General features: G+C 39.8%; 237 protein-coding genes, 8 tRNA genes, 2 pseudogenes and 2 riboswitches. Of the genes and pseudogenes, 30 read left to right on the top strand and 217 right to left on the bottom strand.

Annotated features, from left to right (window positions below):
- Positions 1–21: 21 nt before the first annotated feature.
- From JOC36_RS03105 to JOC36_RS03185, 17 genes and pseudogenes are all read right to left on the bottom strand, one after another.
- Positions 22–990, bottom strand: coding sequence for a cation:proton antiporter (locus JOC36_RS03105; RefSeq protein WP_205145046.1), 969 nt, complete (start codon positions 988–990; stop codon positions 22–24).
- Positions 991–1,083: 93 nt separating this feature from the next.
- Entirely contained in the window at positions 1,084–1,251 is a 168-nt protein-coding gene (locus JOC36_RS03110) for a type II toxin-antitoxin system RelB/DinJ family antitoxin (protein ID WP_205145047.1), read from the bottom strand.
- A gap of 143 nt (positions 1,252–1,394) precedes the next feature.
- Positions 1,395–1,841, bottom strand: a pseudogene (gene dtd / locus JOC36_RS03115) (D-aminoacyl-tRNA deacylase).
- Positions 1,842–4,073, bottom strand: a complete 2,232-nt coding sequence (locus tag JOC36_RS03120; RefSeq protein ID WP_205145048.1) for a RelA/SpoT family protein — start codon at positions 4,071–4,073, stop codon at positions 1,842–1,844. It abuts the pseudogene before it with no gap.
- Positions 4,074–4,244: 171 nt separating this feature from the next.
- Positions 4,245–7,583: a DNA polymerase III subunit alpha gene (locus JOC36_RS03125; RefSeq protein WP_205145049.1), complete on the bottom strand. Its 3,339-nt coding sequence runs from the start codon at positions 7,581–7,583 to the stop codon at positions 4,245–4,247.
- Between the two features lie 110 nt (positions 7,584–7,693).
- On the bottom strand, positions 7,694–7,891 hold the full coding sequence (locus tag JOC36_RS03130; RefSeq protein WP_205145050.1) for a YjzD family protein: 198 nt from the start codon (positions 7,889–7,891) through the stop codon (positions 7,694–7,696).
- Positions 7,892–7,980: 89 nt separating this feature from the next.
- The gene (locus JOC36_RS03135; RefSeq protein ID WP_205145051.1) at positions 7,981–8,478 is read right to left on the bottom strand and encodes a dihydrofolate reductase; all 498 of its coding nucleotides are present in this window, start codon (positions 8,476–8,478) and stop codon (positions 7,981–7,983) included.
- Positions 8,479–10,401 (bottom strand): ABC-F family ATP-binding cassette domain-containing protein, encoded by a 1,923-nt coding sequence (locus JOC36_RS03140; RefSeq protein ID WP_205145052.1) that lies wholly within the window; start codon positions 10,399–10,401, stop codon positions 8,479–8,481.
- A gap of 3 nt (positions 10,402–10,404) precedes the next feature.
- A complete protein-coding gene (locus JOC36_RS03145) occupies positions 10,405–11,622 on the bottom strand; it encodes a CCA tRNA nucleotidyltransferase (RefSeq protein WP_205145053.1) in 1,218 nt (405 codons plus the stop codon).
- A gap of 197 nt (positions 11,623–11,819) precedes the next feature.
- Positions 11,820–13,634 (bottom strand): glutamine--fructose-6-phosphate transaminase (isomerizing), encoded by a 1,815-nt coding sequence (glmS, locus tag JOC36_RS03150; protein ID WP_205145054.1) that lies wholly within the window; start codon positions 13,632–13,634, stop codon positions 11,820–11,822.
- Positions 13,635–13,848: 214 nt separating this feature from the next.
- Entirely contained in the window at positions 13,849–15,171 is a 1,323-nt protein-coding gene (locus JOC36_RS03155; RefSeq protein ID WP_239517519.1) for an LCP family protein, read from the bottom strand.
- Between the two features lie 129 nt (positions 15,172–15,300).
- Positions 15,301–15,858 (bottom strand): ribosome recycling factor, encoded by a 558-nt coding sequence (gene frr / locus JOC36_RS03160; RefSeq protein WP_205145055.1) that lies wholly within the window; start codon positions 15,856–15,858, stop codon positions 15,301–15,303.
- A complete protein-coding gene (gene pyrH / locus JOC36_RS03165; protein WP_205145056.1) occupies positions 15,858–16,583 on the bottom strand; it encodes a UMP kinase in 726 nt (241 codons plus the stop codon). The genes frr and pyrH overlap by 1 nt, the downstream gene beginning before the upstream one ends.
- Positions 16,584–16,609: 26 nt before the next feature.
- Complete coding sequence (gene tsf, locus JOC36_RS03170) at positions 16,610–17,485, bottom strand: translation elongation factor Ts (RefSeq protein ID WP_205145057.1); 876 nt, start codon at positions 17,483–17,485, stop codon at positions 16,610–16,612.
- 151 nt (positions 17,486–17,636) lie between these two features.
- Positions 17,637–18,425 carry a 30S ribosomal protein S2 gene (gene rpsB, locus JOC36_RS03175; protein ID WP_205145058.1) on the bottom strand — a complete coding sequence of 263 codons (789 nt, stop codon included), beginning with the start codon at positions 18,423–18,425 and terminating at the stop codon, positions 17,637–17,639.
- A 150-nt stretch (positions 18,426–18,575) separates the two neighbouring features.
- Complete coding sequence (locus tag JOC36_RS03180) at positions 18,576–18,848, bottom strand: GIY-YIG nuclease family protein (RefSeq protein WP_205145282.1); 273 nt, start codon at positions 18,846–18,848, stop codon at positions 18,576–18,578.
- Complete coding sequence (locus JOC36_RS03185; protein WP_205145059.1) at positions 18,841–19,608, bottom strand: tRNA1(Val) (adenine(37)-N6)-methyltransferase; 768 nt, start codon at positions 19,606–19,608, stop codon at positions 18,841–18,843. Before JOC36_RS03185 ends, JOC36_RS03180 begins: the two co-directional genes overlap by 8 nt.
- A gap of 82 nt (positions 19,609–19,690) precedes the next feature.
- Here JOC36_RS03185 and JOC36_RS03190 point away from each other — a divergent pair, with 82 nt between their 5' ends.
- Complete coding sequence (locus tag JOC36_RS03190; RefSeq protein ID WP_205145060.1) at positions 19,691–20,329, top strand: lysophospholipid acyltransferase family protein; 639 nt, start codon at positions 19,691–19,693, stop codon at positions 20,327–20,329.
- 44 nt (positions 20,330–20,373) lie between these two features.
- On the opposite strand, the gene JOC36_RS03195 is transcribed toward JOC36_RS03190, so the two are convergent.
- Positions 20,374–20,598, bottom strand: coding sequence for a YneF family protein (locus tag JOC36_RS03195; RefSeq protein WP_205145061.1), 225 nt, complete (start codon positions 20,596–20,598; stop codon positions 20,374–20,376).
- A gap of 61 nt (positions 20,599–20,659) precedes the next feature.
- Positions 20,660–20,896 (bottom strand): DUF896 domain-containing protein, encoded by a 237-nt coding sequence (locus JOC36_RS03200; protein WP_205145283.1) that lies wholly within the window; start codon positions 20,894–20,896, stop codon positions 20,660–20,662.
- A 249-nt stretch (positions 20,897–21,145) separates the two neighbouring features.
- Between JOC36_RS03200 and lexA the strand changes: the two genes are divergently transcribed.
- On the top strand, positions 21,146–21,757 hold the full coding sequence (gene lexA / locus JOC36_RS03205) for a transcriptional repressor LexA (RefSeq protein ID WP_205145062.1): 612 nt from the start codon (positions 21,146–21,148) through the stop codon (positions 21,755–21,757).
- A gap of 47 nt (positions 21,758–21,804) precedes the next feature.
- On the opposite strand, the gene JOC36_RS03210 is transcribed toward lexA, so the two are convergent.
- From JOC36_RS03210 to tagD, 14 genes are all read right to left on the bottom strand, one after another.
- Positions 21,805–22,320, bottom strand: coding sequence for an adenine phosphoribosyltransferase (locus JOC36_RS03210; protein WP_205145063.1), 516 nt, complete (start codon positions 22,318–22,320; stop codon positions 21,805–21,807).
- Between the two features lie 5 nt (positions 22,321–22,325).
- Entirely contained in the window at positions 22,326–24,629 is a 2,304-nt protein-coding gene (gene recJ / locus JOC36_RS03215; RefSeq protein ID WP_205145064.1) for a single-stranded-DNA-specific exonuclease RecJ, read from the bottom strand.
- Between the two features lie 5 nt (positions 24,630–24,634).
- Positions 24,635–25,615, bottom strand: coding sequence for a ribonuclease Z (rnz, locus tag JOC36_RS03220; protein WP_205145065.1), 981 nt, complete (start codon positions 25,613–25,615; stop codon positions 24,635–24,637).
- Between the two features lie 101 nt (positions 25,616–25,716).
- On the bottom strand, positions 25,717–26,430 hold the full coding sequence (locus tag JOC36_RS03225; RefSeq protein WP_205145066.1) for a hypothetical protein: 714 nt from the start codon (positions 26,428–26,430) through the stop codon (positions 25,717–25,719).
- Between the two features lie 11 nt (positions 26,431–26,441).
- Positions 26,442–26,726: a hypothetical protein gene (locus JOC36_RS03230; RefSeq protein ID WP_205145067.1), complete on the bottom strand. Its 285-nt coding sequence runs from the start codon at positions 26,724–26,726 to the stop codon at positions 26,442–26,444.
- Between the two features lie 88 nt (positions 26,727–26,814).
- Positions 26,815–27,753, bottom strand: coding sequence for a DnaJ C-terminal domain-containing protein (locus JOC36_RS03235; RefSeq protein WP_205145068.1), 939 nt, complete (start codon positions 27,751–27,753; stop codon positions 26,815–26,817).
- 103 nt (positions 27,754–27,856) lie between these two features.
- Positions 27,857–29,671 (bottom strand): molecular chaperone DnaK, encoded by a 1,815-nt coding sequence (gene dnaK, locus JOC36_RS03240; protein ID WP_205145069.1) that lies wholly within the window; start codon positions 29,669–29,671, stop codon positions 27,857–27,859.
- 51 nt (positions 29,672–29,722) lie between these two features.
- Positions 29,723–30,430 (bottom strand): nucleotide exchange factor GrpE, encoded by a 708-nt coding sequence (gene grpE / locus JOC36_RS03245; RefSeq protein WP_205145070.1) that lies wholly within the window; start codon positions 30,428–30,430, stop codon positions 29,723–29,725.
- Positions 30,431–30,447: 17 nt separating this feature from the next.
- On the bottom strand, positions 30,448–31,470 hold the full coding sequence (hrcA, locus tag JOC36_RS03250; RefSeq protein WP_205145071.1) for a heat-inducible transcriptional repressor HrcA: 1,023 nt from the start codon (positions 31,468–31,470) through the stop codon (positions 30,448–30,450).
- A gap of 189 nt (positions 31,471–31,659) precedes the next feature.
- Complete coding sequence (locus tag JOC36_RS03255) at positions 31,660–32,433, bottom strand: DUF4422 domain-containing protein (RefSeq protein ID WP_205145072.1); 774 nt, start codon at positions 32,431–32,433, stop codon at positions 31,660–31,662.
- A gap of 24 nt (positions 32,434–32,457) precedes the next feature.
- On the bottom strand, positions 32,458–32,748 hold the full coding sequence (locus tag JOC36_RS03260) for a hypothetical protein (RefSeq protein ID WP_205145073.1): 291 nt from the start codon (positions 32,746–32,748) through the stop codon (positions 32,458–32,460).
- A gap of 26 nt (positions 32,749–32,774) precedes the next feature.
- The gene (locus JOC36_RS03265) at positions 32,775–33,404 is read right to left on the bottom strand and encodes a sugar transferase (RefSeq protein ID WP_205145074.1); all 630 of its coding nucleotides are present in this window, start codon (positions 33,402–33,404) and stop codon (positions 32,775–32,777) included.
- A 136-nt stretch (positions 33,405–33,540) separates the two neighbouring features.
- On the bottom strand, positions 33,541–34,599 hold the full coding sequence (locus JOC36_RS03270) for a CDP-glycerol glycerophosphotransferase family protein (RefSeq protein ID WP_205145075.1): 1,059 nt from the start codon (positions 34,597–34,599) through the stop codon (positions 33,541–33,543).
- A gap of 173 nt (positions 34,600–34,772) precedes the next feature.
- Positions 34,773–35,201 carry a glycerol-3-phosphate cytidylyltransferase gene (gene tagD, locus JOC36_RS03275; protein ID WP_205145076.1) on the bottom strand — a complete coding sequence of 143 codons (429 nt, stop codon included), beginning with the start codon at positions 35,199–35,201 and terminating at the stop codon, positions 34,773–34,775.
- Between the two features lie 159 nt (positions 35,202–35,360).
- Between tagD and JOC36_RS03280 the strand changes: the two genes are divergently transcribed.
- A complete protein-coding gene (locus JOC36_RS03280) occupies positions 35,361–36,599 on the top strand; it encodes an aminopeptidase (RefSeq protein ID WP_205145077.1) in 1,239 nt (412 codons plus the stop codon).
- A 39-nt stretch (positions 36,600–36,638) separates the two neighbouring features.
- Here JOC36_RS03280 and JOC36_RS03285 read toward each other — a convergent pair whose 3' ends face one another.
- From JOC36_RS03285 to JOC36_RS03365, 17 genes are all read right to left on the bottom strand, one after another.
- Positions 36,639–37,256, bottom strand: coding sequence for a sugar transferase (locus JOC36_RS03285; protein WP_205145078.1), 618 nt, complete (start codon positions 37,254–37,256; stop codon positions 36,639–36,641).
- 215 nt (positions 37,257–37,471) lie between these two features.
- Positions 37,472–38,596: a CAP domain-containing protein gene (locus JOC36_RS03290; RefSeq protein WP_205145079.1), complete on the bottom strand. Its 1,125-nt coding sequence runs from the start codon at positions 38,594–38,596 to the stop codon at positions 37,472–37,474.
- 77 nt (positions 38,597–38,673) lie between these two features.
- Positions 38,674–39,573: an RluA family pseudouridine synthase gene (locus JOC36_RS03295; RefSeq protein ID WP_205145080.1), complete on the bottom strand. Its 900-nt coding sequence runs from the start codon at positions 39,571–39,573 to the stop codon at positions 38,674–38,676.
- Between the two features lie 70 nt (positions 39,574–39,643).
- Positions 39,644–39,844, bottom strand: coding sequence for a cold-shock protein (locus JOC36_RS03300; protein ID WP_205145081.1), 201 nt, complete (start codon positions 39,842–39,844; stop codon positions 39,644–39,646).
- A gap of 157 nt (positions 39,845–40,001) precedes the next feature.
- Positions 40,002–40,760: a DUF4811 domain-containing protein gene (locus JOC36_RS03305; RefSeq protein ID WP_205145082.1), complete on the bottom strand. Its 759-nt coding sequence runs from the start codon at positions 40,758–40,760 to the stop codon at positions 40,002–40,004.
- Between the two features lie 3 nt (positions 40,761–40,763).
- Positions 40,764–42,302, bottom strand: a complete 1,539-nt coding sequence (locus tag JOC36_RS03310) for an MDR family MFS transporter (protein WP_205145284.1) — start codon at positions 42,300–42,302, stop codon at positions 40,764–40,766.
- A 188-nt stretch (positions 42,303–42,490) separates the two neighbouring features.
- Positions 42,491–43,213 carry a LysM peptidoglycan-binding domain-containing protein gene (locus JOC36_RS03315; RefSeq protein ID WP_205145083.1) on the bottom strand — a complete coding sequence of 241 codons (723 nt, stop codon included), beginning with the start codon at positions 43,211–43,213 and terminating at the stop codon, positions 42,491–42,493.
- A gap of 345 nt (positions 43,214–43,558) precedes the next feature.
- Positions 43,559–44,503, bottom strand: coding sequence for a type I pantothenate kinase (coaA, locus tag JOC36_RS03320; protein ID WP_205145084.1), 945 nt, complete (start codon positions 44,501–44,503; stop codon positions 43,559–43,561).
- 3 nt (positions 44,504–44,506) lie between these two features.
- Positions 44,507–46,792, bottom strand: a complete 2,286-nt coding sequence (gene helD, locus JOC36_RS03325) for an RNA polymerase recycling motor HelD (RefSeq protein ID WP_205145085.1) — start codon at positions 46,790–46,792, stop codon at positions 44,507–44,509.
- Between the two features lie 116 nt (positions 46,793–46,908).
- A complete protein-coding gene (gene recA / locus JOC36_RS03330) occupies positions 46,909–48,066 on the bottom strand; it encodes a recombinase RecA (RefSeq protein WP_205145086.1) in 1,158 nt (385 codons plus the stop codon).
- 77 nt (positions 48,067–48,143) lie between these two features.
- Positions 48,144–48,620 carry a nicotinamide-nucleotide amidohydrolase family protein gene (locus tag JOC36_RS03335; protein WP_205145087.1) on the bottom strand — a complete coding sequence of 159 codons (477 nt, stop codon included), beginning with the start codon at positions 48,618–48,620 and terminating at the stop codon, positions 48,144–48,146.
- Between the two features lie 99 nt (positions 48,621–48,719).
- Entirely contained in the window at positions 48,720–49,304 is a 585-nt protein-coding gene (pgsA, locus tag JOC36_RS03340; RefSeq protein ID WP_205145088.1) for a CDP-diacylglycerol--glycerol-3-phosphate 3-phosphatidyltransferase, read from the bottom strand.
- A 12-nt stretch (positions 49,305–49,316) separates the two neighbouring features.
- Positions 49,317–50,228 (bottom strand): helix-turn-helix domain-containing protein, encoded by a 912-nt coding sequence (locus JOC36_RS03345; protein ID WP_205145089.1) that lies wholly within the window; start codon positions 50,226–50,228, stop codon positions 49,317–49,319.
- A 62-nt stretch (positions 50,229–50,290) separates the two neighbouring features.
- The gene (yfmH, locus tag JOC36_RS03350) at positions 50,291–51,559 is read right to left on the bottom strand and encodes an EF-P 5-aminopentanol modification-associated protein YfmH (protein WP_205145090.1); all 1,269 of its coding nucleotides are present in this window, start codon (positions 51,557–51,559) and stop codon (positions 50,291–50,293) included.
- Positions 51,549–52,817, bottom strand: a complete 1,269-nt coding sequence (yfmF, locus tag JOC36_RS08695; protein ID WP_205145091.1) for an EF-P 5-aminopentanol modification-associated protein YfmF — start codon at positions 52,815–52,817, stop codon at positions 51,549–51,551. The genes yfmH and yfmF overlap by 11 nt, the downstream gene beginning before the upstream one ends.
- A 90-nt stretch (positions 52,818–52,907) precedes the next feature.
- Entirely contained in the window at positions 52,908–54,368 is a 1,461-nt protein-coding gene (gene cls, locus JOC36_RS03360) for a cardiolipin synthase (protein WP_205145092.1), read from the bottom strand.
- Between the two features lie 157 nt (positions 54,369–54,525).
- Positions 54,526–55,860, bottom strand: coding sequence for an FAD-dependent oxidoreductase (locus JOC36_RS03365; protein WP_205145093.1), 1,335 nt, complete (start codon positions 55,858–55,860; stop codon positions 54,526–54,528).
- A gap of 355 nt (positions 55,861–56,215) precedes the next feature.
- On the opposite strand from JOC36_RS03365, the gene JOC36_RS03370 reads away from it, so the two are divergent.
- Positions 56,216–56,494, top strand: coding sequence for a sunset domain-containing protein (locus JOC36_RS03370; RefSeq protein ID WP_205145094.1), 279 nt, complete (start codon positions 56,216–56,218; stop codon positions 56,492–56,494).
- A 48-nt stretch (positions 56,495–56,542) separates the two neighbouring features.
- Here the strand turns inward: JOC36_RS03370 and gntK are convergent, their stop codons facing one another.
- The 22 genes from gntK to JOC36_RS03480 all read right to left on the bottom strand — a co-directional run bounded on the left by gntK (position 56,543) and on the right by JOC36_RS03480 (position 79,195).
- On the bottom strand, positions 56,543–58,072 hold the full coding sequence (gene gntK / locus JOC36_RS03375; RefSeq protein WP_205145095.1) for a gluconokinase: 1,530 nt from the start codon (positions 58,070–58,072) through the stop codon (positions 56,543–56,545).
- Positions 58,073–58,253: 181 nt separating this feature from the next.
- Positions 58,254–59,234, bottom strand: a complete 981-nt coding sequence (locus JOC36_RS03380) for a 3'-5' exoribonuclease YhaM family protein (protein WP_205145096.1) — start codon at positions 59,232–59,234, stop codon at positions 58,254–58,256.
- A 150-nt stretch (positions 59,235–59,384) separates the two neighbouring features.
- Positions 59,385–59,621 carry a CsbD family protein gene (locus JOC36_RS03385; protein WP_205145097.1) on the bottom strand — a complete coding sequence of 79 codons (237 nt, stop codon included), beginning with the start codon at positions 59,619–59,621 and terminating at the stop codon, positions 59,385–59,387.
- Between the two features lie 109 nt (positions 59,622–59,730).
- Positions 59,731–60,069 (bottom strand): YlbF family regulator, encoded by a 339-nt coding sequence (locus JOC36_RS03390; RefSeq protein ID WP_205145098.1) that lies wholly within the window; start codon positions 60,067–60,069, stop codon positions 59,731–59,733.
- Positions 60,070–60,122: 53 nt separating this feature from the next.
- On the bottom strand, positions 60,123–62,201 hold the full coding sequence (locus JOC36_RS03395; protein WP_205145099.1) for a PBP1A family penicillin-binding protein: 2,079 nt from the start codon (positions 62,199–62,201) through the stop codon (positions 60,123–60,125).
- Positions 62,202–62,215: 14 nt separating this feature from the next.
- Complete coding sequence (gene argR, locus JOC36_RS03400; protein WP_205145100.1) at positions 62,216–62,671, bottom strand: arginine repressor; 456 nt, start codon at positions 62,669–62,671, stop codon at positions 62,216–62,218.
- 122 nt (positions 62,672–62,793) lie between these two features.
- Positions 62,794–64,479, bottom strand: a complete 1,686-nt coding sequence (argS, locus tag JOC36_RS03405) for an arginine--tRNA ligase (RefSeq protein ID WP_205145101.1) — start codon at positions 64,477–64,479, stop codon at positions 62,794–62,796.
- Complete coding sequence (locus JOC36_RS03410; RefSeq protein ID WP_205145102.1) at positions 64,479–64,817, bottom strand: hypothetical protein; 339 nt, start codon at positions 64,815–64,817, stop codon at positions 64,479–64,481. Before JOC36_RS03410 ends, argS begins: the two co-directional genes overlap by 1 nt.
- 83 nt (positions 64,818–64,900) lie before the next feature.
- Complete coding sequence (gene murE / locus JOC36_RS03415; protein WP_205145103.1) at positions 64,901–66,439, bottom strand: UDP-N-acetylmuramyl-tripeptide synthetase; 1,539 nt, start codon at positions 66,437–66,439, stop codon at positions 64,901–64,903.
- A 3-nt stretch (positions 66,440–66,442) separates the two neighbouring features.
- The gene (locus JOC36_RS03420) at positions 66,443–67,045 is read right to left on the bottom strand and encodes a non-canonical purine NTP pyrophosphatase (protein WP_205145104.1); all 603 of its coding nucleotides are present in this window, start codon (positions 67,043–67,045) and stop codon (positions 66,443–66,445) included.
- The gene (locus JOC36_RS03425; protein WP_205145105.1) at positions 67,038–68,336 is read right to left on the bottom strand and encodes a bifunctional folylpolyglutamate synthase/dihydrofolate synthase; all 1,299 of its coding nucleotides are present in this window, start codon (positions 68,334–68,336) and stop codon (positions 67,038–67,040) included. The genes JOC36_RS03420 and JOC36_RS03425 overlap by 8 nt, the downstream gene beginning before the upstream one ends.
- Before the next feature lie 74 nt (positions 68,337–68,410).
- Positions 68,411–69,361: a diacylglycerol kinase gene (locus JOC36_RS03430; protein ID WP_205145106.1), complete on the bottom strand. Its 951-nt coding sequence runs from the start codon at positions 69,359–69,361 to the stop codon at positions 68,411–68,413.
- A gap of 68 nt (positions 69,362–69,429) precedes the next feature.
- Positions 69,430–70,875, bottom strand: coding sequence for an Asp-tRNA(Asn)/Glu-tRNA(Gln) amidotransferase subunit GatB (gatB, locus tag JOC36_RS03435; RefSeq protein ID WP_205145107.1), 1,446 nt, complete (start codon positions 70,873–70,875; stop codon positions 69,430–69,432).
- Positions 70,875–72,332, bottom strand: a complete 1,458-nt coding sequence (gene gatA / locus JOC36_RS03440; protein WP_205145108.1) for an Asp-tRNA(Asn)/Glu-tRNA(Gln) amidotransferase subunit GatA — start codon at positions 72,330–72,332, stop codon at positions 70,875–70,877. The genes gatB and gatA overlap by 1 nt, the downstream gene beginning before the upstream one ends.
- A gap of 4 nt (positions 72,333–72,336) precedes the next feature.
- On the bottom strand, positions 72,337–72,642 hold the full coding sequence (gene gatC, locus JOC36_RS03445; protein WP_205145109.1) for an Asp-tRNA(Asn)/Glu-tRNA(Gln) amidotransferase subunit GatC: 306 nt from the start codon (positions 72,640–72,642) through the stop codon (positions 72,337–72,339).
- 5 nt (positions 72,643–72,647) lie between these two features.
- Positions 72,648–74,036 (bottom strand): RsmF rRNA methyltransferase first C-terminal domain-containing protein, encoded by a 1,389-nt coding sequence (locus tag JOC36_RS03450; protein ID WP_205145110.1) that lies wholly within the window; start codon positions 74,034–74,036, stop codon positions 72,648–72,650.
- A 95-nt stretch (positions 74,037–74,131) separates the two neighbouring features.
- Positions 74,132–74,953, bottom strand: coding sequence for a Cof-type HAD-IIB family hydrolase (locus JOC36_RS03455; RefSeq protein WP_205145111.1), 822 nt, complete (start codon positions 74,951–74,953; stop codon positions 74,132–74,134).
- 123 nt (positions 74,954–75,076) lie between these two features.
- Entirely contained in the window at positions 75,077–76,063 is a 987-nt protein-coding gene (locus tag JOC36_RS03460; RefSeq protein WP_205145112.1) for a DUF4097 family beta strand repeat-containing protein, read from the bottom strand.
- A 2-nt stretch (positions 76,064–76,065) separates the two neighbouring features.
- On the bottom strand, positions 76,066–76,695 hold the full coding sequence (locus JOC36_RS03465; RefSeq protein WP_205145113.1) for a DUF1700 domain-containing protein: 630 nt from the start codon (positions 76,693–76,695) through the stop codon (positions 76,066–76,068).
- A 1-nt stretch (position 76,696) separates the two neighbouring features.
- Entirely contained in the window at positions 76,697–77,005 is a 309-nt protein-coding gene (locus tag JOC36_RS03470; RefSeq protein ID WP_205145114.1) for a PadR family transcriptional regulator, read from the bottom strand.
- A gap of 188 nt (positions 77,006–77,193) precedes the next feature.
- Positions 77,194–78,192 (bottom strand): aldo/keto reductase, encoded by a 999-nt coding sequence (locus tag JOC36_RS03475; RefSeq protein WP_205145115.1) that lies wholly within the window; start codon positions 78,190–78,192, stop codon positions 77,194–77,196.
- Positions 78,193–78,217: 25 nt separating this feature from the next.
- Positions 78,218–79,195 (bottom strand): ribose-phosphate diphosphokinase, encoded by a 978-nt coding sequence (locus tag JOC36_RS03480; RefSeq protein ID WP_205145116.1) that lies wholly within the window; start codon positions 79,193–79,195, stop codon positions 78,218–78,220.
- Positions 79,196–79,423: 228 nt separating this feature from the next.
- On the opposite strand from JOC36_RS03480, the gene JOC36_RS03485 reads away from it, so the two are divergent.
- From JOC36_RS03485 to JOC36_RS03510, 6 genes are all read left to right on the top strand, one after another.
- Positions 79,424–80,359 carry a dihydroorotate oxidase gene (locus tag JOC36_RS03485; RefSeq protein ID WP_205145117.1) on the top strand — a complete coding sequence of 312 codons (936 nt, stop codon included), beginning with the start codon at positions 79,424–79,426 and terminating at the stop codon, positions 80,357–80,359.
- A gap of 22 nt (positions 80,360–80,381) precedes the next feature.
- Positions 80,382–80,470, top strand: a riboswitch (TPP riboswitch).
- A gap of 135 nt (positions 80,471–80,605) precedes the next feature.
- Positions 80,606–81,166, top strand: a complete 561-nt coding sequence (locus JOC36_RS03490) for an ECF transporter S component (protein ID WP_205145118.1) — start codon at positions 80,606–80,608, stop codon at positions 81,164–81,166.
- Positions 81,167–81,174: 8 nt separating this feature from the next.
- Positions 81,175–82,593, top strand: a complete 1,419-nt coding sequence (locus JOC36_RS03495; RefSeq protein WP_205145119.1) for an ABC transporter ATP-binding protein — start codon at positions 81,175–81,177, stop codon at positions 82,591–82,593.
- Positions 82,583–83,236 (top strand): energy-coupling factor transporter transmembrane component T family protein, encoded by a 654-nt coding sequence (locus JOC36_RS03500; protein ID WP_205145120.1) that lies wholly within the window; start codon positions 82,583–82,585, stop codon positions 83,234–83,236. The genes JOC36_RS03495 and JOC36_RS03500 overlap by 11 nt, the downstream gene beginning before the upstream one ends.
- Before the next feature lie 330 nt (positions 83,237–83,566).
- A complete protein-coding gene (locus JOC36_RS03505; RefSeq protein WP_205145121.1) occupies positions 83,567–83,818 on the top strand; it encodes a hypothetical protein in 252 nt (83 codons plus the stop codon).
- A 120-nt stretch (positions 83,819–83,938) separates the two neighbouring features.
- Entirely contained in the window at positions 83,939–84,154 is a 216-nt protein-coding gene (locus JOC36_RS03510; protein ID WP_205145122.1) for a hypothetical protein, read from the top strand.
- Positions 84,155–84,726: 572 nt separating this feature from the next.
- Here the strand turns inward: JOC36_RS03510 and JOC36_RS03515 are convergent.
- The 16 genes from JOC36_RS03515 to JOC36_RS03590 all read right to left on the bottom strand — a co-directional run bounded on the left by JOC36_RS03515 (position 84,727) and on the right by JOC36_RS03590 (position 102,167).
- On the bottom strand, positions 84,727–85,419 hold the full coding sequence (locus JOC36_RS03515) for a hypothetical protein (protein WP_205145123.1): 693 nt from the start codon (positions 85,417–85,419) through the stop codon (positions 84,727–84,729).
- A 152-nt stretch (positions 85,420–85,571) separates the two neighbouring features.
- Positions 85,572–86,570, bottom strand: coding sequence for an LPXTG cell wall anchor domain-containing protein (locus JOC36_RS03520; protein WP_205145124.1), 999 nt, complete (start codon positions 86,568–86,570; stop codon positions 85,572–85,574).
- 275 nt (positions 86,571–86,845) lie between these two features.
- Complete coding sequence (locus JOC36_RS03525; protein ID WP_205145125.1) at positions 86,846–89,038, bottom strand: SEC10/PgrA surface exclusion domain-containing protein; 2,193 nt, start codon at positions 89,036–89,038, stop codon at positions 86,846–86,848.
- Positions 89,039–89,299: 261 nt separating this feature from the next.
- Positions 89,300–90,016, bottom strand: coding sequence for a type I 3-dehydroquinate dehydratase (gene aroD, locus JOC36_RS03530; protein ID WP_205145126.1), 717 nt, complete (start codon positions 90,014–90,016; stop codon positions 89,300–89,302).
- The gene (locus JOC36_RS03535; protein ID WP_205145127.1) at positions 90,004–90,507 is read right to left on the bottom strand and encodes a shikimate kinase; all 504 of its coding nucleotides are present in this window, start codon (positions 90,505–90,507) and stop codon (positions 90,004–90,006) included. The genes aroD and JOC36_RS03535 overlap by 13 nt, the downstream gene beginning before the upstream one ends.
- A gap of 13 nt (positions 90,508–90,520) precedes the next feature.
- Positions 90,521–91,825 carry a 3-phosphoshikimate 1-carboxyvinyltransferase gene (gene aroA / locus JOC36_RS03540; protein WP_205145128.1) on the bottom strand — a complete coding sequence of 435 codons (1,305 nt, stop codon included), beginning with the start codon at positions 91,823–91,825 and terminating at the stop codon, positions 90,521–90,523.
- Position 91,826: 1 nt separating this feature from the next.
- On the bottom strand, positions 91,827–93,005 hold the full coding sequence (aroC, locus tag JOC36_RS03545) for a chorismate synthase (RefSeq protein WP_205145129.1): 1,179 nt from the start codon (positions 93,003–93,005) through the stop codon (positions 91,827–91,829).
- 2 nt (positions 93,006–93,007) lie between these two features.
- Positions 93,008–94,069, bottom strand: coding sequence for a 3-dehydroquinate synthase (gene aroB / locus JOC36_RS03550; RefSeq protein ID WP_205145130.1), 1,062 nt, complete (start codon positions 94,067–94,069; stop codon positions 93,008–93,010).
- Positions 94,066–95,064 (bottom strand): 3-deoxy-7-phosphoheptulonate synthase, encoded by a 999-nt coding sequence (aroF, locus tag JOC36_RS03555; protein WP_205145131.1) that lies wholly within the window; start codon positions 95,062–95,064, stop codon positions 94,066–94,068. The genes aroB and aroF overlap by 4 nt, the downstream gene beginning before the upstream one ends.
- Complete coding sequence (locus JOC36_RS03560) at positions 95,061–95,861, bottom strand: shikimate dehydrogenase (RefSeq protein WP_205145132.1); 801 nt, start codon at positions 95,859–95,861, stop codon at positions 95,061–95,063. Before JOC36_RS03560 ends, aroF begins: the two co-directional genes overlap by 4 nt.
- A gap of 155 nt (positions 95,862–96,016) precedes the next feature.
- Positions 96,017–96,640: an ECF transporter S component gene (locus JOC36_RS03565; protein WP_205145133.1), complete on the bottom strand. Its 624-nt coding sequence runs from the start codon at positions 96,638–96,640 to the stop codon at positions 96,017–96,019.
- A 12-nt stretch (positions 96,641–96,652) separates the two neighbouring features.
- Positions 96,653–97,834, bottom strand: coding sequence for an aminotransferase class I/II-fold pyridoxal phosphate-dependent enzyme (locus tag JOC36_RS03570; RefSeq protein WP_205145134.1), 1,182 nt, complete (start codon positions 97,832–97,834; stop codon positions 96,653–96,655).
- A 124-nt stretch (positions 97,835–97,958) separates the two neighbouring features.
- Positions 97,959–99,143 carry an aminotransferase class I/II-fold pyridoxal phosphate-dependent enzyme gene (locus JOC36_RS03575; RefSeq protein WP_205145135.1) on the bottom strand — a complete coding sequence of 395 codons (1,185 nt, stop codon included), beginning with the start codon at positions 99,141–99,143 and terminating at the stop codon, positions 97,959–97,961.
- A gap of 161 nt (positions 99,144–99,304) precedes the next feature.
- Positions 99,305–100,291: a DUF3114 domain-containing protein gene (locus JOC36_RS03580; RefSeq protein ID WP_205145136.1), complete on the bottom strand. Its 987-nt coding sequence runs from the start codon at positions 100,289–100,291 to the stop codon at positions 99,305–99,307.
- Positions 100,292–100,310: 19 nt separating this feature from the next.
- Positions 100,311–101,303 carry a ribose utilization transcriptional repressor RbsR gene (rbsR, locus tag JOC36_RS03585; RefSeq protein WP_205145137.1) on the bottom strand — a complete coding sequence of 331 codons (993 nt, stop codon included), beginning with the start codon at positions 101,301–101,303 and terminating at the stop codon, positions 100,311–100,313.
- Between the two features lie 15 nt (positions 101,304–101,318).
- Complete coding sequence (locus JOC36_RS03590) at positions 101,319–102,167, bottom strand: homoserine kinase (RefSeq protein WP_205145138.1); 849 nt, start codon at positions 102,165–102,167, stop codon at positions 101,319–101,321.
- A gap of 158 nt (positions 102,168–102,325) precedes the next feature.
- A riboswitch (THF riboswitch) is annotated at positions 102,326–102,420 on the top strand.
- Between the two features lie 40 nt (positions 102,421–102,460).
- Between JOC36_RS03590 and JOC36_RS03595 the strand changes: the two genes are divergently transcribed.
- Positions 102,461–103,021, top strand: a complete 561-nt coding sequence (locus tag JOC36_RS03595; RefSeq protein WP_205145139.1) for a folate family ECF transporter S component — start codon at positions 102,461–102,463, stop codon at positions 103,019–103,021.
- 50 nt (positions 103,022–103,071) lie between these two features.
- Here JOC36_RS03595 and JOC36_RS03600 read toward each other — a convergent pair whose 3' ends face one another.
- The 3 genes from JOC36_RS03600 to JOC36_RS03610 all read right to left on the bottom strand — a co-directional run bounded on the left by JOC36_RS03600 (position 103,072) and on the right by JOC36_RS03610 (position 104,406).
- Entirely contained in the window at positions 103,072–103,422 is a 351-nt protein-coding gene (locus tag JOC36_RS03600) for an iron-sulfur cluster biosynthesis family protein (protein WP_205145140.1), read from the bottom strand.
- 102 nt (positions 103,423–103,524) lie between these two features.
- Positions 103,525–103,947 (bottom strand): DUF4231 domain-containing protein, encoded by a 423-nt coding sequence (locus JOC36_RS03605; RefSeq protein ID WP_205145141.1) that lies wholly within the window; start codon positions 103,945–103,947, stop codon positions 103,525–103,527.
- 21 nt (positions 103,948–103,968) lie between these two features.
- On the bottom strand, positions 103,969–104,406 hold the full coding sequence (locus JOC36_RS03610; protein ID WP_205145142.1) for a hypothetical protein: 438 nt from the start codon (positions 104,404–104,406) through the stop codon (positions 103,969–103,971).
- A 281-nt stretch (positions 104,407–104,687) separates the two neighbouring features.
- On the opposite strand from JOC36_RS03610, the gene JOC36_RS08700 reads away from it, so the two are divergent.
- Entirely contained in the window at positions 104,688–104,786 is a 99-nt protein-coding gene (locus JOC36_RS08700) for a tyrosine-protein phosphatase (protein WP_239517520.1), read from the top strand.
- 12 nt (positions 104,787–104,798) lie between these two features.
- Positions 104,799–105,446, top strand: a pseudogene (locus tag JOC36_RS03615) (tyrosine-protein phosphatase); the annotation flags it as partial.
- A 65-nt stretch (positions 105,447–105,511) separates the two neighbouring features.
- Here the strand turns inward: JOC36_RS03615 and JOC36_RS03620 are convergent.
- From JOC36_RS03620 to JOC36_RS03655, 8 genes are all read right to left on the bottom strand, one after another.
- Positions 105,512–106,570 carry a glycoside hydrolase family 25 protein gene (locus tag JOC36_RS03620; protein ID WP_205145143.1) on the bottom strand — a complete coding sequence of 353 codons (1,059 nt, stop codon included), beginning with the start codon at positions 106,568–106,570 and terminating at the stop codon, positions 105,512–105,514.
- A gap of 13 nt (positions 106,571–106,583) precedes the next feature.
- Positions 106,584–108,422: a hypothetical protein gene (locus JOC36_RS03625; protein ID WP_205145144.1), complete on the bottom strand. Its 1,839-nt coding sequence runs from the start codon at positions 108,420–108,422 to the stop codon at positions 106,584–106,586.
- Between the two features lie 232 nt (positions 108,423–108,654).
- Entirely contained in the window at positions 108,655–109,806 is a 1,152-nt protein-coding gene (locus JOC36_RS03630; RefSeq protein ID WP_205145145.1) for a zinc metalloprotease, read from the bottom strand.
- A gap of 218 nt (positions 109,807–110,024) precedes the next feature.
- Positions 110,025–110,726 carry a CPBP family intramembrane glutamic endopeptidase gene (locus JOC36_RS03635; RefSeq protein ID WP_205145146.1) on the bottom strand — a complete coding sequence of 234 codons (702 nt, stop codon included), beginning with the start codon at positions 110,724–110,726 and terminating at the stop codon, positions 110,025–110,027.
- Positions 110,727–111,010: 284 nt separating this feature from the next.
- A complete protein-coding gene (locus JOC36_RS03640; RefSeq protein WP_205145147.1) occupies positions 111,011–111,685 on the bottom strand; it encodes a DUF421 domain-containing protein in 675 nt (224 codons plus the stop codon).
- Positions 111,685–112,137 carry a DUF3290 domain-containing protein gene (locus JOC36_RS03645; RefSeq protein WP_205145148.1) on the bottom strand — a complete coding sequence of 151 codons (453 nt, stop codon included), beginning with the start codon at positions 112,135–112,137 and terminating at the stop codon, positions 111,685–111,687. Before JOC36_RS03645 ends, JOC36_RS03640 begins: the two co-directional genes overlap by 1 nt.
- 134 nt (positions 112,138–112,271) lie before the next feature.
- Positions 112,272–113,663, bottom strand: coding sequence for a hexose-6-phosphate:phosphate antiporter (gene uhpT / locus JOC36_RS03650; protein ID WP_205145149.1), 1,392 nt, complete (start codon positions 113,661–113,663; stop codon positions 112,272–112,274).
- 272 nt (positions 113,664–113,935) lie between these two features.
- Entirely contained in the window at positions 113,936–114,223 is a 288-nt protein-coding gene (locus JOC36_RS03655; protein WP_205145150.1) for a hypothetical protein, read from the bottom strand.
- Positions 114,224–114,373: 150 nt separating this feature from the next.
- Here JOC36_RS03655 and JOC36_RS03660 point away from each other — a divergent pair, with 150 nt between their 5' ends.
- Entirely contained in the window at positions 114,374–115,033 is a 660-nt protein-coding gene (locus JOC36_RS03660; RefSeq protein ID WP_205145151.1) for a metal-dependent transcriptional regulator, read from the top strand.
- Positions 115,034–115,224: 191 nt separating this feature from the next.
- On the opposite strand, the gene JOC36_RS03665 is transcribed toward JOC36_RS03660, so the two are convergent.
- From JOC36_RS03665 to JOC36_RS03750, 18 genes are all read right to left on the bottom strand, one after another.
- Positions 115,225–115,956 (bottom strand): class A sortase, encoded by a 732-nt coding sequence (locus JOC36_RS03665; protein WP_205145152.1) that lies wholly within the window; start codon positions 115,954–115,956, stop codon positions 115,225–115,227.
- 23 nt (positions 115,957–115,979) lie between these two features.
- On the bottom strand, positions 115,980–116,642 hold the full coding sequence (locus JOC36_RS03670; RefSeq protein ID WP_205145153.1) for a redox-sensing transcriptional repressor Rex: 663 nt from the start codon (positions 116,640–116,642) through the stop codon (positions 115,980–115,982).
- Between the two features lie 111 nt (positions 116,643–116,753).
- Positions 116,754–118,085, bottom strand: a complete 1,332-nt coding sequence (locus JOC36_RS03675) for a DEAD/DEAH box helicase (protein ID WP_205145154.1) — start codon at positions 118,083–118,085, stop codon at positions 116,754–116,756.
- Positions 118,086–118,094: 9 nt separating this feature from the next.
- The gene (locus tag JOC36_RS03680; protein ID WP_205145155.1) at positions 118,095–119,075 is read right to left on the bottom strand and encodes a Gfo/Idh/MocA family protein; all 981 of its coding nucleotides are present in this window, start codon (positions 119,073–119,075) and stop codon (positions 118,095–118,097) included.
- Between the two features lie 102 nt (positions 119,076–119,177).
- Entirely contained in the window at positions 119,178–119,885 is a 708-nt protein-coding gene (locus JOC36_RS03685; RefSeq protein WP_205145156.1) for a 2,3-bisphosphoglycerate-dependent phosphoglycerate mutase, read from the bottom strand.
- Positions 119,886–119,995: 110 nt separating this feature from the next.
- Positions 119,996–121,360, bottom strand: a complete 1,365-nt coding sequence (gene rlmD, locus JOC36_RS03690; RefSeq protein ID WP_205145157.1) for a 23S rRNA (uracil(1939)-C(5))-methyltransferase RlmD — start codon at positions 121,358–121,360, stop codon at positions 119,996–119,998.
- A 300-nt stretch (positions 121,361–121,660) separates the two neighbouring features.
- Entirely contained in the window at positions 121,661–122,545 is an 885-nt protein-coding gene (gene htpX, locus JOC36_RS03695; RefSeq protein ID WP_205145158.1) for a zinc metalloprotease HtpX, read from the bottom strand.
- A 17-nt stretch (positions 122,546–122,562) separates the two neighbouring features.
- Positions 122,563–123,132 (bottom strand): LemA family protein, encoded by a 570-nt coding sequence (locus JOC36_RS03700; protein ID WP_205145159.1) that lies wholly within the window; start codon positions 123,130–123,132, stop codon positions 122,563–122,565.
- A gap of 64 nt (positions 123,133–123,196) precedes the next feature.
- Complete coding sequence (locus JOC36_RS03705) at positions 123,197–124,222, bottom strand: serine hydrolase domain-containing protein (protein ID WP_205145160.1); 1,026 nt, start codon at positions 124,220–124,222, stop codon at positions 123,197–123,199.
- A gap of 59 nt (positions 124,223–124,281) precedes the next feature.
- Positions 124,282–126,009: a phospho-sugar mutase gene (locus tag JOC36_RS03710; protein ID WP_205145161.1), complete on the bottom strand. Its 1,728-nt coding sequence runs from the start codon at positions 126,007–126,009 to the stop codon at positions 124,282–124,284.
- Between the two features lie 75 nt (positions 126,010–126,084).
- Positions 126,085–127,248 (bottom strand): UDP-galactopyranose mutase, encoded by a 1,164-nt coding sequence (gene glf / locus JOC36_RS03715; RefSeq protein WP_205145162.1) that lies wholly within the window; start codon positions 127,246–127,248, stop codon positions 126,085–126,087.
- Positions 127,249–127,407: 159 nt separating this feature from the next.
- A complete protein-coding gene (purB, locus tag JOC36_RS03720; RefSeq protein WP_205145163.1) occupies positions 127,408–128,706 on the bottom strand; it encodes an adenylosuccinate lyase in 1,299 nt (432 codons plus the stop codon).
- Between the two features lie 148 nt (positions 128,707–128,854).
- A complete protein-coding gene (locus JOC36_RS03725) occupies positions 128,855–129,775 on the bottom strand; it encodes a peptidylprolyl isomerase (RefSeq protein WP_205145164.1) in 921 nt (306 codons plus the stop codon).
- Between the two features lie 70 nt (positions 129,776–129,845).
- Positions 129,846–132,311, bottom strand: a complete 2,466-nt coding sequence (locus tag JOC36_RS03730) for a carbamoyl phosphate synthase preATP-grasp domain-containing protein (protein ID WP_205145165.1) — start codon at positions 132,309–132,311, stop codon at positions 129,846–129,848.
- Between the two features lie 2 nt (positions 132,312–132,313).
- Positions 132,314–133,390 carry a carbamoyl phosphate synthase small subunit gene (locus JOC36_RS03735; RefSeq protein ID WP_205145166.1) on the bottom strand — a complete coding sequence of 359 codons (1,077 nt, stop codon included), beginning with the start codon at positions 133,388–133,390 and terminating at the stop codon, positions 132,314–132,316.
- 47 nt (positions 133,391–133,437) lie between these two features.
- Complete coding sequence (pyrR, locus tag JOC36_RS03740) at positions 133,438–133,947, bottom strand: bifunctional pyr operon transcriptional regulator/uracil phosphoribosyltransferase PyrR (protein ID WP_205145167.1); 510 nt, start codon at positions 133,945–133,947, stop codon at positions 133,438–133,440.
- 152 nt (positions 133,948–134,099) lie between these two features.
- Complete coding sequence (locus JOC36_RS03745) at positions 134,100–135,017, bottom strand: RluA family pseudouridine synthase (RefSeq protein WP_205145168.1); 918 nt, start codon at positions 135,015–135,017, stop codon at positions 134,100–134,102.
- Positions 135,014–135,403 (bottom strand): EbsA family protein, encoded by a 390-nt coding sequence (locus JOC36_RS03750; protein WP_205145169.1) that lies wholly within the window; start codon positions 135,401–135,403, stop codon positions 135,014–135,016. Before JOC36_RS03750 ends, JOC36_RS03745 begins: the two co-directional genes overlap by 4 nt.
- 203 nt (positions 135,404–135,606) lie before the next feature.
- On the opposite strand from JOC36_RS03750, the gene JOC36_RS03755 reads away from it, so the two are divergent.
- Positions 135,607–135,864 carry a hypothetical protein gene (locus tag JOC36_RS03755; protein WP_205145170.1) on the top strand — a complete coding sequence of 86 codons (258 nt, stop codon included), beginning with the start codon at positions 135,607–135,609 and terminating at the stop codon, positions 135,862–135,864.
- Positions 135,861–136,250 (top strand): ribonuclease HI family protein, encoded by a 390-nt coding sequence (locus JOC36_RS03760; protein WP_205145171.1) that lies wholly within the window; start codon positions 135,861–135,863, stop codon positions 136,248–136,250. The genes JOC36_RS03755 and JOC36_RS03760 overlap by 4 nt, the downstream gene beginning before the upstream one ends.
- Before the next feature lie 183 nt (positions 136,251–136,433).
- Here JOC36_RS03760 and JOC36_RS03765 read toward each other — a convergent pair whose 3' ends face one another.
- Positions 136,434–136,952, bottom strand: a complete 519-nt coding sequence (locus JOC36_RS03765) for a TetR/AcrR family transcriptional regulator C-terminal domain-containing protein (RefSeq protein WP_205145172.1) — start codon at positions 136,950–136,952, stop codon at positions 136,434–136,436.
- Positions 136,953–137,106: 154 nt separating this feature from the next.
- On the opposite strand from JOC36_RS03765, the gene JOC36_RS03770 reads away from it, so the two are divergent.
- From JOC36_RS03770 to msrB, 4 genes are all read left to right on the top strand, one after another.
- Positions 137,107–138,036 (top strand): alpha/beta hydrolase, encoded by a 930-nt coding sequence (locus JOC36_RS03770; RefSeq protein ID WP_205145173.1) that lies wholly within the window; start codon positions 137,107–137,109, stop codon positions 138,034–138,036.
- Positions 138,037–138,289: 253 nt separating this feature from the next.
- Entirely contained in the window at positions 138,290–138,739 is a 450-nt protein-coding gene (locus JOC36_RS03775) for a hypothetical protein (RefSeq protein ID WP_205145174.1), read from the top strand.
- 16 nt (positions 138,740–138,755) lie between these two features.
- On the top strand, positions 138,756–138,917 hold the full coding sequence (locus tag JOC36_RS03780) for a hypothetical protein (protein WP_205145175.1): 162 nt from the start codon (positions 138,756–138,758) through the stop codon (positions 138,915–138,917).
- Between the two features lie 79 nt (positions 138,918–138,996).
- Complete coding sequence (gene msrB / locus JOC36_RS03785) at positions 138,997–139,440, top strand: peptide-methionine (R)-S-oxide reductase MsrB (protein WP_205145176.1); 444 nt, start codon at positions 138,997–138,999, stop codon at positions 139,438–139,440.
- A gap of 43 nt (positions 139,441–139,483) precedes the next feature.
- On the opposite strand, the gene nhaC is transcribed toward msrB, so the two are convergent.
- The 71 genes from nhaC to JOC36_RS04135 form a co-directional block, all read right to left on the bottom strand.
- A complete protein-coding gene (gene nhaC, locus JOC36_RS03790; RefSeq protein ID WP_205145177.1) occupies positions 139,484–140,839 on the bottom strand; it encodes a Na+/H+ antiporter NhaC in 1,356 nt (451 codons plus the stop codon).
- Between the two features lie 370 nt (positions 140,840–141,209).
- Positions 141,210–142,439, bottom strand: a complete 1,230-nt coding sequence (locus tag JOC36_RS03795; protein ID WP_205145178.1) for a D-alanyl-D-alanine carboxypeptidase family protein — start codon at positions 142,437–142,439, stop codon at positions 141,210–141,212.
- Positions 142,440–142,578: 139 nt separating this feature from the next.
- Positions 142,579–143,187 carry a nitroreductase family protein gene (locus tag JOC36_RS03800; RefSeq protein WP_205145179.1) on the bottom strand — a complete coding sequence of 203 codons (609 nt, stop codon included), beginning with the start codon at positions 143,185–143,187 and terminating at the stop codon, positions 142,579–142,581.
- A 93-nt stretch (positions 143,188–143,280) separates the two neighbouring features.
- A complete protein-coding gene (locus JOC36_RS03805) occupies positions 143,281–144,789 on the bottom strand; it encodes a carboxypeptidase M32 (protein WP_205145180.1) in 1,509 nt (502 codons plus the stop codon).
- Positions 144,790–144,864: 75 nt separating this feature from the next.
- Positions 144,865–146,235, bottom strand: a complete 1,371-nt coding sequence (locus JOC36_RS03810; RefSeq protein WP_205145181.1) for an amino acid permease — start codon at positions 146,233–146,235, stop codon at positions 144,865–144,867.
- A 156-nt stretch (positions 146,236–146,391) separates the two neighbouring features.
- Complete coding sequence (locus tag JOC36_RS03815) at positions 146,392–146,643, bottom strand: GlsB/YeaQ/YmgE family stress response membrane protein (RefSeq protein WP_205145182.1); 252 nt, start codon at positions 146,641–146,643, stop codon at positions 146,392–146,394.
- A gap of 44 nt (positions 146,644–146,687) precedes the next feature.
- The gene (locus JOC36_RS03820; RefSeq protein ID WP_205145183.1) at positions 146,688–146,945 is read right to left on the bottom strand and encodes a CsbD family protein; all 258 of its coding nucleotides are present in this window, start codon (positions 146,943–146,945) and stop codon (positions 146,688–146,690) included.
- 195 nt (positions 146,946–147,140) lie between these two features.
- Positions 147,141–148,082 (bottom strand): NADP-dependent oxidoreductase, encoded by a 942-nt coding sequence (locus JOC36_RS03825; protein WP_205145285.1) that lies wholly within the window; start codon positions 148,080–148,082, stop codon positions 147,141–147,143.
- 214 nt (positions 148,083–148,296) lie between these two features.
- A complete protein-coding gene (locus JOC36_RS03830) occupies positions 148,297–149,052 on the bottom strand; it encodes an NADP-dependent (R)-specific alcohol dehydrogenase (protein WP_205145184.1) in 756 nt (251 codons plus the stop codon).
- Between the two features lie 115 nt (positions 149,053–149,167).
- Positions 149,168–149,440 (bottom strand): hypothetical protein, encoded by a 273-nt coding sequence (locus JOC36_RS03835; RefSeq protein WP_205145185.1) that lies wholly within the window; start codon positions 149,438–149,440, stop codon positions 149,168–149,170.
- A 94-nt stretch (positions 149,441–149,534) separates the two neighbouring features.
- Positions 149,535–149,819: a hypothetical protein gene (locus JOC36_RS03840; protein WP_205145186.1), complete on the bottom strand. Its 285-nt coding sequence runs from the start codon at positions 149,817–149,819 to the stop codon at positions 149,535–149,537.
- Positions 149,820–149,878: 59 nt separating this feature from the next.
- Positions 149,879–150,157: a hypothetical protein gene (locus JOC36_RS03845; RefSeq protein WP_205145187.1), complete on the bottom strand. Its 279-nt coding sequence runs from the start codon at positions 150,155–150,157 to the stop codon at positions 149,879–149,881.
- A 449-nt stretch (positions 150,158–150,606) separates the two neighbouring features.
- Positions 150,607–151,485 (bottom strand): 3-hydroxyacyl-CoA dehydrogenase, encoded by an 879-nt coding sequence (locus tag JOC36_RS03850; protein ID WP_205145188.1) that lies wholly within the window; start codon positions 151,483–151,485, stop codon positions 150,607–150,609.
- 304 nt (positions 151,486–151,789) lie between these two features.
- Complete coding sequence (locus tag JOC36_RS03855; protein ID WP_205145189.1) at positions 151,790–152,005, bottom strand: hypothetical protein; 216 nt, start codon at positions 152,003–152,005, stop codon at positions 151,790–151,792.
- Positions 152,006–152,140: 135 nt separating this feature from the next.
- Positions 152,141–152,731, bottom strand: a complete 591-nt coding sequence (locus tag JOC36_RS03860) for a hypothetical protein (RefSeq protein ID WP_205145190.1) — start codon at positions 152,729–152,731, stop codon at positions 152,141–152,143.
- 56 nt (positions 152,732–152,787) lie between these two features.
- Positions 152,788–153,393: a hypothetical protein gene (locus tag JOC36_RS03865; RefSeq protein WP_205145191.1), complete on the bottom strand. Its 606-nt coding sequence runs from the start codon at positions 153,391–153,393 to the stop codon at positions 152,788–152,790.
- 10 nt (positions 153,394–153,403) lie between these two features.
- Positions 153,404–153,889: a Panacea domain-containing protein gene (locus JOC36_RS03870; protein WP_239517522.1), complete on the bottom strand. Its 486-nt coding sequence runs from the start codon at positions 153,887–153,889 to the stop codon at positions 153,404–153,406.
- A gap of 446 nt (positions 153,890–154,335) precedes the next feature.
- Entirely contained in the window at positions 154,336–155,400 is a 1,065-nt protein-coding gene (locus tag JOC36_RS03875) for a glycoside hydrolase family 25 protein (RefSeq protein ID WP_205145192.1), read from the bottom strand.
- On the bottom strand, positions 155,393–155,659 hold the full coding sequence (locus JOC36_RS03880; protein ID WP_205145193.1) for a holin: 267 nt from the start codon (positions 155,657–155,659) through the stop codon (positions 155,393–155,395). The genes JOC36_RS03875 and JOC36_RS03880 overlap by 8 nt, the downstream gene beginning before the upstream one ends.
- The gene (locus tag JOC36_RS03885) at positions 155,649–155,891 is read right to left on the bottom strand and encodes a hypothetical protein (RefSeq protein ID WP_205145194.1); all 243 of its coding nucleotides are present in this window, start codon (positions 155,889–155,891) and stop codon (positions 155,649–155,651) included. Before JOC36_RS03885 ends, JOC36_RS03880 begins: the two co-directional genes overlap by 11 nt.
- A 54-nt stretch (positions 155,892–155,945) precedes the next feature.
- Complete coding sequence (locus tag JOC36_RS03890) at positions 155,946–156,098, bottom strand: hypothetical protein (RefSeq protein ID WP_205145195.1); 153 nt, start codon at positions 156,096–156,098, stop codon at positions 155,946–155,948.
- Positions 156,082–156,519 (bottom strand): hypothetical protein, encoded by a 438-nt coding sequence (locus tag JOC36_RS03895; RefSeq protein ID WP_205145196.1) that lies wholly within the window; start codon positions 156,517–156,519, stop codon positions 156,082–156,084. Before JOC36_RS03895 ends, JOC36_RS03890 begins: the two co-directional genes overlap by 17 nt.
- A gap of 22 nt (positions 156,520–156,541) precedes the next feature.
- On the bottom strand, positions 156,542–157,936 hold the full coding sequence (locus tag JOC36_RS03900) for a BppU family phage baseplate upper protein (protein WP_205145197.1): 1,395 nt from the start codon (positions 157,934–157,936) through the stop codon (positions 156,542–156,544).
- 28 nt (positions 157,937–157,964) lie between these two features.
- Entirely contained in the window at positions 157,965–159,449 is a 1,485-nt protein-coding gene (locus tag JOC36_RS03905; protein ID WP_205145198.1) for a hypothetical protein, read from the bottom strand.
- The gene (locus JOC36_RS03910; RefSeq protein WP_205145199.1) at positions 159,446–159,760 is read right to left on the bottom strand and encodes a hypothetical protein; all 315 of its coding nucleotides are present in this window, start codon (positions 159,758–159,760) and stop codon (positions 159,446–159,448) included. Before JOC36_RS03910 ends, JOC36_RS03905 begins: the two co-directional genes overlap by 4 nt.
- Complete coding sequence (locus tag JOC36_RS03915) at positions 159,753–161,195, bottom strand: prophage endopeptidase tail family protein (RefSeq protein ID WP_205145200.1); 1,443 nt, start codon at positions 161,193–161,195, stop codon at positions 159,753–159,755. Before JOC36_RS03915 ends, JOC36_RS03910 begins: the two co-directional genes overlap by 8 nt.
- A complete protein-coding gene (locus tag JOC36_RS03920) occupies positions 161,195–162,007 on the bottom strand; it encodes a phage tail domain-containing protein (RefSeq protein WP_205145201.1) in 813 nt (270 codons plus the stop codon). The genes JOC36_RS03915 and JOC36_RS03920 overlap by 1 nt, the downstream gene beginning before the upstream one ends.
- Before the next feature lie 56 nt (positions 162,008–162,063).
- On the bottom strand, positions 162,064–166,626 hold the full coding sequence (locus JOC36_RS03925; RefSeq protein WP_205145202.1) for a tape measure protein: 4,563 nt from the start codon (positions 166,624–166,626) through the stop codon (positions 162,064–162,066).
- A 250-nt stretch (positions 166,627–166,876) separates the two neighbouring features.
- Positions 166,877–167,245 (bottom strand): phage tail tube assembly chaperone, encoded by a 369-nt coding sequence (locus JOC36_RS03930; protein WP_205145203.1) that lies wholly within the window; start codon positions 167,243–167,245, stop codon positions 166,877–166,879.
- Between the two features lie 80 nt (positions 167,246–167,325).
- Positions 167,326–167,958 (bottom strand): phage tail protein, encoded by a 633-nt coding sequence (locus tag JOC36_RS03935; protein WP_205145204.1) that lies wholly within the window; start codon positions 167,956–167,958, stop codon positions 167,326–167,328.
- A gap of 33 nt (positions 167,959–167,991) precedes the next feature.
- Positions 167,992–168,381 (bottom strand): DUF806 family protein, encoded by a 390-nt coding sequence (locus JOC36_RS03940; protein ID WP_205145205.1) that lies wholly within the window; start codon positions 168,379–168,381, stop codon positions 167,992–167,994.
- Positions 168,382–168,383: 2 nt separating this feature from the next.
- Complete coding sequence (locus JOC36_RS03945) at positions 168,384–168,869, bottom strand: HK97 gp10 family phage protein (RefSeq protein WP_205145206.1); 486 nt, start codon at positions 168,867–168,869, stop codon at positions 168,384–168,386.
- Positions 168,866–169,222 (bottom strand): phage head closure protein, encoded by a 357-nt coding sequence (locus tag JOC36_RS03950; protein WP_205145207.1) that lies wholly within the window; start codon positions 169,220–169,222, stop codon positions 168,866–168,868. The genes JOC36_RS03945 and JOC36_RS03950 overlap by 4 nt, the downstream gene beginning before the upstream one ends.
- A complete protein-coding gene (locus JOC36_RS03955) occupies positions 169,197–169,517 on the bottom strand; it encodes a hypothetical protein (protein WP_205145208.1) in 321 nt (106 codons plus the stop codon). Before JOC36_RS03955 ends, JOC36_RS03950 begins: the two co-directional genes overlap by 26 nt.
- Positions 169,518–169,530: 13 nt before the next feature.
- Positions 169,531–170,805: a phage major capsid protein gene (locus tag JOC36_RS03960; RefSeq protein WP_205145209.1), complete on the bottom strand. Its 1,275-nt coding sequence runs from the start codon at positions 170,803–170,805 to the stop codon at positions 169,531–169,533.
- A gap of 13 nt (positions 170,806–170,818) precedes the next feature.
- A complete protein-coding gene (locus JOC36_RS03965; protein WP_205145210.1) occupies positions 170,819–171,397 on the bottom strand; it encodes an HK97 family phage prohead protease in 579 nt (192 codons plus the stop codon).
- On the bottom strand, positions 171,378–172,481 hold the full coding sequence (locus JOC36_RS03970) for a phage portal protein (RefSeq protein WP_205145211.1): 1,104 nt from the start codon (positions 172,479–172,481) through the stop codon (positions 171,378–171,380). Before JOC36_RS03970 ends, JOC36_RS03965 begins: the two co-directional genes overlap by 20 nt.
- Entirely contained in the window at positions 172,478–172,642 is a 165-nt protein-coding gene (locus JOC36_RS03975; RefSeq protein ID WP_205145212.1) for a hypothetical protein, read from the bottom strand. Before JOC36_RS03975 ends, JOC36_RS03970 begins: the two co-directional genes overlap by 4 nt.
- Before the next feature lie 32 nt (positions 172,643–172,674).
- Positions 172,675–174,513: a terminase large subunit gene (locus JOC36_RS03980; protein WP_205145213.1), complete on the bottom strand. Its 1,839-nt coding sequence runs from the start codon at positions 174,511–174,513 to the stop codon at positions 172,675–172,677.
- Entirely contained in the window at positions 174,513–174,959 is a 447-nt protein-coding gene (locus tag JOC36_RS03985; RefSeq protein ID WP_205145214.1) for a phage terminase small subunit P27 family, read from the bottom strand. Before JOC36_RS03985 ends, JOC36_RS03980 begins: the two co-directional genes overlap by 1 nt.
- 122 nt (positions 174,960–175,081) lie before the next feature.
- Entirely contained in the window at positions 175,082–175,564 is a 483-nt protein-coding gene (locus tag JOC36_RS03990) for an HNH endonuclease (protein ID WP_205145215.1), read from the bottom strand.
- 244 nt (positions 175,565–175,808) lie between these two features.
- On the bottom strand, positions 175,809–175,943 hold the full coding sequence (locus JOC36_RS08765; protein WP_275585792.1) for a hypothetical protein: 135 nt from the start codon (positions 175,941–175,943) through the stop codon (positions 175,809–175,811).
- Between the two features lie 2 nt (positions 175,944–175,945).
- Positions 175,946–176,932 (bottom strand): hypothetical protein, encoded by a 987-nt coding sequence (locus tag JOC36_RS03995; RefSeq protein ID WP_205145216.1) that lies wholly within the window; start codon positions 176,930–176,932, stop codon positions 175,946–175,948.
- Between the two features lie 66 nt (positions 176,933–176,998).
- A complete protein-coding gene (locus tag JOC36_RS04000; RefSeq protein ID WP_205145217.1) occupies positions 176,999–177,454 on the bottom strand; it encodes an NEAT domain-containing protein in 456 nt (151 codons plus the stop codon).
- 182 nt (positions 177,455–177,636) lie between these two features.
- Positions 177,637–178,695: a hypothetical protein gene (locus JOC36_RS04005; RefSeq protein WP_205145218.1), complete on the bottom strand. Its 1,059-nt coding sequence runs from the start codon at positions 178,693–178,695 to the stop codon at positions 177,637–177,639.
- 51 nt (positions 178,696–178,746) lie between these two features.
- Complete coding sequence (locus JOC36_RS04010; RefSeq protein WP_205145219.1) at positions 178,747–179,184, bottom strand: protein-export chaperone SecB; 438 nt, start codon at positions 179,182–179,184, stop codon at positions 178,747–178,749.
- A 28-nt stretch (positions 179,185–179,212) separates the two neighbouring features.
- Positions 179,213–179,470, bottom strand: a complete 258-nt coding sequence (locus JOC36_RS04015) for a hypothetical protein (protein WP_205145220.1) — start codon at positions 179,468–179,470, stop codon at positions 179,213–179,215.
- Positions 179,471–179,497: 27 nt separating this feature from the next.
- Positions 179,498–180,061, bottom strand: coding sequence for a hypothetical protein (locus tag JOC36_RS04020; RefSeq protein ID WP_205145221.1), 564 nt, complete (start codon positions 180,059–180,061; stop codon positions 179,498–179,500).
- A 164-nt stretch (positions 180,062–180,225) separates the two neighbouring features.
- Positions 180,226–180,298: transfer RNA gene (locus JOC36_RS04025), tRNA-Lys, on the bottom strand.
- Positions 180,299–180,452: 154 nt separating this feature from the next.
- Positions 180,453–180,662, bottom strand: coding sequence for a helix-turn-helix domain-containing protein (locus JOC36_RS04030; protein WP_205145222.1), 210 nt, complete (start codon positions 180,660–180,662; stop codon positions 180,453–180,455).
- Positions 180,663–181,071: 409 nt separating this feature from the next.
- Complete coding sequence (locus tag JOC36_RS04035) at positions 181,072–181,479, bottom strand: DUF722 domain-containing protein (protein WP_205145223.1); 408 nt, start codon at positions 181,477–181,479, stop codon at positions 181,072–181,074.
- A gap of 64 nt (positions 181,480–181,543) precedes the next feature.
- Positions 181,544–181,783 carry a hypothetical protein gene (locus tag JOC36_RS04040; protein ID WP_205145224.1) on the bottom strand — a complete coding sequence of 80 codons (240 nt, stop codon included), beginning with the start codon at positions 181,781–181,783 and terminating at the stop codon, positions 181,544–181,546.
- Complete coding sequence (locus JOC36_RS04045) at positions 181,780–181,935, bottom strand: hypothetical protein (RefSeq protein ID WP_205145225.1); 156 nt, start codon at positions 181,933–181,935, stop codon at positions 181,780–181,782. Before JOC36_RS04045 ends, JOC36_RS04040 begins: the two co-directional genes overlap by 4 nt.
- Before the next feature lie 2 nt (positions 181,936–181,937).
- Entirely contained in the window at positions 181,938–182,228 is a 291-nt protein-coding gene (locus JOC36_RS04050) for a hypothetical protein (protein ID WP_205145226.1), read from the bottom strand.
- Entirely contained in the window at positions 182,215–182,445 is a 231-nt protein-coding gene (locus JOC36_RS04055; RefSeq protein ID WP_205145227.1) for a hypothetical protein, read from the bottom strand. The genes JOC36_RS04050 and JOC36_RS04055 overlap by 14 nt, the downstream gene beginning before the upstream one ends.
- Positions 182,445–182,774 carry a hypothetical protein gene (locus JOC36_RS04060; protein ID WP_205145228.1) on the bottom strand — a complete coding sequence of 110 codons (330 nt, stop codon included), beginning with the start codon at positions 182,772–182,774 and terminating at the stop codon, positions 182,445–182,447. The genes JOC36_RS04055 and JOC36_RS04060 overlap by 1 nt, the downstream gene beginning before the upstream one ends.
- The gene (locus JOC36_RS04065) at positions 182,774–183,166 is read right to left on the bottom strand and encodes a hypothetical protein (RefSeq protein WP_205145229.1); all 393 of its coding nucleotides are present in this window, start codon (positions 183,164–183,166) and stop codon (positions 182,774–182,776) included. Before JOC36_RS04065 ends, JOC36_RS04060 begins: the two co-directional genes overlap by 1 nt.
- A complete protein-coding gene (locus JOC36_RS04070) occupies positions 183,159–183,380 on the bottom strand; it encodes a hypothetical protein (RefSeq protein ID WP_205145230.1) in 222 nt (73 codons plus the stop codon). The genes JOC36_RS04065 and JOC36_RS04070 overlap by 8 nt, the downstream gene beginning before the upstream one ends.
- Before the next feature lie 82 nt (positions 183,381–183,462).
- Positions 183,463–183,981, bottom strand: coding sequence for a hypothetical protein (locus JOC36_RS04075; RefSeq protein WP_205145231.1), 519 nt, complete (start codon positions 183,979–183,981; stop codon positions 183,463–183,465).
- Between the two features lie 152 nt (positions 183,982–184,133).
- Entirely contained in the window at positions 184,134–184,526 is a 393-nt protein-coding gene (locus JOC36_RS04080; RefSeq protein ID WP_205145232.1) for a RusA family crossover junction endodeoxyribonuclease, read from the bottom strand.
- Positions 184,527–184,780: 254 nt separating this feature from the next.
- Positions 184,781–186,175, bottom strand: coding sequence for a DUF5906 domain-containing protein (locus JOC36_RS04085; protein ID WP_205145233.1), 1,395 nt, complete (start codon positions 186,173–186,175; stop codon positions 184,781–184,783).
- Between the two features lie 11 nt (positions 186,176–186,186).
- The gene (locus tag JOC36_RS04090) at positions 186,187–187,074 is read right to left on the bottom strand and encodes a hypothetical protein (protein ID WP_205145234.1); all 888 of its coding nucleotides are present in this window, start codon (positions 187,072–187,074) and stop codon (positions 186,187–186,189) included.
- Complete coding sequence (locus tag JOC36_RS04095) at positions 187,074–187,634, bottom strand: DUF669 domain-containing protein (RefSeq protein ID WP_205145235.1); 561 nt, start codon at positions 187,632–187,634, stop codon at positions 187,074–187,076. Before JOC36_RS04095 ends, JOC36_RS04090 begins: the two co-directional genes overlap by 1 nt.
- Before the next feature lie 2 nt (positions 187,635–187,636).
- Entirely contained in the window at positions 187,637–188,332 is a 696-nt protein-coding gene (locus JOC36_RS04100) for an AAA family ATPase (protein ID WP_205145236.1), read from the bottom strand.
- Between the two features lie 11 nt (positions 188,333–188,343).
- A complete protein-coding gene (locus tag JOC36_RS04105; protein WP_205145237.1) occupies positions 188,344–188,508 on the bottom strand; it encodes a hypothetical protein in 165 nt (54 codons plus the stop codon).
- Positions 188,508–188,714, bottom strand: a complete 207-nt coding sequence (locus tag JOC36_RS04110) for a hypothetical protein (RefSeq protein ID WP_205145238.1) — start codon at positions 188,712–188,714, stop codon at positions 188,508–188,510. The genes JOC36_RS04105 and JOC36_RS04110 overlap by 1 nt, the downstream gene beginning before the upstream one ends.
- A 12-nt stretch (positions 188,715–188,726) precedes the next feature.
- The gene (locus JOC36_RS04115) at positions 188,727–188,933 is read right to left on the bottom strand and encodes a hypothetical protein (RefSeq protein WP_205145239.1); all 207 of its coding nucleotides are present in this window, start codon (positions 188,931–188,933) and stop codon (positions 188,727–188,729) included.
- 5 nt (positions 188,934–188,938) lie between these two features.
- Positions 188,939–189,142 (bottom strand): hypothetical protein, encoded by a 204-nt coding sequence (locus tag JOC36_RS04120; RefSeq protein ID WP_205145240.1) that lies wholly within the window; start codon positions 189,140–189,142, stop codon positions 188,939–188,941.
- A gap of 18 nt (positions 189,143–189,160) precedes the next feature.
- Positions 189,161–189,367, bottom strand: a complete 207-nt coding sequence (locus JOC36_RS04125; RefSeq protein WP_205145241.1) for a hypothetical protein — start codon at positions 189,365–189,367, stop codon at positions 189,161–189,163.
- A 217-nt stretch (positions 189,368–189,584) separates the two neighbouring features.
- Positions 189,585–189,797 (bottom strand): hypothetical protein, encoded by a 213-nt coding sequence (locus JOC36_RS04130; protein WP_205145242.1) that lies wholly within the window; start codon positions 189,795–189,797, stop codon positions 189,585–189,587.
- 12 nt (positions 189,798–189,809) lie between these two features.
- On the bottom strand, positions 189,810–190,049 hold the full coding sequence (locus JOC36_RS04135; protein WP_205145243.1) for a hypothetical protein: 240 nt from the start codon (positions 190,047–190,049) through the stop codon (positions 189,810–189,812).
- A 72-nt stretch (positions 190,050–190,121) separates the two neighbouring features.
- Here JOC36_RS04135 and JOC36_RS04140 point away from each other — a divergent pair, with 72 nt between their 5' ends.
- The gene (locus tag JOC36_RS04140) at positions 190,122–190,355 is read left to right on the top strand and encodes a hypothetical protein (RefSeq protein ID WP_205145244.1); all 234 of its coding nucleotides are present in this window, start codon (positions 190,122–190,124) and stop codon (positions 190,353–190,355) included.
- A 161-nt stretch (positions 190,356–190,516) separates the two neighbouring features.
- Here JOC36_RS04140 and JOC36_RS04145 read toward each other — a convergent pair whose 3' ends face one another.
- The 4 genes from JOC36_RS04145 to JOC36_RS04160 all read right to left on the bottom strand — a co-directional run bounded on the left by JOC36_RS04145 (position 190,517) and on the right by JOC36_RS04160 (position 191,946).
- Entirely contained in the window at positions 190,517–190,714 is a 198-nt protein-coding gene (locus JOC36_RS04145) for a Thoeris anti-defense Tad2 family protein (RefSeq protein WP_205145245.1), read from the bottom strand.
- A gap of 13 nt (positions 190,715–190,727) precedes the next feature.
- The gene (locus JOC36_RS04150) at positions 190,728–191,282 is read right to left on the bottom strand and encodes a Rha family transcriptional regulator (RefSeq protein ID WP_205145246.1); all 555 of its coding nucleotides are present in this window, start codon (positions 191,280–191,282) and stop codon (positions 190,728–190,730) included.
- A gap of 12 nt (positions 191,283–191,294) precedes the next feature.
- On the bottom strand, positions 191,295–191,555 hold the full coding sequence (locus JOC36_RS04155; protein ID WP_205145247.1) for a hypothetical protein: 261 nt from the start codon (positions 191,553–191,555) through the stop codon (positions 191,295–191,297).
- Positions 191,556–191,799: 244 nt separating this feature from the next.
- Positions 191,800–191,946 (bottom strand): hypothetical protein, encoded by a 147-nt coding sequence (locus tag JOC36_RS04160; RefSeq protein WP_205145248.1) that lies wholly within the window; start codon positions 191,944–191,946, stop codon positions 191,800–191,802.
- A gap of 272 nt (positions 191,947–192,218) precedes the next feature.
- On the opposite strand from JOC36_RS04160, the gene JOC36_RS04165 reads away from it, so the two are divergent.
- From JOC36_RS04165 to JOC36_RS04185, 5 genes are all read left to right on the top strand, one after another.
- On the top strand, positions 192,219–192,584 hold the full coding sequence (locus JOC36_RS04165; protein WP_205145249.1) for a helix-turn-helix domain-containing protein: 366 nt from the start codon (positions 192,219–192,221) through the stop codon (positions 192,582–192,584).
- A 3-nt stretch (positions 192,585–192,587) separates the two neighbouring features.
- A complete protein-coding gene (locus tag JOC36_RS04170) occupies positions 192,588–193,004 on the top strand; it encodes a hypothetical protein (RefSeq protein WP_205145250.1) in 417 nt (138 codons plus the stop codon).
- 78 nt (positions 193,005–193,082) lie between these two features.
- A complete protein-coding gene (locus JOC36_RS04175) occupies positions 193,083–193,529 on the top strand; it encodes a hypothetical protein (protein WP_205145251.1) in 447 nt (148 codons plus the stop codon).
- A 55-nt stretch (positions 193,530–193,584) separates the two neighbouring features.
- Positions 193,585–193,658, top strand: a tRNA-Ile gene (locus tag JOC36_RS04180).
- Positions 193,659–194,221: 563 nt separating this feature from the next.
- Positions 194,222–195,280: a site-specific integrase gene (locus tag JOC36_RS04185; protein ID WP_205145252.1), complete on the top strand. Its 1,059-nt coding sequence runs from the start codon at positions 194,222–194,224 to the stop codon at positions 195,278–195,280.
- Positions 195,281–195,450: 170 nt separating this feature from the next.
- Here JOC36_RS04185 and JOC36_RS04190 read toward each other — a convergent pair whose 3' ends face one another.
- The 7 genes from JOC36_RS04190 to JOC36_RS04220 form a co-directional block, all read right to left on the bottom strand.
- Positions 195,451–195,693, bottom strand: a complete 243-nt coding sequence (locus tag JOC36_RS04190; protein WP_205145253.1) for a type B 50S ribosomal protein L31 — start codon at positions 195,691–195,693, stop codon at positions 195,451–195,453.
- A gap of 128 nt (positions 195,694–195,821) precedes the next feature.
- Complete coding sequence (gene lepA, locus JOC36_RS04195) at positions 195,822–197,654, bottom strand: translation elongation factor 4 (protein WP_205145254.1); 1,833 nt, start codon at positions 197,652–197,654, stop codon at positions 195,822–195,824.
- Positions 197,655–197,839: 185 nt separating this feature from the next.
- Positions 197,840–199,063: a phosphoglycerate kinase gene (locus JOC36_RS04200; RefSeq protein ID WP_205145255.1), complete on the bottom strand. Its 1,224-nt coding sequence runs from the start codon at positions 199,061–199,063 to the stop codon at positions 197,840–197,842.
- Positions 199,064–199,164: 101 nt separating this feature from the next.
- Entirely contained in the window at positions 199,165–200,175 is a 1,011-nt protein-coding gene (gene gap, locus JOC36_RS04205; protein ID WP_205145256.1) for a type I glyceraldehyde-3-phosphate dehydrogenase, read from the bottom strand.
- Positions 200,176–200,301: 126 nt separating this feature from the next.
- Positions 200,302–200,502, bottom strand: coding sequence for a hypothetical protein (locus tag JOC36_RS04210; RefSeq protein ID WP_205145257.1), 201 nt, complete (start codon positions 200,500–200,502; stop codon positions 200,302–200,304).
- Positions 200,503–200,610: 108 nt separating this feature from the next.
- Entirely contained in the window at positions 200,611–201,066 is a 456-nt protein-coding gene (locus JOC36_RS04215; protein WP_205145258.1) for a hypothetical protein, read from the bottom strand.
- Positions 201,056–201,439, bottom strand: a complete 384-nt coding sequence (locus tag JOC36_RS04220) for a helix-turn-helix domain-containing protein (protein ID WP_205145259.1) — start codon at positions 201,437–201,439, stop codon at positions 201,056–201,058. The genes JOC36_RS04215 and JOC36_RS04220 overlap by 11 nt, the downstream gene beginning before the upstream one ends.
- A gap of 134 nt (positions 201,440–201,573) precedes the next feature.
- On the opposite strand from JOC36_RS04220, the gene JOC36_RS04225 reads away from it, so the two are divergent.
- Positions 201,574–201,645: transfer RNA gene (locus tag JOC36_RS04225), tRNA-Arg, on the top strand.
- A gap of 116 nt (positions 201,646–201,761) precedes the next feature.
- On the opposite strand, the gene JOC36_RS04230 is transcribed toward JOC36_RS04225, so the two are convergent.
- Together JOC36_RS04230 and JOC36_RS04235 are read right to left on the bottom strand one after the other, a co-directional pair.
- Positions 201,762–202,148, bottom strand: coding sequence for a phage holin family protein (locus tag JOC36_RS04230; RefSeq protein WP_205145260.1), 387 nt, complete (start codon positions 202,146–202,148; stop codon positions 201,762–201,764).
- A gap of 130 nt (positions 202,149–202,278) precedes the next feature.
- Complete coding sequence (locus tag JOC36_RS04235) at positions 202,279–202,695, bottom strand: DUF722 domain-containing protein (RefSeq protein ID WP_205145261.1); 417 nt, start codon at positions 202,693–202,695, stop codon at positions 202,279–202,281.
- Positions 202,696–202,907: 212 nt separating this feature from the next.
- On the opposite strand from JOC36_RS04235, the gene JOC36_RS04240 reads away from it, so the two are divergent.
- Both JOC36_RS04240 and JOC36_RS04245 read left to right on the top strand, forming a co-directional pair.
- On the top strand, positions 202,908–203,282 hold the full coding sequence (locus tag JOC36_RS04240) for a helix-turn-helix domain-containing protein (RefSeq protein WP_205145262.1): 375 nt from the start codon (positions 202,908–202,910) through the stop codon (positions 203,280–203,282).
- Positions 203,283–203,285: 3 nt separating this feature from the next.
- Entirely contained in the window at positions 203,286–203,684 is a 399-nt protein-coding gene (locus tag JOC36_RS04245) for an ImmA/IrrE family metallo-endopeptidase (protein WP_205145263.1), read from the top strand.
- 48 nt (positions 203,685–203,732) lie between these two features.
- On the opposite strand, the gene JOC36_RS04250 is transcribed toward JOC36_RS04245, so the two are convergent.
- The 8 genes from JOC36_RS04250 to JOC36_RS04285 form a co-directional block, all read right to left on the bottom strand.
- Positions 203,733–204,452 (bottom strand): glycerophosphodiester phosphodiesterase family protein, encoded by a 720-nt coding sequence (locus JOC36_RS04250; protein ID WP_205145264.1) that lies wholly within the window; start codon positions 204,450–204,452, stop codon positions 203,733–203,735.
- 103 nt (positions 204,453–204,555) lie between these two features.
- A complete protein-coding gene (locus JOC36_RS04255; protein WP_205145265.1) occupies positions 204,556–205,086 on the bottom strand; it encodes an HdeD family acid-resistance protein in 531 nt (176 codons plus the stop codon).
- A gap of 99 nt (positions 205,087–205,185) precedes the next feature.
- Positions 205,186–206,085 (bottom strand): DNA/RNA non-specific endonuclease, encoded by a 900-nt coding sequence (locus JOC36_RS04260; RefSeq protein WP_239517525.1) that lies wholly within the window; start codon positions 206,083–206,085, stop codon positions 205,186–205,188.
- Between the two features lie 97 nt (positions 206,086–206,182).
- A complete protein-coding gene (locus JOC36_RS04265; RefSeq protein WP_205145266.1) occupies positions 206,183–206,548 on the bottom strand; it encodes a DUF956 family protein in 366 nt (121 codons plus the stop codon).
- Between the two features lie 72 nt (positions 206,549–206,620).
- Positions 206,621–207,586, bottom strand: a complete 966-nt coding sequence (locus JOC36_RS04270; RefSeq protein ID WP_205145267.1) for a PTS system mannose/fructose/sorbose family transporter subunit IID — start codon at positions 207,584–207,586, stop codon at positions 206,621–206,623.
- Between the two features lie 19 nt (positions 207,587–207,605).
- Positions 207,606–208,415, bottom strand: a complete 810-nt coding sequence (locus JOC36_RS04275; protein ID WP_205145268.1) for a PTS mannose/fructose/sorbose transporter subunit IIC — start codon at positions 208,413–208,415, stop codon at positions 207,606–207,608.
- Positions 208,416–208,459: 44 nt separating this feature from the next.
- Positions 208,460–209,446 carry a mannose/fructose/sorbose PTS transporter subunit IIB gene (locus tag JOC36_RS04280; protein WP_205145269.1) on the bottom strand — a complete coding sequence of 329 codons (987 nt, stop codon included), beginning with the start codon at positions 209,444–209,446 and terminating at the stop codon, positions 208,460–208,462.
- Between the two features lie 170 nt (positions 209,447–209,616).
- Entirely contained in the window at positions 209,617–211,038 is a 1,422-nt protein-coding gene (locus JOC36_RS04285) for an aspartate ammonia-lyase (protein WP_205145270.1), read from the bottom strand.
- 151 nt (positions 211,039–211,189) lie between these two features.
- Here JOC36_RS04285 and JOC36_RS04290 point away from each other — a divergent pair, with 151 nt between their 5' ends.
- On the top strand, positions 211,190–214,012 hold the full coding sequence (locus JOC36_RS04290) for a YfhO family protein (protein WP_205145271.1): 2,823 nt from the start codon (positions 211,190–211,192) through the stop codon (positions 214,010–214,012).
- Between the two features lie 43 nt (positions 214,013–214,055).
- Here the strand turns inward: JOC36_RS04290 and JOC36_RS04295 are convergent, their stop codons facing one another.
- The 7 genes from JOC36_RS04295 to JOC36_RS04325 all read right to left on the bottom strand — a co-directional run bounded on the left by JOC36_RS04295 (position 214,056) and on the right by JOC36_RS04325 (position 215,847).
- Positions 214,056–214,982, bottom strand: a complete 927-nt coding sequence (locus JOC36_RS04295) for an ADP-ribosylglycohydrolase family protein (RefSeq protein WP_205145272.1) — start codon at positions 214,980–214,982, stop codon at positions 214,056–214,058.
- A gap of 9 nt (positions 214,983–214,991) precedes the next feature.
- A complete protein-coding gene (locus tag JOC36_RS04300; protein ID WP_239517526.1) occupies positions 214,992–215,291 on the bottom strand; it encodes a hypothetical protein in 300 nt (99 codons plus the stop codon).
- A gap of 92 nt (positions 215,292–215,383) precedes the next feature.
- Positions 215,384–215,457: transfer RNA gene (locus tag JOC36_RS04305), tRNA-Pro, on the bottom strand.
- A 33-nt stretch (positions 215,458–215,490) separates the two neighbouring features.
- Positions 215,491–215,575, bottom strand: a tRNA-Leu gene (locus JOC36_RS04310).
- 24 nt (positions 215,576–215,599) lie between these two features.
- Positions 215,600–215,673 (bottom strand) — tRNA-His (locus JOC36_RS04315).
- A gap of 2 nt (positions 215,674–215,675) precedes the next feature.
- Positions 215,676–215,749 (bottom strand) — tRNA-Trp (locus JOC36_RS04320).
- A 24-nt stretch (positions 215,750–215,773) separates the two neighbouring features.
- Positions 215,774–215,847: transfer RNA gene (locus tag JOC36_RS04325), tRNA-Asp, on the bottom strand.
- Positions 215,848–215,864 lie beyond the last annotated feature (17 nt).

Below are 215,864 nucleotides of genomic sequence, written 5' to 3' on the forward strand. Positions count from 1 at the left end.
AATTTGGACCGCACAACTTTTCTAGTCAGTCACTTTGTTCAAAAGTGGTCGCAACATAATTGGGGCAATAATCGTCGACAAAATAATCACAATCACAAAGCTTGAGAATTCCATTTCATTAATGATATTAGCCCCCAAACCAATTTGAACAATGACGAGCGCCATCTCACCACGTGACACCATTCCAGCACCAACCGCACGACTATCGACCGCACTGATTCCACCGAGACGGGCTCCCCAAACCGAACCAAAATACTTTGTTGCCACAGCAGCAACTGTTAGAATAACCAATAATAAAATTTCATTCATGAAATTATCAAAGCTAATCATCAAACCGATTGAGCCAAAGAAAATGGGGAACAAAGTCCATTTTCCAAAAGTATCACTCAACTCCAGGAATTTATCCGAGTGAGCCCAACGGCGCATCAAAATACCGACGGCAAAAGCGACTAATGGCATCACTGAATCTAAGCCTAAACCTGATCCACCCAAGAACATGGTAAAGACAGCTACTAACAACAACGCGATAATATCATCCAGTACCGCTGCCCCCAAAATCACAGCTCCTGGTGTACTCGTCAACTTTCCCTGCTCATTGAGCACCGCCAAAGTAATTGAAACTGATGTTGCGGCAAAGACAATTCCCCAAAAAATTGCCGTCTTCCAGTTAATCCCAAAGACTAAGGCTAAAGCTGGGAAAACAATTAAAGGTAGCAAAACCCCAAAGATAGCTGCCAAAGATGCTGGCTTCATATTCTCTTTTAATTGTTTCACATCAGTTTCGAGTCCCGCATTCAACATTAGCAAAAGCACGCCCAACTCCCCAAACGTATGGATACTGTGGAGGCTTGGTACCCAATTTAACATAGCTGGTCCCACAACGATTCCAGCAATCAATTGACCTACCACATTTGATAGGCCCAACTTAGTGGCAATTTTCCCCCCCACTAGTGCAGCAACAATTAAAATTAAAAACGCAATAATTTGCATACTCCCTCACTTTCTCTAAAAAAAATACTTCAAGAATGACTATTCCCCCAAATAGTCGATCTTGAAGCATTTTGCTCAACCGAAGTTTTTTATTTACTTTCCTGAAAACAAGTTATCAAATGGTGATTGACCTGTATTAGCAACTTGCGTCAAAAAGATCTTAATTGCAGTTTGAGTCGTTAACCCTTGTGCTTTAAAGATTTCATCGGCTTTATCCTTAACACTGTCTTCAACGCGAAGTTGAATCAACTTTTCTGACATAACATTCTCCCCTTTTTATGATTAAGTTAATTACATGTACCATTATAACAAATTCCGAAAGAATTTTCTTTCAAAAAAATTACAAATACATAAAACTTATATTAACATACGTTATATCCAGTCGCAACATTCACATCAACGTATCATTTATTTTCAGTATCCAGTACAAGGGTCGCCGGCCCCTCATTCACTAAAGCAACTTGCATATCGGCACCAAAACGGCCTGTCGCAACGGCTAGACCCGTCTCACGCAATTTAGCATTAAAGGTCTCGTACATTTACTTGGCAAAGTCAGGCGCTCCAGCATCGGTGAAACTAGGCCGATTTCCCTTACGCGTATTGGCATACAATGTAAATTGAGAGATTGATAATATTGAACCACCTACATCTCTTATACTTAAGTTCATTTTTGATGATGCGTCTTCAAAAAATCTTAAATTCACTATCTTGCGAACTAGATAATCGACATCCTCAAGCGTGTCCGAATCTCGGATAGCCACCAATAAAACATAACCTATACCAATCTGGCCCAAGCACTCATCATCCACTGAAACTTCTGCAGATTTCACACGTTGTAGCACAATTTTCATTTATTTAAACACTCGCTCAACTTCATAAATATCAGGCACACTGCGAATAACGTCCATTAAATGTTCCAGTTGATCTAAATTACGCACACCAACAGTTAACGAAATATGGGCTTCATTTTTATTTTCAATCCGACCATTGATTGATAATAACTTCTTCGTATTCGCGGTTACGGCCCGCATGACATCACTTAATAATTTTTCACGGTTCATACCACGAACACTTAAGTCGGCCTCAAATTCTTCATTATTAACCTCAGCCTGCTCATCCCAAGTCACATCGATTAAACGTTGGCCTTGATCAGCGGCTGCTTGTAAATTCGGACATCCAAGCCGGTGGACTGAAACCCCCCGGCCGCGCGTAATATAACCTTTGATTGCATCCCCCGGCACTGGCGTACAACAGTGTCCTAAGCGAATTAATAGATTATCCACACCATCAATAACCACCCGATCTTTTTTCCCACGTTGCTCTTTATCAGGCTTGCTATCATTTTCAATGGTCTCGTGTTCTTCTAGAATCGCCTTCTGCTCGGCTTCTTGTCGTTCAACTTCTAACTCAGCTCGCTTAGCTTCTGTAAATTTATTTGCAACACCCTGTGGTTTAGTGTCACCAAAACCAATACTAGCGTAGAGATCATCTGGACTATTGAAATGCGTTTTTTCAGTCGCCACAGCTTCGTTTTCAGGCGTTAAAATTTCAACCGGATTGTAGCCTTCGTTTTTTAACCAATCAGTTAACATGGCCTTACCAGCTTCAACATTTTCGTCACGATCCTGTTTACGGAAATATTGTCGAATTTTATTGCGGGCACGGCGCGTTGACACTAAATCAAGCCAATCACGGCTGGGCTTAGCAGTTGGTGAAGTGATAATCTCAACGATATCCCCAGTCTTTAGTTGATAATCCAATGGCACGATATGTTCATTAACCCGCGCCCCAGTTGTATGATTACCAATATTTGTGTGAATAGCATAGGCCATATCTAATGGTCCGGATCCTTTAGCCAACTCAATCACATCACCTTGTGGAGTAAAAGCGTACACGCGATCTGAGAATAGATCTCCTTTAACGGATTCCATAAAGTCATCGGCATCACGGGCATCATCTTTCAAATCTAGGATACCTTGAATCACATTCAACTTTTGTTCATCGTTGTCTGATACATCTGCACCATCAGTATTACCCTCTTTATAGGCCCAATGGGCAGCAACTCCATATTCAGCCACTTCATGCATTTGATGGGTCCGAATCTGCACTTCCAAAGGCCGTCCACTCGGTCCAATCACCGTTGTATGTAACGATTGATAACCATTAGCCTTTGGTAACGCAATGTAATCCTTAAACCGCCCCGGCATTGGTGTCCAACGGGCATGGATTGAGCCTAAGACCGCGTAACAATCTGGAATGGAATCCACGATAACCCGAATTGCTGATAAATCATAAATCTCATCAAAGTTCTTTTTCTTATCCACCATCTTACGATAGATAGAATAAATATGCTTTGGTCGTCCATAGACATCTACATTTTCCAAGTGCAAGTCTTGAATAGTTTGTTCGATTTCTGCCACAGCTTGTTCAACAATGTCCAGGCGTTCTTGCCGGCGCATTTTCATGGCACTGGCGATTTCATGATACGCTTCTGAGTCCAAATAGCGTAAAGATAAATCTTCCAGTTCCCATTTAATCGTCATAATACCTAAACGATCAGCCAAAGGTGCGTAAATCTCTAACGTCTCTGAAGCAATTCGTTTTTGCTTTTCAGGCCGCAAGGCATCCAGCGTACGCATATTATGTAAACGATCGGCTAATTTTACAATAATCACCCGAATATCGTTTGACATGGCTAAGAGCAGCTTACGATGATTTTCGGCCAACTGCTCACGAGATGACTTATATTTAATTTTTGAAATTTTGGAAACGCCATCAACAATGTTGGCCACATCCGCCCCAAATTGGTCCGTTAATTGTTCCAGCGTTGCGTCAGTATCTTCAATGACATCATGCAAATAACCAGCTGCAATGGTGTCTGCATCCATTTTTAGGTCAGCCAGAATCCCAGCAACCTGGATGGGGTGCATAATATACGGCTCACCAGACTGACGGCTTTGATTTTCATGTAAATTTGCAGCGAAAGCATATGCCCGATCGACCTTATCGACCTGGTCAGCATCCATATAACTAGCAACAGTTTGATGCACATCTTCTGCTGTAACAACTTTTGCTTCTACCATATTATTCCCCAATTCGTTTATGAAGCGCTTTTTAATTCAGTAAATCATTTTATTCATATTATTGTAACGCATGTCGCACTATCCTTATAGCTTACTTTTCAAATTGTAAAGTATTTGTTACCAAAGGCAGCGCTAGCAAAAAAAGGTTTACAACCAACGCGTGTTGTAAACCTATTCTGTTGACGCTTTAAACACCACATTATTTTGACCTAATAATCCCTGTAAAGCTTGTTGAGTTGCTGGCTGATTATCTAGACGTTGATTATCCGCTAGAACAATCTTTTTGCCAGTTTGCTCATCCACCACCAAAACCGGGTTAGTTCCATGATGTTGACTAATAATGTTTTGAAGCTCCTGTAACACTGCTTCAGACGGAGCAGCTGCCGGTATTCTCAAGAACCAACGGCCAGTAACTGAATTAGTCTCAGACTCAGCACCAGCTGGCGCCTGCGCTAAGCTAATGTGATTGGCAATCACCTGTAAAGCATCCCGACCACGCTGTTGCTCAACTTTACCTTCAATTAATAGGGTCACCCCTGCTTTCAGTTCAAAGTTAAGTTGTTGGAATAAGCGGGGGAATACCGTAATCGATATTTCGCCCGTTAAATCCATCACATCCACAAAAGCCATCTGATCGCCTTTTTTAGTCCGAATCACTTTCACATTTTGAATATAACCAATCAGCTTAGCATGTTCCATACCCGTAACCAAAGTATTAATATCTTGATGCGCTTGACCAAGATAAGCTTCAATTGGATGGCCACTTAAATAAACACCAAGATAATCATGTTCATATGCCAATTTCTCAGAATCCGAAAAGTCGGCAATATCACGGACTTTAGGCGTCAAGGTCTTAAAAAGTGACATTGAATCACCAGCTAAACCGACTGCATCTAGATAAGCCTGCAATGATTCCAATAAAGCCCGTCGATTTGAGTTAAATTCATCGAACGCTCCAACATAAACCAACGGCTCTAATTGAGCAACTTTTCGATATTTATTAGGTAAACTACCTATAAATTGCGTCAAGTCAGCAAACCCATGGTGCTCCTGTCGAGCCGTGATAATCGCTTCACGAAAATCCCGACGCAAGCCACTAATTGATGCTAGTCCCATCTGTAATTGACCTTGCTGGTTAACACTGTAACCTTGCCAGCTTTGGTTAATGCTAGGTCCTTTCACTGTGACCCCTGCAGAACGTGCTTCAGCAATATATGTGCTAATCTTTGTCTTATCAGCAATTGCATCATTTAAAACCGCTTTGAAGAAAGCCAATGGATAATGCACCTTTACATAGGCAATTTGAAAAGCTAACTTAGAATATGCCACCGCATGCGAACGGTTGAAGCCATACTGCGCAAAAGTCTCAATATAACTATAAACTTCTTGGGCTAATTGTTCCGTATGTCCCAGCTTAATTGCACCGGCCACAAAATCATCCTTTAAAGTTGCTAACTTATTTGAATCTTTTTTCGACATCGCCCGTCGTAACAAATCGGCTTGTCCCAATGAAAAACCAGCAAATTGCTCAGCTACTCGCATCACTTGCTCTTGATATACAATAATGCCATACGTAGGCGCTAGAATTTCTTCTAAGCTTGGATCTGGCACGGCTTGTGCTTCTTGACCATGTTTTCGCGCAATAAAGTGGCCAATATTTTGACTTGGACCGGGTCGAAAGAGCGCATTTGCTGCCACGATATCCTCAAAACTATCCGGATGCATTTGACGTAGCATATTCTTCATGCCCGCTGACTCAAATTGGAAAACCCCATTGGTTTGTCCTTTTTGAAACAAGGCCAAGGTTTGCGGATCATTTAAATCAATTTCATTAATATTAAAATCAGGCGTTTGTTTTTGGACTTCGCGTAAAGCTGTATCCAAAATATTTAAGTTAGAAAGGGCTAAGAAATCCATTTTAAGCATGCCTAACGCTTCAACTGGCCCTTTCGGGAATTGGGTCACTAAGCGACCATCTTCACCTAATTGCACCGGAATTGTTTCTTGAATAGGCGTTGCAGATAAGACTACCCCCGCCGCATGGAGGGAAGCATTACGTGGCAACCCTTCTAACCGTTTCGCAGTATCAAATAAAAGTTCACCATCGACTGGCAAATCGTATAAAGCATTCCGAAACGCCTGTGATTCTTGATAAGCAGCATCCAGTGTCAAATTTAACTGACGTGGAATCGTCTTGGATAGTTGATCAATTTGACTTGGATTTAAACCAAAGACTCGAGCTACATCACGAATAACAGCTCGTGCACTCATCGTCGAAAAGGTAATAATCTGTGCAACTTGTTCATGCCCATATTTTTCGTGCAAATAGTTCAAGACTTGTTCCCGACGATTGTCTGGAATATCAATATCTATATCCGGCATTTGAGCCCGTTCGGGATTCAAAAAACGTTCAAAGAGTAAATCATACTGAATTGGATCGACATCGGTAATTCCCAATGCATAAGCCACGAGTGAACCCGCAACTGATCCACGTCCGGGGCCAGTGCGAATATCTTCTTGATGCATGTAATTCATGACATCCCACACAATCAAAAAGTAGTCATCAAAGCCTAATTCATCAATAACGCTCAATTCATAAGCTAAACGCTCTTGATATTTTTCATCCGAATCCGGAACCCGTTGCATTAAGCCTTGCTGGGCTAATTGTTGTAAATATTGCTTGGGCGTTGTATCAGCCGGTAAATCAATTGATGGTAAATTGTTACTTTGCACCTTGGGCTCAAAAAAGCTATGCTCAGCCAACCAATCTGACATAGCAACTGCATCACTTAACCCGGCTTGGTTAAAGGCATTCGCCCAATCATTAGCTTCTGGTAAATAACCTTCTGCAGGCTGAGCCTGTACCTGGCCAATATTTTGAATTACCTCACCCTGCCCAATTTTTTCAATAACTTCTAACGCAAAATGATCTTGAGGTTCAGCATAGGCCACTTCTTGAAAAGCAACAAAAGGAATTGACTGTGCCTGTGCCAATTGCCGTAAACTAGCTAAACGCTCCGATGCCATTTGTGGACTAACACCAATCAAGAGATGTTCTGCTGGCACAATGGCTTGTGTCGCCTCCAAAAGTTGTGCCGCCTCCGTTTCTCCTGAACTTAGCAGTACTGATAATTCACTAACCGTTGGAAAAACGACATACAAACCTTCCAATAAGTCTTGGATATCGGCAAGCGTTGGTTGTTGTGTCTGTGTCATCACCCGACTACTTAACGCCAAAAGATTGGCATAACCAGTCTGATTTTCAACTAGAAAAACAAGCGGATAAGTCTGTGATAGCACCGTTCCCGTCAGATTAGCGGTTAAGCCCATGATTGGTTTAATATCACTCTTTTGTGCTTCTTGATAAAAATCATTTAGGCCATACAATGTGTTAATGTCAGTCAAGGCAACTGCTGAATAACCCTTTTGTTTCGCTGCTTGTACCAATTGTTGTGGCAGCATCGGGCTTTTTAGCAAACTATAGGCTGACGTTGTTTTTAATGGTACCATCACGTCCCTCCTTTCTAGCATCGCTTTTAATTTAGTGCTTTAATCATAGCATTTTTAGGAAAAAACAGAAAATAAAAAAACCAATCTCATAAAAGATTGATTTCTTTTCTTTAATCTTGATGTTGATGGATTTTTGGCGTTGATGACTTTGAAATCAACAACGCAACGATTGCTGCCACTGAAGCAATGATTGCTGAAAACAGCGAAACAGTCGTTGCATCATAACTCACTGCCATTAAGGCACTCGCAATATAACCTAAGACCTCACCCAAAATAAAGGTCCAAAAGAACAATGTTACATACTTCATAAGCTTCACCACCTATCCAATCATTTACCTATAGTTTACGCCTTTTTTTGCAAGAAGTCATGTTTCATGTGAAGAAAAACGCAATTTGATTAACGTCGGGTATAAGCTACCGTTTCAAAATCATAATCATCCTCATCATTATGCACACCTTGCGCGATTTGTTCACCTTGCCAAACCGTCTTATCAACTGTTGGCATCTGGACATCACCGGTAAAGTCAGTATCTAAATACGTAACATACAGTGTATTGGCAACATCATAGAAGGCCTCATAAATTGGCTTACCACCGATTACCGCCAAATCTTGGTCAGCAGCTTCCATCAATTCTAATACCTCAGCCACGGAGTAAACCTTTTGAAAGCCTTCTGGTACAACCAAATCGTGATCATGCGTTAATACTAAATTGGTCCGTTTAGGCAATGGCCGACCATTAAAACTTTCCATCGTATGACGCCCCATCACCACAATTTTATTCAAAGTTAACTTCTTAAAGAGTTGTAAATCAGATTTTTCATGCCAAGGAATCGCACGCTTTAGGGCAATTGTGCCATCATTCGTCTGCGCCCAAATCATTGAAATATTTCCCATTTATTCATCCTCCATGCGTTCAGATAATTCTGCCCAACGATCCATTTTTGCTTCTAAATCAGCATTTGTTGCATCTAACTCACGTTGTAAATCACCTAATTTGGTGAAATCGGCCCCATTCTCATTCATTGCGCCTTCAATTTCTTCAACTTTAGCCTCAAGCTGGGCAATCTCATCTTCAATCGTTTCCCATTCGTGCTTTTCAGCCCAAGTTAGTTTCTTCTTTTTAGGCGCTTCTGCTACTGGCTTAACTTCATCGGCCGGTTGTTCTGACACTGGCGTTGCATTTTCCTTAGCATTCACGGGTGCATTTTCAAAGGTTGGTGCACCATACTGCTTCAAATAATCAGAGAAAAGCCCATCATAACGGCTAATCCGACCTTGACCATGCAGAATCAACAAATGATCAGCCACTTTATCCAAGAAGTAACGATCATGCGACACCGTAATGACCGTACCCACGAACTTTTGTAAATAATCTTCCAAAACCGTTAACGTACTAATATCCAAATCATTCGTTGGCTCGTCTAATAACAAAACATTTGGCGCTTGCATTAAGAGCTTAAGCAAGTAAAGCCGCCGCTTTTCGCCCCCAGACAACTTACGAATCAAGGTACCATGCATCATGCTTGGAAACAAAAATTGTTCCAATAATTCTGAAACTGAGACCCGGTTACCATCTTGGTCGGTGACACTCTCAGCAACATCACTCAAATATTCAATGACCCGCTTGTCTTCAGGAATTGGCTCAGTTTGCTGCGTATAAAAAGCCATGCGGACTGTCTCACCAATATCAACAATTCCTGAATCTAATGGCTGACGTCCTGCAATCACATTCAACAAAGTTGACTTCCCAGTTCCATTTGGTCCTGTAATCCCAATCCGTTGATGCGCTTGGATCAATTCATTAAAATCATCCAAGATAACTTTATCATCAAATTTCAAATCAGCATGTTCAACATTAATAACCTTTTTCCCCAAGCGTGACTGTCCTAGTGACACCTCCACTTCATCATCAAGTTGCAAGGTTCCACGCTTGTCGGCAATTTCAGCAAAGCGATTTTCACGAGCCTTTTGCTTAGTTGACCGGGCCTTTGTGCCCGTCTTCATCCAAGCCAATTCTTTTTTATATAATTGTTCATTTTTATGATCCGCAACCTTAGATGCGGCAACCCGTTCAGCCTTGGCTTCAACGAAAGCTTGATAGTTACCGGTATATTCATATAGATGACCGAATGAAAGTTCAAAAATACGATTCGTCACATTATCCAAGAAATAACGATCATGCGTTACCGTCATCACGGCCCCACGATATTCACTTAGATATTTTTCCAACCAAGCAATGGAATCGAAATCCAAATGATTCGTTGGTTCATCCAATAGCAATAAATCAGGGGCCTGAATTAGCACTTGGGCTAAGCCCACACGCTTACGTTGCCCACCAGATAATTGGCCAACTTTTAAATTCAAATCAGGCAAATGCAATTGCGTGAGAATAGCTTTCACTTCTGATTCAGCTAGCCAAGCATCATCTTGATCCATTTGCGCTTGTAAACGCGTAAAATTAGCTTCAACTTTCTTATCCTCAGGATTGGTGGCATATGCATCCAGAGCAGCCTCATAATCACGAATCAACTGAAAAACTGGTTGTGCACCAGAAAAAATGGCATCTAGTACCTTTTTATTATCATCTAATTGTGGATCTTGTTGTAAATACCCAATCGTATAATCGTTTGGTGTCTCAATCGTGCCTGAATCGGCTGGGTTTACCCCGGCAATGGCATTAAGGAGTGTTGTTTTTCCTGATCCATTAACCCCAATCACCCCAATCCGATCACCGGTTTCAACTAGGAATGAGACATGATCTAGTTGTGTTTTTTCACCATAGACACTGGTTAAATCTGTTGCACGTAGTTGTTTCATAGTTTACTTCTTTTCTTTATTCGTTAATTCAACAATGCGATAAAGCAATGCTGTTTTATCATTAGCAATTTGGTTTTCAACGACCTCATGCTCAACCTGACTTAATAATTGCCCAATTTGCGGACCTGGTTGCATTTGTAGAGTCTGCATTAAATCCGCCCCCGTTACAGCCAATTCCTTCTTACTATGAATTGGTAAGGCATCATAACGTTGCGCCAAACGATCTGTATCCACGACTAATTCAGATAAATCAGCAACTGCCAATGCGGTTTGAATGTCTGACCCCACGGAATAAAGCTGCCAATTTGAGACATCGTCTAAGCGCAATGCGTTCAAAAGCGTGATACTGCGGCTAGCCGTATTAATCATCTCACGACTATGCTTCCATTGGCGCAAGAAACTGGCTGTGTCATCGGGCGTCAAACCTAATTCAAAGGCGAGTAACACCCATGCTTGTTGGTCATTTGCCGGCTGGGCCTGTTTCAATAAATCCGCATAGCCCAACAAATCAATATCAGCTGCCTCTAACCCATACATATATAAATTAAGTCGTCCCCGCAAAAGTTCCAAGAGACCATAATTTGCTGCTGGTCCTTGCATCAATTTTGTAAATTCAACATTCACGCGTTCAACAGAAATATGCGCCAATAGTTGCGCATTATCTTTAATCGCGGCTTGCGTCTCTGGTTCAATTTCAAAACCTAATTGAGCAGCAAAACGAGCGGCTCGCATCATTCGTAAAGCATCTTCGTGAAAGCGTTCTTCGGGCTTACCAACTGCTCGTAAAATATGGTGTTCTAAGTCCTGTAGCCCATCAAATAAATCGACAACTGTACCATCTGGCTTTAAGGCTAAAGCATTGACCGTAAAATCACGTCGCTTTAAATCTTCCTCTAACGAACGAACAAAAGTCACTTCGTCTGGGCGCCGATAATCAGTATAATCTGATTCCGTTCGGAATGTCGTTGTTTCATATCCCTGCCCATGATCTAAAATCATGACCGTTCCATGTTCAATCCCGGTATCAACCGTCTTTTTAAATAAAGCTTTCACCTCGGCTGGAAAAGCTGACGTTGCAATATCGACATCATGGATAGGCTTGTTTAATAAGGTATCACGTACCGAGCCACCGACAAAATAAGCTTCATAACCGGCAGCTTCCAATGTTTGTAAGATTGGTAAAGCGGCTTCAAACTCCGCAGGTAATGATGCTAATTTCATGGCACTCTCCTTTTAGTTGCGCATCAAGTTAATTGATGTTATCACGTTTTAATTCTAATTCATTATAGCAGTTTTTAAGCGCCCTGCGAGCCTGGTTCCACTTAAAAAAAACAAACTAATTGTAGCATGTAGTAAAAAAACACATTAAACGATTCCACGCCAGCGTGTCTCATCAAATGTGTTTTAGTTTAATTTGTTTATTGCACAGTCACTGACTTAGCCAAGTTACGAGGATGGTCAACATCCAAACCACGTAGCTTTGAAGTATAGTAAGCAAGTAATTGTGTTGGTACAACCGCTAGCAATGGCGCTAGCAATGGATCAACATCTGGCAAAACATAGCCATTGTCACCATCTTCAGCCAAAGCCTTAGTTGTAATTGTGTAAGTATTTGCACCACGTGCTTCAGTTTCAGCAATATTACCACGAACCAAACCAGCCGTCTTTGGTTGCGTCATCAAAGCAATAACTGGTGTACCATCTTCAATCAATGCCAAAGTACCATGCTTCAATTCACCAGCGGCAAATCCTTCAGCTTGTACATATGAAACTTCCTTAAGCTTCAAGGCAGCTTCAAGAGATACATCCGCATCAGCACCACGGCCAATGTAGAAAGTGCTGTGAGCTGGAACAAGCAACTTTTGTGCGACTTCTTCGAAGACAGCCTTATCGTCAACAATTGCTTGAATATCAACCGCAATCTTTGATAGTTCTTGTTCAAGATCTAGATCAGTCCGATCTGATAATGCATAGGCCAAAATAGATTGCAAGGCAACTTGGGCAACATACGCCTTAGTTGAAGCCACGGCAATTTCTGGTCCAGCATACAAAGGCAATGCATAAGTAGCTTCACGCCACAAAGTTGACTTTTCAACGTTAGTCATCGTCAATGACTTGAAGCCAGCACGGTTAACGTTTTGCAAAACTTCACGTGAGTCAGCTGTTTCCCCAGATTGTGAAAGGAAGATAAAGAATGGCTTGTCTGAAAGTAGTGGTTGCTCATAAGCAAATTCTGAAGAAACATGCACTTCAGTTGGTACACCAGCCCACTTTTCAAACATCCGCGCACCAATCAAACCAGCATGGTAAGATGTTCCAGCTGCAATGATATAAATACGATCAGATGCCTTAACGTCCTCAAGCAATTGATCACCAATCAAAATTTCACCATTATCACCAAAATACTTATCAAGCAAGCGACGAATGGCAACTGGTTGCTCATCGATTTCCTTAAGCATGTAGTACTCGTAAGTACCCTTATCAGTTTCAGAAGCATCAATATCCACATGGAATGGTTCACGATGAATTTCGTTACCATCCTTATCGAACAGTTGAACAGATTCTGGCTTAATAATACCAATTTCATCGTCATTTAATTCAATGAAGTCGTGCGTTTCATCAAGCATGGCAACCGCATCAGAAGTTACAACATTGAAGTCTTTTCCAATTCCAATCAAAAGTGGTGACTTACGCTTAGCAACATACATCGTGTCAGGCTCTTGGTCATCCATCAACAAGAAACCGTACGCTGAATTATCAGCCAAAAGACTAGTCATCTTTTGCAAAGCATCAAACGTAGAAAGTCCTTCATCAACAAACTTAGCCACCAATTGCACGGCCACTTCTGTGTCAGTATCAGAAACAAATGGTACATCTGTTAAATACTTATGCTTCAATTCAAGATAGTTTTCAATCACCCCGTTGTGCACAAGATAGAAGCGCTCGTTGGCACTACGTTGTGGGTGTGCATTTTCAACAGATGGGCTACCATGTGTGGCCCAACGAGTGTGAGCAATACCAGATGTTCCCTTAACTTCAGAACGATCGACCAAATCAGCTAATTCAGAGACACGGCCCTTTTCTTTCACCCATTGGTCCTCGTTATCAGCAACATCAGGCACAAAGATACCAGCTGAATCATAACCCCGGTACTCTAGCTTTTGTAGTCCTTTCAAAAGGATTGGCGCTGATTGATAATTTAATCCAGTATAACCAACAATTCCACAATACATATTTATAATCTCCTTACCTAGAAGCTTTTACTTTTATTATTACAAACTTCATTGTAACAGAGCTAAAATGGTATAGTCAACAAAATATCGTTTGGATTGGTATAGAACAAACATTGAAAAGCTTTGTTGCCAGGACCTGTTTTCAAATTGGTATATACGAAAAAGAACGTGAACCAAATTTGGTTCACGCTCTTTTACCCTAATTGCCTAGCGTTCAATTCGTATTTTGACCAACAACTTCACCAGTATTTGTATCAGCAGTTTGCGCTGCAACATCTGTTGAATCTTGTCCAGTTGACAACTGCATTGACTCCGTCAATGTTGGTACACCGGCACTTTGGATATCAGCATCAGAAATATTTCCTGAATACAAATTACCTGTTTCCTTCTTTGGTAAATCAAGTGACTTACGCAAAACATCGGTGGCACGTTGTTGTTCACCACGATAAACAACTTCAGTTGATCCAGAAGATAGTGAATAACTATTTCCTTGGATATGGTCTGATTTGATTTCTTGCGTTGCACCAAGATACTTCATACCAATTTTCATAACTTGGCTAAACTTCATATCAGTTTGCGTAGACTTTCCAATCTCTTCAATAAAGTTACTTGAAAGCACCTTAGTTGGATCCTTTTTAATCTTATCCAAGATACCTTGCATCACTAAGCGTTGACGCTCTTGACGACCGTAATCACCGTTTGGATCAGCATAACGCATTCTTGAGAAAGCGAGCGCAGCCTTTCCATCCATTGTGTCATACGTCTTCTTTTGACCATCTTTACCAGTGTGTGAGTATGTCGATGATCCCTTGGTAAAGTCGTAAAGGTTTCCTGGATCAGCATGAGCTGTATCCGGGTTAAAACTAAATGTTAGCGGTGACTTCACTTGAATCCCACCAACTTGATTAACAACCTTTTCAAGACCACCCATATTCACGAGGGCATAGAAATCAATTGGTACATTTAACCAATTTTGAACGGTTTGAATTGTTGTAGCAGCCGAACCGTCTTCATAAGCCCCATTAATCTTACTTGGGAACTGATTCTCAAAGCCAGGAATGGCAACCAATGTATCACGAGGAATTGACATAATCGTTGTCTTCTTTTCCTTTGGATTAACCGTTACCAACATCATTGAATCAGTCCGTCCCTTATAATCACGTCCCAATTCACCTGTGTCTGTTCCAAGCAACAAAACTGAGAAAGGCTTACCCTCTTTCAAAATTTTGTCAACATCACGTGCTTTTTGAATTTTAGCCGGCTTATATGAATTATCAGCAGCATTCTTCGACTTGGCATATAATGCTCCGGCAGCACATACGAGGACAATAATTAAGGCGATTAGTACTAACCATAACCAACGCCAAGGACGACGTTTCTTTTGTTTCGGTTCTTTCGGCGCTTTTGAGTGTTTAGGACCTTTTGAACTAATCTCTTCACGTGTATTTTTGGCTTTCTCACCATTCTCATCCGCCCGTCGTTGCATGTCCTCTTCATGCTTTCGACGTTCAGATCTTGATTGATACTCGTTTGCCATGATTAAATCCTCATTTCAATTTCTTATCATTCACTTTACTTTATGAACATAATAGGAATATTCTACCACAATCATATTAAAGAATACATAAAAAAAGCACATCGCCCTTTTGGGCCATGTGCTTGAAAATTAAATTGTTAACAATTCTTTTTCCTTTTCGGCTGAAATCTCGTCCACGCGCTTAACGCCAAGGTCAGTCGCCTTTTGGATGTCATCTTCTAATTGATGTGCTTCATCTTCTGAAATTTCACTATCTTTCAAAGCCTTCTTAACGGCATCCATAGCATCACGCCGAGCTGAACGCACCGCAACCTTAGACTTCTCAGCAACTCCCTTAACTTCTTTAGCTAAGTCTTTACGACTTTCTTCTGTTAAAGCAGGGATTACCAAACGAATGACAGAACCGTCATTAGCTGGTGTTAAGCCAAGATCAGCTGAGAAAATTGCTTGTTCAATATTCTTTAAAGCTGACTTATCAAAAGGTGTAATCAACAATACTCGTGCTTCAGGCACAGTAATTGATGCGATTTGGTTCAATGGCGTTTCTGCGCCATAATATTCAACATTTACGCCTCGCAAAATTGAAGGATTAGCCACACCAGCGCGAATTTCGCTTAATTCACGTTGTAATGAATCTGTGGCTTTTTCCATCTTTTCATTTGCTTGCTCAACAATTTTGTTCGCCATTAATGCTTTGCCTCCACTGTTGTTCCAACATTGTCACCTTCAACAACTCGCTTAATATTGCCTTGGGTGTTCATGTTGAAAATAACTAAGTTAATATCATTATCTCTTGCCAAGGTTGAAGCAGTTGAGTCCATAACCTTAAGATCTTTTTCTAAAATATCTTCATGGGTCAATGATTCAAACATCTTTGCATCAGGATTTGTCCGTGGATCGTCTGAATAAACGCCATCAACACCGTTCTTTGCCATCAAGATGGCTTCGGCATTAATCTCGGCTGCACGCAAAGCTGCAGTCGTATCGGTTGAGAAATATGGTGAGCCAGTTCCAGCTCCAAAAATAACAACCCGACCCTTTTCAAGATGACGGACAGCCTTACGACGGACATATGGTTCGGCGACTTGCCGCATTTCAATGGCCGTTTGAACCCGAGTTGGTACATTAGCAGTTTCTAATGCATCCTGCAAGGCAAGTGCATTCATAGTCGTTCCAAGCATGCCAACGTAATCAGCTTGAGCTCGTTCCATCCCCATTTGTGCGCCTGCTTCACCACGCCATAAGTTGCCACCTCCGACAACAATCGCGATTTCGATGCCTAGTTCATATACGTCCTTAATTTCAGACGCAACCCGCGTGACGGTTTCAGGATCAATTCCAAAACCACGCTCACCTGCCAAGGCTTCCCCAGACAACTTTAATAGAATTCGCTTGTATTTAACATTTGACATGATTTATCTCGATTCTTCGTTTAGGCTTAGCCCATTTGTGCTGCAACTTCAGCGGCAAAGTCGTTTTCAGCCTTTTCCATACCTTCACCAACTTCGTAACGGACGAAGTCAACTACCTTACCACCCTTAGCAGCAACGTAAGCTTCAACAGTTTCCTTACCATCACCCTTAACGAATGGTTGGTCATTCAATGAAATTTCAGCTAGGTACTTGTGCAAACGTCCTTCAACCATCTTTTCCTTGATGTTTTCTGGCTTACCTTCAAGGTCTTCAGCATTCATCAAGACTTCCTTTTCATGTGCTAATACGTCAGCAGGAACGTCTTGGCTGGCAAGATACTTAGGGTTGATGGCTGCAACGTGCATAGCAACGTCCTTGGCAGTTGCTTCATCAGCACCTTCCAAAACAACAACAGCAGAGATACGTCCACCCATGTGTGAGTATGATGCCATCACTTGGTTAGCACCCTTCTTTAGGATCTTAAAGCGACGCAAAGTAATCTTTTCACCAGTCACTTGAGTTGTGTGGATGATCAATTCATTCATTGTTTGACCATCAACATCCAAGTTCAAAGCTTCTTCAACATCAGCTGGTTCCTTTTCAACGATTGTTTGTGCAACAGTATGCAACAAATCGTTAAATTCTTTGTTTCCAGCCACGAAATCAGTTTGTGAGTTCAATTCGATGATAGCAGCCTTGTCGCCTTCTTCAGCAACATATGTCATACCTTCAGCAGCAACGGCATCAGCTTTCTTAGCAGCCTTGGCCATTCCCTTTTCACGCAAGGCATCAACAGCCTTTTCCATGTCACCTTCAGTTTCAACTAAGGCCTTCTTGGCGTCCATCATTCCGACACCAGTCATTTCACGTAATTCTTTAACTTGAGCAGCTTTAATTGCCATGTTGTGTTCTCCTTAATAAATGCATAATTTTATCTAATTCAGTATAACTGAAATCACTATAAATTTCTAGCAATTCCGTTAGATTAGTCATAAAACCCACGATTTTTTGACACAAAAAAACTACAAGCCAAAGCTTGTAGTTTTTAGTAGATTAAACTTCCTTGTTGCCTTCAACAATTTCAGTCAAATCTTCGATTGAATCTACGCGATCACCTTCATCAGCATTAACAGAAGTCATTTCTTCTTCAACTGAATCTTCACCTTGGTTACCTTCAATAACGGCATCAGCCATCTTTGCAGTAATCAAACGAACGGCACGAATAGCGTCATCGTTAGAAGGGATGATAACATCGATTTGGTCAGGATCAGCATTTGTGTCGACCATAGCCACGATAGGAATGTTCAACTTGTGTGCTTCTTCAACAGCCAATTGTTCCTTATGTGGATCAACAATGTACATTACGTCAGGAATCTTAGGCATATCAGCGATACCACCCAAGAACTTCTCCAACTTTTCACGTTGCTTGATCAACAATGAAACTTCCTTCTTTGGCAAAACATCAAAAGTACCATCTTCTGACATTGCGCGCAATTCCTTCAAACGTGCAACACGCTTTTGGATTGTTTCCCAGTTAGTCAAAGTTCCACCCAACCAACGGTGGTTAACGTAGTATTGGTTTGCACGTGTTGCTTCTTCAGCAATAGCATCTTGTGCTTGCTTCTTTGTTCCAACGAACAAAACAACAGCACCGTTTGCAGCTTCATCACGCATAAAGTTGTAAGCCTTATCAACCAACTTAACTGTCTTTTGCAAATCGATGATGTAAATACCATTACGTTCAGTAAAGATATATTCCTTCATCTTAGGGTTCCAGCGACGTGTTTGGTGTCCAAAATGTACACCAGCTTCAAGCAATTGCTTCATTGAGATAACTGCCATGAGTATCTTCCTCCAAATGTTTTTCCACCTAATCTCGCCTGTAATCCGACGACCCGAATGGGGCACCTGCCAAACTATTGAAATTAGTGCGTATTTTTTGTTCATCACGAACAATTTACAATTTTACTAAACATTGTCCACAAGTGCAAGTTAAAAATCATGAACATCGTGTGCATGTAAATATGCTTCTTTTTGGGCTCGGGTTAATTTTTTAAAAGCTGCTTCTGCTTTTAACGCCTCACCTTTCGTTTCGTAGGCCTCAGCGTGTAACAAGCGTAGCGGTCGACGACTTTTAGGACGGGTAAACTTAGCCCCTTTACCGGCATTGTGTGTTGCCAGACGTTTTCCCACATCGTCAGTATAACCTGTATAAAAATAGCCATCTGCCGTCAATAAGACATACACATAGTAAATTTTATTCATCTTGATTTTTGCCTTCATAAATATCTAAAATTTCTTGACGATATGTACCATCCGGATTATGCGTAATAATTGGTGGCAAAATCCGTGCCCCCGTTCCATCCCCATCTTTAATTGCATCAATTAGCACAATATTAGCCTCAGTCCCTGGTTTTGGATAGACAAACTGCATCTTTTTGGGGCTTAAATGTGCTGCACGCAAAGCGTCTACAATTTCAAATAAACGATCAGGACGGTGGACCATAAAGAAATGGGCTTTATTCTTCAATAATTTATTTGCTGTTTTCGTCACTAAAGCTAAGTCAGCTTTGATTTCATGACGCGCAATAGCATAATGCTCATCCTCTTTTATAACCGTTTTTTCTGAATCAACGGCAAAATAGGGTGGATTCGAGACCACCGTATCTGCACTACCAGGACGCACCGTGTCAAAAATATCCCGCATATCTGCATTTAAAATGTCAATTTGATCATTCAACCCATTCAACGCCACTGACCGTTTAGCCATATCTGCTAACTGTGGTTGAATTTCGACTCCCAAGATTTTACCTTGCACTTTATGAGCCATAAATAATGGAATGGCTCCATTGCCAGTGCCAAGGTCGACCGTTAAGCCACGGCCTTGTTTACGCGGGTTAGCAAAATTAGCCAATAAAACTGCATCCAAAGAAAAGGAAAACACATCTTTGCTTTGAATAATATGTACTTTATCAGAATAAAGCATGTCTAAGCGCTCACCAGGTTTCAGTTGCGTATGTTCCATATCTTTTCTCCATTCTTCCTTCATTTGCTAAGGTTGTCTCTGTGTGGGATAATAGGCTGTTATTATTCTAGGAGGTTATCTTATGTTTTATTTCTTAGGCCGTTACTTTGTTACCTTTATTTTATGGCTATTTAACGGACGCTACCATGTCATCGGTAAAGAAAAATTACCAAAAGAAGGCAATTATATTATCGTTGGTCCTCACCGGGCCTTGTGGGATATGTTTTATTTTGCCACGATGGCTTGGCCAAAGCGTTTTGCCTTCATGGCTAAAAAAGAATTATTCAAAAATCCTATTTTACGCTGGCTCCTTGAACATGGCAATGCCTTCCCCGTTGATCGTCAAAACCCAGGCATCTCAGCAATCAAAAAGCCAGTTGATATTTTGAAGAAAACTGATTTAAGTTTGATTATGTTCCCTTCAGGTTCTCGCCACACGCAAAAGTTAAAAGGTGGGTCTGTCGTTATCGCCAAAACTTCAGGCAAGCCATTAGTTCCGATGGTTTACCAAGGCCCCGTAACTTTAGGTGACTTCCTTAATCCTTTCAAGCGTGGTCAAGTGCACCTAGCCGTTGGAGAACCAATTCAAATTGATCGCAAGATGAAATTGAATGACGAAAACACTGCTAAAATTGACCAACAACTTTTACAAGCTTTTGATGATTTAGATGATGAAATTGATCCAAATTATGTCTACGTTGACCCTAAAGCCAAAAAGTAAAAAGTAAGTAATAAAAAAGCTAGCCCCATCGGCTAGCTTTTTTATTACTTCTTATTTGATTGAGCCTTCATTTGTTGCATCATTTGATTCAACTTCTTTTGTGAAGGCTTTTGTCCCATTGATGTCATCATTGAACGCATCATTTCTTCACTGATTGGTGGGTTCTTCTTCAAGTAGTTCTCCATTGTCTTACGAGCGATAAAGAAACCAGCAACAGCACCAAGGATGGCTGCAATAACAACAATTAAAATCCAAATTCCTGTACTCATGACATACTCCAATAAATTTATTCTCAATTAATGCTAACAGAATTAGCACCATTTGACTAGCTTAATCGTCACGTAATCCCTTATCACGTTGGATTTGCTTAACCTTTTCTGGAGTTACTTCGTTACCATCGTCATCATAGACTTGTAACATTTCAATTTGTGAGCGGAATGAATTACGGAAGTTTTCTAAGAATTCTTCACGCAACTCAGCACGTTCCTTCGTTTCTTCTTCAGTCAAGCCTTCATCAGTCTTAGCCTTGGCTGCTAATTCGTTAATCCGAGTGCGGACCGCTTCCATGTGCTCATTGGCAGGGTTTTGTTCGTTCTCTGCTTCAGAAGGATCATGTTCCAGCGTTTCATCTGTTACCGCTTCAATATCCTTAGGATCAATTGCATCTTCATCATGCTTTACATCTTCACTCATTATGTCACCTCCGCAAATTTCTAATTTGTTTCTCTCTATTTTACCATGTCTGCCACAGAATTAATTGTCAATTCATATTATTTTACCTAAAATATATATCAAATAAACAAGAGGAACCGTCATATGGCTAGTAAACAAAATGCAATTTTACGCTTTATTTATGAACAACAACAAAACCAAGGTTACGCACCAACAATTCGTGAAATCGGCGAACACGTCGGTTTATCTTCCAGCGCCACTGTGCATGGTTATATCAATCGCCTCATTAAAAAGGGCTATTTGACCCGACAACAAACCAAATCGCGCGCTTTAAAATTGACCTCGCGTGGCATTGCGGCAATTAATACCGCCAACCCCGTCAATTACGTCCCCGTCTTGGCTGAAAACAGTGATATCGATGAACCCAATGCTGACGAACTCGATTTTTTACCATTTCCTGAACAATTAATCACAGATCATAATGATTTATTCATGATTCACCAAAGCAATGAAACCATGATTAATATTGGCATTTATCCTGACGATGTGTTGATTGTGCATCGCCAAACACAAGCAAACAATGGTGATATCATCGTTACCGACCTACCAGACGCCTCTAAACAAGTCTATCGTTTCTTTCATGAAGCTGACCACTATCGCCTTGAACCTGAAAATGCACAGATGAAGCCGGTCGTACTAGGCGAAGTGCATATATTAGGGAAAGTTGTGAGTCTATTCCGTAGCCATATCCAATAAAAAGAGCCCCCTCATCTAAGTGAGGAGGCTCTTTTATTTTTAATAAATTAATATTCAAGCAAGGCTAAAATATCGTAACCTTCTAAGCGATCACGGCCTTTAAGCTCGGCTAACTCAATAAAGAATGCTAACCCAACCACTTCTCCGCCAAGAGCTTCGACCAACTTAATTGTGGCTTCAATAGTACCACCAGTCGCCAAAAGATCATCAGTAATCAACACCTTATCACCGGGCTTGATTGCATCTGTATGCATTTCAAGGCTTGCAGTCCCATATTCCAATGAGTAGCTTTCACTAACCACTTCACGTGGTAATTTACCAGGCTTACGAGCTGGTACTAGTCCAACACCAAGTTCATCAGCGACTGGAGCGCCGACCAAAAAGCCACGCGACTCTGGACCAACAATCACATTTACACCACGCTCCCGTGCATACTGCGCAATTTGTTGCGTTGCTTGATGATAAGCGGCCCCATCAGATAGTAGTGGTGTAATATCCCGGAAAATAATCCCTGGCTCAGGGAAATCGGGAATTGATTCAATATAATCATGTAAATCTAACATTTACTTTAATTCTCCTGCTTGCTTAAATCTGAAAGCAACGCCTCTAGTTCTGCAGTAGAACTATAAATTAATTGCTTTTCCAGTTCACGACGCGCCATAAACGCTTTGTAAGGTTTCGTTTCGGTTAACACAACCTTGTTAGGATTAGGAACCGGATTTAAGAAACCATTTTCTATTGTAACAAACTCCGCCTCTAAAAACACCTTAAATATCAAATTCAATAAAGCTGGCTCCATCTCTAAATGTTGGGCCACTTGGCGGAACTGGCCTGAAAGATCAACGTTCTGAAAACTCTGCACAAAACGAAAAACTTTTGCAAAATCACTTTTATCAGGTACTTTCAAGAGATACATTGACTGCTTTGTATAAAAGATTGGCGCAATTGCCTGGGCAGGTACAAACTTTAACAAATCTGATAATTGTTCTAACGAGTCCGGTAAATCAACTAAAGCCATTGTCCGCAATTGCGTATAGTTGAAGGCATCATCAATAAAGATAGCTCGCCCTTTTGCTCCAACTTGTGGCGCTAATTGCTCATACAACTTACGGTTAAAGAACACATAATCCGCATTTTGTTGCAAAACCGTATTGGTCAACTTACTGGTACGCCAATCCATTATTGATGAACCATTGGCGGCTAAATCTTTCAGCATTAGTTGATATGTCGTCATGCCTCGATAAACATTTTCGCTCATCGTACCGACTAACTCGATTGTTTGAAAATGGCCTTGCAATTGTTCGGCTAAAGCACCAAAACCAAAACCAACCACTGGTAAATCACCATGATCCGTTTCAGCAGTAAAACGAATATGCTTACCATTTGACATCGTCTTAACCTGTTTGACTCGCGTAACATTCACTTTAAAGTTAGGTTCAGGATTGCCATTTCCAAACGGTGCTAATACCTGCATCGTTTCAAACGTATCGCGCTTAAAATCAGCCGCATCAACTGTATCTAATACCATTAACGCTGGCTTAGCTTGATTGGCTAAATCTTGATCCACCGCCGCCTGATCTAACGTCTTTTGCAATTCAGGAACTTGGTCCACCGGCAAAGTCATCCCAGCTGCACTCGCATGTCCGCCAAAAGCCTTAAACATTTCACGTTTTGCATCTAATGGCGTAAACAAGTCAAACCCATCCACTGACCGAGCCGAACCTTTTGCAGTTCCCTCATTTTCCGATAATACAATACTAGGCTTACCCGTAGCATCAACTAAACGACTAGCAACAATACCTAATACACCTTCGTGCCACCCGGTCCCCATGACTACATTAACAGCATGAGCTGGGTCGACCGCTTGCAAAGCTTGTTCGGTAATGCTATCAACCATTTTTTGCCGCTGTTGATTCAATTGCTCCACTTGTTCAGCCAAAGTTTCAGCTTCGGCTGGATCTTCAGCTAATAATAGTTGCACCCCTAAGGCAGGATCCGCAAGGCGTCCAACAGCATTTAAACGTGGTCCAATCGTAAAGCCAATACTATTGGCATCTAATTCAGTGTAATTTTGTCCTGCTTGACCCAGCAGAGCCAAAATACCGGGTCGTGGATCCTCTCGCATTGTTGCTAGACCGCCCGCAACGATGACACGATTTTCATCCGTTAATGGCATAACGTCCGCAACCGTCCCTAGGGCAGCTAAATCAAGCAACTCATCAGCCGGCGCATCTAGCAAGGCCGACGCAACTTTAAAAGCCACGCCTGCTCCTGATAAATCACCGAATGGATAACTTGGTTCCTCAACTGGCAAGCGTGGATGAACAATTGCATATGCATCTGGTAGTTCCGCTGGCAGCTCATGATGGTCCGTCACAATTGTGTCAATGCCCTGACTCTTAAGCCAAGCAATCGGTTCTTTACCAGTCACCCCATTATCAACCGTAATCAAAAGCTGCATCCCTTCAGCTTGAAGTTCTTGATATTTCTCCAGATTTGGGCCATAGCCTTGTTCAAAGCGATTAGGCACAAAGTAAGTCACATTGGCTCCTAAAATTTCCAAGGCCGAGACCATAATGCTGGTACTGGTCATACCATCAACATCGTAATCACCATAAACAACAATCTTTTCTTGCTGTTCAATCGCCAGTCCAATTCGTCCCAACGCTTGTTCCAGATCATGCAACTGATATGGATCATGCAACTGTTCTACGTCTGGATTTAAAAATCGTTCAATTTCATCTGGTTGCTGGTAACCTTGCCGGGTCACGTAGCGTGCTACCAGTTTGGGTAACCCATAATCTGAAATCAGCTCTTGCGTAAACGCTGGCTGGGGTTGTTCAGTTTGCCAGACGTACTTTGCCTCAATCATTTCTGTTACTCCTCCGCATCTACTTGATCTAATTTAATTGGGCGACTATTCGTTTGCTTGCCAAAAGGCACATCATAAATATCAAAATCATTCACAACCCGCGTGTTTTCAAAAATATCACGAGCTTGATAAGCCAAATTATTAGCTGATTTTCCAGCATATCGTGCAGAAATATGCGTTAGCAAAAGTCGCCCAACATTGGCCTGCTTAGCGATTTCGGCAGCTTGCAAACTCGTTGAGTGGTAATGATTACGGGCTTGCTTGCCTTCTCCCTTACCATAGGTTGCTTCATGGACTAACACATCGGCATCCTTAGCCAAAGCAATTGTTTGATCAGTCTTACGCGTATCTCCCAAAACAACTACCGAACGACCTTTTTTAGCCGGACCGATAACATCTAAACTCTTAACAACTGTTCCATCATCTAAGGTTACATCATGCCCACGTTTAAGCTGACCATATAACGGACCAGCCGGCACGTTGAGTGCTTGCAGTTTATCAACTTGTAACTCGCCCACCATGTCATGTTCATCAACACGGTAACCAAAAGAAAGGATTTTATGGTCCAGTGGCATCGCTGTAACTGTCATTTGATTATCTTCATAAATAACGCCCGCTTGGTCAGTTAATTCCACAAACTCCAATGGATAGGTTAAATGAGTTTGCGAAACGCGCAAACTTGTTTCAACAAATTGCTTAATGCCCCGTGGTCCATAAATCGTTAATTTGTCTTCTCCACCTTGAAATGAACGCGACGCTAACAAACCAGGCAAGCCAAAAATATGATCACCATGTAAATGTGTAATGAAAATTTTATCTATTTTGCGAGGTCGAATGCTTGAACTAAGCATTTGGATTTGCGTCCCTTCACCCGCATCGAATAACCACACTGAATTCAGTTCATCCAGCAAACGAAGTGCAACACTGGTTACATTACGAAAGCGCGCTGGCGTACCAGCGCCAGTTCCCAAGAATTCAAGTTGCATCGTTTTATTCCTCCATTTGTATCGAACATAAAAAAACCGCTTAAAGCGGTTTTAGCCATAGTATTCATTTTAACATTTTCACAAAGCGACTTTCACTTGTTTTACAGATTAACTTTGATTTTTTTAGTCTTTTCACTAATTTGCTGACCCGACTCATTATAGGTTGAGGCAAATTCAAGATTAATCGCTGTTAAATGCTTAGCATCACGTTTAGGAACGTACGCCACTACATAACCGCTTTGTGCCGTTCCAGGTTCAACACCTTCATTCGCCAATTGCGCACCATTAACCATGCCACCAAGTGACGTCATCACATCGCCTTTCGGATATGATAATGTCGCCATACCATCCGTAATCAGCTTCTGTTGGGCATGATTAGTCAACTGATAGTGCACTTCAACAGTTGTATAATGTTTTGGTAATTTTGGATAATCCATGGCACGTCGAGCAGCCCGTTTAGCATTATCCGTTCGAGCATAATTATCAAGCACTCTAATTTCATTAATGTGATATATTACTGGGCCGCTACTGATTGTCTGATTTAACTGCACTTTTTGCTTAAGTTTCACTTGAACACCTTGTGAGGTGACCGTATAATCGCCAACTTTATTTGGTGTAATATCTTGCACAAAATGCTTTGATTTTAAATCAGATTTAGGCACTTGGTAGAGTTGCTCCGTCTTTTGATCACTCCCCTGTTTAGGTGTCTTATTGTCCGATTGCACTAAATCAGGCCGGTCCATCCAAACATAGCCCAAGCCAATCAAAATCAAGGCTGCCATGGAAAAAGCAAAATACATCGTGCTCTTTTTCATTCTGAATCCCTCTATCCTAAAATTAACTGATCATCCACGACTCGGTATCCATATATTGGAAATAAATTTCCCTTTTCATCAATACCACGCAAGATTAAATCATCTGCCACATCCGGAAAATCAGCTAAAGTTAATCCATCTGCCACTTGCGAAACGATTAATAAATCTAAATACTCTTCACCAAACTCAAATTGCACCACCGGAGCAACAGACTGCTTCTCAGGACCGATATGTACATATAGTCGATTGGTCAAACACATGCCTGTCACGCTCAATTTAAAGTCTTTTACTCGCATAATCTTTTCCTTATGCTCAATCCTAGCGAAGCAACCTTAAATAAACAAAAAAATAGCTTACACATCGTAATGTGTAAGCTATTTTTAATTAACTAAAGAAACCATGATGACCGGAATTACCATCCATAGTTTCTTGGTAAGCAGTCAATGCCTTCTTTTGTTCTTTATTCAACTTCTTAGGAACATCAATATAGACCGTCACAATTTGATCCCCATTTCCGTTACCACGCATAACTGGCGCACCCTTGCCACGCAAACGGAAGTTAGTTTCAGTTTGTGTTCCAGCCGGAATCTTCAATTGGACACTACCATGAACAGTTTCAACTGAGATCTCACCACCTAATGCAGCGGTTGCAAAATCAATTGGTACTCGTGAGTAAATTGTTGAGCCATCCCGTTCAAAGCCTGACTTTGAAGGTGAAACATAGAAGACAACATACAAATCACCGTATGGGCCACCATTGATACCAGCTTCACCTTGTCCAGACAAACGCATTTGTTGTCCATCTTCAACACCAGCTGGAATGGTAATCTTAAGCTCTTTATGCTCTTGCTCACCGTTTTCACCTTGACGATTATATTTAATTGTCGTTTCTTTACCAAAGATTGCATCTTCAAATGACAAATTCATCCGATATTGCAAATCACGTCCTTGGCGAGGACGGTTAGGATCAGAAGAGAAGCCACCACCGAACATTTGCTCAAACAAATCGTTCAAGTCGCCACTGAATTGCGCACCCTGGCCACCGCCAAAGCCACCAAATCCACCAAAATCGCCGAAGCCTTGGCCACCACCGAAGCCACCATCAGCTCCAGCTTTTCCATATTGATCATACATTTGACGCTTCTTTTCATCGCCTAATGTTTCATATGCTTCCTGGATTGCCTTATACTTTTCTTCGGCGCCTTCTTCGTGGTTAATATCAGGATGATATTTCTTTGATAACTTACGATAAGCCTTTTTAATTTCATCTTGAGATGCGTCCTTCGACACGCCCAACGTATCATAATATTCAGTGTTGTTCATGAAGCATCCCTCCTTTTTTATTTATTATGTATCATAGGGCAGCCGAAAAGCCGCCCTATGTTGTGTAACGATTTAAGTGTCGTAAACTCTACTCTATTTTAAATTACTTGTCAGACTCGTCAGTGAAGTCACCATCAACAGTTCCGTCATCTGAAGCAGAACCATCGGCAGCTTGTCCTTGATCAGCTTGTTGTTGATACAACTTCATTGCTAATTCTTGGGCAACCTTCTCCAAAGCTTCCTTCTTTTCCTTCATTGCATCAAGATCATCTGATTCCTTAGCAGCCTTCAAAGCTTCAACAGCATCTTGAACTGGCTTCTTTTCATCATCGCTAACCTTATCAGCAACATCTTCAAGCGTCTTTTCTGAGCTAAAGATCAATTGGTCAACTTCGTTGCGCAAATCAGCTTCTTCCTTACGCTTCTTGTCGGCTTCTTCATTGGCCTTAGCATCGTTCATCATACGCTCGATATCTTCATCTGACAATGATCCAGAATCTTGGATAGTAATCTTTTGTTCCTTGTTAGTACCCAAATCCTTGGCTGAAACTGACACAATACCATTACGGTCGATGTCAAATGTCACTTCGATTTGTGGTACACCACGTGGAGCGGCTGGAATATCAGTCAATTGGAATTGTCCCAATGTCTTGTTATCAGCAGCCATTGCACGTTCACCTTGTAGAACATGGATATCAACAGCTGGTTGATTATCAGCAGCAGTTGAGAATGTTTGTGACTTTGAAGTTGGAATTGTCGTGTTGCGATCAATCAACTTTGTGAAGACACCACCCATAGTTTCAATACCAAGTGATAGTGGCGTAACATCAAGCAAAACAACATCCTTAACATCACCAGTTAGCACACCAGCTTGAACTGCGGCACCCAAAGCAACAGCTTCGTCAGGGTTGATTGAATGATCAGGATCTTGACCAGTCATCTTCTTAACAGACTCTTGAACAGCTGGGATACGAGTTGATCCACCATTTAGGATAACCTTATCAATATCACTCATTGACAATCCAGCATCCTTCAAAGCGTTCTTAACAGGACCTTCAGCGCGTTCAACCAAGTCTGAAGTCATTTGGTTGAATTGGCTACGAGTCAATGTCTTTTGAATGTGAAGTGGTCCATCATCGGTAGCAGTGATGAATGGCAAATCAATTTGTGCTTCAGTTGCTTGTGACAACGTCTTCTTTGCTGTTTCAGCAGCATCCTTCAAACGTTGTAGAGCTAACTTGTCATCACGCAAGTCAATGCCATTTTCCTTCTTAAAGTCATCAGCTAACCAGTCAATGATCTTTTGGTCAAAGTCGTCACCACCAAGATGAGTATCACCATTTGTTGACAAAACTTCAAAGACACCATCACCTAATTCAAGGATTGAAACGTCAAATGTTCCACCACCTAAGTCGTAAACCAAAATCTTTTCATCCTTGTCATCACCATCAAGACCGTAAGCCAAAGAAGCGGCCGTAGGTTCGTTAATGATACGCTTTACATCAAGGCCAGCAATCTTACCAGCATCCTTAGTAGCTTGACGTTGTGCGTCGTTAAAGTAAGCAGGAACAGTAATAACTGCTTCAGTTACCTTTTCGCCCAAGTAGTCTTCAGCGTAACCCTTCAAGTATTGCAAAATCATTGCTGAGATTTCTTGTGGCTTGTATTTCTTACCATCAATATCAACTGTATAGTTGGCGTCACCCATGTGTGACTTGATTGATGAAACCGTGTTAGGGTTAGTGATTGCTTGACGCTTTGCAGTATCACCTACTTGCGTCTCACCATTCTTAAATGAAACAACAGAAGGAGTTGTCCGTCCACCGTTTGGATTTGTAATCACCTTAGGTGAGTCACCTTCCATAACCGCAACGGCTGAATTTGTAGTTCCTAAATCAATTCCAATAATCTTTGACATAATTCAATTACCTCTCTTTTAATTCATTAATTTAATCTGGTATCAGTCTAATTAATTATAGACAGCGACCATCGCTGGACGAATGACACGATCTTCGAGCATATAGCCCTTTTGCATCACTTCCGCGATTGTATCAGCTGGATGCTCATCATCGGCTGGCACAGACTGGATTGCCTGAGCATAATTTGGATCAAAATCATCACCAACTTTGCCAACTTCCTTGATGCCATTGTCTTCAAGAGCTTTTTGCAAAGTATTAAATACCATTTGCACACCCTTTTGCAATTGCTCAGAAGCATCATCATCTGCTTGGACTTGAAGCGCCCGTTCCAAATTATCAAGAGCAGGCAACACTGCCAAACCTAATTTTTGGTTGGCGTACTTCAAAGCTTGAGCTTGTTCATTAGCAAGTCGTGCTTGCATGTTTTGCATTTCAGCTTGTGACCGCAAGAACTTTTCTTCAGCATCGTTTAACTTTCGTTTCAAATCAGCAACTTCATCATCTGAACTTGCTTGATTGTCATCACCCGGTGTTGTAGCATCCGCATCGGTTGAAGAATCAGATTCTGGTTCTGCCTCTGCGCCAAATTCCATTGTCGCATCAGTTTCAGATGTCTGGTCACTTTCAACTTCTGTTCCAGCTTCTGGCTTAGCTTCAGCACCAAATTCTACTGTTGCATCTGCCGTCGACTGTGATGTTGCTTGTTCTTGATTATCAACAACTGCTTCATCATCTGTAGATTGTTTATCCTCTGCCATCCTGACACCTCTTTTCATTAATAATATTCAACTAATTTTTGAGCCAACGCATCTCTAAACTGGCCAACCGTCGCTACTGTTTTTGCATATGGCATCCGTGTTGGACCTAAGATTGCGATTGCTCCTGCTCCATGACTTGGTACATGATACGTCGCCGATACCAAACTATAGTTATCTAACAAGTCGCTGATGTTTTCTTCACCAATCTGAACCATCACGCCTTCATTGGCAGTACCAATAGCTTGACGCATAGCCTTTGGTGATTGAATCAACTCGAAAACTTTTTTGATATCCTGCAAACTTGAATCATCAGTGTAGTCCAAGAGATTGAGCTGCCCTCCGATGAAAATCTTTTCGCTAATCGAACGAGCCAACACATCTCCAAACAATTGCAAGAATGCAGCCGGTGTCCGAATAACACGTTCCATCGTTAATGGTAAATCGCCGCTCAACGTCTTCAATACATCAACGACCAAATGATCAACCAATGTATTATTAATGTAAGCGACCATCCCATCCAAGTCTGAAACTTGCATTCCATCGGGAAGCCTAAAACTTTGACTTGTAACTTCGCCATCATTTGTAACAACAATTGCAAGAATTTGTTGTCCATCAAGCGGTACCAGTCGGAATCCCGAGAGGCGAGCCCCAATCGCTTCAGGTTTCAAAGCGATTGCCGTGTAACCAGTTAAATTAACTAATTCATCAACCGATTGTTGCAACAAATCATCAACTTGTTGAAAATTTCTAGCAAAGACACGATGCAACGCTTGTTGAATCTCTTCATCATGTTCATCAGTATCCATTAACTGATCAACATAATAACGATAACCCCGTTGCGATGGCACCCGACCAGAAGAAGTGTGTTCCTTTTGCAACAATCCTTGATTCTCTAACTGAGCCATTTCATTGCGAATTGTTGCAGAACTAACACTCAACTGCAAATCATGAAGCAATGTTTTCGAACCGACCGCTTTACCAGCCTTGGCATAGCCAACGACGATTGCCGCTAAAATTAATCTCTGCCTATCTGTTAACATTTACTTCACCTCTCTCATTAGCACTCATTACCATTTCCTGCTAACATCTATTATAGTACACGCCTCCAAGACAAATGTCAACACTTTTAGCACTTAAATATGCAGACTGCTAAAAGGCTGTATATCAACGTTTATGCCGATTTTCCAGAAAAAGTGCACAAAAAAAACATGGTTTTTTCACCATGTTTTTTAAAAATGTGTTTTAGCCGGCTGATTTTTAAGGAACTTACGCTTTAAAAATTGCGTTCCTTTATCAATCCAGTTCGTTTTCTCAGTTGTTACTAATGGAAACTCACGATAAGTCAATTGATTTGTTTCAAGCCATACGTCCTTTAAACGCTCTGCTAAGAATCCAAATACGCGCGCATCCTGACCTTGGTAATCTTGGTACGGAATTTGTGCTTGCACCTTTTCTAATACACCAAACAAGAAGTCCGTATATGATTGAAAATGCCCTTGCTTCATAATACTCATATTATATAGATGAATTTTACTTGACGCTTCCATCCGTCGAAAGGCTGGTAAGTAACTTGGGTAATCTAACTCAATGACTTTTTCCAGCACAAAGAAAGGTTCATTTAAATGCGCATTCAAATAATGATCACGTTGATTATCAATCACATAATTGCGATGCTTTGGTAAAAGCACGTCCACCTCAGCTAAAGCGCTATTAATGTCTGATTCAGACAAAACATCTGCTAAATCATGACTGCTTTTACGACCTAAGTAACGCCGATAGTGGGCCAAGCCCAACACATCCTCATCTTGTAAATTATATTTAGCCCAATATAGCGCCGTTAATTCATTATAATAAGGATTCATTTCCGATATATTTTGCCCAGTATCATCGCCCACATAGCCCGCTGGCATATCATCCTTTAAGGCACTACCAACGTAAACGGGTAGATAAATATCGGACTTAGGCATCTGATAGGGCTTATGTGCTGCCACAATAATTTTCATAACTATATCTCCCGATTAATGTTTTTAATGCTTCAGCATCTTCGGATTTTTGTGAACGTACGTCACAACCGATTGATTCTCTGCTTTAGCACGACTACTAATTTGCGCAAGTTGGGCATCTGATACCCCATCAGTTTTAATGCCAGCTTTGTTTAGAGTGTGCCGAGTTTGTTGGGCTTTTTGCTTTCGATCAGATTGGACCTGTTCAACCTGTCGACTATGTACATTTTGAACATAATAGCTGCCCAGGGCCATGATTAACAATAGTCCAACAATCGTTATACCCAAAACGCGATTTCGCTGCTTTTCTGTCATATCCATCCCTCTCAGCACTATCCGTACTACATCGCACCAACTTTTTTAAAAATAGCCTTGATGGTCATAAAAATAATTTTGAAATCAAACCACATATTCGCGTGCGTCGCATACTCGATTTCCAATTGTGCCCGTTCGGGATATTGAATGGTACTGCGTCCACTTGCCTGCCAAAGCCCCATGGCTCCAGGCAAAACTGATAAGAACACATCGACCTCATCCCCGTATTCGCATAACTCTTTTTCAACTACCGGTCGGGGGCCAATAATACTCATATCCCCCTTTAAGATATTGATAAATTGTGGCAATTCATCAATTGACGTCCGGCGCAGAAAGGCTCCCAACTTTGTAATTCTAGGATCCTCATCCGTGGGTAGTTTATACCCATTATCAACGAACTTTTTGTACAATTCTTTATTTTCATAAAGTCGTTGATCGGCTCCAACAACCATCGAACGAAATTTATAAATTTGAAAAGGTTTATGATTTAAACCAATCCGTGTTTGTTGGTAAAAGACAGGCCCACGATTATCTCCAAACAAATACAAAAAAGCGACAAAAGCGAAAACCGGCGCTAAAACAATCAAGGCGAATACCGCCACTGATATATCTAAGAACCGTTTCCAAAATATATAACTTTTACTCTTCTTCGTCATCGACCTACCTCTTTTTCGTGATAGTGTATTCACTTTTTAAAAAACTATCACATCTTATTTAAGCCTTTTTCCATCCCCAATAGATTACCTTTTTGACGTATGAAATACCACTAATTAAATGAAATTTTGGCGTTTTTTAAAGATTTTCATTAAAGATCTGCCTCAACGCTGCAATCGTCTGTTCAGTCGTATGTGGGTCATAGGTCGTTTCTAAATTAGCCACCGCTTCCATCGAGCACGATGCTTGAGCTAACTGTTGTTGCAATTCATCAAATGTTCGGGCCATCGGCAAATGTAACGTCGCTGGATCCAACGCCAGACCTCTTTCACTACGATAAGTTTCTAAATCAGGCACATATAGATAAATAGGTTTCTGCCAATATGCAAAATCAAATAAAATACTTGAATAATCCGTAATCAACAAATCCGCCTGAGCGAAAATTTGGTAAACATCATAATTATTGCCATCAATTAACCCCGGCAGTTGTTGATGTTCTGAAAAATAATGGCCCCGATAAATAACCTGATAATTTTCCATCAGTTTAGTTAACTCAGTGGCTGACAAAAATCCTGTGTCATCATCACTTCCACGATAGGTAGGTGCATACAGCAAAACTGGCTTATTGGAGTTTAGCGCTCCTAATAACTGTTGATCTGGACTTTTAGCTGCACTTTGGGAAAGCCATTTACGTAATTGTCCTTGTACCACAAGGTGTTTTGTTTTCGGAAACAATTCATGCAATCGCTCTGCATCATAGTCACAATATGCAAACAAATAATCAATTGGTACATTGTCATACCAATGTTGAACTAACCACGAAAGATCTTTTTCCGCATGGCCAAGTGTCTTCATCGGCATGCCATGCCAAAATTGAATATAAATTTGTTCTGGTCTTTTAACATTCAATAATCGTTCAATCGAACTATTAGCAATCCAATACTTAGACGCCAATAAATTCCAAAAGTAACTGAATGAATTCATTTTAACAATCTTAACATCTGACATTTCAGTGAAATTCTCAGGATGCTGGACGGCCCAAACAAAATCATAATTAGCAAAGCTTGGGTCATTTTTTAAAATTTGAAAAGCCGCCCAAGGCGTATCCGAAATTTGACGTCCACTATAAGAAGCCAGCATGACTTGCTTAGACCGAATTGATACAAATACACGCAAGACGCGTAAAAGGATCTGCATACCAGCACTAAATATCATCCCCAAAAGTTTCGAGTTCTTTACAACATTTTTTATTTTTTTCATTGGTTATATCCTTGCCAGGTAATTTAATTAAGTAGTCTAAAACACACCTAATTAATAAAAAACACCTGTCGCGTGACAAGTGTCCTCAAATAAGAAATTCAAGCATATACTTATAAGTCAGCAGTTCCATCAGTTACTAATGACTTATCATTCAAATCTTGCTTAATTTGGGTCGTTGAAATTTCAGGTGTCCGATCCAAGTAAGTCACCTTCACACCTGTTTCTTCTTCAAGATAGTCAAACTTACCACGCCAATCACCACCCATGACAAACTCATCGGCTTGGTACAACTCAATGTCCTTTGGCTTTTGGTCCCATGATTCTTCAGGAATCACAAGATCCACGTAACGAATTGCTTCTAACAATTGCTTACGCTTTTCGTAGCTGAAATAAGTCTTCTTTTGCTTAGAGTCCCAATTAAATTCATCCGTTGAAAGACCAACAATTAAATAGTCACCACGTTCCTTGGCACGACGCAATAAATTAATATGTCCATAATGCAACATATCAAATGTTCCATATGTAATTACTCGTTTCATTACTTTTCTCCTCTTGTCATCAAGTTCAACCATTATTTTATCATATTCAACACATACCTGGCATTTTATCATACAAATTATAAATAACTTTAGAAAAGTAGCGCCTTACATAGAAGTATTGTAGAATTGAAGCAATTTAAATAAAAGCGAGGCCTGAAGATGACAATCAAAAACTTTGATTTATTATTAGAAAAATATGCAAAACTCGTGATTAACCTTGGAGTCAACATTCGCCGGGGTCAGAATGTCTTGATTTACGCCGATATTGAACAAGCACAACTCGTCCATGCTTTAACTGATGCAGCCTACACCCGTGGCGCTGATAAAGTCGATGTCGAATGGTCTGACGTCCACACAAAACGCGCTTTCCTTGAAAACGCACCTGAAGATGCTTTAACAGCCACACCCACTTGGGTACCGGTAAGAGCCCAAAATATTGCTGATGCCAACACAACACGGATTTCAATTCTTTCAACCGATCCAGATGCTTTTAGTCATATTGATAGCAACCGTGTCTCTTTGCTTGAACAAACATTCCGCCGAGCCAATCAACCAGTTCAAAAGGCAACCATGAATAATGATTTAGATTGGATTGTTATTGGCGCTGCCGGCCAAGCCTGGGCTGAAAAAGTCTTTCCTGAACTAGACGCAGCTGCCACCAAAGACCGCCTTTGGGAAGAAATCTTTAAGGTCACCCGAGTGACAGTTGATAATGACCCAATTGCCGATTGGCAAGCTCACGTCAACCAACTTAAGACCAAAGCAAACTGGCTCGATGAGCAAAATTTCAAAGCTTTACACTTCAAGTCGCCAATTACTGATTTGACAGTTGGTCTTGCCCGAGATCATCGCTGGGAAGCCTCTGATTCCTCTGATAAAGCTGGCTATACGTTTATCGCCAACATGCCAACTGAAGAAGTTTTTACTTCACCAGATGCACATCACATTGATGGCTACGTTCAATCAACGAAACCACTTTCTTATAGCGGAACGTTAATTCAGGATATCAAGCTAACCTTTAAAGATGGGCACGTGACCGAAGCCGATGCTTCAACAGGGCGCGACATCTTAAAACAATTGCTGCAAACAGATTCTGGAGCCAACTCTTTGGGTGAAGTATCATTGGTACCAGATCCTTCACCAATTTCGCAATCTGGCATTATTTTCTATAACACCTTATTCGACGAGAATGCCTCTGATCATCTCGCACTAGGTGCCGCTTACCCTTCAAATATCAAGGGAGGTACACAAATGCCTTTAGCAGAACGCCAAGCACACGGCCAAAATGATTCACTTGTTCATGTTGATTTCATGATTGGATCAGCCGATATGGATGTTGACGGACTAACACAAGATGGTCAAGTTGTTCCAGTCTTCAGAAATGGTGATTGGGCATAAGAAAAAAAGCTCTCGCATGCGCGAGAGCTTTTTTTGTTTTTATTTAACATGTCTAACAACATTGACATCACGCTCTTCATCTCGATCGATATCCGATTGACGAAATACCTTGCCAATTGTTTTCAAAACAATCTTTAAGTCAAGCATGAACGAAACATGCTCTGCATATTCTTGATCATACGCCGCTTTTTGTTCATCCGAAATGTTATTGCGCCCGTTCACTTGGGCTAATCCTGAGATACCAGGTCGCACTTGATCAGCACCATTCATTTTTCGCAAATCAATTACTCGATAATCCGAATCCGCTAGAGGACGGGGCCCGATAAAACTCATGTCGCCCTTCAAAACATTCAACAATTGAGGCATTTCATCTAATGAAGTACGTCGTAACAATTTACCAATAGTAGTCAAATAATTATCCATATCATCAAAGCGTTGATTTGCTCGTTCTGGCGCATCTGGTACCATCGATCGATACTTATAAACTTTAAAAGGGCGACTGTCAACCGTGTAGCGTTTCTGCCGGAAAAGGACCGGCCCATGAGAGGTCAACCTCACCATCAGTGCAATCAACAACATCGGCAAGCCAAAAATAGTTAATAGCCCAATTGCGCCGACAATATCCAGCGCCCTTTTTCCAAATTTGCGATAAAACATACACCCCTCCGAAGACCCCATACATTTAAGCCCATTTATTAAAGAATGATTAGTTTTCACTAATTTCAACCGCATTTAATTATACCATTTCATGAAAATAATCAAAGTATATATTAAGCTAATTCACATCATCAGTCTATACCAATTTAAAATATTAAAAAACACACTTGTGAATTAATAAAATCACAAGTGTGTTAAGAGGTTTAATTTTAACTTTATTCTGCTAATCCAACAATGGTATTACCGACTTGAGCAAAACCAACTTTACTATAATTAGCGTTCATTTCCCAGTTACGGTGACCAGGAGCACCCACCATATTAGTTTCGTTATACCAGGCATTGATTACAGGCGTACCTGCATTCCAACCAATAGCAATCACTTCATTACCTGAACCCGTAAAGTGATCTGCAGGGACTGTTTGAGTCGCGTTAATTTGAGCAGCTCGAGCGCTGGCTTTTGCCGCCAAACCAGCATCCCAAGTCAACGGTGCTAACCCATTAATTTGGCGCAACTGATTCAAAGCAGCAAAAGTTGCATCTGAAGTTTGCGTAACCGCTGTGTTGGTTTGTGTATCAGCTTGTTGATTGGTGTTTGTTGCCTTTGTATTTGATTGCGTTGTTTGTTTTTGTTGTTGTGTTGCTTGAACTTGGGCTTGATTAGTTTGAGCTTCCTTCGCTTGTGCTACTTGAGCATCACGAGCCTTTGACTCAGCCGTTTGCTTAGCTTGTGTTGCAACAGCTTGTTGATTAGCAGCAACGGCTGCTTGTGAACGCGCTTGAATTTGAGCATCACGCTTAGCCTGCACTTGCTTAGCTTGCGCAACCTTTTGCTCAGCCACTGCTTTAGCTTGTGCTGCTTCATTTGCCTTAGCTTGTGCTGTTTGCGCTTGTTGCTTAGCCACAGTTGCTTCAGAAACCTTCTGGGCTGCTACTTGCTTAGCTTGCGTATTAGCTGCTGTCGCTTGGTTTACTTGTGCTGTTTGTGCTGTTTGTGCTGCCTGAGTTGCTTGACTAGCCGTCACAACACCATGACTACTCAAATTCAATGTTGAGCCAGCGTAGATTAAGTCAGGGTTTTGGATCCCATTACGTTGCGCTAAAGTGGCAACTGATTGATTTGTAGCTTGTGACAAGGCCCAAAGTGTATCACCATTATGCACACCATATTGCGCTGGATTAGATGCATTCACTTGTTGCTTTACTGTTGCTACTGAATTGGCCTGCCAAGTACCATCAGCAGATGCATCGACTTGGTTAACAAAAATTCCTGCTGCAAACAAAGTTGAAGCAAGCAAACTTGTCTTACCTACTGACTTCATCAAACGTTGTTGATTTTCCATCGTTAAAACCACCTTTAATTTTCTTAATTGCTATGTACAAGCATAACTGATGCAATTTAATAGAAGATTACAGTTTTTTAACTTTTCTTAACAATGGCGCTAAAGTCAGCTGTAATAGGCGCTTTAACCGAAATTTCTTTCTGAGAAAAAGGCAATTTAAAACTAATTTTTGCTGCATGTAACATTAAACGGGACGAATTTGTCGCTGGATTGTAATAAACATCGCCAACGATTGGATGGCCGATTGCCTGCATATGCACTCGAATTTGATGCGTCCGTCCCGTCTCTAATTCAAGTTGCAGTAAAGTTGCCGTCTCTCGTTTTTCTAACACTTGCCAATGGGTCCGAGCAGCTTGTGATTTAACCCCATTCACCTTACGCAAGCGTACGTGCTCTGGATCAATGCCAATTGGTAAATCAACAACGCCTTGTTTCTGCGTAACTGTTCCCATTACCAACGCAACGTATTGACGCGTTATCTGCTTCGTTTTTAATTGTGCATTTAAGATTGAAACGGCCACTGGATTTTTCGCAATCACAATTGCCCCTGATGTCGCACCATCTAAACGGTGCACCATATATGCCGAGCTATTCGGTTGATTTGCCAAATAGGCTTGCGCTAAATTCATCAACGTCCCCGTTTCGCCAGGGGAGTTAGGGTGTGTCTTTATCCCAGCCGGCTTGTTAGCAACCAATACATCCTCATTTTCCCACAACACTTCTAATTGACCCGTTGCTTCAGCCGCATATTGCGACGTGGCGGTCATAAAATCTGTCGCTAGAAAAGTCATTTCTAAACGGTCACCTGGCTTCAAATGCGTCTGCATATTTTGATAACGGCCATTTAGCAAAACACGTCGATTTTGTCTTAACTGTCCCTGAATCCTTCTTGGCAGCGCCCAAGCGGTTAACTGTTCGCGTAAAGTAACATCGGGTTGATCAACCGGCAATTCAATTGTTTTTAACCATTTTTGCATTTCAGTCTACCCTGTCATTTTTAAATCAATAAAAAAGAACAGTTCCGAAGAACTGTTCTTTTTTTGCTAATTAAAGCTTTGTAACGTCAGCAGCTTGTAATCCGCGGTCACCTTCGGTAACGTTGAATTCAACTTTTTGACCTTCGTCCAATGACTTGAATCCGTCACCTTGGATAGCTGAGAAATGTACGAACACATCGTCTCCGTTATCACGTGCGATAAATCCAAATCCCTTATCTGCGTTAAACCACTTAACTGTTCCTTGTTCCATTGTTACGAACCTCCTGGCATACTGCCAAATTTTTTAAATAATCTAAAACACCCATGCCATATTTCAAAAAGGATCGAAACATAAAACAAAAATCTTTCAAACTATATTTATATGATAGCACCTTCTTCAGTAAAAAGAAAGGCATATCATTAATTTGTTACTTTAATTCACTTAGTTGCTGCTTAACCGCAGTTGTCGCCATTTCAGATGAGATGGCCTTCGTTTGCGCCTTTTGTTGTGCAGCGGTAGCATCGGGATGCGCTTGCATGTAGGCCGTCATCTTCTGCGTCACAGCCTGTTTCATTTGGGCTTGTTGCATTTGTTGCATCTTTGGTGACATTTGCTTTTGCTTGGCACCTAATTGCTTAGCTTGTTCAGGCGTTAGAACTACCCAAGTCTTGCTTGGTACTGTAACAACAGTCCGTTGCTTAACGAGCTTATTTTGTTGCTCGCTAATACCAAACATCATCTTATAGAAATCATTCTTGAAACGCAAACGCGTTGTAGTCGTCTTGACCGTAGCATGATCCGTTTGCTTGGTATGATACGTACCAGTCTTCTTGATTGCTTCAGTAATATGCTTTGAATCCGGCTTATTGTGAACCTTTGCCTTTTTATCATCAGCATGGTTACGATAAACCATGACATAATTGTTGGAATCATCTCCAACTTCTTTGGCAATCAGCATATTTGCGGGTGACTTTGTATCGCCAGCTGTATAAATCTTTTGTTCCTTAACTGTCGTGACTTCCTTCATCCCAAGTTGATTAGTGAAGTTCAAAGTAATTGCTAACACACTAAGCGCCATGCCTAGTAGGGCCAAACTACCTGCCAATACACGTAAGGTAATTGGCTTAATGTAAATCCAGGCTAAGAAGGTTAAAACAACAAAAAGTAATAATATAACAATAATCATGAATTAACCCTCCTTTGTTTCATTTGAGTTGTTGCTTTCGGCGATAATCTTACCCTTACGTAGGAAGAGTGCCACAATCAATCCAGCAACCGCGAACAAGAAACCAATCAAGAATGAGACTTGGAATCCATCCATTGACGCATTCAACATCTTCTCACCATACTTCAATGGATTGGCATCTCGTAAGGCAGCGCCTGGCTTATTTGTATTAATAATATTCTGTATAACAGAAGTTAGCAAAGCGACAACAACAGCTGAGGCCAATTGACGTGCTGTGTTATTTGATGCAGTTGCATGATTAGCCTCTTCAGGTGGCAAAGCTGACATCGCTGAAGCCGTTAATGGCATCATCACAATGGCGACACCAAACATTCGTGCTGTATACAAAGCCGTAATATAGTGTGTTGGTGTCTCTGGTGTTAGGAACATAAATGGTACTGTTCCGATTGCTAACAAGCTAAATCCAACCAAAGCCAAACGACGGGCACCAACCTTATCATAAGCCATACCAGCAATTGGTGACATAATTCCCATCATCAAAGCTCCAGGTAATAGCGTTAGTCCTGAACGCAAAGCAGATAGATTATGCACATTTTGCATATATGTTGGCAACATCATTTCAACACCCATCATGGCCATCATTGCTAACATAACCGCAATCGTGGTGACAGTAAATTGTTTATTCTTAAACACCGTCACATTCAAGAAAGGCTCATCCATATGCAATTGACGCATGATAAAGATAGTAATGAAAATCACCCCAATGACGATTGGTGTAATAACAGTCTTCACATCACCCCAACCATCAGTTCCAACATTTGTGAAGCCTAATAGGAAACTTCCAAATCCAATAACCGAGTAGATAAATGAAATAATATCAAGCTTAACCTTGCTTGTTGGCAAAACATCCCGCAAGAAGAACAAACTAAAGATTAAATCAATGCCTAACACAATCATTGGTACGTAAAAAATTGAACGCCAAGAATCTGTTAGGGTCAAACCGAAAATGACATGATTTTGATCCAAAATCCAACCAGATAAGGTTGGTCCAATCGCTGGTGCCATTCCGACAACCAGTCCACCAAGCCCCATGGCAACACCACGTTGCTCAGGTGGAAAAATATTAACTAAAACAACTTGCATCAAGGGCATTGAAATTCCAACTCCTAAGGCAGCCGAAACACGACCAGCCAAGAAGAGCCACCACATATCATGTTGTTCAGGGGTAAAGGCTGTAATCGCCATTCCAGCCCAAAGCAAACTAAATGCAGCTAAATATAACCATTTCGTGGGAACCCGACTTGTTAAATAAGCCGAAACCGGAATCATGACCCCGTTAGCTAACAAGAACCATGTTGTGGCTTGTTGCGCGGTTGCCAAGTTAATATCAAAAGCGTGCATTAAGGTTGGAATCGCAGTCCCAAGTGACGTCTGCATTAAGACACCTGAAAATGTCGCAACCAAAATAACAATAACCATAATGGTTCGATTATATGGCTTTCCGTGCACATCAACCGGACGCGCGTGCGTCGTATCTGACATATATTCATCACCTTCCATTTCATTTTTAAATAAATTCTCTTACCAGTAGTTAGTAAAAAGTTGACAATGTACAATTATATCCCAATCATGCATAATTTCAAGTGCTTTTTGTTAAACAAGTTGACAAGCTTCTTTAAAAAATAAAAAAAGAGCGGCAAGCCACTCTTTTTAATTATGCTCTATTTTGATTACCACCAACCATTGGCTTGGCGGAAAGCAATCGCATTTTCTACTGAACCATAACGTGAGTTGGCATAATTTACCATTCCCTTAGTTTGGTCAGCAACTGAACCTGTTCCCCAAGCTTCCTTAGTTTGACCTAGGCCTTGGTAACCATTTGATGAAACCGCATTTGGGTTTCCACCTGATTCAGGTTGAACAATTGTTTGCCACATTGCTTCAGTTCCACCATTAGCAATGAATTGATCATGCGTTGAACCAGAAGCAGCGGCGGCAGCTGGCTTTGCGTCTGTTGTTTGAGCAACAGTTGCTGGCTCTTCACTAGCTGGTTGCGCTTTTTCAACACTGGCAGTAGCAACTGGCTTTGCTTGAGCTACTTGCTTTGGTTCTTCAGCATGCTTTGCTGCAGGTTGTTGCTTAGCAACACTCGTTGCTACCGTATTTGCTGCGGCTTGAGCTGCTTGTTGTGAGCTAGCCTTAGTTGCAACATCAGACTTAACATCATCTGATGAAACTTCAATCTTTTGAGTTGTAAAAATTAGATTTTTATCAGTAATATTGTTCTTCTTAACAAGATCATCGATTGAAACATTGAACTTACTTGCAATTTCAGATAATGTATCACCCTTTTGAACAGTGTAAGTTGCCGCGTTTGCGACTGTTTGACCAGCTGCAAATACAGTAGCCAAACCTGCCATTGTTAACGCTGCATTCTTAGTCTTATTACTCATGAAAAATAGTCTCCAATAATTTTTATAATTTATAATCGCTAACTTGCGTTGCTTTGAACTAGACATGTTACCTCTCGTAACAACATCAACTAGTTTACCAACTTAAGCTTTCTATAAGTTACGCAAATATTACATCTTGTTATAAAGGATTACTTTTTTGTAATTTTCTAGCAATACAGCTTAAAAAACACTTGTAACAAGCAATATATCAGGCCTTTTTAAGTCATACACCTACTAGTAGATTTGAAATTATCTTGATAATCACCAAAAAAAACTAGTGATTCGTCTATAAATCACTAGTTAAAACGTTTTTGTTACATAACTGTCACTTAAACAAGTTACTTTTTAGAATTTTCGTAACCAAATTTCATCAATGACGTGGCCCACAGTCTTATGCAAGACTAAATCAGCTCGCTCTCGAGTAGGTAAAATATAGTCATTTAAGTTAGGCAAATTCACATCGCGCCAAACTTCTTCAGCTTGTTGTACCGCTTCATTGAATGGAATTTGCGTCCAAGGGTAGAAATAATTATTTGGATCCTGAGATTCTGCAGTCTGCTTTAACAATGCCACAAAACGATCCAAATACCAATGTTCAATCAAATCAGTCTTCGCATCTAAATAAATCGACAAATCAAAGAAATCTGACAAATAAATGGGAGATTCAGGACTCATCTGTAGGGTATTGATACCTTCAATAATAAAAATCTTTGGTCGTTGAATATAATCATACTCACCTTCCAAAACATCCGAAATATCATGCGAATATTTAGGTGCTTTAATCTCTTCAACGCCATCTTTAATCGTATCCATAAAATTCAGCAAAGCTGGCATATCATACGATTCGGGAAAACCTTTACGATCAAATAACCCCTGCGCCTTCAAATCCGCATTAGAACGTAAGAAGCCATCCGTTGTAACCAACGCAACCTCATCATTCCCAAATTCTGCTTGTAACAAATATTGTAAAAGCTGAGCTGTCGTTGTTTTACCAACCGCCACTGAGCCAGCAATACCAATCACAAATGGGCTCGGCGTTTGTTCTTCACGTAAAAAATTCATGCGTGCCTGCCGTGTTCGTTCATATTGTGCATATTCCATCTTAATATAATCAACCAGTGGCACATAGATTGCATTCACTTCACCCAGTGAAATTTGGTCGTTAAACGCCTTTAAGCCATCTAAGACTTTAGGTGTTAATTGCGAATCTGCAACATTTGTGTCGGTCGATCCAAGTTTACGCCACTGTTCACGACTGAATACTTCATAATTCATTGATGCTTCTGTCATTTTTTAACCCTCGATATATAAATCTTGGTCAATGTCACGCAACAATGGAGACAAAGTTTGGTTCGCCAAGATGGTTAGTTGGTGCATTGCCCGAGAAGCAATCGTATAGACAAGTTGACGCTCATCATCTTCATGGTAGACCGCTTCACTGGCATCCCACATAATAACAGCATCAAATTCCAGCCCTTTAGCTAAGTATGCTGGTACAATAATCGTTCCTGGCACCAATCGTTGATTTTCTGTCCGAATGATTGTCACATCCATCGCATCCCGCAATTGCGCATAAGCACGCTCAGCTTCCGCCAAAGTTTTAGTAATAATCGCTGTCGTTTCATGTAATGCGTGATTATCTGCAACTTGCTGAATTGCATAATCGACCATCGCTTGTTCAGAAGGCAAAACAGCTACCGTTGGCTTACTTCCCTCTCGTTCAAACGCGTTAATCGTAGCACCGTCAATTAAAATTGCTTTGGCATAATCTGTAATTTGTTGAGTTGACCGGTACGTATCAGTCAATTCAATATATTCTGATTTCTCAGGATCAAAGAGATGTGACAAGTCATCTTGTAGGCTTGTTGCATTCTCTTTGGTAAAAATCGCCTGATTCAAGTCTCCTAGCATCGTAAAACGTGCCTTAGGGAAACTATGCTTCAAAAAGGCCAACTGGAAAGGTGTGTAATCTTGAATCTCATCAATGAACAAGAATCGAATATCACGCTCACCATGTGCACCTTTAATCAAATCAAATAACAACATAAAAGGCGTCATATCGGCCAAATTCAAACGGCCTTCCTTCATGCCATTAACCGTGCGCTTCACCCCTTCTTGCCAATCAGCTTCTTCAATACCGTATTTTGCTAAATCAACCAATTGTGGTACTTGTTCCAAGAAGTGTACAAATTGACGATTAATATTGATGAATCGATTGCGGTTGATTCCTTTAACCAAAGGCGCCATCTCGTCCGTCACAATTTTCTTAGCGACATAATTATGTTCTTCTTGGTCTGACTTAAAGTCCTTTTCTTCATCCCCCATCATTGAATCATATTCTTCCTTTGATAGGTTCTCAATGCGTTCATCAACCCAGTCAGATTGCATTTCCTTACGCACTTGTGATTGTAGAATTTTTAGCAAACGTTCTTTGGTGGCAAAGAGACGATTCCCAAGATTATAGTTTTCATTGAAACTATAATAAATTTCTTTAATGCGGTCCGTACTAATCAATTCTTCACCATGGAATTTAATTGGACGGACCTGAATATCAGATTGATTTAAACTCTTAGCATAAGCCTGCATCACATCGAAATAGTCCAGAGTACCTTTAAAATCAATAATTTGTTTTTCTTTTGGACCTGGTTGCGCCTCAAATCGTTCTTGAAGCGTTTCAATTTCAAAACGTGGTAAACGGCGTGATGCATATTGATAGTAGGTCATCTGCACCATGTTTTGTTCACCCAATTCGGGCAACACCTGGTCAATATAATCATTAAACAACTGGTTTGGTGAAAACATCACAACTTGGCCTGACGTTAATTGACCACGGTAGCGATACAATAAATAAGCCACACGTTGCAACACAGCCGAAGTTTTACCAGATCCAGCTGCTCCTTGCACAAACAATAAGTCCGCCGATGTGTTTCGAATAATCTTATTTTGCTCACGCTGAATCGTCGTCACGATTGATTGCATCTTAGTCGTTGATTCGCCAGATAGCGCATCCAATAACATTTGATCACCAACTGCTTCATCAGTATCAAAGATGGTCACAATTTTATCGTTTTCAATTTGAAATTGACGCTTTAAATGCACTGTCGCATGCTGAGTCCCATCAGGCGTTTCATAATCAACTTCTCCAACCCCATCATCATAGTAAATAGAAGAAATAGGAGCCCGCCAATCATATATCAAAAAATGATCCGGCTTGTCTGAAAACGAAGCCAAGCCAATATAGATTGGCTCAGTCACTGAAGAACCCGCATCCTGTACATCAATTCGCGCAAAGTATGGTCGTTCTCGTAAGCGTTCAAGGACCTCAGCTTGATGATCCACAGAATTCATTTCAGCTTCACGTTGCTCTAACATCTGTTGCTGTTGTCGCACAGACATGGCCGTTTCAAATAAGCCACTATAAGTTGATGACTTATAGCGGACATCCTGCCAACCAGCATCGACTTCAGCCTTTTTTTGATCCGCATGACCGCGTTCTAATTCATTTGCAACTTTAGCATCTTGAATCTTTTCCAAAACATGGTCAAGACGGCGCTGCTCTGATTCGTATGGTTCTGTCATCTGAATTCCTCCAACAAATTTATCGTTATATGATACACCTTTTCCCGAGAAAAAGCTATTTTGCATATTATTCTATAAAAAAACCCAGCCCATAAACTGGGCTAGGTTTAATTTCTTTATTTCAAAAGATCAATTTCATCACCGTCATCTGGTTCGGTTCCAGCATCATCAGTACTTTCTTCCAAATTAGCTTCATCAGAACCATCATTTTCTCCAAGATAAGTGCTGCGAATCTTGTCATAAATTTCATCATAGACAGCCTTATGTTCAGGATCTTCAAGCCAACGAATCACATTGACCTTTCCTTGACCAATCTTTTCACCATTGTATGAGAACCATGATCCTGACTTATTGATAATATCCTTATCAACTGCCAAATCAATCATCTCACCAGTCTTAGAAATCCCCTTACCAAACATGATTTCCAATTCAACTTCTCTAAATGGTGCTGCCACCTTGTTCTTAACGACCTTAATCCGTGTCAAATTTCCAATTGACTTCACATCGTCACCATCGGCCTTGGTAGCATCAATACCACCCTTACGACGAACATCCAAACGAACTGATGAATAAAATTTAAGCGCACGACCACCAGGTGTTGTTTCAGGATTACCAAACATCACACCAATCTTTTCACGTAATTGGTTAATAAAGATAACCGTTGTGCCAGTCTTCAAAATTGAACCTGACATTTTACGCAAAGCTTGTGACATCATCCGGGCTTGCAATCCAACCGTTGAATCCCCGATTTCACCATCGATTTCGGCCTTTGGCGTCAAGGCGGCCACCGAATCAATAACAACCAGGTCAACTGCCCCAGAACTAATCAATTCATCAGCAATCGCCAAACCTTGTTCCCCAGTATCTGGTTGAGACAACAAAAGTTCATCAACATCAACACCTAAAGCACGTGCATATTCCACATCAATCGCATTTTCCGCGTCAATATAGGCGACAATTCCACCAGTCTTTTGTGACTCAGCTGCCGCATGTAAAGCCAAAGTGGTCTTACCAGATGATTCAGGACCATAAATTTCAACAATACGTCCCTTCGGATAACCACCGATACCAAGTGCGATATCTAATTTCAATGAGCCAGTCGAAGTTGCTTCGGTCTTCGTAAATTTACTATCACCTAACTTCATCACTGAACCTTTTCCAAATGACTTTTCAATCTTCTTCAAAGCATCATCAAGTGCCTTTTGTCGATCCTTAGGATCATCGACCCGACCCTCAATTTTCTTATTTGGGTTAATGTTTTTTCCACTTGCCATCTTGTCGGCCTCCAATTTGTTAACTTTAACTTAAGTGATACTAGTATACAACTAATTTATACTAAACTGCAAATTTTTTATTTTATTACTTTCAGGGCATCCAACACCATTTGCATACCCATGTCAACACTCTTTTGACGGACTTCAGAGCGATCACCATCAAAATGGTATTCCTGAATATCTTGATATTGCCCGGGGCCAACAACACCAATAAAAACAGTCCCAGCTGGGTGCCCTTCCAAAATTTCCGGACCAGCAACACCAGTGAAACTAACCCCAAAATCTGTTTGCAAAGCCGCTTTGGCACCAGATGCCATCGCTAAAGCAACTTGGTGTGAGACAACCCCAAACTCATCGATTATACTTGCGGATACATTTACTAACTGTTGTTTGGCCTCCGCTGAATAAGTCACAAACGCACCTGGTAACACAGCCGAAATACCACGAACATTAGCTAATTGGCTAATAAACATTCCCGCTGTTAAGGATTCCGCACTCGTGATTGTCAAATTGCGTTCAATAAGCGCTTGCCCTAGTTCTTGTTCAATTTGCATGCTGTCTAACCACCTTTATTTATACATACAGAGACGCTACTTTCACTTAATAGTGTACTGGCTTCTCCATAAAAAAAACAGGTCCGCAGACCTGCTTTTTTATTTAAATCCGTCATTAAATACTGAACGGTTTTTGTAGAAGTAATCAATTCCCGAATAGATTGTGGCAATCAATGCAATCCAAATCATGATTTGTGCAAATGGAATATGCAAGGCTGCAAAACCAACATTATGCAATAAGAAGAAAATAATCGCAATCATCTGTGAGAACGTCTTAATTTTTCCAGGCATAGCTGCTGCCAAGACCTGACCACCATTTTCAACAATCAAAGTTCGTAAACCAGTGATTGCTAATTCGCGAATGACGATAATCGCCACCATCCAAGCAGCTACCCAGTTGAACTGAACAAAGAAAATTAAGGCTGTCATCACTAGCAATTTATCAGCAAGCGGATCAGCAAACTTACCAAAATTTGTTACTAGATGTTGCCGACGTGCAATTTGCCCATCCAAAAAATCAGTAAGCGACGCAATGATAAACAAGATTGCTGCGACAAAATGACTAACAGGTAATTGGGCACCTAACACTTGCCATGTCCCCCAAGCGGGGTTAAAAGCTAAGATGAGCATAAAAACTGGAATCAATATAATTCGAAAAACCGTAAGCTTATTTGGTAAATTCATGCGTTACGACTCCTAACGCTTAAATTGCATATAAGCATTCCAAACCGTCTCATTGTTACTCTTCAATGGTACTTGTTGTCCATCAAGAGCGACCTTAAGTGGTTGTGCATTTCCAATTTGCAAATGGATACTTGTGACATCCTTACCAATTTTAACATTAGTTGGTTGGTTAGCCTTCAATGTACCATTGTAGAGGGCATTCCCATTATTATCAGTAACTTGTAACCAAGCGCTGCTTGAAGCTGAAAGCTTAAGATTAACAGTCTTGTTAGGCATCTTAACGTTCTTATAAGAAACACTCTTGCCAGAAACAGTTCCAGCACCTAGGCTAACGGCACTCTTTTGTGACTTTGCTTTAGCTTGACTTGAGTTACTTTGCTTATCTGAAGACTTAGCCTTATCATTTGAACTTGACTCAGACTTTGAGCTTGATTCAACCTTTGAACTTGAAACTGAAACAGATGAACTGTTTGACTCTGACTTAGATGTCCCAGTGAAAGCTGACACCAACATCCAAACAATCGCAATTACCGCAACAACTGCGACAGCAATCAAAACCTTTGGCATGACTTGGCGCGTTTTATCAACTGGTGTTTCAGTTTCATGATGAATTCCTGCGCGTGTCACATTGTCAGTATCAACACGTGCATTATCGAGATTCGCATCAGTATCTGCCGATGCTGGCTCAACCTCATGATCTTCAATAAACTTATCAGCATCTAAACCAACCGAAGCTGCATATTGGCGGACAAAAGCACGCTCATAAAACTTACCAGGCAATTGATCAAATTGACCATTTTCAATGGCTTGCAAGTAACGCTTTTGAATTTTAGTCATTTGTTGGATATCATCTAGTGACAATCCTTTTTCAATTCGCGCAGCTTGTAGTGCTTGCCCTGTTTCTTGGTTATGTTCTTCACTCATTTTTTGATCACCTAACTATCTCAATGTTTTGTAATATTTATGTTGATTATAGCATATTTCGGTTACATTGGTCGAATTATTACCTTAGAAATTGGTGCGCGATCCATTTTTTCCAAAATATCAGCAACCGTGTCAGCATCCAGTTGTGCCAAAATTTCAAATTCATCCAATGTGGTCGCTGCATCAAACAGATTTCCTTCAAAGTTAACAACTAAATCTTCCATAAAATTAAAGCGGTTAACCATCCTTCCAAGAGTAGCCTGTTTCACCAAAGGAAACTCATGTCGCAACTGAGCAAATAGCTCTGGTAAATGTTGCCATGCGTCCGAAACCACCTCGATCAACCGTTCCGGTTCATTGGTATGACCTGCGGCTGAAATAAAAGCAAAGCCCCGTTCCCATTCAAAATCAATGCTAAAATCATCATCGATTAAAGCTTCATCGTACCAAGCCATGTAGTCTGGTGATAATTCACCAAAAACTAAATCTAATGCCAAACTAACTGCCAGCATCACTTTTAAGGCCTCACGTCCTGTTGGTAAACTTTGTTGAATGGAAAAACGCTGACCTAAAGCCACCTTAGTTTGTTGGGTTGGCAAACGGACCTCCTTTGGTGCCGTTTTTGCAGGCGCCAATGTTGGCTGATGAATTTGAGCTGGTTGCGTGGCAATGCGTTGTCCAGCAACGGACTCTTCAATAGCCTGTTTAAGCTTAATTTCGTCGAAAGCTCCGGTAATGAATAAATCCATATTAGCCGGTTGATAAAAAGCATCAAAGGCTATTTGCAAATCCTTGGCTGAAATTTGAGCTAGTGAGGTCGCGTTTCCAACTAATTCTTCCGCCAAACCATCATGTGGATATAATTGCTCCATTAAAAGCCGATAAATTTGTGAATCGACATTATCTTGATACATATCAGCTTCTTGCTGAATAATTTTTGCTTCACGCGTCACAGCCGTTTCAGGAAAATAACTCACTTGCGTAAAATTTAAGAGCTCAGTAATTGCTGCTAAATTATTGGCTAAACTTGTAAAGTAGTAACTTGTACGACTTTGACTAGTAAACGCATTAGCATCGGCCCCCAATTCACTTAAGCGTTGAAATGCATCATAATCAGCCTGACCAAACATCCGATGTTCTAAAAAATGAGCGATCCCGGTTGGTTGATGGTATGCCTGCCCTTGCCAATTAAACTGTGTATCACGTCCACCAAAATCAACGGTTAAGTTGGCTGCCATTTGGTGAAAATCAGGTCGTGGTGCCAGATGAATTTGTAAGCCATTTGGCAAAGTATAGTGTTGTTCAGGTGGAAATAAAGCTTTAATCTGCATCTTCATTTGTTCCTTTCAAAACATAGGCAACTTGCAAAGTCGCACGCTTGGCAACTGCTTGCACTGCTTGAGGGGTCACCGCTGAAAGATTATCCCACCAATCAGCAATTGATTGTCCCGTTAGCGCACTGACATAAGCACGATCTTGGACTTGGCTTTGATTATCAAGACTGGTCATAAAATCAGTCCACATTAATTGCTTTACCATGGCTAACTCTTCATCAGTCACCAACGTTTGTGCCAAACTCTTTAAGTTAGCCTCAATCGCTGCTTGCGCTGGCCCAACTTGAACACTCGCAACGCCCGCTGATACTAACAACACATCCGTAAACCGATTATAATCAGTACTAATTGTGTAAGCCAACCCTTGTGTTTCACGTACATCCATAAATAGCCTTGAAACAGGTGTACCACCAAAAATTGCTTCAAAGACATAGGCTGCAAAACGATGTTCTGGTGCAATCTCGAGTTGATAAATCATGGCTAATTGACTTTGGTTTACCGGCTGTCGTTCTGCAACTGTTTTAACGGGCACATGCACCGGCTGGTGATAGTACAAGTTTGCATGTTTAACGCCAGTATTTGGCTGAACGGCAAATGTTTGTTTGACCAAGTTCCAACAAGTATTTTCATCAACATCACCTGAGATTAAAATATCAAGGCGATCATCGGCCCACATAGCTTTAAATGCTTGGTACGCTTGTTGTGGTGTCACATCTTCAACAGCTTTTGGAGTTCCGTATGCTGGCAAAGCTTGCGCAGCTTGATCAAAATAAGCATTTAAGGCATGCCGATTTGCAATATAAGGTCGATCGTCCTCGAGCGCTGCCATTTCATCTAACAAAAAATCTTTTTGCCGTTCAAAAATTGTTAAATCAAAACCGTCTGTCGCATTTCCTAGCGGTTGCGTTAACATATCTTTCAAAAAGGTCAATCCTTGTGCCAATAACGACTGACCATCAGCTGTAAACCGTTCATCAATCATCACTAAGTGCGCTTTAACAATATGTAACGCCCCCATTTTTAAGACATCGACCCCATATTCTGCTCCATATAAAGCACTCAAAGCACGCGCCAACGCTGGCTGACTCTGGTATTTTTCTGAAGTTTCTTCTAACATCTTAGCCATTAAGGCTCTTTGTGCGAAATCAGCTTGCCCCACTGGGCTTGCAAAATTTAATTCAATCCGGATTGTTGAAAATTGTTGAGTGGGTTGAATGGTCACGTGGGTATTCGCATTTAAATCTTTTTTTAACACAAGCAATACCTAAATCCCTTATTAAAGTCTTTTTAAATTTAAAAATAAAAAAGTACGTTGTGAATAATCACAACGTACTCAATCATATCATTATAAGATAGGTGATAGAAGACGTGAAAACTTTTGCTTAAACTTACGCCAATTTGATTGACGCTTGAAATAGGCTTCATCGACCTTCGTTGACTTCTTCATATCTTCTTCAAAGAATGCTTCCAATTGTGCAGCAATATCTTCATCATACATGAAAGCATTTCCTTCAAAGTTCAAGCTAAATGAACGCATATCCATGTTAGCAGAACCAACAGACGAAATCTTACCATCGACAACGACAACCTTAGCATGCAAGAATCCATCGTCATACGTATAAACTTCACCACCAGCATCCAACAATTCCTTAGCGTAATACTCAGTTGCCCGGTAAACGAATGGATGATCTGGCACACTTGGAATCATCAAACGCACTTTAACGCCTGACATAGCGGCAACATTTAACATGTCTTGAATACCTTGATCAGGAATAAAGTATGGCGTTTGAATCGTAATTGAATCATGGGCCGATGCAATTTGACGCATATACCCTTCTTTAATTTGTTGTGTGTCTTGATCGGGACCTGATGTCACAATTTGCATTGCCGTATTTCCCTTAACATCATCAGCAGCATGCTTAGGGAAGTATTCGTTAGAAAACTTAAGCTTATCATCTCCCTTAGCTGTTGCATTCCAGTCCATAAAGAAACGTTCTTGCAAAGCTAAAGCAGCATCACCAACAACACGCAAATGCGTATCACGCCAGTTACCAAACTTCTTTGACTTACCAATGTATTCATCACCGACGTTCAACCCACCGATGTAACCAATCTTACCATCAATGATGACAATCTTACGGTGCAAACGGAAATTAGCTCGGAATGTAATTGGCCATGGTGTTTGCAAAAAGGCCATTTCTTGCCCACCTGCTTCACGGAAACGCTTATACATCTTACGATTACGACCGTGTGAACCAAATTGGTCAAACAAAACGCGGACCTTAACGCCTTCTTGTGCTTTTTCGGTCAACAAGTCAACCAACTTATTTCCTAAATCATCATCAAAGATTGAGAAGTATTCGACGTTAATCGTACTCTTAGCATTACGAATATCTTCAAATAGCGCTTCAAATTTTTCACGGCCTTCATTAAATAGACGCACTGAATTTTGTTGCGTCAAGACTGACTCGCCATTATTCAAAAACAAATTCAAGAAAGTATCTTGTTCATGAATTTGATTACGCTCCTCCTCAGAAAGGTCTTCTAATACCTCACGTTGATTTTCTGCAATTTGATCCATCCCAATGGCATCTTGGGTTCGCATGTCAAAAATTTTACTATGCGAAATTTTACGACCTAAGAAGGCGTAGATGAAAAAACCAACTACGGGGAATAGAAGTAATACAAGTAACCAAGCCCAAATTGAAGCGATATCTCGTTTCTCATCAAACACGGTAATGATGGCAGCAATTAAATTCAAAACGAAAACAATTGCAACAATCCAAAATACGATACTGCCTGTCATAACAAGCTCCTCTCACTAATTAATTATTTTTTATAATACCATAAAAACGTCTCATATTCTTGGTTATTATTAATTAAATGCAAACAATGTGTTATTTACATGCAATTTATTATGAGAAAGGATCATCCAACTTAGCCGTCACCTGATGAAGATTTTTTCATTTGTCTAGCGCCGCCAAAGCCGCCGCCGATAAATAATTAATTGGCTGACTGAAATTTGGTTGGAAGAAGAAGTCAGAATACGCCAATTGATCAATCGTCATTTTGTTTTCAATCGCAAGCGACACAATATTCGCTGACTGCGTCACATCGTGTTTTGAGGCAAATTCAGCTCCGATAATCCGTCGTGAACCTTTCTCCCAAACTAATGACACAGTTACTGGTGTCGTGGTTAGCATGAAATCAGGTCGGTAGTCTTGTGTAATTGTCACAGCATCAGCATCGATTCCCTTAGCTTTCGCATTATCAATACTGGTCAACCCGGTTGTCCCAATCGCAAGCTCATATAATTCCACCGCTGAACTTGCTTGTGTCCCTGGATACGCGACCTTAGGGGTTTGAATATTTTTACCAATGAGCATTCCTTGTCGAATCGCATTCGTCGCCAAAGGAATATAATCATAAGCCTGGGTTGGGTTATAAAAGACAGCACTGGCGTCACCAGCAGCATAAACATCTGGTACTGATGTTTGCATGTATTGATCCGTCTTAATCGCCCCATTTGGTAAGGTATCTAATTGATTAGCGACTAAATCAGTCTGTGGTCTAAACCCTATCCCCAAGATTGCTAAATCAGCCTCAAATTCTGCTTTATCCGTCTCAACGCGAATGCCATCTTGTGTTTCTTCAAAGCCCGTAACTTTTTGTTGCATAGCCAAAGTCACACCGTGTGCTTCATAAGCTGCTTCAACTTGTTGTGATATGGCTGGTGACACATTTTTAGCTAGCACACGCTCTAAAGCGTCAATTAACACCACATCTTTTCCAGCTAATGAAAGTTGCTCGGCTAACTCTGCTCCAATATAACCTGCACCAATGACTACCACCTTCTGAACAGTTGCAGTTCGCTCTTTAAGTAGCTTTGCATCATCCCAAGACTTACTCATTAATACTCGTTCGCTACCAATTCCTGGAATGTTTGGAATGACGGCTTGCGACCCGGTTGTGATGACAATTTTATCAAACCGCTCGGTTGCCATCTCGTCATTGACTAAATCGTTAATCCGTAACTGCTTTTGTGTTAGATCAGCTTGCACAACCTCATGTTGCATGTGCATCTCAATGCCAGCTTCTGTCAACGATTCCGGCGTTTCATAAAACATCTTGTCCGGTGAAGATACATGGTCTCCAATCCAAAGGGCAATCCCACACGACAAAAATGAAACTGTTTGATTTTTTTCGTAGATATGCACCTCTGCATCAGGCATTTCAGCTTTGATCTGTTTCGCAGCAAAAACACCTGCGTGTGTACTACCAATAACTGCAACTTTCATGTTCTCTCTCCTTATATTTCGGTTTGTGATTTTTTGAACTTACTTACTATAACACAGAAACTAAGAATTGAACAGTTTTCCCTTTGTGTTCAAAGAAAAAACGGGATTACAGATTTTTGAAATTCTTAGTAAATATATTTAAATTAATTTTGAAATGAACGTAATCATGCTCATTGCTTTTTATTGATTGTGAATGATTTGTTTTCCACGATATTTTGGTACCTTAATGGCTAGGGTGACCTATTTTTTTGATAGGTATCACAACAAATAAAATATCAATTGCATTATATTGACATATTGTTTAAAATAAAAAAGTCAATATATTTTTAATCACTAAGCTTAGAGGAGTTTTCACATGAATTCGAAAAAAAACGCCCAACTTATGTTACTTACCTTACTAGCATCGATTGGTTTTGGTACAAGTATCGATTTAATCCAGCCAACCCAAATTGACGCCGCCAAAAAAGTAAAAACGCAAAAGAAAGCTAAAAAGCTTAAAATCGTTGGTAATAAGCGGACCAAAATTTATCACATGCCTTACCAACGCCATTACAACATTTCACCTAAGAATCGCATCTACTTTTCTTCACAGAAACAAGCCAAAAAAATGGGCTACCGTATGTCAAAGCAATAGCAAAAAAGCGCTAACTGGATACACCAGTTAGCGCTTTTTTTATAGTGACTAGTCAACAAACTTACGTTGGTAATCAGCAATATTTTCATATTCAGTTTGCAATTGACGTGACAAACGAATAAAGATTGGTGATAATGCACGGTACACTTCAAAGTTTTCAGGATTTGGTTCATAATCGTTTGATTCACCGATCATGTCCCCAATCACATCCAAACTATCAACCATCCCCAAAGCCTTTTGTGCCATTACAGTCGCAGCCAAAGCACCTGATTCAAAGGCCTTTGGTACTGTAACTGTTTGTTCAAAGATGTCAGCCATCATTTGACGCCACAATGGTGAACGGGCAAAGCCACCCGTCGCTTGAATTGATTTCAAACTACCAGCCACTTCTTCAAGGGCTAGTGACACCATGTAGATGTTAAAGACAACCCCTTCCATCACGGCGCGCACCATGTGAGCACGGGTATGCTTATACGTAAGCCCAAAGAATGAACCCTTGGCATTCGCATCCCAGATTGGAGCACGTTCGCCACCTAAGTATGGATGGAACAACAATCCGTCCGCACCGGCTGGTACATGACTCGCAATTTCAGTAATCAAATCATATGAATCCATGTCCATCAAATCGGCCGTAGACTTTTCCGCGTCAAACATATTATCACGGGCCCAACGCAAAACATCTCCACCACTATTGACAGGTCCACCAACAACCCAGTGATCCTTATCCAAAGCATACGTAAAGGTACGACCCTTTGGATCAATCTTAGGTGCATCAGTTACGACACGAATCGCACCTGAAGTACCAATTGTTACAGCCGCAACCCCTGGTTGAACCGCATTTACACCCAAGTTTGATAATGGACCATCCCCGGCACCATAAACAAAAGCAGTATCAGGATCCAAGCCCATCAACTCAGCCAATTGTGGATCAAGGCCACGTTCAATCGTGTATGGGTCAACTGGCTCTGGTAACTGTTCCTTTTGTAAACCAGTTACTTCTAAGGCTTGTTCATCCCAATCTAAATTAAAGATATTGAACAATCCTGTTCCAGAAGCAATTGAAATATCCATCCGGTTAGCATTAAACAAACGGTGGAACAAGTATTCTTTAATTCCAAGATAATGAGCTGCTTGATTATAAATATCAGGCTTTTCATTCTTTAACCACAACACTTTTGAAAGTGGTGCCATTGGATGAATTGGCGTTCCAGTCTTTGAATAAATTTCTTGACCAAGACCAGTTGAACGTAATTCTTCAGTATATTTAACCGCACGATTGTCCGCCCAAGTAATCACACGCGTGAGTGGTTGCCAGTCTTTATCAAATGCAATCAGTGAGTGCATTGCTGAACTAAATGAAACACCCAAAATTTTACCATCAGTTGCTTCTTGAGAAACAATGCTGACTGCTTCAACAAAGGCACGCCAAATCTCTTCTAGATCTTCTTCGGCCATGTCTGGTTCATCACGATACAATGTGTAACCCTTATTTGCATTGGCAATTACATGCCCTTCAGTATCAAACAAAACGGCTTTGGTTGAAGTCGTTCCTAAGTCAACACCAATTAGATAATCCATGTTCATTCTCCTATCGGATCAAATTCAATTTTAAAATAAATATCACATGACCATTCTATGCCAAAACTCTTTTTTTGAAAACCCTATCATTGTGAATAATTAAGCAATTTAATCGTTTAACCACTTTTTAATAAATAATTACTACAACTTAACAGTTTGTTCAGCATTGCGCTAAATTATTTCAAAAAGCTCGGTCCTTTTCTGGTGCTTGTGGTTCTTCATTTTCAGGATGGTACACTGCACGCTGATCTAACGCCCATTGTCGCGATGAAAATTCACCAGGTTGCGTTTGCTCTAAAGCATGATCGAAGGTCTGAATATTCGCATCTAACTCATCTAATTGGTGCAAAATATTCGCCTCTTTAATCATTGGTCGCACGGGTGATCCGTACTCTAATTGACCATGATGCGCTAAGACAGTATGCCGTAACACAAGCATATCTTCAGAATTTAAATCAAGTTTTAGTTCATGGGCCGCTAAAACAATTTGTTCATCAATTAACGTGATATGACCAATCAAATTACCAACAGTTGTATATTTTGTTGCAACTGGACCTGAAAGTTCTAAGACCTTACCTAAATCATGGAGTAGAGCCCCTGCGTAGAGTAAGCTTCCATTAATATTGTCATACTGCTGTACAACTGCTTGGGCCAAATGTGCTATTGAAAGAGAATGATAGGCTAACCCACCCTTGAAATTATGATGCACTGATTTAGCGGCTGGATACGTGAAAAATTCATCATGAAATTTATTCAATAAGTAACGCACAACTCGTTGCCAAGTAGCATTGGTGATTTGAAAAACTAATTGACTGACTTCCTCTTCCATATCTTCACGTTTGATGGGAGCCGCTTGCATGAAATCACTTGCATCCGTTGGCTCGCCAGCTTGCGTCGCGCGCATATCTAAAATACGTAATTGCGGATGATCTTGGTAAGACTGCCGAATGGCTGTGATATGGATTACCTGTCCGGCACTAAATTGTGTCGCTTCAGCTTCATCAGCATCCCACTTCATACCTTTGATTTCCATTGAACGATCCGCTACGACCATTGCTAAGTAGGGCTTGCCTTGCTGTGTTCGTCTTAAATCAAGTTCTTTCAATAGCACATTTGCTTCAAATTGTTCTTCTAGTTGATAATCTTTTAATAATTTTGTCATCGCACCAACCGTCCTTACATTGACTTTTTTAGTATAATCGCTGTTGTTACAGCTATCTTAACATTTTCTCTGTGCCGTTTGTGGGTCTAACCGAAGTTGATTGTACAAAAAAAGGAAAGCCGAAGGGCTTTCCTTTTTCTTAAATTACAATTAGTTTAGCTTATCTTTAGCATTGTCTACAGCATCGCTAGCTGCATCCTTAGCGTTATTAAAAGCATCACCAGCAGCATCCTTAGCGTTACCGAATGCTTCCTTGGCCTTGCCCATCAAACCTTCAGCTTTACCTTCAGCTTCAGTTTGCTTGTCGCCAGTTACGCTTCCCATAACTTCCTTAGCCTTACCTGAAACTTGGTCCATAGCACCCTTAGCTTGATCTTCTAATGACATATTGTGTCCCTCCAAAAAAGTTAGTTGTTACAGCAATTATTATAACATGATGCATGTATTATGCAAAGTTTAATAAAAGTGCTGAAATTCCATCTACACTAGCCTTTGCTTATTCATACAAATCAGCGATTGGCTTAGTAAGTGCATTGTTGATTTGCATCAACAATTGGTTCATTGCTTGTTCTGTTTCCATCAATTGCTTGATGACATCATATTCTTCAACTTCTTGCGCAACTGATTGCCAAGCTTGAATTTGATCCTCAGTTGGTTCTTCACCATTTTGCATGGCTTGGTTGATGTTCACTTGGGTTTGTTGGAAACGATTAAAAACTTCATTAGCCTTTTCGTCTGCACGAACTGCCTTTAATGCTTCCGCCAAATTCTTATATTGAGGCGTCTCCTCTAAGTCCTTTGCAGCTGCATTGATATTATCAAAAATATTAACCATATTCTAATCCCCTTTCTGGTGTATGTGTCCATTATGGCATATCGATATTGCTTTTAAAAGCCTCCGGCAATATCTGACCAAACTTTATGAACCCCACGATTAAAGCCTTGTAAGGTCTTCTGAGCCCCTTCTTGAAGTTGCTTTTTCAGGCTATCCGTATTACCACTATCCGAGTCATCTTCACTACTCTGCTCGCTGGTTTGCTTATCGGAAAGCTTGTCACGAACACTTTCAACCCCGAAGGCAGTATGCTTTGTATTTGGAAGCACTTGCTCTAAGGTTTGTTTCATCAATGGTCCGGCTGTCTGAGCCAAATAAATTGGCAAAGTATGCTCAGCATCTGTTTTATCATAACCAACCCAAGTCGTGACAACCACATCAGGTGTATAAGCGATCGCCCACGAATCGGTCGCGTTATTAGCTGATCCTTCCTTACCAGAAACTTCAGTGGTTCCAGTCTTTCCAGCAACGGTGTACCCAGATGGTTGCGCTGGCTCCCCAGTTCCATTGGTATAAACACCTAATAGCATCTGGGTCATATCTTTGGCCACCGTTGGACTCCATAGACGAGTTTGCTTTGGTTTAGCATCGACAACTGTCTTACCAGTGGCGTCCACAATCTTAGTAATGAAGTGACCATCACTCATTTTTCCATCATTAGCAAAACTTGTATAAGCTTGCGTCATTTGTAATGGGGAAACCCCCTTCTTCATACCACCAATTCCAAGTGACAAATTATTGTCAGACTTTTCAACTGGCAAACCAGCCTTCTTGGCACTATTGAATCCTACACGAGTGCCAATTTGGTCTAATACCCAAACCGCTGGGATATTGTATGAATTTTCAATGGCTTTATACATTGGCACATCGCCACTTGTATAATTCAAGGCATTATGTGGTTCATAATGATCAGTACCAAAACTTGTTACCTGGTTTTTCAACATCGAATCATATGAAAAGCCTCGCGATAGCGCCGGACCATAATCAACAATCGGCTTAATCGTTGAACCAGGTGAGCGATACATTTGAGTCGCTCGGTTAAAGCCACGGAAAACGTGCTCACCACGACCACCTTCAACCGCACGAACACCACCAGTACGTGCATCCATCACCAGAGTCGCTGCTTGAGAATCGCCACCAACTGGATTCAAATTAGGGTCAGCAAAATTATTTTGAACATTTTGCTGATCTTCCTGATCAAGACTGGTATAAATCTTATACCCATCATTCAGCAACTTGCTTTCCTTAATATGATACTTCCCAGTGGCTTCATTAATCACCGCATCGAAATATGATGGATAACGGTAATTGTTATTCTGAATTTCATGATTACTTGCCCCCAATGGTGCTTGAGAAGCTTGGTCCGCTTGTTGTTGTGACAACTTTTTATCGTTAACCATATTTTGCAAAACTTGGTTACGGCGATTCATTGCATTTTCTTTTTGCGAAATTGGATCATAACCACTTGGTGATTGAAGCATACCTGCTAACATAGCTCCTTGATCCACCGTCAAATCCTTAGCATCTACACCAAAATACTTTTTCGCAGCATCCTGGACCCCCCAGGCTCCACGGCCGAAATATGCATTATTCATGTACATCGTAATGATGTCATTTTTCGTGTACTCTTTTTCAACCTGGATTGACAAGAATAATTCTTTCACTTTACGCGTAATTGTTTGATCCTGCGTTAAGAAGGCATTCTTAACCAATTGCTGTGTAATTGTCGAACCACCAGCGGAAGCATTACGTCCAGTTAAACGGTAAAAGATTGTCGTTAACGCACCGCGTAACGTACCTTTAAATGAGAAACCATACTCATGATAAAAATTCCGATCTTCCGTCGCAATGATTGCATTTTTAACATTTGGTGAAATTTGATTATATTTCACGTAGGTTCCTTTTTCTCCGGCAATTGCCCCCGCTTTATGGCCTTTGCGATCATAAATCGTAGTTGAGTCTTGTAATCGCGCCTTCAAATCACTAACGTCGGTTGTTTTGGCGTTAAAAGTCCCTAGAACACTAATGACAAAAAAGAGTGTCAAAAATATTACGATTAACCAACGTGTGATTTGATAACGCTCCCAAACCGGTTTGATGCGTTCACACATTTTTTGTAGCCAATTTTTCATTATTTATCCGCCTTCTACAGCCAATTCTTCAGCATCGCTGTCATTTTTTTGGCCTGTTCATCACTATGGGTCATCATAAAAATTGTATCATGACCCGCTAATGTGCCTGCAATTTCGGGGAAACCAACATCATCTAATAATGCCCCTAAACGATTTCCATTACCAGGCAATGTCTTAATCACAACCATAAATTCAATCTGGGTGACCGATTCAACTAGCTGTTCAACACTTAACCGCAGTTGACTCAATTCATCAACCACCATTGGTTCTAAAGCCTGATAACGGCTGACACCATTATTATCAATCTGTCTAACAATTTGTAGTTCATTTATATCACGAGAAACCGTTGCTTGCGTGACATCTACCCCACGGGCCTTCAACTCGGCCATCAGCTTTTCTTGCGTATCAATCGTCTGACTGTTAATAATATCTAAAATTAAGAGTTGCCGATCTTGCTTTTTAGTTGACATAGATCTTTCCTCAACATTCATTTCTTGATAAAAAAAGCCGACACCGTTCTACCAAAGTAGAATGAAGCCGGTCAATTCATATTATACGCATTTAATTGACAATAGTCACATTTTCGTAACGCTTACATTTCAACTGGTGCTTTCACGCCAAGCAAACGTAATGATTCTGTCAAAACTTGAGAAACTGCCGTCACAAGTGCCAAACGTGCATTCAATTCATCATCATCTTGCAAAATCTTTGAATTAGCATAGTACTTATTGAAAGCGCGTGCTAAGTTCAAGGCATACTTTGCAACAACAGATGGCTCATATTCACGCCAAGCGCGCTTAAGCACATTTGGAAAATCAGCCAAAAGCTTCTCAACATCCCAAACCGCATCATCAGAAATCGTCAATTGATTCATATCGATGGTTGGGTTACCGGCCTTACGCAATAGTGATTGTGCCCGCGCATTTGTATATTGCACGTATGGTCCAGTATCACCTTCAAAACGTACGACATCTTCAAGCTTAAAGTCAAAGCTCTTAACCCGTTCATTCATCAAATCATGGAAGACTACCGCACCAACACCAACTTCATGCGCTACTTCATCCTTGTTTGGCAAATCAGGATTCTTTTCATCGATTTGTTCGCGTGCTAGTTCAACTGAGTCATTTAGCACATCTTGCAACAGCACAATCCGACCTGAACGCGTTGACAACTTCTTTCCATTCACTGTAATTAAGCCAAATGGCACATGTTCAATATCATCAGCCCATTCAAAGCCCATCTTCTTCAAAATGGCCTTCAATTGCTTGAAGTGTTCTGTTTGTTCAGCCCCGACCACGTACAATGACTTCACAAAGTTGTAGTTTCGCTTACGGAAAATAGCCGCTGCCAAATCACGAGTCATGTACAAAGTCGCACCATCAGTCCGCTTGATCATGGCAACATTTAGGCCTTGGTCTTCAAGGTCAACCACTTCGGCCCCTTGTGATTCAACCAATAGGTCTTTGTCTTCCAGCATATCCACGACTTCGTCCATCTTGTCATTATAGAAGGCTTCACCATTAAATGAATCAAATTGGATATCTAATTGGTCATAAATATCCATAAATTCCTTCAAAGACTCTTCACGGAACCACTTCCACAAACGGGTCGCTTCTTCATCTCCATCTTCAAGCTTTTTAAACCAAGCACGGCCTTCATCATTTAAGCTTGGATCTTTCTCAGCTTCTTCATGGAAACGCACGTAATACTTAACCAAAGTATTAATGGGATCTGCCTTAACTTCGTCTTCAGAACCCCAGCGCTTATAAGCTGAAATCAACTTACCAAATTGCGTCCCCCAATCACCAAGGTGATTAATTTTAATTGGTTGATAACCATTTGCATCGGCAATTTCAGCCAATGAATTACCAATCACGGTTGAACGCAAGTGACCCATTGACATGGGCTTAGCAATGTTAGGTGATGACATATCGATTGTGACGTGTCCTGCCTCACCATCAGTATTATGACCGTATTCAGGATTTGATAACACATCCTTCAAAAAGTCACTTCCAGCTTGGTCCTTTTTCAAGAAGAAATTAATATATGGACCGGCAACTTCAACAGATGCAAACTGGCTATCATCGATGTTTTCAGCGATTGCAGCAGCAATTTGGTTTGGCGCTTGATGCCGTGTTTTAGCTAAGGTAAACGTTGGAAAGGCAAAATCACCTTTACTACCATCTTTTGGCACTTCAATCTTATTTTGAATATCATCTAAATCAAGCTCATCGATAGCTGGATTCAAAGTTTCTGCAACGAGCGCCTTATAGTCCATTATGATTCCTCCTCGTCGTCCTTTTCTTCTTCATCCAAAATACCTTCCGGCACTTCTTCATCCTCTTCATCTTCTTTTTGTTCAGATGGACGTGGTGCTGGGTTGTCCGTCTTCTTCAAAATTTTAGCATCTGACATACGCACAACTGCGCGTTGGTTGTATTCATTAACCGTGGCAGTATCTTCAGGGTCATAATCTGTAATTAAAATCATGACTGAGTGCTCATAAATTTTTTCAATAATCCCACTAAAATCATGTTCAAAATTGGCAAATTTCTTTCCTGAAACATAGTCACCAATATCAAACTCTGATGTATTTTCAACAGGTTCTTTAGCCATTGCTACGTACCCCTTTTCTTAACTCTTATTTGTGTAAGCATTAACCCTTGTATTATAACAAAGATTAGCGGTTAATTCTAGAGCTACTCCGCTTCAAGCTCGTTGACAACGCGATTTGCAATGGCCCAATCATTTTCATAAGGTGTATCAATACCATCAATCTTTTGATACTCATCCAAACCTTTTCCAGCCAAAACAACCACGTCGTCAGGCCCAGAATGTGTAATTGCATCAGTAATAGCTTGTGTCCGATCCAATTCCTCGATGACTTGGACCTTATCCGTATCAACATGCGCCTTAATTTCGGCCACAATATCAGCTGGATTCTCATACTGCGGATCATCACTCGTCAAGTAAGCAATATCGGCACCTTCATTAATTGCTTCACCAATGCCTGGCCGGCGTGAAACCCCCTTGTTTCCTGGGGCACCAACGACAATCCGTAACTTATCTACGCGCTCATTAGCTCGAACAAATTGCAACAAAGCCGCGATTGACGCATAATTATGCGCATAGTCCACATAAATCGTACCATGCTTTTGACTAGTTAGTTCTTGCATGCGACCAGGTACTTTGACTTCTTGTAAGCCCTTGACCATTGAAGTCGCATCGGCACCCACTAAACGGGTGGCCATCATTGCTGCAGTTGCATTACCTTGATTAAAGTCACCAGGCATATCTAGGGCATATTCCCCATCTAACTCTAATTCAGCTGCTTGCGCACCATGATGTGTTAGTGCAAACTGGCTGCCTTGCAAATCTTCTGACATTGTCCGATATGAAATATCAGCGCCCATATCATCATCTTCATCAGCATGTTCTTTAGCATAAAGCCACAAACCATCCTTAGGCACAGCCAATTCAGCCCGTTCAATTAACTCAGGGAAATGTCCTGAGTCAGCATTCAACACAATTTGATCAGAATGGTCAAATAATTCCATTTTGCATTCAATATAGTCTTCAAACGTAGGGTGCTCATTTGGACCAATGTGATCCTCACTAATATTCAAAAAGACACCGACATCATAGCGCAAACCGTAAACACGTTCCTTCTTATACGCTTGTGATGACACTTCCATCACCATATGCGTCATGCCATTCTCTACCGCTTCATGCATCCAACGGAATAAATCCAACGACTCGGGAGTCGTCAAATGAGCACGATAATGATATTGCGGATCTTGTCCCGTAATGACAGCCAATGTTGAAGAAAGTGCCGCCTTTCCATCAGTCGCTTGATTCAAAATTTCATGGGCCATATAAGCCGTTGACGTCTTACCTTTAGTACCCGTAATTCCAATCAAAGCCAACTTATTTTGTGGAAAATCATAAAAGGCCATACTAACAATACTCATCGCAGCTGCTACATCATCGACAACCCAGGTTGGTAATCCCAGCGTTTCATTGAAACCAACGGGCGCCACCACAGCAACAACCCCCTTGGTTTTGGCATCTTCTAAATATTCAGGTTTAAAGTTACCCTTAATAAAAAACAAGGTATTCGGTTCAACATCTTGTGAGTTATAAGCTAGATGTTGAATTTCACCTTTAAAATCAGGCGCATCTAGCACCAAACTTTCATCGGCAAGGTAATTTGTAATTTGTTCACCACTTAATGGCATCACTTATTTCTCCTTTAATTGATCCGCTAATATTTTCATAATTTCCTTTGCTGCCCGTCCCCGCGCTGCATAATCGACACGTTCAGCTACCGACAATTCACCTAAGGTTGCGCCAGTTTCAATTTCTATAATGGCATCGATGCCATTTTTCCCCCGTGGTGTCTGCGCGATTTTAACTCCACCAGTCTTTTGAATCGCAAATGTTTTTTGATTCGGTAAAATCAAATAAAAATCGGATTGCAGATATCCTGAGCGGTCAGCAACAGTTGCCACATTTTGTAAGATGTATTGATTAATTTCGTCATCCGACTTCAAACCGTGCTTTTTAAATTCTCGCATCGTTGTCACACCAAAATGATCCGGTAAGGCTGGCACAAATAAGGCTGAGTCATCAGCTAGGATAATTTCATTTGGTAACAGGCGTTGGATGGTCTCCGCCTTTATTTTAACATTTTCCGCCATATCATTTGTTGTTTCAGGCGGAAAATCAATCTGCGCATGTAATTCTCGATAATTGAGGACTGGCTGGTTGAATAAAGCAAAAAATTCCGCAATTTCCTGTGTCTTATGCGTATTATTTGAAGCAATGACAATCGGTTTATTCATACATATTCCCTTCTTCAATGGCTTTTAAAGTATAAAACGAACCCGTTACTACAATCATAGCTTGTGTGTCTTCACGCGCTTGGCGTGCCAAAGAAATGGCTGCCGTTGGGTCATCCGCAACTTCAACATTAACATTGCTCATCATCACAATTTTGGCTGCTAACTCATCCGCATTCATCGCATCTGGTGAGTCAGGGGTCACCGTAATAACTGAACTCGTGTAAGGCAACAAAGTATCCAGCATTTCATACCAGTTCGTACTGCGCAAAAAGCCTAAGACCATAATTGGCTTAGCTTTTAAATGCCAACCAATCATTGAGGCAATCAAATTAGAAATACCATTTTGGTTATGTGCGCCATCGAATAAAATATTTAATTTTGGATCATAATCCATCCGGCCTTCAATTTTCACACGTGATAAGGCCTCAACCATATCAACATCACGAATTGAAGCGCCTTTTTTCCGCAAAACTTCGACAATTTGTAGGACCGTCGAAAGATTTTGCATTTGATATGAACCAGTCAAAGATAATTTAAAATTCTTTAAATCATCGACATTGAGATAAAGGCCTTCTGGAGAAGACTTCAACAATGTAATTTTCGGCTTATTTTCATACCATACAGCACCATTTTCAGCCGTTTTCTCCTTAAGATACACATTAACCCGATGGTCTTGCCCCGGGTAACTGACGACTGTTGCACCTGGTTTAATCGCTCCAGACTTCTTTTGCGTGATTTCAACCAAATCTTCACGATCTTGTTCAATTAGGTCAGGCGCAATCCGAGTAAAGGCCACAACTAAAGGATTATCGATGGCATTCGTTGGGTCTGACAGGCCGTGTTCACCCGCTTCTAGTACAACATAATCAACGTGATTTCGACCAAAGTAATCTAATGCAATTAACACCCACCACTCAAATTTAGTCAACGATGCAACTGAACCGCCATGCCGTTCGAGTTGTTTCAAAATACGCTGGTAACTAGCAATAAAATCGGTTTCTTTAATGGAATGCCCGTCGAGGCGAATCATGTCTAAATCATCATGAATGACTGGCGATGTAAAATGTCCCACTTTATACTGCGTTTTTTTTAGAATGGCCGCGAGCATGGCCCCCATTGAACCTTTTCCGTTCGTACCTACTAAATGAATAATGTTGACTTTTTTATCAGGTTGACCAATCCAATTCAAAACTTCATGAACAACATTGGTCCGAGTCCGATCATCATCACTAATCCCCCGATGGGCACTAATCCGCTTATTAATTTGTCGGTAAATATCAGAAATTGGCATGGCCTTATTCCTTCTCTCTTGATTTTTACATAAACCACTAAAAAACGTCCCGCATAAAAACGGGACGCATTATTTTATAAATCAACACTTGGCGCAATAAATTGATCGTCGGTCATATCATCGACATTGGCAACCATGCGGATGTGTTCTTGATGATTAACAAAATTTACGGGTGCATCCCCACCATATTCGCCATCGAGGTTAATCATTACCGGGTTTTTATTATCCGCTTGTGGCGTAATTTTAACTTGATTTGACTTTACATACAAAATATTAGGATCATCCACATGCTTACCCTTCAAAACTTCGCTCATAATCCCCATAAGTTCATTCAGCTTACTTGTCTTTAAAACTAACAGTGTAAATTTACCATCATCCAATTTAGCATCCGGCACAATTTGTTCAAAGCCACCAACTGAATTCGTTAGGGCTAACAAGAACAAAGCAGTTTTACCTTCATAAACACCATCATCATATTCAATCCGTACACTAATTGGTCGAATTTGTGGCAACATTTCCGCCCCTTTAACAACATAAGCTAAATAACCATACATTGACTTAAGTCGTGATGGGACCGCATAGGTTAATTGTGACAAAGATCCACCAGCTGCAATATTGACAAAATAGGTATCATTGGCTTGACCAATATCCATACGTGCTGCCTTTTTCTTCAAAATCACTTTTGCCGCTTCCAAAGGATTATCGCGCGGAATGTGTAAAGCCCGAGCATAGTCATTTGTTGTCCCAGCCGGAATAATCGCCACGACCGGACGATTTTCTAACCCAGCAATTCCATTGACCACTTCGTTAATCGTACCATCACCACCGGCTGCAACAATTAACTCAAACCCATCCAACGCGGCCCGTGTCGCCTCATTCCGTGCAGAGTTTTCCTCTGGGGTTGTGGCAAAAGCACTTGTCTCATAACCAGCTTGTTCATACACATTTAAAATATCGACTAAATCACGTCGAATCGCTTCACGCCCTGAAGTTGGATTATAAATAATACGGGCTCTCTTAGTCATGCGTCTTCTCCTTAAGTTAGTGTTTTTGTTTTATGTATTGGTGGTCCAATATTTGACCACCATTTACGCTATTCTGGCTTACGTGCCTGCAAAGAACTCATCAACAATTCGTTGACCACGTTCGGATTAGCACTTCCCTTAGTTGCCTTCATAATTTGACCGACTAAGAAGCCAACGGCACGATCTTTACCGTTGTGGAAATCAATAATTGATTGTTCATTTTTATCCAAAATATCATCAATGATTGGTTGCAATTCTGCTGGATCAGACATTTGCTTAAGCCCATTGGCCTCAACAAACGCTACAGGATCTTCACCCTTTGTAATCGCAGTAAAGACCTTTTTAGCCATCTTAGTTGAAATTGTACCATCATCAATCAATTTAATCATTGCTGCCAAGTGGGCTGGTGTCAATTCTGTATCTTGCAAATCAACTTGCTTTTCATTCAAGTAAGCATTCACATCACCCATCAAGTAGTTGGCCGCTCGCTTAGGATTAGCACCTTCTTTGACCGTTGCATCGAAGAAATCTGACATTTCCAAAGTTTGCGTCAAAACTTTCGCATCATATGGCTCCAAGCCAAGATCATCAACATAATGTTGGCGACGCTCAGGTGCCGATTCAGGTAATTTATCAGCAACAGCTTGTACCCATTCATCAGAAATATGCAAAGGTGTCAAATCTGGTTCTGGGAAATAACGATAATCATCAGCTGTTTCTTTCTCACGCATCAACACCGTTTCACCCGTTGCTTCATCAAAGCGACGCGTTTGTTGCTTGATTTGACCACCAGCAAGATAAATCTTAGCTTGACGTTCTTCTTCAAATGCCAAGCCCTTACGGACATAATTGAATGAATTCAAATTTTTCAATTCGACCTTAGTTCCGTATTCCTTAGAACCAACCGGGCGAATTGAAATATTGGCATCGACACGCATTGATCCTTCTTGCATCTTCACGTCTGAAATACCAGTAAATTGGATAGCTTGACGCAAAGCCTCAAGATAAGCATACGCTTCTTCAGGTGTTGACATATCAGGTTCGCTAACAATTTCAATCAAAGGTGTACCTTGACGATTCAAGTCAACATAAGAATAACCACTGTTCCCGTGGGTATTCTTTCCAGCATCTTCTTCAACGTGCATTTCAGTAATGCCGATCCGCTTTGTTTGACCATCGACTTCAACATCAAGCCAACCGTTTGTTGCAATTGGTCGTTCTTGTTGGGTAATTTGATAAGCCTTTGGATTATCTGGATAAAAATAATTTTTACGATCCCAATGCAAATCACGAGTAATCTGAGCATGCAAAGCTGTTGCAGCCATCATACCATATTCTACCGCTCCATGATTAGCTTGTGGCAAGACACCTGGGTAGCCCCAGTCGATGACATTCGTATTTTCATTTGGCTTAGCCCCGTAACCAACTGGTGATGGTGACATGGCCTTTGAATTTGTTTTCAATTCAACGTGGACTTCTAGTCCAATAGTCGTTTCAAAATTTGGTACAGCCATTACTTTGCACCTCCTGGCGTTTGTTCATACAACTTAGTTGCTTGTTCGAAAGCATAACCCGCTTGGTAAACCTTACTTTCTTGGAATTGATCCCCGATAAATTGCATGCCAATTGGCAACCCATTTGAGAAGCCCGCATTTACTGACATACCTGGCAAGCCAGCCATGTTCATTGGAATCGTCAAAACATCGTTCATATAAGTAATTTCAGGATCATCGGCATTTTCGCCAAAGCCATAGGCAACATTTGGTGCCGTTGGTGCAACAATTAAGTCATAGTCAGCAAACACCTTCTGGAAGTCTTGAATCATCAATGTCCGGATTTGCGCTGCTTTCTTAAAGAAAGCGTCGTATGATCCAGCTGATAATGAATAAGTTCCAAGCATAATCCGACGCTTAACTTCTTCCCCAAAACCTTGTGAACGTGTCTTTACATACAGCTCTTCCAAATTCTTGGCGTCCTCAGCACGATATCCGTAACGAATACCATCAAAACGTTGAAGATTTGAAGCAGCTTCAGCTGAAGCCAAAATATAATAAGCTCCAACACCATACTTCGTATGTGGTAATGAAACTTCTTCAACAGTGGCTCCTAATGACTTCAACGTTTCTAAGCCAGCTTCAATCGTCGCTTTCACTTCTTCTGTTACACCACGACCAAAGTACTCTTGTGGCACCGCAATTTTTACACCTGTCAAATCTTCACTAAGATTTGCTGTGAAATCAGGCACAGCTTTAGGTGAACTAGTTTGATCTTTTTCATCAACACCAGCCAATTGGTTCAAAACATACGCATTGTCTTTAACAGTACGTGACAAAATACCAACCTGATCAAATGAAGATCCAAAAGCAATCACACCCCAACGTGAGATGCGACCATATGATGGCTTCATTCCAACGATACCATTGAAGGCAGCTGGTTGACGCACTGATCCACCTGTATCAGTTCCAAGCGCATAAGGCACTTGCCCACTGGCAACTGCAACTGCAGAACCACCTGATGAACCACCTGGTACCTTGGTAGTGTCCCAAGCATTCTTAGTCTTCTTAAAGTATGACGTTTCAGTTGTTGAACCCATGGCAAATTCATCCATGTTTAACTTACCAACGCCGATTGCACCCGCATCACGCAACTTTTCAATGACTGTTGCATCATACACTGGCTTAAAGTTTTCGAGCATTCGTGATGCAGCTGTCGTTAAGACATCCTTGGTCACGATGTTATCTTTAATTCCATAAGGAATTCCAGCCAAAACTTGATCCGCCGGCACCCCTTTTTCGTCCATTTCCTTAGCTGCAGCAAGGGCTTCCTCACGCATGATGGTAATAAAGGCATCGTAATTTTCATCAGACTTTTCAATATTTTCTAACGTTGCTTCCACTAATTCAGTGACCGTCAACTCTTGATTCACTAATTTTTGGTGCAAAGTTGCTAAATCTGTTTTTAAGAAATCCATTGCATTACGCTCCTTCATCAAGAATAGTTGGTACTTTAATCAAATTAGCTTCACTTTCAGGCGCATTAGCCAACAGAGCGTCAGACTCATGCGCATTCACAGCCACATCATCACGCAACACTGTTTGTGTTTGCACTGGAGTGTATGTTGGTTCAACCCCTTCTGTATCAACTTCACCAAGCATTTTAACGAGATCAAAAATCTTATCAAGTTGATCTGTCATCATGTCAGCTTCTGCATCACTTAATTCTAATTTTGCTAAGCTGGCCACATTTTCGACCGCATCGCGATTCAATTTTTCAATTGCCATGTTTGTCATACTCCTTCTACTGTTTGAGGCTCCCGCGCTATAAAACGTAAGCCCTTTGGATAAAAATTCTTCATTTGCCCATTTACTAGCTTGCCAAAGCCAACCCCATTACCGGCCATGGTTAAGACATACCAACCATTTGGCTTTGTGCTGCCATTTTCAATCATAAATGTATCACCATGTACATATTGTTTCCACTCATCTATGCTCATTGCATAAGTTTGCTGGAAAGCCCCTGGATGTAGGGCTAATGCTAAGGCTAAACTAGGCTCAAAGCGTTTCTTTTTAAAGGTTCCTAAATGTAACCCCGCCCGTAAGACTTGCAAGCCCTTTAAATCAGGGGTATCAGTTGGCAAAGCATAGAGTTGGTCACCAAAGGCATAGAGCGTCTGATCAAGTGGCTCAACCAAGTTTTCTTGGGCAAATTGTGCCCATAAATCACGTTGCTCAGCTGTTAGATTGGTTCGCGCTAACTTAGGTACTTTTGCCGTCGCTGTATCTGGCGAACCAGCTTTATGCAATTTAGCCATAAAGTGCCCTTCTCCAGCCACGTGTTGTGGAAATAAGCGCACTGTTTTCTTGAGTTCTGGATTTCCATCAGCCCATTCTGGACGACCATCATCCACTCCAGCTGCTTTTTCAACTGAATCAATCGAAAATTCTGGATAGTTATCTAAGAGCCAGGCAACAACTTGTTCATCTTCTTCTGGTGCAAAAGTACAAGTTGAATAAACCAAAGTTCCGCCAGGCTTAAGCATTTTAACCGTATCCGTCAAAATTTCTTTTTGGCGTGCTGCATTTTCCGCTGGATAATCGGCTGACCAATACTGCATGGCATCAGGATCTTTACGGAACATCCCTTCACCTGAACATGGAGCATCTAACACAATCACATCAAAATATTCCGGAAATTTTTTGGCCAAACTTGTGGCATCATGATTAGTCACTAAACTATTCGCAACACCAAAGCGTTCCATATTTTCACTGAGAATCCCTGCACGCTTTTTATTGATTTCATTTGACACTAACAAGCCTGATTGTTGCATGAATGAGGCAAGATGCGTTGATTTGCCACCTGGTGCTGCAGCCAAATCTAATACTTTTTGGCCTGGCTTTGGGGCAGCTAGCTCACCCACTAATTGAGCTGAAGGTTCTTGAGAATATACAAGACCGTCCGTATGATCAACAGAATGTCCATAAACATCTCCATAATAACCATAACGGCTCCACGGAATTGGCGCTTCAGCCTTCGTATCAGTTAATGATGTATTTGCTTTGAGCGGATTGATGCGAAAAGCTTTAGCTGGTTCTGCCGCCAAAGCGGTAAAAAAAGCATCAGCTTCCTCGCCTAATAATTCGCGATATTTTTCTTCAAATGCTACGGGTAAATCCATTATCGCAACCGCCCTTCGTTACATAGTTAATTTACATTTTAGCATAAGCGAGAGGCAAACTCACGTGTAAAACTAAGGGATTTATTGCGACATCTTCAAACAAGTTTTAACACATTTTCTAAATAATCAGCTAACCCATCTTCGTTATTTGTTTTGCGTGTCACAGCATTAGCAATGGGGCGTAATTTTTCATTTCCATTTGCCATCATAATGCCATGTGCCGCACCATACAGCATATCGTAATCATTCATTTCATCCCCGAAGGCATATGTGTGATCAACATCAATGTCATAGGCCTTTTGCAAGCTAGTTAGCCCCATATATTTATTCACGAAATTCACGCCAATTGACACAATTGGTGAACCAGCGCCCCATGCTCGTGCTTCCACATTTTCATGTCCATACCTTTGATTAATATAATCAATGAAATCTGCTTGCTGATTTGAGTCAATGTAAATCAAAGCTTCATTAATAGTTTCTGGTAGATTATCCAACGTTAAGAGCCGCCGTTCACGCATATTCATTGGGAAGAAAAGGGCTGTTTCAGATTCGAGCGCCAATCGTTGGGCACGTCCCCATGCCCCATGCTCATTCTCAAGCACCATCCCCTGAATCTTAAACCGCTCAACTTGCAAAATAACATCAACAATAATCTCTGAACTAAAGGTAAATGAGTATTCCCCATCCCAGTCTTGGTTTGGTAATGTCACTAGTCCTCCGTTAAAATTAACTAAAGGTGATGTTAACCCAATTTCTTGATAAATTTGGGTTGAAATTCGTGGTGAACGCCCAGTAATAATGGCAACAATATGCCCATTGGCTTGGACTGCTTGCAAAACTTCTTTCGTATAGTTTGAAACTTTACCGTCATCCCGTAAAGTCGTATGATCTAAATCAATTCCGATTAATTTTTTCATTTAATACATCCATTTAATTTTATTTACTACTCAGATTAGCCGATAGCTAAGCGTTATGCAAGCTAAGCCCTTTCAGTCATTTACAAAAAAACATCTTAGCCTGATCGCTAAGATGTTTCTTACTTAATTTTCAGTTGAATCTGTTGTGTCATCAGTTGTGTCGTCTGAATCTTCATCTGAGTAATCATCGCCTGAATAATCATTCTCATCTGGTAGGCCCTTATATTGACTTAGTGTTAAATGGGCATCTTCAGCATTAATCGTCAAAGCTTGGGTCTGATTACCACGTTTAACGGCGTTCTTACTCCGCTTAACATAGAAGCCATCCTTTTTATCATCCTCTGATTGATTGAATGAGATATCATTGTCCGTATGCAAGTTAAAGCCCGGAACCTTGATGCGATCAATACGAACATTACCATCTGCTAACTTAATTTGACTAGCCATTTGTAATTTCAAACCTGATCCTTCAATGTGCATGTCTTTTCCAACGACCTTCATCCGCTTCAAATTAACATCATCTAATGCGATACGACCATCTTCACCATGATAGTCAAAATTACCGCCTGTAAAGTCAGACATCCGAACGCCACCATCAGTCAAACTGACTTTAGTTTGGGCAGCATGCAATTTATCTAACACGATTCCACCGTCATCCCCAGTGACATTAATGTTTTTAATCTTGACACCCTTTGGTGCGATAATGGTCATCGCATTGCCAGTACCTTCATCATATGAAGATGATGAAAAATGGAATTCCCCGTTTCCAGTTGTCATCACAAAATTATTATTCATATTATTTGCAGTAACATTTAATTGTTTATTTTTTAACTCAACTGATGGTTGCTTACCATCATATGATATGGTCTTAACAATCCATTTATTTGAATCACCCTCACGCACATTGATTTGTTGATCTTTTACGTTCAAATTCAATCGTTCAATATCATTTTGATTGTAAGTTTGTGATTGTTTCCGAACATCAACTGTTTTTAAACGACGGCCATCAACTGCCAAATTAAAATTTGCATTATCAAAGTTAAAATACATCAAGCCTGCTCCGGCAAGACTAAGAACACTTCCAATAATTAGTGGTGCTTTTAAACGCATGATTACCCCTCCTTTACTTTTGAATCACGACGATGTGAAACTAACTTGCGACCAATCCACTTCATAAAGTCGATAAATTTCTCAAATAGCCACTTAGTAATATTCCAGATGATTGGTCCAAAGATAACTGCTAAACCAGTCGCAACCAAGCCCATCCCCATAAAGAATAAGCCCGTTGGCACTGAACTTGAGAGCAAAGTAAAGCCAGCAAATACGGCCAACAAGCCCCCAGCTAACAAACCAATCACTGTCGCGTAAATGCCAAAGACCATCATGACAAAACCAAATAAGACGCTTCCGATAATTGGAATTAAAATCAAAGCAAGTATGAATAATACTGGACTAGCAAGCAATAGTAATAGAATGAGTAAAATCATTTCACTACGATTCTTACCCTTAGATGGCTTTTGCTCAGTATCAGTCGTCACATTACCATCATCAACATCCATGGCATACTCCAAACGTAATGAGCGGGCCAATTGCTTTGGTGTCCCATATTTTTGAACCATTTGATCGACTGTCCAACCAGCATCCATTGCTTGCTCTTCATAAAATTGAATCATTTCATCTTGATCGCGCGTCGGAACGCCATTTAAATAATTCCTAACTTCAGCAAAATAATCTTCAAACATCTTATTCCTCCTCCAGTAATGCATTCACAGCTTCGTCAAATTCTCCCCAAGCCGTTCTAATTTCAGCTAAATGTTGTTGTCCTTCATCAGTAACGTGATAATAACGCCGAATTCTCCCCTCAAAAGGTTCATCATAAGTTGTTAAGTACGCATTTTTCTTCAATCGACGTAGCACTGGATACATCGTTGATTCACTAACATTTAATTTTTCTTGAACAGCTTTCGTTATCACATAGCCGTATGTATCTTCCTTAGCCAAAATTGAAAGCACAATGCCATCTAAAATGACTGTGGGCACTTGAATATCCATCAGTGTGCTCCTTTCATGTTATTTCTTGTATAGCATTATATTATACAACAAATAATATAATGTCAAGCACCACAATAAATTGAATACAAAAACATGGTGAATCATCAAGTAAAATCATTAAAAAAGCAGTCATATCAATGACATGACTGCTTTTTATTTAAATTAGTTTTATTGATTTTTCACAGAAATTACTCTGGTTTGTTCGCAAGAATCCGATCAATTTCAGCTAATTCATCAGCTGTAAAGTCCATGTTGCCAGCAACTTTAACATTATCTAACAAATGCTCAACTGATGAAGCCCCAATAACAATTGAAGCCACACGATGATCACGTAACAACCATGCCTCAGCCATTTGCGCCAAAGTTTGATTACGATTCTTAGCCAAATCATTCAAAGCATTTAACTTAGCAACCGTACCATCAGGATCATCAGCAATAAATGAATTTGAGCGATGCAATGGCAAATCAGTTGGGAAACCATCAAGATAACGATCAGTCAACAAACCTTCCGCCAAAGGGCCGTAGGCGATTAAGCCAGCATGGTGTTGATCCAAAATGTCAAGCATTTGGTCTTGTTCCGCTTCACGATTGAACATATTATATGACATTTGGTGCGCCACAAATGGCGTATGCAATTCTTCAAAAATCTTTGTAATTTCAGCCGTTTGCTCAGCAGTAAAGTTTGAAACCCCAACATACAATGCCTTACCTTGGCGGACCAATGAATCTAACGCTTCAGCCGTCTCACGCAAGTTAGTATTAGGATCCCAACGGTGCGCATAGAAAATATCCACATAATCTAAGTGCATCCGTTGCAATGACAAATCTAATGCCGCTGTAAGCGTCTTACGACCTGAGAACTCACCAAGTGGACCAGGCCACATATGATAACCCGCTTTAGTCGTGATTACTAACTCATTTCGATAAGGCTTCAAATCACTTTGATAAACTGCACCAAATGTTTCTTCAGCCGTTCCATTAGACGGACCATAGTTTGATGCATTATCAAAAGAAAAAATACCATTATCAAAGGCCTTCAAAATCACTTCACGTGAATTGGCTAAAGGCTTTTGGTCTCCTAAATTACGCCATAGACCAAATGACAAAGCTGGCAAAATCAAACCTGAATCTGAAACACGCCGGTATGGCAATTTCTCATAACGATCTTCTGCTGCCGCATATACCATAACTAATACCTCTCTTATCTAACTTTTATAATTTAACGTTTGGATTATTGTCTGACTTTAATAACTTATCTAAAGGTTCATTTTCATAAATCCGCTTAATTGCCAAGGCTAACAAAGGCGCCACCGATAGGACCGTTAACTTGTCTGAGCGATTCTCATCAGAAATTGGGACAGTATCTGTGACCACGATATGATCAATGTTCTCATCATTTGCCAATAGTTGACCAGCTTCATCTGCAAAAACAGCGTGCGTCGCAACCGGATAAACGGCAGTGGCTCCATTAGCCTTAAGGGCTTTAGCTGTTAATTGCATCCGATGTCCTGAATCAATGATGTCATCAATCACAATTGCTCGACGCCCAGCAACTTCACCCATGATTGCGTTAGGTGATTCTGGATTATCTTTAGCAACATCATCATTAACCACACCCCAAGGCGCATCTAACAATTCCGCAAATTTACGAGCCCGTCCAGCCCCCGTATGGTCTGGTGAAACAACCACCATATTTTCCGTCAAATCATTTTTGAAAAAATAATCTGATAACAATGGTGCTGCTAATAGATGATCCACTGGAATATCAAAGAACCCTTGAATCTGTGGTGCATGCAAATCAATTGTAACGACTCGGTCAACCCCATTCATTTCCAACAATGAGGCTAATAATTTAGCCGTAATTGGTTCACGTGGCTTAGCCTTTCGGTCAGCACGACCATAACCAAAATAAGGGATAACCACACTGATTGTCCGAGCAGAACTACGGCGAAGCGCATCCACTGCAATCATAATTTCCATAAAACTATCGTTAGCTTCAGAAGCAATGGGTGAAATCACAAAAATATCATCCCCACGAACACTCTCTAAAATATGCTCATAGATTTCACCATCTGCAAAGGTATTTTCTTCAATTTTTCCTAGTTCAACATGCAAATTAGCTGCGACTTGCTCAGCAAGTTGATAATTTGTTGATAAACCAAATAATTTTAATTCAGATGGCACAATCATCCCTCCATAATCATGTGGACTTGCCGTCCAACAGTTACATATTCACAAATTCATTTTAGCAGATTTACCGCGGACTCGCTATGTAGGATTGATTGAATCACAATAAAATTAGTCACACCCCCCACAAAATTTGGACTTTCAAGCAAGTAAAATCATCCTAGATTTTTTAACCTAACACTGGTAAAATTAAGTAAAATATTGTTGAAACGTAAAATTAAGGAGTTAATTATGACATCAATGACTGCGAGCATTGCCAACTTCACTTTTAACGACATTCTATTGAATGCCGCTGGTGTATATTGCCAAACCGATGAAGAACTTGATCAAATTTTAAAAGCCGACGGAGCCGGCTCACTTGTGACCAAAAGCGCTACCCCAATTGAACGTGCCGGTAATCCAGGTGTGCGTTATGCTGACATGCCGCTTGGTTCAATCAATTCAATGGGCTTACCTAACCTTGGTTTAGACTATTATTTAGACTATACCATTAAGCACCAAAGCGAAAAGCCTTTGTTTCTTTCAATTGCCGGATTAAGCAAAGCTGACAATCTTAACATGCTAAAAGAAATCCAAGCATCCGATTTCAACGGGCTAGTTGAATTGAATCTTTCATGCCCTAACGTTCCAGGTAAGCCACAAACTGGCTATGATTTTGAAACAACTGCACAAATTTTAGAAGAAGCCTTTGCTTTCTTCGACAAACCACTCGGCGTTAAATTACCACCCTATTTTGACATCGCTCACTTTGACATGATTGCTAAAATTTTGAACCAATTCCCACTTGCTTTTGTTAACACCATTAACTCAATTGGAAATGCAATGATGGTCGATCCTGAAACTGATACAGCAATGATTGCTCCTAAGGGAGGCTTTGGTGGTATCGGTGGAGCCATCGCTAAGCCAACCGCCTTAGCGAATGTCCGCGCCCTTCGACAGCGCCTCAATCCTGAAATTAAGATTATTGGAACTGGTGGTGTTAAAACCGGACGCGATGTTTATGATCTCATCTTATGTGGTGCTGACCTTGTTAGTGTTGGAACGACCCTCCACCAAGAAGGACCACAGGTATTTGGTCGCTTAAAGCAAGAACTAGCCGACGAAATGTCTAAGAAAAATTATACTGATGTGACAGATTTCCGAGGACAATTGCAAACCCTTGCGTAATCATCTATAATCAAAATAACGAATCAACCAGCTGGGGTGCCATTAGGCTGAGATAATACCCACAAACCTGATCCAGATAATACTGGCGGAGGGAGCTTGGTTTTGTTTACAGCATATTGTCTGTAACTCATTAAGTGTAAACAAAAGCCGTAGTTAAACCTGCCTTTAGTGTGCGTTTAGCTACGGCTCTTTTTTTATCTCCAAACTGTGTCTGATTCGAAAATACTATGAAGGAGGTTGCCTGTCATGCAAACAGTGCAACAATCAAAAGCTCATTGGAGCTTACGCGATGTTATTTTCTTAGCAATTATTGCTATTTTCTTTGGTATCATTTACCAACTTTGGAGTTATATGTACTATGTCTTAGCCGCGACCCCACTTAAACCGTTCGCCAATGATGCCACAATTGGCGTTTGGTTAATGGCCGGTCCAATGGCTGGGGTTGTGCTCAAAAAAATTGGTGCCACCTTTTTAGGTGAAATTTTAGCCTCAGTGGTCGAAATGCTTCTTTTCTCAAGTTGGGGCGTTTCAACGCTTCTTGCCGGGGCCATTCAAGGCCTTGGTAGCGAATTAGGTTTCACCTTCACTGGCTATAAAAATTGGGGAAAAACTGGCTTAGCTTTGTCAGTAGTGACTTCAACCATTGTCACTTTTGCATGGGATTTGTTCAGTAATGGCTACCTACATTATAACTTCATGATGTTGGTGGGCTTGTTCAGTGTCCGTCTCATCTCAATTGGTTTCTTTGCCGGCGTCTTAGTCGATTGGATTAAGCGTTTGCTGGATCGGACTGGTCTTTTAAAGTAAAACATACTATGACAACACTATCAGTTAATCATTTTTCATTTCAATACGATGAAACCCACCCTGCTCAGCTTCATGACGTTACATGGCAACCACAACCAGGGAGCTTTAACCTGTTAGTCGGACCATCTGGTAGCGGTAAATCAACTTTGCTACATGCCATGGCTGGCTTGTTACCACATTACGGTGGCCAAATTCTGCAAGGTAATATCGCCTTAGACGGGGTACCAATTGACACTGTCGCTCCTTTTGAACGATCTAAACGGGTCGGGTTACTGTTTCAAAACCCAAATCGACAGTTTGCCATGCAAACACCGACCGAGGAGCTACGCTTTGCCTTAGAAAACTTACAACTCCCTAAGGATGTGATTGAAGCTCGCATTCCTGAAAGCTTAACAGCTGTAGGTATCAGTCATCTCGCCCATCATAAAATTACGACGCTTTCTGGCGGCGAGAAACAAAAAGTTGCTTTAGCTACCGTGTTGGCGCTCGGCAGTGATTTCATTTTACTAGACGAACCATTTGCCAATGTTGATCCGGTTGCCCGCGAATCACTGTTAGCGTTACTTAAAACATTACAGCAGGACTTGCACAAAACCATTATTGTGACCGATCATGATTTGTCTGGCTACACTTCTCTGGTGGATAACATTTACCAATTAAATCCTGAAACAAAATCTCTCCAAGTAGCATCTCAAGATATTTTTGCTCAATTTATTGAGGTGGCTCCAGCTTGGTTTAAACCTCAGGTAGCTGTTGCGAATAGTCCACTTGCATTAGAGCAAGTTGGTTTAACCGTTGCAGACCGCACCTTACTTACTGATGCGACCTTTCAATTTCCAAAAGGCCAATTAGGTCTGCTTTCAGGCGCGAATGGAAGTGGCAAATCTACCTTATTTGCGGCCATTTCTCACCAAACTAACTACACTGGAAAAATTAATTGGCAAGACCAGGATAGTCAAAAAATTAAGTTAAAAAAATGGTCCAAAACAGTTGGTTTAGTTTTTCAAGATGCTTTGGACCAATTCGTTAAGTTCACAGTTCAAGATGAATTAGCCTTGTCGCAAAAGTATAGCTTATTGCCCAATTATTGGACTAATGAACGCATTACAACCGCCCTTACACAATTAAATTTAACTGATTTTACAACAGCAAATCTCTACCAATTATCAGGTGGGCAACAAAAGAAGGTGCAGATTCTCAGCATGTTAATGATGGGGCAAGCTTTCTTACTCTTTGATGAGCCTTTAGCTGGACTAGATTACGCGTCAATGCAGCAAGTATTGTCCTTAATTCAGCAAACTTTACGGGATAATCATCTCTCAGGCGTCCTGATTTCCCATCAACGAACTGGTCTTGATTCTTTTATTGATTATGAAATTCGCATTGCGCACCAAACTTTGATTACGGAGGTGCCTCATGCAAATTAATCCCAGTGTATTAATTATTATTTTATTAGGGATTGGAATCCCAATGGCCTTTGTTCAATCAATCCCCGTAAATATTGTGGTTTGCATGATCGCGCTAATTTACTTAGCTTACCGTCGTGCTTCAATCAAAACGATTACGCTTGTTGGACTGATTACACTGCCACTAGCATTAGGAACCGGTTGGTCATTCATCGCTTTTGGGACTGGCGATGTCTGGCACCAAGCTTGGTTACAAGTGACTCGTTTATTCGCCTATGTACTCTTGGGAATGACTTTAACCCTTACGACGCATGTCAAAGATATTCTTTTTAGTTGTGTTTTGCACTTACACCTGTCGCCAACGTTCGCTTACGGGCTCCTAGCAGCCTTTAATTTGCTTCCCCGGATTCAGCGTCAGGTAAAAATTATTCGTTATTCCGCAAATTTACGCGGACTAACATATCATCTTTGGCAACCACAATTGTATTTCAAAGCCATCTTAAGCGCTTTGCAATGGTCCAACGATCTAGCGCAAGGGATGTCCTCACATGGTTTTTCTGAAGGTTTTCCTCGTACCATGACGTATACAGATACCCTACCGAAGTGGCAATGGCTTTTAGCCGTCGTTTTGATCATTACTTATAGTTACTTTGGATTTTTTTAGCCTATAACCGCTCGTAAGCTTCATGCTTTAGCTAGGCACCACACAATCTTTTTTGATTGTGTGGTTTTTTTATTTCACTTATCGCTAAATAAAAGGTAAAGACTATTTGATATTGACGTAACTCACATGCAAAGGGTAAAATGCAGAATGTGTTAAAAAATATATCAATACTATAATCATGAAATAAGTATAGGATGATTAAGTGAGATAAATTCTTATAATAGCAACCGTACGTCATGGTGCCAAACACTGAGCTTACATCCTAAATAACCCACTTCCGTCGAACACAAGCATGACATCGACAACAATCACGAGAGGAGTATCGCACTTATGAAACACGTTCATGAGTATTCTAATCGCGAACTCATCGCGATTTTAAACTTTGCCTTTATTGATAATTTTGACAATCAAATTCCAATTCGTAAGGTGACACAGGCAATTAATATTTCACCCGATACTTATTACAAATATCGTAATCATTATCGTGCGACCCATGATTTATCTGTCTTAAAGAAGCTCCCTAGCTCTGCTTTGTTATATTTTGTAAAAGCTTACAATCAATATCATCAACAAAAAAGTTAGAAAAATATTATAAATCTTTGTTAATTACTTTGACAAAGGCGCTTTTTTCAATATAATCAAATAGTATAGTGTCCACTTTTCGGACATTATAGCGTAAGAATATTTAGGAGGGACTCATCAATGGACAACGAAGCCGAATATATGGTTAATACCATTACCCAGTTCATTAAAGCTCATTCCATCAACGAAGCTACTGAACAATTAGGTATTTCTGATCAAACGTTGCACCAATTCGAGTCAGCTGTCGCTGCCGAAGAATTTGATACCGCGTTATCACTTATTCCATCTGCAAGTTACCTAAATATTTCCAATCAAGCAGATGATCGCCAGATATAAAGCTTACTTATCTTATCTGACAGATACTCATCCTTGATGGAATCCAATTTAAGTTAACTGCACTAGCAACCAAATTAACTACACCACAACTAATACGAGCGGTATATTAATAATATTTTGGGGAGAAATGGGAACTGTATTATTTTCTACTCAATCGGGGGGTTGCAACTGTCTACGACTTAAATTGGATTTTTTGCTATTATTAACTCAATTTTATTATTTAAAAACGGCTGACATAATACTATGTCAGCCAAAAGGCCTGCTTCCCGTAAACTTATAGGAAGCAGGCCTTTTTACTACACTTTTACAATAATCTAGACTGCTTCGCTTAAACAACTCCCTTACCCATACCTACATTTCATAACTTCAAAATTAGTCATGCTTTATCCAAAGCTTGGACTGTAACCATACCAAAATTACTAGCTAAAGCACCCTTTGCTTCCTGGAATTAATCCAAATATTAAATGCATCCTATATACAACATTGCAATCAGGCCAATATAATCAATCGCACTCACCTACTTTTTTGCACAAAAAAATCCGTAACATTTCAGTGTTACGGCAATTAGGAATTTAGAAATCCTTTTTCATTTCTTTAACGTATTCTTTGTAGAAAGCCAAAGCATATTGAATATTTGCATTGCTACCATACTTCTTCACAAAATTTTGCAAAGCTTTATAGCGCTTTTCAGGTTCATAAACAAACTTATTTAAAAATGCTTGCATTTCCTTAGCATTTTTCGGATCCTTCGTCTTATCAATATCTACACATAACTTATTGATATAGTTAACTTGGCGCTTGCCTTCTTCATTCCGAATTTGTTGCTTGGTTTTCTTAGGAGCTGGCTTCTTCTTGGCGGGTGCCTTCTTAACTGGCGCCTTCTTTGCTGGCGTCTTTTTGGCGGGTGCCTTCTTAACTGGCGCCTTCTTTGCTGGTGCCTTCTTGACTGGCGCTTTCTTAGCCGGTGCCTTCTTGACTGGTGCCTTCTTCGCAGCCACTGTTTCGACGACTGGCACTTTATTCACCGCAGCTTTAATCTCTGCTTGCTTTGGAGCAACTTCAGTCGACTTAACGTCCACTGCCTTATCAACATCTGTAACGTCTGTTTGCTCAGATGGTGTTGTAGCAGTTTTTTCATCCGTCGTCACTACTACTGATGAATTATCCTGCTCATTTTGCGTCAATTCATCAGCGCTGGCGACTGATCCAACACCCAAAAGGATTGCGATTGCAATCGAAAATGTGATTCCCGTTTTCTTAAACATCATTTCCCTCCAAGGAATATTAAAATTATATTTCTTACACCATAATCATATAGAATGAACCAGATTAGGTCAATACAAGATTACAAAATCATGACAAAATTTGATAACAAAAAAGCATGCTCAATTATTGAACATGCTTTTTTTAAAGTTAATTATGAACGCTTCTTGTATCCAAAACCAAGCGCACCCAAACCAGCTAGCATTGCCGCACCGGCAATTGCCAAACCGTTTTGTGCATCTGAACCAGTATTTGGCAATGTCTTGGCATCAGCACCATGGTACTTTGCCATACGTGTTTGTGCATCAGTTGCTGTCTTGTCTGAAGCACCGATGGCATTAGGGTTAACGCTTGTTCCCTTCGCTTGGCCACCGTTCGTTGCTGCCATTTCGTCAATGTCTTCGTCTTCGTCCTCATCTTCTGAAAGTAAGTCTTCAAAATCGTCCAAGTAATCTGAAATGAAGTCCATCAAGTCATCTAATTCAGCATTTGATCCATTAGCCGCAATATAGTCACCTAATTCATTTTCCAAATCAACCATAGCGTCATAGTACTTAACCATAAAGGCTTCATATTGCGCATCTGTCATGTTGTCCAAAGTTGCAATTGGGTCAGTTTGTCCCATCAACCAGTTGGTAAATGGGTTATCAATTGCATCAAAGCGATCACCGGCCACTTCAGCGACTTGGTCCTTAGTCATTGACTTTGTGATTTTTTGGCTTGAAGCAGCTTTTTTAACTGTTGGCGCTGTCTTTGAAGCACTTACTGAAGTACTTTGTGCAGTTGCTGACGTTGCAGCAGCTGATGTAGATTTCGCCGCTTGTGACTTTACTGCTTGTGAACTAGCAGCTGACTTTGAAGCCGCTGATTGTGAGCTAGCAGAAGTTGATTGCGTTGCTTCTGAAGTTGCAGCTTGTGAGCTAACCGCTTGTGAAGTTGCAGCTTGTGAACTGGCTGCTTGAGAAGTTGCAGCTTGTGAACTAACCGCTTGTGAGTCAGCCGTAGTTGAAGTTGCCGTTTGGCTATCAGCAGCAACTTGTTGTGTGGCAACAGGCGCAGCTGTGTTGTTATCAGCATCCGCATGTGCAGTTGTATCCGTCAATGCAACCGCAGTCAACGCTGCAGTAGCAAACAATAGTTGTTTCTTAGTCATTTTCCCACTCCTATAATCATCAATATGCTTAAATTAATTTCTTAAGGTTATCTTAACAAGGTATTTTACACCAGTCAATAAAATAATTTTATTTCTATATTAGATTACACTCATAATACATGCATCGTTTTTACATAAAGATTACGACTATATTTTAAAACGTTTTTACATTGCTACAGATCATCCAATAATAAACGCCTCAACAAAAAAGGCGTTAGTTTCAAAAACTAACACCAATCCGTGGCGATATTCTGTTTCTGCTGTACTATCAACGCTTAAACTCGTACAACCGTTTGTTGAGCTGTTAACAACGCTTGCTCACGAGCTAACTTTGCTGCCGCGAGCCGGTTTTGCGCCCCTTGACTAGCGGTTGTTGTTTGTTCAACATGATGTTTTGCAACATTTAAGTCAGCTTGCGCATCGATAACGGCTTGTTTCGTTTGCTTAACTTTGGCCTGAGCTACACTGAGCGCTGATTGAGTCGTACTTGCATCATTAAGTTGCGTAATTTGCTGCTGTAACGCTTTTAATTCAGCACGGGTTTTAGCTAATGCCTTGGTCGTTTGATCTAATTTGGCTTGGGCATTCTTCACTGCCGTGTTAGCATTCGCAGTGCGCTTAACCGCGGCTTGTTTTTCAGCTTGTGCTTTCGTATTAGCTTTTTTAGCTACATCTAATTTACTTTGTAGCTGCTTCACCTTAGCTTGGTATTTTTTATCCGCTGCAATTGCCTTATCTAACGTCTTTTTAGCCTGGTTATACGCACTTTGACTTTGCGCTTGTTTCTTTTTAGCAGCTTGCAAGGCTGTATCCGCCTGTTTCACAGAAGTTTGGGCCGCTTGCAAAGCCGTATTTGCTTGCTTTAGTTGGGCATTAGCCGCATTCAACGCCTGCTGGGTGGCAACATATTCCGGATTTTCAACTGTTACCATCTCATCTGGTCCGATCGCATCAGCAGTTGGTTTGATTTCGTGGTCAAAGCCTAACTGTGACTTCACTTGAGTATCACTAACCCCCGTAATTTGGTAAGTAATAAAATCAGTCAGCACCTGCCATTGATTACCGGTCGCACTATTATCTCCAACATATTGAATAAACGGCACCACCAAGGTGATAAAACCAGGCCGGTCTGCCTCAAGCATGTTATCACGATGACCCCAAGCTGAATCAGTATCTTTATAAGCCATGGCCGTTAAGATATTCAAAATATCAACCTTCAACGCCAACATTGTGGTTCCATTAGCGAAGCCCAAATTTTGGGCACTTCCCGCATGGAATAACTTGGTTGGATTCTGCCAATCTGCACCAATTCGACTATGCTCATCAACAATTTTATTCAACCCACGTTGATTTAACTCATAGTCCATAATTGACGTCCAGAGATTTTCGGTCATCTTCAAAGGTGCTAGGCCATTCTGGCGCCGGAAAGAATTAATTAACCGTAATTGATAAGCTGCCAGTTCACGTTGTTGTTTAACCGAGAGTGGACCCGTAAGCTTTTCGGATTGATCAGTTGCTTTATCAACAACGTACCAACCATAATAACCACCCTTTTGACCACTAGTTGCTTTTGTATCTTGTGGTTGTTTCAATTCACGTGGCAACTGCAAATCCGTACCAATGCGATGATTATAATCAGTTGCTAATGCCCCACCATCTTTCTCTGATGGTGCAACCGGCTGACCAGGCCCAGACTGCGTCCGCTTAATGGTCTTATCTGTCTGCGCTAACTTGTTCTTAGCCGCATCAATGCGTTTTTGCGCTGCTTGTTTGGCTTGTTGCTGCTTAGTCAATTTTTGTTGTGCACTGTTCTTGGTCGCCTGCTTATTGGCAGTATTCTTTTTGGCTGCATTCAAATTTTTTTCAGCTGTTTTAAATTTATTATGTGATTTTTCGACAGACGTCCCTTTCGCTGCGTTATTGCGATTTTGCTGGGCTTTATTTTGTGTATTTTGCGTTGCGCTGGCTGCCTTTTCTTTTTGAGCTTGCTTCGCTTTAGCCTCAGCCGCTTGTTTAGCTGCTTTGTCTTTAGCCGCTTGTGCCGCTTTAGCTTCCTTTTCCTTTTGCGCAATTTCGGCCTGCTTTTTAGCCGCTTTAGCTTGCGCTTCCTTTAACTTAGCAATTCGATCTGCCTCAGCTTGTTTGGCTTTAGCTTCATTTTCTGCGGCAAGTTTGTCATGAGCTTGTTGTTCGGCTAATTTTTGCTGAGCTTGTTGCTCCGCTACCAATGCTTCTTGATGCGCCTGGGCCTGCCGATCAGCTTCTAATTGTGCCTCCCGTTCCAATTCCGTTGTTTGATCAACCTGTGCTTGAGCATCCTTAAGGCGTTGTTCGTTTTCAGTATTTTCCTGAAGATTTACCTGTGATGTCGCGTCAGACACTTGTTCACTATCCGCATGTGCGGTTGTTGTCGCGAACGCGACTGTTGAGAGGGTGGCGGTGGCAAAAAGTAACTGTTTTTTAGTCATATCCATACTCCTATCATGGTTATTCGACTCCATCCAGCTGATATATTGCAATGATTATAACAAGTAACTAAACCAACAATCAACAAAAAACATATTATTAAAATCATGTACTATGAAATAAAGCACTATTAGAGCTTTTAAATATTTTATACATATACCAATTTTATTTATAAAGCTCATACATTTAAATTATGTTATTTGACGCAAAATAAAAAGCACGCCTTTCTCAAGCGAGAAATTTCGTGCTTGTATTTTACTTTATCAATGAAAACTTGCCCATAAATCATCTAAAGCTAACTGTCCAGGGGCCGACTCATCTGTCAAACTAGCAAATGTTAATTGCGAACCATAGCGATAGCCAACTCGGCGTGACATTTGACCTATTTGTCCCATCGCCATCGTAATTAAGGGCTGCGTAACCGTTTGGCTGACGGATTGTGTTGCCGTTAGCAACGCTACCACATCCTCAGCTTGTCGCGGTTGAATCGCTAATTTAAGGATATCTGCCTCTGATTGAGCTAAAGTTACCAGCTCTGTTGCAAAATCTTTATCCGTTATTCGCCACAAATGCTTAGACAAAATGACCTGAGTGTCCCTTTTTTGAACTAGAGCAATCAATTTTGGTGCATAATCATCAAACCGCGCTTCAACATCAAGCGCTGCTACGCCACTTTGGATAGCTAACGGATACAGCGTCTGATATACCCATGCCACCTGTGTCCCAATCCCACCTTCAGCTTGCGAACGATAGGTCAAAATCACCGGCTTTTCAAATCGCTGTAACAGAGTTTGCAACTGGTGTTTTAATTGATGCAAGTCATCCCAATAATCAATCCGCCATTCAACCACATCAGCTTGCGCTGCATTGAACTGTGGCAGTTGTGCTTGCAAATGCGCTTCGTCAGTAGCCATTAACGGAACTGCAATCAGTGGACGGTCGGGACTGGCCTCAGCTGAACCTAATTTTAATCGCTCCATGCTTGTAATTGCTCCACAATTTCCGCTGGCGTTAATTGATCAACCGCAATCGTGTAATCCGCCAAAGCGGTATACTTTTCCAAACGTTGCCGATAAAGAGCAACGACTTCTGAAAAAGTCTTTTCTTGCAAAATCGGACGGTTTACATCATCCATCAATCGATTGGCAATCGTACCAAATTCAGCTGACAAATAGATGATTGGTACTTCCGTCTGCTGTAACAATGCTTCACTAGCTGAACTATCAATAATACCACCACCAGTCGCTAAAATTCCAGTTGGATATTCCAAAAAAGCCGTCAAAGCACGTGTTTCTAATTCACGGAAATCAGGCATGGCATGGTTTTCAAAAAATTCAGGAATCGTCTGCTGTGTTAACTGTTCAACCACTTGATCAGTATCCAAAAAGGGACGTCCAACTGTCTCAGACCAAAGTTGGCCCACAGTTGTTTTACCGGCGCCCATAAATCCAATTAGTATTGCTGAATTCATAGAACCCACCTATCTAGTTTAATAACTTGTCTAAATCTGCAAAAAATTGCGGATAAGAAATATTTACGGCATCAGCATCCTGTAAGTAAACATCTCCTTGAGTGATTAACGCAGCCACTGCTAGCATCATCCCAATTCGATGATCACCATGGCTGTTAATCACAGTTGGTTGCTCTACCTGCAAGGGGGTAGGTCCTTCAACCACAAAGCCGTCTGCTTGTGCCACAACATGGGCCCCCAGACGATTTAGCTCCTGCGTCACTGTTTCAATTCGGTCTGTTTCTTTGTGATGCAATTCAGATGCCCCAGTAATCACCGTCGTGCCATTTGCTTGCGTTGCTGCTAAGACCAGCAATGGAATTTCATCAATCATGCTTGGAATTTCAGTTGCTTCAATCGTTGTCGCCTGCAAATTTTGGCTAGTAACCTCCAAAGTCCCTAATGGTTCGCCGACTTGTTCAGCTACATCAGGCAAGGCAATCTTAGCCCCCATTTGGTTCAAAATATGAAGTAAACCTAACCGTGTTGGGTTCAACCCCACCTGTGGCAAGATAACCATACTATCTGGCACCAACAAAGCAGCCACAATAAAGAACGCTGCTGAAGAAAAATCACCAGGCACCTCAAGCTGTGTCGCTGTTAGTTGTTGCCGAGGCATAATTGTAATTTCTTGCTGCTGACGCTGTAAAGTAACACCAAAAGCTTCCAACATTTTTTCAGTATGATCACGAGTTGGAATCGGCTCATGGATTACTGATGGTGTCTCAGCCTGTAAGGCAGCCAAAATCAGCGCACTTTTTACCTGAGCTGACGCAATCGGCATAGTATAATGAATACCCTCTAACTGTCGATTAGCTTGCAACGCAATCGGTAAACGCTCCGTTGTCTGTGCTAATTTTAACCCCATTTGCTTTAACGGTTCTAAAACTCGACCCATTGGTCTGCTAGATAAGCTTGCATCCCCAATGAGTTGCATCGCAAATGGCTGGCACGCTAGGATCCCTAAGCTCAATCGTAAGGTAGTCCCAGAATTACCAAAATCAAGTGCCTCTACGGGCTCTTGAAAATTTTCAGCACCCTTTCCAACAACTCGCGTTACCGCCCCTTTAGTTTCAATTGAAACACCTAATTGGCGGTAAATCCGCATCGTCGTTTGCACATCCTCAGCTTGCAGAATATTTTTGATGGTCGTCGTCCCTTGCGCTAAGCTTCCCAGCATAATAGCCCGGTGCGAAATGCTTTTATCACCTGGTACAACTAATTTCCCCTGCAATCCATGGGATGCCTGCTTTAACTTTTTTGTTTCTGTTTGTCTCATTTTAAAATTCTTTTACTGCTTGTCGATATTCAGCAACCTGCACCTTAAAGCGTGCAACTTGGTCACTATCAAATTTATCTAACATCGCTTCAGCTAATTTAATTGCCACCATTGCTTCTGCAATCACCGCTGCGGTTGGGACAGCCGTTGTATCTGAACGTTCAATTGAGGCCCGATTAACTTCATGACTTTGAATATCAACACTTTGCATTGGCCGATAAAGGGTTGGAATTGGCTTTACCAAACCTTTCACCACAATCGGTTCACCAGTTGTCATGCCACCTTCAAAACCACCCAGATGGTTAGATCCACGATAAAAGCCGCGCTCCGCATCCCAATAAATTTCATCCATGACCTGACTACCAAATGATGCTTGCATCGCAAAGCCTTCGCCAAAAGCAACGCCTTTAAAAGCATTAATACTCATTAAAGCTTGCGCAATTTGGCTATCAAGTTTTGCATCGGCTGAAACATATGAACCTAAACCAACGGGAACTCCCGTCGCGATGACTTCCACAGTACCACCGACCGTATCTCGGTCCTGTTTAGTCTGATCAATCAACTCACGCATCTTGGCATCCGTTTCTGCATCTAACGTACGGGTCTCGAATTGTTCAGATTGCTTGCGCACTGCTTCTAAATCAGCCATTCCTTCTAGTTGCGTCATGTCCGTGTAAACCGGGCCAATATTAGCCACAAAACCGTGGACATCCACACCAACTTCTGCCAATAATGCCTTTGCTACGGCTCCAACGGCAACCCGCATAACGGTTTCACGTGCCGAAGACCGCTCCAAAACATTGCGCAAATCATCTTGATGCCCATACTTAATGCCACCAACTAAATCGGCATGCCCCGGGCGTGGCCGTTGAACCCGGCGCGTGCTATTCTCAGGCGTCGCCGGTTGATTAGGATCCATAATATCCGCCCAGTTATTATGGTCTCGATTATGCACATTCAGAGCAATTGGTGAACCTAAGGTCATTTGATGTCGAACACCAGCCATTAAGATGACTTCATCCTGTTCAATCTTTTGGCGGGCCCCCCGACCATAACCAACTTGCCGTCGATGTAATTGTTCATTAATCATCTCGGCCGTTAAATGTAATCCCGCTGGGATGCCTTCAATAATTGCAACTTCTTCTGGCCCATGGCTTTCACCAGCAGTCATGTAACGCATGTTTAGTATCCTTTCACGAAAGCTTCTAACTTGCGAACGTCTTTCTTAACAATAATTGGTTCGCCCACCTTTGCAAGGCCAATGAAATTAATCCGATCATCACTGCGCTTTTTATCACGCAATACCAAATCAAAGAAATCCCCTTCTCCAATGTATTCAGAGAAAACAGGCAAGCCAACTGGCAAAAGCCGGTTAATAATTTCATCACTAACTCCAGCTTGGGTATAGCCATCACGTGTCAAACGATCAGTAATCGCGACCATCCCAATCGCCACTGCTTCACCATGACGCAATTCACCATGTGCCATTAATTCAATCGCATGACCAAAGGTATGACCAAAGTTCAACACTTGACGACGACCTTCATCATACTCATCTTCAACAACAACATCACGCTTATATTGAATTGATGCCTCAATAATTGGTACGACTTTGTTCTTTAAATCATCAACTGAGTTGACTTGTCCAGTTAAGGTTGCAAAGTCACCACCAGCTAACAAACTCATTTTAATTGATTCCGCATAACCTTCGACTAAATCACGATCATCTAAACTTGTTAGGAGGGCGGGATCAACCAAAACATAGTCTGGTTGATAGAAAGTGCCAATGACATTTTTTACTTCGCCCAAATTGACGGCAGTTTTACCACCAACACTTGCATCAACTTGTGCCGTCATTGATGTTGGTATTTGAATTAAACTAATACCACGCATGTATAATGAAGCTACGACCCCTGCTAAGTCAGTAATCACTCCACCACCTAAACCAATCACACCATCATAACGGGTGAAATGATCATTACTCATTTGCTTAATAATCGTTTGCACCAAATCCAAATTTTTGGAATCTTCACCTGCGGCTACAACCGCGGTACTAACCGTAAAGCCAGCATCCCGTAATTGTTTAACAACTGGTTTTAAATATAATTCCGCCACATTCATATCTGAAATGACGACAATTTGGCGAGGGCTCCAAACTTGCGCAACTTTTTGGCCAACTTGGTTACTACCACCAAATTCTAAATCAACTTGATACGGATGATTTTTTGTATTTACTTCAATCATGATTCATTCTCCTCGAGGATTGCACTAATCGCTTGTACTTGTTGCATTAACTTTTCTAATTCAGCTGGGGTTAAAGCTTGCGCGCCATCAACTAAAGCAGCTTTAGGATTATCATGAATTTCAATCATCAATCCTTGTGCACCGGCGGCAACGCCAGCTCGCGCCAACGGTGCCACAAATTCACTAACTCCAGCTGCATGAGATGGGTCTACTAACACCGGCAAATGACTATATTTTTGCAATACCGGCACTGCACCAACGTCCAGCGTGTTACGCGTATATTGATTATCAAAGGTTCGAATTCCTCGTTCAATCAAAAAAACATTTGGATTACCGGCAGCAACAATATATTCAGCCGCATTCAAAAGATCATCAATGCTAGCTGACATTCCCCGCTTCAACCCGACTGGTTTCTTTTGTTCGCCAAGGCACTTCAACAAACTAAAGTTTTGCATATTACGCGCCCCGACTTGGAAGATATCGGTATATTGATCAATCAAATCAAAATCCCGAGCATCCATAATTTCAGTCATCATGTCTAACTCATAGGCATCAGCCGCTTGGCGGTGTGCTTTCAGGCCGGCTGCCCCATAGCCCTGAAAGCTGTATGGATTAGTCCGTGGCTTAAATGAACCGCCACGCAAAATGGTACCACCTGCATCTTTTACCGCCTGAGCCATCTTCATCACATGTTGCTGGCTTTCAATCGAATCCGGACCGGCTACCAGCGTGAAATGTGAACCACCAATTTGACTATGTTCCGTTTTGATAATCGTATCTTCAGCTTGCCATATCCGTGACACTTGTAAAGCACCCGGTACATCATGGCGTACAACCGCTTCAACTGGCAAGTCTACACCGACTAGTCCTGCTTCATCAGCTAAACCAACTTTAGTGGCGCCATTATAGAATACCGGCACAGTTTGGGTTTGATTTTTTATTTGTTCGTATAACGCTTGCGCGTGAGCCTTATTTGGCATTTCAATCATTATCATTGGCTTAACCCCTCTAATAATTTATCCATATCTGGCCGGTTCCCGGTCCAGATTTCGTGACTTAAAACGGCTTGGCCAACTAACATTGACCAACCATTTTTAATCGAGTACCCTGCTGCTTGCGCCAATTGCAAAATCGGCGTCACTGGTTGGTTATATTTCAAATCAAAGACGAGTGTTCCTGGCTGCAATTGCGCCATTTGTGCGGCGGTTAAAGCAGTCTGTTGGTTAAACATACCAACAGTTGTCGCATCAATCACTAATTGGTAAGCATCTAAAGAGACTTGGTCAAGCGTCTTCAAAGGCTGGGATAATAACTGGTTAACCTGTTGTGCATGTTCATCGAAATTTGCGCCAGGCCGGTTAACAACATCCAAAAGGATACCAGCTGGCTTAGCAGCCATGATTGCCCGCGCTGCCCCGCCGGCCCCTAATAATAGTACGTGCGCCTGGCGAGACAAACTTTCCGAAACTGCTAGCCAAAATCCAGCACCATCTGTCGTAGTGCCAATTAAGCGTTGTGCTTGATCCCGGTAAATCGTATTCACGGCTTGAGTTTTTTTTGAAATCTCAGTCACTGCATCTAAATACGGCATAATTTCATGTTTGTAAGGCGTTGTCACATTCGCCCCAACGAGATGATTTAATAACTGCGGTAACCGTTCTGAGAAGTTGTCCGGTGACAAATCAAACAATTCATAATTTGCAGCGATATGCTCCGAAGCAAACGCACGATTTTGTATTTTTGGTGACAAAGAGTGTTGAATTTGCCACCCGATTAATCCATATGTTTGCACAGCTACCAGTTATCCCCTTTTCAATAGTAACTATTATTATAACAAAATTTCGTTTTTTTAGTATTTCAGGCCTAGGGCGAATCCGTAACATTTCCTGTTTTCAAGGACATAAATAAATAAATAAAAAAGAGCTGCTTTCGCAACTCCCTTTCCTTTTACTCCATTAAACCGTTTCTTTTAGCACTTTTCAAAACCGGAATACCAATCAATGGCACAATAATTGCTCCGGCTATCATTTCAAACAACCCGTTGGTTCCTGCAATCGTTGTAATCAACCAAGTTGCTAAGCCTGTCCGTGGAATGCCAGTAAATGATGTGTTCATCACCTTAAAACTTACCCAGGTGATTATTAATACTAAAGCAGTATTAATGAAAGCTGATAGCGCCCCTAAACCACAAAGATACCACTTCTGTTGCTTCCATGGCCGATTCTTGACATAGGTCCAGTATAGCCAACCAATTAAGAAACCAACTGCCATACGTGGTACGAAGGCCGTAATTGGATTACGGAACATTAAAGCCCCGATACTTGCGGCAGATGTCCATGCATGCCAGCATGAATAAGCCGCCCAAACAGCTCCTAGTAAGGCTCCAGTTCCAGGGCCCAAAATCATCGCACCAATCGCTACCGTAAAAGTAATAATGGTCACTGAAGCACCTAAGAAAAAGGCACCAATTGGCAAGGTCCCCAACCAGGGTACTAATGATTGAACAAGAATAATGGCAATAAACAATGCCGTCAATACTAAACGCCGACTCTTTTGTGACTGCGCGTTCATAACGTTATCTCCTTATTTGTCTTGTTTGGCAAAATAATTTTGCATACGCCGAATGCCTTCATGCAAATCTTCATCAGAAGCTGCATATGAAATCCGAACATAGTTTTTTGTATCATCCGAAAAGGCGCCGCCAGGAATTACAGCTACTTTGCCTTCAAATGCTAAATCTTTAGCAAAGGCAAAACCATCGTGACCCATCTTTTCTGGAATCTTTGCAAATACATAGAAGGCCCCTGAAGGCTTCGCAACTTCAAAGCCAAGTTCTTCCAATTTTGGAACTAACCAATCACGGCGCTGCTTATAAATCGCCTTCATCTTCTCAGGGGCATCGGTTGCTTGCGTCAAGGCCGCTGTTGCTCCCGCTTGAATTGCACCTGGCAAAGCAAAGACCAAAGCTTCATGAATCTTTTGCGCTTGTTCAATAAAGTTAACTGGACCCATGATAAAGCCAACCCGATAACCCGTCATCGCATGCGACTTTGATAATCCATTCAATAAAATCGTTTGTTCAGGTAGCATGCTTGCTAATGATACATGGTCTTGATCATAAGTTAATTCCGCATAAATTTCATCCGAAATCACCCAAAGTTGGTGTTTTTTGAAGACTTCAGCGAGTGCTTGCAGCTCTGCTTTAGTATAAGTCACCCCTGTTGGGTTATTGGGATAATTCAATAAGATTGCTTTAACTTGGACATCTGCCTCCGCCAATGCTTTTTCGACACTAGCTGGTGTCACTTTAAAATCATCTGGCCGTGTATTGATTTTAACTTGTTTGCCATGCGCAATATCTAGGGCAGGAAAATATGCTGAATAAACTGGTTCAGGCATAATTAGGCCGTCTCCAGGATTCAACAAAGCCATGAGCACAACATTAATTGCTTCAGAAACACCTTCTGTGACGATAACATTATCAATACTTTGGTAGTTCAAATCATATTTTTGATTAAAATAATCGATAACGGCTTGGCGCAACGTTGAATCACCTTGCGACTCAGCGTAATGCGAATTATTGTCTTCAACGGCTTCAACAATCGCCCGCTTAATCGTATCATCAACATCAAAGCCAGGCTCACCAAAAGTTAAACGCACTAAATCTGGAATACCACTAACCATTTTTTGAAAATCGGTTAATTGATCTTCAGTAATATTAGTCACCATTCGACTCAATGGTTGGACAAATTCATTTTCAGACATATTTTCCCCTCGTTTCTTTTCGTTAAACTATTGTACCACGCCGCATTCATTGAAAAAACAATTCACGCCACGTAAAAAATCGTTAATAAAAAAGCTCAGTTCCCTGAACTTTTCAATGATTAACTTAATTAAGCTTTTGTTGCATGTATGTTTGAATGCGCTTCATGGCTTCAGTTAACTCTTCAGTCGAAGCTGCATATGATAGACGAATGTGCCCTTCACCACCTGCTCCAAAAATTGAACCCGGTGCTACACCAACCAAGGCCTCTTGTGCTAAATCGCGAATAAAGGTCATATCATCCATGCCTAACTCATCTGGAATTTTGGCAAAGAGATAGAAAGCACCACTAGGTCGAATCACTTCAAAGCCAGCCGCTTGCATGCCTTCTAAGACCAAATCCCGGCGCTCACGATATGCATCACGCATTGTTTTAGCATCATCCAAGCCATTCTTCAAAGCTTCGTTTGCCGCTGCCATCATTGGACCTGGAGCCGTCGTAACTAAGAATTGATGCATCTTAGTGACATGTTGCATCAACTCCGCTGGCCCAGCAACATAGCCCATCCGGTAACCAGTCATGGCATGTGACTTAGAAAGTCCACTCACCAAAATCGTTTGTTCTGGTAATAACTTAGCCAATGACGTGTGTTTTGCATCAAAGACCAATTCAGCATAAATTTCATCAGAAATGACAATCAAGTCATGCTGGCGCAGCGTGTCAGCTAAAGCTGCAACTTCTTGTTCATTATAAGCAACCCCCGTTGGGTTAGAAGGATAATTAATCAAAATTCCCTTGGCATTAGGATGTGCAGTCAATACCGGTTCTAATTTCTCCGGTGTTAAACGAAAATCTGGCGCAGTGTTAAGCTCAACCACCTGCAAATCTAAAATTTCAGCAATTGCTTCATACATTGGGAATGATGGCGTTGGAATAATAATTTCATCACCAGGATTAAATAATCCGGCCATCGTTGCATACAAAGCCTCAGAAGCCCCCATTGTTACCGTCACTTCTGTATCTGGATCATAAACGGGGGTATCAAAGCGTTGTGATAAATATTGACTAATTGTCTGTCGCAATTCAGCATGACCATTTGGCTTGGCATAATGTGAATCATCATCATCAATCGCTTGTTTAGCTGCTGCTTTAATGTGCTCTGGTACGGCAAAATCTGGCTCACCTAGCGTCAATTTAATCAAACCAGGTACCTTAGAAAATTCTGCATCAATAACCCGAATGGGTGATGGTAGAATCTTGGCAAGTTGTTGATTATGTTGATTTGCTAAAGTTGGCTTTACGTCTGGCATTTTGTACTCCTTCTGACTCACTGGTCAATTGCATATCTCTCAGGATATTTAGCGTCATTTCCGTACTATTAAAACAATTACATCTTTTTTGTACGTCATTTAAATTCTAAAGACTAGTATACACAATTTTAGTCCGTCTGTATGTTATAAATCACGAAATTTTAAAATAGTGTCTTCGCATGGTCCCGCAATTTGGGTTCATTTCCCCGCCCACGAACTGATGGATCACCATCCAATAAATCATGAATCTTTCCACCATGTTTGGCATAATTTAACGACTCTGTATTCGCAACGTCCTGTAGCTCAGCACGTGAATATAAATCGATAGCTTGTTTAAATCGAACTGAGCCATCATTTTTAATCTGCATATGGTTTTCGAGTGCGTTCCAAATCGACACGATTTGATCATGTTTATCAAAAATAAATTCAAGATGATAATCACTAAAGACAATTTTCTGATTAGATTGATCAGCAACCCCCCGATTATGATATGTCGCTTGTGTATAACGCACCTTACGATTTAAATATTTCTCTGAAAAATCAATTAAATCACGGCGCGTCATTTGCTTGTTGCGAACCCAATCGATCATTGGTTTACCTAAATAATATCGAAGCTGATGATCAATTGGATTATTTAACATCATCATCGATGGACGACCAAAGAAGTGTTCCGCTCGAGTCTGGTACTTAGCATACATTAAACGGGCAACCCCATTTGCAAAAGTTTGGTAGTCCTTAGCTTGTTCAAAATCATCCAAATGCAAATAATATAAACTAGGCGTGTTGCCCCGCTCTTGCCAAATACCTAGGCGCGTCATTTGGACAAAATTATCCGCATCAAGCTCAAGTCCCAACAAATGATCTAATAAATCGATTCGCTCCGCTGCATGCTTTTGACTCGGGCGATAATTTTTAAAAAACATCCGCGTAAATAAATCCGAACCCACTCGGTGGGCATCGTACCATAACCGCATCTGACTAGCCGCTTGGTCAATCAAGTTTGATTGATCAAGCCTTTTCAACTCATTTCGATACAAATCCAGTGCATCTTTAGGCCAGCCATCCAAGTTTAGTTGGGTTATCTGTTCACCCACAGCTAAATGATGATAGCCAGGATCATCTTGACGGAATGTTGATTTATTCCCCATAACTTTCTTCCAACCTATTCTATTTCACATTTTTTGTTGAAGCACGTTCAACTAGATTTACATCAACTGCAATCTTTTGGCGCTCAGTTTTAGCATTTTCGATTCTTTGCATTAAAATATCTAGCGCTAACTTTGCAATTTCATCTACTGGCTGATGAATTGTCGTCAAACCAGGTTGGTAAAAGGCAGCATAATCAGTGTCATCATAACCAATCACTGACATATCATCTGGCACACGCCAACCCATCTTAGACAATCCAGAAATTAAGCCAATTGCTAATTCATCATTTAAAGCAAAAGTCGCTGTGGCATGTGAAATTGAAACTGCCATCGCCGCCGCTTGACCCGATTGCTTTGATAAATTATGCGTCGTAATTTCACTAACTTTCACACCAGCCTCAGCCATTGTTGCCTTAAAGGCTTCCGCGCGATACGCTAAATTATCCGTAAAGACTTGATTCCCTAATAAAGCGACATGTTGATGTCCTTGTTGTAAGAGATGTTCGGCAGCAAAGCGACCACCTTCATTGTCTTTGGTATAAACAACGTCAGCATCTTCCAACTTAGCATGATTTTCAGTAACTACCATGGCAATGCCACGTTGTTTCAATAATTGGGCAACTTCTGTTGGTTCAGATAACTGACTCACCACAATAATTCCACTAGCCCCATTTTCTGCTAAACGTTCAACTGCTTCATTGGCCTGTTCTTGTTCCCCAGACATAATTGATAAGCTAACATTTGGCGGTAATAAATCTTGAATCGCTTGAACGAACGATCCAAAATAAGGCAAACTCAAAGTTGGTACAATCACCCCAATTAGAATGTGACTGTTTCTTTTAAGACTCCGAGCACTTAGATTTGGAACGTACCCGACTTCGTCACGTGCGGCATAAACCTTAGCCCGCGTCGCCTCCGAGAAACGTTCCCCTTTATTATTTAAAATTTGTGAGACTGTTGCGATTGAAACATCCGCAATCCGAGCCACATCTTTAATTGACGCTTTCTTCATCTTTTCTCTCCTACTTTAATTGACGGTGATACCACGCGTCCCCATTGATATTGGTTCCAAATATCCATCTAATGCGACATATGCTAAGACATCTTGCAAATCTTGCATTTGCTCAGGCGCAACAAAAGTCCCAACCAGAGGCCCTTTTTCAAGCAAGACCGTGCCATATACTCCCAAAGCATGGGCTGCTTGCCGGATTGACAGCAAAGCTTTATTTTCTGGTGCTTCAGGTTGTAAATGATCATTTTCTAGCAGTTGCCCGGCTAACTGAACTTGTTGATTTTGCCAAGCGGCCATTAGCATGTTTCCCCCAGCATTAGCTGCCACGGCATCTGTATAGCTGACTGACTCAGGTACCGGTGTTTTAACGGTTGCATCATTTTCTGGAATATAAAGCAAGATGCCATATTGTGGAAAAACAAAACCACTAGCGTAAACATCCCCTTGTTCCAAATAACTTACCGTTGGTTGCCCCAACAACGCCGCAGCCACATGGGCTGGGTCCTGTGCAGTTCGAGCAGCTAATGTCAATTTAGTGAAATCATCTAAATTCAATTGACCCAATTGGTTAGCCAGTTCAATCCCACCGAGAATTAGCGCATCTTGCACTCCCATATTCGCCCAAGTTGGCAAATCCGCTTTAATTTCAATGGCGTGCGGGGTAATTTGCGGTGCTAAATTATTGGCAATTTGAACCATGTAGTGTTTTTCATTGATGCCATAAACACCATCAAATGGATCTGTAACCGTCCATGCTTGTGTTGGGGCACCCACTTCAATTGTCAATCCCACCGAAAGTGGTATTCCCATTGATCCCATACCAGGCCCAAAATTTGCTAATGTTGCTGGAATGAAAATTTCCATGTGTGTACTCCTTGTTGATTCTCTATGATTTAATTCATTTATTTAACTTCTAATTAACTTATTCTATCACGTTTTACCATAGGATTTTACTAAAATATTAGAGGCATTTTACCTGGTTAATTTTTAGTGTGCTATACTCTATTTGTATACTTTTGTCACACAGGGTAGGCCTTAATGCGTCAAGTGTTGTAGAAACGGAATGTGAGCTACAAACGAAGGAAAAATCCGCGATGTTAAGGTCGCATTCACTGTTATCGGTGAAACCCTCCAATTTTATAGGAGGTGTTTTCAAAATGAAAACATTTAAGCAATCTTTCCCCCGTCTCAATGCGCGTCAGCTAGCCTTAATGGCACTTTTAGCTGCGCTACTCATCATCTTAAACCGGGTTCAAATTGGTCCCGATTGGTTGAAAATAGGTTTTACATTCATCCCACTCGGCCTTTTGGCTAAGTGGTATGGTCCGGTTTGGACAACCTTAGTTGCGATTATTTGCGATTTAATTTCAGCTACATTATTAAGCGCAGGGCAGCCGTTCTTTCTCGGCTTCACCCTGTCTGCAGCAGTAAGTGCCTTAATCTACGGGCTGGCTTTTTATAATCATCCGCATCTATCTTGGGCTCGTATTATCATTACCACAGGTTTGGTATTACTAATTGTGAACGTTTTTCTAAACACCATTTGGGTCATCACACTGCAAAATGCCTGGAATAACGAACACATGATTATGACCATGGTAACAGCTCGCGCAATGAAGCAAATCATCTTCTGGCCGATTCAATCTGTGTTACTATACTGGATTTTAAATAATCAAAGCCTTAATCGCTTACAACGTGAAATTTTTCCACAATTCTAAGACAAAATAAAAAGGACGAAATCCGTGGATTTCGTCCTTTTTTTATTATTTTATTTATCTTGAACATCAACCAAGATAACGTGGTCATCCAAAGTACCACCATCACCCTTTAGGCTAAGGTTCAAGTACTTATCCATACTCAAGGTCATGTTCTCATCCATTTGAGCTTCCGAATACTTTTTAACGTAAACATCACCCAAGTTGCTTTCGATTGTATCATCAAAATCATGTGTTAACTGATCTGGGCGAGCCAAAACGACGTGGAACGCCAAGTCCAACGTACATGTGGCTTCATCTGAGAATGGGCCAACCCCATCATCAAAATCTAACACAAGTTTTGTGTCTTCACGCATGTGTTGTTCAATCTTTTGCTTAGCATCATCTTTAAATGTTAACTTCATCTTACACGCCTCCTGCTTCCTTTTAATAAGTTATATTATAGTAACAAATCCATAAAATGGCCTTAAGATGTCACAGATTTAACCACCTTATTTATTGGCGTACTAATCGTTAAAATCTGACATTTCATCATCCAGTTCATCAATAATATTGCCAATAAACCGTTGTACATTATCCTTTTCACTCGCTGAATTATAAGGCTCGTTGCCCGACATTAATAACAGCTTTTCCTTGTTCACATACAGGATGGTTTGTTGAATCTGCGCAATCTTTGTTGAAAGATCATAATAAGAATCAACACCTTGAATAATCCCGGTCAATGCACCAGCGATTGAAACGAAGACTAGTAACTTAATATTGTGTGAAGCCATTGACACTAAAATTGGAATTGATGCTGATAGCACAATTCGCGTGATATTACTGATTGATGATAATGTTTTGTATAACTTCAAGCGTTTCGCTAGTTTTTCATCAGTCACATCAATTGCTTGTAAAATTTGTTCTTTCGACTCGATTGTTTTGTCCATAATTACTTTCCCACTCCATTTTTATTTAACGGCAAAAGCCTTTTTAATTAGTTGAGTAATTTGCTGTTCGATAGCATCATTCCAGTCCGTTAAGGCATATCCTGTTGGCCAAAAAGCACCATCATCCAATTGTGCAGCATCTTGAAAACCCAGGGTACAATAACGTGATTGATACTTCACACCATCTTGAAAAAAGACAACAACTTTTCCATCCGAATTCAAATATGCTGGCATCCCATACCAGGTTTTACACTTAACTTCTGGGACAATTTGATAAACTAAAGCATGTATCTTTGCCGCTAAGTAAGCACTTTCGCTTGGCATTTCCGCAATCGCCTCTAATACATCTGCTTCTGGATTTTTCTTACTCCGTTTATTTTCTTGTTCACGACGTAATTCAAGCGCCCGATCTTTCATCGCTTGTTTTTCAAAATCTGAAAATCCACTTGCTTCAACCATAACCGCTCCCCCAAAACAAATTAATTATTAATTCGGATATATCTTTTCAATATTACCCATAAGCATAAAAATTATAGCATATCTTCAGTCTAGTATCAGATATGATTTTAAAAAATGTACAAATAACAAGCAAAACAAATATAAAATTAAAGGTACACTAATTTAATCATCATGTTATACTATAGCTAAATTTATACTATAGCTAAATCGGAAGAAAGCGCTTCAGAAAAATACACTGTTCGCTTGAAATCTTATACTTATTAATTGAGGAGCTTTTTATTATGACAGATACTAATAAAGATTCAAAGATCGTAAATTTCCGTGATATTGGTGGTATTCAAACTGGTTATGGAAAGGTAAAGCCTGGTATTTTCCTATGAAGTGGTCAATTAGTTGACTTGACGCAAGATGACATCGATTACCTTGTTAAAGACAAAAACCTAAAGAAGATTTTTGATTTCCGGAGTCAAAACGAAGTCCAATCAGCACCAGATACTGATATGGATGGCGTTGACTATGAAAACATTGACATGTTAGCTTCTGCTACATCAAACAGTGCTTCAATCGAAGATATGTTGGCCCATGCTGATAACATTAATAAGTCAATGCTTCAAACTTATGAGCAACTTGTTTTGAGTAAGTCAGCCCAAGAAGGTTATCACAAGTTCCTTACAGAAATGCTCGAGAACCCACAGCCTTCAATCTTCCATTGTTTCGCTGGTAAGGATCGAACTGGTTTCGGAGCTGCCTTGATTCTTAAGATTCTAGGTGCTTCTGATGAACAAATCATGGAAGACTATCTTGAAACAAACCAAATGCGTAAGAAGGCCAATGATCAAATCATTGAGCACTTGAAGGGTGATGTTTCAGAACAACAATTAAATGCCTTAAAGGTAGCCCTTAACGTTGATAAGTCATACCTAGAGCACGCCAATGACGTGATTAATGAACACTACGGTAACTTTGATAACTATCTTAAGGAAGGACTTGGCTTAGATGACAAGTTCGTTGAAGACTTCCGTAAGGAATTCCTTGAATAAATCATTAAAAAAAGCCTTAACCATATCTCCTTTACAGGTTGTGGTTAAGGCTTTTTATTTTAAAATTAATTAAGTAATACGTATTTTCGATGTAACCACACTGGTTCTCCAGCAATTTCCAACTTTATCTGCGCCCCGGCCCTTGCTAGAACCGGATACTTCCCATTTAACATAAAGTATTCAATTTGCCCATTATTGTCCAACCCCCATTGATTTTTCAATTTTTTACCAAAACGATCAGTTAACGTTATCGCTTGGGCAGGAATGTAGTTGTGATAGTCTTCAATTGGGATACTAAAGTCTCGATTTGAAGCATACCATTTGTTGCCAATTTGATGCCAAGCATCCAACACATAAATCTGTTTAAAGCTTGCCGTTAGCTTGCTACTCCTCTTAACACATGGTTTACTTTTCACATGGAGGGCTGTCTTGACACCTGTTAGCGCATGATAATCACCATAGCAATAGTTCCAATCTAAACCACCGCCATCGCCATACTGGACAATATCGGCTTTACCAAACGTTGGTAAATGAGTGGTTTGGGTCTTAAGCCAACTTGCATATGGATAATATTGTGTGTTCCCAGTTGTAGGGTAAATAGCTTGCCATAGTTTGTACCCCTTTAAGTCATACCAAGGATGGGCAAAAATCATTTCCCGATTCATGTACACACCCGTTGCTTTGCGCCCTGACAGGCGCTTAAATTCGTCCAAAAAACGTTTTGGTTCATCCCCTCGAAAATGATTACCATCCCAAGTATTTTCTTCAACATCCAACCAAATCGTAATTTTAGGATTGCTTGCATCTGCCTTGCCTAACATACGATAAGCAAAGCGCGCTTGAGCTTCCGGACTTTCAGCGCTCTTTAGATAGATATAAAATCCGTATGGAATTTTTTCACGCTTAGCTTGGGCCTCTTGGGCAGTCACATATGGATTGACATAGTTTGTCCCCTCAGTCAACTTAATGTGCGCCCATTGAAACCCATTTGCTTTATAGGCAATTACTCCCTGGTGACTCGAGACATCCGTTCCAAAACTATCAGCTGAAACTTCTGGAATACCAATTCCTGTTGTAATTAACAAAAACATATACAACAAGACTCGGCATATATTAGATTTCATCACTGCACCAACCTTATAAGAATTTGAAAGCACCTGGTTGAATCACATAATCCCCCACACGATAATACTCTCGGTTCTTCTCAGTTACATACTTTGTTGTTGCAGTAAATTTTTCACCTACAATTTTTTTACTTAGCGTCATTCCGACCATGTTTGCAATAACAATGCCTGCTTGCTCGTTAAACTGATATACATTGTAATTATTAACAATTTCGACTGTCTTACTAATCTTTTGACCCGGCGTAATAATTCGATCACCATCAATAATGACCATATTTCCCATGCCATCGTCAATCATCAAAGCATTTTCCGAAACAATATAATCCCCTATACGATAATACACTTTCTTACTTTCCGTAATATATTTTTGTGTCACCACAAACTTTTGTCCGATAAGATTCATATTTGAAGTCGTCCCGACCAAAGTTGCACTCTCTGAATAACCGTCATCCTTAAGTTGGTATAACATTTGATTATCAACAACAATAAATGACTGGTTAGTGATCTTTGATTTTTCTGTGACTAATTCATTATTAATCAACACTTTCTTTTCAAAGGCATCGGCATGGATAACATAATTTTTATGATTATAGAAAATTTTGTAATACGGCCCGTTTACTGTATCTAACCGCTGTTCAATATTAACGATTCTATTGACCAATTCAGCATTATCTCCATCGAGTTCAGCATTTGTCTTGATTGGTGCTCGATACCACTCCTCGTTAAAGATATATTTATTCGCTTTTTTCACCATTTTCAATTGTCGGTAATCATCTTCCATGGTCTTAACCATTGCGTTATCAATATAATTAACATGGCTATCAACCGCACCAGAATTAATCAGATAGCTTTCCCCATCAAACTTAACTTTATAGTAATACAAGCCTTTGGTTGATTGATACATTGCTTGACCTTCCAAGACCTGATCAATCCACCCAAAATTTTTCGTAGTATTCACATATGCTGCTTTTTCCAAAATGGATGTTTGTTTAAACGCATACACATTATAATTTTGATTAATTCGAATTGGGAAAGTAATTGTATGTTCATCACCTAAGATATTATCCAAACTATCAATCGCTAAGCCTTGAGTAATTGGCTTGTTTTGAAAAGTTCGACCACAGCTATCAGGAATGTCTGTCGTGATTTTACCCTCCTTGTAAGCGACTTTAAAATCACCATCTTTGACTGCCCAATCGGCTACGCGCCGAGGGCATTCCCAACTAGTAGCCGCAGCGGCCAAAGCAGCAGCCTGTAACTTCCCATAGCTAAATCCATCTCGTTCGTCCGTTCCAATTCCACGTTTATTACCATTTTCTCCCAAGTAACCACCGGTTAAATGTGTCACACCCATAGCATGTAATAATTCGTGCACCAACACAGCAACTTTAATATTTTGCAACTGTTGATCATTGAATTGTGATACACGCCAACTATTTGGATACATGAGTATACCGTCACCATTATAAGTTTGTGCGGCCAGCGCCCCATTATCAGCAACAATCGCATCAGATACCCATTCATCAGCTTGACTCTTATCCTTCACTACCTGCACTACCTCTACCCCAGCTAACGCATTGATAAAATCAGCAGCATGTTGAACAATCGTATCTGAAACAAATGTTGAGTTATTATAAATTTGTAGCACTCCATCTGCTCCAACTAAGCTAGTAATTGGCCTACCACCTAACACATAGCGATAATCCATCAAACTGTCGGTACTTGTAATACCTACAAATTCTGATCCATGTAATAAATCAGTCAATTTCATGAGTTCTTGTTGTGTATAAACATCCTTACTAATCAATCCATTTGGTCCAGCATAGAATTTAGTTGCTTGTCGTTCTGTCATGTTGTTTTCCTCCAAAGATTCTTCCGTTGAAAACGGGGCCCCGAATTTTTGGAATAAAAAAGCTACACAGTCAATTCTGTGTAGCTGTGTTGAATTAATAATTTTTCAACAATATAATTATTGCACCTGTAAAGGAGTAAAAAGTCGCATGGTTGTTTTTTAAAACAGACAATAAAAAAAGCCTTAGCACTTATTCCTGTTGAACAAGTGCTAAGGCTTTTTTCGCTATGTGTTAAATTAGCTTTGCAGTCGAAGCTGCAGTTACTGAACCACTTAAATAATGATTCAATGTTTTCTTATATTCCATATTCAAATTAAGAAAAATATCCCCGTTGGGCCTCCATCCGGTCAAGCCAACAACACCACCTTTACTTTCAGGTTCAGTCACATCAACAATTGTGCCGCGCATATCATTGGTTGGCAATGAAAGCCCCGTCAAGTTTCTCGTATTGGCAACGACGATATCCTCAGCGTTAAGGTCTTTTTTCAAATATCCCGTTACAGTAATCACAACAATTCCTGATTGAATTGAAATTGTAATTGGCCGATCAAAATAGTCATTTTCTAGTGAATAAGTTTTAACTGTACTCCAATCTTGCCACTTCTCCGCTTGCGTGAGTTTTTTAGGAATCGTTAACATCACTTGTCGATTGTTATAGAGGGCCCGGGCTAATTTATTACCGTCATTAAGTACCCAATCGGCGATACGGCGTGGTTTACGCCATGTTAAAGCTGCCACAGCAAGTGCTGCAGCATCAACCAATGTACTTTTAATACCTTCTGGATGTTTAGTCACCGTCCAAGGTCCCATCAATTCATCACCAAAACGGCTAGCATTACCTGCATTTACACCATCTACACCACCACCAAGATGTGGAATACCTAAGGCATGTCCAATTTCATGTAGGAACAATGAAATATGCCATGTTTCTTCTTGAGTTGGAGTTAAATTACTAGTATGCCACGCATCAGGATAAAAAATTAGGCCACGACCATCATACGTTTGTGCCCCCAAAACCCCTGTATCACCAGCCACATCATGAATCACTTCATCGCTATCAGCTACATTATCAACAAAGCGCACAATCTCAGTCCCAGCAATTGCATTCCAAAATCCCGCCACCGCTGATTGAGCCGCTTTAGGCAAATACGCCGATTGATTATATAGCTTTAAAACGCCATCAGCACCAACCAAGTTTAAATATGGGCTCGTTCCATTAACATACACACCATCTGTGTAGACGCCATCAAAATTAGTATTACCATTGTATTCTGTACCATGAGCAATTGCAGTTAACTTTTCAATTTCTGCATCTGTATAAATTCCCGTTGCGATTGCTCCATTTACGTTCGAATAAGGAGTTGTATTTGCGAATTCTGTCATGTTGTTTTCCTCCAAAGATTCTTCCGTTGAAAACGGGGCCCGAATTTTTGGAATAAAAAAAGCCACACAGACAATTCTGTGTAGCCGTGTTGAATTAATAATTTTTCAACAATATAATTATTGCACTTGTAAAGCAGTAAAAAGTCGCATGTCACTTTTGGGCATAAAAAAACGACTGAATTACTCATAATAGAGCAATTCAATCGTTAATGGTTAGCTTACATAAAAGCGGTTACCAGCATGATTATTGCTGTTGGCACAGCAATAAATGAATTATAGATCAAATGCGTCATGATATTTTGCCAAATGTTCTTATGGCTGAACATATAAATTACTTGGAAAACAACCCCTAACAAGAAATACATAATTAAGTTACTTAGCTTCCAGTCCGCATTATTAATATGAATTAGCGTGAACATCACATTTGACACCAAAGACATCACAAGGTACTGCCACTTACTGTCAGCAAATGGTTCAATCAAGGCGTGGTGATAAACAATTTCTTCCGTAAAAGCTGACAATAAAGGAATCAACATCAACAAAATTGTAGGCAAGTTTTGCGTAAAGAACGCGGCCGCTGACATAGAAACATATGGCGCTAAAGTATTTCCCAAGAATCTTGCCAAAGGAACAATCAAAACCAACATAAAGGCAGCCGTACTGAAAGCGATAATGAAACGTGAAATCCATTTTTCACGCCATTTTTTCCAATCCGGCTTTAGAATTCCATCACTCCAATAAAAAATTGCTAAGAAAAAGACCGGAATATAGGTCACACCTGCAATTAATACCTGTAACCAAGGATTATGTTCAATCACCGGGCTTGTTTTATTGCCGGTCAATAAGACCGGAACATAGACAATCGCTGGAATTACCAACAGGGCACTTAAGTATTTCAAGTTCCACATTTTTTTAAACATTATTTTTCTCCATAATTTTTTATTTGAAATTAAAACATCTCTCAAGGTCAATCATTTTACCATATGTAAATTTACAATAGATATGCTTTTCTTTTTAAATTTCAACGTTTTACTAACTTTGATTGCCCGCAGCCCTTACCCCATCAGGTTTTGTTTAATTTTTAAATTTTTTCAAAAAAAGCACCTTGCATCAAAAAATTCAAAAATTTTTTCGTGATTAACTCGTCAAAAAAAACGACAGATTCACTGATTCACTCCAGTTAATCTATCGTTTTTTACTCACTTTAATGATGTTTTTTTACTTTTGCATGTCCTTTTTTTGCATCTGGAAATGGATACAAGACAATTTCATCATTAATCAATTCACCTAGATAAATATCAGCAGCCTTACGCCCTGGGTATTGTTTGGCAACTTGTTCTTCAACCCAATCATCAGTTTTATCAAGCACACTCAACAACATTTGATTGATTTGACCATCTTGAATGATTGGATACTTAGTATCGCTCTCACCATATTGATCAACGGTCAACTGACCATTTTGCTCCAAAATCGCTAATTTAACTTCTTTAATTTCATCAAAACCACTTGAACGTAACTTAAACATCAATTCATTTGCCGAAAGTCCTAACGACATGACGGCATCCATCTCAATCTCACCTTTTCGAATGACCACAACCGGAGATCCATCAATAATCGTTTTGATCTTATAACTATATTGCTTAAGTACTTTCAATGAAAGCACGAGGAAAGTCCAAATAATCAACACCATCACAAATTGTAAAGCAGAAATTGATTTGTTATAAATAACCCCACCAATAATGCCACCTAAAGCATAATTTTGCACTTGATCCATGGCTGAAATTGGTGCCAAATTACCTTTTCCTAAAATGTTAATTTGAATAATTAGCGCTAAAATTCCTACCGCCAATTTGATAAAAACATTCATATAACTATCCATTAGTTTTGGCCATCCTTTACTTGAATTTGACTCTTTGGTGCAACCGGATTAATTGGGTTAAGGGTGAATGAATTCATATCACTATTAAAAAGCACCTGATAATACTTATCTTTTGCTTTAGCAACCATATCTGAATTAAGCGTTGTACTATTAATGGCAACGTCTTTTTCAGGTACGCCTTCCTTTTTAGCAACTTGTTCCATTACTGACGTCAATTGTGATTTATTGCTTTGCTTTAAACCATCCGCATCTTGGAGTAACAAGCCAATCGTAAATACGCTGGCTAACAACACCAATACTGCGACATCACGATAACGTCCCTCACGACGTTTTTTAAAATACTTAACGGCAAAGAAAATGCCCACAATCACAAAGAAACCTAAAACTGCCCACTTAATGATATTGTTCATATTGCTTTGTGTTTTTAGAAACTCAATAGTATAAAATGTCATTTACAATATTTTCCTAACTGTTTTTATTTCAATATACCTAGTTTAGCAAAAAAAAGGTTTTGTTCAATCTTTAATTTAAGTTCCATTTAAAAAAGCCAGCTCAACTGAGCTGACTTAGTTTTTATTTTAATGCATTATGATGCTTCAATTTGATTATTCTTAATCCGGCGCTCTTCTGCAATCGCCACAATTACCATCAAAATCATTGCAATTGCCAAGGCCACGTAGAAGACACCAAAAGTGGCTGCCCAGCCATGCAAATGCATGCCTAAGAAATTAATTCCTTGCTTCGATGGGTCAGCAATCAAACCTAGCCCAACCTTGGCCATCGAGTCTCCAAAGAGATAAGCAAAAGTTCCAACGATTCCGTTAGTCACTGAGGCAGCTGCCTTAGGGACGAATCCAATTACTGAGACTCCAATCAAAAGTTGCGGTCCAAAGACCAACCAACCCAAAACGGCCAAAGTAGCATACAAAGCCCATGGCGTATGAACAACTGAATAAGCATAAATGGCCCCAAATTCTAAGACCACTGAAATCAAAGCCGTAGCCATGCGACGGCCATTAAGCCAATCTGAAATAAAGCCCCATGAAAGTGATCCAACAATCGCACCCATTTCGAAATAGAAAAGCGTTTGGACTGATTGTGAATCTGTAAAGCCTAATACTTGTGAAGAATAAACCGGCACCCAGTTATCAATACCAATCCGAACAATATAAACGAAGACGTTTGCTACTGCTAAAATCCAAACCATTGGGTTCTTCAACACAAATTTCTTGAAAATCTCACCCTTTGACATTTTGTCAGCTTCAAGATCTTCTTCATTTTCAGGTTCACCCCAAATTGTGGCAGCATCATCCCAACCAAGTTCTTCAGGATCATCTTTACCGACAAACATGCCAATTACACCAACAGCACAGGCAATCACGGCTGGCACAATAAACATTCCGGCCACATTACCGTGGAAGAAAACGTTGGCTCCCCAGAGGGCTAGCACACCAGCCATCGCCCCACCAATATTGTGTGAAACATTCCAAATCCCTAACCAACGACCACGTTGCTTATTTGGCGTCCAACGTGACACCGTTGAATATGAACCAGGTCCACCTGGTGCTTGTAGGAACCCGTTCAACCCCCAAAGAATCAATAAGAAGGCCGTATATTTACCCGTTTCTAATAAAATAATTCCCATAATGGCAACGACAATTGATGCCAAAACCAACAAGAATGAAATAATACGCTTGGCATTACGCCCATCAATCACATATCCCAACAAAGTTTTCCCGATGGCATATGTAAACGAGAAAGCAACCCCAATCACACCTAATTGCGTCGTCGTGAAGCCCATTTGTTTAATCAACAAAGGGCCCGCGGCTTTAAAATTATTTCGAATCAAATACATCGTGGCATACACAACGAAAATCACGATAAATACTTTTAGAAATTCCTTTAACCATTGCTTACGTTCTTCAGCAATCGAAATATCAATATGCGGAATTTTATTCAGCGCAAAAAAATTCTTCATAACTTCCTCCTACATCCCGGACAACATCAACACAAGAAGTATACCATTATAAAGTAAGCGCTTACAATACACTCGTGAAATTTTATTTGTTAATTTTTATAAAACAGCACATTGATACGAAAAAAGCTGATTAATTGTCACTATACAATCAGTCAGCTTTTCTCGAAAATCTTTTTAATTCACTGCCATCATCACGTTTTAACGTTATCTGCCTTAAAAGAGATGCCAATCATCAGATATTGTTATCCATTTTAAGACTGATCACTTACCGCCTAATAGCTCTTCACAAGCCGGTATCCACACTGCTGACACAACCTTTCAAACCGCATCATAAATCGATCGCGATCTCCCGGTGCTCGGAACTTCAAATCAAATGAATCAGCCACATGATTCAAGCCAACACGATAAATGCAACTACCGCTAATACGCCCGACATATAGCTCAGGTAAAGTATCCTGTAATTGCATTTTTTTGAATGCTTCAAATAATTCTGGCCGCCCTTGTAGTTGTTTTTCTAAAAGTCGCTCTAAACTAATTTTTGCCTCTTGTTTTGTGTCCATCGCAATCCCTCCTTTGCATATTTTTATCTTAATGTAATTTATAGTTTTATGCAACAACAAATATAGTCGATTCAATCTTTAAAATGACTGATAAAAACATGTTATAATATAAAAAGTAAATTATTCTAATTAAACTAAGGAAGACGCTTTATGAGTGATTCAGTTTCAAAAACCCAATACCTACAAACAATTCTTGAACTCAGTGGTGGTGATGAATCAACTAAGATTTCAAACAATCAAATCGCCGATCACTTACATGTGACCCCCTCATCTGTTTCAAACATGCTTACTAAGTTGCAGGAAAGCGGTGAAGTTGATGTCGTACCATATTACGGCGTCACATTAACTAAAACTGGACGAGAGACTGCCATTCGGTTAATCCGATCACATCGTCTTTTTGAAACTTTTATCGCCGAAGATTTAAAACTACCTGTTTCAGTAGCCCACGATAATGCCGATCATCTTGATCATGACGCCACGGGCCAACTTATGGATGCTCTGGATAATTTCTTGGAACATCCCAAGTACAGTCCCCAGGGGCTTCCAATCCCTGATTCAAGTTACAACTATGCACCAGAAAAGTTAAAGAACTTGTATGATGCCAAAGATGGACAAACCATAAAGATTCATGCTTTCACTGAAGACTTAGAACTACTTCGTTATGTTGAAACAATTGGTTTGCCCCTCAATTCAACCTGGACGGTTAAAGAACGTTTACCATTTGATGGCCCACTAATTCTAAATGACGGTGAACGCGAATTGCAAATCACACGTCATGCAGCAGAATTTATTTATATTGAGCCAGCCTAAAATCGCTAAAAAAAGAAAACCCCGTTAGCGCCTACGCTAACGGGGTTTTCTCATTTACTTACTTGCTCTTTTGGTAGCTCTTAAGGGCCTTGTACACATTGTAAAGTGCCATACCCAAACCAACCAAAGCGACGAAACGTCCTGATCCGCCTTGTTTCTTATCTTGCTTAGCCATGATTTAATACCTCCATCTATTTAATCCATCGATTGTCTTTTTCAAACGATTTCAAGACTGACGCGGGGGCGTCTTTAAATTTCATCTGCTTCGTTAAATCACCTTGCATAATGACCCGACCTCTTTCAGCCGTATAATCACATGTTATCAAAGTTATCATCTTACGTCCAGGAACTGGATCGGCCACTTGTACATCCGTTGGTTTCACCGTTCGGTAACTAGTAGTCTTATATTCGTAGACCCGCTTCATATCAGTAAGATAAATTTTTTGCCCTTTTTTACCATGATAGTAAATTGGTGAGAATAATAACTTTTTACCTGACTCGCCCTGAATGAAATGACTTGCCAACGCATAATTGCCTTGTCCCATCTTTTGATTTTCATTCAATGTACCTGCTCCTAATGATAGGACCGTATCACTAACCCCATTTGCAATCGGCACTGATAGGCCAATCGCTGGAACAGAAACATAGCCGATAAAATTCACTTTGCCAGCATTAGCTCGTGCTTTTAATAGCTGTTGTGAATCCAAGGTGTTAACTTTTGTCCAATCATAATTGGCATTCTTTTTATCTTTCTGCCCTTTTTCAACACTTTTTTGCGTTACTTTAGGTTGAAATTGGCTAATACTAAAGGCTGCAATCTGATTATGAAAAATCAAACCTAGCGCAATAATAATCAGCACCACGTATAAGACAGTCGACCACCAACGGCGCTTCTTCTTTGTTTGTTTTGTTTTTTCTGCCATAAATTACTCACATAACGCTTCCATTAATCTTTATCAAAATGATTGATAAAATACAATAAAATTTGTAATTCATTTGTGAGATCAACGTTTTGAACACGCACTTCTTTTGGCACATCTAATCGCAAGGGAGTGAAGTTCAAAATGCCTTGAATACCAACATCTGCTAAGCGCTTGGCTGTATCTTGTGCAACTTCAGCAGGTACCGTTAAAATAGCGACTTCAATCCGTTGGTCTTGAATTTGCTTTTCCAAATCATCCATACTATAAATCGGTACACCAGCTTGCACTGTATTAATCATATCGGGATTAATATCAAATGCTGCTGAAATACGGGCATTCGAACTTTGGTGGAAATTGAAATTCAACAAAGCTTGTCCTAAATTACCAACACCAACTAACGCAATTGACGCCAAATTATCTTGGTTCAAAATTTCACCAAAGAACTCCATCAATTCCTTCACATCATAACCGTAACCGCGCTTACCTAAAGCTCCAAAATAAGAAAAGTCGCGTCGAATTGTCGCAGCATCAAACTTAACAGCCTTTGATAATTCGCTGGATGACACACGGGTAATCCCAGAATCTAACAAAATTTTTAAATAGCGATAGTAAATTGGTAATCTTTTAGCTGTAGCACGTGGAATTTCCTTATCCACAGCTTGCACTTTTTCTTTGTCTTCACTCATGTGCCTGCTCCTTTTATTTCACAAAATAACACACATTAACTATAACATAGTAAGTGTTTTATGTGAATGTCGTAACAATTTTTTATCATAAAAGGCTTTTCCAGCCATTACTTAACGTTTTGGCTTTGGCTTGCCTTTATCTTTTTTATGCTTACGCTTAGCTTTTTTCTCTTTTGCAAAACGCTCATCCCGTGATTGCACTTCTGTCCGGGCAGCCTTTTCTTTAACAAACTTGGCAGTTCCCTTTGGCTTTGGCGCTTGTGCTGCATCCTTAACCATATCATCATGTTGTGGTTTAAGTGTGTTGACCTTGGCAGCTGCTTTAGCTTGATGTCCCGCTCCCGGCTTAGCAATTGTTTTACCTTCCAACGCACGTGGCCGACCCTTTATCACGTCAATGTCGACTGCAACTAAACGCTTAAGATCGCGTGCATCGTGATCATTTCCAAACGTAATCACTAAGCCTGGCTTGCCCATCCGGCCTGTTCGACCAGAGCGATGCGTGTAAGTTTCACCATCACGTGGCAAATCAAAATTAATTACCATTGGCAAATCTGGTACATCCAAACCACGTGCTCCCACATCTGTCGTTAAGAGAAATTTAGCATCTCCATTTTTGAAGGAACGCATGGCTTTTTCACGCGTTGAACTTGAATCTCCACGTACTAACGTGGCCATGCCTACGTGTTCATGTGCTAAAAAGTTAGCCGTATTTTTCAACTGTTTGGTCGTGTTGAAGAAGACCATGGCCTGCACCTTCTTTTGGGCCGCCAATTGTCGTAATCGTTTATTCTTTTGGTCAGAAGCCGTCAACCAGAACTCATGTTTGATTTGAGTAGGCATTGGAACATCGCGTTGATCAATCAACTTAAAGTCACGATCAAAAACACCTGATGCAACGGTTTCATCAACAGCAGTTGCGCCGAACATGGCCACTTGTACATCCGCATCATCAATTGCATCCCAGATCACATCAATTTGTTGCGCTGTCTCATCACGCATTAATTCGTCAGCTTCATCCAAGACCAAAGTACGTAAGCGTCCTAGCTTTAACTTACCATTATTAATTAATTCTACGACACGACCAGGTGTCCCCACTAGAATCTCTGGATGCTTTTTTAGACGATCCAATTGATTTTTGATGTTGGCTCCACCTGTTAAAGCAAGCACTTTAAAGCCCAATTCATTCGCCCATTCTCGCATCACGTGCGTTGTTTGCATCGCTAATTCTTGTGAGGGGGCTAAAACAAGCACTTGTTCGCCATCACCTGCCACCACATTTTCCAAAAGCGGCCACGTGAACGCAAGTGTTTTCCCAGTTCCGGTTGGCGCGAGTGCATTCACTGATTCACCAGCTTGGAGTGGTTCATAACTAGCCTTTTGAATGGGCGTTAATTCAGTAAACCCACTTTTTTGTATTTTATCTTCAAATTTCTGGTGCATATATTCCCCTTAATGATCAGCTGGGAAAACGATTCCCGCTGACTTTCTTAAATCTGTTAAAACTTGATTAACCCGTTGACTTAACAACAACCATTCACGATATTCATCAGCATATTCTGCTGGCGCGTTAATGATTCGAGCAAAATCATTGGCCTCAGCCAACATCGGATTTTCCGTCAATGGATGGCTAAGTGTTGTTTGATTCCCTTGACCATCCACATACTGCACTTCATTCAATTCAGCAATATTATCAATAACAATTGTATCTTTTTGACCTAGCAATTCACTATGTTGATAGCTCGTTGCCATTTTCCCAAATTGTGCCGTCATATCAAAGCCATCATAACGCAAAATTGCTGTCCCACGTCCATCGGCCCCATTTGCCAATTTCGTTGCGAAATAGTGACTTGATTTTGGCATGCCAAACAACTTCACAATCGCATAAATAGGATAAACGCCTAAGTCAGTCAAGGCCCCGGCACTAAACTCACGTGTCAAAACATTAGGTTCTTCGCCGGCCAAATAAGCGTCAAATCGAGATGAATATTTCTCATAAACAAACGTTCCGCCAGACACGACTGGCATTTCTGCTACTTGGGCTTCAATCGCCTTGAAGTTTGGTTGGTGAACGTGACGCGTGGCTTCAAAAAGATGTGCTTTTGGATGATCACGTAATAACGAATAGATTTCTTCATATTCAGTCGGATTTGAAAAAATTGATTTTTCAACAATCACTTGCAAATCATGTTGAATCGCTTGTGCAGCTTGCGCAAAATGTAAACTATTGGGCGATGCAATATAAACGACATCAATACCACTATCAAAAAATTCAGATAAATTCGTATAAATCTTTGCCGTGGGTGCAAAAGCTTGTCCAGTTTCTACTTTACGCGAATAAACACTCGTTAAAGTATAGGCTTCACTTTGTTCAGCAGCCTCTACAAACATCTTCGTAATCCAATTTGTACCAATAACCCCTAAATTAAGCATCACTAGTTCCCCCGTATTTGTTTTGTCATTACTAGTATAACATTCACAAGGCAAAAAACTGCAAAATAAAAGGCGCAATCACTTGATTACGCCTTTTCTATCTTAAAACGCTTGTTTGTTCACAATCTTTAATTGTTGATCCAAATCATAACTAATTGGTTCAGCATTAGCAATTTCAACATGCATAATATCCGCATCCGAAATGCCTTCAATTATCTTAGTTAAAGCCCGAATTGTGCTACCATGAGCCACAATGAGCACATTTTGACCAGTTTGTAGTTTAGGCACGATTGCTTGTTCCCAATAAGGTTGAATTCGCGCCAAAGCCAGGGCCAGGCTTTCACCATGAGGTAACTGATTCTCTGCTAAATCAGCATAACGCCGATCCATAGCTGGATAAATTTCTCCATCAACTTCAACCTGCGCTGGCAAGGCATCAGTTTGGGGTGGCAATACATCATAAGCGCGGCGCCAAATATGAACTTGTTCAGCTCCCCACTTTTCACGGGCAACATCACGATTCATCCCTTGCAAAGCCCCATAATGACGTTCGTTCAAACGCCATATTTTGGACTCAGGGACAAATAATTGATCAGTCTCCTCAAGTAAGATATGCAGGGTTTTAATGGCCCGTTTCAACAAAGAGGTATAAGCATAATCAAACGCAATGCCTGTCGCCTTCAACTGTTGACCAGCATGTTGCGCCTGTTCCACACCCGTTTCACTTAAATTAGTATCAATCCAACCATTAAACAAATTCTTCGCGTTCCATTCACTTTGACCATGTCGCATGATTACCAATTTTGCCATTTGTGCTACCCCTTCCAAAGTCCCACTTATTTCAGAATGTTTTGCTATATATTATCTCACGATACAACAAAAAAGATAGTAATCAACGTATGATTACTATCTAAATTTACTTATTTAGTTAAAACAGTCACTGATTCAACGTGGGTTGTTTGTGGGAATTGGTCGATGGGTTGGACATCTCCATTGACTCGATAACCTTGTGCTTCAAAGAGCGCAACATCACGAGCCAAGGTTGCTGGATTACAACTAATGTAAACAACCTTTTCGGGGGCCATTTTAACGGCTGCATCAATCAATTCTTGCGTCAAGCCCTTACGTGGTGGATCCAAGAAAATGACATCCGGCTTTAGACCTTCATCAGCCCATTGAACCATCTTATCTTCCGCCTTACCAAGTTCAAAGCGCACATTATCAGTACCATTGATGTCAGCATTTCGCTTAGCATCATCAACAGCTTCTGGTACCACTTCCACACCCAAAACGGATTTAACATGATCAGCAATCGTTAGTGAAATGGTTCCAATACCAGAATAGGCATCAATCACGACATCTGTAGGCTTTAATTCAGCCTTTTCTGTTGCTGTTTGATATAAGACCTCAGTCATAGCTGGGTTAACTTGATAGAATGAATTTGGTCCGATGGCAAAAGTCTTACCAAGCAAAGTATCCTTAATCGCCTTTTGACCCCATAGAACCTTATTCTGGTCACCCATGATAACATTCGTCTTTTCTTGGTTCACATTTTGAATAATTGATACAACTTCAGGCAATGCTTCGCGAATATCATTAACGATGTATTCTGCCGCTGGCAAACGCTTGGCACGCGTGACCAAAACAACCATCATTTGATGACTATAGTATCCACGACGCACCATGATTGTCCGTACCACTCCCTTATGATTAACTTCATCATACGCAGCCACGTGATACTTACGCAAAATATCACGAATTACAACGATGGCTTCATCAATCTTTGGGTCTTGGATATAAAAATCTTCCATTGGTTGCAAACGATGTGAACCGCGGCGATAGAAACCTGTCGTCAATTCACCATTAATCTCGCGAACTGGAATCTGTGCCTTGTTCCGATAGCCCCATGGGTTTTCCATGCCAATCGTTGGTGCCACATCAACAGCGACGTGTTGCTTATTGAACACATCGGCAACTTGCTTTTGCTTGTGCTTTAATTGGGCAGGATACGTAAGGTGGGCCAATGGCGCCACCCCTGATTGAAGGACTTTCGCATCAATGTCAGCGTTACGATCTGGTGATTCACTTAGACGCTTAACAACACGTCCAAATCCGTAATTGCTGGTAACCTTCGTCACACCAACAATAATTTTTTCACCCGGCACAGCGTTGGTGACAAAGATTGGAAAATCATCGTACTTCACAACACCATTTCCATCGTAAGTCAAATCAACGACTGTGGCTTCAAATTCCTGGTTTTTAGTAACCGGTGCTTTTTTCTTCATTTTAAAACTCTCCTTTTGGTCTTTTCGACAACCATTAAAGAAAATAGTATAGCACACTTTTACGTAACATGAAAAAACTGCACGAAGTTCACTAGTTCTCTAGTCTATTCTCGTAAAATTATGTACACATAAAACGTGCTAGGCAATTACACCTATCTAACACCGTCAGCATTTAGGATTAAAAGATCAGCGACTATTCTATTGAATGCTTATTTTTCCTTTTGTCATTCAAAGGCCCTTACTCACCACCAAAATAAAAAGGCACGCCTAACTAGGCGTGCCTTTTTATTTAACGTCATCCTACATTCGACGCAAAGCTTCTAAGCGCTTTTCCATTGGTGGATGGGTATCAAATAGATGACTCCATCGACTATCTTGTTTAAGCGGATCGCTAATATACAAACCCGCACTACTTGGTGCGACATTGTCTTCTGACATCGGCTCGCTATTGGAAATTTTAGTTAACGCATCAATTAAGCCTTGTGGATTCCGAGTTAACTCCACCGCACCAGCATCAGCTAAATATTCACGATTCCGTGAAATCGCCATCTGAATAATGGTTGCGGCTAAAGGCGCCAATAACATCACGACAAAAGAAAGCAAGATACCAAAAATATTTGTATCACGATCATCATCTCGTGATGACCAGCCCCAAAAACTTGTTCCGAAATTAGCCAGCATTGTAATAATCGATGTCAGAGCAACCGCCAAGGTTTGCACCCGAATATCGTAATTACGGACGTGAGTCATTTCGTGAGCCATAACCCCCTCTAATTCTTCACGATTAAGGCGTGCCAAAATTCCCGTGGTTGCTGCAACGGCCGCATTTTCTGGCTTATTTCCAGTTGCAAAAGCGTTTGGGCTCGCATCATCAATGATAAACACACGTGGCATCGGTACCCGAGCGACCAGCGCCATATCTTCAACAATATGCCAAAGCTCTGGCGCTTGATCAGCCTGTGTAATTTCTTGAGCATTGTTCATCGACATAACAATATCAGTTGATTGGCCAATCGTATACAAAGCATATATTCCAGCAGCGACCACCGCAATTAAAATGCCAGCCGAGGCACTACGCATAAGATAGTACCCTAACGCCGCGCCAACAAGCGCTGTAAACAAGAAAAAACCAAATAATAACAGCACTGTTTTGCGTTTATTTTTAGTAATTTGCTCGTATAACATGATTACCTCTTATCGGCTTATAGGCCATTTTCATCAAAAGAAACAGCTGGTTGTTCTTTTTCTTCCGCTGGCGTTTCTAAGAACTCCGCTGGTTGGAAATGATGAATTCCAGCCACAATATTCGTTGGGAAAGTCTGCAACTTTGTATTGTAACTAGCAACAGAAGAATTAAACAATTGTCGAGAATAAGCAATTTTATTTTCAGTATTTGTTAATTCTTCCATCAACTTGGTATATTGCGCAGATGACTTCAAATCTGGATAAGATTCAGCTACCGCAAAAATTGACTTCAAATTTGATGATAACTTATCAGAAAGCTTCATCTTCTCTTGATGATCAGCATCAGGTGTTTGCGCAATTTGATTACGCAATGCGACAACATTTTCAAGGGTACTCTTTTCAAAACGGGCATATCCCTTCACTGTTTCTAAGAGATTAGGGATTAAGTCATTTCGCCGTTTCAATTGTACATCAATTTGACTCCATGATTCCTGAGTATACATCCGCGCTTTTACAAGCCCATTATAAATATTAATCCAAACAATAATAATTACCGCAACTACTGCTAAACCAATCCATATTGCCATTGCTTTACCTCTTTCGTTTATTTTCTTACTTCCATTCTACAACACATAGCTAAACTTAAACTTATTATCGCGTTGCTCGGGCGAAAAATGCTTGGGGTAATTGATAACGATCAACCCGCCACCAATCATACGTCTGGCGATTTGGATAAACCCGATTAGTTAAAATTACCAAACCCGTTTGATTTTTTAAATTAATCGCCATAATTGTCCCCGTAAATCCAGTTTGATATAACCAATCCTTTTCTACTGAGGGATGATCCTCGCCACCAAACCGCCAATAGTGCCAACCTAACGTTCGAAAATCAACACGATTAGCCTGTAACAACTGCACCACTTCAGGCTGAAGCCAACTAGCAACAAAGCGCAACGCATCGGCCATGGGGCTAAAAATACCAGCATGACCAGCCGCGCCACCTAGCAAGGCTGCCTTATAATCATCGACGGTCCCTTGTAATAAGCCACCCCGTTCGGGAACATACTCAGTTGGCGCAAACGCTTCCGTGGGCAAAGTTTGGTAATTGGGCATTTGGGCTGTTCGATACCCAGTATGTGCCAAGCCAAGTGGCGTTAACACTAATTGCGCCATTGCTTGCTCGAGAGGCATCCCCATAATTTCACTAAGTGCTTGCCCTAAAAGCATATAACCCACGTCAGAATAATGAATTTCTTGCCCAGGCTCCGCTAACAAAGGGCGATTATTCAAATCTTCCAACAACATTTTGCGGTCAAGGTGATCAGTTTTGCGCACGCTACTTGGTAAACCAGAACTATGCGTTAGTACTTGTTGGAAAGTAATCTCTGGATGGTTAAATGTAGGCAAGACACTTTTAAGCGTTCTTGATAAATCAAATTGTTGATCCAAGACTAATTGTACATAAGCTTTTGCAGTATACAATTTCGTTAATGACGCTAAATCATAAATAGTGTCGGCTTCCACTTTGTGCTCTGGATACTGATCAATTTTACCAATTTGCGTTTGTACTTGTTGGCCCTTTTGATTAACTACACCAACACTCATTCCGACCAACGGCTTTTCTGCCACTAATTGCTCCCCAATTGCAGCAACATCCTTCAAAATAGTTTGTAGCATACAACTTCCTCTCACTTATCAACTACTAATAAAAAAGCAGCCATCAGGCTGCCATTTTATTAATCAACAATCAAAGCATCGATACTCTTCTGAATCGCTGCTAATTCAGCATCAGCATCTGTTTGGGTTGCCCCCTTAGTACCAACATAAAACTTAATTTTAGGTTCAGTTCCGGAAGGACGTACAGCCACCCAACTACCATCAGCCAACCAATACTTCAAAACATTGGCCTTTGGCAAATTCAATGTCGTGACATCCCCAGTCTCCATTTGCGTTTGCGTTTGCTTATCAAAGTCTTCAGTCGTTACAACTTTAACGCCACCAAATTCAGCTGGTGTCTCGTCACGGAAATCGGCCATAATTTTAGCAATCTTATCGGCGCCGTCAATTCCGGCAAAAGTCAATGACTTTGTGTCTTCAACGAAATAGCCATACTTTTCAAACAATGCTTGCAAACCATCATAAAGCGTTTGACCTTGTTGTTTGTAATAAGCGGCCACTTCAGCTAGCAATACAGTTGCTTGAATTGAATCCTTGTCACGTACGAATGGCTTAACCAAGTATCCATATGATTCTTCAAAGCCAAACAAGAATTCGTGATCATGAGAATCTTCAAAATGTTGAATTTGTTCGGCAATGTACTTAAACCCAGTTAAGACATTAATCATCTTCACGCCAAAGTCATCCGCAATGGCAGTTGCAAAATCAGATGAGACAATTGACTTCACAACCGCCCCATTTTCAGGCAAAGTGCCCGCATCAGCCTTAGCAGTCAAAATATAATTCAACATCAAGGCCGCGATTTGGTTTCCAGTCAACAAACTAAAGCTACCGTCACCACGACGAACTGCGACACCCATCCGGTCGGCATCTGGGTCAACCGCAATTGCAACATCAGCATCAATCTTACCTGCTAAATCAATCCCCATTGCTAAGGCTGCGTGATCTTCTGGATTTGGCAACTCAACGGTTGGAAAATCACCATTAGGCTCTTTTTGTTCAGGAACCATGGTAACATTTTTAAATCCTGCATTTTCCAAAGCTGGTCCAGCAATTTGCGCTCCAGTTCCATGAAGCGGGGTATAAACCAGCTTCATATCCGCTCCAACATTTTCTGTTAGATCACGGTTAATCGTAACTGTCTTAATTTCTTCCAAGTACGCTGAATCAACATCGGCACCGATTTCAATTAGTAAATCTTGCTCTTTTAGGGTTGCAACATCCCCAACTGGAACTTCAAACATATCCGCCTCACGAATTGATTGCGTAATAATATCTGATTCCTTGGGTGGCATTTGACCACCATCTTCACCATAAATCTTAAAGCCATTGTATGCTTTGGGGTTATGCGAAGCGGTAATCATAATTCCGGCATAAGTATGCAAGTGACGAACTGCGAATGATAATTCAGGTGTTGGACGCAAAGCATCAAACAAGTACGCTTTAATTTGATGTGCTCCTAAAACGCGTGCAGCTTCAAGGGCGAATTCAGCTGAATGATGGCGTGAATCATAAGAGATCACAACCCCACGTTGCTTAACAGCATCATCTAAACTATCCATCAAGCGGGCTAAACCTTCCGTCGCTTGACGCACAGTATAAATATTCATCCGATTAATTCCAGCCCCCATAATGCCACGCATTCCGGCTGTTCCGAATGAAAGTGGTTGGTAAAAAGCATCTTCTGCCTTGTCTGGCGTATCTGCCAATTGGGTCATTTCTGTCTTTAAATCAGCTGGCAAGTCGTTTTGCTTTTGCCATGCATCAAAATTATCTTTCCAATTCATCTATCTGACTCCTTTTCCCACATACACTAATTAGTTGTATTATACCATATTCCAACCAATTGCTGACATTTCCGCCTATTCTACAAACTGATAGTCCTTTGGAATGCCAAACTCTTGCCGGACTAAATTCAAGGCTGCATGGAACACTTGGTCCATATCATAGTAACGATATTGTCCTAAACGTCCACCAAAGACAACCTGATCTTGCATTTGTTGTGCCAATTGTGCATATTGCTTATATTTAGCCATATTTGTTTCATCATTGACCGGATAATAAGCTTCTTTAGTGCGATCCCAAGCTTGTGGGTATTCACGAGTAATGACTGAAACACCATCATCTGAAGCACCATCAAAATGCTTCCATTCCATGACACGTGTATATGGCGTTTCAGCATCAGTGTAATTCATCACCGCATTACCTTGATAATTATCGACATGCATTACTTCTTTTTCAAAAGTAAGCGAACGATAACTGAGCTCGCCAAATTGATAGTCGAAGAATTGATCAATCATACCTGTGTAGATAATCCGAGGGAATTCCGCTAAATATTCTTCCTTATTAGCAAAGAAATCCGTTTTAAGCTGTACATCAATCCGTGGATGATCTAGAAGTTGCTCAAAGATTGGCGTATAGCCGCCAATTGGAATTCCCTGATAACGATGATTGAAATAATTATTATTAAACTCAAAGCGGACTGGCAGACGCTTGATAATAAACGCTGGTAAATCAGTTGCTTTCCGACCCCATTGTTTTTCTGTATAGCCTTTGACCAACTTTTGATAAATGTCTGTACCAATCAAAGAAATTGCTTGTTCTTCCAAATTACTTGGAGCACGGTTCCCCAATGAACCAAGCGCTTCTTCACGTTGCTCAGCAATTTTAGCTTGGGCTTCGGCGGGTGTTTTAGTTCCCCACATCTCATAAAATGTATTCATATTGAATGGCAAGTTATACAGTTCACCTTTATAATTGGCGATAACCTGATTTTGGAAACCATTAAATTCGGCAAATTGTTGGATATATTGCCAAATTTCTTTATTGTCAGTATGGAAAATATGAGCCCCATAGTCATGCACTGTCACACCATGTTCAACGTGTGTATACATGTTACCCCCGATATGCTCGCGCTTTTCAATAACCAACACGCGTTTGCCTTGCTTGGCGGCTTCGTGGGCAAATACAGCACCGTAAGGGCCTGCACCAACAACCAGATAATCATATTTTTTTGTATTTAACATGTGGAAAATACCCACCATTCTCTCAATTTTATTCTCATAATGTATAATTACAATTTCTATTTTAGCACAATTTCATTGTCAATATGCTGGCCTCCTGTATTGCACTTTTAAAAATACGCACCAAAAAAGAGCAGCCCAAATTTGGACTGCTCTCATTTTTTAATCATTCAAACCGAGACGTTCGAAAATATCATCAACATGCTTTAAATGCCAGCGGTAATCAAACGCATCATCAATTTCTTCCTTAGACAATTGCTTTTGGATGGTTGGATCCTCATCCACCAAGTCACGGAATTGCTTGTGTTCGTCCCAAGCCCGCGCTGTCAATGGTTGGACTGTATCGTAAGCCGCTTCGCGTGACATACCACTATCAACTAACTTCAATAGCAAACGTTGTGAATAAATTAAACCATATGTCCGCCCCATATTTTCCTTCATTGTTTCTGGGAATACTTGAAGATTTTCAAGAATTTGCGTCATCCGATGTAACATATAATCCAAAACAGTTGTTGCGTCTGGGATGATCACCCGTTCAGCACTTGAATGCGAAATATCGCGTTCATGCCACAAGGCTACATTTTCCATCGCAGTTACCGAATAACCACGCAAGACCCGTGACAACCCGACCACATTTTCAGAACCAATTGGATTACGCTTATGTGGCATGGCTGATGAACCTTTTTGACCACCCTTGAACCCTTCTTCAACTTCATGAATTTCTGAACGTTGTAAACCACGAATTTCTGTTGCCAACTCTTCAACTGTTGTTCCGATAATGGCAATCGTTGAAATGTAATCAGCATGCAAATCACGGGGCAAAACTTGTGAGCCAATTGGTTGTGGCTTCAAACCTAGTTCTTTCATCGCAACTTCTTCAACTTGTGGTGGAACATTAGCAAACGTGCCCACGGCCCCTGACAACTTACCAGTCGCCATTTCTTCGGCCACGCGATCAAAGCGCTCAATATCCCGCACAGCAGCTTGATAAAAACGTGCCATCACTAAACCAAAGGTTGTTGGCTCAGCATGTACGCCATGGGTCCGGCCCATCATCACTGTGTTTTTATACTTACGAGCTAGTTTTGCTAAAGCATCACGGTATTCAATCAAGTCTTGCTTAATAATCGCATTGGCTTCATTAATGCGAATAGCTTGTGCTGTATCCACAACGTCAGTTGAAGTCAATCCATAATGAATCCACTTTCGTTCATCCCCAAGTGATTCAGACACATTCCGGGTAAACGCTACGACGTCATGCCGCGTTTCCTTTTCAATTTCAGCAATCCGGTCTGGATCAAACGTTGCATTTTTACGAATGGCATCTAAATCAGCCTGTGGTACATGGCCTTCGGCAACCCATCCGGCTGTTACAGCAATTTCGACATCAAGCCACGTTTGATATTGATTCTCAAGCGACCACACCTTACCCATTTCAGGACGCGTATAACGTTCAAGCATATAAGCTAAACTCCTTTTCAAAGACGAATTAATTAATCCAATACAGTATATTATAGCGTATTTTCACGAACTAACGCAACAGGCCCACCTTTCAAAACTCAAATAAGCGAACAAAAAAAGGAGTATCCACGGATACTCCTTAAAAGATTTACTTATTTTTCTCTTTATCAGCGGTCTTAGTTGCTGCGGCTTCAGTATACTTATTCAAGACATTCTTCAAATCCTTGTCCTTAATATTAACATTAGCCTTACCAAGTTCCTTACCGATTACGGCGTTCACTTGATCATCATCTGACATAATTTCGTCAACCTTAATATCCTTAAGCTTATTCTTCATCTTATCATATGAAGGCTTCTTCTCTTGGGTATTACGCTTAACAACATAGTAACCAGTGTTATTTGCAGCTTGAACTGGTTGCTTGTCATATTGACCATTCTTCAACTTGAAAGCAGCCTTCTTAACATTGCTATCAACCTTTGTGTCAGTTGAATCAAAGTCGTCTAACTTTCCACCATTCTTCTTACTTGAACTATCACCAGAATACTTCTTAGCTAAGTCAGTAAAGCTCTTACCATCATTTAATTCCTTGATGATCTTTTGAGCATCGCTCTTGCTACCCATCAAGATAACAGAAGCGCTTGTCTTTGGCTCATAGTCATCATAAATTTTATGCAAACCAGACTTTGAAAAGTCAGTGTTTGCCTTAACAGCTTGACGCTCCAACATATCAATCTTGATTGAATCGCGGTAAGTTTGTGCAGTCAAACCAGAAGCAGCCAATTGTTGGTTAAATTGTTCGCCACCCATTTGCTTACGTGACTCGTTAAATTTCTTATTAACGTCCTTATCAGAAACCTTATCACCGTATTCCTTATCAAGCACTTGTAGCACAATCATATTCGCCAAAGTTTGTTGACCAGTTGGTGTTTGCTTTAGTTCTTTATAATATTTTGATTCGGTCACATTACCGTCATCAGTTGTTGCGATTGTCTTAGGACCAGCGCCCCAAAGGGCCAATCCAGCTCCAACTGCAATTACAGCTAATACGCCTAATACTTTTTTCCACATACTTAATGGGCCTCTTTCTATTTTTATCAATATCAGTTTAGTTTAACACAAAAAGCGTCATTTGTACGCATTAATCAACTTCATACGTCGTTCCCATCGCGAACTGCCCGTTATCCAAACGATCCACAATATTCAAATGTTCTTTGAATTCCGTATCTTGATAACGCATTACTGCATGGTTAAATGGCCAGTTTAGAATTGGTGTGGCATGGACAACCACTTCATCAGCGTCAGTTGGTTGCCCCACCATATAACGAATCATAATTCGAATCCAGTCCGCCGAGCTCACCTTATCAAGAAATGCTAATTGCATAAATGGCATTGGTCGCATCCGGCCTTGCAGCACATCCGTTGATAAATCAGCTTCATCACACACAAATTGATAGAATCCAATTGTCGCATCCGCTGGCATTTCTGGCAACTGAACTTGTTCTAAATCAATTTGTTCAGTTGAATCAATGCTAACTTTACGATTCGACTGGCGGCTCACGACCATCGGATGTAATTGCGCCCCATCATAGAAATAATTATATAGTAATTGATCTTTTTCAGCGGTTAATGTCGTCTCCAAATACTTTTCTCGCACTAAAACATCCACATTTAAGCCAGCAGATTTCAAACTTTTAATGAGTTTGATTCGATTTCCCGGTACAACAATGCGAGTCGGTTGCTCGATTTCAGCAACATTCATAATATCTGAAATTTCCAATGGCTCAAAATACTGTTTATCACTCAATTGTGGGATAAACGTTAAGTCATGCGGATTGTTGTTCAATAAGACCGTCTGATAACCAAGGTTGCGGAATTCATCCATCACGTTGGCCAAAACATAGGATGCTGCTGCACCATCCCCTAATCGGAAAGCACCAGTACCAACAATCATCACCGTATCATCACCTAAGCGTTTACTTTCATTTTCATCCTCGAAGGTAGAATAAAACTGTGAAACAGATTCTTGAAATTCACCTGCTGAAGGTTCGAAAGCTTTGTACGTTGGCAAAATATTATTATCCCAACGATAACGGCGGACACTTTCATAGGCCGTGCCCCACAATTTAGCAATTAGCCCGTCTGATAAGCCATAGTATTTAGCACTTTTTAGCACTTCGTAATCCCACGGATGTTCTTTAACATCTAGCTCTAATTGCATAATATTCGCAAGTTTATAGAAATAAAAAGCATCAATGTGGGTTAGTTCAGCCAATTCATCAACGGTATACCCGCGTCGAATTGCTTCTAAGAGCAATAAGATTCGATTATCTTGCGGATGAATCAATTGTTCAATCACTTCACTATCAGTCAGCTTTCCCATCAAATCCGGTGAGAAACTACGGTTACTAAAGTGAGCCGCTCGTAAAGCCTTTTCCAAAGCCTCCTCTAAACTACGACCCACTCCCAATGTTGCGCCGACTGACTTTTGAATTGTATCAAGTCGTCGATTAGTTGGAATCCCTGCTGAAGCCAACTCACCAAATGTAAAGACCGGAAAACGAACGACAATGTGATCCATCGTTGGCTCGAGAGCAGCCGTATGTTCCGCATATGAACTTGGAATATGCACACGATCCAAACGATCACCCAGCATGAGACCTGTCATTACTGGCACCATTGGATACCCTGTTGCTCCCTCTAATAAAGAAGCTTTGCGATCGTAATATGGGATAATCCGTGTAACAACAAATTCATCGTCTTCTGGATTCACTGCGAAGCGCACCTCTAAAAGACCGTAGACATTAAATCCACGTGCAATCTGAAAGGCCGTGTCACGGAGTGCTTGAACCACTGGATCAGCCAAGGTCTGAATGGGAGTCACCGCAATTGAATCCGCTGAATGAATCCCAACCGGATCCATATCCTCAATTCCTCCAACCAGCAAATTGGTATTGCGGAAATCACGCATCACAATCATGGAAATTTCCTTATACCCATGAATACTCTTGTCCACATTGACTTGATGGGTCAATGAGCGATCTAATGCTAATTCAGCCACTTGATCAAGCTCTTCGGCATCTTCAGCTTGCAAACGCAACGCTTGTCCTTGTGGCGCAATCGAACGTACAAATACTGGAAACTCAAGCTCACGCGCAGCATCGAAAACTTCACCAGGTGTACTAGCTAAGCGCGTTTGCACTGATGGCAAATGCCATTGTTTCAAACATTCTTGTAAATATTTCGTATTTTGGGAAGCTTGTAGCACAGATGAGGATAGCCCTAAAACTGCTGGCCCTTGCTCACCCATAATTTCTTCCACTTCATAAGTTAATTGAATAGCTGTCGTGCCACCAACCGTTGGTACAATTGCGTTAATCCCATTTGCAACGATGACTTTCACAATATTTTCAGCGGTTAATTCCAAAACTTCTAGGTGCACGTCATTCCGACTAGCCGTAAAACTAAATGGATTATCATCCACCAAATAAACTTCATAACCTCGCTTTAGCAAAGCCGATGTCATTTGATAGCTAGCCGCATCACTTTCAGTTTCACGGCCAAAACCATTAGCCGAGCCACCAATCAATAAAATTTTATCTGCCATGCTTACGCTCCTCGACGGATATTAACCATATCCATGAAATCGTCAAAAGGCTGAGTTGCTTCAATCGGACCTGGTGCTGTATCTGGGAAAAACTGCACACTAAACGCCGGATAGTTTCGGTGTCGAAGGCCTTGAATTGACCCATCCGTTAAATCAACATGGGTCACGAATAAATCTGAATTTTTAATCGTCCCTTTAACCACTTGATAGCCTTGCGCCTGGGTAGCATACATAATCTGGTTCGTAATTTGCTCACGAATCGGATGATTCATCCCATGATGTTCCACAGGCATTGGTTCAACTTCAACATGATTAGCCATCGCAAATAATTCATGCCCTAAACCAACACCCAACAAAGGCACCTCTTTTTGCAAGGTCCGAATCAAATCCAAAATATCCTCTGGCACAGCTGAGGGGTCACCCGGTCCAGAAGATAGGACAATCCCATCAGGGTCTAGATTCATGACTTCATCCAGGGTGGCATTGTAAGGCAATACAGTTACGTTAGCGTCATAATCATTCAGCATACGTAAAATACCATTCTTTAATCCAAAATCGATCACCACAATATTGGCACCTCGGCCTGGATTAACATACGCGCGCGGTGTCGACGTTTGTTGCACTTCTTGATTGGTCATGACTAAGGCGCGTAGTTGGTCAAATGCATGATCATCAGGATAATCAACAATTGAAGCTTTTTGAGCACCTGTTTCACGCAAATGTCGAGTCAAGGCCCGCGTATCTAAGCGTGAAATCCCCGGCACATTGTGACGCAATAAGAATTCATGCATACTCATCGTTTGCAAACGGTTTGTTGATACTTCCGCAACCTCACGCACAACAACCCCTTTAACCATTGGTACAATCGCTTCATCAGCCCGATGATTAATCCCAGCTGCACCAATCGTTGGCACCGTAAAGACCACAATTTGATTATGATAAATTGGATTGGTCATAATTTCTTGGTACCCAGTCATCGCAGTATGAAAGAAGATTTCACCAAAGGTCGTCGCAGGCGCACCAAAAGCCTCACCTTCATAAATGGAACCATCTTCCAATATGAGATATCTTTTTGTCATATCTGTCTACCTTTAACTTTCTCGTTCTCTTCAACGAGCCATGTTATCTATTCAATCTCAACTGAATCATAACCATCGACTTCTTCAACGTTCACTTGAATACGTTCGCTTGCTGATGTTGGAATATTTTTACCCACAAAGTCAGCTCGAATTGGTAATTCGCGATGGCCCCGATCGACTAGGACCGCCAAGTTTACGACGGCTGGGCGACCATTATCCATTAAAGCATCAAGGGCGGCCCGGATTGTGCGACCAGTGTAAAGGACGTCATCCACTAAAATAACGCGCTTGCCATCAATGTTCACATCTAAGTCTTGCTTAACAGGTGCATCTGAATGATCATCCCGATATGAAGAAATATCCAATTGACCTACTGGAATTTCAGCACTTTCTAATTGTTGCAAACGGTCTGCAATGTGCTGACCAATATAAACACCGCGGGTTTTAATTCCAACAATCACCAGATTGTTGATTCCTTTATTCTTTTCAATAATTTCATAGGTAATTCGTGTCAATGCGCGTTGCATTGCCATTGCATCTACAATTTCTTTCGCCATAGCTGGATTCCCCTTAGTTTCATAAAAAAAGCGCTACTCACCCTAATGTGAATAACGCAGCTTTTGTCAGTCTATTTTAACGTTATCCTCTTTCCACCTCACAGGATGCAATTAAGACGATATTGTCATTCTAACATAGATTTAATTATATTTCATTCATCCTTTTCTTGATGATACGGTTGTAGATTGGCTAAAGCTGCCTCAAAGTAATCTGGCAATGGCGCCTCGAAACGCAACTCTTCTCCCGTTGTTGGCTGGGTAAGGCCTAAGGTTGCCGCATGCAAATATTGACCATTACCAGGCAAAGTCTTACTTGGCCCATATAATGGATCGCCGGCAACAGGATGGTTAATATACTGCATGTGCACGCGAATTTGATGTGTCCGCCCTGTTTCTAGGGTCACTCGCAACAAAGTATAGCCTACAAAACGTTGGACCACTTCAAAGTGGGTGACGGCATCACGTCCATCCTTAATCACCGCTTGCTTTTTACGATCCGCTTTTGAACGGCCGAGGGGTGCGTTAATTGTCCCCTTATTTTCTTTAAACTCGCCATGCACCAAAGCATAATATTGACGCAAATTCTTCTTATCTTTTAATTGTGCTGACAAAGCTTCATGTGCGTGGTCGTTTTTAGCTACCATAAGTAATCCAGAAGTATCTTTATCAATCCGGTGCACAATTCCTGGGCGAATAACGCCATTGATTGAGGAGAGTTGTGAATGATACATCAAAGCATTGACTAACGTACCTGAAGGATGCCCCGCAGCAGGATGTACGACCATCCCTTGTGGTTTATTCACCACGATTAAATCATCATCTTCATAGACAATGTCCAATGGAATATTTTCGGGCTCAACTTTTAATTCAACTGGTTCTGGAACTTCAAAAGTAATCAAATCACCAGTTTTTACTTTGTAATTAGCTTTTTTAGCAGCCCCATTCACCAATAATTGCCCGTCTGCAATAAAATTGCCAATCTGTGTTCGAGTGTAATCAGAAAAAGCATCTGCGACAACTTTATCTAAGCGTCCGGCCTGTTCTTCAATCTTTAATTGTTCTTGTGTCATGCTGTTCCTTTTTGTTTCATATTTTCAAAATCATTTTGTAATTGTGCATGGATACTAGGTGATAACCAATAAGCATAATTTTCACCACGATAGACAAAGAGCACGGTTCTTTTCGTAAATTGCACATATTGCAACTGATCTAATGGCATTTGTTCTGTATGCACACCAAAAGCAGGATGAAACCGCAAACTATCCTCTGTTAAGTCAACGCGTTGTCGTGCAAAAATCACCATGACAAGGGCAAAAAAGATTACCAATAAAATTGCGGTAACTTCATTAAATTTGGTTGCTTCAAGCCACATCGTAATTGCCAATGTTGGTAGCATCAATAACCAGGCCCATAACACTTTTCCTGCTAAACCTGAAATTTGATAATAGCCGCGCATGTTGTCACTCCTTCATTTCTCTGTACTTTTAGTCACTTTTCAGTATAACATTTCCTACCGATCATAACTTAACTGGGTCTTATGATTCATGATTTTTTCACAATAACAGCAAATTTGATAGAAAGTTGTAACATTGAGCATGTAAATCTGCCATATTATTTCATTATAATAGGTAACATTAAAGGAATTTAGGGTGGCATGTTATGAAACTTGAGTTATTGAGCAGTGGTTTAACAATATTAGGATGGTTAGCTATCTTAATCTGGATAATTAATTTTCTCTTCACACATCATGATCATATTAAACAATCAATCTTTATGATTTTAGTTGGTTGGTTTGGTTTAGTGCTTATTTTAGTCGGTGGTGGCGTCAACTATCTGTCGAATCAACAGCAGAGCCCCAACGATAACGCTCCCCAGGTATCGAATGTCAAAACACACGAATCTGGTTCTAATAAATGATTTTAAAATTATTCACAGATGCAGCGACTGACCCACGGACACAGCTTAGTGCTGCCGGTGTCATCATCCAAGTCGACCAACAACAATTTGTTTATAAAAAACAACTTGGCCCTTTGAACAACCACCAAGCTGAATTTACTGCCGTTCAATTTGGTCTACACTGCCTTGAGCAACTTGACTACCCCCATGCTACTTTGATGCTACACTCAGATTCCAGCCTAGTTATTGATAGCCTTACTAAAAAATACACCAAAAAATATGATGACTATCTACAAACGTTAAATCCCTTACTTGATCAGTATGAACAAGTGATTCTTGAATGGATTCCCGAAAAACAGAACCGCGGCGCTCATCAATTAGCTAATCAAGCTTTACATACCAAGTAAAACTTGATTAGCAGCTCCTTTACAAACCTCAAATTAAAAAGATTCAACTGACTGTTATTTTCCTAACATCAATTGAATCTTTTTTTATGTGCCAATATCAAAAAAGCCTCATACACTGGCAGGATAACCATAGCGCTTTTAGCAACGCTCCTAGTCATATTAAGCAAGCGACCAAACATAGTTCTACTCAGCCTTTAACGGAATCATTGTCACTAACTCCTGAGCCAATTCAGCTGGTTTGGCCTTAATTTCTCCATTGACATAAGCTTCTACCACACCAAAAGTGCCTTGAACATAAAAAGCTAAATTAGTTGGTTTGGGTTCAAAATCGCCATGTTGTTTTAAACTATTCTGCAAATATTGTTGAAATTTAAGCTTAAATGAATATGAGCTCTCCCGGTTGAATAAAATTTTAAATAATTCTTGCCGTTCTTGAATATAAGTCAACCAAATCGTAATCCGTTCTAAGGAAGTTTTATCCTCCTGACCATGACTAAGTTGATCAAGTTCATTCAAGGCATCGGTTGCAAGACGATCAATCAATTCATATTTATCTTCATAATATGTATAAAAAGTTTTACGTGAAATAAGTGCCTCATCACAAATATCAGTGACGGTTATCGCATCGAATGATTTAGATAATAATAACTTATTGAAAGCATTCGCAATGCTGTTGAGGGTTTTTTGGCCTCGTTTATCCATGAATTCCATCCCCTTTCGTAACAAATCGTGTGGCAGTGTTACTTAAGTAACACTTCACTTGCATCTGTTGTGGGTTACCCCTAATAACCTCCATATAATACTAACCATAGCTTAACAAAAACAAGCAATGCAATAAAGAAAGAGGTAAATAATTATGGTTACAACTAAAGATGTTAAATTCCCTGCTCGTCATTTTGACTTAGCTGGACGCTTATTCTTCCTTGAAGATTTTGATGAAACAATTGCCCACCCCGCAATTGTTGTCACGCATCCTACTAGTGCTGATATGAATCAAACTTCAAGCATCTACGCAACAAAGTTAGCTGAAAAAGGCTTCCTAACATTTGCTTTTGATGCTGCTTATCAAGGTCAAAGTGAAGGTACACCCCGTTACATTGAAGACCCCGCTAACCGAACAACTGATATTATGTATGCCATCGACTATCTAGACACCTTACCATTTGTTGACAATGATCGTATTGGTGCCATGGGGATTTGTGCCGGTGGTGGTTACACCATTAATGCTGCCAAGACTGATAAGCGAATTAAGGCCGTTGGTGGTGCTGCAGCTGCATCGGCCGGTGCGGCTTATCGTGAAGCCTTTGGTCCAGATGACCAATTGATTGAAACATTGAACCAAATTGCTGACCAACGTACTGCTGAGGCCATGGGTGCCGATAAGATGTTGACGCAATGGATTCCAAATAGCCAAGAAGAGCGCGAAGCTGCCGGTGTCGACGATATCGATATTAAGGAAGCCGTTGACTACTATAAGACTCCTCGTGGTGCCGATGAATTCTCACCTAATAAAGTGCAATTTACGAGTCTAGCCTTGTTGCTAAACTATGACCCAGCTGATTTAGTTGAGAAGCTTTTGACCCAACCACTTGAATTAATTGTTGGTGATAAGCCAGGTTCATTTGCTTCTTACCGTTTTGGTTATGAGATTTTTGATAAGGCTGCTTCAAAGAATAAGGATTTGACTGTCTTACATGATGTTTCACATTATGATTTGTATGATCAACCAAAGGCGGTTGACCCTGCCGTTGAAAAGTTAGCGACTTTCTTCGCTGCTAATTTATAATTAACATGCCACAACACAAAAGTCCCGTCACGTTAGATCACACTTGCCCGGCGGGGCTTTTTCTATACCTAAATTTTTAGCTAATGGCCTTACCCCAAGACAAAATCGATTTTAATGACCGTTGGCTTATGAAAAAATGCTTTAGCATTTAAAATTTTTCGAATCAAAAAATACCAGCCCGCTCCAACTAAAAAAGTTTCATTTAGGCCGCGATTGCATTATAATGAAGCAAATTTAGCTGGAGGTACAACAAATGGCAGCAATTCCACAACGTATTTTAATTACTAATGGTTCTCAAGCTGAAATGGTTCAACTTGCTCGTCAACAATTAGCCGACTGGCAGGCCACTATATCTGATCCGGGTAAAATCTGGGCCTATGAAGAAAATGATGACACTGCTTATGCTATGGTTACAGCCCTTGATAATCCCAATCCATTGGCTGGGTTAGTTCCCGTTGATGGCTCAGCCTATTTAAATCAACTCATTAATGCCATGCAACCAAATACCACCAAGCAAACTCAATTAATTCTAATCGATGATTATGAAAGCACTGCTTGGCCTGAAATGAAAACCCAATTATTTCAAAGAATTTTAGGACCTCGTCAATTACCTAACGTATATGCAGTTTTTATTGATGGTCCGCATCATTTATTCCAACCCGATCAATTTAACTTTGATCAAATCATCGACGCCAAAGCATAAAAAGGAGCTTTTTCATATGACCACCCCACTTAAAGATAAGTTAATCGATATTAATGTCAAAACAAAAGGTACAGAAACAAGTGTAATTATTTCAACATTAGGGACGATTGGTACTATCGCTGCTGCTCTGACAGGCTCAGCCCTTGTTTCCCATGTTCGAAATCGACACCAAGACTAAACTTTCTAAGCAAATCACTTTCTTTTTATTAGTAAAAGCGTTAGAATGATAACAATCAAACATGTCAGGAGGCTGTTACATGACTGAAAATGAATCACAAGAAGCATTAAAGCAACGCTTGGGGGATGAAGCATACGACGTCACCCAAAAAGCCGCCACTGAACGCCCCTTTAGTGGAAAGTATGATGATTGGTGGGATGATGGTATCTTCGTTGATGTTGTTGATGGAACCCCACTCTTCAGTTCAACTGACAAGTATGATGCTGGCTGTGGTTGGCCTTCATTTACACGGCCAATCGATGACCATAATCTAACTGAATCAGCCGACTACAAATTGTTACGTCCACGGACTGAGGTTCGTTCAAAGAACGCTAACTCACACTTGGGACACGTCTTTGATGATGGCCCAACCGATCAAGGTGGTTTGCGTTACTGCATTAATTCAGCAGCTCTTCGCTTCATCCCGAAAGATCAATTGGAAGCTGAAGGATACGGTAAGTATCTTCAACTATTCGATAACTAATTAAATTAAAAAGCGTACAACCTGATTTGGTTGTACGCTTTTTTTACGCTTCTTTTTGTTGTTTAATTCCAATGCCAGTCCAAGCAGAAGCCAAAGAGAACAATGGAGAAATCCAAGCAAAGATGGCAAAGAGGGCAAAGCTTGTCACGGGCACATTCAGCGTCTGTGCGGCAAAACTACCAGCCACTCCCCAAGGCACTAGGTAATTCACCACCGTTCCTGAATCCTCTAAGCTACGGCCAAGCGCTAATGGCGACAAATTCAACCGCTTAAAGACAGGCTTCCATAGTTGTCCCGGTAAAATGGTTGAAAGGTATTGTTCACCAATCATAAAGTTCGCCATAATACCAGTCAATAGCGTTCCAGTAATGGCAGTTGCTTGTGTCTTGACGTGTTTAATAATTGGTGTCATAAAGTCTTGTAAAATACCTTGCTGTGATAACAATCCACCTAGCGCTAAAGCCAAAGTGATAATAATCACGGTTGGCATCATCGATAACATCCCACCACGATTCAATAGCGCTTGAATCGTGGCATTGCCAGCATTTGTTTTAAACCCATTCAATAGTGTGTCACTCAAAGCCGTTAAGCCATGGCTTTGTAAGAAAATAAGCGCTGATAATAAGATATTTAATAACAAGGTTGGGATAGCAGGAATCTTAATCCATGCCATTACAAACAACAAGACAAGTAAGCTAAGCACCCAGAAATTTGGATGTAACTGTTGCTGTAATTGTTGCAATTGCACTAATCCAGCGGTTGGATGCTTTTGCAAGCCTAAAATACCAAAGAAAATTAGCGAAACAATAAATGCTGGAATTGTAGTCCACATCAAATTTTTAATGTGATCAAACAAATCAGTCCCTGAAATTGAAGCAGCCAAGTTGGTCGAGTCAGAAAGTGGTGAACTTTTATCACCAAAAATTGCTCCAGAAACAATTGCTCCCGCTAGGATTGGTGCTGGAAAACCAAAAGTTAAGCCAACCCCCATCAAAGCAACTCCGACGGTCGCTAACGTTGTAAATGCAGAACCAATCGCTGTTCCGATAATGGCTGGAATCAAAAAAGCTGCTGGTAAGAACCAGGCCGGATTGGCTAAATCAAGCCCAATCCATAATAGGGTTGGAATAACGCCAATTGCCATCCACAATGCGATCAGCATTCCAATTAACAAAAACAAAAAGATTGGTGCTAATCCCGTTTGAATCCCTTTAAGTAGTTGATCTTGTAAATCTGTCCAAGAAAAATGGTTCAGCCAACCAAAGAACATCGTCAACATTAATGCCGCTAGCAGCGGTACAAAGGGTGACAACTTAAAACCGATAATACTTACACTAAAAATTAAAAATAATACCACCATTAATGCGGTGACTGCTAAAAATCGTTTGTTTGATTGCATGTGTTTGCTCCTTTTAAATTAAAAATTGTGACATTCGTATTTTGCATTAAAAGTTGCATCGATAACGAATCAAACCACCCGCTGGTTCTTTTAAATCAAATACCCCATGGACGTTTACCCCCTTAACGTAAAAAAAATCCCAACCGTGTTAAAAAACACAGTTGGGACGACATTAGTTTATACTAATCCGCGGTACCACCCAAAATTATACGAATTACTCCGTATCGCTTTGATGCGCGATTCAATTGTAAATAATTCAGTAACTAAGCCTGCGCCGCTCACAGCAAAGCACGGCTTCTCTGACATACAACTTAGTTACCTACTGGTATGGACATAATAGTACGCACTATCGGTTTAATTGTCAACTAACTTATTGAAAATATTTTTGCATCATGGTTGTCCAAAGATTTGCCTTTTGAACATTATGTTGTGGATATAAAGCCACCTTGGCTTGTGAACCAGCTACAAAATCATCTTCAGCTTGATTGTTAAAGACCACGCTCGCACTGCCAATCTGATCAGTCGTCTTCAAAGGTGCCTTTTGCTTTACATCCGGTTTTAGATTATCCACCGAAGGCGCGGCTTGATCATTCTTGTTAACAAAATAGCTATCATCATTAGCCGTGCGAACTGCAACGCGGCCATGATTACCCTTGGCATTATCAATCTCAACTGAGCCCTTTGCTGCCACCGGCATAACCTTCGTTTGTTGCTTAACTTGGTTCAAAACAGATAAGGTTTCAGTCCCAATCGCTGAACGCGGCAATTTATTCGTATTCAATACAACTGTAATTACTGGTTGACCATTCAAATAGCCATGCGAGACCAAATTAGCCCCATTCCGTGGTGTCCCACCGGTTTTTAGACCATCAATGTGATATTGCTTATTACCAAGCAAAATATTCGTATTTGTTAACTTTTGCGTTGCTCCCCCATTAACACCTGGGAAGGTTCCTGTCTTCTTTTGCGTATATTGCAAAATTGATGGATAATCATTCACCAAATGCTTGGCAATAATTGCTACATCACGACCAGAAAGTTTGTTTTCCGTCGAATTTGACATACCAGCATGCTTAAAGCTACCCATATCACCATTTTCTAAACCAGAAGCAGACATGATATTAGGATTTTTAATGCCCCAGCTCTCCAAGAGATGATCGGCTTGTTTGTAGTAATTAGCTTGTGAACCACAAACAATATCCGCCAGTGCCATTGCAGCTGAATTAGATGATTCAATTAATGCCGCATCAAGAATTTGCGAAATCGTGTACGTTTGTCCAGCCGACATTGGCACATTTGCCACACTAGAATCACGGCTAAATTTCGCAATATCAGCTGGCACCTGGACCTGTTGATCCAAACTCAATTTATTTTCACTAATCTTTTGTTCCAACATGTAGACAACAATTAACTTCGTAATCGAAGCAATTGGTAACCGTTTCGATCCATGATTATCCGCTAACACCTGTCCAGTATTGGCTTGAACAACCACAGCAGACTGCATTTGTGTCTTAGGCGTAATTACTGCCGCGCTAATCGCTTGCCCCGGCAATAAAGCAACCAGAAAACTTAACAACGCCACTTTGAATTTCTTTGACATACTTCTATTGGCCCTCTTTCTTCGCTTCCAACTGCCAAACATCATTCATGTTTGTATCAACCAAATGTATATATTCGATACTAAGCGTTATATAAAAAAAAACAACCTCTAATTGAGATTGTTTCCGTAATCGTTAGATTTAGTTAAGAGACTTGAAACGGACATCATCATCGATGTAATCTTTTGCGCCAGCAGGTTGCTCAATTGATCCGAAAACAAATTGTGCCCGTAGACGCCAGCTATCTGGAATACCATAAGCGGCCTTAATATCTTCATCAATCACTGGATTGTAGTGTTGCAAATTACCACCCAAGTTATGCTCACGTGCAGCTAACCATAGTGCATATGATGAAATACCAATGGTCTGTTCTGACCAATCATAGAAGTTTTGTGCATAAGCTGGATTATTTTCTTCCAACTCCTTAACTGCATCGGTATCAGTATATAGCAAAACTGTTCCGTAAGCCTTCTTAAAGCCATTCAACTTGGCTTCAGTCTTCTTAAAGGCTTCTGGATCACCAACAACTTGACGCATGCGCTCAATAATCATATCCCAAAGAGCATCTTGTTGGTCACCAAAGGCAAATACCGCGCGAACAGTTTGACTGTTAAAAGCACTTGGTGTTTCCTTAATGGTTTCCTTAAACAAGTCTTCCAATTGCGCATCGGTCATATCAACATCACGACCTAGGGCGTAAACAGAACGGCGGGCTTTTTGTAAATCTAAGAATGTTTTATCTTCTGACATTTTAAGAACTCCTTCTTACTTTTTGTTAATAACTCGACAAACAATAGTATAGCGCATTACAAAAAGTAAGTAAAGTGCTTCGCACAAAAAATGTTAATTGTTGATTTGATAAATTTCCCGATAACGTTGGTTTTGCAAGTCTAGCCAATATTGCGGATTCAAAGGTTCACCTGTGGCTGCTTCAAGCACCTCACCAGGTGTTTGAGAAGCACCATATTGCCAAATATGCTCTTTCCGCCAATCAAACAATGGCTTAATATTTCCCGCTGCCAAAGCGGCATCCACATCAAAGTCTTGATTCATCGCATGGAGGAATTGTGCCGCATACAAGTGTCCCAAGGCATAAGAAGGGAAATAACCAAAATCGCCACTTGACCAATGAATATCTTGCAAAATACCATCAACCGCATGTTCAGGCTTTAGACCTAAGTAATCTTCATACTTTTGATTCCATAATGCTTCCAGTTGATCGACATCGAAATCATCATTAAAAATAGCCTTTTCGATTTCATAACGAATAATAATATGGAGTGGATACGTAACTGGATCAGCTTCAATTCGAATGAGACTAGGTTGCGTCTGCATCCAGCCACGATAAAAATCATCAAAATCAATGTCATCTAAGCGTCCTTCAAAGGTTTGTTGCATCAAAGCATACTCGTGTTGCCAGAAGGCCTTCGATCCACCAATCATAATCTCATTAAAGAGTGACTGAGATTCATGTATACTCATCGAAATCTCTTTATTAAATGGTGTGTAATCCCACTTAGGGTCAACATTCTGAGCAAATAAGCCATGCCCAGCTTCATGGTAGACCCCTAATACCGCCATTTGGAAATCATTTGGATTCCAACGCGTCGTAATCCGCGCATCATTACGATTCATATCTTGCATAAAGGGATGAATTGTATCATCAAGGCGTCCCTTATCAGGATCATAACCTAACCGTTGTACGGCTTCCCAAACATACTTACGTTGTAAATCAATTGGAATGTCACGCTTTAAGAAATCAGTTGCTGCGGGATGCCCATTCTCAGCAATATTCTTCTGTAAATCAATAATCCCCGCTTTCACGGTATCAAATACTTGATCCAACTTAGCCACCGTTAGGCCTGGTTCAAATTGATTTAACAAAACATCATAAGGCGTTGCTTCGTCAGTCCGCCAATAAGTGATGAAACGCTTCTTAGTTTCAATGAGTTCTTTCAAGACTGGCGCAAAGACTTGATAATCATCTGCTTCACGTGCTTGCATCCAAGTATCTTGACCCTTCGAACTCAATTTATTAAACGCAGCATACTCATCAGCTGGAATTTTAGCAATTTGATCATAATCCGTTACATAACGATAAAAAAGCTTTTGCTCATCAGCAGATAATTCATCACGATGTTGCTTAAAATATTCAACTAGTGCTTGTGCTTCCTTGCCTGTCGCAGTCTCAAAGAATTGACTACTTAAATAACTATTCAATTCTGAACGAAAATCACCCGCAGCAACTGGCATCCCGGTTAATTGATCCCAATCGGCTAAAGCCATAGCTTCTTCGAGTAATGCTTGTTCTTTCATATTCCGTCGTAAATCGGCGCCAGTATAATTTGTCATCACACACCTCTTCTCATCATTCTCTAATATTTTATACCATTCTAGCAAAAAAAGCACATTTCTGTGCTTAATTGTTTAGTGTTTCATATAGTAATGGGTAAAAATTCCAAATCCAATTGTCCATAAAATTCCGCCGATGGCCGCAATTTGATCCGTTGGGGTCAAGAATAACATCACAAAGATAAATCCAAAGAACGCAATCGTTGCAGGACTCGTAAAGCGATAACCTGGCATTTTAAAGCCATCTGGCATAAAGTCGTCACTCTTCCGATAACGCCGATGCGCAATCATAATCATGGTATAAATAACCAAGGTAATTGCTGCCGTTGCCGAAGCAAAAAAGTTAAAGGCTGATGACAAGACCGGAATAAAGTTAACCAAAGGCGTAATACAAATTAATGCTGCTGAGAACATAATAGCGCGCGCCGGAATTGCGGTCTTTGAAAGTTTTGAAAAATAACGTTCAATCCGACCATCATGTTCCTTAGAAAGCGCAAAAATATCTCGACCAGCTGAGTATAGAAGTGTATTTAAGGCTGACAATGCCGCCGTCAATACGACAAAATTCATAATAGCAGCCGCCCCATGTAGTCCCACCAATTGAAAGACCATCACGAATGGGCTTTCACTCTTAGGCAAATACCGCCAAGAACAAATGGCCATAATTACAGAAAGTGATCCAACATAGAAAAGTAAAATCCGCAACAAGACAGAATTAATAACTTTCGGAATCACGACTCGTGGATTCATGGTTTCAGCGGACATCAAGCCCACAAACTCAATTCCCACGAATGAAAAGAAGACCATCGGAAAGGCTTTCAAAAAATTCCCGCTTCCATTAGGAAAAAACTGGAAGCCATCCGTAATGTTATGGATACCCACAACACCGCCATGGGCCCCTGGTGTTTTAAAACCAGTTATCATCATGAAAAGTCCAATAAAAATAACGACTAAAATCGCAATAATTTTAATCGAGGCAAACCAAAATTCTGTTTCACCAAAAAAGCGCACAGCCGTTAAGTTTAACAAAATGAGAATGGCCATGATGGCTAATTCAATTTCCCAGGCTGCGATATGTGGCAACCAATATTGAATATATTGGGCAATTGCCGTTAATTCCGCCATCGCCGGTAAAATCAAAGTAATCCAATAGGACCAGCCCACGAAATAACCGCTTTCTCGATTAATATATTTCGATACCACACTCACAAATGAACTGGAATCCGGATCAACATATAACATTTCTCCAATCGCACGCATCATGAAGAACAAGAATAATCCTGTAATCATATAAATGAATAATACCGAAGGACCAGTTAAGTTAATTGTATCACCAGCCCCTAAAAATAGACCGGTTCCAATCGTTCCCCCAATTGCCATCATCTGGACGTGTCTTTGAGATAACCCCCGTGATAGTTCCTGTGTGGAGTTGTCTTCATTTGCCATATAACTTGCCTCATCTCTTAATTGATGTTGTCCATCATAGCATATAGTTGTATAAAATTACAACATTAAATGCGTTTTATGCATATTTATGTTTAAAATTCATGAATTTGTGTATAAAAAAAGAGAAATGCAAGAAATGCAAATCTCTATTCATAATTAGTTCTTAATCTTTGATACAAGCCATGATACAACGATCACAACGATGAAGGCACCAATGATTGAAGGGAAGATTGCCATTCCAGCAACGTGTGGTCCCCATGAACCAAGCAATTTCTCACCTGCCCATGATCCTACCAAACCAGCTAAGATGTTAGCAATCCATCCCATTGATTGACCCTTACTTGAAAGGGCTCCACCAATCATTCCGATGATACCACCAATAATCAAAACCCAAATAAAATGTAACATATCAAATCCTCCTAGCAACTAAACTATCTTAGTTGTTAACCTGCTTACTTAACGTCGTCTGACTTTTCAGCAGCCTTTTCCTTAACTGAATCAACAGTATCTGAAGCCTTGTCAGCTAGATCACCAGCAACATCTGAAGCCTTATCCTTGGCATCACCAAATGCTTGCTTAGCCTTACCCATCAAACCTTCAGCCTTACCTTCAGCTTCAACCTTCTTATCACCAGTTACGTTACCGGCAACTTCCTTGGCCTTACCTGTAACTTGATCTCCTGCACCTTTTACTTGATCCATTAAACTCATAATGTAATCCTCCGTTTCATTTAATGATTATAGTATACAGATAAACATCAAAAAAAGAAAGCGTTTTGATTAAAAATATTTCATAATTGTGACATTTTACAAAAATATGACTTTGAAATTTAATAAAAGTTTTTTTGTTTACCGGACGTGATAAATTCAATAAAACTTTACCAAACCCTAAAACCAACTTGTCTTTTAGATTTGTTCATTCTTCAAAATCAATTTACCAACCGCATGATGATTAGCACTTTTCTCTTGAGCAGCACGTACACCGTCAGCATTCATTGGATAAGTGCTATCAATCACGACCTGCAGAGCCTTTTGCTCAACTAATTGCGCTAATTGTTTTAGCTCGCTACCGTCTGGATGCATCTGATAAGCCACGGCTTGCGGGTGTCCTTGTTGTTGTCGCTCAGTTGGCCGGCCAACCACCGTTGCCAATTTACCAGTTGTTTTTAGAATGTATAACCCCTCATCAACATGATCAATCGTATCCAAAACTGCATCATAATCAGCGAGTTCTTCTGTTAAGAATTGATGATGATAATCAATCACCTCATCAGCCCCCAAATCAAGCAACAAATCAGCATTCCGCGCACTTGCTGTCGTGGCGACATAGGCTCCACGTGCCTTCGCAATTTGGATGGCCATGCTTCCAACACCACCTGCTCCAGCTTGGACCAAAACGTGCTCACCAGATTGAACATTTAATTGATCGACAATGCCTTGCCAAGCGGTTAACCCGGCCAAAGGCAATCCTGCTGCCGCTTCAAATGATAATTCGGTTGGCTTTAACGCAAGCTTATCAGCCTTCACCGCTGCATACTCAGCATATCCACCATGTTGTCCAGTTGGATCAATGTCTAGTCGTGCCATAACCGCTTGGCCAACTTGATAATCAGACACTCGTTCACCAACTGCGACAATCTCACCAGCAACATCCCCGCCTAAAATCGCCGGGAACTGAAATGGCATTTGTTCTTGCATTTGACCATTTCGTAATTTTAAATCGATGGGATTCACGCTAGCCACAAAAACATGAATCAAGACTTCATCTGCGCCAAGCTCTGGTACTGGGACTTGAGCGTCCTTTAATTCATCCACTGAGCCGTATGCGTTAATCACGACCGCATGCATATTTTCTGACATATTCTAACTTCCTCCACAATGATTGATATTGCGTCTAGTCTAGTTCTAAAACTAAGAAAACGCAACCATTGCTATCATTTCAAACCATTAAGCTAGCCCGTGATTAAAGATTAACACCCACTCAATTGATTTAACATTCATTTTTGCATAAAAAAAGGCAGCCATAATGCCTGCCTTTTCATTAATATCAATTGTATGTTGCTTATTGAGCAGTGTAACCACCGTCGACCACAAATTCTGATCCAGTAGCAAACTTTGACTCGTCAGATGCCAAGAAGACAGCCATGTAAGCAATGTCATCTGGATCTCCCAAGTGACCCATTGGAGTCTTGTTACGGTCTGACATAGCAGTTTCCATTGGTGTACCCTTAACCATTGGAGTAGCAATGTATCCTGGGTGCACTGTGTTAACACGAACATTGTAGTCTTGCTTAGCTGTGTACAAAGCAGCTGACTTAGAAAGCAAACGAACAGCTCCCTTAGTTGCGTTGTAAGCAGCAAGACGTGGGTCACCAACAAATCCTTCGATTGATGACATGTTAATGATTGAAGCACCCTTTTCTGAGTTCTTCATACGTTGTACACCAAGACGTGTTCCGAAGAATACACTGTCCAAGTTAATGGCAATTGTCTTGTGCCAGTCTTCAGTACTTGTGTGCTCAATGTCACCACCAAGACCGATACCTGCGTTGTTAACCAAAGTGGTTACAGGACCAAACTTCTTTTCAGTTTCATCAAAGACTTCTGTCCAACGATCTTCGTCAGCAACGTCTTGTTGAATGAAGGCGATTTGATCAGGTGAACCAATTTCTGAAGCAGCCTTTTCACCAACTTCAGTCTTACGTCCAGTAATGACAACCTTTGCACCTTCTTCAACGAACTTTTCGGCAATGGCATAACCAATACCCATAGTTCCACCAGTAACAATTGCTACTTTACCATCTAAACGATTTGACATAATCAATCTCCTTCTTTTCTACTTAGGTGTAACCCTTTACATGAACCATTGTATCGCATTTGCTACTTATTGTATAGAAAAAAAGTAACCAAATTCTTGGTCACTTTTAATCTTTTTAATGATTGTCTTGCAATGATTCAACGTACTCTTCAAACTTCTTTTCATCTTCTTGAGCTTGCTTTTCATCGAACTTACCATACTTGCCAATTTCAGACATGATGTGCTTAATTTCATGAAGGGCCTTGTGCTCTTCAACCCATTCCTTGACAGAATGAGACTTTGGATCCATCTTTAATCCACCAAGGTCGGCAACGTTATCATCCAACTTCTTTAAAGTGTCCGCAATGTTTTCAATAATCTTTTCTTGGTTTTCTGTGTAATCTGCCATGTTAAAAATCTCCGTCCATTCAAATAAAAATTGTGTTTCAATTATGATTGCAAACAACATGGCCGAGACCATGTTGCGAAAATATAAAACCTAATTATAGTGGCTTAGCTAACTTTTCTTGGGCTTCCAAAGCGAACTTTTCAAGTTCCTTATGTTCGGCTTCAAGCTTCTTAAGGTCAAAGTCCTTAATCAAACCAGCTGCTGCCAATTCCTTTTTAATGTCCAAAAGAGCCTTGTGCTCGATAACCCAGCGCTTGATTACTTCAGCCTTGGCCCCGGCCTTAACAGCCCCAACCTTTGCTTCGTCTTCATCCAACTTCTTTGTGATTGCGGCGATACTTGCCAATACCTTTGCTTGGTCTTGTGTTGGTTCTACCATAGTTCAATCCTCCGTTTGGTTGAAATTTAAAGTTAGTCAATAAAACTTTATGCGTTAAATTACTTAGCTAGCTTCTCTTGAGCTTCCAAAGCAAACTTTTCAAGTTCCTTATGCTCAGCTTCAAGCTTCTTAAGGTCAAAGTCCTTAATCAAACCAGCTGCTACCAATTCCTTTTTGATGTCCAAAAGAGCCTTGTGTTCAATAACCCAACGCTTGATTACTTCAGCCTTAGCCCCGGCCGTTACTGCACCGATCTTAGCTTCGTCCTCATCCAACTTCTTTGTGATTGCGGCGATACTTGCCAATACCTTTGCTTGGTCTTGTGTTGGTTCTACCATAGTTCAATCCTCCGTTTGGTTGCGATGTACGTAACATTAAGATTAATATGCAACACATATCAAATATGATTTATTTAATTTATGTTACAAACAAAGTGTATCATGTTACAAATACATTGCAAGCATTAGGTTTTTTTCATTTATTTTTATTAACAAGCTATAAACCACCGCTTTCATCAGGCTTAAAACGTTTGACCTATCCTTTTCATTTCACAAACTTGCATTTAACAAAATCGCTTTATCATCGCATTTGAAAGAGTTTTCTAAGATTTTGGATTTTCTTTGATTTTTATATCTTTATTGTTGTTTTAAGATTGATATACACAAAAGGGGCCCCAGTTTTGGTGCCCCCCTTTTCTATTTTTAATGCTGTGTATGTCGATTTTTGTGCATTTATCACGCGTTTATATATATGCATTCACATACACTTATTATTTAAACTTGCTTGCTTAGAAATTTAGGAACTCTGGGTTTGGGTAACTATAAAATCCTTGACCACTCTTTTGTCCAACTTTACCAGCGTCAATTAACTTTTGCATCTTATTTAGGCCATGCAACAAGTCGACATCCCCTGGGGCAACTTGGCGTGAATGAATTTCATGAACAAGTTCCAATCCAACCATATCCATCAAGGCAAATGGGCCCATGTTAGTTCCGAAGGCCACCATCCAATCCTTATCAATATCAGCTGGTTCGGCCACATCACGACCCCATAGACGCAACGCTGCGTTTTCCCATGGATCAATCAATGAATTCAAAACATAACCTGGTTGTTCCTTCGTCAACATAATTGGCTTCATACCAATTTCTTTTGCAAAGTCATTTACCTTTTGAACAACCGCCTTATCCGTGGTTGTCACTGGCATAAGCTCAGCCAGGTTACGCTTCCAAATTTCATTAGCAAAGTGAAGTGCTAGGAACTTGTCTGGACGATCAGTAAATTCCACAATTTGTGATGGTAGTAAAGTTGAGGTATTTGAAACCAGAATGGTGTCATCATCTAAGTGACCGGCTAACTTCTTGTAAAAGTCACTCTTAATTGACAAGTCTTCGGGAATAGCTTCAACGACAATATCAGCTCCCTTAAGCGCTTCATCCAAATCATCCGTAAACTTAATGCGCTCGTGAGTTGCTTGAATTTGATCATCAGTGGCATCCATATCTTCACGATATCGGTCATCCAACTTATCAACATTTTTTTTAGCGTTTGCTAGTGCTTGTTCGTTGATATCATAAAGGACCACGTGCTTACCTTTAAAGGCCGATTGGTACGCAATCTGACTTCCTAAAGTACCGCCACCTGCAACAACAACATTATCTAAAGCCATAATCAATCCTCCTTGTGTATTACATACATCAATATTATCGATTTACGCCTCTATTATACAATTAGTATTATTGCAATTAAAGGTTTTAAAACAACTTTGTTCATGCTATCACAAATTGCACAAGTAGAATGCCCTTGGACCAACTTACAGAATAAATGAAATCACAATGTTTTTTATTGGCATTTGGCTTGTTTGTATGCAAAGAAAGAGACAATCATCATTGATTGCCTCTTTCTTAATTTGCGTGATTCTCAGTATTACTGATTTTCAAACTAAGCTGTGTGTCCTGAATTAGATACACCCGCTAGCCTTCAGTAGTGTGCTTGGCTTTAACCTTATTTTTCTTCTTATCATTGGTATCACGAAGAAGACCAATGACAAAATAAACCGTCATAATCATTTCAATTTGTTTGAATAGAAAATTATCAATAAACCAGTCAGCAAAAAGCATGACTAACAGCGTAATCATGAAGTAGCGATTATTGTAGTATTTAAAGATATGCTTGTCTTTTACATCCATGTCTTTATTTCCTTATTGTTTGTATGCAACACACCAGTTAATTCATGCATTGCACTAACCAATCTATTTTCCAAAATGGTGTCTCCTAAATTTATGTACAAAAAGAGTAACCGTATTAATTACTCCCTAATATGTTTATTCGAAATCTACGTATTTAGGCTCAACACTTTTGAATTTACATTTTTCTTTACTCCCATCAACAAACTCAATAATCAAGTAAGCTTCTTTTAAAATCTGCTCTTTGCTAATGTTATGTAACATCTGATTAAAATTATTACGCGAAGAATTATCTACATGATAAGTTTCTGTCTCATATGTTCCAGGCTCAATTAACACGCTATCTTCAACTTTCTTCTTATCAATTAATGTTATATTACTACCTTCATTTAGAATGTGAAGTTCAACACCCGATATTAGTAGGTTGGTTTCTCCTACATTCGAAAAAATGCCAGAGGCCTTTATGTATACAATTGATTCATCTGATCGGTTAAAATATATCATAACCATCAATTGATAAACTTTTAAAATTCCATCTCTTTTAGGCCTGTTAGCTAAATACAGAGATACAATTACCGCGCCAACCGTACCTATTGCACTAAGCCATGTTGCCATACGATCAGACGCTTCCCCGCCTAAAGATATTCCTACAACTATTGCTGTTACTAAAATTGATATACATGAACTTAATAGTATTATTAATCCATACTCTTTTAAAAACTTAAACATACCCATTCTCCTTAATAAGGAATAAGTATAGCAAAAAAGAGCAACCAATTTAATGGTTACTCTTTTGGTGTATAAGAATTATTCTTATAGTCAACAACGTTATTATTATGTTTATCACTGGGATAGATTAAGTGATATCTGTCAATAAACACAGGGTAAAACGCGGGTTCAAGATAAGCATATACTCCAACTATTCTAATACCCCTTTGTCCACCTATTTGCCACCAATCTAATTCAGGATCGTCATAAGTTTCCCCAGTTATACATTTAGCTACATTTCTAACTTTCTTTATCACTTCTTCCCCTTTAATCGAATGAGAATTTCTAAGCGGTGTGGTCTTCGCACTTCCATTGATAAATATCGAATAAGCATTCTCATACAACCAAGGAATAATTTTCTGAACAACGAAATATATATCGCTGGAAAATTCTTCTGCATTTTTACAATAATTTGTAAAATCACCAGTTTTTGTAGCGTCCAACCAATTAGCAAACGTTCTAAATCTGAAATGCTTGTTATATTCTTGCTGAAAATTATTTTTGTCTTTTCTATTACCTAAATCATTTTCAGCAAACACAGTCGTCATCGTCGGTTTAGGAATTTTTATGTTATTGGCTGGAATATTAGGCCTTTGTATTTTTCTATTGTTATTTCTACTCATTTAAAAAATGCTACCTAGCTAATTCATTACCGTAATAGTTAAAAATAACTACATCATCAATTCGATCATGCGCCCGCTCAAATGGGTCTAATCCTTTACGCCCCTCTTTCCAGGGCAATTCTGAATGCGTCAACCGTTCAAGTTGGTTAGCACTAAATTGAGAATAGGTATTCCAAACTTGATCTAAGACATCTGCAACAACCTCATTATGAATTTTGGGTACTGTAATTTTTCCCGTATTAATTGGTTCATACCCGTAATTAGCATATTCTCGATAAATATCAGGGTCTACAGGCCCGTGAACCCAGGCTTCAAACTTACCATCAAATATCGATTCTTGAAGGTCATCCCCTGTTTCATTTAAAAAAACTAATCCCCACGCATAAACATAGTACATTATTTTTTGTAGTTTTTTGGGTGAAATCTCCATTCCCTCATCATGTGCCGTTCCTAATAACCAATCCGCGACTTGCTGCTTATCTAATAGATTGTTCATTTTAACTCCCTTATCTAAATCCCATTTGATTCTTTCAACATTAGTCTACTATATATGCGATATTGAAGTATATATTTAGCCCCAAATCTTAATATATTACAAGTCATGGACTAAAAATTATTAATCTGAAAACTAGATATACAGACATGCTTAGACAAAATATCCAATACGATTACTTTCTAGGAAAAGAAAAACGCCAGCACAACAGCGTTTAGGCCGTCATGCCAGCGTTTAGATTGAAGTATAATTACTTCAAACCATACTTCTTGTTGAACTTTAAAAACTCCCATATACCAGCAATTTCATTATCTTTGTGGCAATGATGTGGCAATAAAAAAGCCCTAGTAAGTAACCAGTTATGATCACCTACTAGGGCTTTTCGTGTATCGAAAATTGAAGGGTTAATGTTTATTGGAAAAACATTAACTACTTAACTTTACCACATTTTATTTAATTGTCACGTACTTAGACTTCAGCCAAACTGGTTCGCCGCCAATTTCAAGTTTGACATTACTTCCTGACTTAGCGAGCACCTTATACTTGCCATTCAATGTAAAGTATTCCATCTTGCCATTGTTCCCTTGGCCATTTTGGTTCTTCAACTTATGGCCATATCGGTCAGTTAGCGTAACTGAACCAGCTGGAATATAGTTATTGTAGTCTTCAACCGGGATACTGAAATCCTTATTTGAAACATACCACTTCTGACCCAATTTATGCCACTTATCAAGGACGTAGACATTCTTGAATGTTGCTGTCTTCTTAACCGCTGGCTTTGGTTTTGTGGTTGGCTTGTTTGGTGTATGTGGATATGGATTAACGCCCGTTAGGTCTTGGTAGTTTCCGTAATTATAGTTCCAATCCAAACCACCCCCATCACCATATTGGACGATGTCAGCTTTACCAAAGGTTGGTAAATTAGAAGTTTGATTACGGAGCCATACTGCATATGGATAGTATTGTGTGTTACCACTCGTTGGATAAATGGCTTGCCACAACTTATACCCTTTTAGATCATACCAAGGATGGGCATAAATCATTTGTCGGTTCATGTACACGCCTGTGAACTTGCGCCCTGATAAACGCTTAAATTCGTCTAGGAAACGCTTAGGCTCATCGCCACGGAATTGATTACCATCCCAAGCATTTTCTTCAATATCCAACCATAGTGTAATCTTAGGGTTAGTTGCGTCTTCCTTTCCTAACATCTTGTACGCAAACCGAGCTTGCGCTTCTGGGCTTTGATTACTCTTTAAGTAAACGTAAAAGCCATATGGTACTCCTTCACGTTTGGCTTGTGCTTCTTGTGCAGTCACATACGGATTAACGTAGCCTGTACCTTCTGTCAGCTTAATGTGTGCCCACTGAAACCCATTGGTCTTATAAGAAATAACACCTTGATGGCTTGAAACATCAGTTCCAAAACTATCGGCACTAATATTTGGATCTGTTAAACCTACCCCAAACAAAAAAGCCGCACTCAATGCGACTTTGGTCAATTTTTTATTCATGTTGTTCACCTTTCACTAATTGTTTAACCATTTGGTCTAACCATGTTGCATTAGCACCGCCGAAAGCTCCAATTACTAGATTATCCATTAAATGCGTTGGCTCAATAAAAGTACCAACTAAGAACCCAATAACTCCCCCCACGATTACACTAAATAACGGTAACCATCGTGTACTAATCGGCGTTTGTTTAATCGCCGTACAAATGGCATATGTCAAAATCAATGTGCAAAATGAATTTGATACCATATTATTCATCATTTTCTCGCTCCTTTTCAATTCCTGCTAATATTTCAAGTTTAAAGGTGCGTCGATCTAAGTTATCCAGTCGAGCATCATAACTTTCTAACATATTAGAAAGCTTATTGAGTTCTGATGTTAAGGTGCTCATTTTATCACCGACGGTTACTTTTAAAACCCAAGCCAACGCTCCGAAAAAAGGCACTCCTATTGTTACCCAGCCCACCAAATCATGTGGGAAAAATGCGCCCATTATGTTCTCCTTTCTTAAAACAAAGTAAAAGAGCCACCTAACTTTAGATAGCTCTTATGCCACTTTCTTTACTGGCCACGTTTGACCAGTAATTTCTTCATAATCTAATGGCGTAAATCCAAAAGCTGGTAAATAGATGACCATGTCATAAATATCTTGAGCTGACATCAACCCCATCTTGTAAAAGTTCTTATACATTTCCTTCATCAGTCATTACCCCTTCTGTTTCTTTTTCACTATTCTGAGCCTCTAGTTCCATAACTCGACTACTTAAGTCCGTAATTGTTTTAGTCAAACCTAGATTTTGTTGCATCAAAAATGTATTTTGAGCCGTAACTGCCGCTTTCCATTTATCATCAGCTGACGCCGTTGGAACATACAAATTTGTCTTATACTTCAGAAACGCTTCATTATCCATGCCCCGCCACATCTGAATGCTTTCATCAAAAACATAGTTCGCAACTTCATCGGGTAACAATACATCAGTCGTCGCAAAATCTACATCGGTTGAGTCACATGGCTCATCAGTTCCCGCAATGAATTCATGCGTTACTTTACTGTATTTACGATACTTAAAATCATTCGGTTTCTTCATAATTTCAATATCAGTTTCTTCAAAATCGTTCATAAATCGTCCTCCTTTCTATAACTTATACCAATGCAAAGCTTCCACCCAAGGTAAGCAAATGCGTCGGCTGCAGTGTTCCAACACTTCCATCGGTTTTATAAATTCGTTCCAGCCACATTTCATTACGCTCAACCCGTAATGTATATGGAATTGCTTCCGACCAAGTTTGCATGACATATTGAGAAGTTTTGGAATTAAATGGCAAGTTTTTAGCAATTTGAATTTGTTGCACAGTATCAGCAGGCTTAATAATGCGAGTAGGCGTAAAAGCTCCACGCAACTGCACTGATTGACCATTAAATCGAAATTGTGGTAATCCATCACCATTCGCAAAATATTGTTTGAAGTCGGACGTGAAATAAGGAAGTAACGTTTTCCATGGTGACCATTTTTCAACCGTCACCCAATCCGTAAATTCAAGACCAGTCGAAATGTTCTTGATATACCGCTTTTTTACTTCACCTTGTCCATCATTTTGCGTGGTAATGGTTTGATAAGCTGTTAAAGCAGTCATTTTGACCGTTTCAACTAAAACATATTCTGAGTCTAGCGGATTATTTTTGACTCTGTTGTCTGTATAGTAAGCAGATGATCGAGTCATAGCTGGCATACTTTTAATATTTTCAACGCTGTTTAAATCTTGTTGTGGTTGATCACTACTAAAGTACTGAACAGAATTTCCAGTTGTGTAACCCTTCAGGGGTTTATCGAATGTCGCCGTACCTTTTACCCGCATATCTCCAGTAAAAATATTGTCTGCTGATAAAATAGCGACGCTCTTTTCTTCAACCAACTTGGTCCAAGTCGCAACTAATTGCTTCAAAGCATCAACTGAATTATTAGCGGTACTGATTTGTTGAACCAGCTCTTTCATACGCGCATTGAAATCGTCGATTTTATTGGATGAACTGACTTCAAAGTCATGCATCAACTTCTCAAATTCATCCGAATAGACTTGACTATCTCCCGTCGTCATATGTGCATGATTGTTATACACTTCAAACGCAACGGGGATTGTTGAAATCACCGTATCACCTTTAGTTTCATAGACTTCAAATTCGCCATCTTCATATGGCCCAACAGCTTGATAAATAAATCTAGGCAATGTGATTTGTACTAGTCCAGCTTGCGCGTTATCAATTTTGGTTGATAACGCAATCCGTTTAAATACCCCATATGCATCATGCCCTTGGAAACGAACATCCATGCCGGTCATATCCATTGGCTTTAGAGGAGATTTAGGATCATTACTGACGGCACGTTCCTTAATTGCTAAATAAACTGTGCGCCCTGCATCACCTACGTCCCCACTCATTTCGTCAAACCACATTGAGTGTTCGGATTTTAGTGTCGTATCTAAAATGGCATACTTGCCTTGTTTGACGAATGGGATTGTACTTTCTTCTCGTGTTGTCATATTTCACAACCTTTCTTTTTGTTTTTAATTAATCATCAAGTAGTTCCTGATTACCCTCATAAATGTTGAAATTCGTTTTTTCAACTAGGAATGACTTACTCTTCCAGAAAAACTCACCACCATACGCAACAACAATGCTCGATAAGTAGATGTTTCCATCTGAACCAACGCCCATCGCCTCTGATTCGTATAACTCATTATCCATACCATCTTGTTCGTGATAATAATATCTTCCTGTAGGCGTCCATTTGTTATTTGTCGCAGGCTTATTATGTTCCAGCACCAAGGTAAAGCTTTTACCCTTGCGGTCAATCTTACTGTGCAAGCTATAGGCCTTACCGTTATACACAGCAATAAATTGCGTCCCAATACCTGTTGTCAGTTCTTGATAAACCATCTCCTTGAGTTCCTGATCAGATGCTGTCTTATTCTTATTTTTTAAGCGATTGTAAATTTTCAAAGGTGGCTTATTAAATGCAATATATTCAAGAACTTTCAATAACTCATACGACTCATAAATACCATCAAACTCCACAACATCTGTTGAAATTTGTGCATTAAATGGTTTAAGCGTCTTATACTCCCCTTTACCGCTATAGATGGCATGTGTCCCAAGTGCAATGTTCGTTCCATCGAAAGATTCAATATTCAAACTAGCTACTTGGCGCGCCTTGCCTGTGGTGTCAACAACCTTAATTTGTTTGACAATGGTTGCTTTCCCGTTTGCTATTTTCACTTGGGCAATGCCTGGTGTATCCATCTTGGCCACCCACAACATAATCGTTCCGTCAGTTAAGGCAACACCAGCAACAGAATTGGCATGTCCTAATGGTGTAGGCTGTGCTGCTTCTTGCGCAATACCTGACAACCTACCGAACTTACCTTCCAACATGGTGGTTTTACCAGTATTCAAATTAGTTTGAACAATGCGACTTTCTCCGTATGACTCAACAACGACATACATATTGTCATTAATAACTGTTCCACCTTGGACATAGTAAAACGCCATTTTATTACGATCCTTTGTATCCAACGTGTACTTATTTGAATAAATAACCTGGTAACTTGCGTCTGGAAATTCGGGCGTCTTATCATCTGGTGCAGTTGAATTTCCAGATGTAATGGCTCCAAAATCAGTCAACACTTCCATGACTTTTTCGATAGTGTTAGTTATTTCCACGACTTTTTCTTTCAAAATCTGGTTAATATCGTATACCTTTAGTGTCTTTGGCCGAACAAACATAATAGGCATAATGTTTTTACCAGTAGTCATATCAACAAGTCCTAAAATACGTAGCGCCCTTAACAACTGATTTAAATTTTGAATGACAAATTTAAAAGCCTCTCTAATTTCTAGATAGGCTTCTGCAGTGTCTTCAGTTGTAATATTTTCTAGCTTTTCAAATAGTGTCAAATTTGTTGAAAATAGACCTGCCTGATTCAGCTCATTTTGGATTACATTCATTTTATCTATCAACTCATTTAATTCATTGATGTAATTTTTTACATTCATGATTTGTCCTCCTGAGTTGATATTTTTCCGTTATCATCTATGAACACATTGAATACTTTTCCGCTTTCAGAGATAAGTTGAGGCCTATTAAATAATTCATCAATTTCGTCAACCGAGTACACATCGAAATAAGATGAAATAGGTTCTCCGTCAAGCATTAACCCAAATTCACTATCAACGCTTAATTCTCGCATTTCATTATTGTCATCAATAAAAGATAATGTATCAAATTCCCCTTCTATGGCTTTAGCATGAGTCATTGCATACGCAGGATTACCACTATTATCGAATACATAAACTTTTTTAGTCATCGTTGATTTCCCCCACTTCTAATACTCCATATTGATTCCCTGTGCTAGTTTGAGTATTTTTATAGCCAGCAATTGCCTGCTTAATTTGCTTGTTGTTTGCATTTTGTAGATCCAAATAATTTTTTCGCCTGTTATTCAATGTAATTGTCAATCCATTAGGCACAAAGGGTGTTTTTGAAATTGATACAACTTCTACTTGAGTTAACAAGCCTTTATCTGGGACTTGCAAAGTCATTAATTCACCAGGATTAACTACCGTATCATTAGATAAGTTTGGTAATGAAATACTCATAGTGGGCTCTGTAGTTAGTTTTGTTTTAGCGCTATTAATGGCTTGGTCCTTGGTTTCATTTGGTGTTAAATACTTTTCAGCTTGTGCCACTCCCCACTTTTTGATTGAAGCTTTATCTTCATAGTCAAATGGTTCAAATAATGGCTGTGAACGATCTTTTTTCTTGTCTGTTCGTAACTTCTCACGGGACTTTTTAATCTCTGCTCGACGCTTCTTTTGCTCACTACGCTTCCCAATCAATGTACTATTAAAAGCATCAATCTGTTTCTTATTAGTGTTGTAAGTTGATTGCAAAGAACTAAGCTTAGCTTTCTGTGTCGCCGTTCGCTTTTTCAAAGGAACTTTAGTAATCTTTGACATTTCACTTCTAAGCTTAGTTTGTTCTTTCCGCATTTTTGACAAAGTAGCGGCATCTTTCGTTATCTCATCTTGCTTTGCCTTAATGACTGCATCCGCCTTTTCAATTGCTTTCTCTTGGTCCGCAATTATCTGGTCATTGACATGTGTACTGATAACTCGAATTTTATTGGTAAACGAAGAAGAGTCAATTTGAAAAGTAACCGTTGGCGTATTGTACCGATAAGCTAACCGCTTAGCCGTTTTCTTTACCCAACTTGCCTGGTCATAAATATGTAAGGTCTTATTATCAGGATAAATGCAATAAATTTTAAATTGTTCCGTTAGTGTGCTCAAACCATCCTGAATAGTGCAATTTCCAAAATCGTCAAACTTCTTGGCCGTTGAGAACGAACCATGAATAACAAATTTGTAGTCCGTAGCAGGCTGTAATAACCACGTTAGCATATCTTTAAGTAAGTACGTTCCCTTAGCTCTAGTATCATTTTGACGTACCTTATTAAGCTGATACATCACATGTGTAGCAGTTACTTGCACTTCATGCTTAGTCCCTGCCAAATTATCTTGTGATTGTTTAATGATATATTCTTGGTTTTGCCACCAAATTGAATTTTCATTCTGCAAAAGCTGAAAGTCTGGCTTCCCATTATCTACTGCGGTAAAGCTAGTTTGATAAGAAGTGTTACGTTCCCATTGCGTTTGAAAAGTGTCTAAATTAATTGAAGTCCCGATAAATGACTGGCTTCTATCAAGACTTTGAACGATAATTTTATCTTTGCTATTCATTAGAAATACAAGAAGGGGAAACTTACTGTGATGTCGGTTGATTTTAGTCCAGTCACTTTAATCGTATTTTGTCCCTTATCCAACACAATATGCCCCCAATCCCATGCTTGTGATCCAGTAATTCCATCAAGTGTAAATGAATTGCTGATTTTTCCAGTTGTTGCAAATGATGTTCCGTTTGTTGTGTTTTTGACCGTCACAATGCCATCGCTCGTTCCTCTGATAATCCATTTCAAATCATGTCGATGAATATATGGGTCAATAGCCATATCACTTGGATTATTAACAACAAAATCATTGGCCTTAAAATTATAAATCGGCAAATTTTCAATATCCAAACCCATTCCATACTGTAGTTTAGATTGATTCGTTGAAAGTTCATCACTTCTATATGGTGTATGTCTATAACCCTCTAGTACGTCGAATTGTAGATTAAATGCTACACCGGAGTATCCTTTTTCAGAAATAATGTCCACAGGCTTAGGTACGACATACACTGCTTTGCTTGGTTCTAAACTAGTTCGTACTTGTACTGCTTCCCGACTATAAAAATGACGATATACTTCGTCTCGCATTAATCTGAAATCTGATTTTTGACGGCCATTAATGAAACATTCAATCGTAAAGGTCGTTTGATTGAACACGATATTAGTTAGACGTCCTCCATCACTTCCAGCCATAGTTTCATATGATGGCGTAATTTGTGGACTATTCATATAAGCAGTTAAGACATGAAAATCTTTAGACACTACTGAACTTAAAGCAAATTCAGCTTGTCCACGTTTTTTGATATAGACTTCAACATCCCTCATTCGGCCTACTCCTTTCATCAATTTATTTATGTATGGCGGAAATATCCGCCTAAAAACTAGAAAGCTTGATAGTCTAAATTGCTTTGTGCCACGCCTAATGCATTCAAAATATCTCCATTAGATTTTTGATTAGTCATAGCTTGTAATTGCTGTTGGCTAACACCGAGTATGCTACCCATCAAACCAACTAAGTTCTTTGTATTTGTAACCAATTGTTCAACATCATTTGAGCTAAATGAACTTTGGCTAGCATCTATCTCTTTACCATTGACTGTTTTATAAGCCTGTTGAATTAACTCATTAGAACGGCTTTTACGTGCTATATCGAGTGGCACAATCATCTCTGGGTACTCTTCACCAGCCAATACAATTTCTGGGCTTGTAATCAATCCACCATTAGCAAAACGGCGAGTCCCACTTGGCCCCCAACCCATTTTGGTTCCCAAAGGCGGAAAGTCTCTACGCCAATTTGAATTGTTAAACACGGCTAAAAATTGGTCCAAAGCAGAAAGAATATTACGGTGCCCCTTATATGCATAAGATGCAAAAGTAGAATTCTTATATTGGAACAATCCCTTTGGTGTTCCAGTTCCGTCATGGTCGTTATATCCAGTATTGATTGATGGATTGACGTTTGATTCAGTCATCGCTTGATGGTACAAGACGGCCAAATCATGACTACTTAATTTTTCACCAATGATGTCGGCTGCTCGTCTTGCGGTGCTATTAAACTTTGACTTGCTCATGACGCCTTGGCCTCCAACTGCTTGAATTCCGCTATCAGCATACTTTTCTGATACATCATCAAACATATTGGTCAAATTATCCAAAGCCTTTTTCGCTTGTTTTTCAACTAAACCACGTAGTCCACTCTTTTCTTCCTTATCTTCATCTGCACTATTGCTAGCTTTAGCTCCAAAATTCAAGAATGTTGTTGCGTCACTAAACTTTAGTCCCTTCGTGGTGTAATACTTACCATTAGGGGGATTGCCAGCGTTATAACCTTCTTCATTGAACTTATTACCATTCACACCAGTAACGATTGAAACGTGATTACCATATTTCGAACCACCAGAATAAACAGCCACGTCCCCTGGCTTAGGCTTACTGCGGTGTTGAACCCTTGCATTAGTCCAATCTGATCCATTTCCTAAGTGACTAAACAATTTAGGATTAACGCCCAGATTATTCAATCGATTAGCAACAAAGGATACACATTCACGAACGTAATAACCCCAGCTATCAGCAAAAGCATCCTTAGGAGCCTTTCGCCACTTTGGGTTATAGTCATCACCTTTTCCACCACCAGAACTACTACCACCACCGCTAAAAATGTCTTTAACAGCATTTGCCAATTCACCTGTCCAAGCGCCCCCGAATTTGCCAAATTGGTTCGCACCCATTTTGACCGCTGACCCATTAAACATTGAAGAGTTATCTTTGATAGAACTTGAAAAATTAGTGAATGCCTTTTTAGGGTCTTGCACAAAATTCCAGGCAGTTTTTAAACCACCTGTAAAGTCTTTAACCATCTCTTTGACATCATCAATAATGTCCGCCACAAATGACTTGCCACCATTGAATGCTTTACCAGCCCAAGCAACACCGCCATTAATTGCTTTACCAACAGCACCAGCAATATTACCGATACCGTTTTTATAAGCATTCGGTTTAACAATGCCAGCTTGTACCGCTTGCTCATGTGGTATGACCGTTTCACCACCCAACATAGGCATAACAACGTTTCGGCCATTAGGGACAACTGTTCTACCATCTGGATAAACAATTGCTTCTGCACCATTCCCATCATTGACCATGGCTAATCCAGGTGGTGCTCCAGCTCCAGATGTGCCCATGACATCACGCCAGTTTGCGGTACCTTTTTCGAACTTTGGAATAAGACTGATTGTTGTCTTATCGCCACCAAACGAATGGATCATACCGTTAATGCCCTTGATACCTTTATTAACAGTTTCAATGACCCCATTCATTCCACTTTTTGCTAATTTCTTAATACTTTTCCAAATATCTGAAAAGAAGTCTCTAAGACCATCCCACGTATTGTGCCAGGCTTTTGAAACACTTCCATTAAAATCTAGAATTTTATTAAACACCCAATTCGTTGACTTTTTTGTGATTGTTTTAATACTGCCCCAAACATCATCAAAGAAATTTTGAATTCGGCGCCACTGCTTGGACCAGTTTTTGAAAATATCATGCAAAGCATCCGCAATTTTGTTCGTTATGTTTTTAAGAAACTTCTTCGTATCTTTCCACATATCGCCAAATACGCTAGAAAGTAACTTATCAATTCCTTTCCAAATGTTGGACCAAATCTTAGATACATCCTTACCAAATCCCTTAAAGTCGCCCTTAAACAACTTAAAAGCCAATTCGAATGTTTTCTTCCAAACATTGACTTGCAGTTTCAAGTACATTGTAATTGGCTTCCAAATTGCTTTCCAAGCAATGTTCATAGCTTTACCAAATGATGAAAGGCCCTTTTTAGCAGACATTCCGCTTTTTTTAAACCACTTCATTAGTCCTGAAAAGTTTTTTTGCAGAGACTTTATTCCCTTAACAATAACTTTTCCAGCCCCATCTATAAATTTCTTGATATTTTTAGTTAATCCATCAATAAACTCTTTAAATTTCTTATTGTGTTTATATAATGCATAAAAAGCGACGCCTAACGTTACTACTGCTCCAACAATAAGTCCAATCGGGTTCAGGCTCATAGCTAAATTCATCGCTTCCTGTGCTGCTGTTGTAATTTTCATCTTACCAGTCAACACGTCGAGAGCTAGACCTCCAGCTAGTTGTGCAGCAGCATATGCCTCACCAATACCCTTACTTACATTTTGCGCAATTCCAAGAGCTTTGGTAGCGCCAGCTGCTCCTAACGTGTAGGTCTTGTAGGCCAACATACCTGTACTCATTACACCAATTGCTTTGCCCATGAGTTCAAATGCACTTTTATGTTTAGCCATTCCATCCATTGAAGGAACTATAGAACCAATCGACTTAGCAACAAAGGTAATTGGTTCTATTGCATCCTTAAATACACTAACTAAACCACTAAATACCGACGCTAGAGATTTGATGATTGGTGATAGACCAAACAGCATTTTAAAGACCATATTAATAGTATTTTTAAAAACCGTACCTAAGCCGGTAATCATTTTAAAAATACCATTCTTATCTCCTGTTAATTCGCCTGCAAGCTTTCTCAATTGCGTTAACCCGTCAGCCACAGCATTACGTATTCTGGACTGGACAATTGAAATTGCGCCGTTCCAAGTCGTTGCCCCACTTTTGGCAGCACCTTTAATAGATTTAGTACCTTTAACAATTGCATTAAAGAAGTCTTCAGATGAAAGTTTTCCCTTCCCCATGGTCTCAATCAATTCAGCCTTTGATTGCCCCATTTCCTTGGAAAGAATTTGCCAAACTGGTATTCCCGCTTCAAGCGCAGTATTCAAATCACCAGCATTGGCTTTACCTTTGTTAGCCATTTGTCCCATTTGCAACATAACCTGGTCCAATTGTTCATTAGTACCATTTCCGTATGTAGTTATAGCATCCATAAAACTCTTAGTAACATCAGTTGATTTCTTCAAACTCATACCAGAATTAGCGAACGCCAAAGTAGCATTTGAAGCAGAATCTAGTCCGTAAGTTGTATCAGATGTGGCTTTAGATAAATCGTTACTTACTTTAACAGCTTCTTTACTAGAACCAGTTAACCGCTCCACACCTTTTTGAACATGATCCAGTGTGTCCAAGCGTTTCATCGCATCATCAACAGAAGAAGTCACCAATGACAGTGTTTTACGTGCTCCACTAGCAACTAAAGAACCAATTGCACTACCTTTGATGATGTCTGAAACCTTACGATTAGAAGTTTTTGCCTGCCCCTCAATGTCGTTAAAGGACTTTTTCGTTTGTCCTGAAAGTTCCTTATATTCATTACGTGCATTAGCCAAATTTTTACGTGTTCCATTAACGTAAATCTCTTGCTGTTTAATTTGCTCTTTGGTTGCACCATTATTTTTAAGCTTGTTTAATTCTGAAACCTGCTTGTCGAGTGTACTATTTAAATTATCAATACTTCGCTTAGTGCCTTCTCGTTTTACCCTGTTAGCCTCTTGTACCTTACCTTCAGCTTTTAAGGCTTCTACTTCAGACTTCACAGCTTTCTCGTCAAGCTCACGTTCACGGCGTAATTTACCAATTCCACTAGCCTCATAATCATATTGCTTCTGGGCCTTTTGTTGCTGTTGCACAAATGAACCTAATTGAGTTTCAGCTTTTGCAATTTGCGCTTGCAACTTAGCCTTAGATTTAGCATCTTCTTCAGTAGTACCAGTGATACTTTCTTCTTCACGCCGTAATTCAGCAATTTTATTTTTCTGATCACGTACTTGTTGGGTCAGTCCATCATATTTTGCTTTAGTGGCGTTTAATACATCACCCTGGCTTCTAAATTGAGCTTCAGCAATCTTGGTTTCACGTCCCAATTGATTAATATCGCGCGTCAATTCTTTAACACTGCGTACCGAATTGGGGTTAATATCTAAGCCAATTTCTGTATTAATCTTATTGTTCGAAACTGCCATTACTTCACCTCCTTTTTCTGTTTTTTATATGTATTCATGGCCCATAGCCATGACTAGCTGAACAATTGCATCATCTTTCTTGGATCTTCAATCAAATCTGCCTTGCTTGTATTCATAACTGCTAAGAACTCATAAAAATCTTGTTCCATCACTTCATCCAGACTCATATGTCCTTCGGTGACCAAATCCTTAGCTAATAACTTGAGCTGTGTGACTTGATTTAGATAGAAAATGCTAGCTTCATAAGGATTTACTCGTTCTTTAAACCCTCTTCTTGTTCCGCTTTTTCAGCTTCAGCCTTAATTTCTTCATCCGTTTGTCCCATAATTCGGCGGGTCAAATAAGACATGTGCTCAGTAACTTCTTCAATTTCTAAATCTTCAAGGGAATCTTTTTCATCTTCATCTAAATTCAACACATCAGCTAAATAGTTATTCATACGGTGATTATTTTTAATCGTTGCTTCCGCCTGCTCCTTAACTGACATTTCATCTAGTTTTGATTCAATGTCTGCTAAATCAGCCTGCAGTTGAAAAGTTCTGTTCACATTTCGCATTGACTGTTTAATTGTTGCTTGCTTCTTCATTACGCCGTCAATCTTGTATTTAATTTGTCCCATGTTATTATCCTCTTTCATTCGTATACGTGCCTGGGCTTTCCACCCGTTCGGTAGTTAATATGCATACTGGCGATTAGAACTTATTTTGTACTTGTTGAACTACCAGCTGTTTTTGGAGCAGATGCCTTACGACCAAATACTTCGTCAAGCATGCCTTCCTTATCAAAATTCTTGTCTCCACCGTTAAAGATTTTCATACCGTTATCCCAGGCTTCGTTAAATGGTTTCATAGCCGTATAAGTGAATACATCATCTGATGCGGTAATTTGTTGTTGGTCAGTTTGAATGTTCTTATTTCCTTCAATCAATTCACCATTTTGGAATGCATAGTACATAGACTCGCCACCATCTAAGCCACGAGTTTCAATAATCAACGCAACGTTCACATCAGCATCTGTGTGGTTCCAGCCACCCTTACCGTCATTCTCGTAACCCAGTAATTTCATCTTTACATCTAATGGCATATTCAAGTAAGTCAAGGCCACTTCAGGATAGAGACCCACAGCTTTCAATGTGTATCGGGGGCCATCATCTCCATATTGCGGTGTTCCTTTACCTTGAATATTAGAAATATTTGCTTCCTTAGTTCCATAATCACCAGTTGCTACTGCTGAACGATAAATACCATCTGTTCCAAGTTCAGGGTTTACAATTAAGTTTCCTTGACCATCAAGTTCGGCCATATAAGTTTGTTTAAGTCCATGTGTTGCCATGTTTAATCTCTCCTTTTGTGTATAAAAAAAGACCTAGAGAATGTCCTCTAAGCCTTGTGTTTTTTTAACTGTTAATGTTTTGATTTGTTGTTTGGTGTCTGGATCTAAATAATGCGCATTACTTTCGGTAACGTAAAAGCCATTCAGATACAGAGCTTCTTGCAACAATATTTCTAATTTTGTCATCGACATAGGTAAGTCAAACGAATAGAACAAACTAATATCAACCGCTTCACTGTAACCATTGAATTTAGAATCTGCATAATAATCAGGTTCACTTTGCGACTCTTCCAATAGAATGTCTGTAACGTCTCCGTCTGGTTTGACTTCTAAGGGAATAGTGTATTTAAAGATGCGCTTATTGATTTGTTGCAATGGGCCCATATTTTCAAGGGCCGTCGCTAAATCATCAATTACTGCCATAGTTACTCCTTTGTGATTTTGTTGTATGCCTGTCCCATTGCTTTAATCATGCGGGCATTTGTGCCATCATCTTGCTGGGTTTCACTAATAAATGGGTCTTTTCTGACCGCAACTTGGCCACCTCTTTTCAAGCGGTATTTCTTTCCAAGAGAAGATGTCTTCACAAATGGCGTTCTCGTTCCATTTTCAATAAAGTTAGCAATATAATCCTTACCATCTTTTTGCTTTGAATTGCCCCAACCAACTGTATACGCACCGACACGTCTACCATCACGGTTTCCAGCTCTTATACTCAACGTATCAGCTAGATGTGGATTTTCTCCTGTAGAACGAACACGATAGTGCCTCGACCTAATAGTGGCTTGTAAATTCTTTTTGAATACTGTTGCGCCAGCCTTTGTGATTTTCTCCTTATCACTAACCGACAAATCAACTAAAGATAAAAGCTGTTTTGCATATTGATCTAAATCATTAGAAAAATCACTCATACTGCTTTTTCAACCTTCTTTAAAATAATCTTGTCGTAAGTCACATAATTATTTGAGTCATCAGGCTGAATTTTAACAATCTTATATTGGACATCAGCTAGCTTCACCACCATGGACTCTTGTAAAGCCTTGTTATGCCGTACAGCAATAGATATAGTATCCTCAAACTTAGTACCTTCAAGTTTGCTCTCCATGGTCAACCCACGTTCTACAGGCGCATAGTATAAGGACATTTCTTTGATGAATTGTTCTCTCATTGCGCCAGTTGTTGAACTTTGTACAGACTTCACGGTGCCAAAATCAGCTTTTCGATTAAGCTCATATGGCTTATAAATCCGCTTCTGATTTGCCATTTTCAACCTCCATCAGCACCTTATTTCTTAGTTGTGCCATCTGTGCAAGATAACCAGCTGAATAGCCATCAGTCTGTTCTCGGTCGCTATACAACTGCCAGAAAAGGGTCAATGTTAAACGTTCAAAAATATCTGGCGCAATTTGTTCAATAAAGTTTGCATCTACGGCTTTATCAGAACTAATAGATTCAACAATGGTTGCTCGACTTTGCTTTAACAATCTTTCAACTGTTTTCATTTCTTCTGGCGATTCATCAATATGAAACTCCTCCATTGCAGTTGTGGCATCAACCATCTATATCACCTACTTACTTAGAAGCTGTAGTTGTATCAGTCAACTCGATGAATTGACCCGCATCCTTATCAGCAGGCTTAACATCAAACCGAATAACAGCTTGCAAAACCTTACCGTATACATCGTTATCAACCCAGTTAACGTCAGCCGACAAACGGTCTGCAAACAATACCGCACGCTTTAAGTCACCGATAAATGCTTGTTGCGCACCTTGCTTGCCACCAAATGCAGTATCTTCAACCACAACGACTTGTAGACCAAACAAAGTCTTGCCAGTTTGTGTGCCAATTTGGTCTTGTAACAAATAACGACCATCCCCATCCTTGGCATGATCTAGTACATCAAAGAATGACTTAGTGACAACAATAGACAAGTTATAAGCCACATCAAACTGTGTATTAATAAGTGACTTCAAATCGTCAACTACTGTATCCTTAGCTACCTTCCCCTTCTTAAATCCAGCTAATACCTTAGCAATCGCTGCGTTTGTTGTGTTCACCTTGATATTGTTAATATGACGAGCTACCAAACTAGTTAAATCAATTTGTGAATCAGCAATTGACTCTTGAGAAAGTGGCAACGCTCCACGATAAGTTTGCACTGCCCAATCAACTTGCTCGAATTGTGGCTTTGCCAAATCTGGGTTCTTTTCCAATTCTGCAACTGATGGCAAGGTCGTAGATGCACGCTTCAAAATTGGGTACTTTCCTGAAGCAGTATTGACCGCGGTCTTTTCAACTAAGCTAGCCAAATCCGTGACCGTGTTAACTTCATCTTCCGGATTATAAATAATCTCTTCTGGAATCAACACACCTACATCAGTTGAAGTCACACCATCACGAACTTCTCCTTTTGAGTGTAAGTATTCATTTAACGCTGAACGAACTTCTACTGTTTCTACTCCATCACGTGTTTCTACTCCATCACGCGTTTCAGTAGTCTTGCTTGCTTTAACTTTCATCTTATCTTTGTCCTCTTCTTCCTTTTCAATATCTACAGGCGTTTCAGTATCATCCTTCAAGTCTTTATCTTTCACAGCACGATCTTCCTCATCAGTGGCATTATCTTCAGGTACATCTTCCAAACCTTCTGCTTCTTTCAATACTGCAACATCCTTTTCAAGTTGATCTACTTCTTCTCGAAGTTGCTTAACTTCCGTCATCTTCGCCTCTACTTCCTCAGCTGAAGTTTCTTCACTTTCAGCTGAAGAACGAGTCTCTGTAATTTTCGACTGTAACTCTTGTTTCTTATCTTTCAACTCATTCATAAGCTTTTCACTTTTTGTCATAACACTCTCCTCTTTAATCGTATAAAGGAAGGACGACGCCTACTTTCGCTTTGTAGTCATCGTCCTTTTTTAGTTTATTTTCCGCACTTCTTGTGATTTCTAACTTCGTATCTTCATATGCCGGAACAGCAACAATTGAAATCTCTGTTAACTTTTCAATTTTCGTAATCGTCCGCACAATGTTCCCGTTTTTACGCGTAACTCGGTCGCCACCTTGGGCAACTCGAAATCCAAAACTCAATCCTTGTAAGTTCCCCGCTCTGATATTTGTATAAACATCATGGCCTAAGGTAGTATCCGGAATATTAAGCACAAAATGTAGCCCAATTTTATCGACCTTTAAAGCTAATGTGCCTGCATTTGCACGGCCTAGGACATCTCCATAATCATGATTATACAAAGCCAGGACTTTACTTAAATCAACGCCATCTAATGCATGCGGGTCAATATATTCCGTAATACCATTTGTTTTACCCTGCTTATTGAAAACAATGGCATACCCAGCCACTTGACCGATAAACTGGCTATCAGTAGTTGAACTTCTAATTTCTAGGTCTTCAAAGCTTACATCCCTAGTCTCCTGGTGTACCAATATCAATCACTCCTTTCTCTTCTAACATCTCTCGTGCTTCTTGTGGTGTCAGAATATCCTTATCAACCCAATTTAAAATATCTGCTTTCAACTTAGATCGTGAATAATCCATCACATCTGATAGATCAAGCGAGATATTGCCACCTAATTTTAGGTTTAGCTCTGACGTAATCGGTTCAATGTACCGATTCAACCCATTAATATAAAGCTCTGCGCTCATCTCAATTGATGATTGTTCATCACCCTTACCTTCTAAATAACTAGATGGCACACCAAATACTTTGGCGACTTGTTGCTTTCCCCAATCTAAATTGCTCAAGAACTTCGCAATATCTGCATTAATGGTCACAGTAGAAAAATCAGCACCTTGGTCCATGACCATGACTCGTCCTGTATTTTCCCCACCGTTGGCTTTTTCAAACTCTTTACGTACTTGTTCTTTTGCTTCTGCGCTCAAAATCCCTTGTGGAATTTTAATCACACTACTGGGATTGATGGCGTTTTTCAATGTTGAAATAGCTAACTTATTAGCACTTTCTTGTTGCTGTAATTCTGCTGATAAAGCTTCTAATGGCGAACGGCCAATGATTTGATAAATACTATTAACTTCTCCATAAGCCATGATTTTGAAATGCAACATGTCTTCTTGCAGGATAACTTCATCTTCAAAATCATCAAAGCCTAACACTTCATAAGTCAGCACATCATTGGTTAAATTAATCGTCACACACCCAACTGGAATGTGTCGCAATTGAACAGGCGTGCCACTCTCATCTCTTTCAATTTGAACAAAAGCATTTCCATTTAAGAGAAGATTAATTACCACCGTGTTCCAAAAGTTATAGCGATTATTCAAATGTGGGATTGGATTATTAAGCAAATCTAGATTAGTGTTAGTCCCAACAAAATCTGCGCCTGCAATATCAGAACTGATTAACGCAATTACGCTGTACAAATCACTGTTTCGTAATGCTACATTGGCTGAAATGGGCTTATTAGGGATTAAGTTCCCATTTGACGAAATGAATGGCGTCATAATCGGCATTTTTGTAGAACGTTTTTCAAATGGTCGTAATAAACTCATTCTTCTAATTCACTTGATATGGCATTACCCACTAAGTAAAGCAAAATACCTACAACGAACAGACCAAACAGTTTGTTAATTCCAAAGGCTACATAAATCAACATCCCTAAACCGCCATAAGTCAAAAACAAGGCAAGTAATGCTTTTAGTACATTTTTCATCAAGTTCTCCTTTCTTCCAAAATAAAAAAGGACTAAAAACTAAAGTCCTTTTGAAAATAATCATTAATTTCATCGTTACTCATGTTCCCAAATGGTGATGAGCTAGTCTTTTCTTCAACGTTAGTAAATTCCGTATTAAAGAACATCCCTTCGTAAAACGCATTAATTGTCGCGTCTACACAATCAATTTTTTGTGTTGCTTTATTCTTATCAATCTTAATGCCGTTGTTGTCTGATACTAGAACGGCATTAGTGAGTCCAGCTTTTAATACTGGATCATCAGGCAAAACAATATTACCTTTAATAAACTCTTCTTGAACAAATTTAGTTGGCTCGCTTAAAGATTTAATCCCTTGCCGTACTGGAATAATTAAATACTCTTCTTTAATACTATCTAGCCGACGAATAAAATTGTCAGATTGCCAAGCATCATACAAAAAGCCCTGTACCTGTAAATCATTCGATTCAATAAAACGCATCAACCATTCAAAAACTTGGTCTCCGTCAATCAAACCATACCGATTACTAGCAATAGTCGCATACCCCAATTCTTCCGCTTTTCGATATGGAATATTATCTTGTTTCTCTTTTGCTTGAATGTCTTTTACTCGTGCAGTCGGTACAAAAGAATGTTGATAAATATAGAACTTTTGCTGGCCACTATCTTCAAACGGAAACACAAACGCTAACGCCGTATCATCGGATACCTGTGAAAAGTCATAGCCAATATATACTGGCTTACCGTACATCTCGAATGGTTCCGTTTCAACGCTCGACTCGACTTGATCTAAATCTAAGTAGCGATTTTCTTTGGCGTTTTGCCACATATTCATATTTTTAACAATGAACTCAGCTTGCTCCCCACTGGATAACTTTTCATCGCGTTCTGCTTTCATACCACTTTGCAATCGTTTCTTTAGCTTGGACACTTCCATTAGCGGATTAGACTTAATCCAGCTATCTGGGTCATGCATTTCAGCTACATCATCCTGCTCCCAAACTAGGAAAAGCACACGGTCACTTAATTCGCCTTTTTCCTGTGCTTGTGTGTATCGGATATAGTCTTCATACATTGGCGACCCGTTTGGATTTGTGCCCGCTGTACTGATGTACACCATTTGCGCCTGTTCATTATTAATCATTCCAGATGTCATTGAGTTAACAAATTCTTTCTGGCCATAGCCCAGCAAATGGTATTCATCAATCACGCCAATTGTATAGTGGTCAGAGTCAGCTGGGCTTCCTTGCGCACTCAACTTCTTAAGTGTTGTCTTCGTTCTTGGGATACGCATTTCATTACGATTGTACTCAATGCCCAGTTGCTTTTGCATCTTCTTAAATGGGCCTTTTTCAAGCTCTTCCCAGTTAAGCGTCATGTACTTGTACAAATTAGCGGTGTGCTGAATGTCGATAGACGCTACTGCGATTTGTCGATTTAAGTTTGGTTGACCAAATAAAAACAAAAATAGACAGTATGTCGCCAATAGCTGGGTCTTTCCATTAGTACGGGACATAGAGATAAATACGTTCTTAAATCTCGCTCCATTATCCCCATCATTCACACGCCAACCGACCATCATTGCTAACAAAAACTTTTGATATGGGCTTGGCTTGAACGGCTCACCAGAATTAACATCCTTTAGCAAAGTTGAGAATTTAACAATCCGCTCCGCTAGTTCTTGGTTGTAAGTATATTCCTTTAATGTTCCGTCAATCTCGTGTTGCAAATCATCCATCTGCCTACGACAAGCCAGCTTCATCTTTTCCCCCGACAAAACTTTTTCATCTAATACATCAATACAGTATGAAACGGTAGGGTCGCTCATTCCATAGACATGAATAACGTCATGATACTTTTCTCTGTTACTCATCACATCTTAAAGGCTTCAAAAAAGCCATCCCCCTCGTCATCATTTTCAACTAGCTCCGTTAGTTCCGCCCTACTCTTTGGCGATAATCCTAATTCACTACCAATTCTAGCTAAACTGCGCACCGCATCATTATAGATTTGGGTCATTGGGTTACGTTTATATCCTGTAAAATCTCTCCCCACTATTTCGCCGCTAGCGTCTTGCAAAGTTTTATAAACAGGTTGTACTTCGCCATTCTCTTTGATGTGATCATATGCATTTCGGTAAATTTCATACTGCGTACAGTACATTTCAACCAAATTACCATCAATCCGAGTAACGGCAGAATTTTCTTCTAAAAAGACGACTACTTTACGCCAAATCACCTTGGCTTTCTTCCCCAAATAATCGGGTGGACGATAGCTCAAACGCCCATCATTAACATCTTTATCGGCTTTTTTGGTCATGGCCTATCCACCTCCTTATTTGTGGTCACCCCCCCTACCTAAATTGTTCAAAAATGGCGTGCGTGTAAGACGCGACACCTTGACTAGCGGTATCCTTTGCGCCAGTAAGGGCGGGGGTATTTTTAGTTTTCTTTCAAAACTTTTTTCCAAAATTTCTGATCAAGATTTTTTAATTTTTCGTCGGGGATTTTCTTTTCAATTCCCGTCTTTTTATTATGTTGCCGTCGATTTAGCAACCATAAGTTACTTGCATCCAGCATTGCGACACGGTTTTCAAGTAGACGCCTCGGCACAATATGGTCAACAATTAGCTCGCCAGCGTCATATAATTTACCGTCTACAGCGCCAGTATATCCGTCTCGTTGCTTAACATACTGACTTACTTGTTGCCATTGCTTTGAATAATAGAAACCATCATGTAACTCTCCACGCTTCGTCTCATCATAACGTTTGGTCATAGCTTGCTCGCGTCTCGTCGCTGGCTTCTTCGCTTTATAGTCTGCGTATCGTTGTGCTTGTTCAGCTTCATGAATTGGGCAGAACTTCTTACCCGACTTGACTAACTGATGGCACCCCATCACATTACATCTATGAGCTCTTACCATTTCCCTATCTAGTCTCCTTAGTATTCCCAACTCTCCCATGCAGGACACTCGTCCATACTCTTCATCTATCATCATAGTCACATACTCATCGTTCACACGTTCCTTTCAGTTAGTCTCGTTATGTATCCAGCACCGTTTGTCTGTTGGTGCTGGCCAAGCTTTGGCACGTATGGCTGTCCTTAATGGCAAGCATTCAACTCATTCCCATGATGAGCACCCTACAAAAAAAGAGTAACCTTATCGATTACTCATCCTGCCAATACCGTACAGTAACATTTCCATTCTCTCCAAAACGTTCACTAATCAAAACATCTTTAGGCAATGTCTTGATAAACTCTTGATACTCTGAAAAATCCATAAACTGTTTTGCTTTCCACATACTTACTTCTCCTTTGCGCCTAATGAAATAACATCTTCCTTTGACCAAATCCCCAGCTCATAAAATGTTCGAATAAGGTATTTCTGTTCCCCTGTCGTTGCTTTAGTTGTGTCATTAAATTTTGCCTCTGACCAATTAAACTTGCTTGAATCGTTAACAGGATTAATAACAGTAGTATCTGAGGCAAAATATTGCCATTGGTCAAGTCCTTGTTGTTTCCATGAGTCAATCGTACTATCTCCTCGCGCCGCTTGCATAATAGTGTAAGGCACTGGCCAAGGTGCAATTTTAGTTGATTCGATAGTTTGCATATAACCGTATCCATATGGAACTGGAGCGGTTGGGAACCTTGGTAGTTGCAGGTCACATCCATTGTCAAAATGAAGTGTCCAAGGCATTGTACTACGGTCTAATACCCAACCAGTTGGACCATGTCGTTTGATAACAGGCATATCACCTTTCTCGCCCTTTTCTCCGCGATCTCCCTTTGGTCCTTGGTCTCCTTTATCGCCCTTTAACGTTGCGAGCCACTCTTGCTCTGTTCCTGTAAAACCATTCTTCACAGCAATATCATAATTTGATGGCCCGACCTTATTTGCGATTTCCTTTTCTACTTTTTGTAAGATACTTTCAAAAGTAATTTGCGGAACTAGTTTGCCCGGCTGTGCGTAAATATTCTCATTTAAAGTAAACTGAAAAAATCCGTTAGTTGGGAACTTCGCAATATCTCCGCCATCATGTGCCGATACTTCAATGTAGTATGTTCCAGCTGGTAATTGACTTAAACTAGGGTGACCAAAGTCGAGCTCAAAATGATTATTCTCAACTTGAATATCAATATCCATCAAATAATTTGTATCATTTTTAACCGATAAAATTGCATGTTCATCACTAATCGAAACAGGATACCCACACAAAATAAAGTGCATGATGGTACTTGTATCCCCTGCTTTCGTAACAATTTCATCTGTTGTTTTAATCCAATGCATGCTTAATCCTCCTAAATTTCTGCACAAAAAAAGACAGCTGGAACGGCTGCCTCTTCTTCCATAATTCTATTTTACATTCGTCATGTCTAATTTAATATCGACTGGTTGGCTCTCTGTAATGATAATGGCATTAATATCAACATGACCATTAAGAGTATTTTCAAGTACACTTGTCGGCAATGTAAATGTCCAAGCGTTTCCACTCTTAACACCGGCCGCTCCGTTGATTGAGAAACCTGTAATCATGTTCGCATATACTGAACTCTTGGCAGAGATTGTCAAGGTTGCAACACTACCCTGGATAGTAACATCACTAACTGCATTCATATAGTTAGCCATCACCGATGTAGTTGTTGTACCTTGCTTTAAATATGCTGTGTTGACTTGATATTTACCATCCGTATAACGATTTTCCGTCACAGCTTGTGGTGTTACACCATCGGCATGAATTGCTGGGGCAACCGCTCCGAATCCTAAGGTGGTCGCAATTGCTCCTAAAATAATTACCTGTTTTTTCAACATAATAATACTCCTTTTCAGTAATGGATAAGACATTGAAACAACGTAACTATACTCTTCATTACCTTGAATAAAGCTTAAATTATTGTACAAATTAATCTTTATGTTCAATCTCTACTTTCCTAACGGTTGATAGATAATTGATTGTATCAAAAAGTGCAACCATTTTGGTTACTCTTGGCTTATTATTTAAATTCATTCTTGACTTCATCTAACCCTTTAATAACTTCAGAATAATCTTTATATATTCTTTCGGGATTTTTTTTACTATTATAGTCATATTTTGATTTCAAATCATTCTCGGACATAAATACTTTTACTTTTGGATTTGGATTTTTAAAATAGTAAAATGGAGCATTTACTTCTGCTACTTTTTCCCCATTCACTTCTACATATGGCTTGTTTTGAATAGTGCCCCACTGAGGCTCGAAAACACAATATCTTATTGATATATTTCCATTATAATCAAGCATTACCAAATAGAAATCTACAGCTTCAGAAACAATGCGATCAGGTGTCATTGCTCTCATACCATATGTTATATCAGAATATTTCCCATTATTATTAAGTTTATGTATTCTGTTCTTAATTGATTGCTCCTCGCTCCATTTCTTTTTTTCAGCTTCGTTCATCGTTTTCTGATTTTTATTTCTTTCCTTTGGAAGCACCACGTAGCTTTCAAATATTTCTCCTTGTGATGGGTGTAGTTTTAAACTAAAAAGCAAATCAACTCCTGTCGATTCATCTTTATGTTTTAAATTAGCCACACTACGATTTTCTTTTAAATGTATCTTCAAATCGTCCTTTATAACTAAATTACTATTATTTTTTTGAAAATTCATTGAATCTGTTTGTTTAGATATTGATTCTTGTTGTTTCTCTATCTGTTTATTTTGATTAGAAAAGGTTGTAAAAGCAAATATCAATCCGACAATAGTAACAACAAGAGATATGAATTGATAAAAAGACATGTTTTTTGATGAATGTTTGAAAAACCAGGATCCCCAGATCAACAAATATGCAAAAAAACAAGTAAATAAGAATATTAATATTGGATGCTCTATGTTTTCAGTAAGAAAAAACGATATCATGTTAAAAGTTTTCAGTACTGGTTTCAGTGGCACGTCTCCTGTTATTAAATAAAATAAGCATAATAGACAGAGAAATACGATTAATATAAAAAATATAATACCTAAAACATATATGATTCGATTTAGCAGCTGTTGTATGTCTTTCTTCTTCATCACTTGATCTCCTTACTCGAAAAACAAGTATAACAAAAAAGAGCAACCAACTTAATGATTACTCTCAACATCTGATGATTCTTCTAAAGTTGTAAAGTCTAAGAACGGCATATTATAGACCGGAAACTTCGATGAATTAGTAATATATGCAACCACTGGTCGCATGTACGAAAGAAGAAGTGAAGGGGCTGTATATTTAAGAAAGATTTCTACTTGCTCCTCCCCATCAGCATTCTTCACATTTAGCTTCTCATTCCAAACAAAATCCGACTCCATTGTTAACTCAAGGTTAAATGGCGCTTTCGCTCCATCCATCTTAACCTCAAGCGACACATTAGCATGGGTATCGCCATCACGATTAATTTTGCGTCTAAATTTAACTTTATCGAATCCATCAAATTCATTTTCGTCAAAATCATCATTAATTTTAAAGGTGAGGCATGTGATAGATGGGTTATTAAATTGAAAACTACTTTCTGAAATTGACATTTATCTTCCCTATTTATTCTAAATTAGACTATGCTGCGCTAGAATATGCTATTACCAAATCAGCAGTCACAAACTGTTCTTTATCTAATTTTGTAATTTGCCCGTAATCAACATCTTGTTTTTGTGTACTATCCGACTGCAAACCATTCACTTTAAACTCTGTTTGCTTAGTCTCAACAAAGATAGACTTCATCATTTCATCTAAAAAAGCATCACTAAGTACTTCATTTAGTAGTTCATCAGTAACTTCTGGCAACATGATGCCATTTGAACGTTCTTGATTCATAATAATTACCCTCCATCTTCATTAACACTATATCACATTTTGTTTTTTTATGATACGTAAATCTCTAATGACAGCTACTTTACAATTAGGTATTTGTCCAGATTTCATTTTAATAGAAGGATGTTCTATGTCTTCCCATCTGTCCCATAAAATGATTACCGGATTTTCGGGCAAAGAATCTATAAACCTTTCAATTGCGATGCCATCTGGATTGGCTCGTTTACTTACCCTCGAATTAGGATGAAGTCTTTGATATTCTTCTATTGTTTTACTGATGACTTCCTGTGCTTTACTTTTAAATTGAATTAAGCGGGAATAGTTACTATCAATATTCAAATCAAGAACACGCTCTGGGTTAAAATCCACCAGCGTTTTCACAACAGCTGATGGAGTATCTCGATATTTATCTGCATATCTAGTCGCTGCTTGAACAGCACTAATAGAATACTCATAATTTTCATTCTCATAAAAATTATAAAATCCCCTACCAACGTCACCAGGATAAGAACCACTCTTTGGTATGCATGGTTTATTTCTGCATATTTCTTCAGCTTGATCTTTGTTTGTACCGTGAAATAATTCTAGTTCCATTTATTGTTAACAACTTTCCAATATATTTCAACATAGCCCTTCCATTATAATATTTTATTTCTATACTGTACACCTAACTATAAAAAAATTATTAACGATACACTCCCATTTCTCTATATAACTTTTTATTCCATATTTTTTCAAACATTCTCTTCCTAGTCAAATCCCTCTAGTAGGATTTGAACCTACGACCCAAGGATTAAAAGTCCCTTGCTCTACCAACTGAGCTATAGAAGCAATACACCGGTAAGGATTTGCACCTTACATACAGCTTTTCAACATTGGGGCTGCATCACCCTTTAATGTGCGTCTACCTGTTCCGCCACGGTGCCCGTTGATTTAATTTATCAACACTATCATTATTGCACATGTAAATAGGCAAAAAGTGCCATTATTTTGGTAGTTCAGATTTTTTAACGCCAGTTACGGCTTCCATACCTTCAGTTGTTACAACTATCTGTTTACCGAATTTACGCACTGATCCTGCTGGAAATTTATCAGGATATTTCGCTATCATTTGCCGAACATAGTTATCAGCCTTTCCCCACTTATTTGAGGCTTCCTTAGCACTCATAATATTTGCATCATTTAAATCAATCATCTTGACCACCTTACTTAAAAAAGATTACGGCAAGTAGTATTAACAAAATTATCATGTTCAAAATCTGTAATTTTTCTGTTCTATTGAGCTTTTTCATGGTTATTGTTATCATGAGATACACCAAAACAAGGTCATCTCTGACCTGTCTTGGCTTGAGCTTTAGTCTAGGATTTCTTTAATAAGAGTTGCGATTGTTACTATGGTTGTGAGTACCGTGTTATAAAAAGCAATCTTATCAGACCTTGACCAAGGCTCTTTTTCTTTGTCATGTTTTCCCTTGTATCTCATGACTTCCTCCTTCCCTCATTCAATATAATTATTATATACCTTATCGGATATAAAGTCAACATTTTATAAAAAGAAAAACCGCTATTTATCAACCCTTTTGCTGACTTTTAGCGGTTTTATTTTATAGTTCATCTTCAAAAATATTATACGTTTCACACAAAATTTTTAACTCATCTCGCCAACGGATTGCGGTACGTCGACCAATGTTATTCAGGTTGCCAATTAATTCCCAATTTAAGCGATTTCTGTAATGCTGATAAAATACTGCTTTTTTCTCGCCATCAAACATATCAACGCACGCCTGTAGCTTTGATTTTTGCCGTTTGAGCTCATTTAGATATTCATCTGACTCAATCCTAGCCATTGTGTTTTCAACGTTGTATGACCGCTTATTTTGCGCCCTACCACCACCGATATTTTCATCTACTTCCATTTGGGGATGTCTAAGCTCTTGCTCACGTATTTTAATCTCTAAATCCAAGCCACCAGTGAAATACTTTTCTAAAAGTTTATCATACCTATCAGCCACTCACTCACCTCACTATTATATAATTAACTTGTCGATTTCTTTCGTGTAAGGCGTCTAGCAACTGCTAGGCGTTTTTATTTTTGCTCATCCACTCATTAATTTGATTATATTTTTCCCTAGTAATAGTGTGCTTATTCTTGTCTCTCAAAACTTTACGGAGTGTTGTATAAGAAATTCCAATATCGTTTGCAACCATCTGCTCTGACATCGTCTCGTGTTTTCCATTCCCATATGCCATGCTATAATCAACACGCTTTTTTAGTAAATCTCGAAATTCAGAATCATACTCAACTAAATTATTCATCTCATACTTCCTCTACGTTTCATATCCTTCCTAACACGATCACTGAACTCTTTATTGCTTCGTTCCATCTCTTCATGCTTTTTTTGACTTTCCTGCATGCCCCTATCTACTTCTTCGGCAAATTTTAATATATCTATACCTAAAATTTTCATTATTAACACTCCACAATGTCATAGGTATCTTCAAAGATTTCTCGCTGAACAACCCAAACATCATCATGGTCACCTTGAACGATATAATCTCCTACCTTAGCGTCCATTTCACCTTCTAGGGAAATAATACTCATCTTTTTGATATGACCTTCTAGCATTGGATTTCCACTAAAATAATCAATTGCAACCTTAACTCTAACCTCTTTAGGTAAAGTCTGAAGGAAACAGTTCATATCTGGTTCAAAAGGTATTTGCCATACCTCAACAGGCACTGGCTTTTTAATTACTTTCATCGTCTATCTCCTTGATAGCTTTTGGATATATACCATTTTTTGAAACTCTTACACCATCCCACTTAATTTTCCCATTTTTCAACTGCTTATTGATGTCACGAAAGTTCTTAAAATTGAACCACGAATTATGTAACCAGTTAAAGCAAAATAATGTCATACCAGCAATCAGCTCAATCATTATTACAATAGACGCAATTTTCATAAATGTTTCAAACATTATTCTTCTACCACCTTAATCAATTCAGGATGTAACCATGCACGCATTAGGTTTTCCACATTTAATGTTCTATACATTAATTCATTACCAACAGATTCATCATATTCTTCTGAACCATTTTTAACTGTGGCAATATCAAATGGATTAACTCCATTTTCTTTTAGCTTCATGATATTGTTATATTCTTCTCGCGTCATTCGTACAGGCTTGGCATATTCTTCCTCTAGATTGATTAGCACTTCTTTTACTAAATGCACACTAACCGTAGCGTCTAAAATACAACCTTTTGCATTTAAATAAATCTTGTCTATAGCTTCATCAAATTTCATTATTCAACCTCCACAACTTCAGTTAAAGGATTCGTCCATTTTTCAGCTTCTTCTTTGGTATCAAATGTAGTTGCAATCATAAAAGCGGGCACCATATCCATAATTCCATAATCATTTCGTGATAAATACCAACTCTGATCGCTATCATCTGTAGCACGCACAATATACTTCTTAGGCTTCTCTTCTTCAAAATGTTGATGTTTTCCATAAAGCTCATCAATCAGCAAATATTGTTTATGTGTCCTGTTTCCGTGGTTGTTGATTTCGTACCATAAATCATAGAGTGCGGTATCTTCATCTAATTCTGATAACGCACCCGAAGGCGTCAAAAAATCCACTTTAACCTTTAACTTGTTCAATTGTTTCATTGCTTCTTCACTTAATTTAATCATCATTTCGCTCCTTATTTGCTTCTTTGATTAGAGAGTTAATGTACTTCTCATCTGCATTAAGTTGTTTCTTCTGACTATCGATTAAAGTCTGTTGTCGCTTATTTTCATTGCTAACATTGTCGTACTGACAAGCAAAATAAACCGCTAAAATCAAACTACAAACAGCCATAACGATAAATTCTATGATGTATCGCTGATAACTTTTTTTACTCATTTATCCATCCTCCCAAGCAACCAAAGAAATACGGCGATAATTCCACCCCATCCTAGTAATAAAAACCAAATCATTTCTTCTCCTAATCAATTAACTTCTGCATATCTGAAATGTATGCTTCAACTTTTTCTTCTTGTTTTTGCACCCTAGCAAGTCCGCTCACAAGCTTTTCATATATTTCCGATGAATTAGCCATGTCTTCGCTAGAACGCAACTGATGAGCTAATAAGTCCAAATTCATTAAAGGCACGTACATATCTTCACCAAATTTAATTTGTGCTTTCTGAATTTGCTTAAAGGCTAGCGTATTTAAATCCGCTTGTGCTTTGTAATCCGTCACAATATCGCTAATAACAATATGATCTGATGTTGGTTTAGGATATACCGTTACAATCGTTTTCTTACTTGCATCAATAACCATAAACACATCATTACTACGCCATAGTTCAGTACCGTTGTTTTGGTCTTTAACTTTTTGAGCCGTCATATTGAAATTAGTTAACCATGCTCTAACATGTGATTTACTAGTCATAAACCGTTCTGTTAGTCGTTCTTGGGCATGATCAGACACTTGGTAGTTTTCAATCTGTTTAATACCCATTTCTTCTCCTAATTCCCACCACTTACCCGCTCTCGCTATCCTTCATTTTTACCTGTATTCCAAATCTCGCTTTAATTCATTAGCAAAATTTTCCCCTTCATAATATTCCAATTCACGCCAATTACGGTAACCTCTTGCCTGTGCTTCTTTATCTAGGCTTTCCATATCTCTATCCTCAATGCTCTTGTGAAATTACTTTGTTTTTGACTAACCTTTTTAACGATTTGTGAGTCATCAAACCCCAAGGCAATTTGCATCGCATCTAAAGTCGGCTTTTCCATGTTATCCAAATCTTTAGTTGCTCGTGTTGTTTGATTAACGTTCGTTTGATAGAACGTAAGATTTACAGCTAACTCGTCCCCCTTATGAACTTGAACGTGAAACTTATCATTGAGTTCGTCCAACGCTTCAATCAATTCATCTTTGTAAGCACGATATTTTGCACCACGATAAACCGTGTTAGTTTTCGTGTTATGTTGTAAATCATTCCCACTACCAAAATCATTATCTAGCTCAATCAAAGCTTCAAAAATTTTCTGACTCATTATTTCTCCAAAATCGATGAACGATAATGAATGATATTATGAACGATATTCTCAGTAAAAATGGCTTTATACTGGGCTTGTGAACGATATGAATGAAAAACGCTCTTTATTCTTTTATTTTTATTTTTTAATTAAATTTCTAAATATAGTAAAAATAAAGAAATATCGTTCATATCGTTCATGATGGCTATACACCGGCCTATAATCGTTCATCGTATCGTTCATATATCGTTCATTATTCAAATATCGTTCATTCACTTCACGTCATAATAAAGTGCATCTGGCTTTCTAACTTTTTCATACCAATTAATCATTTTGCGACCCCAAGCCTGTTTACTCATTGGCTTATCAGTATCAGATAAATTTAAGTTCAAATAATACTGTTCATACTCTGCATACAAATCTCCAGCTTTCCCAACTTGTGGCGTTAACGTTTGGCGCCATTGTTCAAATGGATCAAGTGCGACAATATCATCTGCAATATTTCCAACGATTTGCCAATCTTCTTTAACGGCCTGTTGGTACTGCTCAATGGCATATGTAGCTAACATTGGCTTTTCTTCTTCCAGCTTAGCATTAGGAAATAAAATATCTCGCTTCTTGATTTCTTCAGCAGTTGCTACAGGGGCTACTGTTTTGATAATGTGCAACCGTCTTTTAATTGCTCCGCTGTCATTAAAAATGGGCATTTCATTCACATTAACAATCATCTTCGCTGTAATCCGATAATCCGTTCCGTCAATCCCCTTCCGCTCAACTGGGGAGAGGCCGCCACCAGTAACTGACTTGAACGTATCATCTTCTTTAAATCTGACTCTTGTAGCATCGTCATCAACCATTAACGATTTATTTACAAAACGGGCTGTTTCAAAACGGGCATTATTTCCTTGCAAATTTTTTAACTTGAAAGCACCTACTCGACTGCTACCAAACATCGCTTGAGTAACCTTAGTTACAAAATGCGTTTTACCTGTGCCACCAACTGGATCTAATAAGAACAGTGCGCCCTGTTTCCAATCCATATTAGCTTGAAAAGCATATCCCAACCACGCCCATAGAAACCTAGCATTTTCACCAAACATATATTTGGCATATGCTACCCAAGTTTCAGGAACTTTATTTGGGTCTGGTTCAAAATCAAAGCCATCGATAATAGCCATCTCTTTTTTTGGCTTAAAAAAACTATTTTCTGCGACATTAAGTGTCCAATTCTTGAACCCAATATAGTTAGTCTTAGGCGAATCATCAAAACTACGTGAATACTCAATTAAATACGGCTTAACATCTTTTTGTAACTCTCGCTTCTTGTTAGAGCTGACCTTTAGCCGGTCAGTGATTACTGAAATTGAAACATCAATCATATTGGTAACTTGTTTAACAGGAACCCGATCCCAAAACGAGCCGTTCCAGATGTATCCCCAATCATTCTTAATAACGATACTGTCGTATTGAATCAGCCAACTAGCAAAATCAATAACTGAACTAATTGAATACTTGTACTTGCCGTTCTTCTGAATATCTAAACGTAACCAACTCAATTGATTAACAAAGTCGGTATTCATACCGCCATCAACTTCATCTGCTTCAGAAAAAGGAATGCGTAACGAATTGAAATTAACGACCGATTTTAGTCTAATTGCGTTTGCCATAGCCCTCCTTTCTACTTAAGTAGTCGTTTAGCTTTATTAGCGATGTCTTTTTCCGGATTGTCTAAAGTCTGCGCTACCCCAGCTTCATAAAATGCATCTAGTAGGTCATCACTATCAATATTTGAGAACGCCTTTTTCAATGCGCCAAAAACCCTAGTTAATGAGTTATCCCGCTCACCGACATTGAATGTAATGTCGTGTTTTTCCGTGTAGTTATTAATAAAGTTAGTCATATTTTCTACCGTTGGCTCGTCACTCATAGCACCAACAAAGTCGCTCTCACTGGTAGATTGAAAAGTAGAAATTGATTTGTCCAAAACAGCCTGTATTTTGTATCGCTTTCTATTCTCCAAATCCCATGGAACAATCGTATCTTGTTTCTGTAATGGCAATCCCATTAAGCGACCAATCGTTTTAGAGCTTTGAATATCAGCACCATAGTTTAAGATATTGAAGTCCCCAATAATGAGTAACTTAGCTACTTCTTCAACGGCTTGGGGTAATAACTCTGGCCTAATCGGCTCTCCTAGCGGGATATACAATCGTGTTCCATTTTCATGATTGCCGTCTAAAGCTAATGCAGATGGTGTTTTCCAAAGATACATTTCAATTTTGCTTTTAATGAGCATTTCGTAAAAATCACTCATTAAATCATGCCAATTATCGACACGATCTAAATCAAAAATGATGCCTTGCACATCTTTAATATTCTCTCGACTTCTTGTTAGACCATCTTTCAAATTTGACGGCGTAAAATATTGTGCCGATACTTTTTTGAATTCACTAACATCTTCAATTGGTTCATGAACTGCTGGTAAAGACTCGGCATAAGTAACTACATCAAGCTCATCAAGGACATCATAGTCTCCATAAATGCCTGATTTCTTGAATGCATACATTAGAACCCTCCACCAAATGGGTCTCCTTGTGGTGCCATAGGTGGTGGTGTCATACCTTGGTCGGCAGGATTAAAGCCACCATTTGTTGGTTGAGAATTAACATCATTACTTGGTCGTGGATTTTGCTTGTCGCTTTTTGAACCACTAGCCATGTATTTACCAAAGTCTTCAATACGTGGATTGTAGTAAATACGGCCTTCATCATTTGTTGATTTTTCAAACTTCTTAACTTTAACTGCCAGTTGTTGATTAATAATTTGTGGCATCAAGGATTGCAAAGTCATTTGTCCACTACCTTGATAATTCATTCCAGCAAGCATGGCATTGATTTCACGATAACGGAATGGACGTTCTGTCTCTGCGTCATCCATAAACACATGCGTGATTTGAGCGCCTTGTTGGTCACCATCTAAAACTTCGAAACGTACTGTTGCATAGTCATTGCCATTTTTTGTCTTCCCCTTAAATTCAGCAGAAATAACTTTTACGTTGTATTCTCCTCCAAATTCAAGTCCTGTAGATGCCATGCGAATGTCGTTTGCGTCATAAGTAAAAGCCATAGTTAAATTTCCTCTTCTTTCGTTTCTTCTGTATTAATATTTAGTAATTCGTTTGCTTTGATAGTTTTACGACTATCCAGTCGATTTGCACCTTTGTTACCATTTTCTGGATCCATATCAATCGTGTTTTCACCATCACTTTTGTAGATATGCCCCACCACATCAAATGTCGATGCAAATGCATTAAATGTCTTTTCATTCATATCTGGCTTAAATAATCCCACAACGTCACCAGACATTTCGTGCGCTGTTGCTAAAATAGGTAATTGTGTCTTTCGTAATAAGAAACTCAAATCTCGAAACCACTTTTGAGTTAAGTTCCAATTTTGCCGTCCGTCTTTTGCACCGTTCTCAATATTGTCGATAACCCAGTTCTGCAATGCCGTTACGTTATCTAATACAATCGTGCCAATTTCTGGATTAATGATTACATTGCCTTGTTCATCTTTCTTGTAAACATTTTGATTAAAGTCGTACATGAATTGACGCTGAATTTGTTTGGCATCACCTTGATCATATGCAATAACTCGAATATCATCAGTATCAGCAATGGCATTAGTTGAACCATCAAAATTGAACATTAATTTCAAGCCAGGGAAGTTCTTGGATAAACTAGTTTTCCCAGTTCCTTTCCCCCCATAAATGAAATACATATCGCCAACATCCGGGATTGTGCCTTCTTTAAAATATTTTGGCATTACTAGCCCTCCTACATATTCTTTACCGCCTCGATAGCTTGATTGATTGTAGTTTCAATCTCACCTAAAGCCTGAAGTACCATCTCTTTTGACTCACCTCTAATTGATTGAAAATGAACGCTCGCAATGTGTTCAATTGCCAAATCAACATGTCTTTCAATATCTGTTTTAGCCATTACAACGCCACCTTTCGTAGTTCTAGTGCTTTAGCCATTTCTTTCTGCCCTTTAGTTAAAGCACTAACCAGAAGCAGTCCTTTTTCGGCCTTGTATACTTCATCTCCTTCAATTAATGAGTTCCCCAATAAGTCCACGCCCATTGTCTTAGGTTCATCTAAAGGATTAAAAAAATGATTACTCAAATATTGTTCTTCTGCCGTCATCAGTGAAATCTCCTATTCTGGATTGCTCCCATCTTCAGAATTGATAATTGTTGAATTTTCTAATGCAAAATTGAACATTTTATCGGCTAAAGTCCGCATTGGAATTCCTGTTGATTTTGATAATTGCTTTAACTTTAAATGCGTATCACTTGAGATAAATACGGGATTGTATTCCTTATCTTTCTTATTTTCAGCGCGTAAAATTAATTTTTCTGTCATGAGTTTTATTCTCCTAGTTCTTTTCGTTCAGCGCCCATAAAGCGCAAATATTGTTCAAAATATGAGTCAACTACATCGTCGTCAATATAGTTTCCATCTGTATCCATCCATACAATGTCACCGTCATAAAGCTCACTATCTTCAAAGTCAAGCGCTATTGGTTGCTCGTCATCTGGTGGGTCTAACTGCTTATCTGGTATATATGCCATTTGTCCTCCATAATTTGTTTAATCATCCAACTGTTCAATTAACCAATTATTCACTGCTGTGAATGTTTTGCTATTTACTGCAAAGGGTGGCTTTGTGTCTAGTACAGAGCGAACGGTGGGGATTGATAACCCTAACTGTTCAGCTAAAGCTGTCCGCGATAATCGATTTAATGCTTGTTTCTTAAGTAAGGCATTTTGCTGTGTCTGTGTAATTATTGCTTGCATAGTTGATTGTCCTCAATTTCTTGTGCTATATTTGAGGAGTATTTACATGTCCTAATGTTTATACTCCCATTTGCTAAGCGTTCTCTGTTGCAGCAGAGTGCGCTTATTTTTTTGCCCAACGTTTTGAAAAGTAATCGACCGTCGCTCCAAATCCAATCGCTGCGAATACTGTCCAAATTACTGCAACTAATCCTCCAAACATTTTCTAGCCTCCTTTCTATATACCCCAATTTGATAAATCCCTAAATCGAATAACATCGTGATATGCATACGTTGCTCTCGAACCTGGTGTCTTATTCGGAACTTCCTTCATGAATTTCTTTGAATACTGCAAATTATCATGAAACCAGTCGTATGATTTGCCTAATAACGTTGCTACTTCTCCAGGAATTACAGTTTGCCCCCCTTTATATGGAATAGCTTTTCCCATTCTGTTGTCTCCTTATACCCATGAAAGATACACATTCATTCCGTCACTATTTACTTGCAAGCCTTCACTTTCAAAGAACTCTTGATGTGATTTAACAAAATTAAATAGCCGGTCTTCTGATGTTCCTTTTTGATAAGACAACGTTTCATATTTCGCAGCAGCATTTTTCAAATCATCAGTAATTTCTGCAACTGCTGTTTCAAATGCATTTGCTTGCTTTGCTGCTTGTTGTGCTTGTTCTCGTAGTGTCATGTTTATACCTCTTTTGTTTTATAATGTGTTTACTGGCTCATTTGCCTAGTCCCTAAAGAAAGGAGAAAACAAATGGAGAAGAATGAAATAGAAAATGCTTTTTACTCCGCCCGAGATAAAGCTTATGCAACTATTTTTACGCCTGAACACTTTAAAAATGTTGCAGACGAAACCAATAAAGTTAACCACGATATGACTGAAAATGATCAAACAATCATTACTGGTACAAAAATCAGCAAGGATTATTGTGAGGCCCTAGTATTGCAGACCATGCTTGAGCTTCTTGGTGACGAAGATGCTCACTAACAGGTTTGGGAACAACTATATTTTCACTGTTATCTATTGAAGAAATTGAAATATCTTCTTTACGTTCATCGCTACTACCAATAGCTTGGAGCGTGTTTTTTATTTCTTCTTCTGTGCCTTCAATGGTTAATTTCATCTCTATGCCTCCTGTTTTTATTTTTTCATTTAATAATCCAATCATCTGCAATTAAATCTTCAGCATTTGGATTCCAACATTTAGAAAGTTTCTCACGATCCTTAAAAATAATTACACGCTCTGGTGTATTGGTTGGGAGAAGCCAGCACTTATTGGGGAAACCAGGCCGAGTCATTCCTCTACCTTGAGCAATGGCTTTTTTTGTTGCTTTTTGAATATTCATCACCTATTTCTCCTTATCGTCCTTCTAGCGCTAATTGTTCTTCCGGAATATCAAGCAACATACTCAATACTTTTGGAGTAGCTAATGAAATCACTTCCTTAGTGTTATTTAAAGCTTTTGCCCATGAGCGGATTTCACGAGCTCGTGATGTGTCAGCTGTTCGTTTTCGTAACGCAAGCTTCTCACGTTCAATTTGTTGATCAACTGTTTCTGGTATGAAGAATTGACGTTGTGCTTGTTGTTCAAGTTGCTTCTGCATTCCATTAAACGAATCAATATAATTCACTTTCGTATCCATAAATTTCTTATCAGTAAATCCCATGGCTACTAACATGAATCCATCTTTAGTCATTTTGAACATTCGATATGTTTGATTGTTTTGTTCATGCACATAGGTACCTTCGATAAACCGTTCATCTACTTTTTGGGGTTGCGAACTTTTTCGCAGACCCTTAATTACCGAATCAATAGCCTTTAAAATGTCTCGATGGTTTTTCTCAAATTTCTCAGCTACTTCTAAGGAAGTTGTCATCGGTTCGCCATTCTCTACAATAATTACGTTTTCCATTGTTACGCCTCCTTATTTTCCGATATAAATGTTGTCACCTTTATAACCAGTGACATTCATTAGCTGTTGATACTTTTCTATTGCTCCAGCTCCACGAGTCTTATCAGTTAACAAATCATCAACATATTTTTTACTTACTCCAATTTGTTGAGCTAATTCTGGACGCTTAAATCCATTCATCTTTAAATATTTATTGAAGTCAATTAGTGACCAATTTAAACGTGCCCGTGCTTGTGCAGTTGTCATTTCATTGACAATTGATGTTTCTACCATATTTTTACCTCCTTTTTTACTGCTATAATTATCTTGAGTTTGATACTCCCCACACTGAATGAAAGGAGAAATATTATGGATGATTTTTTGAATTTGCTAAGTGATAAACGTGTCCTTGTACAATTTATAGACGGAAGCAGTCTCACATTCGACCATATTCGTCGTGAACGTGATGCTTTTATAGGAACCTTGAACACCGACGACGAACATAAGTTCTACTTCACATCTGACAAAGTTGTATACGTTAGAACGACTGCATAGTAGAAGTAGCATTTACCAATTCAGCCAACGCTTGCACCATTGCTGGATTGGTTTTTGTTTGCCCATCTTTAGAAATTTCAATAATCAATGAATTGACGGCTTTATATTTTTCAATAGACTGTCCTGACATTATTTCATCCTCCTTTCTAACGTAGTGTAACTAAACAAGTATTTTTTATTGACTATCTTTTACCCTAGGGGTAAAATGAGTGCATAGTTAAAAACCGCAACGAACAGCTGTATCTATCACTTCTAACTCACTAAAAGTACGCTTGATATTTACTTGCTTTTTGAGTTGCTTTATTACTTGATGAGTTAATAATAACCCTAGGGGTAAAATTAATCAAGCGTTTTTATCTTTTTTTATCTTTTTAATTTTTATTAATCCTAAGGAGTATTGATATGACGCTATTTGAGCGCACAAAAAAGATTTCCGGAGATAGAGGCATGAGTCTACAAAAAGTAGCTGAGGATGCCGGATTATCAAAAAACACAATATATAAATGGAAAAACAATGAACAGCAACCTCGTCGGGTAACCGTTAAAGCCGTCGCCGAAGTCCTGGGCGTATCAGTAGATTACCTATTGGGTAACACTGATGAGATGCACCCTAAACAATCGAATGCTGTAACTGAAAAAATAGATTTGCGTAAAGTCGATGACTCTGAACGTGACGATTTAATATCAGCCGGTGGTAGGCCAATCAGTGATGAAGACTGGGAAATCATTAAAGCTGTGCTTGCTAAGTACCCTCGAAAAGAGGATTAGCTAATGGATACAATTGAAGAATGGATTATTGAAGATATCCTAAAATCAATTAAGCAAATAGGCTTTTCTGTGGAACAAGTTCCACTATCTTCAACCCATGCACTTACAGACTGCAAAGCAAGCGTCATTATGTATAATCCTGATAGCACCACTATTTTTGAATTAGCTGAAGAATATGAGCATGCTAAAAATCAACATCACAGACAATGGACTGAATATGATGTTCGAAATAAAGATGAAGCCGAGGCGCATCATTTGGCATTAGACTATATTCTGGACAGATGGCAAGCTTATGAAGGATCTAACAACTGGCTAACATTTATGACCGTTACAGGAACACCAAACGATTATGAAGATGATGTTGCAGAAGCACTTAAGCCAAATACAAGCGAGTCAAATCAAATGATTAAATTTGGCTAAATAAAAAAGCCACCCGAAGGTGGCATACATATATGTGCAATAAACTGATCCACACTAAAAGCTGATGGGAGTAAAGTTATGGATGACTCAATATATCAAGAAAAAGTTAGCCCCATTCTAACAGAATTAACTAATATAGCAGCTAAATTAGTTCAGGTCTATAAAAATAAACTAGAGAAAAATTTAAATATCATTAATGCTTACATAATGTCTCCGGATTTCAACTTAATTGCACGAGACGGTTCTCAGATAAAAGTCCAAAATACATTTTATATTGAACTTAGCCCTCAAAGTGGTGTTTTTCTTGATAGCACTGAAGGTAAAATCATTGTATTCGAGTACATGAGTGATATCGACTACAATATGCCCCAAGAATTAAATGATGACTTTTTATATGATGCATTTCAAGATTCTAACTTTTTTAAAGATGTTATGCACATAATTGGTTTAGATGGCATTCAAGAAGCAAATCTAGCTTACCAGCAACAAAAGTTAAGCAGTTTAAAATCTTTAATCGAGCAATAAACAGATAATGCCTACTACAAGATAGTCCAACCGTGAAGACTTTAAAAGCTTCTCTGAATCATTAGCTCAGTTGGTTAGAGCAGACGGCTCATAACCGTCCGGTCGTTGGTTCGAGTCCAACATGATTCATTTGCAATAAAAAAGCCCCACCGAAGTGGAGCAAAACACTACTTACGTAAGTAACGTTTAATTGCGTCAATGATGAACGGCGCTAAAACCGATACGATCAATGACAAGATAGCTGTAAATACAGCATTTGCGAAATACAACAATTTGAAGTACCTCCCATCTAGCGTCGTTTGTGATCGTGACGCCAAATAGATGTATACATGAATAATTGCAAAATAAAAACCATTCAGGCGATCACTCCCAAATGGTTTAAGAACAAGAGGTACCCCACTTGCCGTATTTCGTAAGTCAATTATAACATTAATGCTTATATTTGCAAAATAAAAACCACTCGGGCGTCCATTCCTAAGTGGTTTAATCAGAGATAACGAAAGCTATCTCAACTCGTACCTAAATTATACCATTGAAAATTATAATTGCAAAATAAAAAGCGCATATCCCCCTCGCCGGCAAGCTAATGGATATACGCTCCCACAGGATTACTCCCGTTTGATATTATATCAGACCCGAGTACGTCTTTAAACTACTCAATTTTTAAAAGGAAAGGTTAGGTTTAAATTAACATGGCTACAAAGAGAGGAAAAACATGGCAAGCTTATATTAGCTACACTACTCCTAACGGCGAACACAAACGAGAAAGGAAAAGCGGATTTAAAACAAAAGCAGCGGCGACAGCATACGAAGCAGAAAGATTGACTGAAATTCAAAATGGTAAATTTAATTCAGACAATACGTTGTTTACTGAATATTATGATCACTGGCTTGATAGTCACTTCAAACAGCAATTAAAGACTCAAACAATTTCTAATCATTTGAGTACACAAAAGATTGTTCATAAATATTTTAAGAATTTTTATTTACAAGAAATTACACGAAAGGATATTCAAGAGTTTGTTAATAAATTTTCGGAAACACATCAAGCAAGCACAACTAAGCAAACACTAATTCGTTTATCCATGCCTTTGAAAGAAGCATTTAACGACGGAATTATAAAAACAAATCCAACTTCAAATATTAAAATTCCAAATATAAAGAATGAAGTCAAAAGCATTAACTACCTTGAAACTGATGATATGAATAAAATTCTAACTTATATAGAAAAAAATGATATTACTCCACAACGTTTTTCTATCTATATCTCATTACTCTCTGGTATGCGTTTAGGTGAAATTTTAGCCTTAACTTATGATTCAATCGACTTGGACAATAAAACCATCTCTATTACTCAAAATAAGACAAATCAGTACCCTTTTGAATATGTGACGCCCAAAACGCCATCATCAATCAGAACCATTGTAATGCCAGATAAATTCTTTGTTCAATTAGATCGTTATAAAGATAAATACCCCAAAACAGACATTCACTTTCTTGGAGATAAACATGAACAAAATTACTATACTCGTGAATTAAAAAATATTATAAAGGAAACTGGAACAAAACAAATTACATTCCACGGTCTTAGACACACACATGCAAGTTATCTAATTAATAACGGCGTTGACGTTGCCTATGTGAGTGAACGTTTAGGACACAGTAATATTTCTATTACTCAGCGAACATATTTCCACCTTCTTCAAGATAAAAGGAACGAAGAAAATGATAAAACCATGGCCCTTTTTTAGTGACAATTTGTGGCAAAAATGTGGCAAAAATAATTATATGTGGCAAAATGTGGCAAATTTTTCCAACTTTTTACCACTAAAAACCACTAAATACATCTATCAAAAGAAAAAGAAAAACGCTGGTACAACAGCGTTTAGGCCGTCATGCCAGCGTTTAGATTGAAGTATAATTACTTCAAACCATACTTCTTGTTGAACTTGTCCACAGCACCATCTGCAGTAGTAAACTTTTGCTTACCAGTGTAGAAAGGATGTGAATCTGAAGTGATTTCAACACGAATCATTGGGTAAGTGTTACCCTCGTATTCGATTGTTTCATCAGAAGTACGAGTTGAACCAGTCAATAGCTTGTAACCAGTAGTTGAGTCAACGAATACCACTTGGTGGTATTCTGGATGAATATTAGGCTTCATTTTGAACTTCTCCTTATCGCCCTAACACATTCGTGATAGAGTCAGTTTTATATTTAAGATAACTAAATTATAATACCATATTTGCCAAACTTTTGATAGTGTTTTAGCTGGTTTTTAACGAGAAATCGTTATTTTTCGTCATCATCACCGGTATTCAAGACGGCCATGAAGGCTTCTTGTGGCACATCAACCGCACCAACAGACTTCATTCGTTTCTTACCACGCTTTTGCTTATCAAGTAGCTTAGCACGACGATCAGGGTCACCTGTATGAATCTTTGAGGTAACATCCTTACGGTAGGCCTTAACCGTTGAACGCGCAATAATCTTTGATCCAATTGCTGCTTGAATTGGCACTTCGAAATTACGACGTGGAATGATTTCCTTCAACTTTGAAGTAATCACACGCGCACGTGCTTGCGCAAAGTCAGCGTGCACAATAAAGCTCAAGGCGTCGACCTTTTCACCATTCAATAAGATATCAACTTTAACCAAGTTCGATGGACGATAACCATCTAAGTCATAGTCCAATGACGCATAACCACGTGTTGATGACTTCAACTTATCAAAGAAATCAAAAATGATTTCAGAAAGTGGAATATAGTACTTCACGTTCACACGTTGCTTATCCAAATATTCCATTGTGTTAAATTCACCACGCTTGCTTTGCGCCAATTCCATAACGGTACCCACATAGTCTTCAGGCACCATGATTTGTGCTAATACATATGGTTCCTCAATCGACTTGATTTCAGACGCATCGGGCATATCAGCCGGATTTGAAACCTCTACCATATCACCACCGGTCGTGTACGCATGGTACGTTACAGATGGTGCCGTCGTAATCAAATCTAGGTCGAATTCACGCTCAAGACGTTCTTGAATAACGTCCATGTGCAACAAGCCTAAGAACCCTGTACGGAAACCAAAACCAAGTGCCTGCGATGTTTCTGGCTCAAATTCAAGCGAAGCATCGTTCAACTGCAACTTCTCCAACGCTTCACGCAAATCGTTATATCGTGCGTTATCAGTTGGATAAAGTCCAGAATAAACCATTGGCGTCATTGGCTGATAACCAGGCAATGGTTCATCGGCCGGATCATCAACATTCGTAATTGTATCCCCTGGGCGTGCATCACGAATACTCTTAATTGAAGCGGCTAGATAGCCAATGTCCCCAGCCATCAAGTAATCACGCTTAATTGGGTTGGGAGAATGGATTCCAACTTCAGTCACTTCGTATTCCGCTCCAGAGTTCATAAAGCGAATTTTATCGCCAGGCTTCACAATTCCTTCGCGAACACGAATTGTTAGAATAACACCTTTATATGAGTCATAAGTTGAATCGAAGATAAGTGCCTTCAAAGGTGCCGTTAAATCACCGGTTGGCGCTGGTAGCTTAGTAACAATTTGTTCCAATAATTCGGGAATACCAATTCCCTCTTTAGCTGACGCCATTACGGCATCTGAGGCATCTAATCCAATGTCATCTTCGATTTCTTCCTTAACTCGCTCTGGATCAGCAGCAGGCAAGTCAATCTTATTAATAACTGGAATAATTTCCAAATCATTTTCAATCGCAAGATATACATTTGCCAAAGTCTGCGCTTCAACCCCTTGCGCCGCATCCACAACTAAGATGGCACCATCAACAGCAGCAAGTGAACGTGAAACTTCATACGAGAAGTCGACGTGTCCAGGTGTGTCCACCAAGTGGAAAATATAGGTTTCACCATCTTTTGCAGTATAGTGAACTTCAACTGAATTCATTTTAATCGTGATGCCACGCTCACGCTCGAGATCCATTGTATCTAATAATTGGTTTTGCATATCACGTTCGGCCACAGTATGGGTCGCTTCAAGAATTCGATCAGAAATTGTCGACTTTCCATGATCAATATGAGCAACGATACTAAAGTTCCGAATATGTGATTGGCGCGCTTTCATTTCTTCTAAGTCCATTATATATGCGCTCCTTCTTCATTTTAAATTATCTAGTGTCCAACTCAACAACACTAAAGTTCCACTTTCAATTGTACACGAAATATAAGAGTGCCGATATATAAAAGTCCTTAGAATTCATAAACCTATTCATATTTTGGCACAAAAAAAGGCTCACGCGAACGTGAACCTTCTCTTTAATTTTATTACTTATCTGAAATGGCAGAAATTCCAGGAAGTTCCTTACCTTCAAGGTACTCAAGTGAAGCACCACCACCAGTTGAGATGTGTGACAATTGGTCAGCAATACCCAATTGTTGAACAGCAGCAGTTGAATCACCACCACCAACGATTGTTGTTGCATCGTTTTCCTTAGTAACCTTAGCTAATTCTTCACCAATAGCTAGAGTTCCCTTGGCAAACTTAGGCATTTCGAACACACCCATAGGTCCGTTCCAAACAACAGTCTTAGCATCGTTCAAAACTGACTTGAACAATTCGATTGACTTAGGTCCAATATCAAGACCCATGTAACCGTCCTTAATACCATCTTCAGCGATGTAAGTATCAGCATCGTTAGAGAACTTGTCAGCAGCAACTGCATCAACAGGCAAAACAAGCTTGTCGCCAGCTTCGTCGATCAATTGCTTAGCCAAGTCAACCTTGTCAGCTTCATACAATGAATCACCAATTGGCTTACCCATTGCAGCGTCGAATGTATAAGCCATTCCACCACCAACAATAACCTTGTCAGCCTTCTTAAGAAGATTTTGGATGATTTCAATCTTATCTGAAACCTTGGCACCACCGATGATAGCAACGAATGGACGCTTTGGATTTTCAACAGCACCACCCAAGAACTTGATTTCCTTTTCCATCAAGTATCCTGCAGCAGTTTGTGCGATATTAGCAGCAATACCAGCATTTGAAGCATGTGAACGGTGTGCAGTACCGAAGGCATCATTGATGAAGACATCACCTAATGAAGCCCAGTACTTGCCAAGTGCTGGATCATTCTTTGATTCGCGCTTAACTTCTTCACCATTTTGAACATCAGCAAAACGAGTGTTTTCAAATACCAAAACTTGTCCGTCGCCAAGGTTATCAACAGCTTCTTCAAGTTCCTTACCTTCGATAGCAGGAACAAAAGTAACTGGTTGTTGTATCAAATCAGCAAGGCGTTGTGCTACTGGCTTCATTGACAACTTTTTCTTATCATCTTCAGACTTTACACGTCCAAGGTGAGAGAAGATGATGGCACGTCCACCATGGTTCAAAACATACTTAATTGATGGCAAAGCAGCCACGATACGGTTATCATTGGCAACTTCGACTTCACCGTTTTCTTCCTTCAAAGGCACGTTGAAATCAACACGCATCAATACCTTCTTACCTTTAAGATCCAAGTCTTCAAGAGTTAACTTAGCCATAGAGATACCCTCTTTCTTTTAATTTATAGACATTTCTGATAAAAAACAGGCGATTTAGCTTCCACCAAACCCCCTGTTTTTTTGTTCAACTGAAGCTAAGATTAAAGCTCAGCCAAGTGCTTCAAAGTACGGATCATGTTTGAAGTGAAACCGTATTCGTTATCGTACCAAGCAGCAGTCTTAACAAGTTGGTGATCACCAGCAGTTACGACTTCAGTCAAAGTTGGGTCGAAGACAGAACCGTGTGTGTCTCCAATAATGTCTGAAGATACGATTTCGTCATCATTGTAACCGAATGAATCGTTTTCGTACTTCTTCATAGCTTCGTTGACTTCGTCAGCAGTAACCTTCTTGTCCAAGATAGTTGTCAATTCAGTGATTGAACCGTCAACAACTTGTACACGTTGTGCATGACCATTCAACTTACCGTTCAATTCTGGAACAACCAAACCGATGGCCTTAGCGGCACCAGTTGAGTGAGGAATCGTGTTAGCAGCAGCTGTACGGTTGTTACGAGGCTTGCTTCCACGAGGTCCATCCAAAATCATTTGAGTTGAAGTATAAGCGTGAATCGTTGTCATTGTACCAACTTCGATACCGAATTCCTTGTTAAGGGCATCAGCCAAAGGTGCCAATGATTGTGTAGTACATGATCCAGCAGAAACAATCTTGTCATCTGGAGTCAATGTGTCTTGGTTAACACCATAAACAACAGTAGGAATATCACCAGCAGGAGCTGAGATCAAGACCTTCTTAGCACCAGCATCGATGTGAGCTTGTGCCTTGTCCTTTGAAGTGTAGAAACCAGTTGATTCCAATACCACTTCAACACCATCATTTTCAACCCACTTCAAATCAGCGGCGTTCTTTTCGGCGTATACGCGGTACTTCTTACCATCAACAATGATACCATCTTCATCAGCTGAAACTTCAGCATCCAAAGTACCATGAGTTGAGTCATACTTTAGCAAGTATGCCAACATAGCAGGGTTAGTCAAGTCATTGATAGCAACAACTTCGATATCATCAGCAGCATCCTTCAACTCAAGGATACGACGGAATGCCAAACGACCGATACGGCCAAATCCATTAATACCAATCTTTACAGTCATGATTAATGATTCCTCCCAGAAATTCATTTCGTAAACGATTTTACAATCAATATTATACGACTTTGTTTACACTTTCGCAAACTAAGGAACCAACTTTTTGTAATTAAAAGTAAAGAGTGCTAAATCCTACTTAAAACGCCAACGTAAGGTGTGTTGTACTTCAAAAATATCCGCTTTAATTTTACGATAATCGACTTCTTTTGGAATTTGTTGCATTGTTTTTAGGAGCGTTGGCGTTACAGCCGTCACAATAGATTTAAAGATCACCGTCATCATGATAATCCCTGCAATAAGTGAAAGAACACCGATCATATTTAGAATTGGCATAAGCGCCTCCTTTGTTAGTTTAAACTTAATTGAATGTCATAAAAATAACTTGGCCTTAACCAAGCACATTTCATATTATAGATTAGGTTTAAACTAATTGCAATAGGTTTATTTTAATTCGCCACTTCTACGATAGTAATCGAGCGTGTCTTGCGCAAAATCTAAAGGGTAGCCGAACGCTTCAACTAACATCCATGGTGCTAATGGTTCATCTGGATATTCCTGTGCCAGACGTTGAATATCTTCAGCACTGGTCATAAACGAAATTACACCTTCACGCGCATTAACTTCATTATTATGGGCACGAGCTGTCTGATAATCTAATAAATCCCCTAAATCAGAAATCGCATGGAAATATTCTTCCACTAACGTTTCAGCCTTTTCAAAGGTTGATAAAGCCTTATCAATAAAGATATATACTTTACCATCTTTAATTGAGGTAACCCCTGCCAGTCCTGAATTCTCCTGAAGCGGAATTGTATCTAAAATAGTGGCAGGCATCCCCCGTTTTGCTAGTTCATCTTCAACCCGAATTAGGAGATCCTCATACCGGTTATTTTGCATGGTGATCCTCATAATCTGCAATAAGACCTTCTACATAAGCTTTTGCCCGATCAATCACGCGTTGGCGCTCATCATCTGGCAAGCTTGTAATATCTAAGCCCCAATGTGCTGCCATCAGTGCTGGTTCTTCAGACACAGTTGTATTTGCCACTTCATTTGGGTCTTCCACTAATTCTGATTTTGAAACACCAAAATAATCCGCCATCAATTCAATTTTATTAATTCGTGGATAAGTTTTTCCATTACACCAATCTGAAATTGTCGCAGTTGATACACCTACGATTTCAGAAAGCTTTGCTGCCGTCATGCCATGCTGTTTCAATAGACGCTTGATATTGCGTCCCATAATTTCTTTTCCCTCTGAAGTAGCCATATTGTCACCTTTTCAATTTAAATTTATTTATTTACTTAATAATAAAGGGAAACTTAACTAATTGCAAGGTTTAACCTAATCTATTTTAGGATTGCTTTTACTGCTATGGTCGTCTATAATTAATCAAGTAAATTGAACCCGTAGTGTAATGGATATCACGTTAGATTCCGGTTCTGGAGATGAGGGTTCGATTCCCCCCGGGTTCATTAGGTAATTCCTTAATTGGTTCTTTAATAGGCCGCAAAGTGGCCTGTACAAAATAAAAGTCCCAGTTGTAACTTTTTACAAGTTACGACTGGGGCTTTTTGTATAAGCAGATTGCCTATTGATGATTGCTTTCATCCGTTGATCCATATTGTGTTTTTTGCGCTAACTTTTGATCATCAAAAAAGTTTTTCCACTCTGCTTTAAAGGGTAACCCTAACGCTACCCAATTTTCCAAGACGCTACCACCCTGCGACATAACTAAAAATAAAATGATGCCGTCTGCTACGCCACTATATCCAATCGCCGCCACAAAAGGATACAACATAAAAGGAATTAATAAAATCATCACGTGCTTGATAATTCCCACTAGACCAATCGTTGAATTGAATTTATGCAAAACAACTGCCCGGCCAAATCCCAAGACTAAGTCAGCAAATACAAGCGCTACAAGTAATAAATAATATTTTGTGGGCCAGCTTTGTTCAAAAAGTTTAATCATCATTTCGAATGCTTTCATTTTCCTGCATTGTTACTTCCTTTCAATTAGATTTCGTTCCCTGACATTTGCTACACGCTTTTTCCAAGAAACATCTTTAATTATGATTAATGCGTGTTCATTAAAAGTCGCACATTTATGATCTGCCTGCTTCATTCGATAATAAATGAGCCTCACGACAAGCTTTTTTTAACTTATCCCGCCAACGTAAGACAGTACTGCGATCAGCATGATGCAATTGCGCAATCAATTCCCACCCCATCCGATTTCGATACCATTGATAAAACACTTCTTGATGCTCTCGATCAAACTGTTCCACACAACCACGAATAATGTCACGTTGCCGTTTCATTTCTGCTAAATAACGATCATTTTCAAGTTTATCCATCGTATTTTCCACAACATTAAAGTATTTATTTTGTGCTTTACCACCACCAAAATTGTCATCGCGTGCGCTTTTTATTAAACGCAATTCCTGCTCACGTTCTTTAATTGCAATATCTAAGCCTCCTGTAAAATACTGCGTTAATACTTTATCGTACTGATCTGCCATCGCTAGCTCCTTTACTGTCCAAAAATCCATTTGCTTTAATACACTTTTCGTACTAAAATGGCACATATAAACAAGCGTCGTCCGTATCTTCATCTAAGACACATTCCACGCTTTCAATTAAGCTGTGCTATAAAACTATATCTAGATGATAATACTATTTTCGTACTTAGTCAAGTTATTTTAATACTATTTTCGTACAAAAGGAGCTAATCATGTCAATCTATGAACGTGTCAAACAAATTGCTGAGGAAAGAGGCTTTGCTTTAACCGAAGTCGCCCAGCGTGCTGGCATTGGCGAAAAATCAATTTATGCTTGGAAACCATCAAAACAATATCCTGATGGTGTCACACCTAAACGTGCGACATTAGAAAAAGTTGCTGCTGTTTTAGGCGTCACTGCCGATGACCTATTAGGCCTACCTGATTCAGCAAATTCAACTAAACAACCGCAAGCAGTCAAGACCAATGATCTTGATCAACTATTGTCCGATGAAGGCGTCGCCATGTTTAATGGACAACCACTTTCAGACGACTACAAACACGCCCTTTTGGCTATGTTGAACACCCTGAATGAAAGTGAGCACTAGCCTATGCATGAAGAACTATTTAAACAATTACTTTATATTGCGACCCAATCAGATATCATCATTAAAGAAGTCGCAGGTCAAGCGACTGATCCTGATGTTGCTTTTTGCAAACAACGCATTATCAATCTAAACCACAACTATCAATCATCAATTAGTGTTGCTTTCCGGCTCGCTCATGAAATTTGTCATATTAAATTCTCTCAGCCAACTTTTCTATATACTTTTTCTCCTTATATCAAAAATAAAGAAGAACGAGAAACGAACGAACGCGCCATTCGCATGTTGGCTCGACTAATCTATGCAGATACACCTAATGAATATCGGAATTGGTCTGATTTTATGGCTGAATTTTGTTTACCAAGCTGGTTTGAACCCTTGGTCCAAGACATTATTTATGATTAAAGCTATTAAAAAATCTGTAAGCACTCATTTGAGCACTTACAGATTTTTTTAGTTCAATTGTTGCTCAAGCTCTAAGGCTTGTTCAAAATCATCAGTAAAGAATCCGGCAAAATGATATTGAAACATCTGCATCATTTCTGAGGGCTGATCAATGGTCCAAGCCCGTTCATAATTAGCCCATTCAGGTCTGACGGTTGTCTTCTTCATATGGAGGGCACTTAGATGGTATTTTGTCATGACTTCAGCAGGGTTTTTAATCAACTGCCGACTAATCAATGCAATCGGCTGATTGGGCGCTAGCGCATGGACACGTTGAATCGTCTCAGGCCTAAACGAAGAAAAGATGGTTTGTGCCATCAATCCGTACGCTTGCACCTTTTCCAAAACTAGCGCTTCAATCCCAGGATAATCAAGCTTATCTGTTTTCAACTCAATATTTAACATAATATTAGTTCCTTGAAAGACTTGTAGTACTTCATCCAATGTTGGGATTCGATTATCCTCCACATGTAATTGATGCACACGACGTTTATCTGGAACTAAATGGTATTGCCTAAGCTCCGCTAAAGTCATCCGCCGTATAAAGCCATGCCCATTTGTTGTCCGATTGATTTTTTCATCATGCATAATTATCGGTTCATGATCACGCGTCAACTGAACATCAAACTCCACCGCTTCGCCATGTTGTGCTAAATACTTAAAACCTGGCAAAGAGTTTTCAATATACTTTTCTGGGACACCCCGATGCCCAAATACAGTTGTTTCCACCTTAACTGCCTCCATTGCACTCAAAACTATCCAACATTAGTTGGTGGATTACTTATCATAAACAATAAAAAAAGCACAATCCAAAAAGATTGTGCTTTTTTGCTTAGAATGCCTTAACGATTTCCAAAACACCGAAGACAAGCAAGTATGCAGCCAACAAAGCCACAACGAATGACAAACCAAAGGCTGGGCTAAATAGCATAACAATACCAAGAATCAAACCAATGATTGCCATTACAACGATAAACCAGTAGTAACCCTTACCAGCTGACTTAACGTACTTAGCAGCCCAAAGTTCAAACAATGAATCCAAAACCATGCCAATGGCAACGAAGATCCAAACATAGATAGCACCAAAGCTTTGTGGCCAGAAAATAACCAAAATACCAGCGATGATGTCTAAAACAGCAAGGAATGTCAACATTCCAGTGCTTTCCATTCCCATACGACGTAGTGAACTACGTTGTGAAAAATGAAGAATTCCATCGATTACCATGAAAATACCAATAATGATAATCAAAACTGTCAATGAAACACCAGGGTGTTCCAAAACAACGAAGGCCAAAACTAAGGCCAAGATACCTAATACAAGGCTAAAAATGTCAAAGCCTTTATTATTACTTGTGTTTTCCATAACATCCTCCAAAAAAATAGCTGAAATTAAAATTCATTAATATGTATCTTACCATAATGCATATTTTTTTGTAAACACTTTGTAATAAATCCATCATAATCACTGCGCTTTGGCCGACCCATTCGCATAATTTATAGTGACGCCAGGCTCAACATTTGGGATAAAGACATTAAATTGAATACTCCCGTCCTGCGATTTCGCTTCAATATGTGAACCAGAAGGCACAAGGTTCTTCCCTTCATAGAGTGGTGTTACCCGGTACCGAATTGTTTTATGTTGATCTAAGCCCTTACGAACAATCGATTCATAGTAGTTTTGCCCAGTATTGGTAGTATCCCCATTTGAAGCTTGGTTAGCCCATGTCGTCTGAGTCGTAATATTTTGTCGGTTTGCTTCTGAGGCATCAAAGCCTTTAACACCACCAGCCAATGCATACGCAATTGAGTGTCCCCGATTGTAGAGGACTCGGTTATCATTTAACCGCATCTGTTGCCAACCGACCGGATTAATCTTAGTGGCGTTTCCCGTAGTTTCACGTTTTCGATATTCACGACTACTATTATTCAAAAAGGCATTTGCTACACCTGGCCGACCATATTGATCTGTTTGCGCCAATTGAACATATGGTGCTACCCGCACATTAGCATTTAAATCTGTTTTATTTTGATTAATAACAAACGCGCCAGTTCCATTGAATGAAATTTGTCGCGCATTTAACTGCTGCTTAATCGCTGGCGTTAAAACTGTTGCAGCCTGACTTTGCGTCGGATGTCGTGGTAAATCACTAGTTTGATTTGTACTTAGTGAACCAACGCGTTGACTACTACTACGATTTGTTTGATATTGCTTTGTGACACCTGTAACCTGTTTCAGTTCGTTAACTTGGTGTTCGTTAATCAACCCCGTTTGCTGACCAATAAATAAAGCTAGAACGACTATAATTCCTGTGATAGTGAGCTTTTGGCCCATCGGTTGCTTCTTTTTTCTTCGCTTTGCCATAATACTGCATCCTTTGATTACATTTTATAAAATTGACACTTATCTATTAAAACACAAAAAAAGAGTCAGACAAGCTACCCTGACCCTTTTTTAATAACTACTTCTTCATCTTGTGCCGTTCCCAAGCACCTAACCGTCGGCGCAATTGGTTTGGTTGTAGATGCTTTTTCATGATTTCTAACGCTTGGCGTGGCTTACCACCAACAAATTCAAAAGTTTGATCTTCTTTCGTTTTAATAATTAATCCACGATAGTAAACCTTCAAAATAATTTCCAGACTAACATAATCAATTTGTTCCCAAGGAATAATGATATAACCGCCCTTATTTGAACGGAACTCAATCGCCTTATCACCATAGAACAAATACCCCGGTTGAATATTCAAGGCACTTAATGAGGCATTTGCCCGTGCACTTAATTCTGGAACATTATCAATTTGTTGTGCTTTATCCTGCTTTACCATGATTCACTTACCTTATATTTTATTTTTTATGTACAAAAGCCGGCGCATCGTCTGCGCCAGCTTTTAAGTCTTTTATGCCATAATTCCAAAGGCATATGCAAGAATTCCAATTGCAAACAATCCGAAGATAATAACGATTGGAGAAACATTCTTACGCAATAGCCACAAAACAACGAACATCAATAGCAATGGTGCAAGACCAGGGATCAATTGGTTCAAAGTATCTTGAACAGTCGTAACCTTAATGGCACCAAGGTTTTGTCCATCCTTAATCTTTCCGGCAACATCTGAAATCGTTGATGGGTTCAACTTACCACTGTTGATTTGTTGTGCCAAGGCATCTGTATCAACATAGCTACCCTTTTGCAACTTAACCTTTGATAGAACCATTGGGAAGTTCATTGTTGTCCAACGTGGGACCAACACACCCATGATAAACATACCTAAGATTGAAGCACCAGTTGTAAGCTTTTGCATCATACCACCACCCAAATCTTGGGTGATACTTGTACCTTCACGGTAACCTAATTCTTGTGTGTACCACAAGAAGGCCATACGCATCAAATTCCATACAACGAAGAAGATGATTGGGCCAAGGATTTGACCACTTTGTGCTAATCCAGCGGCGAAAGCTCCAAGCACTGGGCGGGCAGTTCCCCACCAGATTGGGTCTCCAACACCGGCCAAAGGTCCCATCATACCAACCTTAACACTGTTGATGGCTTCGTCATCAATTTCAGCTCCGTTGGCACGTTGCTCTTCCATCGCCATTTCAACACCCAAGATAGGTGAGGCAACGTATGGATGTGTGTTAAAGAATTCCAAATGCCGCTTTAAGGCTTCTGCACGTTCTTCTTTTGTTTTATAAAGACGCTTAATTGTTGGCACCATTGAGTAGGCCCAACCCACGTTTTGCATACGTTCATAATTCCATGCAGCTTGAATAAATGTTGAGCGCCACCAAGTTGCACGACGGTCACCCTTAGTTAGGTGAAGCTCCGTTGATTGTACTTGCTTTTCTTGTACTTCATCAGTCATTGTACTCGTCCTCCAGACCCTAATAATTATTCAAAATTGCGTCGACTGGATCACCTGATGAGCCTGAACCACCTTGGCTACCTGAATCTCCACCATTTGAGCCGTTAAAGCGTGGTGAAAGTTGTAGGTAAACTAATGCAAGAACAAGTCCGATGATACCCATGGCAATCAAGTTCAATTCTGTAATAGCTGATAGCGCAAATCCTAGGAAGAAGAATGGCCATAGTTCAGGTGTTGCCATCATGTTAATAACCATGGCGTAACCAACAACCACGATAAATCCACCGGCAACGGCCAGCCCCTTGGTAATCACATCAGGAATTGCATTCAAAGCAGCATTAACAGGTCCAGGACCAACCATAATCACAATAATTGTTGGGATAGCAATACGCAAACCTTGTAATGCCAAGGCCGTCATATTAACTGCGTCAATACCACGAAGGCTTCCCTTTTTGGCTTGACTGTCAGCAACGTGTGACAAAATAACTGTAATCGTACGAACACCAATCGTCAAAACTTGACCAGCGATGGCAAGTGGCACGGCAATCGCCATACCTTCGTGCACTGAAACTTGAGCTGGTCCAGTTACCAAATAAGCTGAAACAACAGATGCCAAAGCGGCGTCGGGCGCAACAGCAGCCCCAATATTCATCCAACCTAGGGCCAACATTTGCAATGTTCCACCAAGGATAATTCCTTCGGTTACATGTCCGTTAGCCAAACCGATAAGCGTTGCCGCAACGATCGGTTGTTGGAATTGGAATTCGTCCAAAATTCCATCCATTCCGGCAAGGAATGAAATTAATACAACAAAAAACGCTGAAATCATGCGTTTAACCCTCCTATTCTACGTTTGAAATTAATTATTGAGTTTTAGTTTTTGTCTTTCAACAAAGTAAAGATATCCTTGCTTGAATCGCTTGGTACCTTACGAACATCAAACTTAACACCTTGTGAACGTAATTCTTCAAAGCATTCAACGTCGTTATCATCAACGGCAACCGCGTTTGTAACCATGCGCTTACCTTCAGAATGTGACATTGATCCAACGTTAACTTCTGTTAACTTAACGCCACCGGCAACAACCCGTTCAACGTCTTGTGGTGTTTCAAACAACAAGATTGCCTTAACACCCTTAAACCGAGGATCATCCCAAACATCAATCAACTTTTGAATTGGAATAACGTTAACCTTAACCCCAACTGGTGCGGCTTGGACCAACAATGTCTTACGCAATTCATCCTTTGAAACCGTGTCAGAAACAACAATAATCCGGTTTGGTTGTACCGCCTTAGTCCAGGCAGTGGCAACTTGTCCGTGCAACAAACGTGAGTCAATCCGAGCAAGACGAACATCAATTGTCATCTCACCTGAATGTTCAACCTTGTTAACATCTGTGTTAGTAACAGCTTGTGGTTGTGCTTCTTGTGCATCGGCTTCTTGAGCTGGTGCTTCAGATGCAACAGTTTCAGGGATTGTCTTAACGCCATCACGCGCCACGTCTACTAAATAATGCGCAATATCTGCTGCCTTATCCATCGTAAAACGAGCTCCGTATGCTTCAATCAACATTGGCAAATTCAACCCAGAAATAATTGCCATGCGATCTGGATTCTCAGCTTGAATCCGAGAAGCGACGTTAAATGGAGACCCACCCCATAAATCAACTAAGAATAATACTTCTCCAGCGTTGGCAGAGTCACCAAGAGCCTCATTAAAATGAGCTGACAAATCTTCAGGCCCTTCGTTAGGCATAAAAGTTACTACTTCTACGTCTTCTTGTTCTCCAAAAATCATCTGTCCTGATTGACGGATACCCTTGGCAAACTCGCCGTGACTAGCAATAATGAACTTCACCATAATTGCTTCTCCTTAAATAATATCTTTATTAAACTATTGCTTAATACATTGATTATAATACATGAAAACGATTTCGTTGTAAACGTTTTCACTTAATTATTTTCATAAAAAAATATAAAGGCGTATCTCTTAGATACGCCTTTATACTAGCATTGTGAAAATTAGAACAATTATTCTTCGAAACTAGTCAAACCATGTTCAGGAGTTCGAGCATTTCGCACAATCTTATCAACTGCAAAAATATCTTCTAATTCTTCTTCTGTAAATTCACCTGAGTCTTCGGCTAAGTCGCGTAATGAACGGTTTGTACGTAACGCTTCTTTAGCCAAATTTGAAGCCTCTTTATAACCAATATGGGCCGCCATCGCCGTGGCATATGAAACAGAAAGATCAATATCTTGTGCAAGTCGATCTTCGTTTGGCGTAATCCCAACAATTGCATGCTCTCTAAATGTCTTTAAGGCTTGCGTCAAATGCTCAATTGATGCAAATAAACGATAAAGCATCACGGGCTCAAAAGCATTTAATTCTAATTGTCCCCCTTCAACTGCGCTCGTTACAGTAATATCATTTCCCATTACTTCAAACGCAACTTGATTCAGAACCTCAGGGATAACTGGATTGACTTTACCAGGCATGATTGAACTACCAGCTTGACGCGCTGGTAGATTGATTTCATTTAAGCCAGAACGTGGACCAGAACTTAATAAACGTAAATCATTGGCAATCTTTGATAAATCAACAGCAAGTGACTTTAGCGCTGATGATAATTGTAAAAAGCCATCCAAATTTTGAGTAGCATCAAATAAATCGGAAGCTTGTTCTAACTCCAGACCCGTAACAGCGTTCAATTCTGGAATAATATGTTCCTGATAGTAACGTGAAACATTAATTCCAGAACCGATGGCTGATCCACCCAAATTCAAGACATGCAACCCTTGTTGTGCTTCATCAATTCGCATTAAATCGCGTCCCAGTGGTTTTAAGTAGGCATGGAACGAATTTCCTAGAGTCATTGGTACCGCATCTTGTAACTGTGTACGCCCCATTTTATAAATATCAGCAAATTCGTCGGCTTTGGCCCCCATCGCTTCCATTAAAGCGTTAATTTCAGCCATCAGTGGTTTAACAATATGTATCAAGGCTAATTTCCCGGCAGACGGGAAAACATCATTGGTACTTTGACTCTTGTTAACATGGTCATTCGGATTAATCTTTTGATAATCTCCTTTTTCATAACCCAAATTAGTCAAAGCCAAATTAGCAAGAACTTCATTTGCATTCATATTCATGCTGGTCCCAGCTCCACCTTGAATTGGATCTAACGGGAACATATTTTCATAATCAATTGGTTCAGATAACACTTGATTTGCTGCTTCGATTAAAGCACCAGCTACTTCATCATCTAAATTACCTGCATCATGATTCGTCTTAATTGTTGCCAATTTAATTTGAATCAAAGCCTTAATAAGATTGGCATTGACATGCTCACCTGTAATTGGAAAGTTCTCCAAAGCTCGTACGGTGTGGACGCCATAAAACGCCTGATCTGGTACTTCAACTTGTCCTAATGAATCTGATTCAACTCGCATTTACCTTTACCCTCTTTTCAGTTTGTAATATTTTACAATAAATTTCCGCGATGCCAAAGCTTTTTTACACTTTATCAACAATATTCTTATAAATTACGCCGGTCCCAAAATGATATAATGAATTTAATTATTACAAATTTTAGGAGTTACTATGACGCAGCAACAACAATGGTGGAAGAATAATCTTTTATGCTATACAGCTATTTTCATTCTCCTAGCCACCATGCTTTTTTTGCCTTACTTCTTAACTGGAACGGCCTTTATATGGCAATCAGACGGTATTGCTCAACATCTTCCGGCGTTAGTTGAATGGCAAAGAGACTTAAAACATCTCCTGGCCACCCATCAGTGGCCAAGCCAATGGACTTTCAATATTGGCTTGGGTTCTGATTTTTATCAAGTCTTTTCATATTACACATTGGGTGATATTTTCACTTACGGTGTGGCTTTCGTTAGTCAAAAACACGTCGGTCTATATTACACGATTATGATTGTGGTACGCCTTTTCTTAGCTGGAATCGCCTTTTTGACCGCTGTACGCCACTTCACGGATTCTAAAAATACATTAGTCAACGTTATTGCCAGCATTGTTTATCTTTGCACCGGCTATACTGCCTTTATTATTTTCAACCATCCTTTCTTCATTAATCCGTTGATTATTTTTCCACTGCTCATTACCAGCCTTGATAATGTTTTAGATGGAAAGAAAAACTTCCCATTCATTTTAATGGTCGCTTGGACGCTCTGGAATAATTACTATTTTGCCTTCATGATGGCACTTGGCGCCTTACTCTTCTTCATTATTCAGACTAGTTTTAATCATAAGTGGTTAAACATCCGCTATTGGGCCAATGTGATCATCTCCGCAATTATTGGAGCTCTGATACCAATGGTATTGTTCTTGCCAAGTATGCTCAGTATGCTCAGCTCTGCTCGTAGTGCAACATCTTTTGCTAATGGCATCGTGATCTATCCCCTTAACTACTATCTTAAGTTGCCGGGATCATTAATCATGAATGATAACGTTCCTAACTTTTGGTTCACAGGTGGATTTACAATTGTTGCGATTTTTGCCGCCATCTATACACTTCGGCGTTTCAAACAATATCAGCAATTAAATTGGGTTTTTATTATCGCACTAATTATGCTTTGTTTGCCTAGCTTAGCAGCCTTAAGTAATGGTGCTTCATCACCATCCAATCGCTGGACTTTCATGTTAGCCCTCCCGTTGGCAATTGGCGTTGTTTACTTCCTTAATCAGCTTGACGCGCTTGATATGAAAGATTTGATAAACATGCTAATCTTTACAGGCATTGCAGCAGTTTCAATCTTCTACAACAATAATTTTTCAATTAAAAGTAATTTTGCAACCATGTTGGCTATTGCCCTAGCACTCATGCTTGTACTTTATTTTGCTAAACTACAACATAAGTTACTGTGGGTTGTCCTAGCATTAACATTGTTTAATGCCTTTGTTCTCATGCATCAGAATCATGAAAATGATCTTGATCCAGAAAAGACAAGCCTACTATCATTTTCAAATGTAAATAAGTTAATTGATAATCAACAAAGTTATCTATCTGAGCACGACAAAAATACCGACGATAACGATGAATCGAACGACGCGAAAGCATCTTTGAATCGCTCTTACATCGAAAATCAATTAGGTAATATGACTGGTATTTCCCCAGCAACTAACTTGAGCATTCTCGGTCCTGCACACAATGTTGAATCTTACTGGTCATATCAAAATGGTGCGGTTGGCAAATTAATGAACCAATTACAAATTGCCGACAGTAACAATAACGATATTACAAGTAACTTGGATCGCCGTAACATTATTAGCAATATTCTTGGCATAAAATACTGGTATGGCGAAGATGCACCTAGCACGTATGTACCTTATAACAACTCAGCTAGCGTTAATAATCAAACTATTAATCAAAGTAAATCTGTCTATCCATTAGCTTACCTTCCACAAAATATTATTTCTACAAAACAATTTAATCAAGCATCTGGTACACAACGAGAAGCCTACCTGGCTAATGGCGTAGTTACGAATGCAATCAAGTCTACAGATCGTTCTACCTTCCAAAAGACAGTCAAGCAACAGCCAATTCGTAAAAGTGTCGACAGTGACTATGACCAGGAGCTCCATTTTAAATATACAACCGACCCAAAGAATGATCCGACTGGTGTATATTTGAAACAAGCTAAAGATCTAGAGGGCACTGAAACACACATTGAACTTAAAAACATTAAGTTCCATCCAGCATCATTCAAACAACAAGCCCAATCGGCAATTGAAGAGTATAATTTTAAGGCGCATCAAAAGCGCCAGAACCCACAAAAAACAGCTGATCTTAGCTATAATCCTAAACTATTTAAATGGGAATGGTATCTATCAAACATTAGTAAATTTGGTAAATACTTAGACGGTTATACACTAACGACCAAATACAATGATTTTGAGGGTACTTTCAAACAAAGTGGTCAAAAAAACCTTTCATTCTATAAGCCAGTTCGTAATGTAACGATTAATATCGGTCCGGGTAGTTCTAAATTGGATGAGCAATTTATTCCATTCCAATTTGATCAACCAGGTACTTATGAATTTGATGTTTCTGTAGAATCAATTCCAACCGACCAGCGTTTTGAAAAAGTAGCGCAAGCGGCCCAAAAAACAGCTATTCCGCTTTCAATTAAGCACGATACAATTGAGGGACATGTTAAAACAAACAAAACAGAGATTTTGGCAACTACAATTCCTTACTCAAGTGGTTGGTCTTCAAAGAATCAAAAACTTTTGAAGGTTAATGATGGTTTTCTTGGCATGAAATTGCATGCCGGCAATAATAATATCCAATTAAACTATCAGACCCCTGGTTTGAAATTAGGGCAATTATTATCAATCATTGGCCTAGTATGTTTGTTCATTTATACTTGCCTGCGTTGGTTTAAAACTCATAGATAGAAAAAAGCACACCGATACAAGTACGTATCGATGTGCTTTTTTATTAATCAAAACGATGACTTTGATCAGCCAAGACCAGTTCCCGTTCAATTTTTTCTTTATGTGCCAATTCATTAAACCATTGTTCTGGGAAATGATCATCCACATAACTCATTACAAGACCAACCAAAGCAGCATTTGTATCTGTATCGCCGCCTAATTGGACAGCCTGCTTTACTGCCTGTTCGTAACTTTGCGCATTCAAAACAGTCCATAGGACGGTATTAAGAGTGTCCACATCATAACTGGTAGGCTTAATGCTATCAATACTTTGGTTCTTAATCGCCTCAATAATTTGATCAGGATTACTGCCAGCTGGAACCACTAACCATTCTATATCGTTTTGTGCTAATAACGCTTGCACTGCTGGTTGGCGATTAATTGCCCGTAACGCATGTACCAGTGCACGTTCAATATTACGCATTCGTGGTAACACACGCATAAAGTAGACCCAAAAGCGGGAAATGAGCTTTGCCTGCATTGGCCCATGCGTTAAACCAGTCACTTCATTAACAACTTGTTCTAAAGTAACTTGTGCCGGTAATTGATAAAAAGCAAGCGGCCAAATCCGCATTAAAGCTCCATTACCATTGGCCATTGGATCATCTTGGTTAAAATCTCCAAATTTGCCACTTTCATCGTAAGCTTTAATCGCATTAGCAGTTTCAACTCCATATCCAAATGCTTGCCCTTGTGGCGTAAATTCGCCTTGATTTAAGTAGGCACTAAAATTGTCCATGATACCCTTAAGTTGGTATTCATCTGTTAACGCATTAATCGTTGCTAAAGATAAACTTGTATCATCACTCCATAGCCCACCATGGCGCATTTTGGAACTAACCTCTGCAGTGTCCTTAAATTCATAAGGCACGCCAAAGGCGTCCCCCATCGCAAAACCATACATGCCATTCCTTAAAAAATCAGCTGTCATATGTACTCCTTAAATATCTTCCGTACTAAACCAATCTGCAATGGAAGCCCAATTATTCGTTTTATTCACATATATTTGATAATTCGTAATATTGGTCAAAGTATGGCGATCTTCATCCAATGGCATCCAATATGTATCATCAGCACGCTTTAAAATATCAATATGCGAGTACGTATGTGTTTGACCATCGGGATCTTGCAATTGAAAAAAGTCCTCAATATCAAACTTTTTTTCACCAACAACTGGGCCACCCTTCATTAGATCATCAAGTAAATACTGAAATGATTCATTTGTTATTGTCTCAGCCATAATATCTCCTTTATTGGTTCATATCGTTATTATAAACTTATCTAGCTAACAAAAAAACTGGAAAACCCAAATGGATTCTCCAGTTTAATTTATCGGGACGACAGGATTCGAACCTGCGACCCCCTGGTCCCAAACCAGGTGCTCTACCAAGCTGAGCTACGTCCCGAAATGTAAATAAAAAATCCCTAAAAGGGATTTATGCCGTCGGTGGGAATCGAACCCACACTCCCAAAAAGGGAACTGGATTTTGAGTCCAGCGCGTCTACCAGTTCCGCCACAACGGCAACAAATCAATCATTACATCAAAGGGCGGTTGATGGGATTCGAACCCACGCATGCCGGAACCACAAACCGGTGTGTTAACCAACTTCACCACAACCGCCATGGCAGGGGTAGAGGGAGTCGAACCCCCACCGACGGTTTTGGAGACCGTTGTTCTACCATTAAACTATACCCCTATAAAATGACGTAATGCTTGAAAACGGTCACAACGGGACTCGAACCCGTGATCTCCTGCGTGACAGGCAGGCGTCCTAACCACCTAGACCATGCGACCAATGGACGATACAGGGA

Source organism: Weissella uvarum (assembly GCF_016908785.1).
Lineage (GTDB): Bacteria > Bacillota > Bacilli > Lactobacillales > Lactobacillaceae > Weissella > Weissella uvarum.

What these genes read in the sequence shown, in the direction of transcription:
- JOC36_RS03760 (WP_205145171.1), top strand. Translation starts at nt 135,861, where the DNA reads ATGATTTTAAAATTATTCACAGATGCAGCGACTGACCCACGGACACAG.
- JOC36_RS03565 (WP_205145133.1), bottom strand. Translation starts at nt 96,640, where the DNA reads ATGAACGCGCAGTCACAAAAGAGTCGGCGTTTAGTATTGACGGCATTG.
- JOC36_RS03310 (WP_205145284.1), bottom strand. Translation starts at nt 42,302, where the DNA reads ATGTCAGATACGACGCACGCGCGTCCGGTTGATGTGCACGGAAAGCCA.
- glf (WP_205145162.1), bottom strand. Translation starts at nt 127,248, where the DNA reads ATGTTAAATACAAAAAAATATGATTATCTGGTTGTTGGTGCAGGCCCT.
- JOC36_RS03210 (WP_205145063.1), bottom strand. Translation starts at nt 22,320, where the DNA reads ATGTTAGATTTACATGATTATATTGAATCAATTCCCGATTTCCCTGAG.
- JOC36_RS04300 (WP_239517526.1), bottom strand. Translation starts at nt 215,291, where the DNA reads ATGGCTGAGACAATAACAAATGAATCATTTCAGTATTTACTTGATGAT.
- JOC36_RS03470 (WP_205145114.1), bottom strand. Translation starts at nt 77,005, where the DNA reads ATGGATATTCAAGTGCCCACAGTCATTTTAGATGGCATTGTGCTTTCA.
- JOC36_RS04230 (WP_205145260.1), bottom strand. Translation starts at nt 202,148, where the DNA reads ATGATGATTAAACTTTTTGAACAAAGCTGGCCCACAAAATATTATTTA.
- JOC36_RS04185 (WP_205145252.1), top strand. Translation starts at nt 194,222, where the DNA reads ATGGCTACAAAGAGAGGAAAAACATGGCAAGCTTATATTAGCTACACT.
- JOC36_RS03590 (WP_205145138.1), bottom strand. Translation starts at nt 102,167, where the DNA reads ATGGAAATTTTCATTCCAGCAACATTAGCAAATTTTGGGCCTGGTATG.
- JOC36_RS03980 (WP_205145213.1), bottom strand. Translation starts at nt 174,513, where the DNA reads ATGAGTAACAGAGAAAAGTATCATGACGTTATTCATGTCTATGGAATG.
- frr (WP_205145055.1), bottom strand. Translation starts at nt 15,858, where the DNA reads ATGGCGAACAAAATTGTTGAGCAAGCAAATGAAAAGATGGAAAAAGCC.
- JOC36_RS03770 (WP_205145173.1), top strand. Translation starts at nt 137,107, where the DNA reads ATGGTTACAACTAAAGATGTTAAATTCCCTGCTCGTCATTTTGACTTA.
- JOC36_RS03655 (WP_205145150.1), bottom strand. Translation starts at nt 114,223, where the DNA reads ATGGACACAAAACAAGAGGCAAAAATTAGTTTAGAGCGACTTTTAGAA.
- JOC36_RS04265 (WP_205145266.1), bottom strand. Translation starts at nt 206,548, where the DNA reads ATGGTAAAGCAGGATAAAGCACAACAAATTGATAATGTTCCAGAATTA.
- purB (WP_205145163.1), bottom strand. Translation starts at nt 128,706, where the DNA reads ATGCTTGAACGTTATACGCGTCCTGAAATGGGTAAGGTGTGGTCGCTT.
- JOC36_RS04290 (WP_205145271.1), top strand. Translation starts at nt 211,190, where the DNA reads ATGACGCAGCAACAACAATGGTGGAAGAATAATCTTTTATGCTATACA.
- JOC36_RS03390 (WP_205145098.1), bottom strand. Translation starts at nt 60,069, where the DNA reads ATGGTTAATATTTTTGATAATATCAATGCAGCTGCAAAGGACTTAGAG.
- JOC36_RS03960 (WP_205145209.1), bottom strand. Translation starts at nt 170,805, where the DNA reads ATGACAAAAAGTGAAAAGCTTATGAATGAGTTGAAAGATAAGAAACAA.
- JOC36_RS03345 (WP_205145089.1), bottom strand. Translation starts at nt 50,228, where the DNA reads ATGAGTGAAGAACATAACCAAGAAACAGGGCAAGCACTACAAGCTGCG.
- JOC36_RS03145 (WP_205145053.1), bottom strand. Translation starts at nt 11,622, where the DNA reads ATGAAATTAGCATCATTACCTGCGGAGTTTGAAGCCGCTTTACCAATC.
- murE (WP_205145103.1), bottom strand. Translation starts at nt 66,439, where the DNA reads ATGCCATTAAGTGGTGAACAAATTACAAATTACCTTGCCGATGAAAGT.
- JOC36_RS03900 (WP_205145197.1), bottom strand. Translation starts at nt 157,936, where the DNA reads ATGACAACACGAGAAGAAAGTACAATCCCATTCGTCAAACAAGGCAAG.
- cls (WP_205145092.1), bottom strand. Translation starts at nt 54,368, where the DNA reads ATGACAGGCAGTATCGTATTTTGGATTGTTGCAATTGTTTTCGTTTTG.
- JOC36_RS04030 (WP_205145222.1), bottom strand. Translation starts at nt 180,662, where the DNA reads ATGATTGATTTAAATGATGCAAATATTATGAGTGCTAAGGAAGCCTCA.
- JOC36_RS04110 (WP_205145238.1), bottom strand. Translation starts at nt 188,714, where the DNA reads ATGACGGCAGAAGAACAATATTTGAGTAATCATTTTTTTAATCCTTTA.
- JOC36_RS04095 (WP_205145235.1), bottom strand. Translation starts at nt 187,634, where the DNA reads ATGGCTTTTACTTATGACGCAAACGACATTCGCATGGCATCTACAGGA.
- JOC36_RS04275 (WP_205145268.1), bottom strand. Translation starts at nt 208,415, where the DNA reads ATGATTTCAGCGTTTTTTGTTGTATTAATTTCATTCCTTGCCGGAATG.
- JOC36_RS04215 (WP_205145258.1), bottom strand. Translation starts at nt 201,066, where the DNA reads ATGCAAAATAACCGGTATGAGGATCTCCTAATTCGGGTTGAAGATGAA.
- JOC36_RS03985 (WP_205145214.1), bottom strand. Translation starts at nt 174,959, where the DNA reads ATGACCAAAAAAGCCGATAAAGATGTTAATGATGGGCGTTTGAGCTAT.
- JOC36_RS03850 (WP_205145188.1), bottom strand. Translation starts at nt 151,485, where the DNA reads ATGGCTTTAGATAATGTTGTTGTTGCAGGTGGCGGTACTTTAGGAAGT.
- JOC36_RS03925 (WP_205145202.1), bottom strand. Translation starts at nt 166,626, where the DNA reads ATGGCAGTTTCGAACAATAAGATTAATACAGAAATTGGCTTAGATATT.
- JOC36_RS04100 (WP_205145236.1), bottom strand. Translation starts at nt 188,332, where the DNA reads ATGCCAAAATATTTTAAAGAAGGCACAATCCCGGATGTTGGCGATATG.
- JOC36_RS04130 (WP_205145242.1), bottom strand. Translation starts at nt 189,797, where the DNA reads ATGGGAAAAGCTATTCCATATAAAGGGGGGCAAACTGTAATTCCTGGA.
- JOC36_RS03970 (WP_205145211.1), bottom strand. Translation starts at nt 172,481, where the DNA reads ATGAGTTTATTACGACCATTTGAAAAACGTTCTACAAAAATGCCGATT.
- JOC36_RS03915 (WP_205145200.1), bottom strand. Translation starts at nt 161,195, where the DNA reads ATGAATAGCAAAGATAAAATTATCGTTCAAAGTCTTGATAGAAGCCAG.
- JOC36_RS03875 (WP_205145192.1), bottom strand. Translation starts at nt 155,400, where the DNA reads ATGAATAAAAAATTGACCAAAGTCGCATTGAGTGCGGCTTTTTTGTTT.
- helD (WP_205145085.1), bottom strand. Translation starts at nt 46,792, where the DNA reads ATGACAGAACCATACGAATCAGAGCAGCGCCGTCTTGACCATGTTTTG.
- JOC36_RS03410 (WP_205145102.1), bottom strand. Translation starts at nt 64,817, where the DNA reads ATGGCTAAAGAACCTGTTGAAAATACATCAGAGTTTGATATTGGTGAC.
- JOC36_RS03490 (WP_205145118.1), top strand. Translation starts at nt 80,606, where the DNA reads ATGCAAACAGTGCAACAATCAAAAGCTCATTGGAGCTTACGCGATGTT.
- JOC36_RS04175 (WP_205145251.1), top strand. Translation starts at nt 193,083, where the DNA reads ATGGATGACTCAATATATCAAGAAAAAGTTAGCCCCATTCTAACAGAA.
- JOC36_RS03515 (WP_205145123.1), bottom strand. Translation starts at nt 85,419, where the DNA reads ATGTTTAAGAAAACGGGAATCACATTTTCGATTGCAATCGCAATCCTT.
- JOC36_RS03670 (WP_205145153.1), bottom strand. Translation starts at nt 116,642, where the DNA reads ATGAGTGAAGACAAAGAAAAAGTGCAAGCTGTGGATAAGGAAATTCCA.
- JOC36_RS04190 (WP_205145253.1), bottom strand. Translation starts at nt 195,693, where the DNA reads ATGAAGCCTAATATTCATCCAGAATACCACCAAGTGGTATTCGTTGAC.
- JOC36_RS03595 (WP_205145139.1), top strand. Translation starts at nt 102,461, where the DNA reads ATGAAAACATTTAAGCAATCTTTCCCCCGTCTCAATGCGCGTCAGCTA.
- argS (WP_205145101.1), bottom strand. Translation starts at nt 64,479, where the DNA reads ATGGACTATAAGGCGCTCGTTGCAGAAACTTTGAATCCAGCTATCGAT.
- JOC36_RS03640 (WP_205145147.1), bottom strand. Translation starts at nt 111,685, where the DNA reads ATGGATAGTTATATGAATGTTTTTATCAAATTGGCGGTAGGAATTTTA.
- JOC36_RS04010 (WP_205145219.1), bottom strand. Translation starts at nt 179,184, where the DNA reads ATGTCAATTTCAGAAAGTAGTTTTCAATTTAATAACCCATCTATCACA.
- JOC36_RS04070 (WP_205145230.1), bottom strand. Translation starts at nt 183,380, where the DNA reads ATGAGTAAAAAAAGTTATCAGCGATACATCATAGAATTTATCGTTATG.
- JOC36_RS03135 (WP_205145051.1), bottom strand. Translation starts at nt 8,478, where the DNA reads ATGGGAAATATTTCAATGATTTGGGCGCAGACGAATGATGGCACAATT.
- JOC36_RS04050 (WP_205145226.1), bottom strand. Translation starts at nt 182,228, where the DNA reads ATGAAAGTAATTAAAAAGCCAGTGCCTGTTGAGGTATGGCAAATACCT.
- JOC36_RS03860 (WP_205145190.1), bottom strand. Translation starts at nt 152,731, where the DNA reads ATGTTTAAGTTTTTAAAAGAGTATGGATTAATAATACTATTAAGTTCA.
- JOC36_RS03130 (WP_205145050.1), bottom strand. Translation starts at nt 7,891, where the DNA reads ATGAAGTATGTAACATTGTTCTTTTGGACCTTTATTTTGGGTGAGGTC.
- JOC36_RS04140 (WP_205145244.1), top strand. Translation starts at nt 190,122, where the DNA reads ATGGAGAAGAATGAAATAGAAAATGCTTTTTACTCCGCCCGAGATAAA.
- JOC36_RS03625 (WP_205145144.1), bottom strand. Translation starts at nt 108,422, where the DNA reads ATGACAGAACGACAAGCAACTAAATTCTATGCTGGACCAAATGGATTG.
- JOC36_RS04085 (WP_205145233.1), bottom strand. Translation starts at nt 186,175, where the DNA reads ATGGCAAACGCAATTAGACTAAAATCGGTCGTTAATTTCAATTCGTTA.
- JOC36_RS03335 (WP_205145087.1), bottom strand. Translation starts at nt 48,620, where the DNA reads ATGCAAATTGAACAAGAACTAGGGCAAGCGCTTATTGAACGCAATTTG.
- JOC36_RS03280 (WP_205145077.1), top strand. Translation starts at nt 35,361, where the DNA reads ATGACAATCAAAAACTTTGATTTATTATTAGAAAAATATGCAAAACTC.
- gatB (WP_205145107.1), bottom strand. Translation starts at nt 70,875, where the DNA reads ATGGCTGTACCAAATTTTGAAACGACTATTGGACTAGAAGTCCACGTT.
- JOC36_RS03260 (WP_205145073.1), bottom strand. Translation starts at nt 32,748, where the DNA reads ATGACAGAAAAGCAGCGAAATCGCGTTTTGGGTATAACGATTGTTGGA.
- JOC36_RS03795 (WP_205145178.1), bottom strand. Translation starts at nt 142,439, where the DNA reads ATGTCAAAGAAATTCAAAGTGGCGTTGTTAAGTTTTCTGGTTGCTTTA.
- JOC36_RS03300 (WP_205145081.1), bottom strand. Translation starts at nt 39,844, where the DNA reads ATGGAACAAGGAACAGTTAAGTGGTTTAACGCAGATAAGGGATTTGGA.
- JOC36_RS03675 (WP_205145154.1), bottom strand. Translation starts at nt 118,085, where the DNA reads ATGCACCAGAAATTTGAAGATAAAATACAAAAAAGTGGGTTTACTGAA.
- JOC36_RS03190 (WP_205145060.1), top strand. Translation starts at nt 19,691, where the DNA reads ATGTTTTATTTCTTAGGCCGTTACTTTGTTACCTTTATTTTATGGCTA.
- lepA (WP_205145254.1), bottom strand. Translation starts at nt 197,654, where the DNA reads ATGGACTTAGAAGAAATGAAAGCGCGCCAATCACATATTCGGAACTTT.
- JOC36_RS03620 (WP_205145143.1), bottom strand. Translation starts at nt 106,570, where the DNA reads ATGAAATCTAATATATGCCGAGTCTTGTTGTATATGTTTTTGTTAATT.
- JOC36_RS03685 (WP_205145156.1), bottom strand. Translation starts at nt 119,885, where the DNA reads ATGGCAAAATTGGTAATCATGCGACATGGTCAAAGTGAATGGAACGCG.
- msrB (WP_205145176.1), top strand. Translation starts at nt 138,997, where the DNA reads ATGACTGAAAATGAATCACAAGAAGCATTAAAGCAACGCTTGGGGGAT.
- JOC36_RS03840 (WP_205145186.1), bottom strand. Translation starts at nt 149,819, where the DNA reads ATGGTAGAACCAACACAAGACCAAGCAAAGGTATTGGCAAGTATCGCC.
- gntK (WP_205145095.1), bottom strand. Translation starts at nt 58,072, where the DNA reads ATGGATTATCTAATTGGTGTTGACTTAGGAACGACTTCAACCAAAGCC.
- JOC36_RS03830 (WP_205145184.1), bottom strand. Translation starts at nt 149,052, where the DNA reads ATGTCAAATCGTTTAGATGGTAAAGTAGCAATTGTTACTGGTGGAACT.
- JOC36_RS03125 (WP_205145049.1), bottom strand. Translation starts at nt 7,583, where the DNA reads ATGGTACCATTAAAAACAACGTCAGCCTATAGTTTGCTAAAAAGCCCG.
- JOC36_RS03700 (WP_205145159.1), bottom strand. Translation starts at nt 123,132, where the DNA reads ATGGCAATATGGATTGGTTTAGCAGTAGTTGCGGTAATTATTATTGTT.
- JOC36_RS03600 (WP_205145140.1), bottom strand. Translation starts at nt 103,422, where the DNA reads ATGAAGTTAACATTTAAAGATGATGCTAAGCAAAAGATTGAACAACAC.
- rbsR (WP_205145137.1), bottom strand. Translation starts at nt 101,303, where the DNA reads ATGAAGAAAGCGTCAATTAAAGATGTGGCTCGGATTGCGGATGTTTCA.
- JOC36_RS03290 (WP_205145079.1), bottom strand. Translation starts at nt 38,596, where the DNA reads ATGGAAAATCAACAACGTTTGATGAAGTCAGTAGGTAAGACAAGTTTG.
- JOC36_RS03730 (WP_205145165.1), bottom strand. Translation starts at nt 132,311, where the DNA reads ATGGCAGATAAAATTTTATTGATTGGTGGCTCGGCTAATGGTTTTGGC.
- aroA (WP_205145128.1), bottom strand. Translation starts at nt 91,825, where the DNA reads ATGAGACAAACAGAAACAAAAAAGTTAAAGCAGGCATCCCATGGATTG.
- nhaC (WP_205145177.1), bottom strand. Translation starts at nt 140,839, where the DNA reads ATGCAATCAAACAAACGATTTTTAGCAGTCACCGCATTAATGGTGGTA.
- JOC36_RS03635 (WP_205145146.1), bottom strand. Translation starts at nt 110,726, where the DNA reads ATGTTTAAAAAAATGTGGAACTTGAAATACTTAAGTGCCCTGTTGGTA.
- JOC36_RS03930 (WP_205145203.1), bottom strand. Translation starts at nt 167,245, where the DNA reads ATGGGACAAATTAAATACAAGATTGACGGCGTAATGAAGAAGCAAGCA.
- pyrH (WP_205145056.1), bottom strand. Translation starts at nt 16,583, where the DNA reads ATGTCAAATGTTAAATACAAGCGAATTCTATTAAAGTTGTCTGGGGAA.
- JOC36_RS03270 (WP_205145075.1), bottom strand. Translation starts at nt 34,599, where the DNA reads ATGCAGATCCTTTTACGCGTCTTGCGTGTATTTGTATCAATTCGGTCT.
- yfmH (WP_205145090.1), bottom strand. Translation starts at nt 51,559, where the DNA reads ATGCAGATTAAAGCTTTATTTCCACCTGAACAACACTATACTTTGCCA.
- JOC36_RS03865 (WP_205145191.1), bottom strand. Translation starts at nt 153,393, where the DNA reads ATGAGTAGAAATAACAATAGAAAAATACAAAGGCCTAATATTCCAGCC.
- JOC36_RS03395 (WP_205145099.1), bottom strand. Translation starts at nt 62,201, where the DNA reads ATGAAAAATTGGCTACAAAAAATGTGTGAACGCATCAAACCGGTTTGG.
- dnaK (WP_205145069.1), bottom strand. Translation starts at nt 29,671, where the DNA reads ATGTCAAAGATTATTGGAATTGATTTAGGAACTACAAATTCAGCCGTT.
- JOC36_RS03285 (WP_205145078.1), bottom strand. Translation starts at nt 37,256, where the DNA reads ATGTTTTATCGCAAATTTGGAAAAAGGGCGCTGGATATTGTCGGCGCA.
- JOC36_RS04015 (WP_205145220.1), bottom strand. Translation starts at nt 179,470, where the DNA reads ATGAATCAAGAACGTTCAAATGGCATCATGTTGCCAGAAGTTACTGAT.
- JOC36_RS04120 (WP_205145240.1), bottom strand. Translation starts at nt 189,142, where the DNA reads ATGGCATATATACCAGATAAGCAGTTAGACCCACCAGATGACGAGCAA.
- JOC36_RS03140 (WP_205145052.1), bottom strand. Translation starts at nt 10,401, where the DNA reads ATGAAACAACTACGTGCAACAGATTTAACCAGTGTCTATGGTGAAAAA.
- JOC36_RS04155 (WP_205145247.1), bottom strand. Translation starts at nt 191,555, where the DNA reads ATGGTAGAAACATCAATTGTCAATGAAATGACAACTGCACAAGCACGG.
- JOC36_RS03935 (WP_205145204.1), bottom strand. Translation starts at nt 167,958, where the DNA reads ATGGCAACACATGGACTTAAACAAACTTATATGGCCGAACTTGATGGT.
- JOC36_RS03645 (WP_205145148.1), bottom strand. Translation starts at nt 112,137, where the DNA reads ATGACATTTTATACTATTGAGTTTCTAAAAACACAAAGCAATATGAAC.
- JOC36_RS03995 (WP_205145216.1), bottom strand. Translation starts at nt 176,932, where the DNA reads ATGCATTGGATTAAAACAACAGATGAAATTGTTACGAAAGCAGGGGAT.
- JOC36_RS03305 (WP_205145082.1), bottom strand. Translation starts at nt 40,760, where the DNA reads ATGATTATTGTTATATTATTACTTTTTGTTGTTTTAACCTTCTTAGCC.
- JOC36_RS04270 (WP_205145267.1), bottom strand. Translation starts at nt 207,586, where the DNA reads ATGACTGATGAAGTACAAGAAAAGCAAGTACAATCAACGGAGCTTCAC.
- JOC36_RS03820 (WP_205145183.1), bottom strand. Translation starts at nt 146,945, where the DNA reads ATGAGTTTAATGGATCAAGTAAAAGGTGCAGGAGATCAAGTTACAGGT.
- JOC36_RS03265 (WP_205145074.1), bottom strand. Translation starts at nt 33,404, where the DNA reads ATGACGAAGAAGAGTAAAAGTTATATATTTTGGAAACGGTTCTTAGAT.
- JOC36_RS03810 (WP_205145181.1), bottom strand. Translation starts at nt 146,235, where the DNA reads ATGGCAAATGAAGACAACTCCACACAGGAACTATCACGGGGGTTATCT.
- gatC (WP_205145109.1), bottom strand. Translation starts at nt 72,642, where the DNA reads ATGGCAATTGAAAAATTGAATCGCGATGCGGTCGAAAATGTGGCCAGC.
- JOC36_RS03745 (WP_205145168.1), bottom strand. Translation starts at nt 135,017, where the DNA reads ATGACACAAGAACAATTAAAGATTGAAGAACAGGCCGGACGCTTAGAT.
- hrcA (WP_205145071.1), bottom strand. Translation starts at nt 31,470, where the DNA reads ATGTTAACAGATAGGCAGAGATTAATTTTAGCGGCAATCGTCGTTGGC.
- JOC36_RS04060 (WP_205145228.1), bottom strand. Translation starts at nt 182,774, where the DNA reads ATGAAATTTGATGAAGCTATAGACAAGATTTATTTAAATGCAAAAGGT.
- JOC36_RS04240 (WP_205145262.1), top strand. Translation starts at nt 202,908, where the DNA reads ATGTCAATCTATGAACGTGTCAAACAAATTGCTGAGGAAAGAGGCTTT.
- JOC36_RS04080 (WP_205145232.1), bottom strand. Translation starts at nt 184,526, where the DNA reads ATGAGTCAGAAAATTTTTGAAGCTTTGATTGAGCTAGATAATGATTTT.
- JOC36_RS03765 (WP_205145172.1), bottom strand. Translation starts at nt 136,952, where the DNA reads ATGGATAAACGAGGCCAAAAAACCCTCAACAGCATTGCGAATGCTTTC.
- JOC36_RS03535 (WP_205145127.1), bottom strand. Translation starts at nt 90,507, where the DNA reads ATGAATTCAGCAATACTAATTGGATTTATGGGCGCCGGTAAAACAACT.
- JOC36_RS03805 (WP_205145180.1), bottom strand. Translation starts at nt 144,789, where the DNA reads ATGACAAATTATACTGGCGCCGATTTACGACGGAATATGAAAGAACAA.
- JOC36_RS03180 (WP_205145282.1), bottom strand. Translation starts at nt 18,848, where the DNA reads ATGAATAAAATTTACTATGTGTATGTCTTATTGACGGCAGATGGCTAT.
- JOC36_RS04150 (WP_205145246.1), bottom strand. Translation starts at nt 191,282, where the DNA reads ATGGAAAACGTAATTATTGTAGAGAATGGCGAACCGATGACAACTTCC.
- argR (WP_205145100.1), bottom strand. Translation starts at nt 62,671, where the DNA reads ATGTCAACTAAAAAGCAAGATCGGCAACTCTTAATTTTAGATATTATT.
- JOC36_RS03845 (WP_205145187.1), bottom strand. Translation starts at nt 150,157, where the DNA reads ATGGTAGAACCAACACAAGACCAAGCAAAGGTATTGGCAAGTATCGCC.
- JOC36_RS03475 (WP_205145115.1), bottom strand. Translation starts at nt 78,192, where the DNA reads ATGGTATATGCGGCAGCAGAAGATCGTTATGAGAAATTGCCATACCGG.
- JOC36_RS03365 (WP_205145093.1), bottom strand. Translation starts at nt 55,860, where the DNA reads ATGAAAGTTGCAGTTATTGGTAGTACACACGCAGGTGTTTTTGCTGCG.
- JOC36_RS03425 (WP_205145105.1), bottom strand. Translation starts at nt 68,336, where the DNA reads ATGCCAATTTCTGATATTTACCGACAAATTAATAAGCGGATTAGTGCC.
- JOC36_RS08700 (WP_239517520.1), top strand. Translation starts at nt 104,688, where the DNA reads ATGACAGATACTAATAAAGATTCAAAGATCGTAAATTTCCGTGATATT.
- JOC36_RS03890 (WP_205145195.1), bottom strand. Translation starts at nt 156,098, where the DNA reads ATGAAGGAAATGTATAAGAACTTTTACAAGATGGGGTTGATGTCAGCT.
- JOC36_RS03870 (WP_239517522.1), bottom strand. Translation starts at nt 153,889, where the DNA reads ATGAACAATCTATTAGATAAGCAGCAAGTCGCGGATTGGTTATTAGGA.
- JOC36_RS04210 (WP_205145257.1), bottom strand. Translation starts at nt 200,502, where the DNA reads ATGCCAATTCTAAATATGATCGGTGTTCTTTCACTTATTGCAGGGATT.
- JOC36_RS03185 (WP_205145059.1), bottom strand. Translation starts at nt 19,608, where the DNA reads ATGGAACATACGCAACTGAAACCTGGTGAGCGCTTAGACATGCTTTAT.
- JOC36_RS03945 (WP_205145206.1), bottom strand. Translation starts at nt 168,869, where the DNA reads ATGAGTGATTTTTCTAATGATTTAGATCAATATGCAAAACAGCTTTTA.
- JOC36_RS03825 (WP_205145285.1), bottom strand. Translation starts at nt 148,082, where the DNA reads ATGCATGCGGTCGTGATTAACGCATACGGCTCAGTGGATGAATTAAAG.
- JOC36_RS03835 (WP_205145185.1), bottom strand. Translation starts at nt 149,440, where the DNA reads ATGGCAGATTACACAGAAAACCAAGAAAAGATTATTGAAAACATTGCG.
- JOC36_RS03105 (WP_205145046.1), bottom strand. Translation starts at nt 990, where the DNA reads ATGCAAATTATTGCGTTTTTAATTTTAATTGTTGCTGCACTAGTGGGG.
- JOC36_RS04040 (WP_205145224.1), bottom strand. Translation starts at nt 181,783, where the DNA reads ATGAATAATTTAGTTGAGTATGATTCTGAATTTCGAGATTTACTAAAA.
- JOC36_RS03385 (WP_205145097.1), bottom strand. Translation starts at nt 59,621, where the DNA reads ATGTCATTAGAAGATCAAGCTAAGGGTGCTATGGACCAAGTTTCAGGT.
- tsf (WP_205145057.1), bottom strand. Translation starts at nt 17,485, where the DNA reads ATGGCAATTAAAGCTGCTCAAGTTAAAGAATTACGTGAAATGACTGGT.
- JOC36_RS03735 (WP_205145166.1), bottom strand. Translation starts at nt 133,390, where the DNA reads ATGACAAAAAGATATCTCATATTGGAAGATGGTTCCATTTATGAAGGT.
- JOC36_RS03780 (WP_205145175.1), top strand. Translation starts at nt 138,756, where the DNA reads ATGACCACCCCACTTAAAGATAAGTTAATCGATATTAATGTCAAAACA.
- JOC36_RS04105 (WP_205145237.1), bottom strand. Translation starts at nt 188,508, where the DNA reads ATGGCTAAAACAGATATTGAAAGACATGTTGATTTGGCAATTGAACAC.
- JOC36_RS03575 (WP_205145135.1), bottom strand. Translation starts at nt 99,143, where the DNA reads ATGCCAGACGTAAAGCCAACTTTAGCAAATCAACATAATCAACAACTT.
- JOC36_RS03485 (WP_205145117.1), top strand. Translation starts at nt 79,424, where the DNA reads ATGACATCAATGACTGCGAGCATTGCCAACTTCACTTTTAACGACATT.
- aroC (WP_205145129.1), bottom strand. Translation starts at nt 93,005, where the DNA reads ATGCGTTACATGACTGCTGGTGAAAGCCATGGGCCAGAAGAAGTTGCA.
- JOC36_RS04045 (WP_205145225.1), bottom strand. Translation starts at nt 181,935, where the DNA reads ATGAAAATTTTAGGTATAGATATATTAAAATTTGCCGAAGAAGTAGAT.
- JOC36_RS03195 (WP_205145061.1), bottom strand. Translation starts at nt 20,598, where the DNA reads ATGAGTACAGGAATTTGGATTTTAATTGTTGTTATTGCAGCCATCCTT.
- JOC36_RS03880 (WP_205145193.1), bottom strand. Translation starts at nt 155,659, where the DNA reads ATGATGAATAATATGGTATCAAATTCATTTTGCACATTGATTTTGACA.
- JOC36_RS03895 (WP_205145196.1), bottom strand. Translation starts at nt 156,519, where the DNA reads ATGAACGATTTTGAAGAAACTGATATTGAAATTATGAAGAAACCGAAT.
- uhpT (WP_205145149.1), bottom strand. Translation starts at nt 113,663, where the DNA reads ATGAAGAATTTTTTTGCGCTGAATAAAATTCCGCATATTGATATTTCG.
- JOC36_RS04235 (WP_205145261.1), bottom strand. Translation starts at nt 202,695, where the DNA reads ATGGCAGATCAGTACGATAAAGTATTAACGCAGTATTTTACAGGAGGC.
- JOC36_RS03255 (WP_205145072.1), bottom strand. Translation starts at nt 32,433, where the DNA reads ATGAAAATTATTGTGGCAGCACATAAGCCCTATCAGATGCCTAAGTCC.
- JOC36_RS04260 (WP_239517525.1), bottom strand. Translation starts at nt 206,085, where the DNA reads ATGGCAAAGCGAAGAAAAAAGAAGCAACCGATGGGCCAAAAGCTCACT.
- JOC36_RS03465 (WP_205145113.1), bottom strand. Translation starts at nt 76,695, where the DNA reads ATGTTTGAAGATTATTTTGCTGAAGTTAGGAATTATTTAAATGGCGTT.
- JOC36_RS03750 (WP_205145169.1), bottom strand. Translation starts at nt 135,403, where the DNA reads ATGCGCGGCTATTATCAAATTTCAGGTTTAGCAGGAAAAGTGTTATGG.
- JOC36_RS03495 (WP_205145119.1), top strand. Translation starts at nt 81,175, where the DNA reads ATGACAACACTATCAGTTAATCATTTTTCATTTCAATACGATGAAACC.
- JOC36_RS03800 (WP_205145179.1), bottom strand. Translation starts at nt 143,187, where the DNA reads ATGTCAGAAGATAAAACATTCTTAGATTTACAAAAAGCCCGCCGTTCT.
- JOC36_RS04115 (WP_205145239.1), bottom strand. Translation starts at nt 188,933, where the DNA reads ATGACAGAAAAATTAATTTTACGCGCTGAAAATAAGAAAGATAAGGAA.
- aroD (WP_205145126.1), bottom strand. Translation starts at nt 90,016, where the DNA reads ATGGAGCGATTAAAATTAGGTTCAGCTGAGGCCAGTCCCGACCGTCCA.
- JOC36_RS03605 (WP_205145141.1), bottom strand. Translation starts at nt 103,947, where the DNA reads ATGGACAAAACAATCGAGTCGAAAGAACAAATTTTACAAGCAATTGAT.
- JOC36_RS04000 (WP_205145217.1), bottom strand. Translation starts at nt 177,454, where the DNA reads ATGTTGAAAAAACAGGTAATTATTTTAGGAGCAATTGCGACCACCTTA.
- JOC36_RS08765 (WP_275585792.1), bottom strand. Translation starts at nt 175,943, where the DNA reads ATGTGGAAAGCAAAACAGTTTATGGATTTTTCAGAGTATCAAGAGTTT.
- JOC36_RS03225 (WP_205145066.1), bottom strand. Translation starts at nt 26,430, where the DNA reads ATGAAAAAGAGCACGATGTATTTTGCTTTTTCCATGGCAGCCTTGATT.
- htpX (WP_205145158.1), bottom strand. Translation starts at nt 122,545, where the DNA reads ATGTTATACGAGCAAATTACTAAAAATAAACGCAAAACAGTGCTGTTA.
- JOC36_RS04005 (WP_205145218.1), bottom strand. Translation starts at nt 178,695, where the DNA reads ATGAAGAAGAAAGACATACAACAGCTGCTAAATCGAATCATATATGTT.
- JOC36_RS03855 (WP_205145189.1), bottom strand. Translation starts at nt 152,005, where the DNA reads ATGGATGTAAAAGACAAGCATATCTTTAAATACTACAATAATCGCTAC.
- JOC36_RS04220 (WP_205145259.1), bottom strand. Translation starts at nt 201,439, where the DNA reads ATGGCTACTTCAGAGGGAAAAGAAATTATGGGACGCAATATCAAGCGT.
- JOC36_RS03660 (WP_205145151.1), top strand. Translation starts at nt 114,374, where the DNA reads ATGAGTGATTCAGTTTCAAAAACCCAATACCTACAAACAATTCTTGAA.
- rpsB (WP_205145058.1), bottom strand. Translation starts at nt 18,425, where the DNA reads ATGGCAGTTATCTCAATGAAGCAATTGCTTGAAGCTGGTGTACATTTT.
- JOC36_RS03230 (WP_205145067.1), bottom strand. Translation starts at nt 26,726, where the DNA reads ATGCGAGTAAAAGACTTTAAATTGAGCGTGACAGGCATGTGTTTGACC.
- JOC36_RS03705 (WP_205145160.1), bottom strand. Translation starts at nt 124,222, where the DNA reads ATGCTACAAACTATTTTGAAGGATGTTGCTGCAATTGGGGAGCAATTA.
- JOC36_RS03710 (WP_205145161.1), bottom strand. Translation starts at nt 126,009, where the DNA reads ATGAATTGGAAAGATAATTTTGATGCATGGCAAAAGCAAAACGACTTG.
- JOC36_RS04135 (WP_205145243.1), bottom strand. Translation starts at nt 190,049, where the DNA reads ATGACACTACGAGAACAAGCACAACAAGCAGCAAAGCAAGCAAATGCA.
- pyrR (WP_205145167.1), bottom strand. Translation starts at nt 133,947, where the DNA reads ATGGCGAAAGAAATTGTAGATGCAATGGCAATGCAACGCGCATTGACA.
- JOC36_RS03665 (WP_205145152.1), bottom strand. Translation starts at nt 115,956, where the DNA reads ATGGCAGAAAAAACAAAACAAACAAAGAAGAAGCGCCGTTGGTGGTCG.
- JOC36_RS03315 (WP_205145083.1), bottom strand. Translation starts at nt 43,213, where the DNA reads ATGAGTAATAAGACTAAGAATGCAGCGTTAACAATGGCAGGTTTGGCT.
- gatA (WP_205145108.1), bottom strand. Translation starts at nt 72,332, where the DNA reads ATGGATTTCTTAAAAACAGATTTAGCAACTTTGCACCAAAAATTAGTG.
- JOC36_RS03950 (WP_205145207.1), bottom strand. Translation starts at nt 169,222, where the DNA reads ATGGCAAATCAGAAGCGGATTTATAAGCCATATGAGCTTAATCGAAAA.
- JOC36_RS03755 (WP_205145170.1), top strand. Translation starts at nt 135,607, where the DNA reads ATGAAACTTGAGTTATTGAGCAGTGGTTTAACAATATTAGGATGGTTA.
- JOC36_RS03990 (WP_205145215.1), bottom strand. Translation starts at nt 175,564, where the DNA reads ATGGTAAGAGCTCATAGATGTAATGTGATGGGGTGCCATCAGTTAGTC.
- JOC36_RS03510 (WP_205145122.1), top strand. Translation starts at nt 83,939, where the DNA reads ATGGACAACGAAGCCGAATATATGGTTAATACCATTACCCAGTTCATT.
- coaA (WP_205145084.1), bottom strand. Translation starts at nt 44,503, where the DNA reads ATGACAGAAGCATCAATGAATTATGAAGTATTCAGTCGTGAACAGTGG.
- rlmD (WP_205145157.1), bottom strand. Translation starts at nt 121,360, where the DNA reads ATGAAGAAAAAAGCACCGGTTACTAAAAACCAGGAATTTGAAGCCACA.
- JOC36_RS04075 (WP_205145231.1), bottom strand. Translation starts at nt 183,981, where the DNA reads ATGGGTATTAAACAGATTGAAAACTACCAAGTGTCTGATCATGCCCAA.
- JOC36_RS04020 (WP_205145221.1), bottom strand. Translation starts at nt 180,061, where the DNA reads ATGGAACTAGAATTATTTCACGGTACAAACAAAGATCAAGCTGAAGAA.
- JOC36_RS03815 (WP_205145182.1), bottom strand. Translation starts at nt 146,643, where the DNA reads ATGTTACATTTTATTTGGGTTTTGATTATTGGTGGTATCATCGGAATG.
- JOC36_RS04280 (WP_205145269.1), bottom strand. Translation starts at nt 209,446, where the DNA reads ATGGTGAAGTTCATTATTGCTAGTCACGGCGAGTTTGCCAAGGGTATC.
- JOC36_RS03200 (WP_205145283.1), bottom strand. Translation starts at nt 20,896, where the DNA reads ATGGAAGCGGTCCGCACTCGGATTAACGAATTAGCAGCCAAGGCTAAG.
- JOC36_RS03480 (WP_205145116.1), bottom strand. Translation starts at nt 79,195, where the DNA reads ATGATTGTGCCATCTGAATTAAAATTATTTGGTTTATCAACAAATTAT.
- JOC36_RS03420 (WP_205145104.1), bottom strand. Translation starts at nt 67,045, where the DNA reads ATGAATAAACCGATTGTCATTGCTTCAAATAATACGCATAAGACACAG.
- JOC36_RS03455 (WP_205145111.1), bottom strand. Translation starts at nt 74,953, where the DNA reads ATGAAAAAATTAATCGGAATTGATTTAGATCATACGACTTTACGGGAT.
- aroF (WP_205145131.1), bottom strand. Translation starts at nt 95,064, where the DNA reads ATGATAATGATTGAAATGCCAAATAAGGCTCACGCGCAAGCGTTATAC.
- JOC36_RS03570 (WP_205145134.1), bottom strand. Translation starts at nt 97,834, where the DNA reads ATGTCTGAAAATGAATTTGTCCAACCATTGAGTCGAATGGTGACTAAT.
- JOC36_RS03520 (WP_205145124.1), bottom strand. Translation starts at nt 86,570, where the DNA reads ATGACTAAGAAACAACTATTGTTTGCTACTGCAGCGTTGACTGCGGTT.
- JOC36_RS03940 (WP_205145205.1), bottom strand. Translation starts at nt 168,381, where the DNA reads ATGGCAGTAATTGATGATTTAGCGACGGCCCTTGAAAATATGGGCCCA.
- JOC36_RS03430 (WP_205145106.1), bottom strand. Translation starts at nt 69,361, where the DNA reads ATGACTAAGAGAGCCCGTATTATTTATAATCCAACTTCAGGGCGTGAA.
- JOC36_RS04160 (WP_205145248.1), bottom strand. Translation starts at nt 191,946, where the DNA reads ATGTCAGGACAGTCTATTGAAAAATATAAAGCCGTCAATTCATTGATT.
- JOC36_RS03775 (WP_205145174.1), top strand. Translation starts at nt 138,290, where the DNA reads ATGGCAGCAATTCCACAACGTATTTTAATTACTAATGGTTCTCAAGCT.
- JOC36_RS04170 (WP_205145250.1), top strand. Translation starts at nt 192,588, where the DNA reads ATGGATACAATTGAAGAATGGATTATTGAAGATATCCTAAAATCAATT.
- JOC36_RS04165 (WP_205145249.1), top strand. Translation starts at nt 192,219, where the DNA reads ATGACGCTATTTGAGCGCACAAAAAAGATTTCCGGAGATAGAGGCATG.
- JOC36_RS03910 (WP_205145199.1), bottom strand. Translation starts at nt 159,760, where the DNA reads ATGACTAAAAAAGTTTATGTATTCGATAATAGTGGTAATCCTGCGTAT.
- JOC36_RS04255 (WP_205145265.1), bottom strand. Translation starts at nt 205,086, where the DNA reads ATGGAAAACACAAGTAATAATAAAGGCTTTGACATTTTTAGCCTTGTA.
- JOC36_RS03525 (WP_205145125.1), bottom strand. Translation starts at nt 89,038, where the DNA reads ATGACTAAAAAACAGTTACTTTTTGCCACCGCCACCCTCTCAACAGTC.
- aroB (WP_205145130.1), bottom strand. Translation starts at nt 94,069, where the DNA reads ATGATTGAAGTAAATACAAAAAATCATCCGTATCAAGTTGATTTAGAA.
- JOC36_RS03580 (WP_205145136.1), bottom strand. Translation starts at nt 100,291, where the DNA reads ATGGGGAATAAATCAACATTCCGTCAAGATGATCCTGGCTATCATCAT.
- JOC36_RS03370 (WP_205145094.1), top strand. Translation starts at nt 56,216, where the DNA reads ATGAATTCGAAAAAAAACGCCCAACTTATGTTACTTACCTTACTAGCA.
- recA (WP_205145086.1), bottom strand. Translation starts at nt 48,066, where the DNA reads ATGGCAAGTGGAAAAAACATTAACCCAAATAAGAAAATTGAGGGTCGG.
- JOC36_RS03505 (WP_205145121.1), top strand. Translation starts at nt 83,567, where the DNA reads ATGAAACACGTTCATGAGTATTCTAATCGCGAACTCATCGCGATTTTA.
- JOC36_RS03450 (WP_205145110.1), bottom strand. Translation starts at nt 74,036, where the DNA reads ATGGATTTACCCGTAGCATTTGAAGAAAAATATCGCGAATTATTAGGC.
- JOC36_RS03235 (WP_205145068.1), bottom strand. Translation starts at nt 27,753, where the DNA reads ATGAACAACACTGAATATTATGATACGTTGGGCGTGTCGAAGGACGCA.
- JOC36_RS03955 (WP_205145208.1), bottom strand. Translation starts at nt 169,517, where the DNA reads ATGGTTGATGCCACAACTGCAATGGAGGAGTTTCATATTGATGAATCG.
- JOC36_RS04245 (WP_205145263.1), top strand. Translation starts at nt 203,286, where the DNA reads ATGCATGAAGAACTATTTAAACAATTACTTTATATTGCGACCCAATCA.
- JOC36_RS03380 (WP_205145096.1), bottom strand. Translation starts at nt 59,234, where the DNA reads ATGACAAAATTATTAAAAGATTATCAACTAGAAGAACAATTTGAAGCA.
- JOC36_RS03975 (WP_205145212.1), bottom strand. Translation starts at nt 172,642, where the DNA reads ATGAAAAATGTACTAAAAGCATTACTTGCCTTGTTTTTGACTTATGGC.
- JOC36_RS03110 (WP_205145047.1), bottom strand. Translation starts at nt 1,251, where the DNA reads ATGTCAGAAAAGTTGATTCAACTTCGCGTTGAAGACAGTGTTAAGGAT.
- JOC36_RS03155 (WP_239517519.1), bottom strand. Translation starts at nt 15,171, where the DNA reads ATGGCAAACGAGTATCAATCAAGATCTGAACGTCGAAAGCATGAAGAG.
- glmS (WP_205145054.1), bottom strand. Translation starts at nt 13,634, where the DNA reads ATGTATTGTGGAATTGTTGGTTATACTGGATTAAATTATCAATCAGCG.
- JOC36_RS03295 (WP_205145080.1), bottom strand. Translation starts at nt 39,573, where the DNA reads ATGCAAAAATGGTTAAAAACAATTGAATTGCCGGTTGATCAACCCGAT.
- JOC36_RS03120 (WP_205145048.1), bottom strand. Translation starts at nt 4,073, where the DNA reads ATGGTAGAAGCAAAAGTTGTTACAGCAGAAGATGTGCATCAAACTGTT.
- JOC36_RS04200 (WP_205145255.1), bottom strand. Translation starts at nt 199,063, where the DNA reads ATGGCTAAGTTAACTCTTGAAGACTTGGATCTTAAAGGTAAGAAGGTA.
- JOC36_RS03905 (WP_205145198.1), bottom strand. Translation starts at nt 159,449, where the DNA reads ATGAATGTAAAAAATTACATCAATGAATTAAATGAGTTGATAGATAAA.
- JOC36_RS04145 (WP_205145245.1), bottom strand. Translation starts at nt 190,714, where the DNA reads ATGAATATTCAAAAAGCAACAAAAAAAGCCATTGCTCAAGGTAGAGGA.
- JOC36_RS03725 (WP_205145164.1), bottom strand. Translation starts at nt 129,775, where the DNA reads ATGTGGAAAAAAGTATTAGGCGTATTAGCTGTAATTGCAGTTGGAGCT.
- JOC36_RS03630 (WP_205145145.1), bottom strand. Translation starts at nt 109,806, where the DNA reads ATGACAGAATTCGCAAATACAACTCCTTATTCGAACGTAAATGGAGCA.
- lexA (WP_205145062.1), top strand. Translation starts at nt 21,146, where the DNA reads ATGGCTAGTAAACAAAATGCAATTTTACGCTTTATTTATGAACAACAA.
- rnz (WP_205145065.1), bottom strand. Translation starts at nt 25,615, where the DNA reads ATGCAACTTGAATTCTTGGGAACTGGCGCTGGTACGCCAGCGCGCTTT.
- JOC36_RS04125 (WP_205145241.1), bottom strand. Translation starts at nt 189,367, where the DNA reads ATGCAAGCAATAATTACACAGACACAGCAAAATGCCTTACTTAAGAAA.
- JOC36_RS03500 (WP_205145120.1), top strand. Translation starts at nt 82,583, where the DNA reads ATGCAAATTAATCCCAGTGTATTAATTATTATTTTATTAGGGATTGGA.
- JOC36_RS04295 (WP_205145272.1), bottom strand. Translation starts at nt 214,982, where the DNA reads ATGACAGCTGATTTTTTAAGGAATGGCATGTATGGTTTTGCGATGGGG.
- grpE (WP_205145070.1), bottom strand. Translation starts at nt 30,430, where the DNA reads ATGGCAGAGGATAAACAATCTACAGATGATGAAGCAGTTGTTGATAAT.
- JOC36_RS03885 (WP_205145194.1), bottom strand. Translation starts at nt 155,891, where the DNA reads ATGGGCGCATTTTTCCCACATGATTTGGTGGGCTGGGTAACAATAGGA.
- JOC36_RS04055 (WP_205145227.1), bottom strand. Translation starts at nt 182,445, where the DNA reads ATGTTTGAAACATTTATGAAAATTGCGTCTATTGTAATAATGATTGAG.
- tagD (WP_205145076.1), bottom strand. Translation starts at nt 35,201, where the DNA reads ATGAAACGAGTAATTACATATGGAACATTTGATATGTTGCATTATGGA.
- JOC36_RS03460 (WP_205145112.1), bottom strand. Translation starts at nt 76,063, where the DNA reads ATGCGTTTAAAAGCACCACTAATTATTGGAAGTGTTCTTAGTCTTGCC.
- JOC36_RS03680 (WP_205145155.1), bottom strand. Translation starts at nt 119,075, where the DNA reads ATGCTTAATTTAGGGGTTATTGGTACAAATTGGATTACGAAGATGTTT.
- gap (WP_205145256.1), bottom strand. Translation starts at nt 200,175, where the DNA reads ATGACTGTAAAGATTGGTATTAATGGATTTGGCCGTATCGGTCGTTTG.
- JOC36_RS03610 (WP_205145142.1), bottom strand. Translation starts at nt 104,406, where the DNA reads ATGGTTGAAGCAAGTGGATTTTCAGATTTTGAAAAACAAGCGATGAAA.
- JOC36_RS04065 (WP_205145229.1), bottom strand. Translation starts at nt 183,166, where the DNA reads ATGATTAAATTAAGTGAAGAAGCAATGAAACAATTGAACAAGTTAAAG.
- JOC36_RS03920 (WP_205145201.1), bottom strand. Translation starts at nt 162,007, where the DNA reads ATGAGGGATGTTGAAGTCTATATCAAAAAACGTGGACAAGCTGAATTT.
- JOC36_RS04285 (WP_205145270.1), bottom strand. Translation starts at nt 211,038, where the DNA reads ATGCGAGTTGAATCAGATTCATTAGGACAAGTTGAAGTACCAGATCAG.
- pgsA (WP_205145088.1), bottom strand. Translation starts at nt 49,304, where the DNA reads ATGAATTTACCAAATAAGCTTACGGTTTTTCGAATTATATTGATTCCA.
- JOC36_RS04090 (WP_205145234.1), bottom strand. Translation starts at nt 187,074, where the DNA reads ATGTATGCATTCAAGAAATCAGGCATTTATGGAGACTATGATGTCCTT.
- recJ (WP_205145064.1), bottom strand. Translation starts at nt 24,629, where the DNA reads ATGATTGAGGCAAAGTACGTCTGGCAAACTGAACAACCCCAGCCAGCG.